The 219,969-nt window shown below is 72.6% G+C and carries 193 protein-coding genes and 4 pseudogenes; 95 read left to right on the top strand and 102 right to left on the bottom strand.

Translation table 11 applies throughout. The features are described 5' to 3' along the window. From BLT82_RS22745 to BLT82_RS22735, 3 genes are all read left to right on the top strand, one after another. A partial coding sequence (locus BLT82_RS22745; RefSeq protein ID WP_143041518.1) for an integrase core domain-containing protein occupies positions 1-299 on the top strand: 299 nt, incomplete at its 5' end. Positions 300-411: 112 nt separating this feature from the next. Further along, a complete protein-coding gene (locus BLT82_RS22740; RefSeq protein WP_093657741.1) occupies positions 412-762 on the top strand; it encodes a PRC-barrel domain-containing protein in 351 nt (116 codons plus the stop codon). Further along, positions 762-1,190, top strand: a complete 429-nt coding sequence (locus BLT82_RS22735) for a PRC-barrel domain containing protein (protein ID WP_093657739.1) — start codon at positions 762-764, stop codon at positions 1,188-1,190. The genes BLT82_RS22740 and BLT82_RS22735 overlap by 1 nt, the downstream gene beginning before the upstream one ends. A gap of 52 nt (positions 1,191-1,242) precedes the next feature. On the opposite strand, the gene BLT82_RS22730 is transcribed toward BLT82_RS22735, so the two are convergent. The 4 genes and pseudogenes from BLT82_RS22730 to BLT82_RS22710 form a co-directional block, all read right to left on the bottom strand. Beyond that, positions 1,243-2,352 carry an SPFH domain-containing protein gene (locus BLT82_RS22730; protein WP_093657736.1) on the bottom strand — a complete coding sequence of 370 codons (1,110 nt, stop codon included), beginning with the start codon at positions 2,350-2,352 and terminating at the stop codon, positions 1,243-1,245. A gap of 29 nt (positions 2,353-2,381) precedes the next feature. Further along, positions 2,382-2,819, bottom strand: a complete 438-nt coding sequence (locus BLT82_RS22725) for an NfeD family protein (protein WP_093657734.1) — start codon at positions 2,817-2,819, stop codon at positions 2,382-2,384. Between the two features lie 747 nt (positions 2,820-3,566). Then, entirely contained in the window at positions 3,567-4,895 is a 1,329-nt protein-coding gene (nhaA, locus tag BLT82_RS22715) for a Na+/H+ antiporter NhaA (RefSeq protein ID WP_093657730.1), read from the bottom strand. A gap of 1,069 nt (positions 4,896-5,964) precedes the next feature. Continuing rightward, a pseudogene (locus BLT82_RS22710) lies at positions 5,965-6,306 on the bottom strand (tyrosine-type recombinase/integrase); the annotation flags it as partial. A 392-nt stretch (positions 6,307-6,698) separates the two neighbouring features. On the opposite strand from BLT82_RS22710, the gene BLT82_RS22705 reads away from it, so the two are divergent. The 4 genes from BLT82_RS22705 (at position 6,699) to BLT82_RS22695 (ending at position 11,036) form a co-directional block, all read left to right on the top strand. Next, complete coding sequence (locus BLT82_RS22705; RefSeq protein ID WP_093657727.1) at positions 6,699-8,609, top strand: TerD family protein; 1,911 nt, start codon at positions 6,699-6,701, stop codon at positions 8,607-8,609. Between the two features lie 388 nt (positions 8,610-8,997). Further along, positions 8,998-9,168 (top strand): hypothetical protein, encoded by a 171-nt coding sequence (locus BLT82_RS37215; protein ID WP_167746061.1) that lies wholly within the window; start codon positions 8,998-9,000, stop codon positions 9,166-9,168. Between the two features lie 378 nt (positions 9,169-9,546). Further along, positions 9,547-10,365, top strand: coding sequence for a hypothetical protein (locus BLT82_RS22700; protein WP_093657725.1), 819 nt, complete (start codon positions 9,547-9,549; stop codon positions 10,363-10,365). Next, positions 10,362-11,036 (top strand): class F sortase, encoded by a 675-nt coding sequence (locus tag BLT82_RS22695; protein WP_093657723.1) that lies wholly within the window; start codon positions 10,362-10,364, stop codon positions 11,034-11,036. Before BLT82_RS22700 ends, BLT82_RS22695 begins: the two co-directional genes overlap by 4 nt. 277 nt (positions 11,037-11,313) lie before the next feature. Here BLT82_RS22695 and BLT82_RS22690 read toward each other — a convergent pair whose 3' ends face one another. Next, entirely contained in the window at positions 11,314-12,285 is a 972-nt protein-coding gene (locus tag BLT82_RS22690) for an FG-GAP repeat domain-containing protein (RefSeq protein ID WP_244292084.1), read from the bottom strand. A 119-nt stretch (positions 12,286-12,404) separates the two neighbouring features. On the opposite strand from BLT82_RS22690, the gene BLT82_RS22685 reads away from it, so the two are divergent. Beyond that, complete coding sequence (locus BLT82_RS22685; protein ID WP_244292083.1) at positions 12,405-13,199, top strand: hypothetical protein; 795 nt, start codon at positions 12,405-12,407, stop codon at positions 13,197-13,199. Continuing rightward, positions 13,171-13,833, top strand: coding sequence for a Fic family protein (locus tag BLT82_RS22680; protein WP_093657718.1), 663 nt, complete (start codon positions 13,171-13,173; stop codon positions 13,831-13,833). Before BLT82_RS22685 ends, BLT82_RS22680 begins: the two co-directional genes overlap by 29 nt. A 123-nt stretch (positions 13,834-13,956) precedes the next feature. Here the strand turns inward: BLT82_RS22680 and BLT82_RS22675 are convergent, their stop codons facing one another. The 6 genes from BLT82_RS22675 to BLT82_RS22650 all read right to left on the bottom strand — a co-directional run bounded on the left by BLT82_RS22675 (position 13,957) and on the right by BLT82_RS22650 (position 20,262). Next, positions 13,957-14,502, bottom strand: coding sequence for a GNAT family N-acetyltransferase (locus tag BLT82_RS22675; RefSeq protein ID WP_093657716.1), 546 nt, complete (start codon positions 14,500-14,502; stop codon positions 13,957-13,959). Between the two features lie 150 nt (positions 14,503-14,652). Beyond that, a complete protein-coding gene (locus BLT82_RS22670; RefSeq protein ID WP_093657713.1) occupies positions 14,653-15,933 on the bottom strand; it encodes a hypothetical protein in 1,281 nt (426 codons plus the stop codon). 212 nt (positions 15,934-16,145) lie between these two features. Next, positions 16,146-17,591: an MFS transporter gene (locus tag BLT82_RS22665; RefSeq protein WP_093657711.1), complete on the bottom strand. Its 1,446-nt coding sequence runs from the start codon at positions 17,589-17,591 to the stop codon at positions 16,146-16,148. Further along, the gene (locus BLT82_RS22660; protein ID WP_093657709.1) at positions 17,588-18,202 is read right to left on the bottom strand and encodes a TetR/AcrR family transcriptional regulator; all 615 of its coding nucleotides are present in this window, start codon (positions 18,200-18,202) and stop codon (positions 17,588-17,590) included. Before BLT82_RS22660 ends, BLT82_RS22665 begins: the two co-directional genes overlap by 4 nt. A 136-nt stretch (positions 18,203-18,338) precedes the next feature. After that, a complete protein-coding gene (locus tag BLT82_RS22655; RefSeq protein WP_244292082.1) occupies positions 18,339-19,139 on the bottom strand; it encodes an adhesin in 801 nt (266 codons plus the stop codon). A gap of 187 nt (positions 19,140-19,326) precedes the next feature. Next, on the bottom strand, positions 19,327-20,262 hold the full coding sequence (locus BLT82_RS22650) for an adhesin (RefSeq protein WP_143041517.1): 936 nt from the start codon (positions 20,260-20,262) through the stop codon (positions 19,327-19,329). Positions 20,263-20,463: 201 nt separating this feature from the next. Between BLT82_RS22650 and BLT82_RS22645 the strand changes: the two genes are divergently transcribed. Continuing rightward, on the top strand, positions 20,464-21,309 hold the full coding sequence (locus BLT82_RS22645; protein WP_093657703.1) for a MerR family transcriptional regulator: 846 nt from the start codon (positions 20,464-20,466) through the stop codon (positions 21,307-21,309). A 229-nt stretch (positions 21,310-21,538) separates the two neighbouring features. On the opposite strand, the gene BLT82_RS22640 is transcribed toward BLT82_RS22645, so the two are convergent. Together BLT82_RS22640 and BLT82_RS22635 are read right to left on the bottom strand one after the other, a co-directional pair. Next, the gene (locus tag BLT82_RS22640) at positions 21,539-23,239 is read right to left on the bottom strand and encodes an MFS transporter (protein WP_244292089.1); all 1,701 of its coding nucleotides are present in this window, start codon (positions 23,237-23,239) and stop codon (positions 21,539-21,541) included. A 710-nt stretch (positions 23,240-23,949) separates the two neighbouring features. After that, the gene (locus BLT82_RS22635) at positions 23,950-26,778 is read right to left on the bottom strand and encodes a hypothetical protein (RefSeq protein ID WP_244292080.1); all 2,829 of its coding nucleotides are present in this window, start codon (positions 26,776-26,778) and stop codon (positions 23,950-23,952) included. 217 nt (positions 26,779-26,995) lie between these two features. On the opposite strand from BLT82_RS22635, the gene BLT82_RS22630 reads away from it, so the two are divergent. From BLT82_RS22630 to BLT82_RS22620, 3 genes are all read left to right on the top strand, one after another. Next, positions 26,996-27,715, top strand: a complete 720-nt coding sequence (locus tag BLT82_RS22630) for a GOLPH3/VPS74 family protein (RefSeq protein ID WP_093657699.1) — start codon at positions 26,996-26,998, stop codon at positions 27,713-27,715. Between the two features lie 704 nt (positions 27,716-28,419). Then, on the top strand, positions 28,420-29,277 hold the full coding sequence (locus tag BLT82_RS22625; RefSeq protein ID WP_093657697.1) for a helix-turn-helix domain-containing protein: 858 nt from the start codon (positions 28,420-28,422) through the stop codon (positions 29,275-29,277). Between the two features lie 241 nt (positions 29,278-29,518). Then, positions 29,519-29,719 (top strand): DUF397 domain-containing protein, encoded by a 201-nt coding sequence (locus BLT82_RS22620; protein WP_093657695.1) that lies wholly within the window; start codon positions 29,519-29,521, stop codon positions 29,717-29,719. Positions 29,720-29,933: 214 nt separating this feature from the next. On the opposite strand, the gene BLT82_RS22615 is transcribed toward BLT82_RS22620, so the two are convergent. Next, positions 29,934-30,776, bottom strand: coding sequence for a hypothetical protein (locus tag BLT82_RS22615; RefSeq protein WP_093657693.1), 843 nt, complete (start codon positions 30,774-30,776; stop codon positions 29,934-29,936). Between the two features lie 81 nt (positions 30,777-30,857). On the opposite strand from BLT82_RS22615, the gene BLT82_RS22610 reads away from it, so the two are divergent. Next, positions 30,858-31,640: an SDR family oxidoreductase gene (locus BLT82_RS22610; RefSeq protein WP_093657691.1), complete on the top strand. Its 783-nt coding sequence runs from the start codon at positions 30,858-30,860 to the stop codon at positions 31,638-31,640. 9 nt (positions 31,641-31,649) lie between these two features. Next, positions 31,650-33,125 (top strand): sodium:solute symporter family protein, encoded by a 1,476-nt coding sequence (locus BLT82_RS22605; protein ID WP_244292079.1) that lies wholly within the window; start codon positions 31,650-31,652, stop codon positions 33,123-33,125. A 75-nt stretch (positions 33,126-33,200) separates the two neighbouring features. Here the strand turns inward: BLT82_RS22605 and BLT82_RS22600 are convergent, their stop codons facing one another. Continuing rightward, positions 33,201-34,316 carry an ADP-ribosylglycohydrolase family protein gene (locus tag BLT82_RS22600; protein ID WP_093657689.1) on the bottom strand — a complete coding sequence of 372 codons (1,116 nt, stop codon included), beginning with the start codon at positions 34,314-34,316 and terminating at the stop codon, positions 33,201-33,203. A 490-nt stretch (positions 34,317-34,806) separates the two neighbouring features. Continuing rightward, a complete protein-coding gene (locus tag BLT82_RS22595; protein ID WP_093657687.1) occupies positions 34,807-37,416 on the bottom strand; it encodes a bifunctional FO biosynthesis protein CofGH in 2,610 nt (869 codons plus the stop codon). A gap of 692 nt (positions 37,417-38,108) precedes the next feature. On the opposite strand from BLT82_RS22595, the gene BLT82_RS38065 reads away from it, so the two are divergent. The 6 genes and pseudogenes from BLT82_RS38065 (at position 38,109) to BLT82_RS36860 (ending at position 45,471) form a co-directional block, all read left to right on the top strand. Further along, on the top strand, positions 38,109-38,546 hold the full coding sequence (locus BLT82_RS38065) for an SseB family protein (protein WP_404204944.1): 438 nt from the start codon (positions 38,109-38,111) through the stop codon (positions 38,544-38,546). Continuing rightward, a complete protein-coding gene (locus BLT82_RS22585; protein ID WP_093657685.1) occupies positions 38,527-39,174 on the top strand; it encodes a hypothetical protein in 648 nt (215 codons plus the stop codon). Before BLT82_RS38065 ends, BLT82_RS22585 begins: the two co-directional genes overlap by 20 nt. Then, positions 39,174-43,847 carry a putative T7SS-secreted protein gene (locus BLT82_RS22580; RefSeq protein ID WP_093657683.1) on the top strand — a complete coding sequence of 1,558 codons (4,674 nt, stop codon included), beginning with the start codon at positions 39,174-39,176 and terminating at the stop codon, positions 43,845-43,847. The genes BLT82_RS22585 and BLT82_RS22580 overlap by 1 nt, the downstream gene beginning before the upstream one ends. Beyond that, on the top strand, positions 43,844-44,329 hold the full coding sequence (locus BLT82_RS22575) for a hypothetical protein (protein ID WP_093657681.1): 486 nt from the start codon (positions 43,844-43,846) through the stop codon (positions 44,327-44,329). The genes BLT82_RS22580 and BLT82_RS22575 overlap by 4 nt, the downstream gene beginning before the upstream one ends. Positions 44,330-44,467: 138 nt before the next feature. Beyond that, positions 44,468-44,800, top strand: a pseudogene (locus BLT82_RS36445) (RHS repeat domain-containing protein); the annotation flags it as partial. Positions 44,801-45,087: 287 nt separating this feature from the next. After that, the gene (locus BLT82_RS36860) at positions 45,088-45,471 is read left to right on the top strand and encodes a hypothetical protein (RefSeq protein ID WP_143041516.1); all 384 of its coding nucleotides are present in this window, start codon (positions 45,088-45,090) and stop codon (positions 45,469-45,471) included. A 177-nt stretch (positions 45,472-45,648) separates the two neighbouring features. Here the strand turns inward: BLT82_RS36860 and BLT82_RS22565 are convergent, their stop codons facing one another. Beyond that, positions 45,649-45,984, bottom strand: a complete 336-nt coding sequence (locus tag BLT82_RS22565) for a hypothetical protein (RefSeq protein WP_093657677.1) — start codon at positions 45,982-45,984, stop codon at positions 45,649-45,651. A gap of 142 nt (positions 45,985-46,126) precedes the next feature. Between BLT82_RS22565 and BLT82_RS38060 the strand changes: the two genes are divergently transcribed. Together BLT82_RS38060 and BLT82_RS38055 are read left to right on the top strand one after the other, a co-directional pair. Beyond that, a complete protein-coding gene (locus tag BLT82_RS38060; protein WP_244292090.1) occupies positions 46,127-46,384 on the top strand; it encodes a hypothetical protein in 258 nt (85 codons plus the stop codon). After that, on the top strand, positions 46,363-46,698 hold the full coding sequence (locus BLT82_RS38055) for a Uma2 family endonuclease (protein ID WP_244292087.1): 336 nt from the start codon (positions 46,363-46,365) through the stop codon (positions 46,696-46,698). The genes BLT82_RS38060 and BLT82_RS38055 overlap by 22 nt, the downstream gene beginning before the upstream one ends. Here the strand turns inward: BLT82_RS38055 and BLT82_RS22555 are convergent. Next, positions 46,689-47,168 carry an ATP-binding protein gene (locus BLT82_RS22555; RefSeq protein WP_093657673.1) on the bottom strand — a complete coding sequence of 160 codons (480 nt, stop codon included), beginning with the start codon at positions 47,166-47,168 and terminating at the stop codon, positions 46,689-46,691. The genes BLT82_RS38055 and BLT82_RS22555 overlap by 10 nt on opposite strands. A gap of 137 nt (positions 47,169-47,305) precedes the next feature. On the opposite strand from BLT82_RS22555, the gene BLT82_RS22550 reads away from it, so the two are divergent. The 3 genes from BLT82_RS22550 to BLT82_RS22540 are packed head-to-tail and all read left to right on the top strand — an operon-like array spanning position 47,306 to position 48,787. Then, entirely contained in the window at positions 47,306-48,175 is an 870-nt protein-coding gene (locus BLT82_RS22550) for a helix-turn-helix domain-containing protein (protein ID WP_093657671.1), read from the top strand. Further along, a complete protein-coding gene (locus tag BLT82_RS22545) occupies positions 48,172-48,369 on the top strand; it encodes a DUF397 domain-containing protein (RefSeq protein WP_093657669.1) in 198 nt (65 codons plus the stop codon). The genes BLT82_RS22550 and BLT82_RS22545 overlap by 4 nt, the downstream gene beginning before the upstream one ends. 37 nt (positions 48,370-48,406) lie before the next feature. Next, positions 48,407-48,787: an ASCH domain-containing protein gene (locus BLT82_RS22540; protein ID WP_208868007.1), complete on the top strand. Its 381-nt coding sequence runs from the start codon at positions 48,407-48,409 to the stop codon at positions 48,785-48,787. Between the two features lie 205 nt (positions 48,788-48,992). On the opposite strand, the gene BLT82_RS22535 is transcribed toward BLT82_RS22540, so the two are convergent. Continuing rightward, positions 48,993-49,823, bottom strand: coding sequence for an LLM class F420-dependent oxidoreductase (locus BLT82_RS22535; protein WP_093657665.1), 831 nt, complete (start codon positions 49,821-49,823; stop codon positions 48,993-48,995). Between the two features lie 254 nt (positions 49,824-50,077). Here BLT82_RS22535 and BLT82_RS22530 point away from each other — a divergent pair, with 254 nt between their 5' ends. Beyond that, positions 50,078-51,598, top strand: coding sequence for a CehA/McbA family metallohydrolase (locus tag BLT82_RS22530; protein ID WP_093657663.1), 1,521 nt, complete (start codon positions 50,078-50,080; stop codon positions 51,596-51,598). Between the two features lie 51 nt (positions 51,599-51,649). Here BLT82_RS22530 and BLT82_RS22525 read toward each other — a convergent pair whose 3' ends face one another. Next, complete coding sequence (locus tag BLT82_RS22525; RefSeq protein WP_093657661.1) at positions 51,650-52,513, bottom strand: SDR family NAD(P)-dependent oxidoreductase; 864 nt, start codon at positions 52,511-52,513, stop codon at positions 51,650-51,652. 105 nt (positions 52,514-52,618) lie between these two features. Here BLT82_RS22525 and BLT82_RS22520 point away from each other — a divergent pair, with 105 nt between their 5' ends. After that, the gene (locus BLT82_RS22520) at positions 52,619-53,080 is read left to right on the top strand and encodes a MarR family winged helix-turn-helix transcriptional regulator (RefSeq protein WP_093657659.1); all 462 of its coding nucleotides are present in this window, start codon (positions 52,619-52,621) and stop codon (positions 53,078-53,080) included. A gap of 173 nt (positions 53,081-53,253) precedes the next feature. Further along, on the top strand, positions 53,254-54,270 hold the full coding sequence (locus BLT82_RS22515; RefSeq protein ID WP_093657657.1) for an alpha/beta fold hydrolase: 1,017 nt from the start codon (positions 53,254-53,256) through the stop codon (positions 54,268-54,270). A 183-nt stretch (positions 54,271-54,453) separates the two neighbouring features. Here the strand turns inward: BLT82_RS22515 and BLT82_RS22510 are convergent, their stop codons facing one another. The 9 genes from BLT82_RS22510 to BLT82_RS22470 form a co-directional block, all read right to left on the bottom strand. After that, entirely contained in the window at positions 54,454-56,013 is a 1,560-nt protein-coding gene (locus BLT82_RS22510) for an APC family permease (RefSeq protein ID WP_093657655.1), read from the bottom strand. A gap of 232 nt (positions 56,014-56,245) precedes the next feature. After that, positions 56,246-57,751, bottom strand: a complete 1,506-nt coding sequence (locus BLT82_RS22505) for an aldehyde dehydrogenase family protein (RefSeq protein WP_404204913.1) — start codon at positions 57,749-57,751, stop codon at positions 56,246-56,248. After that, entirely contained in the window at positions 57,748-59,772 is a 2,025-nt protein-coding gene (locus tag BLT82_RS22500; RefSeq protein ID WP_280142495.1) for an N-acyl-D-amino-acid deacylase family protein, read from the bottom strand. The genes BLT82_RS22505 and BLT82_RS22500 overlap by 4 nt, the downstream gene beginning before the upstream one ends. A gap of 96 nt (positions 59,773-59,868) precedes the next feature. Continuing rightward, positions 59,869-60,987: an LLM class flavin-dependent oxidoreductase gene (locus tag BLT82_RS22495; RefSeq protein ID WP_093657651.1), complete on the bottom strand. Its 1,119-nt coding sequence runs from the start codon at positions 60,985-60,987 to the stop codon at positions 59,869-59,871. 115 nt (positions 60,988-61,102) lie between these two features. Beyond that, positions 61,103-61,855 carry an SDR family NAD(P)-dependent oxidoreductase gene (locus BLT82_RS22490; RefSeq protein WP_093657649.1) on the bottom strand — a complete coding sequence of 251 codons (753 nt, stop codon included), beginning with the start codon at positions 61,853-61,855 and terminating at the stop codon, positions 61,103-61,105. Positions 61,856-61,889: 34 nt separating this feature from the next. Beyond that, complete coding sequence (locus tag BLT82_RS22485) at positions 61,890-62,819, bottom strand: LLM class F420-dependent oxidoreductase (protein WP_093657647.1); 930 nt, start codon at positions 62,817-62,819, stop codon at positions 61,890-61,892. A gap of 381 nt (positions 62,820-63,200) precedes the next feature. Then, complete coding sequence (locus BLT82_RS22480) at positions 63,201-64,733, bottom strand: helix-turn-helix domain-containing protein (RefSeq protein WP_093657645.1); 1,533 nt, start codon at positions 64,731-64,733, stop codon at positions 63,201-63,203. 184 nt (positions 64,734-64,917) lie between these two features. Next, positions 64,918-65,331: a PaaI family thioesterase gene (locus BLT82_RS22475; protein ID WP_093657643.1), complete on the bottom strand. Its 414-nt coding sequence runs from the start codon at positions 65,329-65,331 to the stop codon at positions 64,918-64,920. 224 nt (positions 65,332-65,555) lie between these two features. Next, positions 65,556-66,776: an amidohydrolase family protein gene (locus tag BLT82_RS22470; protein ID WP_093657641.1), complete on the bottom strand. Its 1,221-nt coding sequence runs from the start codon at positions 66,774-66,776 to the stop codon at positions 65,556-65,558. 183 nt (positions 66,777-66,959) lie between these two features. Here BLT82_RS22470 and BLT82_RS22465 point away from each other — a divergent pair, with 183 nt between their 5' ends. Next, complete coding sequence (locus BLT82_RS22465; RefSeq protein ID WP_093657639.1) at positions 66,960-69,923, top strand: SARP-family global regulator AfsR; 2,964 nt, start codon at positions 66,960-66,962, stop codon at positions 69,921-69,923. A 200-nt stretch (positions 69,924-70,123) separates the two neighbouring features. Further along, positions 70,124-70,363 (top strand): hypothetical protein, encoded by a 240-nt coding sequence (locus BLT82_RS22460; RefSeq protein WP_093657637.1) that lies wholly within the window; start codon positions 70,124-70,126, stop codon positions 70,361-70,363. Between the two features lie 64 nt (positions 70,364-70,427). Here BLT82_RS22460 and BLT82_RS22455 read toward each other — a convergent pair whose 3' ends face one another. Continuing rightward, positions 70,428-71,999, bottom strand: coding sequence for a FadD3 family acyl-CoA ligase (locus BLT82_RS22455; RefSeq protein WP_093657635.1), 1,572 nt, complete (start codon positions 71,997-71,999; stop codon positions 70,428-70,430). A 72-nt stretch (positions 72,000-72,071) separates the two neighbouring features. On the opposite strand from BLT82_RS22455, the gene BLT82_RS22450 reads away from it, so the two are divergent. Genes BLT82_RS22450 through BLT82_RS22440 form a run of 3 tightly spaced genes read left to right on the top strand, consistent with a single transcriptional unit; the run spans position 72,072 to position 74,454 of the window. After that, on the top strand, positions 72,072-73,220 hold the full coding sequence (locus BLT82_RS22450) for a lipid-transfer protein (protein ID WP_093657633.1): 1,149 nt from the start codon (positions 72,072-72,074) through the stop codon (positions 73,218-73,220). 8 nt (positions 73,221-73,228) lie between these two features. After that, positions 73,229-73,675: a Zn-ribbon domain-containing OB-fold protein gene (locus BLT82_RS22445; RefSeq protein ID WP_093657631.1), complete on the top strand. Its 447-nt coding sequence runs from the start codon at positions 73,229-73,231 to the stop codon at positions 73,673-73,675. Continuing rightward, entirely contained in the window at positions 73,675-74,454 is a 780-nt protein-coding gene (locus BLT82_RS22440) for an enoyl-CoA hydratase/isomerase family protein (protein ID WP_093657629.1), read from the top strand. Before BLT82_RS22445 ends, BLT82_RS22440 begins: the two co-directional genes overlap by 1 nt. 40 nt (positions 74,455-74,494) lie before the next feature. Here the strand turns inward: BLT82_RS22440 and BLT82_RS22435 are convergent, their stop codons facing one another. Next, positions 74,495-75,358: an ATP-grasp domain-containing protein gene (locus BLT82_RS22435; RefSeq protein ID WP_093657627.1), complete on the bottom strand. Its 864-nt coding sequence runs from the start codon at positions 75,356-75,358 to the stop codon at positions 74,495-74,497. A 288-nt stretch (positions 75,359-75,646) separates the two neighbouring features. Here BLT82_RS22435 and BLT82_RS22430 point away from each other — a divergent pair, with 288 nt between their 5' ends. Beyond that, positions 75,647-76,342, top strand: coding sequence for a hypothetical protein (locus BLT82_RS22430; RefSeq protein WP_093657625.1), 696 nt, complete (start codon positions 75,647-75,649; stop codon positions 76,340-76,342). 60 nt (positions 76,343-76,402) lie between these two features. Here the strand turns inward: BLT82_RS22430 and BLT82_RS22425 are convergent, their stop codons facing one another. Both BLT82_RS22425 and BLT82_RS22420 read right to left on the bottom strand, forming a co-directional pair. Beyond that, on the bottom strand, positions 76,403-78,796 hold the full coding sequence (locus BLT82_RS22425) for a protein serine/threonine kinase AfsK (protein WP_093657623.1): 2,394 nt from the start codon (positions 78,794-78,796) through the stop codon (positions 76,403-76,405). Positions 78,797-79,125: 329 nt separating this feature from the next. Then, a pseudogene (locus BLT82_RS22420) lies at positions 79,126-79,908 on the bottom strand (VOC family protein); the annotation flags it as partial. A gap of 258 nt (positions 79,909-80,166) precedes the next feature. On the opposite strand from BLT82_RS22420, the gene BLT82_RS22415 reads away from it, so the two are divergent. Beyond that, positions 80,167-80,814, top strand: a complete 648-nt coding sequence (locus BLT82_RS22415; protein ID WP_093657621.1) for a TetR family transcriptional regulator — start codon at positions 80,167-80,169, stop codon at positions 80,812-80,814. Between the two features lie 264 nt (positions 80,815-81,078). Here the strand turns inward: BLT82_RS22415 and BLT82_RS22410 are convergent, their stop codons facing one another. From BLT82_RS22410 to BLT82_RS22400, 3 genes are all read right to left on the bottom strand, one after another. Beyond that, positions 81,079-81,567, bottom strand: coding sequence for a nitroreductase family deazaflavin-dependent oxidoreductase (locus BLT82_RS22410; protein ID WP_093657619.1), 489 nt, complete (start codon positions 81,565-81,567; stop codon positions 81,079-81,081). Beyond that, positions 81,567-82,814 carry an acyl-CoA dehydrogenase family protein gene (locus tag BLT82_RS22405; RefSeq protein ID WP_093657617.1) on the bottom strand — a complete coding sequence of 416 codons (1,248 nt, stop codon included), beginning with the start codon at positions 82,812-82,814 and terminating at the stop codon, positions 81,567-81,569. Before BLT82_RS22405 ends, BLT82_RS22410 begins: the two co-directional genes overlap by 1 nt. Positions 82,815-83,067: 253 nt before the next feature. Beyond that, positions 83,068-83,439, bottom strand: coding sequence for an iron chaperone (locus BLT82_RS22400; RefSeq protein WP_093657615.1), 372 nt, complete (start codon positions 83,437-83,439; stop codon positions 83,068-83,070). A gap of 48 nt (positions 83,440-83,487) precedes the next feature. Here BLT82_RS22400 and BLT82_RS22395 point away from each other — a divergent pair, with 48 nt between their 5' ends. The 4 genes from BLT82_RS22395 to BLT82_RS22380 all read left to right on the top strand — a co-directional run bounded on the left by BLT82_RS22395 (position 83,488) and on the right by BLT82_RS22380 (position 87,945). Then, positions 83,488-84,666, top strand: coding sequence for a thiolase C-terminal domain-containing protein (locus BLT82_RS22395; protein ID WP_093657613.1), 1,179 nt, complete (start codon positions 83,488-83,490; stop codon positions 84,664-84,666). 177 nt (positions 84,667-84,843) lie between these two features. Further along, positions 84,844-85,272 (top strand): pyridoxamine 5'-phosphate oxidase family protein, encoded by a 429-nt coding sequence (locus BLT82_RS22390; RefSeq protein WP_093657611.1) that lies wholly within the window; start codon positions 84,844-84,846, stop codon positions 85,270-85,272. Positions 85,273-85,282: 10 nt separating this feature from the next. Beyond that, a complete protein-coding gene (locus BLT82_RS22385; RefSeq protein ID WP_093657609.1) occupies positions 85,283-85,972 on the top strand; it encodes a pyridoxine/pyridoxamine 5'-phosphate oxidase in 690 nt (229 codons plus the stop codon). 365 nt (positions 85,973-86,337) lie between these two features. Further along, entirely contained in the window at positions 86,338-87,945 is a 1,608-nt protein-coding gene (locus BLT82_RS22380; RefSeq protein ID WP_093657607.1) for an alpha/beta hydrolase, read from the top strand. A gap of 110 nt (positions 87,946-88,055) precedes the next feature. On the opposite strand, the gene BLT82_RS22375 is transcribed toward BLT82_RS22380, so the two are convergent. From BLT82_RS22375 to BLT82_RS22360, 4 genes are all read right to left on the bottom strand, one after another. Beyond that, positions 88,056-89,138, bottom strand: a complete 1,083-nt coding sequence (locus tag BLT82_RS22375; protein WP_093657605.1) for a hypothetical protein — start codon at positions 89,136-89,138, stop codon at positions 88,056-88,058. A gap of 484 nt (positions 89,139-89,622) precedes the next feature. Next, positions 89,623-90,447 (bottom strand): endonuclease/exonuclease/phosphatase family protein, encoded by an 825-nt coding sequence (locus BLT82_RS22370; protein ID WP_093657603.1) that lies wholly within the window; start codon positions 90,445-90,447, stop codon positions 89,623-89,625. 8 nt (positions 90,448-90,455) lie between these two features. Next, positions 90,456-90,710, bottom strand: coding sequence for a DUF397 domain-containing protein (locus BLT82_RS22365; RefSeq protein WP_093657601.1), 255 nt, complete (start codon positions 90,708-90,710; stop codon positions 90,456-90,458). Then, positions 90,707-91,141 carry a Scr1 family TA system antitoxin-like transcriptional regulator gene (locus BLT82_RS22360; protein WP_244292077.1) on the bottom strand — a complete coding sequence of 145 codons (435 nt, stop codon included), beginning with the start codon at positions 91,139-91,141 and terminating at the stop codon, positions 90,707-90,709. Before BLT82_RS22360 ends, BLT82_RS22365 begins: the two co-directional genes overlap by 4 nt. Before the next feature lie 377 nt (positions 91,142-91,518). Between BLT82_RS22360 and BLT82_RS38050 the strand changes: the two genes are divergently transcribed. Both BLT82_RS38050 and BLT82_RS22350 read left to right on the top strand, forming a co-directional pair. Next, positions 91,519-91,695 carry a hypothetical protein gene (locus tag BLT82_RS38050; protein WP_244292076.1) on the top strand — a complete coding sequence of 59 codons (177 nt, stop codon included), beginning with the start codon at positions 91,519-91,521 and terminating at the stop codon, positions 91,693-91,695. Between the two features lie 20 nt (positions 91,696-91,715). After that, complete coding sequence (locus BLT82_RS22350) at positions 91,716-93,692, top strand: PE-PGRS family protein (RefSeq protein WP_093657782.1); 1,977 nt, start codon at positions 91,716-91,718, stop codon at positions 93,690-93,692. Here BLT82_RS22350 and BLT82_RS22345 read toward each other — a convergent pair. Together BLT82_RS22345 and BLT82_RS22340 are read right to left on the bottom strand one after the other, a co-directional pair. Then, the gene (locus BLT82_RS22345) at positions 93,661-94,167 is read right to left on the bottom strand and encodes a Zn-ribbon domain-containing OB-fold protein (RefSeq protein ID WP_093657599.1); all 507 of its coding nucleotides are present in this window, start codon (positions 94,165-94,167) and stop codon (positions 93,661-93,663) included. The genes BLT82_RS22350 and BLT82_RS22345 overlap by 32 nt on opposite strands. Then, entirely contained in the window at positions 94,164-94,616 is a 453-nt protein-coding gene (locus BLT82_RS22340; protein WP_093657597.1) for a DoxX family protein, read from the bottom strand. Before BLT82_RS22340 ends, BLT82_RS22345 begins: the two co-directional genes overlap by 4 nt. Positions 94,617-94,735: 119 nt before the next feature. On the opposite strand from BLT82_RS22340, the gene BLT82_RS22335 reads away from it, so the two are divergent. Further along, positions 94,736-95,884, top strand: a complete 1,149-nt coding sequence (locus tag BLT82_RS22335; RefSeq protein WP_093657595.1) for a flavin-containing monooxygenase — start codon at positions 94,736-94,738, stop codon at positions 95,882-95,884. Between the two features lie 113 nt (positions 95,885-95,997). On the opposite strand, the gene BLT82_RS22330 is transcribed toward BLT82_RS22335, so the two are convergent. Continuing rightward, complete coding sequence (locus BLT82_RS22330; protein WP_093657593.1) at positions 95,998-97,194, bottom strand: AAA family ATPase; 1,197 nt, start codon at positions 97,192-97,194, stop codon at positions 95,998-96,000. A 439-nt stretch (positions 97,195-97,633) separates the two neighbouring features. Here BLT82_RS22330 and BLT82_RS22325 point away from each other — a divergent pair, with 439 nt between their 5' ends. Further along, positions 97,634-99,856, top strand: a complete 2,223-nt coding sequence (locus BLT82_RS22325; RefSeq protein WP_093657590.1) for an acetate--CoA ligase family protein — start codon at positions 97,634-97,636, stop codon at positions 99,854-99,856. A gap of 83 nt (positions 99,857-99,939) precedes the next feature. After that, complete coding sequence (locus BLT82_RS22320; RefSeq protein ID WP_342029421.1) at positions 99,940-100,719, top strand: enoyl-CoA hydratase/isomerase family protein; 780 nt, start codon at positions 99,940-99,942, stop codon at positions 100,717-100,719. A gap of 141 nt (positions 100,720-100,860) precedes the next feature. On the opposite strand, the gene BLT82_RS22315 is transcribed toward BLT82_RS22320, so the two are convergent. From BLT82_RS22315 to BLT82_RS22305, 3 genes are all read right to left on the bottom strand, one after another. Beyond that, positions 100,861-101,499, bottom strand: a complete 639-nt coding sequence (locus BLT82_RS22315; protein ID WP_093657586.1) for a LysE family translocator — start codon at positions 101,497-101,499, stop codon at positions 100,861-100,863. A 134-nt stretch (positions 101,500-101,633) separates the two neighbouring features. Then, positions 101,634-102,176 (bottom strand): GNAT family N-acetyltransferase, encoded by a 543-nt coding sequence (locus BLT82_RS22310; RefSeq protein ID WP_093657584.1) that lies wholly within the window; start codon positions 102,174-102,176, stop codon positions 101,634-101,636. Positions 102,177-102,358: 182 nt separating this feature from the next. Continuing rightward, positions 102,359-102,979 (bottom strand): phosphoribosylanthranilate isomerase, encoded by a 621-nt coding sequence (locus tag BLT82_RS22305; protein ID WP_093657582.1) that lies wholly within the window; start codon positions 102,977-102,979, stop codon positions 102,359-102,361. Positions 102,980-103,134: 155 nt separating this feature from the next. Here BLT82_RS22305 and BLT82_RS22300 point away from each other — a divergent pair, with 155 nt between their 5' ends. Beyond that, complete coding sequence (locus tag BLT82_RS22300; RefSeq protein WP_093657580.1) at positions 103,135-103,734, top strand: flavin reductase family protein; 600 nt, start codon at positions 103,135-103,137, stop codon at positions 103,732-103,734. A 373-nt stretch (positions 103,735-104,107) separates the two neighbouring features. Here BLT82_RS22300 and BLT82_RS22290 read toward each other — a convergent pair whose 3' ends face one another. Then, positions 104,108-105,433 (bottom strand): MFS transporter, encoded by a 1,326-nt coding sequence (locus BLT82_RS22290; RefSeq protein WP_093657578.1) that lies wholly within the window; start codon positions 105,431-105,433, stop codon positions 104,108-104,110. Between the two features lie 71 nt (positions 105,434-105,504). Between BLT82_RS22290 and BLT82_RS22285 the strand changes: the two genes are divergently transcribed. Continuing rightward, positions 105,505-106,542: a GlxA family transcriptional regulator gene (locus tag BLT82_RS22285; RefSeq protein ID WP_093657576.1), complete on the top strand. Its 1,038-nt coding sequence runs from the start codon at positions 105,505-105,507 to the stop codon at positions 106,540-106,542. 108 nt (positions 106,543-106,650) lie between these two features. Here BLT82_RS22285 and BLT82_RS22280 read toward each other — a convergent pair whose 3' ends face one another. The 3 genes from BLT82_RS22280 to BLT82_RS22270 are packed head-to-tail and all read right to left on the bottom strand — an operon-like array spanning position 106,651 to position 109,802. Then, positions 106,651-107,700 (bottom strand): Zn-dependent alcohol dehydrogenase, encoded by a 1,050-nt coding sequence (locus BLT82_RS22280; RefSeq protein ID WP_093657574.1) that lies wholly within the window; start codon positions 107,698-107,700, stop codon positions 106,651-106,653. Further along, on the bottom strand, positions 107,697-108,875 hold the full coding sequence (locus tag BLT82_RS22275; protein WP_093657572.1) for an acyl-CoA dehydrogenase family protein: 1,179 nt from the start codon (positions 108,873-108,875) through the stop codon (positions 107,697-107,699). The genes BLT82_RS22280 and BLT82_RS22275 overlap by 4 nt, the downstream gene beginning before the upstream one ends. A gap of 15 nt (positions 108,876-108,890) precedes the next feature. Continuing rightward, positions 108,891-109,802 (bottom strand): SDR family oxidoreductase, encoded by a 912-nt coding sequence (locus BLT82_RS22270; RefSeq protein WP_093657570.1) that lies wholly within the window; start codon positions 109,800-109,802, stop codon positions 108,891-108,893. Between the two features lie 83 nt (positions 109,803-109,885). Between BLT82_RS22270 and BLT82_RS22265 the strand changes: the two genes are divergently transcribed. Further along, positions 109,886-110,812, top strand: coding sequence for a cyclase family protein (locus BLT82_RS22265; protein ID WP_093657568.1), 927 nt, complete (start codon positions 109,886-109,888; stop codon positions 110,810-110,812). 25 nt (positions 110,813-110,837) lie between these two features. On the opposite strand, the gene BLT82_RS22260 is transcribed toward BLT82_RS22265, so the two are convergent. The 4 genes from BLT82_RS22260 to BLT82_RS22245 all read right to left on the bottom strand — a co-directional run bounded on the left by BLT82_RS22260 (position 110,838) and on the right by BLT82_RS22245 (position 114,951). Next, positions 110,838-111,326, bottom strand: a complete 489-nt coding sequence (locus BLT82_RS22260) for an ATP-binding protein (RefSeq protein ID WP_244292073.1) — start codon at positions 111,324-111,326, stop codon at positions 110,838-110,840. 432 nt (positions 111,327-111,758) lie between these two features. After that, complete coding sequence (locus tag BLT82_RS22255) at positions 111,759-112,616, bottom strand: acyl-CoA dehydrogenase family protein (RefSeq protein WP_093657780.1); 858 nt, start codon at positions 112,614-112,616, stop codon at positions 111,759-111,761. A gap of 5 nt (positions 112,617-112,621) precedes the next feature. Then, positions 112,622-113,755: an acyl-CoA dehydrogenase family protein gene (locus BLT82_RS22250; RefSeq protein ID WP_093657564.1), complete on the bottom strand. Its 1,134-nt coding sequence runs from the start codon at positions 113,753-113,755 to the stop codon at positions 112,622-112,624. Beyond that, positions 113,755-114,951: an amidohydrolase family protein gene (locus BLT82_RS22245; RefSeq protein ID WP_093657562.1), complete on the bottom strand. Its 1,197-nt coding sequence runs from the start codon at positions 114,949-114,951 to the stop codon at positions 113,755-113,757. Before BLT82_RS22245 ends, BLT82_RS22250 begins: the two co-directional genes overlap by 1 nt. Positions 114,952-115,094: 143 nt before the next feature. On the opposite strand from BLT82_RS22245, the gene BLT82_RS22240 reads away from it, so the two are divergent. Beyond that, entirely contained in the window at positions 115,095-116,615 is a 1,521-nt protein-coding gene (locus tag BLT82_RS22240) for a class I adenylate-forming enzyme family protein (protein ID WP_093657560.1), read from the top strand. A 28-nt stretch (positions 116,616-116,643) separates the two neighbouring features. Continuing rightward, positions 116,644-117,066: a TOBE domain-containing protein gene (locus BLT82_RS22235; RefSeq protein WP_093657558.1), complete on the top strand. Its 423-nt coding sequence runs from the start codon at positions 116,644-116,646 to the stop codon at positions 117,064-117,066. A gap of 75 nt (positions 117,067-117,141) precedes the next feature. Here BLT82_RS22235 and BLT82_RS22230 read toward each other — a convergent pair whose 3' ends face one another. Both BLT82_RS22230 and BLT82_RS22225 read right to left on the bottom strand, forming a co-directional pair. Continuing rightward, on the bottom strand, positions 117,142-118,377 hold the full coding sequence (locus tag BLT82_RS22230; protein WP_093657556.1) for a maleylpyruvate isomerase N-terminal domain-containing protein: 1,236 nt from the start codon (positions 118,375-118,377) through the stop codon (positions 117,142-117,144). Beyond that, positions 118,374-118,952, bottom strand: a complete 579-nt coding sequence (locus tag BLT82_RS22225; RefSeq protein ID WP_093657554.1) for a sigma-70 family RNA polymerase sigma factor — start codon at positions 118,950-118,952, stop codon at positions 118,374-118,376. The genes BLT82_RS22230 and BLT82_RS22225 overlap by 4 nt, the downstream gene beginning before the upstream one ends. Before the next feature lie 191 nt (positions 118,953-119,143). Between BLT82_RS22225 and BLT82_RS22220 the strand changes: the two genes are divergently transcribed. Both BLT82_RS22220 and BLT82_RS22215 read left to right on the top strand, forming a co-directional pair. After that, on the top strand, positions 119,144-119,548 hold the full coding sequence (locus BLT82_RS22220; protein ID WP_093657552.1) for an STAS domain-containing protein: 405 nt from the start codon (positions 119,144-119,146) through the stop codon (positions 119,546-119,548). Positions 119,549-119,587: 39 nt separating this feature from the next. Beyond that, the gene (locus tag BLT82_RS22215; protein WP_093657550.1) at positions 119,588-120,109 is read left to right on the top strand and encodes an EF-hand domain-containing protein; all 522 of its coding nucleotides are present in this window, start codon (positions 119,588-119,590) and stop codon (positions 120,107-120,109) included. A 208-nt stretch (positions 120,110-120,317) separates the two neighbouring features. Here the strand turns inward: BLT82_RS22215 and BLT82_RS22210 are convergent, their stop codons facing one another. Then, entirely contained in the window at positions 120,318-121,595 is a 1,278-nt protein-coding gene (locus BLT82_RS22210) for an ABC transporter substrate-binding protein (RefSeq protein WP_093657548.1), read from the bottom strand. Between the two features lie 223 nt (positions 121,596-121,818). Here BLT82_RS22210 and BLT82_RS22205 point away from each other — a divergent pair, with 223 nt between their 5' ends. Both BLT82_RS22205 and purU read left to right on the top strand, forming a co-directional pair. Further along, entirely contained in the window at positions 121,819-122,265 is a 447-nt protein-coding gene (locus BLT82_RS22205; protein ID WP_093657546.1) for an SCO4402 family protein, read from the top strand. A gap of 136 nt (positions 122,266-122,401) precedes the next feature. Beyond that, a complete protein-coding gene (gene purU, locus BLT82_RS22200; protein ID WP_093657544.1) occupies positions 122,402-123,253 on the top strand; it encodes a formyltetrahydrofolate deformylase in 852 nt (283 codons plus the stop codon). An 84-nt stretch (positions 123,254-123,337) separates the two neighbouring features. Here purU and BLT82_RS22195 read toward each other — a convergent pair whose 3' ends face one another. Further along, a complete protein-coding gene (locus tag BLT82_RS22195; protein WP_093657778.1) occupies positions 123,338-124,717 on the bottom strand; it encodes a hypothetical protein in 1,380 nt (459 codons plus the stop codon). 274 nt (positions 124,718-124,991) lie between these two features. Further along, complete coding sequence (locus BLT82_RS22190) at positions 124,992-126,374, bottom strand: NsdA family TPR-like regulatory protein (RefSeq protein ID WP_093657542.1); 1,383 nt, start codon at positions 126,372-126,374, stop codon at positions 124,992-124,994. Between the two features lie 267 nt (positions 126,375-126,641). Between BLT82_RS22190 and BLT82_RS22185 the strand changes: the two genes are divergently transcribed. The 5 genes from BLT82_RS22185 (at position 126,642) to BLT82_RS22165 (ending at position 131,626) form a co-directional block, all read left to right on the top strand. Further along, a complete protein-coding gene (locus BLT82_RS22185; protein ID WP_093657540.1) occupies positions 126,642-127,331 on the top strand; it encodes a bifunctional DNA primase/polymerase in 690 nt (229 codons plus the stop codon). A gap of 67 nt (positions 127,332-127,398) precedes the next feature. Next, on the top strand, positions 127,399-128,199 hold the full coding sequence (locus BLT82_RS22180) for an ABC transporter ATP-binding protein (RefSeq protein WP_093657776.1): 801 nt from the start codon (positions 127,399-127,401) through the stop codon (positions 128,197-128,199). Beyond that, entirely contained in the window at positions 128,196-129,809 is a 1,614-nt protein-coding gene (locus tag BLT82_RS22175; RefSeq protein ID WP_093657538.1) for a transporter, read from the top strand. The genes BLT82_RS22180 and BLT82_RS22175 overlap by 4 nt, the downstream gene beginning before the upstream one ends. A 60-nt stretch (positions 129,810-129,869) precedes the next feature. Beyond that, positions 129,870-130,751, top strand: a complete 882-nt coding sequence (locus tag BLT82_RS22170) for a hypothetical protein (RefSeq protein WP_093657536.1) — start codon at positions 129,870-129,872, stop codon at positions 130,749-130,751. Positions 130,752-131,185: 434 nt separating this feature from the next. After that, complete coding sequence (locus BLT82_RS22165; protein WP_093657534.1) at positions 131,186-131,626, top strand: subtilase-type protease inhibitor; 441 nt, start codon at positions 131,186-131,188, stop codon at positions 131,624-131,626. 265 nt (positions 131,627-131,891) lie between these two features. On the opposite strand, the gene BLT82_RS22160 is transcribed toward BLT82_RS22165, so the two are convergent. After that, positions 131,892-132,767 carry an alpha/beta fold hydrolase gene (locus BLT82_RS22160; RefSeq protein ID WP_107490266.1) on the bottom strand — a complete coding sequence of 292 codons (876 nt, stop codon included), beginning with the start codon at positions 132,765-132,767 and terminating at the stop codon, positions 131,892-131,894. 680 nt (positions 132,768-133,447) lie between these two features. Then, positions 133,448-134,140 carry an iron-dependent transcriptional repressor DtxR gene (locus BLT82_RS22155; protein ID WP_093657532.1) on the bottom strand — a complete coding sequence of 231 codons (693 nt, stop codon included), beginning with the start codon at positions 134,138-134,140 and terminating at the stop codon, positions 133,448-133,450. Positions 134,141-134,291: 151 nt separating this feature from the next. On the opposite strand from BLT82_RS22155, the gene BLT82_RS22150 reads away from it, so the two are divergent. After that, positions 134,292-135,047, top strand: a complete 756-nt coding sequence (locus BLT82_RS22150; RefSeq protein WP_093657530.1) for an SIS domain-containing protein — start codon at positions 134,292-134,294, stop codon at positions 135,045-135,047. 120 nt (positions 135,048-135,167) lie between these two features. Here BLT82_RS22150 and BLT82_RS22145 read toward each other — a convergent pair whose 3' ends face one another. Both BLT82_RS22145 and pdxH read right to left on the bottom strand, forming a co-directional pair. Further along, entirely contained in the window at positions 135,168-136,529 is a 1,362-nt protein-coding gene (locus BLT82_RS22145; RefSeq protein ID WP_093657528.1) for a PAS domain-containing protein, read from the bottom strand. A gap of 430 nt (positions 136,530-136,959) precedes the next feature. After that, a complete protein-coding gene (pdxH, locus tag BLT82_RS22140; protein WP_093657772.1) occupies positions 136,960-137,619 on the bottom strand; it encodes a pyridoxamine 5'-phosphate oxidase in 660 nt (219 codons plus the stop codon). A gap of 340 nt (positions 137,620-137,959) precedes the next feature. On the opposite strand from pdxH, the gene BLT82_RS22135 reads away from it, so the two are divergent. Beyond that, on the top strand, positions 137,960-139,078 hold the full coding sequence (locus tag BLT82_RS22135; RefSeq protein ID WP_208868006.1) for a citrate synthase 2: 1,119 nt from the start codon (positions 137,960-137,962) through the stop codon (positions 139,076-139,078). A gap of 51 nt (positions 139,079-139,129) precedes the next feature. On the opposite strand, the gene BLT82_RS22130 is transcribed toward BLT82_RS22135, so the two are convergent. The 9 genes from BLT82_RS22130 to BLT82_RS22090 all read right to left on the bottom strand — a co-directional run bounded on the left by BLT82_RS22130 (position 139,130) and on the right by BLT82_RS22090 (position 151,055). Beyond that, complete coding sequence (locus BLT82_RS22130) at positions 139,130-140,176, bottom strand: isopenicillin N synthase family dioxygenase (protein WP_093657524.1); 1,047 nt, start codon at positions 140,174-140,176, stop codon at positions 139,130-139,132. Between the two features lie 485 nt (positions 140,177-140,661). Further along, positions 140,662-141,276 (bottom strand): TetR/AcrR family transcriptional regulator, encoded by a 615-nt coding sequence (locus tag BLT82_RS22125; protein ID WP_167746059.1) that lies wholly within the window; start codon positions 141,274-141,276, stop codon positions 140,662-140,664. Next, on the bottom strand, positions 141,264-142,013 hold the full coding sequence (locus BLT82_RS22120) for an enoyl-CoA hydratase family protein (protein ID WP_093657520.1): 750 nt from the start codon (positions 142,011-142,013) through the stop codon (positions 141,264-141,266). The genes BLT82_RS22125 and BLT82_RS22120 overlap by 13 nt, the downstream gene beginning before the upstream one ends. Continuing rightward, positions 142,010-143,617 carry a 4-coumarate--CoA ligase family protein gene (locus BLT82_RS22115; RefSeq protein WP_093657518.1) on the bottom strand — a complete coding sequence of 536 codons (1,608 nt, stop codon included), beginning with the start codon at positions 143,615-143,617 and terminating at the stop codon, positions 142,010-142,012. Before BLT82_RS22115 ends, BLT82_RS22120 begins: the two co-directional genes overlap by 4 nt. 45 nt (positions 143,618-143,662) lie before the next feature. Beyond that, complete coding sequence (locus BLT82_RS22110) at positions 143,663-144,796, bottom strand: acyl-CoA dehydrogenase family protein (protein ID WP_093657516.1); 1,134 nt, start codon at positions 144,794-144,796, stop codon at positions 143,663-143,665. Next, positions 144,793-146,763, bottom strand: coding sequence for an acetyl/propionyl/methylcrotonyl-CoA carboxylase subunit alpha (locus tag BLT82_RS22105; RefSeq protein WP_093657514.1), 1,971 nt, complete (start codon positions 146,761-146,763; stop codon positions 144,793-144,795). The genes BLT82_RS22110 and BLT82_RS22105 overlap by 4 nt, the downstream gene beginning before the upstream one ends. A gap of 7 nt (positions 146,764-146,770) precedes the next feature. Further along, positions 146,771-148,372 (bottom strand): acyl-CoA carboxylase subunit beta, encoded by a 1,602-nt coding sequence (locus tag BLT82_RS22100; protein WP_093657512.1) that lies wholly within the window; start codon positions 148,370-148,372, stop codon positions 146,771-146,773. Between the two features lie 151 nt (positions 148,373-148,523). After that, a complete protein-coding gene (locus BLT82_RS22095; RefSeq protein WP_093657510.1) occupies positions 148,524-150,239 on the bottom strand; it encodes an acyclic terpene utilization AtuA family protein in 1,716 nt (571 codons plus the stop codon). Between the two features lie 3 nt (positions 150,240-150,242). Beyond that, on the bottom strand, positions 150,243-151,055 hold the full coding sequence (locus BLT82_RS22090; RefSeq protein ID WP_093657508.1) for a TIGR03084 family metal-binding protein: 813 nt from the start codon (positions 151,053-151,055) through the stop codon (positions 150,243-150,245). 183 nt (positions 151,056-151,238) lie between these two features. On the opposite strand from BLT82_RS22090, the gene BLT82_RS22085 reads away from it, so the two are divergent. Then, positions 151,239-152,075, top strand: a complete 837-nt coding sequence (locus tag BLT82_RS22085; protein WP_244292071.1) for a tyrosine-protein phosphatase — start codon at positions 151,239-151,241, stop codon at positions 152,073-152,075. Positions 152,076-152,243: 168 nt separating this feature from the next. On the opposite strand, the gene BLT82_RS22080 is transcribed toward BLT82_RS22085, so the two are convergent. Then, the gene (locus tag BLT82_RS22080) at positions 152,244-153,161 is read right to left on the bottom strand and encodes an EamA family transporter (RefSeq protein ID WP_093657770.1); all 918 of its coding nucleotides are present in this window, start codon (positions 153,159-153,161) and stop codon (positions 152,244-152,246) included. A gap of 210 nt (positions 153,162-153,371) precedes the next feature. On the opposite strand from BLT82_RS22080, the gene BLT82_RS22075 reads away from it, so the two are divergent. Continuing rightward, positions 153,372-154,229 (top strand): LysR family transcriptional regulator, encoded by an 858-nt coding sequence (locus BLT82_RS22075; RefSeq protein ID WP_093657504.1) that lies wholly within the window; start codon positions 153,372-153,374, stop codon positions 154,227-154,229. Positions 154,230-154,359: 130 nt separating this feature from the next. Here the strand turns inward: BLT82_RS22075 and BLT82_RS22070 are convergent, their stop codons facing one another. Next, positions 154,360-154,797 (bottom strand): cytidine/deoxycytidylate deaminase family protein, encoded by a 438-nt coding sequence (locus BLT82_RS22070; protein WP_093657502.1) that lies wholly within the window; start codon positions 154,795-154,797, stop codon positions 154,360-154,362. 248 nt (positions 154,798-155,045) lie between these two features. Between BLT82_RS22070 and BLT82_RS22065 the strand changes: the two genes are divergently transcribed. Both BLT82_RS22065 and BLT82_RS22060 read left to right on the top strand, forming a co-directional pair. Then, positions 155,046-155,867 (top strand): HAD hydrolase family protein, encoded by an 822-nt coding sequence (locus BLT82_RS22065; protein ID WP_208868005.1) that lies wholly within the window; start codon positions 155,046-155,048, stop codon positions 155,865-155,867. Positions 155,868-156,110: 243 nt separating this feature from the next. Further along, positions 156,111-156,581, top strand: coding sequence for a hypothetical protein (locus BLT82_RS22060; protein WP_093657500.1), 471 nt, complete (start codon positions 156,111-156,113; stop codon positions 156,579-156,581). Positions 156,582-156,708: 127 nt separating this feature from the next. Here the strand turns inward: BLT82_RS22060 and BLT82_RS22055 are convergent, their stop codons facing one another. From BLT82_RS22055 to BLT82_RS22045, 3 genes are all read right to left on the bottom strand, one after another. After that, positions 156,709-156,981 (bottom strand): HAD-IA family hydrolase, encoded by a 273-nt coding sequence (locus BLT82_RS22055; RefSeq protein WP_342029420.1) that lies wholly within the window; start codon positions 156,979-156,981, stop codon positions 156,709-156,711. Between the two features lie 34 nt (positions 156,982-157,015). Next, the gene (locus tag BLT82_RS22050) at positions 157,016-157,609 is read right to left on the bottom strand and encodes a Uma2 family endonuclease (protein ID WP_093657498.1); all 594 of its coding nucleotides are present in this window, start codon (positions 157,607-157,609) and stop codon (positions 157,016-157,018) included. An 84-nt stretch (positions 157,610-157,693) separates the two neighbouring features. Then, on the bottom strand, positions 157,694-160,612 hold the full coding sequence (locus BLT82_RS22045) for an FAD-binding and (Fe-S)-binding domain-containing protein (RefSeq protein ID WP_093657496.1): 2,919 nt from the start codon (positions 160,610-160,612) through the stop codon (positions 157,694-157,696). A 121-nt stretch (positions 160,613-160,733) separates the two neighbouring features. Between BLT82_RS22045 and serC the strand changes: the two genes are divergently transcribed. Both serC and BLT82_RS22035 read left to right on the top strand, forming a co-directional pair. After that, positions 160,734-161,852, top strand: coding sequence for a phosphoserine transaminase (gene serC, locus BLT82_RS22040; protein WP_093657494.1), 1,119 nt, complete (start codon positions 160,734-160,736; stop codon positions 161,850-161,852). A 401-nt stretch (positions 161,853-162,253) separates the two neighbouring features. Further along, entirely contained in the window at positions 162,254-162,907 is a 654-nt protein-coding gene (locus tag BLT82_RS22035) for a DUF4360 domain-containing protein (RefSeq protein ID WP_093657492.1), read from the top strand. A gap of 357 nt (positions 162,908-163,264) precedes the next feature. On the opposite strand, the gene BLT82_RS22030 is transcribed toward BLT82_RS22035, so the two are convergent. After that, a complete protein-coding gene (locus BLT82_RS22030; protein ID WP_093657766.1) occupies positions 163,265-164,254 on the bottom strand; it encodes an SdiA-regulated/phytase-like domain-containing protein in 990 nt (329 codons plus the stop codon). 69 nt (positions 164,255-164,323) lie between these two features. Between BLT82_RS22030 and BLT82_RS22025 the strand changes: the two genes are divergently transcribed. After that, the gene (locus BLT82_RS22025) at positions 164,324-165,016 is read left to right on the top strand and encodes a GDSL-type esterase/lipase family protein (protein WP_093657490.1); all 693 of its coding nucleotides are present in this window, start codon (positions 164,324-164,326) and stop codon (positions 165,014-165,016) included. Positions 165,017-165,130: 114 nt separating this feature from the next. Here BLT82_RS22025 and BLT82_RS22020 read toward each other — a convergent pair whose 3' ends face one another. Then, positions 165,131-165,586 carry a carboxymuconolactone decarboxylase family protein gene (locus BLT82_RS22020; RefSeq protein ID WP_093657488.1) on the bottom strand — a complete coding sequence of 152 codons (456 nt, stop codon included), beginning with the start codon at positions 165,584-165,586 and terminating at the stop codon, positions 165,131-165,133. 198 nt (positions 165,587-165,784) lie between these two features. On the opposite strand from BLT82_RS22020, the gene BLT82_RS22015 reads away from it, so the two are divergent. After that, positions 165,785-165,988, top strand: coding sequence for an antitoxin (locus tag BLT82_RS22015; RefSeq protein ID WP_093657486.1), 204 nt, complete (start codon positions 165,785-165,787; stop codon positions 165,986-165,988). A 42-nt stretch (positions 165,989-166,030) separates the two neighbouring features. Further along, on the top strand, positions 166,031-166,471 hold the full coding sequence (locus BLT82_RS22010; RefSeq protein ID WP_093657484.1) for a CBS domain-containing protein: 441 nt from the start codon (positions 166,031-166,033) through the stop codon (positions 166,469-166,471). Between the two features lie 240 nt (positions 166,472-166,711). Here BLT82_RS22010 and BLT82_RS22005 read toward each other — a convergent pair whose 3' ends face one another. Next, positions 166,712-167,530 carry a DUF2785 domain-containing protein gene (locus BLT82_RS22005; protein ID WP_093657482.1) on the bottom strand — a complete coding sequence of 273 codons (819 nt, stop codon included), beginning with the start codon at positions 167,528-167,530 and terminating at the stop codon, positions 166,712-166,714. A 69-nt stretch (positions 167,531-167,599) separates the two neighbouring features. Here BLT82_RS22005 and BLT82_RS22000 point away from each other — a divergent pair. Beyond that, positions 167,600-168,036: pseudogene (locus BLT82_RS22000) on the top strand (NUDIX hydrolase); the annotation flags it as partial. A 151-nt stretch (positions 168,037-168,187) separates the two neighbouring features. Here BLT82_RS22000 and BLT82_RS21995 read toward each other — a convergent pair. From BLT82_RS21995 to BLT82_RS21980, 4 genes are all read right to left on the bottom strand, one after another. Next, complete coding sequence (locus BLT82_RS21995) at positions 168,188-169,177, bottom strand: aldo/keto reductase (RefSeq protein WP_093657480.1); 990 nt, start codon at positions 169,175-169,177, stop codon at positions 168,188-168,190. A gap of 278 nt (positions 169,178-169,455) precedes the next feature. Next, entirely contained in the window at positions 169,456-170,025 is a 570-nt protein-coding gene (gene thpR / locus BLT82_RS21990) for an RNA 2',3'-cyclic phosphodiesterase (RefSeq protein WP_093657478.1), read from the bottom strand. A 70-nt stretch (positions 170,026-170,095) separates the two neighbouring features. Next, complete coding sequence (locus BLT82_RS21985) at positions 170,096-171,463, bottom strand: MFS transporter (RefSeq protein ID WP_093657476.1); 1,368 nt, start codon at positions 171,461-171,463, stop codon at positions 170,096-170,098. A 27-nt stretch (positions 171,464-171,490) separates the two neighbouring features. Then, positions 171,491-171,928: a MarR family winged helix-turn-helix transcriptional regulator gene (locus BLT82_RS21980; protein WP_093657764.1), complete on the bottom strand. Its 438-nt coding sequence runs from the start codon at positions 171,926-171,928 to the stop codon at positions 171,491-171,493. A gap of 162 nt (positions 171,929-172,090) precedes the next feature. On the opposite strand from BLT82_RS21980, the gene BLT82_RS21975 reads away from it, so the two are divergent. Further along, positions 172,091-172,324 carry a hypothetical protein gene (locus tag BLT82_RS21975; RefSeq protein ID WP_093657474.1) on the top strand — a complete coding sequence of 78 codons (234 nt, stop codon included), beginning with the start codon at positions 172,091-172,093 and terminating at the stop codon, positions 172,322-172,324. A 55-nt stretch (positions 172,325-172,379) separates the two neighbouring features. Here BLT82_RS21975 and BLT82_RS21970 read toward each other — a convergent pair whose 3' ends face one another. After that, the gene (locus BLT82_RS21970; protein ID WP_093657472.1) at positions 172,380-173,846 is read right to left on the bottom strand and encodes an NCS2 family permease; all 1,467 of its coding nucleotides are present in this window, start codon (positions 173,844-173,846) and stop codon (positions 172,380-172,382) included. Positions 173,847-174,055: 209 nt separating this feature from the next. Here BLT82_RS21970 and BLT82_RS21965 point away from each other — a divergent pair, with 209 nt between their 5' ends. Both BLT82_RS21965 and BLT82_RS21960 read left to right on the top strand, forming a co-directional pair. Then, on the top strand, positions 174,056-174,316 hold the full coding sequence (locus BLT82_RS21965) for a DUF2530 domain-containing protein (RefSeq protein ID WP_093657470.1): 261 nt from the start codon (positions 174,056-174,058) through the stop codon (positions 174,314-174,316). A gap of 108 nt (positions 174,317-174,424) precedes the next feature. Beyond that, positions 174,425-176,878, top strand: a complete 2,454-nt coding sequence (locus BLT82_RS21960) for an HAD-IC family P-type ATPase (protein WP_093657468.1) — start codon at positions 174,425-174,427, stop codon at positions 176,876-176,878. Positions 176,879-176,929: 51 nt separating this feature from the next. On the opposite strand, the gene BLT82_RS21955 is transcribed toward BLT82_RS21960, so the two are convergent. Together BLT82_RS21955 and BLT82_RS21950 are read right to left on the bottom strand one after the other, a co-directional pair. Further along, entirely contained in the window at positions 176,930-180,079 is a 3,150-nt protein-coding gene (locus BLT82_RS21955; protein WP_093657466.1) for a sacsin N-terminal ATP-binding-like domain-containing protein, read from the bottom strand. A gap of 617 nt (positions 180,080-180,696) precedes the next feature. After that, positions 180,697-181,608, bottom strand: a complete 912-nt coding sequence (locus tag BLT82_RS21950; RefSeq protein WP_093657464.1) for a DUF3027 domain-containing protein — start codon at positions 181,606-181,608, stop codon at positions 180,697-180,699. A gap of 281 nt (positions 181,609-181,889) precedes the next feature. Between BLT82_RS21950 and BLT82_RS21940 the strand changes: the two genes are divergently transcribed. From BLT82_RS21940 to BLT82_RS21925, 4 genes are all read left to right on the top strand, one after another. Beyond that, entirely contained in the window at positions 181,890-183,257 is a 1,368-nt protein-coding gene (locus BLT82_RS21940; protein WP_093657762.1) for an MFS transporter, read from the top strand. 144 nt (positions 183,258-183,401) lie between these two features. Further along, positions 183,402-183,881, top strand: a complete 480-nt coding sequence (locus tag BLT82_RS21935; RefSeq protein ID WP_093657462.1) for a DUF2771 domain-containing protein — start codon at positions 183,402-183,404, stop codon at positions 183,879-183,881. A gap of 145 nt (positions 183,882-184,026) precedes the next feature. Beyond that, a complete protein-coding gene (locus tag BLT82_RS21930; protein WP_093657460.1) occupies positions 184,027-184,746 on the top strand; it encodes a futalosine hydrolase in 720 nt (239 codons plus the stop codon). Next, positions 184,743-185,585: a 1,4-dihydroxy-6-naphtoate synthase gene (locus BLT82_RS21925; RefSeq protein ID WP_093657458.1), complete on the top strand. Its 843-nt coding sequence runs from the start codon at positions 184,743-184,745 to the stop codon at positions 185,583-185,585. The genes BLT82_RS21930 and BLT82_RS21925 overlap by 4 nt, the downstream gene beginning before the upstream one ends. A 42-nt stretch (positions 185,586-185,627) precedes the next feature. Here the strand turns inward: BLT82_RS21925 and BLT82_RS38590 are convergent, their stop codons facing one another. Next, positions 185,628-186,011, bottom strand: a complete 384-nt coding sequence (locus BLT82_RS38590; protein WP_093657457.1) for a cold-shock protein — start codon at positions 186,009-186,011, stop codon at positions 185,628-185,630. 159 nt (positions 186,012-186,170) lie between these two features. Here BLT82_RS38590 and BLT82_RS21915 point away from each other — a divergent pair, with 159 nt between their 5' ends. Continuing rightward, the gene (locus BLT82_RS21915; RefSeq protein ID WP_208868004.1) at positions 186,171-186,437 is read left to right on the top strand and encodes a hypothetical protein; all 267 of its coding nucleotides are present in this window, start codon (positions 186,171-186,173) and stop codon (positions 186,435-186,437) included. A 120-nt stretch (positions 186,438-186,557) separates the two neighbouring features. On the opposite strand, the gene BLT82_RS21910 is transcribed toward BLT82_RS21915, so the two are convergent. Further along, positions 186,558-187,199 (bottom strand): HAD family hydrolase, encoded by a 642-nt coding sequence (locus BLT82_RS21910; protein WP_093657760.1) that lies wholly within the window; start codon positions 187,197-187,199, stop codon positions 186,558-186,560. A gap of 109 nt (positions 187,200-187,308) precedes the next feature. Between BLT82_RS21910 and BLT82_RS21905 the strand changes: the two genes are divergently transcribed. Genes BLT82_RS21905 through BLT82_RS21895 form a run of 3 tightly spaced genes read left to right on the top strand, consistent with a single transcriptional unit; the run spans position 187,309 to position 190,243 of the window. Continuing rightward, on the top strand, positions 187,309-188,316 hold the full coding sequence (locus BLT82_RS21905; protein ID WP_093657453.1) for a FecCD family ABC transporter permease: 1,008 nt from the start codon (positions 187,309-187,311) through the stop codon (positions 188,314-188,316). Continuing rightward, positions 188,313-189,425, top strand: coding sequence for a FecCD family ABC transporter permease (locus BLT82_RS21900; RefSeq protein ID WP_093657451.1), 1,113 nt, complete (start codon positions 188,313-188,315; stop codon positions 189,423-189,425). The genes BLT82_RS21905 and BLT82_RS21900 overlap by 4 nt, the downstream gene beginning before the upstream one ends. Beyond that, on the top strand, positions 189,422-190,243 hold the full coding sequence (locus BLT82_RS21895; RefSeq protein WP_093657449.1) for an ABC transporter ATP-binding protein: 822 nt from the start codon (positions 189,422-189,424) through the stop codon (positions 190,241-190,243). Before BLT82_RS21900 ends, BLT82_RS21895 begins: the two co-directional genes overlap by 4 nt. Positions 190,244-190,514: 271 nt before the next feature. Here BLT82_RS21895 and BLT82_RS21890 read toward each other — a convergent pair whose 3' ends face one another. Then, positions 190,515-191,540 (bottom strand): hypothetical protein, encoded by a 1,026-nt coding sequence (locus BLT82_RS21890; protein ID WP_093657447.1) that lies wholly within the window; start codon positions 191,538-191,540, stop codon positions 190,515-190,517. A gap of 188 nt (positions 191,541-191,728) precedes the next feature. Between BLT82_RS21890 and BLT82_RS21885 the strand changes: the two genes are divergently transcribed. The 3 genes from BLT82_RS21885 to BLT82_RS21870 all read left to right on the top strand — a co-directional run bounded on the left by BLT82_RS21885 (position 191,729) and on the right by BLT82_RS21870 (position 197,889). Further along, on the top strand, positions 191,729-194,452 hold the full coding sequence (locus BLT82_RS21885; RefSeq protein WP_093657445.1) for a helicase C-terminal domain-containing protein: 2,724 nt from the start codon (positions 191,729-191,731) through the stop codon (positions 194,450-194,452). 1,167 nt (positions 194,453-195,619) lie between these two features. After that, complete coding sequence (locus tag BLT82_RS21875; protein ID WP_093657441.1) at positions 195,620-197,263, top strand: DNA repair helicase XPB; 1,644 nt, start codon at positions 195,620-195,622, stop codon at positions 197,261-197,263. A 344-nt stretch (positions 197,264-197,607) separates the two neighbouring features. Beyond that, on the top strand, positions 197,608-197,889 hold the full coding sequence (locus tag BLT82_RS21870) for a type II toxin-antitoxin system RelE family toxin (protein ID WP_093657439.1): 282 nt from the start codon (positions 197,608-197,610) through the stop codon (positions 197,887-197,889). Positions 197,890-197,974: 85 nt separating this feature from the next. On the opposite strand, the gene BLT82_RS21865 is transcribed toward BLT82_RS21870, so the two are convergent. Both BLT82_RS21865 and BLT82_RS21860 read right to left on the bottom strand, forming a co-directional pair. Continuing rightward, complete coding sequence (locus BLT82_RS21865) at positions 197,975-199,171, bottom strand: glycosyltransferase 87 family protein (protein ID WP_404204849.1); 1,197 nt, start codon at positions 199,169-199,171, stop codon at positions 197,975-197,977. Positions 199,172-199,408: 237 nt separating this feature from the next. Further along, positions 199,409-199,597, bottom strand: coding sequence for a hypothetical protein (locus BLT82_RS21860; RefSeq protein ID WP_093657437.1), 189 nt, complete (start codon positions 199,595-199,597; stop codon positions 199,409-199,411). A 218-nt stretch (positions 199,598-199,815) separates the two neighbouring features. Here BLT82_RS21860 and BLT82_RS21855 point away from each other — a divergent pair, with 218 nt between their 5' ends. Further along, the gene (locus BLT82_RS21855) at positions 199,816-201,888 is read left to right on the top strand and encodes a HelD family protein (protein ID WP_404204845.1); all 2,073 of its coding nucleotides are present in this window, start codon (positions 199,816-199,818) and stop codon (positions 201,886-201,888) included. A 312-nt stretch (positions 201,889-202,200) separates the two neighbouring features. Here BLT82_RS21855 and BLT82_RS21850 read toward each other — a convergent pair whose 3' ends face one another. Next, the gene (locus BLT82_RS21850; RefSeq protein WP_093657435.1) at positions 202,201-202,890 is read right to left on the bottom strand and encodes a copper homeostasis protein CutC; all 690 of its coding nucleotides are present in this window, start codon (positions 202,888-202,890) and stop codon (positions 202,201-202,203) included. Positions 202,891-203,265: 375 nt separating this feature from the next. Next, the gene (locus BLT82_RS21845) at positions 203,266-203,640 is read right to left on the bottom strand and encodes a DUF6479 family protein (protein WP_093657433.1); all 375 of its coding nucleotides are present in this window, start codon (positions 203,638-203,640) and stop codon (positions 203,266-203,268) included. 214 nt (positions 203,641-203,854) lie between these two features. Between BLT82_RS21845 and BLT82_RS21840 the strand changes: the two genes are divergently transcribed. The 3 genes from BLT82_RS21840 (at position 203,855) to BLT82_RS21830 (ending at position 207,255) form a co-directional block, all read left to right on the top strand. Next, complete coding sequence (locus BLT82_RS21840; protein ID WP_093657754.1) at positions 203,855-204,529, top strand: HD domain-containing protein; 675 nt, start codon at positions 203,855-203,857, stop codon at positions 204,527-204,529. 90 nt (positions 204,530-204,619) lie between these two features. Then, the gene (locus tag BLT82_RS21835; RefSeq protein WP_093657752.1) at positions 204,620-205,855 is read left to right on the top strand and encodes a Cmx/CmrA family chloramphenicol efflux MFS transporter; all 1,236 of its coding nucleotides are present in this window, start codon (positions 204,620-204,622) and stop codon (positions 205,853-205,855) included. 146 nt (positions 205,856-206,001) lie between these two features. Continuing rightward, entirely contained in the window at positions 206,002-207,255 is a 1,254-nt protein-coding gene (locus BLT82_RS21830; protein WP_093657431.1) for a hypothetical protein, read from the top strand. A gap of 66 nt (positions 207,256-207,321) precedes the next feature. On the opposite strand, the gene BLT82_RS21825 is transcribed toward BLT82_RS21830, so the two are convergent. Together BLT82_RS21825 and BLT82_RS21820 are read right to left on the bottom strand one after the other, a co-directional pair. After that, a complete protein-coding gene (locus BLT82_RS21825; protein ID WP_093657429.1) occupies positions 207,322-207,591 on the bottom strand; it encodes a DUF4031 domain-containing protein in 270 nt (89 codons plus the stop codon). After that, a complete protein-coding gene (locus tag BLT82_RS21820) occupies positions 207,588-207,941 on the bottom strand; it encodes a hypothetical protein (RefSeq protein ID WP_093657427.1) in 354 nt (117 codons plus the stop codon). Before BLT82_RS21820 ends, BLT82_RS21825 begins: the two co-directional genes overlap by 4 nt. Positions 207,942-208,242: 301 nt before the next feature. Between BLT82_RS21820 and BLT82_RS21815 the strand changes: the two genes are divergently transcribed. Continuing rightward, a complete protein-coding gene (locus tag BLT82_RS21815) occupies positions 208,243-209,133 on the top strand; it encodes a MurR/RpiR family transcriptional regulator (protein ID WP_093657750.1) in 891 nt (296 codons plus the stop codon). A gap of 23 nt (positions 209,134-209,156) precedes the next feature. Beyond that, a complete protein-coding gene (murQ, locus tag BLT82_RS21810; RefSeq protein WP_093657425.1) occupies positions 209,157-210,083 on the top strand; it encodes an N-acetylmuramic acid 6-phosphate etherase in 927 nt (308 codons plus the stop codon). A gap of 117 nt (positions 210,084-210,200) precedes the next feature. Here murQ and BLT82_RS21805 read toward each other — a convergent pair whose 3' ends face one another. From BLT82_RS21805 to BLT82_RS21780, 5 genes are all read right to left on the bottom strand, one after another. Continuing rightward, positions 210,201-211,487, bottom strand: a complete 1,287-nt coding sequence (locus BLT82_RS21805; protein WP_093657424.1) for an LPXTG cell wall anchor domain-containing protein — start codon at positions 211,485-211,487, stop codon at positions 210,201-210,203. Positions 211,488-211,788: 301 nt separating this feature from the next. Continuing rightward, positions 211,789-212,478: an ABC transporter ATP-binding protein gene (locus BLT82_RS21800; RefSeq protein ID WP_093657422.1), complete on the bottom strand. Its 690-nt coding sequence runs from the start codon at positions 212,476-212,478 to the stop codon at positions 211,789-211,791. A 55-nt stretch (positions 212,479-212,533) separates the two neighbouring features. After that, entirely contained in the window at positions 212,534-214,000 is a 1,467-nt protein-coding gene (locus BLT82_RS21795) for an ABC transporter permease (RefSeq protein WP_093657420.1), read from the bottom strand. A gap of 269 nt (positions 214,001-214,269) precedes the next feature. Further along, positions 214,270-215,070 (bottom strand): putative protein N(5)-glutamine methyltransferase, encoded by an 801-nt coding sequence (locus BLT82_RS21790; RefSeq protein WP_208868003.1) that lies wholly within the window; start codon positions 215,068-215,070, stop codon positions 214,270-214,272. Positions 215,071-215,421: 351 nt separating this feature from the next. Continuing rightward, positions 215,422-215,616: a hypothetical protein gene (locus BLT82_RS21780; RefSeq protein ID WP_244292070.1), complete on the bottom strand. Its 195-nt coding sequence runs from the start codon at positions 215,614-215,616 to the stop codon at positions 215,422-215,424. A 138-nt stretch (positions 215,617-215,754) separates the two neighbouring features. On the opposite strand from BLT82_RS21780, the gene BLT82_RS21775 reads away from it, so the two are divergent. The 3 genes from BLT82_RS21775 (at position 215,755) to BLT82_RS21760 (ending at position 218,559) form a co-directional block, all read left to right on the top strand. Next, positions 215,755-216,597, top strand: coding sequence for a helix-turn-helix domain-containing protein (locus tag BLT82_RS21775; protein ID WP_093657416.1), 843 nt, complete (start codon positions 215,755-215,757; stop codon positions 216,595-216,597). After that, the gene (locus tag BLT82_RS21770; RefSeq protein ID WP_093657414.1) at positions 216,578-216,847 is read left to right on the top strand and encodes a DUF397 domain-containing protein; all 270 of its coding nucleotides are present in this window, start codon (positions 216,578-216,580) and stop codon (positions 216,845-216,847) included. Before BLT82_RS21775 ends, BLT82_RS21770 begins: the two co-directional genes overlap by 20 nt. Before the next feature lie 1,133 nt (positions 216,848-217,980). Further along, a complete protein-coding gene (locus BLT82_RS21760; protein WP_093657743.1) occupies positions 217,981-218,559 on the top strand; it encodes a Uma2 family endonuclease in 579 nt (192 codons plus the stop codon). Here BLT82_RS21760 and BLT82_RS21755 read toward each other — a convergent pair. Next, positions 218,540-219,532, bottom strand: a complete 993-nt coding sequence (locus BLT82_RS21755; RefSeq protein WP_093657412.1) for an amidohydrolase family protein — start codon at positions 219,530-219,532, stop codon at positions 218,540-218,542. The genes BLT82_RS21760 and BLT82_RS21755 overlap by 20 nt on opposite strands. Positions 219,533-219,768: 236 nt before the next feature. Here BLT82_RS21755 and BLT82_RS21750 point away from each other — a divergent pair. After that, a partial coding sequence (locus tag BLT82_RS21750) for a PAS domain-containing protein (RefSeq protein ID WP_143041515.1) occupies positions 219,769-219,969 on the top strand: 201 nt, incomplete at its 3' end.

Here is a 219,969-nt window from a genome sequence, read left to right as displayed (position 1 = left end):
AATACGTGTCAATTCGGTATACCGACCGGCTGTCCGACATCGGAGCATCGGCCTCGGTCGGCTCGGTCGCGGACAGCTATGACAACGCGATGGCCGAGGCGCTGAACGGCACTTTCAAGGCCGAGCTGATCGAGATGCAGGGCCCCTGGAAGGACGTCGACCAGGTCGAACGGGCGATCTTCCAGTGGATCACCTGGTACAACGAAGAACGCCTCCACTCCGCACTCGACTACGTACCGCCCGCCGAGTACGAGAAAGCCTTCTGGCAGAGCCAGGAGCAAACCCCGCAGTCCGCCTGAAACAAGATCACCGGACTCTACGAAACTCGGGGCAGCTCAGGGTCTGCTCTCGGGCCCGCTCAAGCGGGACCTGCTGTGGAACAAGGTGCACGCCCTGGGGCCGGACGCGATAATGATCCGCGACGAAAACGCCCTGGCCGACGACGAGGCGGCCAAGGAAGCCAAAGCGTCCGGCGGCGGCAACGTCATCGGCTCCCGGGTGATGACCGAGGGCGGCACCGACCTCGGCAAGATCGTCGACGTCATCATCGAGGCCGGGCGGAAACCGGCCGTGGCCGGATACGAAGTCGAATCCGCCGCCCAGGGCCGCCGGCACATCCTGCTGCCGGTGATCAAGCCCGTGGCCATCTCCGGCGAGATGGTCCTCGTGCCGGACGCGACCGGCGAGTTCACCGCGGGTGACCTGGCCGGGTTCCCCGAAGCCGCCCACGGCCTGCGCACCCGCCTCGAACAGGAGACGTGATGCTGTTCACCCAGGCCAAGGGCCGCAACGTCATCGCCCTGACCACCGCCGAATCCCTGGCCACCGTCACCGGGATCGCCATCGCCCCTGCACCCGCCCGCATCGCCGCGGTCCGGGTCAAGACCCGCGGCCCCGGCACTCAGGTGACCTGGAACGACGTGCACTCCTTCGGCCCCGACGCTGTCACTGTCCGCACACCCGACACAATCCAGGGCGACCAGGACACCACCGCCCCCACCGACAAGCACCACGACCCCATCGGCAAACGCCTCCTGACCGAAACCGGACAGAACCTGGGCAGCCTCGACGACATCGACTTCGACGAAACCACCGGCCACATCAAACGCCTGATCATGGCCGGCCAGGACATCCCCGGCGAACGCCTCCTGGGCGCCGGCACCTACGCCATCGCCGTCGCCGCCCCGTAGGACCCGGGGGCGTACTCCGCCGCCTCGCCGGCGACAGTCGTCGAGGGTCGGCTCAATCGCCGGACATCTGCCCCCGACCCGGCACCTGGGGCGTCCTCGCGGCCTCGGCCTCGGCCTTCGCGTCGCTCACTACAGCGGCGGCCTGCTTCGCGACCTCATCAGCAGCCGCAGCGGCGTCAAGCGAAAACGGCGAGCCTGCCTCCAGCTCCGCAGCCCCGCCTTCGTCCGACGCGCCTTCGGCATCGGTGGTGGTTGCCTCCACCGGTTGTGCAGATGCGGGAAGACCCATCGTCGACCGGTCGCCGAATGCGTGGGTGACGGCGCGAACGGCCTCCGTCAGCTCCCCCGGGATCACCCAGAACGTGTTGTTGTCGCTCTTCGCCAGATGCGGGAGCGTCTCGAGGTACTTGTAGGCCAGGATCTTCGGGTCGGCATTGTTGGTATGGACAGCCTGGAAGACGCGCTCCACCGCCTTCGCCTCGCCGTCCGCCCGCAAGATCATGGCCTGTTGCGTGCCCTGTGCTTCCAGGATGTCCTTCTGCTTCGTGCCCTCCGCGGTGAGGATCTTGGCTTGCCGCTCCCCTTCGGCGTGCAGGATGGCCGCGCGCTTGTCCCGCTCGGCCCGCATCTGCTTCTCCATCGCCTCTTTGATGGTGTGCGGTGGATCGATGGCCTTGATCTCGACGCGGTTGACCCGGATGCCCCACTTGCCGGTGGCGTCGTCGAGGACGGTGCGGAGCCGGGTGTTGATCTCCTCACGTGAGGTGAGCGTCTGCTCCAGGTCCATGGATCCGATGACGTTCCTCAGCGTGGTCACGGTGAGCTGATCGATCGCATGCAGGTAGTCAGCCACCTCGTAGGCCGCCGCCCGCGGGTCGGTGATCTGGTAGTAGAGCACGGTGTCGATGTTCACCACGAGGTTGTCCTCGGTGATCACCGGCTTGGGCTCAGACGAATACACCTGCTCGCGCACGTCGAGTTTGGTGTTGACACGGTCCGCCACCGGCACGACGAAGTTCAGGCCGGGTTGCAGCGTCCGGCGATACCGGCCGAACCGCTCGATGTTGTAGCGGCGCGCCTGCGGGACGATCCGCACCGTGGCAGCCACGAGGAAGACAACGACAATCGCCGCCACAAGAATCGGAATGACAACCGGATCCACAATTCCTCCGTCGGGACGTGTTCAGCCGTTCACGGAAGCAGTTCGCGGGGGTAGACGACGGCTGTAGCGCCTTCGATCTCCATGACATCCACCAGTGCTCCCACCGGGATCACCTGGCTTTCGTCGAGGGCACGGGCGGACCATTCCTCGCCGGAGATTTTGATCAGGCCGTGGGTCGCGGTGACCTCCTGCATGACCTCGGCCCGCTTGCCGATCAGCGCGTCGCTGCCCTCGTGTGTGAGGGGTGACTGCGCCATATGCCGCAGCGCGATCGGACGGACGAGGACGAGGCCTGCTGCCGCTGCCACTGCGAGCGCCACGAGCTGGCCGAGAAGGCCGATGCCCACACCAGCGACTACGGCGGCAACCAATGCAGCGCCCGCCAGCAACCCGAAGACCAGCGTCAGGGTGAAAAACTCCGCGACACCAAGCGCCGCGGCGGCGAGCAGCCACACGAACCACGCCATCGACTCAGCCTCCCTCAGGGGACCTGTCTACCAACCTACCCCCGATATTCGGACAGATGCGGACATGTCCGGCCCGGTTCATGGCAGCGCATCGCGTCGGACGAGGCGAGCAAGCTGCCGGAACCGCCCGGTCCGCGATCAGGACGCCTGGACGGCGACAAGGAGGTCCGACCCGCATTGCCGGTGTTGCTCGGCGCCTTCCGCCAGCCTGGCCGCCTGCTTGTCGTCCCCATAGCCGTCCGGTGCACCGCCGCCTGCACGGAGACGTCCGTCTGCCGCCGGGTCCGGCCTACCTGCGGCCGACGGGAGGAAGTGCCGCATGAGGCGGGCGGAGGTAACCGTGCCGACCAGCGTCACCGCTGCGCCGTCGCGTTCGATCACGGCGACCAGAGGACTGTGGGTCCAAGCCGTGAAAAACACTGCCTCCATCGACCGCGCATCCGGCCCGACGACCGGAGGCGGATACAGGCGCCGCGCAGCCCACTCGGCCACAGCGAGCCCGGTAAGCCACCCGGGCGAGCTCGCCGTCGTGCTGCTCGGCTACGACGTCGGCAAGTGCCGAGTCGGTGACGTGGCGGACAGAAGCTGCCGGATCAGCTGAGAGCCCGGCACGATGGCATACGGCTGGTCATCGGCATCGAGGACCAACAAGGCGGGCAGCGTGCTCGGCCAGCATCCGGGCCGCATCCATCGGCTCGTCGTCCGTGGTCACGAAGGGGTGGGGCTCGGCAAGATCACATGCACGCATCACGGGCCTCCTTCAGTCCCCGCCCCGGCACGGCTGTGCCCGGTGGTGGTCCGGTGGTAGATGTCGGGGATGCCGTCGGCGTCCTCGTCCCGCATCTCCTCCTCCCACAGGCGGCGGTAGATCGTGTTGCGCCGCTTGACCAGCAGCGCGGCCACCGCGGCGGCGAGGAGCGAGCCGAGCAGGACGGCGGCCTTGATGTGCTCGGCGTCCGCCGGATCGGGGAAGGCAAGCTCACCGATCAGCAGAGCGACGGTGAAACCGATGCCGGCCAGTACTGCGAGGGCAAGCACATCCGCCCATCCCAGATCCGGGTTCAGCCGTGCCCGGGTAAACCGCGCCGCCAGATAAGTGCCCGCGAAGATCCCCACCGTCTTGCCCACAACCAGACCGAGCACCACGCCCAGGGGCTCCGGACGAGTGAACACCTCGCCCAGCACCGGAGGCGACACGCTCACCCCAGCGGCGAACAGGGCGAACAACGGCACCGCCACACCGGCCGAGACCGGCCGCAGCAGATGCTCGGCCCGCTCCCCCGGCGACGCCTCCTCGTCCCCGTCGCGGCTGACGCGCAGGATCAGACCCATCGCCACGCCCGCCACCGTGGCATGCACGCCGCCGTTGTACATCAACGCCCAGATCACGACGCCGAGCGACACGTACCACCACCAGCCCCGCACGCGGTACCGCTGCAACAGATAGAAGACGACCAGCCCGACCAGCGCCCCAGCAAGCGCGAGCAGGTTCAGGTCGGCAGTGAAGAAGATCGCGATGACCAGGATCGCGCCCAGATCGTCGACGACGGCCAGGGTCAGCAGGAACGCCCGCAGGGCGGAGGGCAGGTGGGTGGAGAGCACCGCGAGGACGGCAAGCGCGAAGGCGATGTCGGTGGCCATCGGCACCGCCCACCCCGCCCCGCTGCCTCCGCCCAAGCCGGTGGTGGCCAGGTAGAGGGCGGCCGGTACGGCCATGCCGCACGCGGCGGCTACCACGGGTAGGGCTGCTGCGGCCGGGGTGCGCAGTTCGCCGACCACCAGTTCGCGTTTCAGCTCGATGCCTGCGACGAGGAAGAAGACGGCCAGCAGCCCGTCCGCGGTCCAGTGCTCCACCGACAGGTCCAGACCGAGCGCGGGGATCCCGAAGTGGAAGTCGCGGATCTGCTCGTACGCTCCGCTCCACGGGGTGTTCGCCCACACCAGTGCCACGACGGCTGCTGCCAGCAGCACCAGACCGCCGACGGTCTCCGTACGCAGCGCCCGGGCCACCTGCACCCGCTCTGGCCACGGCAGCAGGCCGAGAAAGACGGAACGCTCACGCGGTGCGGCACACATCCGGAGACACCTCCGGGGCATCGACGTGTGGGCACACGGGCCCCTTCGACGCCGACCAGACTTCCCGCCAGCACACTCCGCATCTCCTGACGCGTTCTTTACACCCTATCCGTTGAGGCCCTGCCCGGACCAGTGCGCCCCAGCAGTCTCGGCGGCAGGCGGCGGGCCGCGTTCAACGTGCCGGGCGACCGCGTCGACGCCGGGCGAATGTACCGCCTGGCCACCACCGGCCCGAGTGCCTGTGCACAGCCGGCCACCCTTTCCGTGCAGCCCGCACCGCGCGGCGACACCGGCCCGGGTTGACCGGCCTGGCCCCACGGATCGCCCGCATCACAGACGCCCGCCCCCTCACAACCAGAGGGCCCCGAACGGGCCGACCCGCAGTCCACCACAAGGCGACGATTGCCGCCTGCCCCCAGCAGGCCAGGGGCAGCACTCTCCAGCCAGCCGCGGCAACCGGCATGGTCGGGCCCCTCGACCCGTACAGGGTCCCGACGCGCGATCCTGGAGACATCATGTCAGCAGCGCCTGGCCGCAGAAGTCGCCGCCGTACGGCAACCGGAGGAACCTGCAGCCGCTCCAGGCGGAGCAGTTCCGGTTCCGATCAGAGCAAAGACGAGCTAGCCTGCCATCAGGCGGCTGACCTGCAGAAACGGCCACTGGCTCAACTCCCGGGCCAAGGGAGCAAGCCTGTCGCCCCTCCCAAAGCATCAGCGGTGCTCAACGGAACCGGGCTGGGCGACAGAGCTGCGTAGACACTCCTGCCGACTCTCGAAAGACCGTCTCCATACCCTCGGCTGGGAACCTGATGGGAACAGCAAGACAAAGAAGGCCCGAGAAGGATCGCGAAAGATCACTCCCCCGCCTTCGCTCATCAGGTCGCTGACCTGCGAAAACGGCGAATCATCAAGCCAGATCAGGCAAGACGAGTAACCTCATGATCATGCTCCTAAAGCGGGTGTCGCAGGTTCGAATCCTGCCGGGGGCACAACACGAAGGGCCAGTTCAGAGGAGCGATCTCCTCGAACTGGCCCTTTCGCATGATCGCGGCCGTGCCACGGACGTGCCACTACGCCCCCGCGCCACCCGGTCTCTCACGGATCATGGCTCCCAGCCGATCCGCAATGGCACGGTCCCGGTCGGCGGTCATGTGCTGATAGATCAGCGCAGCCCGCGCGGTGCTGTGACCCATGCGCGTCATCAACTCACGGGTACTGGCACCCGCCGCCGCCAGGGTGTTGCCCGTGTGCCGAAGATCGTGGAAGTGCACATCACCGGAGAGCCGTGCCCTTGTGCGCGCCTTGATCCAGTCGTCGCGGAAGTTGCTGCGCCGGAGTCGGCCACCCTGGGGCCCGAGGAAGACGTGACCGTCGCTGCCGGCCCCCGCGTAGCGCGCCAGGTGTTCGGTCACGTCGGCCAGGTGCAGCTTGGTGCTCAGGCCACCGCGCGAGCGTCCGAGTCCGTGGCCGTCCGGCTCGGCGGCGTGGCCAGCGGGCGGCGAGGTGGCTGATGGTGCACAGTTCGGTGGCAATGGCGACCGGCAGGTTGCTGTCGGCGTTGGTCCCGTGACCCCGGTAGACGTGCCGCTACTCCTCCACTTGGCGCACGGAACCACGCGGCTGCGGCGGCCCTTGGGGTCCTCGCCCTGCAACGAGCCCCTACGGCGCCGAGTCTGCTGACGGACGCCTGCAACTCCCAGGACGATCGACGCCTTCTCCAACGACCACCGCCACTACCGTCCGGATAAGGAGAAATCGTCATACAGGTTGAAGGAAAGCTGCAAATCCCATCATCCTTGCCACCATGAGTCTCGCCTCCACCTCATTGAACGTGCCCTCCTTGGGCGACTACGCCTACGACTGGGCCCTAGTCGATGTGGAGACGTCGGGGCTCATGGCGCGGCGAGACCGCGTACTGTCCGTGGCAGTGATCACGATCGGCCCGGACGGCGAGCAGACCGGGGAGTTCTCGACGCTGCTCAATCCGGGGTGCGATCCGGGGCCGGTGGAGGTGCACGGGCTGACCGTCGAGCGACTGCACGGGGCGCCGACATTCGACCAGGTCGCAGGGCGGATCGGAGCAATGCTCCAGGACCGTGTTCTGGTCGCCCACCACGCCCAGTTCGACTACGACTTCCTGGCCCACGAGTTCGCCCGTGCGCGTATGTGGCTGCCTGTGTCGCAGCGGCTTTGCACGCTGGCCCTGAATCGCCAGGTGGATCCGCCGACCGACGACATGAAGCTCGGTACCCTCGCCGCTCATTACGGCGTCCCCCAGCAGCGTGCTCACGATGCACTGGACGACACCCGTGTGCTGGCCGGGATCCTGCGGGCATCACTGCGCGAGGCAGCGCGGCTGGATCTGCCCCTACCGCTGGTCACCTGCCCGCCCCGGGCGGAGTCCCAGTTCACGCCGAATCCGCCGAAGACTCCCTGCGCGTACCGCAATCCCGGACGGCTGGTTCCCGGCGGACCTCTCCAGCAGGGAATGAAGGTCGCGATCACCGGTGAGACCGCCCACGCCCGAGCGGAGCTGGTCGGCCGGGCAGTTGCCACCGGGCTGAACATGATGACCTCCGTAAGCCGGCACACCAGCCTGCTGGTCACGAATGAACCGGGGTCCGCTTCAGCGAAGGCCCGGCGTGCGCTCGCCGAAGGTGTGCCCGTCGTCGACGAGCACACCTTCCTACGGCTGTTGGCCGACGTACGGCCGGGCACAGTGCACGAGGCGACGGCCGTCGCTGTCGTCCCGGTGGCTGAGCCGGAAGCAGAACCAGTCGTCGGCCCCGTGGAGCCGGTGCCGACCGCAACCTCTGCCGCACCCGTTCCGCAAGCATCGGCCCCCCCTACGGCCGCCCCCGTCGTGCCAGTACCGGCTCCGCGCCAACCGAGTTCCTCCGTCGGCATCTTGGACAAGCCCCTGGCGGGACGCCGCGTGCTGGTGCTCGGTGGTACCCACGCCGATGCGGCGGCGACTCGTACCCAGATCGTCGGACTGGGCGGGTCCGCGGCGATCAACCTGTCCGCCAGTGTCACCGACGTCGTGCTCCTGCCGGGAGGGGAGGGAGACCGGCGGATGAGCCGCATCACCGCCCTCGGACTCCCCGTGCACGACGTTCAATGGCTCACAGCTCCGACCGCCGCCTCTCCGGTCGAGACGGCTCTCCGGCTTCAGCAGCCGTACGTAATGCCGCGGGGCGGGGTCATCGACCTGCCCATGCCGCACGGCAGTCCAGCACCCGAGTGGTACGTCACCGCCGGCTGGGCCCCGCAGTCGGGCTACGAGATCGACGTCGTCGCCTTCCTCCTCGACGAGGACGAACAGGTCGCCTACGACGGGGACTTCGTCTTCTACGGAGCTCCGGAGAGCCCGGCCGGCACTGTACGGCTGCTGACCGGCGGCCCGGCCGAGCAAACCATCGCCCTCGACCTGGCTTCCCTGCCGCCCGCGACGCGGAAGGTCGTCATCGCCGCCGCCATCGACGGCGCCACCACGTTCGGGACGGTCGGAGCGATCCAGATCGGCGTGGCTGCCGGCAGCAGCGGGGCCCCGCTTGCCAGGGCCACCCTGGATGCCGCCACGACCGAGCGCACCATGCTGCTCGCCGAGATCTACCGCAGGGGTCCGGTCTGGCGCCTACGCGCCGTCGGCCAGGGCTACGATCACGGCCTCGATGTCCTGGTACGCGGATACGGGGTCGACATCGCCGACTGAACGACGGCGCCAGGCGCAAAGGTCTGCGCCCCAGGGGTGGGGCACGCCAGATGGCGTGGTGCTGCCGACAGCCTCGCAGCGGCCGGTACGAGCGTCGCCTCCGATCCGGCCAGAGCCCACGGAGCAGGTGATGCCCACGAGAGAGAGGAGGGTGCGCGGTCGGCTCTGGCAGGTCATCCGCCGGCCATCGTCGAAGCCCGACCGTCGGTTGGGTCCCGGACGACTCTCCGGGCCGCCCCCCAGACAGGCCGGGGATGCAACCATTCCCTTCAGAGCTGGAACCCTCGTAGCAGATCGCGCACTTGAGACACCGACATCCAGGGCCGGCATCAACGGCCCCCCGGTCGCAGTGGGGCGTCGCTGTACGGTGCCTGCCGAGGGGGTCACCGTGCTTGATCAGAACTGGGATGACGACACCGACTACAGGTCGGCCGTGCGACGCACGCGGATCACGACGGCGATCGCCCTGGTCGTCGTCCTCCTGGTGATCGGGATCGGCGTCGTCGCCGTCCTCGGTGTGTCGCTGTTCCTGGACGTGGTGGAGATGCTCAGCCGGTAGGCGTGCCACTGGCGATGACACCGGCCGCTACGGCCCTGGCTTCCGTTGTGGTGTGCGGGGAGCGCGGAGATCGTGCCGCCGGCTTTGAACACCCCCGGTTCCTCCTCCGTTTCATAGGTAACTGCGTTTCAGCTGCAACGAGGAAGGGCGACCCATGCCTGGTTCCGCCCGGCCGGACGACTCCGATGTCGGGTACCGGCCGTCGTGGGAGCGGTTGTCGACGGCGTACCCGCCGACGGCGCGTCCCTTCCTCACCGCTGCGCTGCAGGCAGGGGGAGGCAGATGCTCGGGACGGCGGTCCGCGGATCGCTCGGGCATGACCAGGAATCCGTACGACATGCGGCTTTCCCGTCCGGGGGCTGCGGAACAGGAACGAACGTGATGTCCAAGCGAACCGGCCGGCTCGCGGTGCTCGCCGCACTTCCCGCTGCCCTCCTGACCACGTGTGCCGCGTCGACGGCGTTCGCCGCGGAGAACCCGGCGTTCCAGATCGACCTGGAGCAGCTGAACGACTCCGGATCTCGCGGGACGGCCATGCTGAGCCTTCGCGGCAGGGAACTGACCGTGTGGATCAAGTCGGAAGGCATGGTCCCAGGGCAGCCCTCGGCTCAGCACCTGCACGGATCGACCGACGGGCACGACTTCCACTGCCCGGACGCCAGCGACGACGCCGACGGCGACGGGATCCTCAACAACACCGAAGCCACGAAGGACTACGGCGACATCAACATCTCCCTGACCACGGAGGGGGACACGGACGCGGGCAGCGGCCTGGCCGTCGACCGGATGCCGGTGGCTGACAAGGAGGGCAAGATCACGTACAAGCGGACCATCACGGTCTCGCAGGACGTGGTCGACAACATCAAGGACCTGCACATCGTGCAGCACGGCATCGACCGCAACGACAACGACAAGTACGACGTCGAGGGCGCGGGCAAGAGCGAACTCGACCCGAAGCTCCCCCAGGAGGCGACCGCCCCGACCAACTGCGGAGTGGTCAAGGGCGCGGCGGTCGGGTCCATACCTGTCGGCGGGATCGAGACCGGCAGCGGGCCGGGCGCTGCCGGGCTCTCGCCGGGTTCGGTGGCCGGCGGCGCCGTCGTGGCCACGGTGACCGCGGCCGGTGCGCTGGTCGTCGTCCGCCGCCGGGCGGCGTCCGGGTCCGCAGCGGCGGCGAGGACGGAGGGTGCCGCATGAACCGCGCACCCGGCACCGGCACCGGAGCTGGGCCCGGCGCCCTGCGCGCCGCCGTGTCCGTGATCGCCCTCGCGGCGGCCCTGCTGCTCACGTCCTGCGGCGCCCAGGACACGGCGGCACCGCCGGCGGGCTCGGGCGGCCAGGGAGCGGCCCAGGGTTCGGCCGGTGGTCAGGAGCCGGCGGCGGGCGACGACGCCGGCCAGGGCGGCGCCGCGCTTCCCCGGTCCGCGCCGCGGGTCGTCTCCATTCCGTCCCTCGGAGTGCAGAGCGAGCTGGAGACGCTCGGCCAGAACAAGGACGGGACGATGACGACTCCGAAGAACCCCGATCTCGCGGGCTGGTACGAACCGGGCCCCACCCCGGGCTCCCAGGGGCCGGCGGTGATCGCCGGACATGTGACCTGGAACGGCAAGGCCGCGGTCTTCGAGAAGCTGAAGACGCTGAAGGCGGGCGACACGATCAAGGTGACGCGCGAGGACGGGAAGACGGCCGAGTTCGCGGTGGACCGCATCGCGGAGTACCCGAAGAAGGAGTTCCCCACCCTGGAGGTCTACAAGAACCTCGATCACGCGGGTCTGCGGCTGGTCACCTGCGGCGGCGAGTTCGACGCGGACCGCCACTACTACCCCAACAACGTCGTGGTGTTCGCCAAGATGGTCGGGGCCGCGTAGGGGCTTCGCGGGTCGCGGCCCTCCGACCGGACCGGGCCGGGACGTCACCGGCCGTGGGCATCGAGTGCGCAGCCCGTGGGGCCTGTGCGAAGGCTCCCGAGAACGCACCGGTGCCCACGGCCGCCGCGATCCGTTCGAGGCAGGGACGGTCTCGTCGATCTCGTAGACGTTGTCGCCCGCCGGGGCGTCGCCCTGCGAGGCGGGCGCGGGAGGCCCGCGGGGTACGGCGGGCGGGCGCCGTACCCCGGGTGGCTTCGGGCCGCCGGGCCGCCGGATGTCAGATCAGGTTGTAGATGTTGTAGCCCCAGCCGATCTTGACCGGCTTGCCGAGCGGGCGGATCGCGTCGCCCGTGCCGGAGTAGCGGTACAGGTCGCCGGTCTTCGTGCGGGCGACGATGTCGGTCCTGCCGTCGGCGTCGAGGTCGCCGACGGACAGCACGCGGTTGTGCGTGTTCCAGCCGGCGCCGACCTTGGCGCGGGCCTCGAACGGCGCCCTGTAGTCGCCGGTGCCCTTGTAGAGCCAGAGGTCGCCCGCCGTGTCACGGGCGACGACGTCCGCCTTGCCGTCGCCGGACAGGTCTCCCTGGCCGGTGATCTCGGTGTACTGGCTCCAGCCGCCGCCGATGCGCACGCGCTGATCGACCCGGCCGTCGGCGTGGCCCACGTAGACCCACATCACGCCGGACTTGTCCACGGCCATCAGGTCGGCGTCCTGCGAACCTCCGAGGTGCCCGGGAGACAGGACCTTGTTGTAGATCGTCCAGCCCTTGCCGATGTCCTTGGTGTGCACCTCGAAGCCCTCGGACCAGGTGTAACTCAGCAGGCCGTCCTTGTGGACGTTCCAGGTGCCGTCGCCGTAACCGTCCTTGTCGTTGTCGACCCTGACGACGGCGGCGGAGAAGTCGAAGCCGACCCCGACGTCGTAACGGGGCTCGAAGCCGCCCTGCCGGTCCGGGAAGTACAGGTACAGATTCCCGGTCTTCTTGTCGACGGCCGTCATGGCGAAGGTGGGCGTCGCCACCTGCCCGGGCTCCGCGGCTCGCGGGCCGGCGAGCCGCGGAGCCTTGGCCCGCTGCTGCGCTTCCGCTTCGGCTCGCGCCCTGTCCGCCCCGGCCGGGTCCTCGGCGGCGGTGGCGGTGCCGGCCGTGGCGGCCATCGCGGCGGCGATCACGGCGGTCGCGACGGCTCGGCTCAGCGTCCGGCCGCGCTTCACGAAGGTCATCTGGAATCCCCCTGCTGTCCTGCTCATCGGCATGCCCTCCCCGGCGATGCCCTGGGTCCCCAGAACTCTCTCACAGGTGCTTCACACACTCCGACGGGGTTTTCCGGGCCGAAATCGAGACGCGGCAGGGCCAACAGCACGGCAGAATGGCCCAGTTGTCCGGATGCCGTCCACGTTGGGAGTACGCCACGTCCCTCGACACATCGCCCCACGCCCTCACCTGGGCCGAACTCGACCCGGCGCACCACCCGTTCGTCTGGGACGACGACGAGGAGACCCGCGTCAGCGCGCTGATCAAGGCATGCGTGCCTCCGGTGCGGTCAGGCTACGAAGGCCGGTGGGCGGGCGAGCTCCGGTGCGTGGGCCAGGTGACGGCCCTGTTCTCCGAGCGGTACGGGTCGTGGGCGCAGTACTGGAACTGGAGCCCCGGGGAGGGCGACCGCGACGGAGGCGTCGTCGGCGTCTGGTGCTGCGGGCCGCACTCCGTCACCACCCCGGACGAGACCACGGCCCGCGTCGTGGCCGCGCTGCTGGAGTGGCGGGACTGGCTGGAGGAGCTCGCCGAGCGCTTCGCCGAGTTGGCACCGCCGCCCGACGCGACCCCCGAGCGGCGCAGCCGGCACCTGGAGAGGGCCGCGGTGCGACTGGTGACGCGGGTACTGGACCGTACCGGCGCCGAGAGCGGCTGGTACGGAATGTGCTTCCTGGTGCTGGAGTGGTTCCTCACGTCCAACGGCATGGGCCGCGCAGAGGCCCGGGCGACCGTCGACGACGTGATCGGCGGACGTTTCGCCAGCTGGGTCACGCCGCGCCCCGCGGTCATCGACTCCGTCGGCGAGACTCTGGCGGTCCGGCTGACGGGGCGGCTGCCGTACCGCGACCACAGGGAGCACGACGACCTCGAGGAGCGCCATGAGGGCGGCCGGCGCGACCGTCGCTGAAGACGGCGCTGACGCACTGGCCGTCTGGTGCGGCGTCAGACGGCAGGTCGACTGGGAGCGGCTCGACTCCGGCGTGGTCGCGGGACCGGTCACCCCCGCCGTCGACGGCTTCACGGCCTGGTGCGGCGGACCGGTCAGCCGGCGCGACCCCGCCCGCGCGCAGCGGCTGCTGTCCGCGTACGCGGCCGTCCGCGCCGACGCCGCGTGCGGCAGTCCTCTCACCTTCGGCGTACTGTCCCGCTGGCAGCAGTCCGTGCTCGGGACGAGCGAGGCGGTGCCGTTCCGCACGGGAGACGCCTACGCGAAGGGCGGTCGCGAGCGGTACGGCCTGACGCACAGCACCGAGGCCGACTTCGCCCGCTGCCTCCACGACTGCGCCGACCGCGCGGTACCGCTCGTCGCCCGCGCCGCACGGGTGTACCTGGACGTGGCCTTCTTCCACCCCTTCGACGACGGCAACGCCCGCTCCGCCCTGCTGGCCCTCGTGTTCGTGCTGGCCCGCGAAGGCGTCGCACTGGACGAGGTGGGCCCTCTGCGGACCACGCGCCACGCGGACGATCCGGCCGGCGCCGAGGATCTGGTGCGCTTGGTCGCGCTCCTCGTCCGAGCGTCGGCACGGCGGTCCGGGCGCTGACGTTCCGGTCACGTACGGCACCTCTCACCGCCGCGTCCGTCACCTGTCACCTGTCACCCGTCACCCGTCACCCGTCACCCGTCACCCGTCACCCGTCACCCGGGACGATCCCGGCCGGCGGTCCTACGGTGCCGGGCGGTGCAGACGCCAGACCACCTCGACCCCCACCTCGCCCGGAGTGGTCGGCCCGTCGGGGAGCGGCTCGCGTGCGATCTCCGTGAAGCCCAGTCGGCGCGGAATCGCCTCGCTCGCGTGGTTGGCCTCGTCGTGGCGGATCTCGATGCGGACGATCCCCGGCAGCGCGAAGCCCTGACGGACCAGTGCCGTGACGGCCATCGCGGCCAGGCCGCGGCCCGTCCACGCGGGGTGCAGCCAGTAGCCGATGTCCAGGCCGCCCGGGCCGATCCGGGGCATCAGGCCGCAGCCGCCGACGAGCGACCCGTCGGTCGTGATCGCGTACTCGTACGCCTCGCCCGCGTCCCACTGCTTTTCGGCGCGGTGCAGGAAGTCCACCGTCTCCTGGCGTCCCTCGTACTCGGCCCAGGGCATCCATGGCAGGAGGTGGGGGCGGGCCTCGACGAACGCCCGGTCCAGTGCCTCGACGTCGCCCACTCGCCATCGGCGCAGCACGGCCTTCTCGTGGTGGAGCGTCTCCGCGGGGAATCCCATGCGCGGGATGCTGCCTCAGCCCCGGGCCGGCCGCCAGCGCTTTTCACCCGGCGGGCGGTGGGCGAGCCCGCGCCGCGGGAAACCCGTGTTCCGTTCGTCGGCGCATCGGCGCGTCGACCTGTCGGCCCGTCCGGACGTCGGCACGGGGGCTCAGCGGCCCTCCGGCTCCAGGTCCCCGATCACTCCGATCCGGATGCCGAGCCACGGGTAGGTGTGCCGGTAGAAGTAGTTGTCCTGGGGCTGGAGTCCCACGGCGGAGGGCCACATCTGGTAGGGCGCCGAGTTCGACACCCCGCCGTGGAGACGGCGCCAGACCCGGCCGAAGTCCTGGCCGGTCGGGGGCGGGGTGATGGTGTCGGTCCACTCGACCGCGTTGCCGCCCTGGTCGAGGGTCCCCCACGGGGAGGTGGTGCGCGCCTGGCCGACCGTGCTGAGGCTGCCCTGGTACACCTCGGCGTAGGTCGTGGGGTCCAGGCCGAGCGGGTTCACGGTGGTGCAGTCGTCCGGCGGCACCTGGGCCGGGCACCAGGTGGGCGCCGCGCCGCCGGAGGGCCGGTACGAAGCGAGCGGCTGGGTCGACGCGTTGGTGACGTCGCCGGTCGTGGGGTTGAGGACGGTGGGGCTGGGCGCGGTCGCGTCGCCGTCGCCGAAGACGCCCGGGTTGGTGGGGTACTTCCAGTACGCGTTCGTACCGCCGCCGTTGGGGTCGTAGTACGCCGCCTTGACCCACTCGTTCTGGCTGGGCACGACGAAGCCGGAGTCCTCGGTGCGGGTGGTGTCCGGGCGGTCGAGGTCGTACATCCCCCGCTCGGTGCGCGGCGAGAGCCGCACCTGGTAGTTGACGTACGTGAAGCCGCCCTCAGTACGCGTGCTCTTGGACAGGATGCGGCCGTTGACGAGGGAGTTGACCAGGCGGGCCGCGTCGAGGAAGTCGGCGAAGCCGTACGGCTTGTCCGCCCACTCCGGCCGGGCCGGCGCGTAGTGGCGGCCCCTGCGCGCGTCCTCGGAGAACTCGACCTGGCCGTACTTGGGCCAGGACGCGCCGCTCTCGCTCTCGTCGTAGAGGTCGAAGGGATCGCGTCCTTCGGGGTCGGCGGTGTTCAGGAACGCCACCCACTGCGCGACGGTGATCTCGAGCCTGCCGATCTCGTACGGGTAGCCGACGGCGCCGACCGTGAGACAGCCGCGCGACGTCTCGGGGGCCGCGTCGCAGTCCGTGTAGACGGCGTCGGTGAAGGGGACGACGGCCACCGGAGGGTTGCCGGGGGCGCCGACCCTGGTGGTCGTCACGGAGATGACCACACCGGCCCGGTGACGATCGCCTTCGTCGGCGGGCGTTCCCGCTGTCGCGGCCGGGGCGAGGGGCGCCGACAGCACGCACGCCGCTGCGACGGCCTTGAGCAGGCGGGGGCGGGGGGATGCGAGACGCATGGGCGTACCTGTCCGATCGTGGCGGGCCGCCCCGCGAGCCGGAGGCGGGCGGGACGGCCCGTTGATCACAACAACAGCGGCCGCCACAGTAACCCCACCGGTCGCTCATCGCGTCGGAGGCGGCACCGAACGCATCGAATGGCGGACAGGCAGGGGAGGAGCCGGGAGGGTCCAGTGCCCGAGTCCCGCCCGACGGCGCGCGTCGCCCGGGCTCACATCGGACGCCGCCCCCGTCCGTCCGTACGGCCCGGCAGGCGCGTGGCCACGAGCGCGCCCAGGGAGGCCACCGCGGCGAGGACGACGAGCGCGGTCCCCATCGCGGCCGTGAAGGCCGGCCCGCCGACGGGTCCAGGACCGGCCCCCGGCGCCGCGGCGCCCATCAGCATCGTCACCAGCGCCACCCCCAGCACCGGACCGATGTTCATCGCGGTCTGCTGGAGCCCGCCGGACACGCCTTCCGCGCCGAGGGGCGCCTCGCGCACGACGACGGCGGTCGCCGTGACCATCACGAGGCAGAAGCCGGCGCCGACGACCAGGAAGGCCGGCCCGGACGCCCAGGGGGTCGACTGCCCGTCGAGGCGGGACGTGAGGAGGATGCCCAGCACGAACAGCGCCATTCCCGCCACCGCCGTGCGCCGGTGGCCGTACCGGCGCTGGAGCGGAGCGGCCGCGGGGGCACCGAGCACCATCACCACCGCCAACGGCAGCATGCGCAGCGCACTCGCGAACGGGTCGAGCCCGAGGACGTGTTGGAGCAGGTACGTGCCGAGGAAGAGGGTTCCGAACAGCGCGGCGGACGCCGACACCAGCACGGCCAGTGACGCCACGAGGGGCACCGACCGCAGCACGGCGGACGGTACGAGCGGACTCGCGGTCCGCCGCTCGCAGGCCGCGAAAGCCGCCCCCGCGACCGTGGCGGCGAGGACCGTGAGGGTGGTCGACGCCGTCCAGCCGGTCCCGGGCAGTCCCACGAGGGCGTGCACCAGGCTTCCGAGACAGACCGCGAACAGACAGGCGCCCGGCAGACCGAGACCGGCTCGGGAGTCGTCGGCGCGCTCCGGCTCCGGTGTCCTCACCAGGAGGACGAGCACGCCGACGGCGAGTGCGGGAGCGACGCTCAGGAAGAAGACGGAACGCCACCCCAGCCGGACGGCGAGCGCGCCGCCGACGAGCGGCCCCGCGGCGACCGCCAGCCCGATGGCGCTGGTGCGCAGCGCGATGGGCATGGCCAGCCTGCCGGGGGGATACGCGGCGCGGAGCATGCCGAGCGTGGCCGGCTGCAGCAGGGCGCCGAAGACGCCCTGGAGCACCCGCAGTCCGATCACGAGCCCGGCGCTCCCGGCGAGGCCGATCCCCGCCGATGTGACGGCGAAGCCCAGCGCCCCCGCGGTGAAGACGCGGCGGTGGCCGAAGCGGTCCCCGAGCCGGCCCGCGAACACGAGCAGGCTCGCCACGGCGATCAGATAGCCGGTACTGGTCCACTGGACCTGGGTGAACGACGCGTGGAGCTCACGCTGCATCACCGGCTGGACGACGGTGAGCACGGAGCCGTCCACGGCGACGACCACGGCACCGGTGATGCTGCTGGTGAGGGTCAGCCGCTGGAGGCGACGCCGGTCCCCCGGCCCCGTGGAGGTGCCCGTCCGCGCGACGGTCATCGGGTACGCGGACCGAGGTGGGCGTCCAGGGTGGCGCGCAGCAGGGGCCCGACGTCGTCGCCGCCCGTGGCGAGCTGGAGGCTGCCCCAGCCCCACAACTGCGCGATGCCGTGCAGGTTCGCCCACAGCGCCCCGGCGACGACCACCGGCTCGGCGCCGGTCCCGTTGCGGCTGATCGCGCCGGATTCGGCCCGCGCCCGGCCGACGAGGTCCACGAGGGCCCGGTACAGCGGGAGGCTGGTCTCACGCAGCCCCAGTTCACCGCTCTCCAGCAGATCGTGACGGAACATCAGCTCGTACATGCCGCGATCGGTCCGGGCGAAGTCCAGGTACACCCTCCCGAACACGTCGAGCTGTGCCCGCGGATCCTCCTTCGGCCCGTGGGCGGCGACGGCTTCGGTCGCGCGTCCGGCGAGGTCCTCGAACCCGCGGCGCGCGATGGCGGACAGCAGGGACAGATGCGTCGGGAAGTAGCGGCGGGGCGCACCGTGCGAGACACCGGCCCTGCGGGCGATCTCCCGCAGGGACAGGGCCTGCATGCCTTCCTTCGCCACGAGTTCGACGCCGACGTCGACCAGCCGGGCGCGCAGGCCCGTGTCCTGTTCACTCATGGGCCCTGTCTACAGGCTGGGAGTAGACACTGTCTACTCGCCGGGCCGGGAGGGACGGGGGACGGGCATCCGGGCCCGGGGGAAGCGGCGGGGAGAAGGGGCGGGGGCGGGGTCTGCGGGCAGCGGGCGTACCGCTCTACGCCGCGCCGCAGGTCAGCTTCATCTGGGCCGCCGCGTGGTGCGCTCCGATGCGCGCGGCGCTGCCCCAGTCCCGGCCGCGGTCGAGGAGTTGCACCGCGAAGACCTTGTCACCCTTGACCGGGTAGCTCTTGACGGACACGAGCTCGCCCCGGTGGACGGTCTGGCGGACGCCGAAGCCCGTGTAGCCGGACCGCACGTTGTCCGGGTCGGCGAGGACGCGGTAGAACGTGGGATCACCGGCGGATTCGGACGCGCGGTTCGTTTTGGGAACGAACACCTCGAGCGCACAGCTCTTGTAGTCGTCGTCCAGCTCCCAGCTCCAGATCGCCGTGCCACGGGTGTCCTTGGCCGCGCTGCCCGACATGGGGACGGCCGTGAAGCTGCCGTCGCAGTCGGAGTTGCTGCGACCACCGTTGCGCACCGTGTACCAGGCGGCGTCGCCGTTCTCGAACCGGCCCACCTCGCGGTAGGCGCCCGTCACGCATCCCGGGCCCGCCCACTGCTCGAACTGCCCGCCACCGGGCAGCTCCGTGGGCCCCACCCGGGTCGGTATCGCGCGCCCCGGGAGGTCGGTCTCGGCGGCCTGCGCGTCTCCGCCGCCGTCGCCGTCGGAGCCGGTGAGGAGTGCCGCGGCGGCGACGAAGCAGCCCAGCACGACCACGGTCCCGGCCGCCAGCAGCGCCTTGCGGAAGCGGGAGAGCAGGGAGATACGGCCGGCCATCGTCTCGCGGGCGACCCAGGACGGCCCGGCACGCCGCTGGTCCCCGACCACGTAACCGCAGTCGGGACAACTCATACCGGGCAGTGGCGTGTGCCGTTCACTGCCGCACCGTTCGCACGCCATACCAGCCCACTATGCAGGAACCTCGGGCGTCACGGGCGGGAACCGCCATGATCCGCGGTCCCCTCACCATCCGCAGTCGGGTCGTGACCTGCGGTCGGGTCACTGCCCGGCCGCGGTCGGGCCCAAGCCGCGCAGTGGGTCACGACCTGCAGTCGGCCCGGATCTGGGCGGCCGCGTGATGGGCGCCGTACCGGCCGTCGTACCCCCAGTCCTGCCCGCGGTCCACGAGCTGAACCGTCAACTCGCCTTCCCGCACGGGAACATCGTTCACGACGACGACACCGCCGCGCATCGCCCGCTGACCGATCTCGAAGGCGGCGAGCACGGATCCTGGGTCCCGGTCGTCGGCGAGGACGTGGTATCGGGTCGGTGCGCCGGCGACGTCCTCCTCGCGGTCGCTCCACGGCACGCTCACCGCGATCGAGCACCGCGAGTAGCCACTGCCCGGGTGCCAGTTCCAGGTGACGGTGCTGCCGCGGTCCCGGTCCCGGACGCCGGACATCGGCACGGCGAGGAACCGGCCGTCGCACCCGTTGCCCCGGTGGCCGCCCGAGCCGACCTCGTACCAGCCGTCTCGGCCGTCCGAGTAACGTCCGCGTGTTCGGACGCCGTTCGGGCAACCGGGTCCGGCCCACTCGCTGAACCAGGCCGCGTCCCCGGCCTGCGGACCGGACGGCGCCGGCCGGGGCGCGGGTGCGGACGGGGACGGCTTCGGCTTCTTGGCCGTGGGCTCGGGTTTCGGAGTCACGGACGTGGCGCTCGGTTCGGGCAGGTCCTCCGGGAAGAACGTCGGACCGATCCTCTGCGGCATGCCGCCCAGCGCTATGTCGTCCACGACCGGCCGCGCGTCGTCGGCGCGTTCGCCGTCACCACCACCGCCGGCGGTTGCGAGGAGCGAGACCCCGAGTGCCAGCAGACACAGCGAAAGGGCAACTCCCGCCCCCGCCAGCAGCTTTCGCTCGAGGGGCGGTTCACCCGGCACCCGGTGTGCCGGCACGGGCTCCACGGTGCACGAGTCGAGCACCATCCCCGGCAGCGCGCCCCGGTGCGTCCCTCCGCATCTCTCGCAAACCATGCGGGTCACTATGCAGCGGGCGGAATACCGGCCGGTAGGCGTCGGCGCATATCAACGCGGTATCAATCCAAGATCCGCCGGTGACGGACGGCGGACGCGCGGGTCGCCCACCGACGGCCGGGCCGGCGGACGTTGACCTTGCCCCAGGGGCAGACCGCATCGTCCTCCTCACCGGGCGGACCTCCCGCCCGGTGACGGAGGATGGGCCCCGTGTACGACGACTCCCTGCTCACCATCGGGGCCTTCGCCGCACGGGCACGGCTCTCGCCGAAAGCCCTGCGCCTGTACGACCGCCTCGGGCTGCTCACCCCGGCGTACGTCGACTCGGCGACCGGCTATCGCTGGTACCGCATCGAACAGGTCGAGCGCGCCCGGCTCGTCGCGCTTTTGCGCCAGATCGAGATGCCGCTGGCGCGGATCGCCGAAGTGGTGGAGCTGCCGGGGCCGCAGGCCGCTCAGGCGCTGACGGTGTACTGGGGCGAGGTCGAGGAACGCCGTGCCGTGCAGGGCGCCGTCGTGGCCCATCTCCGTGACCGGCTTTCGGGCAGGAGAGAGACGATGTACGAGATCAAGACGGTGGACTTGGCCGAGCAGGCGGTCCTCACCGAGCGTCGCCGCCTGCGGGGGGACGAGCTGCCGCGCTGGATCCCGGCGGCACTCGGCCGCCTGGAGCGGGCGGCCGAGGAGTGCGGAGGCGTCGCGGGCCCGCCGTACGTCGTCTACCACGCCGAGGTCGGCCCGGACAGCGACGGCCCGGCGGAGGCGTGCGTGCCGGTCACCGACGCGCGCGCCGCACAGCTCTGGCTCGAGAAGCACCGGACCGGGGCGAGCCTCCGCATCGAGCCGGCCGGCCGCCTCGCGTTCACCAGGGTCACCAAGGCGCAGGTGGCGTACCCGCAGATCGGATCGGCCTTCGACGCCGTCGAGCGCTGGACGGCACGGAAAGGGCTGACGATCACGGGCCCGTGCCGCGAGGTGTACTTCGCGGACTGGGACGCGGCCTCGGCGACGGACGAGGTCTGCGACGTGGCGTTCCCGGTGGGCTGACGGCCGCGACCGCCCTCGCGACGGAGCCGGGCGGGCGGCGGGCCGGCGCAGTCGGCGGACGGCGGGCCGGCACGGGCACAGTCGGCGGACGGCGGGCCGGCTTCACTCGGCCAGGCCCGGCGGCCGCCGAACCGCTGCCCAAACCGCCACGGGCCCGCCGCCGTTCCGTTCCGCTGCTCCCTACCCGCCTCAGTTCCTGCCGATCAATTCCCGCCGCTCAGCCTGCCGCTCAGTTCCTGCCGCTCAGCTCTTCCGGACACGGGGTGCCGCGAGGGAGCTGGTACGGGGCGGCCAGCCGGTAGACGCCCGCCCGCGGGGCGAGGAGTTCGGTCCATTCGTCCCCCGCCGTGTCCTCCTCCGCCTTCATCAGACAGCCGGCGACGTTGACGAAGTCCTTCGGCTCGTCGTCCTCCCGGAGCTTCGAGGCCGCCGTCTCCTGCGGCTCCTCCACGCTCCGCCCCTGCTCGTCCACGAGCCCCAGCCACGGCGAGTACGGAACCCGGATCAGCACCCGGCCCGCCTCGCGCACATGGATGCGCAGCTCACCGGCGCCCGCCCGGTCCACCGTCGCCGGCGGATCGGCGAGCGGCGTCGGCTCGCGGACGGCGAAGAGCCGCCAGTTCGCGTCCGACCACACCGGCTTCAGATAAGGCTGGCCGCGTTCGACCAGCTCGGCCTCCTGACGGGCGCCCGAGTCGGGCTTGCCCGTCGGCAGCACCACGTAGTGGACGGCCCAGCGGTCGAGCCACTCACGGTAGCTGGCGGCGTCGAGCGTGTCGTCGTAGAAGAGCGGGTTGCGTTCCATGTCGGCCTGCCGGTTCCAGCCGCGCGCGAGGTTGACGTACGGCGCCAGCGCCGACGCCTCGCGGTGGCTGCTCGCCGGGACGACCTCCACGCGGCCCTTCTCCGCGCCGACCTCCTGGAGTTCGTTCACCAGCGGCGCGAGCTCCCGCGTCCAGGAGGCGGCCGGCGCCGTGCGCACGATGTCGTCGACGCTCTTGAAGCCGATCCAGCCGTTGAGCCCGGCGAACGCCACGACGACCGCGTACCACTTGCGCGAACGCGGCACGGCGTACGGCAGCGCCGCCAGCAGCACCACACCGGCGAACAGCATCGGGAGCCGCGACACGTTCGAGCCGATCTGCGAGTCCACGAGGAAGGTCAGCAGCGTCCCGGCGGAGTACACGCCGGCCGCGGTACGGACGGTGCGCCAGTCCCTCGGGACGAGCACGAGGACAAGCACCCCGAAGAGGAACGGCAGCGACGTCGACCCGAGCGACATCGGCTGGGTGCCGGAGAACGGGAACAGCCACGCCGACAGCGCCACGACCACGACCGGGGCGATCCCGAGTGCACAGGCACCCGGACGGCGTTTGTTCAAGAACAGCGCCGCCGCGACCACTCCGAGGAACAGTCCGGCGACGGGACTGGACGCGGTCGCGAGACCGGCGAGCGGCGCGGCGAACGCGGCCTTCGCCCACCGTTTCCTCCGCCAGCGGTGCGGCCAGCAGAACACGGCCGCGACCGCCCCGAGGGCGAAGACCATCCCCAGCCCGAAGGTGACGCGCCCCGAGAGCGCGTTGCAGAGGAACGCGAACACCCCCGCGAGTGAGCAGGCCAGCGGGTTCCGCACCGCCCGTACCCTCGTCAGGATCAGCGCGGTCAGGGCGGCGGAGAGGGTCCCGACGACCATCATCGTCGTGCGCACGCCCAGGAGGGACATCAGATACGGGGACACCACGCTGTACGAGACGGGGTGCATCCCGCCGTACCAGGCGAGGTTGTAGGCCGAGTCGGGGTGCCGGCCCACGAACTCGGCCCAGGCGTCCTGCGCGGCGATGTCGCCGCCGCTGTTGGCGAAGAAGAAGAACCACCCGAGGTGGAGGAAAGCCGCCAGTGCGGTCGCCACGAGGACCGGGCGGCCCGACAGCGCGCCGGTGAACCGCGAGGCGGCGAACCGGAAGCCGTCGGACCGTGGGCCGCGGGACGCCGGGACCCCGGGAGGCGCGTCGCCGGGCGCCGGGGATCCCAGAGGCACGTCGCGGGACGCCGGGACCACGGGACGCACGTCGCCGGGCGCCGGGACGTCGCGGGACGCAGGGACCCCGGGACGCACGTCGCCGGGCGCCGGGACGTCGCGGGACGCAGGGACCCCGGACGACCCGACGGGCCCGTGGGGTGCGGGGATTCCGGGAGAGGCGGACACCTCACGGGGCGCGGCGGGGTCGGGCGCCACCGGGGCCACGGCGCAGGCGGCGCACACAGCCGACGCGGCGGACGCGTGGGATGCGGCGGACGCGTGGGATGCGGCGGACGCGTGGGATGCGGCGGGCTCGTGGGACACAGGGCAACCAGGGGTCACGGGGCACGCGACGGACTCGGGGGAACTCGTTCCGGAATCCTCCCCTATTCGTAGGTCCTTCGCGGCTCGTGGCCCCCTCACGGCGCTGCTCTCGTCCGCGTGTGTCGGCTCGACGGTGGTCACTGCGGCTCCCGTGGTCGCTTCCCGTGCTCGGGGACGCCGTCCCGGCTTCGCGAATTGCCCCGGGACCGGGGACGCCGCGATCCGGGGACGCTAGCACGGTGCTGATGCGGCGGACGGGGGCACGAACCTCCGTGCCCCCGTCCGGCTGGCCGATGTCAGCCCAGGCGGGTCAGCTTGGCGCCGAACCCGGGCTCCGCGAGGTCATCCTGGAGGGTCACCGGCACGGTGACCTGGCTGGCGCCCTCTCCGACCGTCAGCGAACCGACCACCGTGCCGGCCGCGGCCTCGTGCGGCAGGGCCTTGCCGCCGTTCGTCAGCTCGAGCTTCACGGTCAGCCCGGACCAGCCGACCGCCTGCACGTCCTTGGTGGCCACGACCGGGACCGAACCGCCCAGACCGTCCTCGACCACACCGACGACCTGGCCCTTCTTGACGATCGTCGCGTTCTTCAGGGCGTCCTGGGTCGCGAGCATCAGATCCTTGCTCGCCTTGATCGCGGTACCGAGGATCGGGGTGTCGTGCTGTGCGAGCACGGCGCCGACGATCAACTGGTCCGTGTCGCCGACCATCTTGTGGGCGGCGAAGAGCAGGTTGCCGCCGGCCTTGGTGGTGCTGCCGGTCTTGATGCCGAGCGCGCCGTCGTACGGCGGCAGCTCGTTGTAGTTCCGCCACTTCTTGCCCGACGGGTCCGTCCACTCGGGCAGCTTGGTGATGTCCATCAGGGCCTTGATCTCGACCAGCTTCAGACCCAGTTTGACCTGGTCCTCGGCCGTGCTGACCGTCGTTGCGTCCAGCCCGGACGGGTCCGTGTAGGTCGTGTTCTTCATCCCGAGCTCCTCGGCGGCGGCGTTCATCTTCTCGACGAACGCCTTCTCCGAGCCGGAGTCCCAGCGAGCCAGCTGACGCGCGATGTTGTTCGCGGACGGGATCATGATCGCCGCGAGCGCGTCCCTCAGGCTGATCTTGTCGCCCTTCTTGACGGTGTTGAGCGTCGACTCGTTGTCCGTCTTGTCGAGCTGGCCGTCCGACTCGCCCTTGGCGTCGATCTCGATCATGGGCCCCGCCTCGCCCGGCTTGAGCGGGTGGTTCTTGAGGATCACGTACGCCGTCATCGACTTGGTCACGCTCGCGATCGGCACGGGCTTCTGCTCCCCGGAGGAGCCGAGCGTGCCGAGCCCGGACGCGGCCATGTACGCCTGGCCCTTGGCGGGCCAGGGCAGCTGCGGAGCCGAACCCTCGAACGCGTACGTCGGCTCGGCCGTGAGCGTGAGCGTGGGTGCCGGGAGCGGACGCAAGGTCTGTGCGACCGCGAAGACGATCAGGAGCAGCACGACCAGCGGCGTCCAGATCCTGACCCGCCGCACCAGGGTGCGCACGGGAGTCTGAGGGGGCGGCGGAGTGTTCGTCAGCTCGGCGAGCAGGTCGAGCGGCGGCTTGGGCGGCAGCGGCTGCTGCTTCGTGCGCTCGGGCTCGGCGAGCGACGCGGGCGGAGCGGCGGCGGACGCCGCGGGCCCGGCCGGCTTCGCGGCGGCGGGAGCCGACTGCGCCGAGGACGCGGCGGGCCGTACGTCGTCGCGCCGCAGCGGTACGAACGTGCTGGTCCGCTCCGCGGCGGACTCGGGAGTGTCACCGGAAGCGCCGTCGGAGGCGGGCCCCGGCTTGGACGCGGCCCCGGCAGCCGTGGCGGAGCCGGACGCGCCCCCGCCTCCGGAGGTGGTCCCGGCGCCGGGCGTGCCCGGGGACCCGGGCTTGCCGTCGGGTCCGGCCGCCGGCTTCCCGCCCGGCTTCGTGCCCGGCTTCGCCCGCTCGCTCGGGGGTGCGGTGACCCGGAGCGCCGTGGTGCGCTCGGCCTCCTTCTCGGAACCCGTGCGCTCCGAGCCTGTGCGGTCCGAGCCCGTGCGCTCCGAGCCCGACTGTGCGGAGGACTCGGAGGACTTCGTGGCCTGCTTGGGGGGCGCCGGCTGCCGGGTGATCTTCAGGGCGGTGGTCGGCTGGTCCACGGCAGGCCGGGGCAGCGCCTTGAACACGGCCGTCGGCTGGTCGACCGGCGTCCGGTCCTCGGCGCCGTCGGCCTCGTCGGCGTCCTGGTCGGAACCCGCCGCCACGGCGCGGTCGCCGTCCGCGGCGATGCCGTGGCCCTCCGCGGAGGAGCCCTCGGCTGCGGTTGCCTCCTTCACGGCGCGACGGGCGGCGGCCCAACTGGGCGCCCTGCTCCCGGAGCCGTCCTCGTCCCCGCCTTCGCCGCCCTCGCTCCCGCCCGCGTCCGCCTTCGCGTCGGCTGACGGTTCAGCGTCGTCGGACTTGCGGGGGGCGGGTGCCGTGGGCCTCTTCCCGGCCTTGTCGGCCGCCTCCGGGGTGCTGGGGACGTCTTCGGGGGTGCCATCACCCTCGACCGCCCCCGGAGCCTGTGCGTCCGCCTCGTCGCCGCCAAGGCCCTTGCCGTCGCCCTTGACGGCCGGGGCCGAGTCCTCGGCCGAGCCCGTGCCCTCGTCCGTGGCGGCAGCCGCCTTCACGGTCTCGGCCACGGTCCCGCTCGGGGTCTTGTCCTTGCCGGAAACCCATGCGGCCACCGCCGCACGGAGGCGGTCGTCGCCCTGCGGTGCCCGCTCGCCACCGCCGGAGGAGGGGGCCTCGGACGAGCGGTCCTCCGAGGACCCGGCTTCGGAGGCTCCGGCTTCGGCTTCGGCTTCGGAGGAAGCGGACCCGGCCTCGTCTTCGGAACCGGACGCCGAATCGGCCGCGTCCCCACCCGTGTCCGTGTCCGTTTCCCTGTCCGCGTCCGCGGCCACGCCACTGTCCGTACCCTTGCCCGAAGACGTCGGCTCCGACGGCGGCGTCCTGAACACCGCCGTCGGCTGGTCGACACGCCCCTCGGTGGACGCCCCCGCCGAACGGGCCACGGCAAGCCGCGGATCACGTTCGCCCGGAGTCGTCTCCCCCGACGACTTCTGCTGCTCCGACTTGTCGGGGGACTCGCCCGCCACCGTGCCTCCTCCGTGCCTCAACCTGAACCCGCGCCGTGGCGCTGGTACCACCCGCACCACTGTCCGAACCATCTACCAGTGTCCTGTGTGAGCCCCTTGGCCCCCGTGCTAGACGAGAACGACATACCTGCCGGTTCCCGTACGAAGCACCCAGGCACTCTCGACAGACCAATGTGAGAGGCGTCACCCTGTCATTCATCCACGCGGGGAGGCATGGATGGGCAGGAGCCGCAGAACACTTCCGGAGGAGCTTCTGCTGCTCGCTCTGGACCCGGCCACGGGTACCACAGCGCAGCCGCAGTCGCTCGACCTCGGCCTGGCCGGAGCACAGCTAGTGGAGCTGGCCCTGGCAGGACGGATAGCCCCAGACGGGGATCGTATCGCCGTGGTGATGCCACGGCCGACAGGAGATCCGACACTGGACTCCGCACTGGAACTGCTGCGCAGACGCGGCAGTCCGGTCCGGGCGGTCCACTGGATCGGCGGGCCCCGGCTGGGGTTGCGCCAGACCTACCTTTCACATCTGGAAAGGTGCGGCATGGTCCATGCCGTGGCGGGCCAGATGTGCGGGGTGCTGCCGACGACTCGCTACCAGGCGACGGACACGGCGATCAGCCGGGAGATCAGGGCCCGGCTGGACAGCGCGATCCGCACCGGCGTACCGCCGGACCCGCGGACGGCCGCACTCGCCGCACTGGCGCACGCGGTCGGCCTGGGCAAGCACCTCTATCCCGGGAACGAAGGGCGGTCCTCCCGCTCCCGGCTCCGGGACCTGATCAGGCACGACCCCATGGGCGGACTCGTGGCGCACGCCGTGATGGACGTTCAGAACGGTGCGTCCGCGCAGCCACGCCGTGCCTCGGCAGCGCCCGGCCGGCAGCCGGCCGTGCAGATGCCGTCACGACGCGGCAGCATGGCCCGCGCCGCCGTGCACTAGTACCGCATCAGGCTGGGTTTGCCCGTCAAGGAGCGGCGTCCGGTGCGTGGGGTCTCCCCAGGCCCTCCGGGCCGGGGAAGGGCCGCGAGGCGCCGGACCGACCTCGTAGCGGAGCTACTCGGTTGATCCGGCAACGCCGCGAGTCGCCGTGCCGGGCGTCGCGACGGGGCGAGCACTGCCCGATGCGGCGCCAGTACGGGTACGGGCCGGGTGTACGGAAGCGGCCACGGCCACGGGTGCTCATGTCGTACCCGTGGGCCGTGGACGCGGCCTGGACCACCCGTTCGCGTGCCCGCCGGGAGAGAACCGCCGGACCGACGTCACCCCGGACCGGGTACGGGAGCCGCAGAGGGTGCGGGGCAGTCGTACGAGCGACTGCCCCGCGCTCTCTTCATCATGCGCGGGCACTGTCGTGCGCGCGCCACTGTCATGGGGCCTCTGTCGCACGCGCTCCCACGTACGCGACCCGCACGGGGCGCGCCGCTCACGCGTACGCGCGCATGCCCGGACGGGTGTTCCGTCGCGCGCTCACGCATGCGCCCTGCCCCGACTTGCCGCGCACAGCCGGCGTTTTGTCCCCCGCATTGTGCGTGCGTGTCGTCGTTTTCCAGCGCGGGCAGCACCTTAGGTGGCAGTCTGCTGAGACGTAGATACGCACAGCAACAAGGACCGCGCAGCAGTCCACAGCCGGAGGTGCAGTTCCCGTGGCGTCCAACGTCAACCCCACCGTCAGGCGCCGCCGTTTGGGCCAGGAGTTGCGCCGGCTCCGAGAGCTCAAGGGCATGACCGCGGAGGAGGTGGCGGACCGTCTGCTGGTCTCCCAGTCGAAGATCAGCCGACTGGAGAACGGCCGGCGGTCGATCAGTCAGCGCGATGTGCGCGACCTCTGCGGAGTCTACGAGGTCGAGGACCACCGCGTGGTCGACTCCCTGATGCAGATGGCCAAGGACTCCCGCCAGCAGGGCTGGTGGCACGCCTTCGGCGACATCCCCTACAGCGTCTACATCGGCCTGGAGACGGACGCGGCGAGCCTCCGGGTGTACGAGCCGCAGATCGTGCCGGGCCTGCTCCAGACCAGGGGGTACGCGGAGGCGCTCATCACCGGCGCGCTCCCGGAAACCCCGAGCAGCGATGTGGAGAAGCGCGTCCAGGTCCGGGTCCGCCGCCAAGAGCGGATCGCCTCCGACGAGAGTCCGCTGCGACTGTGGGCCGTGGTGGACGAGGCCGCGCTGCGGCGGGTCGTGGGCAACAAGGAGATGATGCGCGAGCAGTTGGAGCATCTCGTCGAGCAGTCGCAGCTGCCGCACGTCACCGTCCAGGTGCTCCCGTTCAGCATGGGCGCCCATCCCGGAATCACCGGCCACTACGCCATCCTGGAGTTCCCCGACGCCTCGGACTCGAGCGTCGTGTACATCGAGGGCGTCACGAGCGACCTGTACCTGGAGAAGGCGAACGACGTGCACAAGTACACCGTGATGTACGAGCATTTGCGGGCGCAGGCGCTGAACGTCGAGCAGACACGGGAGTTCATCGAGGACATCGCCAAGTCCTACGCCAGATGAGCGCAGCTCCGGTGTCGCCCACCCGTCGTCGGACGGCCGCGGGGACACCATGGGGAAGCGGACCGGGAAGGCGCGGGGGCGCACGGTACACCTTCGTGACCATTTCCCGGAAGAGCACAGTGGAATATGCCATCCGGTCGGGTGAACGGACGTTCTCAGCGGTCAAGCGCGCCGAGTAGCGTCGTGATCACGCCGTCGAGCACGTCGGCAACACCGTCGAAACACGGAACCGGAGAAAGACATGGCTATTCACCAGGGCGCCACGGACACTTGGGTCAAATCCTCGTACTCCGGCGGAAACGGCGCATGCGTCGAGGTCAAGTCCCCTGTTGTGCAGGCGATCGCCGTCCGCGACTCCAAGGCCCCCGAGGGCCCCTCCATCACCTTCGTCCCCGGCTCCTGGACCGCGTTCGTGCACGGCGTGAGCAAAGGCTCCCTCTAGGGATCCGAAGCCGGAAGCAGAAAAGCGAGGAAGCCGAAGGCTTCCGACGCCGGCCCGCCCCACGGGCGCCGTGCCGGCCAGCGTCGAGGGACCCTGACTCGACGGACAGAGCCCTCTCGACTGGTCCGCCGTCCCGGCCGAGGGGGCTCGGCGCTGCAGGCCACGCCCCATGCCCGGGGACGGCTCGACCCACCTCTCGCCCAAGGTCCGTCCTTCATCGAAGCTCGTCCACATAGCGGTCCGTACCGGGGACCGTCGGAATGAAGGGCGCCACCAGCTCGATCCTCCCCAGCTCCCCCGCGTCGAGCCCGGCGAAATGCTCCTCCCAGACCTCCCTCGGATCCTGCTCCAGGAACCACAGCAGGGTCAGCCGGGTGTCCACGCCCTCGACCTGCTTCACGTACGTCATCCGGTCCAGCGGCAGCGGCGTGGGCCGGAACACCGTCACCATGGCCGCCGGGGACACGGCGGCCCCCTTCGGCGCGAGCCGCTTCGGCAGCTCCCTCGACCGCAACCACTCCAGCAGCTCCGCCCGGACCTCCGGGCTCTCCGCGTCGATCACCTCGACGACCAGCCCGGCGTACGGATGGTCGAGCGCGTGGTAGTCGCGCGGACCCGCGGCACCGTCCCGGTAGACGGTCGCCACATGGTCCTGGAACGCGGTGAACACATGGGTACGGGCCTGGTGGACACGGCCGTCCCGATTGAGCCTCTTGTTGATTCCGACCGTCCATCGCATGTGGTCGTCGTAGCGCCCGTCGGTGATCCAGTAGGTGGAGACGTAGCAGCCGGCGGTCACCGGGCTGGCCACCGCCGATTTCTCCGGATAGCGCAGCAGCTGCAGATCCCGGGTCGCGACCCAGCGACGCCCCGCGAACATCCAGGGCATCGCCATGGCGCCCGCGTAGTAGTGGTCGTCCTCGTACCAGCGGTTGTACGCGTACTCATGGCCGGGATGCGGCTCGACCATGGTGATCAGCGCATGGCCGGGACGGACCCCGTAGGGGCCGACGGCCGCCAGTTCCGCGTACACCCCGGACCGGGTGTCCTCGCTCACGACACTCCCCTTCCCTCCTGCGATGGGCGGACCTACTCTGACGCACCGTCAGATAAAGGGCCAGAGCCGGGAGGCGCCGAGATGCTGCTGCAAGGGAAGACCGTCATCGTGTCCGGCGTCGGCGCCGGACTCGGGCACCGGGTCGCCGAGACGGTCGTGCGCGACGGCGGGAACGCCGTCCTCGGCGCCCGCACCGGAGCGAACCTCGTGAAGACCGCCGGCGAGATCGACCCCACCGGCGCACACACCGCCCACCGCGCCACCGACATCACCGACGAGGGCCAGTGCGAGGCACTCGCCGCCCTTGCACTGGAGCGCTTCGGCGGCATCGACGCCGTCGTCCACGTCGCCGCCTGGGACAGCTACTTCGGCGGCATCGAGGACGCCGACTTCTCCACCTGGCAGCAGGTCCTCGACGTCAATCTGCTGGGCACCCTGCGCATGACCCGCGCCTGCCTGCCCGCCCTCAAGGAGCGCGGCGGATCGGTGGTCGTCATCGGCACCCAGTCAGCGGTGGCCGCCCCCTCACAGGTCCGGCAGGCGGCGTACGCGGCATCGAAGGGTGCGCTCACCTCCGCCGTGTACTCCCTGGCCCGGGAGCTCGGACCGCACCGGATCCGGGTCAACACCGTGCTCCCCGGCTGGATGTGGGGCCCGCCCGTCCAGGCGTACATACGGTTCACCGCCGACACCGAAGGCGTTCCCGAGGCCGAGGTGCTCTCCCGGCTCACGGAGCGCATGGCACTGCCGGAGCTCGCGACGGACGGGGACGTCGCGGAGGCCGTCGCCTTCCTCGCCTCGGACCGCGCCCGCTCCATCACCGGCCAGTCCCTCCTGGTCAACGCCGGTGAACTCATGCGGTAGCCACCGCGGTTGCACATACGGGGCGGCCGCCGCCGTTCGGTGCGCGGCACGCAGCGCGCCCCGAGGCGACCGGCACCCGCCACAAAGGCCGCAAGGGCCGCACGGGCCGCACGGGCAAGCGGGGTCACGTCCTTCGTCACCTGGTCCTTCCCGATCGCCATCGGCATCTTCATCGGGGCCAAGCTGTTCGCACCGCGGCTCAACCGGCTGCGGTCGCGCCTCCACGTCGCCTCGCCGCTCGAGTACCTGAAGAGCCGCTACAACCTGAAGACCCAGCAGGCACTCGCCTGGTCCGGAGTGCTGTTGAAGATCGTGGACGTCGGCGCCAAGTGGGCGGCGATCGCCACACTGCTCTCGGTGTTCACCGGGATCTCACTCAACCAGGGCATCCTCATCACCGGCGTCATCACCGGCATCTACTGCACGGTCGGCGGCCTCTGGGCGGACGCCCTCACGGAGATGGGCCAGTTCGTCATCCAGTTCTTCGCCGGCATCGCGATGCTCGTCGCCGTGATGGGGGAGCTCGACGGCTTCTCGACCTTCTGGACGATCTGGGACGAACCGGAGCTGCAGGGCCACGGAGCCCCCACCGCCGGCCCGTACACCGTGACCTTCCTCCTCGCCTTCCTCTTCATCAAGACGTTCGAGTACAACGGCGGAATGTGGAACCAGGCGCAGCGCTACATGGCGACCGCCAACGCACGCGAGGCCACACGTTCGGTCCGGCTCTCCGCCCTCCTCTGGTTCGTGTGGCCGCTGGTCCTGTTCTTCCCGATGTGGTGCGCGCCGCTGCTGGTGGAGGCGCAGAAGCCGGACGCCTCGGACTCGTACGCCCTGATGACCGAGCAGTTGCTGCCGCACGGCCTGCTGGGCCTGGTCATCGTCGGATTCTTCTCGCACACGATGGCCATGTGCTCGTCGGACGCCAACGCGATCGCCGCCGTCTTCACCCGCGACATCATGCCGGTGCTCTCCAGGAAGGCGCGGACGTGGAGCGAGCGCGCCGGGCTGTTCGCGGCCCGCTGGACGACGGTCGCCTTCCTCGGACTGTCGATGGCGATCGCCACCCAGGTGAACTCGCCGACCTTCAAGAACATCATCACCGTCGTCATCACCTGGGTGGCCGGTCTGATGGGCCCGATCGCGATTCCGTTCATGCTCGGCCTGCTCAAGTCCTTCCGCCGGTCGGGTCCGACGGCGGCGCTGAGCAGCTGGGGGCTCGGCCTGCTCGCCTTCTGGCTGGTCAACTACCCGATCAGCTGGGGCATCGACGGCGGTACGCCGCTGCAGTACAAGGTCTCGGTGCCGCTCGCGATCTCACTGATCGTGTACGTCCTCGTCGGCTTCATCAAGCCCGAGGACACGCCCGAGAGGGATCTGGTGCTGGCGAGGATCAACGGCGACGACGACCCGGCCGCGGCGGCGGTCCCGGCACCGGCAGGGCCGAGCGAGGTGCCGCCGGTCAAGGAGGGCGCGGACGGCTGAGGATCCCCTTGGCAAGGGCCCGGTACCGAGAGGGACGCCGTCGGTCGATCCGGGGCCTTTGCGCCCGGTCCGCTCTCAGCCGCGCGGATAGCGCTGGAGCCAACCGGGGGCGGAGGCGGCGGGGCCGTGCAGGGCCGGTCCCTGGGTCATCTCCATGGCGAAGTCGTCGGCGAGTTCGAGGATGGTGGAACGGCCCTCGAGTTCGGCCAGCCAGGCGGGCGGGAGGGCCGTCTCGCCGTGGAGCGCGCCCAGGAGGGCGCCGCAGAGGGTGCCGGTGGTGTGGGAGGGGCCGTCGTGGTTGACGGCCAGGCGGAGTCCGTGGCGGACGTCCTCACCGACGAGGGTGCAGTAGACGGCGACGGCGAGAGCGTCCTCGGCGTTCTCGGGATCGCCGAGGGCATCGATGCGGGTGGGGCTCGGGATGCCCTGGCGTACGGCGCCGAGCGCCTGCTTGAGCGCGTCGGTCACGGGCTGGTGGCCGGGCCTGTTCGTGAGGAGGGACAGCGCCCGCTGGACGGAGCCGTCGACGGTCTCGCCGCGGGCCAGCCCGTGGACGATCACGGCGAAGGCGCCGGCCGAGAGGTACGCGGTGGGGTGGCCGTGGGTCTGCGCCGCGCACTCCACGGCGAGCTGGCAGACCAGCTGCGGCTCCCAGCCCACGAGCAGTCCGAAGGGCGCGGAGCGGACGACCGCCCCGGCGTCGCGGGCGGTGGGGTTCTTGGGCTTGTCGACCGTGCCGAGGACCTCGTCGGCGAGGCCGGTGAGGCAGGAGCGGCTCGGGTCGCGACGCGTGTAGAGCCATTCCTCGCGGGCGAGCCAGCCGTTGTCCTTGCGGCGCTCGTCGGGGCCCCAGTCCCGCTGGGTGGCCGCCCAGCGCAGATGGGCTCTGTGGACGTCGGTCGGCGGGTGCCAGGCGCCGGTGTCCCGGCGGACCTGGGCGCGTATGAGGCCGTCGACCGTGAAGAGGGTCAGCTGGGTGGCGGCGGTGACGGCACCGCGGCGGCCGTAGGCGGGGACCAGGTCGGCAGCCCCGTCCGGTCCGTGGGCGGCGCGTATCTCGTCCAGCGACAGCGCGGCGATCCCGGCACCCAGTGCGTCGCCGACTGCCCCGCCCAGCAGGCAGCCGCGCACCCGGGCGCGGAAGTCCTGCTGCTCGGCACGTCCCCAGACGGCTGCGGCCGGTGTGGTCACGCGGCTCCCCCCTTCTCGTGCGCAGCACTGTAATCGACCGCGAGAGATCGCTTCATGGGCGGAATCCAGCCGGAACGGCTTATGAAGCGGAATGCGACGGTCAGCTTCGGCCCGGTTCCGATCACCGTTCCCGGTGCGGTGCGACACCGCCGCGGGGCGCCGTGACCTGCACCGTCGCCGTCGTCGTCACGGCCGCCGACGCGTGCCCGGAGCGACAGCCGTCGCACAGGCACGGCGACGGCTGTCGCGTGGGCGGGGCGGGAGTCGCAGGCGGGACGGCAGTCGCGTCGCGCCGATGGCCCCGGCGCGGGCCGGTGCCCGGCGCTGACCGGGCGGAACGGCCGACGGCCAGCCGGACGGCCGACCAGGCCGTGGACGGCCGGTGGTGGGGCCGCCGGGCCGTGGACGGCCGGGGGTGGGGGGCCGCCGACCGCCCGGCGTGACTCACATCACGGGCCTTCGCCCGCCCCGGCGATCACCGGGCGCCGGCTCAGCCCTGTTCCAGCACCGGCAGCAACTCCGGGAGGTGGCCGTCGGAGTCCGTCGCGGTGCGCTGCCGTTCCGCCGGGACCTCGCCGTACAGCGTCGTACGGGGCCTCGACGGACGACCGGCGGACTCGGCGATGGCGGTCAGGTCGCGGATGGAGCGGTACGAGCCGTAACCCGACCCTGCCATCCGGGAGATGGTCTCCTCCATCAGCGTGCCGCCCAGGTCGTTCGCCCCGGAGCGCAGCATCTCCGCGGCGCCGTCCGCGCCGAGCTTCACCCAGCTGGTCTGGATGTTGGGGATGTGCGGGTGGAGCAGCAGCCGGGCCATCGCCGTGACGGCGCGGTTGTCGCGGGTCGTGGGGCCGGGGCGGGCGATGCCGGCGAGATAGACGGGGGCGTTGGTGTGGATGAAGGGCAGTGTCACGAACTCGGTGAACCCGCCCGTCTCCTGCTGGATGCGGGACAGGGTGCGGAAGTGGCCCAGCCAGTGCCGGGGCTGGTCGACATGCCCGTACATCATCGTCGACGACGAGCGGATGCCCAGTTCGTGGGCGGTGGTGACGACCTCGATCCAGGTGGCGGTGGGCAGCTTGCCCTTCGTGAGCACCCACCGCACCTCGTCGTCGAGGATCTCCGCGGCCGTCCCGGGGATGGAGTCCAGTCCGGCCTCCTTGGCCGCGGTCAGCCACTCGCGGATCGACATGCCCGTGCGTGTGGCGCCGTTGACGACCTCCATGGGCGAGAACGCGTGCACGTGCATGCCGGGGACGCGCTGCTTCACGGCCCGGGCGATGTCGAAGTACGCGGTGCCGGGCAGGTCGGGGTGGATACCGCCCTGCATGCACACCTCGACCGCGCCGACGTCCCACGCCTGCCGGGCGCGGTCGGCGACCTGGTCCAGCGACAGCGTGTACGCGTCGGCGTCGGTGCGGCGCTGGGCGAAGGCGCAGAAGCGGCAGCCGGTGTAGCAGACGTTGGTGAAGTTGATGTTGCGGGTGACGATGTACGTGACGTCGTCGCCGACGACGTCACGGCGCAGGTCGTCGGCGATCGAGCAGAGCGCGTCCAGCGCGGGCCCGTCGGCGTGGAGCAGCGCGAGGGCCTCGTCGTCGGTGAGTTTCGTCGGATCGTCCGCCGCCGTGGCCAGAGCGTGCCGTACGTCGGTGTCGATCCGCGACGGGACCATGCCGGGCGCCGCCGCCTCGCGCAGGGCGCCCCAGTCCCCGTACACCTCGTCGAAGTCGTCCCGGCGGTCCGAGGTCCGGCCGTCGGTGTCGATGGTGCGGTGCAGATCGGTCCGCCCGCTCGCGACGAAGCCCTCGTCCGGTTCCTGCCAGGGCAGGCCCACGGGCAGCGCGCCCTCGTTCGCGAGACCGGTCTCGGGGTCGGCGAGGGCCCGCACGTGCGGGAGCAGCCGTGGGTCCAGCCAGGGCTCGCCGCGCCGGACGAACTCCGGGTACACGGCGAGCCGTTCGCGCAGTCGGAAGCCCTCGGCCGCGGACCGCTCGGCGAGCAGGTCGATCTGGGGCCACGGCCGCTCGGGGTTGACGTGGTCGGGCGTCAGCGGCGACACCCCGCCCCAGTCGTCGATGCCGGCGGCGATGAGGCGTCCGTACTCCTCGTCCACGAGGTTCGGCGGCGCCTGGAGGCAGCCGGAGGGTCCCATGATGTGCCGGGCGACGGCGATCGTGGCGACGAGGTCGTCCAGGTCGGCGTCCGGCATCCCGCGCATCGCCGTGTCGGGCTTGGCGCGGAAGTTCTGGATGATCAGCTCCTGGATGCCGTGGTAGGCGCGGGAGACCCGGCGCAGCGCGAACAGCGAGTCCGCGCGCTCCTCGTACGTCTCGCCGATCCCGATCAGCAGCCCGCTGGTGAACGGGACGGAGCTGCGCCCGGCGTCCTCCAGCACCCGCAGCCGCACCGCCGGCTCCTTGTCGGGCGATCCGTGGTGCGGGCCGCCGGGCTCGGACCAGAGGCGGGTGGCGGTGGTCTCCAGCATCATGCCCATGGAGGGGGCGACGGGCTTGAGCCGCTGGAAGTCCGTCCAGGTCAACACGCCCGGGTTGAGGTGGGGAAGGAGTCCCGTCTCCTCCAGGATGCGGATCGCCATGGCGCGTACGTAGGCGATGGTGTCGTCGTACCCCTCCGCCTCCAGCCACTCGCGCGCCTCCGGCCAGCGGTCCTCCGGCTTGTCGCCGAGGGTGATGAGGGCTTCCTTGCAGCCCAGTTCGGCTCCGCGCCGCGCGATGTCCAGCACCTCGTCGGGCGACATGAACATCCCGTGGCCGGCGCGACGGAGCTTGCCGGGGACGGTGGCGAAGGTGCAGTAGTGGCATTTGTCCCGGCACAGTCTCGTGAGCGGGACGAACACGCTCTTCGAGTACGTGATGACGCCGGGCCGCCCCGCCGCCTCCAGCCCGGCGTCCCGCACGCGCGCCGCGGACGCGCACAGGTCCTCCAGGTCCGCGCCCCGCGCCTGCAGCAGCACGGCGGCCTCGCCGATGTCGAGCGCGACGCCGTCCCGGGCCCGCCTGAGGGCGCGGCGCATGGCGTTGGCGGTCGGACGCCCCGCCTGGTCTCCGGCCCGGTCTCCGGCCTGGTGATCCGTCATGCAGCGAGCATACGAGCGCGGACGGACAGCGGGACGGGGGGTGGGGGCGTATGCGCCGAAAAGGGTCGGTGAGAGGGGGTGCGCGGGAGCGCGGGCCGAGAAGTTGCGAGCGGGGCGGACGTACCATCCGGGGACGCGGAGGTACGGGGCGCGGGCTCCGGCGGGGGCGGGGTCCCGGTGATCGGCGATCGAGCACCCGGCACCGGGGTCCGAGGTGCACGCCTCGGTACGGAGGAGGAGTACGCGTGTCCCGCGTTCGTGTCGACGGGAACGGGCCGGGAACGCCTATGCGCGAGGAAGCCGTCGTGAGACCACTCGACTGCCGCCCTCGACGCGTTCCGCGCCGTGATCCCAGCCGCCGGAGGAGATCCAGGAGACGGCCGACGGCAGTGACCCGGCACCCCGGCCCTCGCGCGGAGCCGGCTCCCTCTCCCGTAGGAGAGGCCGCCCGAACACGCCCCAATCGCCCTGTTTTGAGGCGCAATTACGCGTTGCATTCGGGAACGGCCCCATGACAGCATTCCGCCGTGAGTGACAACGGGGATGACACTTCGCGGACCGATCGGGCCTCAAAACTGGCCGACTTGGCCGACTGGACCGCATCCGCACCGCCGGCCGGCGACTCCATCGACCACACCGCGCCCGAAGTGCCGGAAACACCGGATTCAGGCGCGGCGAACACGAGGGCGGGCGTGGCCGTGGGCGGGACCGCGGGCGGGGCGGACGACCGCGAACTGACTGCGGCGAGGCGGCAGTTTGCGCGGTTGCTCGGGGAATTCCGGCGTACCGCCGTACTCGTACCGTTCGACGAGCACGACAGCCTGTGGACCGCCGATCTGAACGGTGTCCGCTGGATCTGTGCCTTCTCGAACGAGGAGGCCCTGGCGCGCTTCGCCCTGGCGCGGGGCGAGGCCCGCCGCGAGTGGAAGTACCGGAGGATCCTCGGCGCCCGCCTGCTGGACGTGATGGTGCCCGAGCTGCCGGGGCCGGGCGGTGTGGCCCTCGACGCGGGCAGCGACGACGGCATGCTGTTCCCGCCGGTCAGGGGCATCGTGCCCGACGCGGTGGCGGTGGATCTCGGCGAGACGGGGAACGGAACGGGGGCGCGCGATGACCGGGCGGGATCCTGATCTCAAGGCGCCGCCCGAGGCGCTCGCCGCCATCGTGAAGGGCATCGACCTCGCGCATTCCGAGCTCAAGGACCTCGGCATGATCGGCGAGGCGACCGCGGGGCGCGGCTTCTCGGAGCTCTCCCTGTCCGGGGTGGAGCTCGGCCACGGCGGTCTCGCCGACGCGTTCCGTACGTTCTGCGACCGCTGGGAGTGGGGCGTCCGGGCGCTGACGCTGAAGGGGAACGGGTTCGCGCAGGCCGTCGGCCTCTCGGCGGGCTCGTTCGCCGAGCAGGAGCAGTACGTCAAGGACTCGATCAAGATCGGCGTGAACTCGCTCAACGGCAACCCGCACCTCAGCGAGGACGAGGTCAAGGGCAAGAGCTGGGACGAGATCAGCACGCAGTCCGCCATCGACGACCCCGACTGGAGCGCCGAGTCCTTCTCCGAGGCGCACCAGGAGGTCAAACAGACCTGGAAGAACACCGGTTACGACGTGATGGACGCGCAGATGGACGCCTTCGAGCGCCAGGGGCTCATCGACCCGAAGCTGCGTGAGGCGACGGACGCCGAACTGCGCGAGACGCTGGATCCGTCGCAGGAGACGATCGCGCAGGCCGAGGAGCCGCGTTGGGGGGAGCGCCGCTGATGGTGGATCTGGGCGATCTGGGAAAGGCCCTCGACAAGGGCATCGACGTCGTCGACAGCGGCATCGACAGGGCCAAGGAGAAGGTCGGCGAGGGAGTCGACTGGACGACCGACCGGATCGGCGAGGGCCTGGAGAAGGTCGGTGCGGACGACTGGGCGGACAGCGTCGAGGACTGGGGCGACGAGACCGCCTCCTCGCTCGGCGCCGACGTGGGCGAGCAGCAACTCGGGCAGACCGAGGAGGCCAACGAGCTCATCCACGGGAACCCGGAGGCGATCACCTCCACGGTGAAGAACCTCCGCGACTTCCAGAAGGCGTTCGACCTCGTCGGCGGCGGGATGAAGAAGCTCGACTCGGCCCACTGGAAGGGCGAGGCGGCGGACACCTTCCGCAAGAAGATCGAGACGCTGCCGACGGACTGGCTGCACGCCGCCGACGCCTTCGAGGCCGCGGCGAAGGCACTGGAGACCTATGCGAAGGCGGTCACCTCCGCCCAGGGCAAGGCGCGGGAGGCCATCGCCCTCTACCAGGAGGGCGACGCGGACTCCAAAACGGCGGCCGACGCGTACAACAAGAAGGTCGACGCCTACAACGCCGCCCGCAACAGCGACAGTCCCCCGCCCCGGCCCGGCCCGTTCACCGACCCCGGCAAGGCGAAGCGGCAGCGGGCGCAGGAGATCCTGAAGGAGGCCCGCCGGCACCGCAACGAGGCCGCGGACACCGCGAAGACGGCGGTCACGGCGGCCATGGCCCATGCTCCGGAGGAGCCCACGGGCCGCGACAAGGTCAAGCTCGAGCTGGCGGACTACAGCCTGGCCCAGGGCGTGGAGATGACCCATCTGACCGGTGGCGTCGTCAAGGGGGCGGCCGGCCTCGTCAACTTCGTCCGCTCGGTCAACCCTCTCGATCCGTACAACCTGACGCACCCGGCCGAGTACTACAAGGGTCTCAACATGACCCTCGCCGGGCTCGTCTCCACCGCCGCGAACCCCGACCGCGCGCTGAAGAACGCCTGGGACGCGGCGAAGGGCGATCCGTCGGAGTTCCTGGGGCGCCTCATCCCGGAGATCGTCGGCAGCAAGGGCGCCGGGCTGGTCCGGGGCGGGATCAGGGCCGGGATGAAGGGCGTACCCGACAGCCCGTCGAAGGTCCGCGACGGGCACACCAAGGACCCCGACGGCAAGGGCAAGCAGTGCAGTGAGACCAAGTGCGACGGAGACCCGGTCGACATCGCGAGCGGCCGCGTCCTGCTGCCGCAGACCGACATCGCCCTCCCCGCCTCGCTGCCGCTGGTGTTCCGGCGCACCTTCGACTCGTCGTACCGGGCGGGCCGCTGGTTCGGCCCGACGTGGTCCAGCACCGTGGACCAGCGTCTGGAGATCGACTCCGAGGGCGTCGTCCTCGCCTGCGACGAAGGCAGCCTGCTCGCCTACCCGCATCCCGCACCGGGCGTCCGGGTGCTGCCCACGCACGGCAGGCGCTGGCCCCTGGAGCGTACGGACGGCGGTTACACGGTCACCGACCCGGACACCGGCCGGGTGTGGCACTTCACCGACCACACCGACGAACTGGCACTCCTGGCGCAACTCGACGACCGCAACGGCCGCTGGATCAGCTTCGACCACGACGAGTCCGGCGCTCCGACGTCGATCGTGCACCACGCCGGCTACCACCTGAAGCTCACCACGGACGAGGGCAGGGTCACCGCCCTGCACCTCGCGGGCGCGGCCGCCGACGGCTCGGACGTGGAGATCCTTCGGTACGGCTACACGGACGGCCATCTGACCGAGGTCGTCAACTCCACCGGCCTGCCGGTGCGGTTCGGCTACGACGACCTCGGCCGCATGACGTCGTGGACCGACACCAACGGCAGCCACTACGACTACGTCTACGACGGCCTCGACCGGTGCGTGTACCAGTCCGGCACGAACGGCCACGTCGAATCCCACTTCACCTGGGACGACTCGGACCCGGACACCGGCCTGCGCATGACCTCGATGACCGACGGCCTCGGCCACACCAAGCGCCATGTGGTCAACGAACGCCAGCAGGTCGTCGCCGAGATCGACGCGAACGGCGCCGTCACCCGCTTCGAGTACGACCCGTTCAACCGGCTCCTCGCCACCGTCGACCCGCTCGGCCACGTCACCAGCACGTCGTACGACGAGGCCGGGCGCCCGGTGGCCGTGCGGCGTCCGGACGGCCGCGAACTGACGGCCGAGTACGACGGCCTGGGCCTGCCGGTGCGCGTCCGGGGCGCCGACGGGACGGTGGTACGCCGGACGTACGACGAACGCGGCAACCGCACCTCCGCGACGGACGCCGCGGGCGCGACGACGCACTTCACGTACGACGGAGCGGGGCATCCGACCTCGGTCACGGACGCCCTGGGACACACCACGCGCGTGCGCTGCGACCGGGCCGGGCTTCCGCTGGAGATCACCGACCCGCTGGGCGCGACCACACGCTGCGAACGGGACCCCTTCGGCCGGCCGGTCGCGATCACGGACCCGCTCGGCGCGGTGACGCGGCTGGAATGGACGGTCGAGGGCAAGCTCGCGCGGCGCGTCGAGGCGGACGGCAGCGTGCAGTCGTGGACGTACGACGGCGAGGGCAACTGCACCACCCACACCGACGCCATGGGCGGTGTCACCACCTTCGAGTACACGGACTTCGACCTCCTCGTGGCACGGACGGGCCCGGACGGGGTGCGGTACGAGTTCGCCCACGACTCCAATCTGCGTCTGACCCGGGTGACCAACCCCCAGGGCCTGACCTGGGACTACGAATACGACCCCGTCGGCCTGCTCAAGTCCGAGACCGACTTCGACGACCGGACCCTTGCGTACGAGTACGACGCGGCCGGCCGCCTCGCGTCCCGCAGCAACGGCCTCGGCCAGCGCGTGCGGTTCACACGCAACGCGCTCGGCCAGGTCGTCCGCAAGGACGCCGAGGGGTCCGTCACCACGTACGAGTACGACGTCTTCGACGAACTCGCGGTGGCGGCGGGGCCGGACGCGACCTTGACCCGGCTGCGCGACCGCTACGGCCGGCTGAGGTCGGAGTCGGTCGACGGCCGCGAGACGACGTTCGCGTACGACGTCCTGGGCAGGCGGACCGGGAGGACGACGCCCGGTGGTGCGGTCAGCTCCTGGTCGTACGACGCCGCCGGGCACCGCGCGGAGCTGACGACCTCGGGACGCACGATCGGCTTCGACCGTGACGCGGCGGGCCGGGAACTCGCCCGCCGCATCGGCGGGACGGTCACGCTCCACCACGCCTTCGACGTGATGGGCCGGCTCACGGACCAGCACGTCACGGGCGCGAGCGGCAGCCTCCAGCGGCGCGGCTACTCCTACCGCGCGGACGGCCACCTCGTCGGCATCGACGACCGGCTCTCCGGCACGAGGACGTTCGACCTGGACGCCGAGGGGCGCGTCACCGCGGTCCACGCCGCGAACTGGACCGAGCGCTACGCCTACGACGCGGCGGGCAACCAGACCGACGCGTCCTGGCCCGACACGCACCCCGGCCAGGAGGCCACGGGTTCCCGCGCCTACACGGGCACCCGCGTCACCCGCGCGGGCGGCGTCCGCTACGAGCACGACGCGCAGGGCCGCGTCGTGCTGCGCCAGAAGACCCGCCTGTCACGCAAACCGGACACCTGGCGCTACGCGTGGGACGCGGAGGACCGGCTCACATCCGTGACCACACCGGACGGAACGGTGTGGCGCTACCACTACGACGCGCTGGGCCGCCGCATCGCGAAGCAGCGCCTCGGTGACGACGGCGTCACGGTGGTCGAACGGGTGTCGTTCACCTGGGACGGCGCGACGCTGTGCGAACAGACGGCGGAGTCCGTGGACCTGCCCCATCCGGTGTCCCTGACCTGGGACCACGACGGCCTCCGCCCGCTGGCCCAGACGGAACGCATCCTCCCGGCGGACGGGTCACAAGCGTCGCCGTCCTCGCCTGCATCGCGTGCGCCGCAGGAAGCGATCGACGAGCGCTTCTTCGCCATCGTCACCGACCTGGTGGGCACCCCGAGCGAACTCATCGACGAGTCGGGCGAACTGGCCTGGCACACGCGCAGCACGCTGTGGGGCACGACGACATGGGCGAGGTCGAGCACGGCGTACACGCCGCTGCGCTTCCCGGGGCAGTACTTCGACCCGGAGACGGGGCTGCACTACAACTTCCACCGGCACTACGACCCTGAAACGGGACGGTACGTCAGCTCCGACCCTCTCGGGCTCGAACCCGCACCAAGTCCGGCCATGTACGTGGCCAACCCCCTCACTTGGTCCGATCCTCTCGGCCTGAAACCCTGCAAGATTCGCGTTTCCCCTGTGGCCTCCGACTGGGCGACGAAAGGAGCACACATCCACATTCCGTTGAAGAAAAAGCCAGGGCTCGAAGACGAAGTTCGAATCTATGTCGACGATAGTGGAACCATCACCGGAGAGCCGATCAGGCTCGAGACGGGATGGGCGTCCGATAAGAGCGTCAAGGCAGCCGTCGACGCCGTCAACAGTGACCCTAAATTGCGCGATGACCTCCTAGCCAAGGCCAAGTCCGCACAAGAGCATATGCTCGATCACAACTGGGGAAACAAAAAGAACCGCTCGGCGGAAATGCAAGCGCTGATCGAAAAGCTGGAGAACTGGCCGTGAACGCTCTTCAAGTAATTGCCTCGTTTATCGCATCAGGGCGACTGCACGGGGTAGGGATCGGATCGACACTCACCCAGGTAGACGAGGCAATCCACTCCGACTTCATCGACGTCATTGACGAAGAGGGTCTCTCACTGCGCAGGGACTACGGCTTTGTAGAGTTCTACTTCAACCCGGGCCCCGACTGGGTCGTGACGGGAGGCTCGCTAGAGCTGCATAAACTAGCCAGGAACCACAGCTTGTCCGGACGGTGGCAAGAGGACATGCACGTCGATTTTCCCCAGTACGCCACATGGGATGAGCTGAACGAGGCGCTTTCCTGCCTGCAAGACCCTCTGGAAGATCCGAAGGTTACTGATCAAGGCGACTTCATGGAATATCGCTTCGTTTCGACCAAGGTATCCGTGCTGGTTTCAAACGACCACGAAGAGCGTGACGATTGGGTTGGGCACGGCGACGTGTGGAGTGTCAGCCTGGGGTGACGGGGGCCTGGCGTGAAGGCCGGTCCAGACTCGCCCATAGGATGTCTCACGGCGAGGGCCGCAAGATGATCGCGGGTCTCACGGGGAACGTGAATCGCCGGTTACGCCGTGAGGCGCCTATGGCCGGCGAGGACACGGAAGGTCCTCACCCCTTCGCAGGCCTCGCAGGAGGCGATCGACGAGTGCTTCTTCGCCATCATCACCGACCTGGTGGGCACCCCGAGCGAACTCATCGACGAGTCGGGCGAACTGGCCTGGCACACGCGCAGCACGCTGTGGGGCACGACGACATGGGCGAGGTCGAGCACGGCGTACACGCCGCTGCGCTTCCCGGGGCAGTACTTCGACCCGGAGACGGGGCTGCACTACAACTTCCACCGGCACTACGACCCTGAGACTGCTCGTTACACGACTGTCGACCCACTCGGCCTGTCACCATGCATTCCGCCGGAAACGGTGATCAACACACCGGAGGTCATCGCCCCGAAGCCCCTGAAGCCGCACCAAGTAATGAGCGAGTGGGAGAATTTCCTCGGGGATGGACCGTATACAAACATTCACCCTCGTACTGGTCAGCCCGACCCTAATAGACTCGTTTCAGCCGACGGCACGCGCAGCATCCGCCTCGGCGATCACGAAATGAACAGCAAGCCCACCAAATTCCATTTCCATAAGGAAACCTGGACCTTCATCGCCTCCTCGAACACTTCGATCGTGGATAACACAATGGTGCGAGTGCCGCTAGGATTGAAATAGACATGAGAATCACAATCACCGAAATTCTGGACACTCAAGAAAGAATTGTCGCCTTCGCTGGACCAAGCGGGTCGGCATGGGGACGCTGGCGCGATGAAAGTGATCCCGTAGCCGGGGTTTACGACATTGAGTTGGAAATCCCGGAACCTGTTTCCGATTGGAGGCTCACCTCCGGCGCAGATCAAATTTCGGGAGAGTATTCAGATAGGAAAGTCCGACTGCGCGGCACCGTCCAATCGGTCGACGAGGAAGACGGAGTCGTAGCGCTGCGGGTCGACACGGACATCGTACTGATTGAAGCAGCGCGAAATACCTCACGAGTGAGCATCGGCGCTTCACTTGAGTTCGAAACGCCGGACATGCACCTCTATCCTTATATGGTTTGACTGCATATTTCACCTGCGCGATCGGCGAATAATATTCACATATCAGGAGAATTGACATAGCGTTCCCTGCAGGAGGCAGCAGAAATGGCCTGCAGCACGCGAATTGCGCCGCGTGAGGACCCTACAAGTCGGCATGGGCGAGCTCGCATTGGAATTCGATGACGCATTCCGGCACATTTACGGACGGGTAGCGGCAGGAGGGCCGCCGAAGCCGTCGGGGAAATGACGCAAAGCTGCGTCGCCCCGTGCGGCTCGAACCTGGTCCGCCGCGATCTTGCAAATGTTGGCGAGGATATCCGAGGCCTGGTCGAACTCGTCGTCGGTCATGTCCGCCCCCATGTTCCGGCGCCCGGCGTCGCGATCGGTGCGAAGCCGTTCGGCGATCTGCGCCCGCGTCGGCTCACGCTCCGCCAGCTGCTGGACGAGTTGGCCGAGAGTGAGACCACGTTCGGCTGCGAGGGCCGCAAGATGATCTCGGGTCTCACGGGGAACGCGAATCGTCGTGGATGCCATGCGGCAACTATGGCCGACGAGGACACCGGAAGATCCTCGTCCCTCACCGTGCGCCCCCTCACGGAACTCGGACGAATCCACCCACCGCCACGCTCCGCAGCTACGCTGCACAGGGCAACCCTTGGAGGACACCGGGAGCGGCATGAGCCCTGAGCAGATCCGGCGCATGCAGGAGGTGGCCCGGCACCTCTCCGAGTGCGCGGAGCACTTGGAGAAGGGCTGGAGGGTGGAGACCACGGACGGCGAGGTGAAGCTCGTCATGATGAGCCTCGATCTGCCCCACACCACCAATGTCGACGCCTTCCGCGAGCAGATCAGGGCGCAGACTCCGGGCATCTCCGCGGTCAACGACACCGACAGACGGATCCCGTCACCGGTCTGGAGAAGGTTCCCGCCCTGATCGCGTTCCCGACCGAGGACGTCGACCCGCAGGCCGAGTCCGTCAATCCGCGCGCGGTGCTCCTCGTGGTCGAGATCGTCTCGAAGAGCAACCCCAAGAACGACCTCGTCACCAAGCTGGATGACTATCCGCGGATGGGCGTACCGCTGTACGTCGTGGTGGACCCCCGCAACGGCTCCATCGCCGTCCACTCCGAGCCCAAGGACGGACCCGACGGCCTCAGGTACCGGTGCTCCGTGCCGTACGGGTTCGGGGACGTCGTGCCGGCCGGGCGGTGGACGTTCGACACGTCGGCGCTCGTCCGCTACCGGTGACGGGCGCGCGAGGCGCCGGCGGACGCGTCGCCACTGTCCACGCCTCGAACCGGACCGGGCAGCTCGGCCCAGACCGTCTTGCCCACGGAACGGTCCGTTGCGCCCCAGTCCGTGGCGAGCGCGGACACGACGAGAAGGCCGCGGCCCGTCTCGGCGTCGGTGGGTGGGGGTGTCGCGGGAGGGAGCGGGGCACGTTCGCATCGGGTGTCGGAGACCTCGATGCGGAGGGTGGCCCCCGTGAGCAGCAGGCGCAGTTCGAAGTCGCGGCCGGGGACGCGGCCGTGGGTGACCGCGTTCGCTGCGAGTTCGGCGACGATCAGGGCGGCGGAGTCGGAGAGTTCGCTGCCGTACGGGATGCCCCAGTCGTCGAGGCAGTGGAGGGCCAAGCGCCGGGCGAGGCGGGCGCCACGGCGGGTGGTGCTGAGGCGTTGGGTGAACTCGACCGTGGGGGAAGCGGTTTCGGCTTTCATGTCACTGAGCGTGGTTGGTCGTGGATACCCTGACCAGGACTTGCGACACGACGGAGCGTAGCCGTACGAGTACGGCCGGGGCGCTGTACGGGTCGTGGACCGTGACCACTGCGGCAGGTGTGAGGGCGGTACGGGGTATGGCGGACGCGGAACGCGAGGAACGGCCGGAACGGCCCGCCGAGGAGGACGGGACGGCGCTGCTCTTCAACTCACTCGGCAAGCAGATCAAGGTGTTGCGTGAGGCGGCCGGACTCAGCCAGAAAGAGCTGGGGGCCGCCACGCATTGCGGCGAGGCGCTGGTCTCTTCGATGGAGCGCGGGGTACGGACGCCCCAGCCGGCGTTTCTGCGGCTGGCGGACGAGGTGTTGGGGGCGCGCGGTGTGCTGAAGGCGGCGATCCCGGACGTGGAGAAGGCGCTCGCGAAGGCACGGACGCGGCATCCGGACTGGTTCCGGGACTACGCGAAGGCCGAGGCGGAGGCCCTCGCGGTGCACGACTACAGCAATCAGGCAGTGCCCGGTCTTCTCCAGACCGAGGAGTACGCGCGGGCCGTGTTCACCCAACGGCGACCCCTGCTCGACGAGCGGACCATCGAGAAGCGTGTGGCCGACCGGCTCGCTCGCCAGCAGATCTTCGAGCGCTGGCCCGCGCCGACGTTCAGCTTCGTGGTGGAGGAGTCCGTACTCCAGCGACCCATCGGCGGGGCGACCGTTCACGAGCACCAGTTGCGTCGGTTGCTCCACATCGGTCGGCTGCGGACCGTCGAGCTCCAGGTGATGACCACTGATCGCGAGGAACATCCCAGCATGGGTGGCGCGTTCATCCTGCTGACGCCCAAGGGACTGCGACAGGTGGCGTACACGGAAATCTACGGGCATTCCCGCCTGATCACCGACCATGAGGAAGTCAGCGTCTTCACGGAACGCTATGGGATCATCCGAGCGCAAGCCCTCACACCCCGCGAGTCACTGGCCCTGATCGAGAAGAAGCTGGGAGAACGCCGATGAGCAGCGAGCAGATCCGCTGGTTCAAAAGCAGCTACAGCGACGGGGAAGGAGGCGCCTGCGTCGAGGTCGCCGCCTGTCCCTCCACCGTCCACGTCCGCGACTCCAAGAACCCCGCCGGCCCTCAGCTTGCCTGTGCCCCCGCCTCCTGGGCCTCGTTCGTCTCCTACGCTCAAGGACACATCACGCAGGGCTGAGAAGAGGGCTGGGGCCATGTGGCCACGAGTGAACGGCATGCGAGCGCTGGAGCTCGGCACGGCCGGTGAGCTGCGGGAGAGGCTGAACGCCCTCGTTCTGGCGGGGAGAAAGACCGCCACGACCGGCCTGCTCTCCGAGTACGTCGAGGAGACGGAAGGGCTGGAGTTCACCGGCGAGCGTCTCGCCCTCCTCGACAGCGATGGCGACTGCGTCGCCACGGTCGAGATCACCGGCGTGGAGCTGACCACGTTCGGCGACATCGCCTGGGAGCATGCCTCGGCCGAAGGTGAGGGCGACCGTTCGCTCGATGAGTGGCGCACCGGTCACCGCCGATTCTGGGACTCCGTCGGCACACCCGTGGACGACCGCACAGCCCTCGTGTGCCTGGCCTTCCGGCTCGTCGCGCCTGCGCAGTAGGACGATCTCTTGGTTGGTCGTGGCTCGTTGCCGGGTGAGATCAGGATCGCCGCCGCTCTGCGGGAGCCGGAGGAGCACGGTTGCCTCGCGCGCACGGGCCCGTCAGGCGGCGTACCGGACACGAAACCCCTGCCGGCCCCGGCGCTCGGCAGCCCGCTGTCAGCGGCTGACCGAAGCCGCACCGTCCGCCGGGACCGGTAGCGGGTCACACATACTTCCCGTACTCGTCCAGCACCCGCAGCACCTCCCCCTCCCCCGCCGGCGGCAACTGCAGCACGACCTCGTCGATGCCCAGCTCCTCGTAGTGCGCCAGCTTGCCCTGCGACGGCAGGACCGCGTACGGGACGATCTGGAGGGCCTTCGGGTCGCGGCCCGCCGCCGACCAGGTCTCCCGCAGGACCGGCAGCGACTCCGTGAGGCCCCGGCCGCCGATCGGAAGCCAGCCGTCGGCGTAGTCGGCGATGTGGGAGAAGAGCTTCGGGCCGGCCGCGCCGCCGACCAGGGTGCGGGGCGCGGGGCCGCTCGCCGGCTTCGGGTAGGCGTAGGAGGCGCGGACGGAGCCGAAGTCGCCGTCGTACGCGGTGGGTTCGGCGGCCCACAACGCGCGCATCAGATGCATGCGGTCGCGGCTGAGATCGCGCCGCGTCGACCACTCCACGCCGTGGTCCGCCGCCTCCTCCCTGTTCCAGCCGAAGCCGACGCCGAGGGTGAAGCGGCCGCCGCTGAGGTGGTCGAGGGTCGCGATCTGCTTGGCGAGGGCGATGGGGTCGTGCTGGGCGAGCAGCGTGATGCCCGTGCCGAGGCCGAGGGTGGTGGTGACCGCAGCGGCCTGGCCGAGGGCGACGAAGGGGTCGAGGGTGCGGCCGTACTCGGGCGGCAGGTCGCCGCCCGCCGGATAGGGGGAGGTCCGCTCGACCGGGATGTGGGTGTGCTCGGGCAGGTACAGCCCGGCGAAGCCGCGTTCCTCCAGTTCCCGCGCCAGCCGCGGCGGGGTGATCGTCTCGTCCGTCAGGAAGATCGTGGTCGAGATCCGCACAGCGGCTCCTCCGCCCTCGTCGGCTGCTCTGGTCGTGGCGGGGCCCAAGCTACGCGCTGCGGCGCGAGATTCCGAGAGCGCGGGACCGGAAGGGGGACGGCGCGCGTCCCCCGCGCCGGACGGCGGAACGCCATGTCCCGGTCATTCGTCGACCCCCGCCCCTTGCCGTCCCGTTCACGGCCGGGTACGAGGTTGAGGGCGCCAGGCACCAGTACCACTCCTGTCCCTCTCACCACCCCCGGGGAGCCGACGGCATGTGCAACGAGGACGACGCGAACCTCAGCAGACGCGGACTGTTCGTGACGGGAGCGGCCGCCGCGCTTACGTTGGGCGGCGTGAGCTTCGCCGAGGCAGCGGACACCGCGAACGGACAGACCACGAAGGTCGTGCGCGGCACCCTGCCGCCCGGCTCCCCCGACTTCGTGTACCTGCCCGTCGAGGTGCCGCGCGGGGTCGCGGAGATCCGGGTGTCGTACACGTACGAGAGGCCGCAGGTCCCGGCCGGCACGCAGGGCAACGCCCTCGACATCGGCATCTTCGACGAGCGCGGCACGGCGCTCGGCGGCGAGGGCTTCCGCGGCTGGTCCGGCGGGGCGCGCAGCGAGTTCTTCATCCGGGGCGACGAGGCGACACCCGGCTACGTCGCGGGGCCGGTACGGGCGGGCACGTGGCACATCGCACTCGGCCCGTACACGATCGCGCCGCAGGGCCTCGCGTACACCGTGACCGTCACGCTCACGTACGGGAAGCCGGCGCCGACGCCGAAGCCCGTGTACCCGCCGGAGCGGGCGAAGGGCCGGGGGCGTGACTGGTACCGGGGCGACTGCCATCTGCACTCGTGGTACTCGGACGGCCTCCGCACCCCCGACGAGATCGCGGCCCTCGCCCGGGCGGCGGGGCTGGACTTCGTCAACAGCAGCGAGCACAACACGCACGCGGCGCACGGGGCTTGGGCGGACGCCGCCGGGGACGACCTGCTGGTGCTCCTGGGTGAGGAGGTCACCACCCGCAACGGCCACGTCGTGGCGCTCGGCACCGACCCGGGCACGTTCGTCGACTGGCGCTACCGGGCCAGGGACAACCGTTTCGGCCACTACGCCCGGGCGATCCGCCGCGCCGGCGGCCTCGTCGTGCCCGCGCACCCGCACGCCACCTGCGTCGGCTGCAACTGGAAGTTCGGCTTCGGCGAGGCGGACGCGGTGGAGGTGTGGAACGGGCCGTACACCCCGGACGACGACGTGTCCCTCGCGGACTGGGACGGCACCCTCGTCGCCGCCGCCCGCTCGGGCGGCCGCTGGACCCCGGCGATGGGCAGCAGCGACGCGCACCGGGACCCGGACGCGGTCGGCACCCCGCAGACCGTCGTCCTCGCCGACGACCTGACGCGCGAGGCGATCCTGGACGGCCTGCGCGCCGGCCGGTCCTACGTCGCCGAGTCGTCGGCCGTGTCGCTGTCGTTCGCCGCGTACGGCGGCCGGGGCCGGCGTGCCGGTATCGGCGAGCGGCTCCGGGTGGACGCGGACGACCCGGTGACGGTCCGCCTGGAGGTAACCGGCGCCCCGGGCCGCACCGCCCGGATCGTCACCGACCAGGGCGTGCTGCACACGGTGGCGCTCCCCGCCGAGGGCAAGGGCACGGTGGAGTGGCGTACGACGGCGGCCTACGCGGCGTACGTCCGCGCGGAGGTGCGCCATCCCGCGGTCGTGCCGATCCCGGGGTTCCCCGGGCCGCTGGCGGCGTTCACGAACCCGGTGTTCCTGGGGCACCCGGGGTAGGGCCCGCGGCGGCCGTCACAGGGACGGCCCGGCGGCCCTCTCCGCGGCGGTTCACGCCACCCAGCCGCCCGTGGTCCCGAGCACCGCCGAGCCGTCCAGGTCGTTCAGCTTCATGCCGGTGAAGTCGCGTGCCCAGTCGGAGGTCTGGAGACGGAACGCGGGCCGGTCCGCCGTCAGCGCCTCCAGTACGGCCGCGGCGGCCTCGTCCTGGGTCTGGGCGCCGGTCAGGAACTGGGCCACGGTGCGGTTGACGTAGGCGTCGAGGGCCGGGGCGTAAGGGCCCGCCGCCGCGATCTCCGCCTCCGGGTCGAGGCCGACGTTGTTGACGAACTCGGTGGCCACGGCGCCCGGTTCGACAACGGACACGCTCACGCCGACGGACGCGGCGACCGGCGCCAGGCTCTCCATGTAGCCCTCGACGGCGAACTTGGCGGCGCAGTATGCCTCGTTGAAGGGCTGGCCGACGACTCCGCCGACGCTGGTGACGGTGATCAGCCGGCCGCCGACGGCCCGCAGATGGGGGAAGGCGGCCTTGGAGACGTTGAGGACACCGAAGAAGTTGACCTCCATGACCTTGCGGACGTCGGCGACGGTGTCGTTCTCCAGGGTGCCGAGATGCCCCGCGCCCGCGTTGTTGATCACGGCGTCCAGCCGGCCGTGGTCGGCGATCACCCCGTCGACCGCGGCGGCGACGGACGTCTCGTCGACGACGTCGAGCTGCCGGATGTCGAGCTCGACGCCGGCCTCTGCGGCGGCCTTGCGGAGCGCGTCGGCGCGGCCCGGATCGCGGAGGGTCGCGACGGTGCGCCAGCCGGCCTTCGCCGCGGCGACCGCGGCGGCCAGACCGATGCCGGAGGAGGTGCCGGTGATGAGGACGACCTTGGAGGAGGTGGGGGAGGTGGTGGAGGAGGACATGAGGGTTCCTTCGGAAGTGGAGGGAAAGCACACCCGGAGATCCGTGCGTGTACACACACCTTAAGCATTGTGTGTGCACACACGCAAGCCGGTATGATCGGAGGCATGGCGACCAGGAAACTCACCCCGGCGGAGATGCCCGAGGCCGATCACGCCTTCTACGGCCTGGTCTGGGCCGGGACCGTGCTCACCGAGCGCGTCGACCGCGCCCTGTCCAAGGCCCACGACCTGCCCGTCTCCTGGTTCGAGGTGATGCTCTGGCTCGCGAGCAGCGACGAGCCGGTCGCCGCCTCCGTACTCGGCAACAGCACCATGCTGAGCCGCAGCCAGGTGTCCCGCGTCCTCGACGCGCTGCAGGCCCGCGGGCTGGTCTCCCGTACGCCGTCGGCCAGGGACGCCCGTTCCGTCGAGGTCGCGCTCACCGCCGAGGGGCGCCGGGTCTTCGAGGAGGCCGACGCGACCCGGCGCGCGTGCCTGGCGCCCGTCTTCACCGACGTACTGGACCAGCGGGACATGGAGGCCCTGAGCGCGGTCTGGCGCAAGCTCAAGGCGCACAAGGACGCCTGACGCCGAGGCCCGCCTGGGCGGCCCCGAGAGCCCGGGCCCACCTGAAGCACCGGGCCGTCCGTCGCCACGTTCGAGGAAAGCGGCTGAGCGGTATGCCTGTGGGGTACCGATGACCCGCGCACGGGCCGCCGCCGGCACCGCGCAGGAGCCCGAGGGCAACCCCAGGAGGCCGGATGTCACACCCCGTCAGCTCTTCCACCGCGTCCGGGCAGCAGCCGCGGCACCGCCTCGTGGACACCCCGGGCGGACGCATCCACCTGGTGGAACAGGGCTCGGGGCCCCTGGTCCTGATGGTCCACGGCTTCCCCGAGTCCTGGTACTCGTGGCGCCACCAGCTTCCGGTGATCGCCGCGGCGGGCTACCACGCGGTCGCGATCGACGTCCGCGGCTACGGGCGGTCGTCGAAGCCCGTCGAGCGGGAGGCCTACGGGATGCTGGCCCACGTCGCCGACAACGTCGCGGTGGTGAAGGCCCTGGGCGCGGAGTCCGCGGTGATCGTGGGCCACGACTGGGGTTCGCCCATCGCCGCGAACACCGCACTGCTGCGACCGGATCTCTTCACCGCGGTGGCGCTCCTCAGCGTGCCCTACGCGCCGCGGGGCGGCGATCTCCCGCCGACCGACGTGTTCGCACGGCTCGGTGCGGCGGAGGAGTTCTACATCCAGTACTTCCAGGAGCCCGGCCGCGCGGAGGCCGAGATCGAGCCGGACGTCAGGTCCTGGCTCGCGGGGTTCTACGCCGGGGCCTCGGGCGAGGTGAAGCCCTCGGCCGACGGGCCGCGCTTCTTCGCCCCGGCGGGCGGAAGGCTCTGCGACCGGTTCCCCCGCGAGCCGCTGCCGGCCTGGCTCACCGAGGAGGACCTGGACTTCTACGCGGGCGAGTTCGAGCGCGGCGGCCTGACCGGCCCGCTCAACCGGTACCGCAACATCGACCGGGACTGGGTGGATCTCGCGGCCTGGGACGGGGCGCCGATCACCCAGCCGTCCCTGTTCATCGGCGGAGAGCACGACGGGCCCACCGTGTGGATGGCGGACGCCATCAAGGCGTACCCGACCACCCTTCCCCGTCTGGTCTCCTCCCACATCCTGGAGGGCTGCGGCCACTGGGTCCAGCAGGAACGGGCGGACGAGGTCGGCGCGCTCCTGGTCGACTGGCTGCGCGCCCTGCCGGGCGGCCCCGGGCAGCGCTGAGACCGGGAGGGCCGGGCCCCCGGGGGACGGGGGCCCGGCCCTTCGGGGGCGGGCCGTTGGGTCCGGGACCACCGGCCCTCGGTCCGGGGGCACGGGCGGATCAGTCCGGATCAGCGGATCAGTCCGGGACCACCGGCTCTCGGTCCGGGGGCACGGGCGGATCAGTCCGGGACCACGAGCCGATCAGTCCGGGACCACCAGCGACGGGGTGTCCTTCGTCAGGACCTCGCCCCGGAAGAAGGCGGGGCTGCGCCGCTGCATCACCAGCATGATCACTCCGCCGAGGAGCAGCAGGCCGACGCCGATCACGAAGACCGAGCCGACGCCGAAGACCGAGGAGCCGGAACCGTACGCCGGGTCCCACATGTCGTAGAGCGTCTTGCCGAAGACCGCCGAGAGCAGCAGGCCGCCGAGGACCGGGAAGAGGCCCTTGAAGGCGAAGTCCCGGCCGGAGCGGAAGAGCTCGCCGCGGAAGTACCAGGCGCAGGCGAAGGCGGTCAGCGCGTAGTAGAAGCAGATCATGAGGCCGAGCGCGTAGATCGTGTCGACCAGGACGTGCTCGCTGACCAGCGTCATCACGGTGTAGAAAGCGCCGGTGGCGATGCCCGCGACGACCGTGGCGCGGCCGGGGACCTTGAAGCGCGGGTGGACCTTGGAGAAGGACTCGGGCAGGGCCTCGTACGAGGACATGGCGAGCACGGTGCGGGCGACCGGGATGAACGTGGTCTGGAGGCTCGCGGCGGCCGAGGCGAGCACGGCGACGAAGAGCGCGACGCCGAGGACCGGGCCCATGACGGGGCCGGCGAGCGCGGCGAAGACGTTGTCGGAGGTGTCAGGGTTGGCGAGGCCGAGGCCCTTGTCGCCGGAGCCGACGGCCATCTGGGCGGCGACGCCGGTGGCGAGGTACGAGCCGACGAGGACGACCATCGCGATGAGCGCGGCGCGGCCGGGGGTCCGGTCGGAGCCGGTGGTCTCCTCGTTGGTCGACAGACAGGCGTCCCAGCCCCAGTACATGAAGATCGACAGCGACAGGCCGGCGGTGAAGGCCGCGAAGGACTGGACCGCGAAGGGGTTCATCCAGGACCAGGAGAAGTCGATGCCGGTGTCGAACGCGCCGCTGCCGGCCTTCTGGAGGGCCATCGCGACGAACACGGCGAGGACGACGAGCTGGAGTCCGACCAGCGTGTACTGCACCCGCTTGGTGGCGGTCATGCCGCGGTAGCTGATCGCGGTGGCGACGGCGATCAGGGCGAGGCAGGTGACGATGTGGACGGCCTTGTTGCCGTCGAGGGCGGCGACCGACTCGCTGCCCGTGATCTCTCCTGCCAGCAGCCAGAAATAGGAGGTGGCGACGCCGGCGAGGTTGGAGAGCACGATGATCGTGGCGATCACCAGGCCCCAGCCGCACATCCAGCCCACGCGTGGGCCGAAGGCCTTCACGGTCCAGGTGAAGGAGGTGCCGGAGTCCGGCATCACCCGGTTCAGCTCGCGGTAGGCGAAGGCGACGAGGAGCATCGGCAGGAAGCCGGCCAGGAACACGGCGGGCATCTGCAGGCCCACCTCGCCGGCCGTGGAGCCCAGGGTCGAGGTCAGGCAGTACACGGGGGCGACCGTCGAGATGCCGATGACGGCACTGCCGAGCAGGCCGACGGAGTTCTTCTCCAGCCCCTTGGCCCGGACGCCCCCTTCAGAGCGTCCCCGTACCGTGTCTCCGACCTGGGGCCGCGTCTCCAGCTGAGTCATGGAGAGGACGTTAAGTGCTGCGGTTCCCGTATCCGAAGGCGCCAACTTCACATACGAAACCTTGGATGCTTATGCATTCAAGGGATTCGCGCCACCGATTGAAAGGCGAGGAAGCCCCGAATCTCGGCATTCGCAGGTGTCGGGCGAGGCGTTCCGGATTGCGAAAACCGCAGCAGTGCCCGTTTTGCCCGTTTGGAAAATTTCCCGTGAGCTACATCTCCCGGTCGGCGGCTCACCCCCCGGGCCACACGATCGCCTGCAGCTCGCTGTACGCGTGGAGCGCGTACGAACCCACGTCACGCCCCACCCCGCTCTTCTTGAAACCGCCGAACGGCGCTTCCATGTTCCGGCCGACGGTGTTGACCCCGACCCCGCCGGCCCGCAGCCGGCGCGCCACCCGGAACGCCCGGGCCGCGTCGCCCGACCAGACGTAGTCGATCAGTCCGTAGTCGCTGTCGTTGGCGAGCGCGACGCCCTCCTCCTCGTCGTCGAAGGGCACCACGACCACCACCGGGCCGAAGATCTCCTCCCGGACGACACGCATTTCGTTGCCGCAGTCCGCGAACAGCGTCGGGGCGACGTAGAAGCCGCGCGCCGTGTCGGGGCGCTCCCCGCCGACGACCAGGCGCGCGCCTTCCTTCCTGCCCAGCTCGACGTACGACTCGACCCGCTCGCGGTGGGCGGCGGAGATCACCGGGCCGACGACGGTGTCCCGCTCCGCCGGGTCGCCGACCTTCAGCCGGCCGGCGAAGGCGCCGAGCCGCTCGACCAGCCGCTCGTACACCCCGCGCTGGGCCAGCACCCGGGTCGGCGCCGTGCAGATCTGGCCGCTGTAGAAGGCGAACGTCGTGCCGATGCCCAGAACCGCGGAATCGAGGTCGGCGTCGTCGAAGACCAGCGCGGCGCCCTTGCCGCCCAGTTCCATCAGCTGCCGCTTCATGCTCCGCCCGCACACCTCGCCGATGCGCTGCCCGACGGCCGTGGAACCGGTGAAGCTGACCATGTCGACGTCGGGAGAGTCCACGGCGGCCTCCCCCACCTCCGTACCGGAACCGGACACCACGTTGACGACGCCCGGCGGGGCGCCCGCCTCGGCGAGCGCCTCGGCCATCCGGTACACCGACAGCGGGTCCTGCGGGGCCGGCTTCACCACGACCGTGTTGCCCATCGCGAGCGCGGGGGCGACCTTGCCCGCCGGGTTGGCCCACGGGTTGTTGTACGAGGTGATGCACGTGACCACGCCCACCGGGCGGCGCGCGGCGAGCGCGCCGAAGACGCCCGCCCGCCCCATCGGCCCGGCCTCGTTGACCTGCGGCGGCAGTCCCTCCTCGACCGGCTCCAGCGCGCCCTTCGCGTACCGGCGGAACCGGGACACCCCGACCGCTACCTGCATGCCCCGCGCGGTGCCCGTGGTGGCGCCCGTCTCGGCCCGGGCGAGCTCCGCGTACGCGTCGAACTCCCGCCGGACGACGTCCGCCGCCCGGTCGAGGACCGCCGCCCGCTCCTCCGGTGCCGTGCGGGACCACGCCTCGAAGGCCTCCCGGGCAGCCGCGGCCGCCTCGTACACCTGGTCCCGGCTCGCCTCCGGGGCGAGGCCGACGACCTCCTCCGTGGCCGGGTCGACCACCTCGTAGTGGCCGCGAGCCGGCTCGACCCACTCCCCGCCGATGAAGAGCCGCTGCCCGGTGATCGTCCGCGGCGCGGCGGACCGCCCGGCCGCCCGGTGCCCACCGGTCACTTGGTGCTCACCGTCCTGGTGTCGCGGCCGGAGCGCAGCACCCGGCCCGGCACGGCACCGGTCACCCTGTCGTCCCGGATGGCCTCCACCCCGTTGACGCGCACGGACACGATCCCCGTCGCGCGCGAGTCCAGCCGCGGGCTGTCGCCGGGCAGGTCGTGCACGAGGGTGGCAGGTCCCGCGTCGATCCGCTCCGGGTCGAAGAGGACCAGGTCCGCGTGGTGGCCCTCGGTGATCCGGCCGCGTTCGCGCAGCCCGAAGAGCCGTGCCGGGTCGTCGGTGAGCATCTTCACCGCCGCCTCCAGGCCGACGAGCCTCCGGCCGCGCAGACAGTCGCCGAGGAACCTCGTCGTGTACGGCGCCCCGCACATCCGGTCCAGGTGCGCGCCCGCGTCGGAGCCGCCGAGCAGCACGTCCTCGTGCTGCCAGGTCTCCGCCCGCAGGGCCCAGCTGGCCGGGTCGTTGTCGGTGGGCATCGGCCACAGGACCGTGCGCAGAGCGTCGTTGGCGCAGATCTCCACCAGGCACCGGAACGGGTCCTGGCCGCGTTCGTCGGCGACGTCGCGCACGACGCGCCCGGTGAGGCCCTCGTTCGCGGCGGAGTACGTGTCGCCGATGACGTACCGCTCGAAGTCGGCGAGCCTGCGGAAGACCCCGGCCTCCTTGGACGCGGCGCGGCGCAGCATCTCCGCGCGGACGTCCGGGTCGCGGAGCCTCGCGATCCGCTCCGGCACGGGAAGGCCCAGGATCTCGCCCCAGCCGGGGATGAGGTTGAGGGCGCAGAAGGTGCCCAGCGACATGTTCATCGGGGTCAGGATCGGCATGGTGAGGGCGACGATCCGGCCGCCGGCACGGCGGGCCCGTTCGCTCGGCACCAGCTGGCGGGGGACGCGTTCGGGTACGGCGGCGTCGACGGTCAGCACGTTCCAGTTGAGCGGCCGGCCCGCGGCGGCGCTCATCTCGACGAGGAGGTCGATCTCCTCGTCCGCGAACCGGTCCAGGCAGCCGGCGACGATCGCCTCGAGCTGGGTGCCCTCGTGCTCGCCGACGGCCCGGGCGAGCGCGAGGAGTTCGGCGGGCTCGGCGTGCCGGGAGGCCACGGGGTTGCCGTCGCCGTCGGAGTGGGTGGACGACTGGGTGGTGGACAGGCCCCAGGCGCCGGCGTCCATGGCGTCGTGCAGGAGCGTGAGCATCTGCCGGAGCTGCTCGTCGGTGGGCCTGCCGCCGACGGCGTCCGGGCCCATGACGTGCCGGCGCAGGGCGCAGTGGCCCACCATGAAGCCGGCGTTGACGGCGATACGGCCGTCGAGCGCGTCCAGGTACTCGCCGAAGGTGTGCCAGTTCCACGGCGCCCCCTCTTCGAGGGCGACCAGGGACATGCCCTCGACCTTGGACATCATCCGCCGTGTGTAGTCGGCGTCCTCGGGGTGGTCGGGGTTGAGCGGAGCGAGGGTGAACCCGCAGTTGCCGCCGGCGACCGTCGTCACCCCGTGGTTCAGGGACGGGGTGGCGTACGGGTCCCAGAAGAGCTGGGCGTCGTAGTGCGTGTGCGGGTCGACGAAACCGGGGGCGAGGACGAGCCCGGTCGCGTCCTCGGTGGTCCGGGCCTCCTCGGTGACGGTGCCGGGCTCGGCGATGACGGCGATGCGGCCGTCGCGGATGCCGACGTCGGCGGTGTAGGCGGGTGCGCCGGTGCCGTCGACGACGGTCGCGCGCGTGATGAGGTGGTCGAGCATGGTCGTCCCTTTCGCGTGCGGGGCGCTGCCGCCGGCACGGGGTCGGGCGTCGACGCCGGGGCGCCGGGGCGGTCGGCTTGGGCAGCGCGGTCGGCCCGGGAGCGGTCGGCTTTGCGCGGGGCGGTGGTCGCGGGCGTGCGGCGGTGCGGGTGCGGTGCGGCGGTTCGGGTGCGCACTGCGGTAGGGGCCCGGTGCGGATGCGGGCGTGGCCCGGCCGGGGGCGCCGCGGCCGGCCGCGGCCGCGTGACCCTCCGGCCGGGCCGGATGCGGGAGGCGGCCCGGGATGCCACCGCCCGCGGTCCTGGGTGTCCGGTTCCGCGCCTCCGACGAAGCCCCGGTTCGGAGTTCGCCCGGCAGCGGGACCGGGGCGTCAGACCCGGGTCACGCGGACTCGCGGAACCGCGTCGTACGGTGGACCGGGTCCGTGTCGATCTTGGGGATGACGTGTTCGCCGACCAGGCGGATCGTCTGGAGGGTGTCCTCCTTGGAGATCCCGATCGGCAGGCCGAACGACAGCTGGTCCGCTCCCGCCTGCTCCCACCGCTTGCACTGCGCCAGCACCTCGTCCGGATCGCCGCAGATCAGCAGTTCCTCCTGGATGAGGAGTTCGATGAGTTCCTCGTTGAACTCCGGCAGGGTCTCCGGCCACACGGGGAAGCCCTCGGGCCGCGGGAAGGTGTCGTGGTAGCGGAACACGAGCGACTGCAGGTAGTGCAGCCCGCCGGCCGCCGCGATGCGCACCGCCTCCGCGTGCGTGGGGGCGCAGACGGCGGTCGACGTCACCATCACGTTGTCGTTGACGTAGTCGCCGATGGGCTCCGCCTCGCGGATCGCGGTCTTGTACTGCTCCAGCACCCATTCCATGTCGGAGACCTTCTGGACGCTGAAGCCCAGCACGCCGAGCCCCTTGCGGGCCGCCATGGCGTAGGAGGGCGGGGACCCGGCCGCGTACCACATGGGCGGGTGGGACTTCCCGTACGGCTTGGGCAGCACCTTGCGCGGGGGCAGTGACCAGTGCTTCCCCTGGAAGCCCTCGTACTCCTCCTGGAGCCACATCTTGGGGAACTCGGCGATGGTCTCTTCCCAGATCTCCTTGGTGTGGTTCATGTCGGTGATGCCCGGGAGGAAGCCGAGGATCTCGTGCGAACCGGCCCCGCGTCCCGAACCGAACTCGTGGCGGCCCTCGCTGAGGTGGTCGAGCATGGCGACCTTCTCGGCGACCTTGACGGGGTGGTTGACCTGCGCGAGCGGGTTGAAGATGCCCGAGCCGAGATGGATCCGCTCGGTGGCATGGGCGAGGTAGCCGAGGAAGACGTCGTTCGCGGAGAGGTGCGAGTACTCCTCCAGGAAGTGGTGCTCGGAGGCCCAGGCGTACTTGAAGCCGGACTTGTCCGCCTGGATGACGTACTCGGTCTCCTCCATGAGCGCCTTGTGCTCGGCGAGCGGGTCGGTCTCGGCGCGCTTGCCGACGTAACCCTGAACAAAGAGCCCGAATTCCAAGGGGGTTCACCGTCCCGTCCTACTTTTCTGACGCATCGTCAGATTCGACTCCGTCGACTGTTCCACCGCACGTCCGGGGCGTCAATAGAGCGAGGACAACCCGACTGACGAACCGTCAGAGAACGCTGACGCCGGCCAGCCAGCCGCCGTCGATGACGAAGGGCTGCCCCGTGATGTAGGAGGAGTCGTCGCTGGTCAAAAACAGCGCGAGCCTCGCCACCTCCTCCGGTCGGCCGACCCGTCCGAGTGGCACGAGCTGCCGGTAGAGCCCGTCCAGTGCGTCCGGGTCCGCGCCGTCGGGATTGCTCATCGGGGTGTCCACCGCCCCGGGGCACACCGCGTTGACCCGGATCCCCTTCGCGGCGAGCTCGATCGCGGCCACCCGCGTCAGACCGAGGACGGCGTGCTTGGTCGCGGCGTACGCCCCGACGTACGACATGCCCGTGAGCGCCGTGTACGAGGCGGTGTTGACGATGGTGCCGCCACCCGCCGCCTCGATCTCGGGCGCGACGGTCTTGATGCCCAGGAACGCGCCGACCTGGTTGACCTGGACGATCTGCTGGAACTCCTCCAGGGGGGTGCTGACCAGCTCGTTGAAACGCAGGATGCCCGCGTTGTTGACCAGGCCGTCGATCCGGCCGAAGGCGTCCTTGGCGGCGCCGACGGCGGCGGCCCAGCCTGCCTCGTCGCCGACGTCGAGGTGGACGTAGAGACCCCCGAGCTCCTTGGCCACCGCCTCGCCGCGGTCGTCGAGGACGTCCGCGAGGACGACCCTGGCACCCTCGGCACTGAAGAGCCGCGCCTCCTGCTCGCCCTGTCCGCGCGCCGCCCCCGTGACGATGACGACGCGCCCGTCCAGCTTTCCCATGCCGTACTCCCAACGGTCGAGGTGCGGAGCGACGTCACGCCTCACGGTCGAGGTGCGGAGCGACGTCGGCGGCGAAGGCCGCCATCTGGTCGGTGAGTTCACTGCGGCTCCGGCTGCGGAACCGCACCTGGATCTGGTCCACGCCCATGGCGCCGTACTCGCGCAGCGACTCGGCGAGCACTTCCGGCCTGCCGGTCAGCGTGCGCCGGCCCGTGTCCCAGCCGGCGTCGCCGACGTACAGGGGCTCGGTGATCGCGCCGATCACCAGGGGATCCTCGATCCCGGCCTCCGCCCGCAGCGTCCTGAGCCGGGCGATCTGCCGCGGGAGACGGTCTCGCGGATCGCCCTGCGGTAGCCATCCGTCCCCCTTGAGGGCCGCCCGGCGCACGGCGGCCGGCGAGGAGCCGCCGACCCACAGCGGCACCCTGGCCTGGGCGGGCCGCGGTCTCTGACCGAGCCCTTCGAAGGCGAAGTGCTTCCCCGTGAAACTCGGGAACTCCTCGGGCCCGAGCGCAGCCCTGAGCGCGTCGACGGTCTCGTCGAGCACGGCACCGCGCCCGTCGAAGTCGGCGCCGACCGCCTCGAACTCCTCGCGCACATGCCCCGCGCCGACCCCGAGGACCAGCCGGCCGCCGGACAGATGGTCGAGGGTCGCGTACTGCTTGGCCGTGACCAGCGGATGGCGCAGCGCGACGACGGCGACATGGCTGAGCAGCCGGACCCGCTCGGTCGCCGCGGCCAGGAACGACATCGTGGCGACGGGGTCGTACCAGACGGTCGACATCGCCCCGGCGAGCCGCAGCGGGATCGCGACGTGGTCGCAGACGGCGATGTAGGCGAACCCGGTACGGTCGGCGGCGCGTGCGATCGCGACGAGATCGTCCGGACCCGCGGCCGCCTCCCAGGACTCGGCGTAGATGGTGCTCTGCGACTGAACGGGCAGCTGCATCCCGTAGACCACCATGGTTCGGCCCCTTCGCCACCGGATCTGACGATCCGTCATATGAACTGGGGAACCATGGTCTTGGCTGGCGCCTGATCGGGCAAGGGGGTGTGCGGGGCCGGGACGGCGGGGCCACGGCCGCGCCGGGCCGGGGCGCGGACGCGTATGGGTGAGGGGTGGGCGCCGCGGAAGTACGCGCGTACGGGGCGGGGCACCCCGGCCGGGCCGGGACCGGGCCCGGCGCCGGAAGCGACGCCGGGGGCCGGTCGGTGGCCGCGTGCGGACCGTGCGCGGGCCGGGGGCGTCCGGGTGTGCGCGTACCCCCGTAACGCGGACGCCGTCACCCCGCGGTGGCACGTGCTCGCAGCCGCGCGGAAGGCAGCCCTCCGCGCCACCAGCACGTTAGGAGGCGGCCCGGCCCCCGGGCCACCGTGCACGGTGATCAGTTTCGGCGGCGGGCCGTGCACACTGCCCACCCGTCACGTCCAGCGCGTGGACGAGGTCGTGGATCCCCGAACCCGTCGTCAGCAGGTCGCGGTTGAGGAGGCGCTCGGCGGCGCGCAGCCGGGCCCTGACGGTGTTCCGGCTCAGCCCCAGCCGCGCGGCTGCCGCCCGGGCGTCCGTACCGGCGTCGATCCAGGCCTCCGCGGTACGGTGCAGATCACCGTGCCCGTTTCCGCACAGCGGGTCCACGAAGCTCTCGGCCCACGTCACGGCGGGCGCGGTGCGCAGCAGTTCGGGCAGCGTCGGCGCCGGTCGGGGCTCCTCGGCGGATCCGGGTGGGGCCGCCGGTCCGGGGTGGGCGGCGGTCAGCGACAGCGCCAGATCCAGCGCGGCCCGGGTGCGCACGTCGCCGAGGTCCGCGCCCAGCGCCTCCTCCGCCCGGCGGCAGTGCGCCGCCACGGTGGTGCGGCTGATCTGGAGCAGCCGCGCCACGGCGGCGCGGGGGAACGTCACGGCCAGGCGTGTGATGTCCACGGTCGGCTTGGGGACGTCGCCCAGCGGCTCCAGGAAGGCGGACGCCCAGGCGGCGGCGGGCCGCCGGGGCAGCACCTGCACCAGCGACGGCCGGCCGCGGTAGACGGCGAGCCGGTCCGGGGAGTTGCGGGCGACCGTGAGGGCGTGCAGCGCCTCTCCGTAGGCGTCGGCCATCGCGGCGAGCGGATGCGGTCTGCTGACGCCCAGCGCGTAACCGGGATTCTCCCGGACGAGTCGGCGCAGCACCCGGCCCTGCCGCAGCCGGCCCCCCGGTTCGGAGTCCTCGGCGATGGGGCAGATCAGATGCTCCTTGAACGCGGGGCAGTGCACCATCAGGGCGGCCCCGTGGTAGCCCGCGGGGTCCATATAGGTCCTGGCCAGCCGGTCGCGGTCGGCGGGCGTGCAGTGCAGCAGATGGACCCGTACGCGCTCCGCGCCCAGCAGCGGCGGCACATCGCCCGTCGTCATCCGACGGGCCAGGGTGACGTCACCGCTCATCAGCGCGGTCAGCACCGCGAACCTGAGCTGGCGGGACTTGGCCTCGTAGCCGCGCGCGCTCTCGTCCGCCCGGCCCGCCCTGCCCAGCAGTTCCAGGAGCCCGCCCGCGTGCGAGGCGAGCTCCGCCGACTCGCGCGGCAGCGGCGCGGACGCGGCGGTCACGAGCACCGGGCGCGGCGCACGGCCGCCGAACGCCTCGAGGCGCACCTCCCGGCCGTCCAGGCGGGTCGTGGCGGCGACCAGACCTCCGCCGGCCAGGGGGCCGGCGTACTCGGGCAGCGCCCGGGCGATCCCGGACGGGAAGCCCGGGGTCGCCGCGTCGACCGCGCCCGCGCTGCCGACCCATGCGACGTCCGCGCCGATCCTGCCGCCGAGCCAGGCCAGCACGGAGGCCGGGCCCCGGCGCCGCACCACGCGCAACAGTTCGTCGAGTTCCGCCTCGTGCGTCCCCGCCGCCACAACCGCTCCCACTCTTCCGCGGCCATCCCGCCGCCCCACCGCACCGCCGCGGACGGCGCCCGTCCGCGGTCCGGACCACCCGGTACGACGGCCCCGCCGCCCGGCGGGCCGGGACCGACCGGCCCGGAAGCCGACAGCGGAACCTTAGACGGCGCTTGGGCCGCGTCCGACAAGGGCTGTCCCGTCAGCCGAGCAGCGCGTACACGGTCGAGGCGCGGGCGGCGGGCTCCTCGGAGCCGTGCGCCGTCATCGTGATGTCGGCGAACGCCATCCGCCTGCCCAGTTTGGAGATCCGGGCGTCGACGAGGACGTCGGCACCGGTCACCGCCCGCTGGAACGTCGTCGACTGCTGGACCGTCGTCATCGGGACGAACCCTCCGCGGGCCGAGGACACGGCGATCACGGTGGCGGTGTCGGCCGCCGCCATCAGCGCCTGACCGGACAGCGCGCCGCCCTCCCGGGCGAGCCGCTCGGTCCACGGGAGGCGGAGCACGGCGTGGAGTTCGCCCGTCTCGACGACGGTCAGCCCGAGGTCGAGCACCCAGGGGGCGAAGTTGTCGGCGAGGATCTTGTCGGCTTCGGCCGGAGTGAGCGTCATGTGCCGATGGTGGCGGCGGCCGCGGGCCGATGTCCACGCCATGGGCGGATGTCCGCCCCATGAGTGGACGTCCCGGGCGCGGCACGACGCCCACGTCCCCGGGCGCGGCACGACGCCCACGTCACAGGCGGTCCCGGGCCGGGGAGCGTGCACGTCGCCGGCGGACGCCCCGGGGCACGGGCCTCCACGCGGCGGCGCCGCACCCGCCCGTCCGCCGCAACCGCTCACGGCCCCGCCCAGAGCCCGTCCTCCGTCAGCCCCAGCAGTTCGATCGCGTTCCCGCGCACGATCCGCTCCACCACGTCGGGGGCCAGGTGCCCCATCTGCGCCTCGCCGACCTCGCGGGACTTCGGCCAGGTGGAGTCCGAGTGCGGGTAGTCCGTCTCGTACAGGACGTTGCCGACACCGATCGCGTCCAGGTTCCGCAGGCCGAACGCGTCGTCGAAGAAGCAGCCGTAGACGTGCTCGGCGAAGACCTCCGACGGCGGCCGGTGCACCTTGTCCGCGACACCGCCCCAGCCGCGATTCTCCTCCCACACCACGTCCGCGCGCTCCAGGATGTACGGGATCCAGCCGATCTGACCCTCCGCGTACATGACCCGCAGATTCGGGAAGCGCTCGAACTTACCGCTCATCAGCCAGTCGACCATCGAGAAGCAGCAGTTGGCGAAGGTGATGGTGGAGCCGACGGCCGGCGGGGCGTCGGCGGACGTCGACGGCATCCTCGATGAGGAGCCGATGTGCATGGCCACGACCGTCCCGGTCTCGTCGCAGGCCGCCAGGAACGGGTCCCACTCGTCGGTGTGGACGGACGGCAGTCCGAGGTGCGGGGGTATCTCCGAGAACGCCACCGCCCGCACCCCGCGCGCCGCGTTGCGCCGCACCTCGGCGGCGGCGAGCTCCGCGTCCCACAGCGGGATCAGGGTGAGCGGGATCAGCCGGCCGCGCGCATCCGGCCCGCACCACTCCTCCACCATCCAGTCGTTGTAGGCGCGCACGCCGAGCAGCCCCAGCTCCCGGTCCTTCGCCTCGGTGAACGTCTGACCGCAGAAGCGCGGGAAGGTGGGGAAGCACAGGGCGGACTGGACGTGGTTGACGTCCATGTCCGCCAGCCGGTCCGGCACGCTGTACGAACCGGGCCGCATCTGCTCGTACGTGATGACCTCGAGCCGGATCTCGTCGCGGTCGTATCCGACGGCGGTGTCGAGCCGGGTCAGCGGCCGGTGCAGGTCCTCGTACACCCACCAGTCCCCGACCGGACCCTCGTCGCCCGGCGCGCCCATGACGGGGGCGAACCTGCCGCCGAGGAAGGTCATTTCCCTCAGCGGCGCGCGGACGATGCGGGGGCCGCTGTCCCGGTACTTCGACGGGAGCCGGTCCCGCCAGACGCCGGGGGGCTCCACCGTGTGGTCGTCCACCGAGATGATCTTCGGGAAGGTCTCCATGCCTTCCACGGTAGCGTCGATCTGACGGCCCGTCAGCTCCCTGGTGGGCAGGATCCTGCAGATCCTGTGCAGAGCGTCACCCCTTGCTGACGAGCCAGGCCCTCACAAGGCAGACTGTCGGGGGCGAACCCGCGACACCAGCGGCACGAAGCGGGACGAAGGCGGTACCGGCAGGGGGTAGCGATGCACCGCGAGGACGGGCCCTCCGCACAGCCACACATTCCGGAGCCGCGGACTCCGGACCCGTCGGACAACGACGGGGACCTGCGCTTCAGCGTGCTCGGACCCGTCCGCGCCCGGCGCAGCGGACAGGCCCTGCCCCCCGGCTCACCCCAGCAGCGCGCGCTCCTCGCCGCCCTCCTCCTCCGCGAGGGCCGCACCGCCACCGCCGCCGAACTCATCGACGCCATCTGGGGCGAGGACCCGCCCTCGCAGGCCCTCGCCGCCGTACGCACCTACGCCTCACGCCTGCGCAAGATCCTCGACCCCGGCGTCCTCGTCAGCGAATCCGGCGGCTACGCCGTCCGCATCCCCGCCGACGCACTCGACCTCCAGGTCGCCCAGGAACTCGTCGCCGAAGCCGAGAAGGCCCGCGCCGGCGGCGACCGCTGCCAGGCCCGCGTCCTCATCAACAAATCCCTCGGACTCTGGGACGGCGAACCCCTCGCCTCCGTCCCCGGCCCCTACGCCGAGACCCAGCGCGCCCGCCTCGAGGAATGGCACCTCCAACTCCTCGAGACCCGGCTCGAACTCGACCTCGACGTCGGCTGCCACGCCGAAGCCGTCTCCGAACTCACCGCCCTCACCGCCGCGCACCCCCTGCGCGAACGCCTGCGCGAACTCCTCATGCTCGCCCTCTACCGCAGCGGACGCCAGGCCGAGGCACTCGCCGTCTACGCCGACACCCGACGACTCCTCGCGGACGAACTCGGCGTCGACCCACGCCCCGAACTCTCCGCCCTCCAGCAGCGCATCCTCCAGGCCGACGCCGAACTCGCCCGCCCCGCGGAACAGCCCGCCCCCACCACCACCCAACCCGCACGGCCCGCGCAACTCCCCGCCACCGTGCCCGACTTCACCGGCCGCGCCACCTTCGTCCGCGAACTCGGCCACCGCCTCGCCTCCGCCGAAGGCGCCGTCATGGCCGTCTCCGCCCTCGCCGGCATCGGCGGCGTCGGCAAGACCACCCTCGCCGTCCACGTCGCCCACGAAGCCAAACCCCACTTCCCCGACGGGCAGCTCTACGTCGACCTCCAGGGCGCCGGCCACCGAGCCGCCGAACCCGAAACCGTCCTCGGCGCCTTCCTCCGCGCCCTCGGCACCGCCGACACCGCCATCCCCGACACCCTCGACGAACGCGCCGCCCTCTTCCGCTCCCTCCTCGACGGCCGACGCGTCCTCGTCCTCCTCGACAACGCCCGCGACGCCGCCCAGATCCGGCCCCTGCTGCCCGGCACCGCCGGCTGCGCCGCCCTCGTCACCAGCCGCGTCCGCATGGTCGACCTCGCCGGAGCCCACCTCGTCGACCTCGACGTCATGTCCCCCGACGAAGCCCTCCGGCTCTTCACCCGCATCGTCGGCGAAGAGCGCGTCACCGCCGAACGCGAAGCCGCCCTCGACGTCGTCGCCGCCTGCGGCTTCCTCCCCCTCGCCATCCGCATCGCCGCCTCACGCCTCGCCGCGCGACGCACCTGGACCGTCTCCGTCCTCGCCGCCAAACTCGCCGACGAACGCCGCCGCCTCGACGAACTCCAGGCAGGCGACCTCGCCGTCAAGGCCACCTTCGAACTCGGCTACGGCCAGCTCGAACCAACCCAGGCCCGCGCCTTCCGCCTCCTCGGCCTCGCCGACGGCCCCGACATCTCCCTCCCCGCGGCCACCGCCGCCCTCGGACTCCCCGAACACGACACCGAGGACCTCCTCGAAGCCCTCGTCGACACCTCACTCCTCGAATCCGCCGCACCCGGCCGCTACCGCTTCCACGACCTCGTCCGCCTCTACGCGCGTGCCTGCGCCGAACGCGACGAACAGCCACCGGCCGAACGCGAAGCCGCCCTGTCCCGCCTGCTGGACTTCTACCTCGCCACCACCGCACGCGTCTTCGCCCTCGAACGCCCCGGCGACCGCCTCGTCGACCACCTCGCCTCCACCGTCTACGAAGGACTCGCCTTCAGCGACCGCCACGAAGCGCTCGACTGGCTCTACCGCGAGGCCAACTGCGTCCTCGCCTGCGCGCGGCAGTCGTTCGTCGGCACCAGGCTCCGCCGCGCCGTCGACCTGCTCTGGGCCGCCAAGGACCTCGCCGAGTCCGGCGCCAACAGCAAGCAGTACGAATCCACGGCACTCGCCGCACGCGACGCCGCACGCGCATCGGGCGACGCCCACGCCGAGGGACGCGTACGCACCGCCCTGACCAACGTCCACCTCGTCGCCGGACGATACGAACAGGCCGACGAAGAAGCGCGCACCGCACGGGAGCTGGCCACCCGCGCCCAGGACCGGGCACCCCTCTACTGGGCCGACAACGACCAGGGCATCGCCGCCGCCGCCACCGGCCGCTACGAAGAAGCCGAGCAGCACCTCGTGAACGCGGCCGAACGCGCCCGCGCCGACGGCCACCTGCCGGGCGCGGCGAGCGCCCTGTGCAACCTCTCCCGCGTACACCTCTTCCTCGGACGCACCACCGAGGCCATCGACCTCGCCCGCCAAGGCGTGGCGATCTACGACAAACTCGGCCTCACCGTAAGGCTCGCCAACGGCCGCTACGCCCTCGGCGTCGCCCTGACCGAGGCGAACCGCACCGCCGAGGCACTGGAACAACTCGCCGCGGCACTCCAGATCTTCATCAAGGACCGCCAGCGGCTCTGGGAAGGGACGACACACTTCCGCATCGCCCAGGCCCACCTCAACGTCCGCAAGCCCTCCCAGGCCGCACAGCACGCCGAACAAGCCCTCGCCAGCGGCTACATGGGCGGAGAACGCATGCGCGCCAGCATCCTCACCACCCTCGGCGAAGCCCTCCACGCGCTCGGGCAGACCGACCGCGCACGCGCCTGCTGGCAGGAGGCCCTCGCCTACTACGAGCAGACCGGCGCCCGCGACGCCGAACGGCTCAAAGCCCTCCTGACCCCGGCAGCAGCCGCCTGAACTGCACGAACCGGGTCGTTCAGCATTTGTTTATGCCCGTACGGCAGTCTCTAGCCAACGGTCCGTCGCATCGGGGGGCAGACGGGTCACGAGGGGCTCACCACTAAGGTGAGCGGTCCCGAAACGCCCGTTCGGCGACCCACGGGGGAGTCGCCGAACGGGCGTTGCAACTGGTCCGAACACATGGGGAGCTGAGCACCATGAGCGCCGAGAAGAAGATCGAAGAGATCGTCACGATGGACAACCACCTGCCGGCCCCGCCCAAGGACGGCGGCGCCACCACGCAGGACAACCACCTGCCCACCCCGCCCAAGGACGGCAAGCCCGCCAAGGCGGAGACCGGCACCGTGACGACCATGGACAACCACCTGCCGGCCCCGCCCAAGGACGGCGGCATCACCACCATGGACAACCACCTGCCGGCGCCCCCCAAGCCCTGAGACCGCACACGACGGGGAGCGGCCGCGGCGGCGCGGAGGGGGAGCCGCCGCGGCCGCGGTGCGTTCAGCGGGCGTGCGCCTCGGCGCGCGCCCGCAGTTCCGTCTTCAGCACCTTCCCGCTCGCGTTCCGCGGCAACTCCGCCACGAACTCCACCGACCGCGGCACCTTGTAGTTCGCCATCTCCCGGCGCGACCAGGCGATCAGATCGTCCGCCGTCAGCGTCGAACCCGCCCGGCGCACCGCGTACGCCTTCCCCACCTCGCCCAGCCGCCCGTCCGGCACGCCGATCACCGCCACGTCCGCGACATCCGGGTGCAGACCGAGGAGCTGCTCGATCTCCGCCGGATACGCGTTGAAGCCGCCCACGATGAACATGTCCTTGATCCGGTCGGTGATCCGCAGATTCCCCTCCGCGTCCAGCACACCCACATCGCCCGTGTGCAGCCAGCCGTCCGCGTCGACCGCCTCCGCAGTGGCCACCGGGTCCTCGAAGTACCCCTGCATCACGTTGTGCCCGCGCACCAGGATCTCCCCCGGCTCCCCCGGCTCGGCCCGCACTCGCACCTCGGTGCCCGGGATCGCCCGCCCCGATGTCGCCGCGATCGTCGCCGGATCGTCCCCGCGACGGCACATCGTCACGATGCCCGAAGCCTCCGACAGCCCGTAGGCAGTGAGCACCGTCCCGATGCGCAACTCCCCCCGCAGCCGCTCCACGAGACGCAGCGGCACCACCGCCGCCCCCGTCACCACCAGCCGCAGCGCCGACAGATCGTGCGCGTCCCGCGCCGGGTGGTCCAGCAGCGACTGGTGCAGCGTCGGCGGGCCCGGCAGGACCGAGATCCGTTCGGACGCGATGTTCGCCAGCACCGTGTCGACGTTGAACACCGGCTGCGGCACCATCGTCGCGCCCCGCATCAGGCAGGCGATGATCCCGGCCTTGTAGCCGAAGGTGTGGAAGAACGGGTTCACGATCAGATAGCGGTCGCCCTCCCGCAGCCCCGCCAGCTCAGCCCAGATCGCGTAGCAGCGCAGCGTCTGCGCGTGAGTGATCACCGCACCCTTCGGCGCCCCCGTCGTGCCCGAGGTGAACACGATGTCCGACGGGGCCGACGGCTCCACCGCGTCCGCCCGCGCACGCACGAGGGACACCGGCACCGCGTCCCCGCCCGCCAGGAAGTCCTTCCACGTCCGGTAGTCCTCGGGCGCGCTGTCTCCGAGCACCACCACCTGCTCCAGGTACGGCAGTTCTACCTCGGCGCGTCGCAGCGAGGCCACGTACGAGGTGCCCAGGAACGTGCCTGTGATGAACAGCAGCTTCGCCCGGGAACGGGCCAGGACCCATGCGGCCTCCGTGCCCTTGAAACGGGTGTTGAGGGGCACGAGCACGGCTCCGGCCGACACCGCGCCCAGCGCGGAGACGATCCACTCCAGCGTGTTCGGCGCCCAGACGGCCACCCGGTCGCCCGGCTCGACGCCCGCGGCGATGCACGCGGCCGCGGCACGTTCGACGCGCTCGCCCAGCTCGCCGTAGCTCACCCGGGTGCGGCCCTCGACCACGGCCTCCCGGCCGCCGTGGCGTTCGGCGGCGCTCCGCACCAGCCTCGGGATGGAGCCCCACTCCAGGTCGCCGCGCATGGCCCGAACCTCCCGTCGTCGACTGCGTCTCGATAGCTGACTACCCGTCAGATTAGCTGTACGCTCGCCCGCATGGCGACCCTCAAGGACGCGACCGCGATAGCCGGAATCGGGCAGACCGCCTTCGCGAAACACCTCCACGAATCCGAGAAGACCCTCGCCTGCCGGGCCATCCTCGCCGCACTCGACGACGCGGGCGTGAGCCCCGCCGAGGTCGACGCCTTCGCCTCCTACACGATGGAGGAGACGGACGAGGTCGAGATCGCCAAGGCCATCGGCGCCGGGGACGTCACCTTCTTCAGCAAGGCCGGCTACGGGGGCGGCGGTTCCTGCGCGACCGTCGCCCACCTCGCCGCGGCCATCGCCACCGGGCAGGCGAACGTCGGCGTCGCCTGGCGCTCCCGCAAACGCGGCTCCGGACCCCGGCCCTGGAAGAACACCACCGCCCAGCTCCCCACCCCCGGGCAGTGGACCAGGCCCTTCGGCCTGCTGCGGCCCGCCGACGAGATCGGCATGCTCACCCGGCGCTACATGCACGAGTACGGCGCAACCCGCGACCACCTCTTCAACGTCGCCCTCGCCTGCCGCAACCGCGCCAACCAGAACCCGGCGGCGATCATGTACGAACGGCCGCTGACCCGCGAGATGTACATGACCTCACGCTGGATCAGCGAACCCCTGTGCCTCTTCGACAACTGCCTCGAGACCGACGGGGCACTGGCCTGCGTCGTCGTCGGCGCCGAACGCGCCCGAGACTGCCGCCGGCGGCCCGTGTACGTCCACTCCGTCGCCCAGAGCCTGCCCGCCCAGCACCACGGCATGGTCAACTACTGGAACGACGACCCGCTCACCGGCCCCGCCTGGGCCGCGGCCAGGCAGCTGTGGAAGAACGCCGACCTCGGACCGCAGGACGTCGACGTCGCCCAGATCTACGACGCCTTCACCCCGCTCGTCCCGCTGTCCCTGGAGGGCTACGGCTTCTGCGGGCGCGGGGAAGGCGGGCCGTTCACCGAGGGAGGCGCCCTGGAGATCGGCGGCAGGCTGCCGCTCAACACCGGGGGCGGCGGGCTCAGCGAGGCGTACGTCCACGGATTCAACCTGATCAACGAGGGCGTGAAGCAGTTGCGCGGCGTCTCCACGGCGCAGGTGCCGGACGCGTCGACGTGCCTGGTGACGGCGGGCGAAGGCGTCCCTACTTCGGCGTTGCTTCTGAGGAGTTGAACTGGCAGATGACAGATTCTGACACCGGGTATCTGACACCCGTCATCGACGAAGACGGCGCGCCCTTCTGGTCCTACGCCGCCCAAGGGCAGCTTCGCGTCCAGGCCTGCGCCTCCTGCGACGAGCTGCGTTTCCCGCCCCGCCCCTGCTGCCCCCACTGCCAGTCGTTCGACAGCACCTGGCGCCGCATGAGCGGTCGCGGCCGGATCTGGTCGTACGTCCTGCCCCACCCCCCGCTGCTTCCCGGCTATGCCGAGCAGGCCCCCTACAACGCGGTCGTCGTCGAGCTGGCGGACGCCCCGCACATCCGGCTGGTCGGGAACGTCGTGGCCGCACCGGACGCCCCGCTGAACTCCGTCGACCCTGCGCGGCTGCGCGTCGGGGCGCCGGTGCGGGTGGCGTTCACTGAGGCCGGCGGCGGGGTGGCCGTGCCCCGCTGGCTGCTGGAGCGGTGATGGCGTATTCCGGGGTGCGCGTGGAGCGGGACAAGGATTCCGGGGTCGCCGTCGTCACCCTCGACCGGCCGGGCCGGCACAATGCCGTCGACCTGGCCATGGCGGAGGAACTGACCGCCGTCTGGCGGGAGTTCCGCTTCGACGACACCGTCCGCGCGGTGGTGGTCACCGGCGCCGGCGGCAAGGCGTTCTGCACCGGCATCGACCGGTCGGCGGTCGTTCCCCAGCCCTCGTCGCCGTACTCGGTGGACGATCCGCTGGTGCGGATCGGGCCGAAGGCGAACGACCTGTGGAAACCGGTGATCGCGGCGGTGCGCGGGCTGGCGTGCGGCGGCGCGTTCTATCTGCTCGGTGAGGCGGAGTTCCTGATCGCGGCCGAGGACGCCGTGTTCTTCGATCCGCACACGTCGTACGGCATGGTCAGCGCGTACGAGTCGGTGTACATGGCGATGCGGATGCCGTTCGGGGAGGTGGCCAGGACGGCGCTGATGGGCACGGCCGAGCGGCTGTCGGCCCGGCGGGCGTACGAGACCGGGCTGGTCAGCGAGCTGACCCCGCCCGGCGAGGAGGTACCGGCGGCGGTGCGCTGCGCCGAGGTGATCGCCTCGTACCCGACGGGCGCGGTGCAGGGGACGGTCCGGGCGGTGTGGTCGGCGAAGGATGCGGTCCGCGCGCAGGCGCTGGCGCACGCGCCGCAGCTGGTGACGCTGGGGAATCTGCCGCCGGAGCGGCAGGCGGAGCTGTTCGCCGCACGCCGGGCGGGGTTCCGGCTGCGCTGAGGGCCGCCGGGCGCGCACACCTCCTCCGTGGGCGGGACGCCTACGCCGGGGGCGTCGTGTCCAGGAAGCGGTGGAGTGAGGCGGTCATGGCGGCGACGAAGGCGTCGCGGGTCGGTTCGTCGAGGAGGTCGAGGGAGAGGTAGGGGTTGAGGTCCTCCAGTTCGACGAGGAGGAGGTCGCCTTCGCGGGTGCGGCAGGCGTCGACGCGCTGGATTCCGTGGTCGAGGGTGTTCCAGTCGATGAAGCGCCGGGCGAAGGCGAGGTCGGCGTCGGTGGGCTCGTAGGGTTCGAGGACCCAGCGGCGTTCGGGGTCGGGGGCGTGGAGGGCGTACTGGAAGGTGTCGTCGACGTAGTAGAACGACACTTCGTAGCGGAAGTCGATGCGCGGCTGGACGAGGACGTCGCCGTGGTGGGGGCCGGTGGCATCGATGGGCCGGGTGAGCGCGGCGAGTTCGCTGCGGGTGAGGAACCGGAGTCCTATGGAGTCCGCTCCGTCGCGGGGCTTGACCGCGTAGTGGTCGGTTTCGGGCAGCCGGTGGAGGTCTTCGGTCGGGTCGACGGTGGGGATGACGGGGTGTCCGTCCCGGGTGAGGTCGAGCAGGTACTGCTTGCCGGCCATGTCGCCGCGTCCGGTGAGCGGGTTGTAGACGCGGGTGCCGTGTGCGGTGGCCCGGGCGCGGAAGGCGTCGTGGGCCTCGCGGTAGTGGAGCACGGGGCCGCTGTTGCGGACGACGACGGCGTCGAAGCCGTCCATGAGGGCGGCGGCGTCGAGGGGGTGGCACAGGGCGAGGTCGAAGTCGGCGCGGAGCCGGGAGGTCAGGAGGATGTCCTCGTCGCAGTAGCGCCGTCCGCGGGCCGGGTAGGCGAGGTCGGTGACGTACAGGACGCTGGGGCGGGCGGGCACGGGCTTCTCCTCGGTGGGGCGGCCACCAATGTAGCGACCGGGGGCGGTGCGGCGGGTGGGGGCGGGTGCCCTGGCGGGCGGGTGTGGTGGCGGGCGGTGAGTCCGGGGCCCCCGGTCGGACGTATGGGAGGGCGGGGGTGCGCGAGTGGGTCGCGTGGCCCCTGTTCGGCCCGTCTCCGGCCGGTCCCTGTCCGGGGCGTGGCCGGTCCGGGGCAGGTCCGGGCAGGTTCAAGGGTCGCGATCGGGGTACCACGGGCGTAGCGTCGTGCTGCGGAGAGGAGGCTGGCCATGGTCCGCAACGTCGTCGGGTCGGTCCTGGCTCTCGCCGGAGCGGGGGCCGCCGTGTACAGCCCCTTCCGTGCCTGGTACGACGGCCGTCAGGGCATCGACTACCGCATTCAGGATCTGTTCGGCGGTATCACGGACGCGCAGACGGAGATCATGTCGTCGATCGTGCTGCCGTACGCGTTCGCCGCGCTGGTGACGCTGCTCGGGGTGGCGCTGCGCTCGCGGTTGCTGGTGGCGCTGGCGGGGCTGGTGGTTCTCGGTTTCACGGTCCTGTGGATGGTGCGCCAGGGGCAGGCGGCGGGCTATCTGTCGGTGGGGGGTGGGCTGCCGGGGTTGGGCGAGGGGGTCGCGGCGGCGTTGGGCGGCGGTTTCCTGCTGCTGCTGGCCGCGGTGGTGATGCGGGGGCGTGCGCCGAGGGTCGTGGGGTTCGAGGAGCCGGACTACGACGGTGGGCCGGTGGGTCCGGCCGGGTATCCGCCGGAGGACCCGGCCGGGTATCCGCCGGAGCGTCCTGCCTGGTATCCGCCGGAGGAGACCGGTCCGTACCCGTGGGCGCCGGGGCCGAACGACACTCAGCGGCTGCCGGCGTATCCGCCTCCTCCGCCGTACGGGTCGGGGCCGCGTCAGCCGCGGCCGGACCCGTACGGTGCGGGGCCGGCGCAGGATCCGTTCCGTGACGAGGGGCGCGGGCCGTAGTCGCGGTGTCCGTTCCGGCCGGGAGGGTATGGGCTCCCGGCCGGGTTCGTTTGCGGGCGTCTACCGGGGTGCGGCGCTCCGGCCGGTGGCGGTTCCCTTGGCGGCGTCGAGGGCGTAGACGCAGCGGTCCTTGGAGCAGGCGTAGACGACGCCGTTGCGGGCGACGGGTGAGCCGGTGATCTCGCCGCCGGTGGCGAGTTTCCAGCGGAGTTGTCCGCCGGCGGCGTCGAGGGTGTAGAGCACGTGGTCGGCGGAGCCGAAGTGGATCCGGCCGTCGGCGACGACGGGGCTGCCGGTGACCTCGCCGCCGGCGGCGAACCGCCATTTGGGGGTGCCGGTGACGGCGTCGAGGGTGTAGAGCGCGTTGCCGCTTCCGACGTGGACGCTGCCGTCGGCGACGAGGACGGGTTCGGCGGACTGGCGGGACTCGGTGGCGATGCGCCAGCGGTCCTTTCCGGTGGTGGCGTCGAGGGCGTAGACGGTGCCGAGGTAGTCGGCGAGGTAGAGCCCGCCGCCGGTGACGGCGGGGCCGGGGGCGAAGGCGGGCGGGGAGAGGAACGCGGCGGGGGCTTCGAAGTGCCAGCGCACGTGGCCGGTGATGGTGTCGACGCACAGGACGCGGGTGCCGGCGGCGAGGTAGGTGCAGCCGTCGGGGGCCTGGGTGGCGCGTACGGGTACGCCGCCGCAGGAGGCGGCGTCGCCGACGGGGTAGGACCAGCGTTCGCTGCCGGTGCGGGCGTCGAGGGCCTGGAGGCGGGCGTTGCGCCACACGTAGACGGTGTCGTCGCACAGTGCGGGTCCGGCTTCGGGGGTTTCGAAGTCGGTCTGGGCGCCGGTGATCTCCCAGAGTCTTTCGCCGTTGGAGGCTTCCCAGCCTTGTACGCCGCCGCCGCGGGTGGCGGTGACGACGGTGCCGCGGGCGGCTTGGAGGGAGTAGACCCAGGCGTCGGTCTGGGTGCGCCACCGTTCGCCGCCGTCGTTGGCGTCGAGGGCGTAGAGGGTGGGTCCGTCGGAGGCGTGGATGCGTCCGCCGGCGACGGCCATGGCCCAGGCGACGTCGCGGGTCTTGAACTGGCGGCGGCCGCTGGCGACGTCGAGGGCGTGGACTTCGAAGGAGGTGACGTAGAGGAGGTTGCCGTCGACGACGGGGGTGCCCCAGACGTCGTTGGACATGCGGAAGCGCCAGGGGCGCCAGCGTGCGGGGCCGGTGTCCGGCGGTGTGGTGGGTGCGGGGACGGGCGGGGCCGCGGTCATGGCGTTGGTGGCGGGCTCGCCTCCGGGCGGGCGGACCCAGCCGGTGGCCGGGCCGGCGTCGACGGCGACGGCTGAGCGGGCGTCGGCGGCGGCGCGGGGGCCGGGGCCGATGGGCACCTTGGCGCCGGGCAGCTGTACGGGTCCGAGGTCGGGGCCGGGCGGGGCGTGCTGGGGGCGGGCGGGTCCGGTGTTGCGGGGGTCTGGGCCGCCGGCGTGCTGGGCGGCTGCGGGGGCGTGGTCGGGCCTGGGGGGTGCGGGGGGTGTGTGGGGGCGGGGTCGGCCGGTGGTGCCGCCGGTGTTGGGGAGTCGTCCGCCGCGGCGGTCCTCGATGAGGGAGACGGCGCGGCCGGGCAGCCAGGCGGACGCGGTGCCGCTGTCGTCGCCGCCGGAGGAGAAGAGGTGGGGTGCGAGCTGTGCCTGGAGGTCCTCGGGGCTGGGCCGGAGCGAGGCGTCCATCTGCATGCAGGATTCGATGAGGGGGCGCAGTTCGTCGGGGAGCCCGGCGAGGTCGGGGCCTTCGCGCAGGAGCATGAAGACGGTCTCGACGGGGTTGGCGCCGTGGAAGGGTGCGTGTCCGGTGGCGGCGAAGACGAGGGTGGAGCCGAGGGAGAAGACGTCGCTGGCACCGGTGACGCTGCGGGAGTCCCGGGCCTGTTCGGGCGACATGTAGGCGGGGGTGCCGACGGCGACGTTGGTCATGGTGAGGCGGGTGTTGGAGACGCCTGACGCGATGCCGAAGTCGATCACTCGGGGGCCGTCCTCGACGACGAGGACGTTGGACGGCTTGAGGTCGCGGTGGACCAGGCCCGCTCCGTGGATGGACTGGAGGGCCTCGGCGATTCCGGCCGCCAGCCAGCGGACCGCCTGGGCGGGCAGGGGCCCGCAGTCGTTCACTATTTCCTCGAGGGAGGGAGCGGGGACGTAGGCGGTGGCGAGCCAGGGGACGGCGGCGCGCGGGTCGGCGTCCACGACGGCCGCGGTGTAGAAGCCGGAGACCGCTCGGGCCGCTTCCACCTCGCGTGTGAAGCGGACGCGGAACAGTTGGTCTTCGGCGAGCTCGGTGCGCACCGTTTTGATCGCCACGCGCCGGCCGGACGCCGACCGTGCGAGATAGACCAGCCCCATGCCGCCGGCTCCGAGCCGTCCCAGCACCTCGAAGGGGCCGATCCGCCTCGGGTCGTGCTGCGTCAGCTGCTCCACTTCGCCTGCCACCTCCCCGTAGGGGCCATGTAGGTACGGCCCCGTCGCCACCTGATTGTTCCTGCCGGAGGGCACGGTTGCGAACCCGGGGCGGTATCGGGGTGTCTCGGGCTATTTTGCCGGGCTGCCGGGGGTGGCGGGCGGGTTCGGCGGGTTCAGCCGGCGGGCCGGCCGGGGGTGTCGCTCTGGTGTTCTGCGCCGGGGACGGCCGGGGGTTCGTCCGTTTGTTCGGGATGCGGTTCGGCCTGGTGGTTCCCGGGCGGTGCCGTGCCGCGGTCGGGCCGCCTCTCGGGCGTGCGTCCGGGTGTGCGTCCGGGGGCGTGTCCTTGCTCGGGTTCGGCGAGGACGGCGAAGGCGGCTCCCTGGTCGTCGGTGAGGACGGCCATACGTCCGTAGGGGATGTCGAAGGGCGGTGCGGTGACGCGGGCGCCGAGCCGGGTGGCGTGTTCGACGGTGGCGTCGGTGTCGGCGACGGAGAAGTACACGAGGAAGTGGCCGGGCATCTCCACGGGGAACGCGTCGGTGATGACGGAGCGGGCGCCGATGGCGGTGTCCTCCCCCGGTTCGGTCCCGGCGGGCGACCACATGAGGTAGTCGACGGTCTCATCGGGCAGCGGGGTGCCCTGGAAACCGAATACTTCCTGGTAGAAGGGGTCTACGGCGTCCTTGTCCCGGGTGTAGACCTCGGTCCAGCAGAACGAGCCGGGTGCGCCGTGGAGTGCGAAGCCGTCGCGTTCGCCCTTCTGCCAGAGGCCGAACACGGCGCCTGCGGGGTCGGCGGCGAGGACGGTGGTGCCGAGGCCGTCGACGGGTGCGGGGGTGGTGATCACCTGGCCGCCGGCGTCCCTGATCTTCCGGGCGGTGGCGGCGGCGTCGTCGCTGGCGAAGTAGATGCCCCAGGTGGTGGGCATGCGGCCGTCGCTCTTGGAGGCGAGGGCGGCGACGGGCTTTCCGTCGCTGAGGGCGTCGGTGTAGTGCGGGTAGGGGCCGTGATCAGCGGCTTTCTCGCCGTACGTCCAGCCGAACAGTTCGCCGTAGAAGCGCTTGCCCGCTTCGAGATCGGGCAGCTGGGCGTCCACCCAGCAGGGCATGCCCTTGGTGAATGCGGCCATGGTCCGGCCCCTTCCTCGGCGAGGGTTCCGCGCGGGCGGGTTCCCCGGCGCGGAGCGCTCGGCACGGCGTGTGACGTCAGTCACAGTCAATCGGACTGTGACATGCGCCGCACTCAGAGGGGCCGTTCGTTGAGTTGTCCACCGAAATTATCCACAGGCTGTTGATAACACTATTGGCCCACCCGGGGGACGGTGTGGCAGCACCCCATTTGCAGTCGGCCGAATCGCGCGCCGATCACCCCTCGGTAAGCTGACGGCATGACAGGACAAGTACGCACTGTCGACGGCCGGGTCGCCGGCCGTCGCGGACAGGCGACGCGGCAGAAGCTGCTCGACTGTCTCAGCGAGATGCTCAGCTCCTCGCCGTACCGGGACGTCAAGGTCATCGATGTGGCCCGGAAAGCGGGGACCTCGCCCGCGACCTTCTACCAGTACTTCCCGGACGTCGAGGGCGCGGTCCTCGAACTCGCCGAGGAAATGGCCACGGAGGGCGCGGCGTTGACGGACCTCGTCGCGGACCGTTCCTGGGTCGGCAAGGCGGGCTGGCAGACCTCGGAGCAACTCGTCGAGGGATTCCTCGACTTCTGGCGCAAGCACGATGCGATCCTCCGCGTGGTGGACCTCGGCGCGGCCGAGGGCGACAAGCGGTTCTACAAGCTCCGCATGAAGATCCTGAACTCGGTCACCAGCTCCCTTGCGGACGCGGTGAAGGAGCTCCAGTCCAAGGGCAAGGTCGACAAGGACGTCAGCCCGATGGCGGTGTCGGGTTCGCTGGTCGCCATGCTGGCGTCGGTGGCCTCGCACCAGAAGGGCTTCCAGACCTGGGGCGTCAAGCAGGCCGAACTGCGGCCGAACCTGGCGCTGTTGGTGCACCTGGGCATCACGGGCAGGAAGCCGACGAAGTAGCGGGCGGGCCGCGATGACGGGCGCGCTCGCGCCAAGTCCTGTCACAGGCACGCCCGTTCACTCCCGGTGGCAACCGTTCGCCGGTACGTTCGCCGTCCGCGCGTCCTCCGCCGCCCGGCATGCCCTCGCCCCGTAGGCCCTCCATCGCGCCTCCGCGGACGCGTGCTCCGCCGGCACACCTCTCGGCCCGTACGCGCTCCGCAGGCGCGTCCGGCGCGGCCGCCCCGTGCGGAGGGTGGAACGGCCGATCCGGCGCCCACCGCGTCACTCCCCGTGGGCGTCCCGCCGCGTCAGCCGGAACAGCCGGATCTCCCGTTCCACCCTCGCCTGGTACGCGGCGTACGGCGGCCAGAACACGAGTGCCGCCTGCCAGGCCGCCGCGCGCTCCGCACCCGTCAGCAGTTCCGCCCGGACCGGCACGTCCCCGCCCCGCCAGCTGATCTCCGCCTCCGGATGCGCGAGCAGGTTGCCCGTCCAGGCCGGATGGCCGGGGCGGCCGAAGTTGGAACCGACGAGGATCCAGGTGCCCGTCGCCTCATCCGGCATGCACGCGAGCGGTGTACGGCGCGGGAGCCCGGTTCTCGCGCCGCGCGCGGTCAGCACGAGCCCGGGCAGCATCTGTGCGCTGAGCAGCACCTTTCCCCGGGTGAGCCGGTGCACGGCCCGGTCCAGGGCGGGGATGACGTGCGGGGCGAGGCGGGCGAAGGCACGGGTGGAGGAGATCCTCTGGACCGTACGGATCCCGGCGCGCATCAGACGCCCGCCCCCTCTCGTGCTCCGGATCCCGATCCGGCCCCGGCGCGGAAGGCGCCGGCGGGGGCCGCCGGGGCGAACAGGCCCGCCGTCTCCGCCGCCCGTGCGCGCAGCCGGTGGACGGGCCCGAAGAGGAGTTCGTCGGAGGCACCCCGCTTGAAGTACAGGTGGGCCTCGTGCTCCCAGGTGAAGCCGATGCCGCCGTGCAACTGGATCGCCCCACCGGTGACCGTCCGCAGCGCCTCCAGGCACTGGGCCAGGGCGAGCGGCCCCTCGCGCGGGTCCCAGGCGGCGTAGTACGCGGCGGACCGGGCCGCCTGGACGCGTACGTACAGGTCGGCGAGGCGGTGCTTGACCGCCTGGAAGGAGCCGACGGCCCGGCCGAACTGCTCCCGGTCCTTCACGTGCTCGACGGTGCGGTCCAGGGCGGCCTCGGCCGCGCCGACGGCCTCGGCGGCGAGCAGCGCCGCCGCGGTGCGGCCGGCGGCGGCGAGCGCGGCCGGCACGTCGGCGCCGGGGTCGTCGCCGAGCAGTTCGGCCCGGGTGTCGCGGAGCTGGACGCGGGCCTGCGGCCGGGTCTCGTCCAGGGCGGTCCACCGGGTGCGGCGCAGACCGTCGGCGTCCTGGCAGCGGACGAGGAAGAGGAGGGTGCGGCCGCGGGTGAAGCCACCGGTGTGCGCGGCGACGAGGAGGAGCCCGGCGCTGTGCCCGTCCAGGACCTGCTCGGCCTCCCCGTAGAGCCGCCAGCCGCCGTGGCCGTCGGGCCGGGCCTGGATGCCGCCGGCGCGGCCGCCGCCCGCCCAGGCGCCGTCCGCGTCGCCGCCGGTGAGGGCGAGGGCGGTGGCGAGCGCCGTGCCGGGGACGCAGAGGGCGGCGGTGAGCGAGCCGTCGGCGACACGGGGGAGGACCCCGGCGCGCTGCCGTTCGGTGGCGAGCCCGGTGATCAGGGGGGCGACGAGTCCGCAGGTCGCGAACAGCGGCAGCGGCACGAGCGCACGGCCGATCTCCTCGAAGGCGAGGGCGAGCTCCGTGGTGCCGCAGCCGGCGCCTCCGTACCTCTCGTCGAGGGCCAGACCGGGCAGCCCGAGGCCGCCGGCCAGTCGTGACCACAGGGCGGGGTCGTGACCCGGCCCGGCCTCGGCGGCGGTGCCGTCGCGTCCCGGCGGGCCCGGCGGCACGCCTTTCGCGAAGGCGGCGCGCACGGTGCGGCGGATCTCGGACTGCTCCCTGGTGAAGGCGGCGTCCATCGGGGCTCCCCTCGACGTCTGACGGGCCGTCATGTTAGGGGCGGGGGCGGCAGAAGCCCAGAGCCGGCCGTGCGGGTAGCGAGGACCGGAGCCGCCCCTGCGGGCACGGAGGGCCGGAGCCGGCCATCCGGGCGCCGAGGGCCGGAGCCGGGCGCCCTGCGTCGGCACCGCGTGGCGGACAGGGACACACCCGTGGCGCGGCCGGAGCCGGCCCGCCTGGCGCCCGCTGCGGGCGCCGGTCCGCCCTGCCAGGTCAGCAGCTCTCGCCGGGGCCCGCCGCGACCGCCTTCAGCAGGTCCTCCACGAGAGCGAAGTCGATCCGCTCGGCGCGGCGGAAGCGCAGGCACCCCTTGCCCATGTCCTGGTCCGCGAGCCGCTCGCCGAAGGCCTCACGGACGTCCGGCCGCATCAAATAGAAGGAGATGTACTGCTTCTGGTTGGCGAAGGCGATCTCCGGCTCCCCGCCGGGCCTGCGGTACGCGGGCATGCCGTACGCCATGACCTCCTCGTGGTCGCCGAGCCGGGTCAGGCACAGCTCGCGGATGCGCACGAGGGCGGTCACCCGATCGGGATCGGCCACCTCGGCGAGGTATCCGTCGACGTCTTCCGCATGGGATCCGGCCATGCCCCGAGGGTACCGCCGACCCCCCGTAGCTGATGTACCGTCAGATACATGCCAAGGAGTCCTCAGCGCCACCCCCGCAAGGTCGCCGTCGCCGGCATATCCCTCTCGGACTGCGGCCGTGTCGACGGCCCCACCCCGTACGCCCTGCACGCCCAGGCCGCACGGCGCGCCCTCGCCGACTCGGGGCTCGGCCGCGAGGTCGTCGACGGACTTGCCTCGGCCGGGCTGGGCACCCTCGCCCCGGCCGAGGTCGCCGAGTACCTGGGCCTCAGGCCGCGCTGGGTGGACTCCACGTCCGTCGGCGGCGCCACCTGGGAGGTCATGGCCGCGCATGCCGCCGACGCCATCGCAGCGGGCCACGCGAACGCGGTGCTCCTCGTCTACGGTTCGACGGCCCGTGCCGACATCCGCGCGGGCCGCCGCACCGCCAACCTCTCCTTCGGCGCCCGCGGCCCGCTCCAGTTCGAGGTGCCCTACGGGCACACGTTGATCGCCAAGTACGCGATGGCAGCCCGGCGCCACATGCACGAGTACGGGACGACGGCGGAGCAGCTGGCCCAAGTCGCCGTCCAGGCGAGGGCGAACGCCTCCCGCAACCCGGACGCGATGTTCCGCGACCCGATCACCGTGGACGACGTGCTGTCGGCGCCGGTGATCGCCGACCCGTTCACCAGACTGCACTGCTGCATCCGCAGCGACGGGGGATGCGCGGTGCTCCTCGTGGCGGAGGAGTACGTCCCGGACACCGCCAAGGCACCTGTGTGGGTCCTCGGCACGGGCGAGCACGTGTCCCACACGACCATGTCGGAGTGGGACGACTTCACGGTCTCCCCGGCCGCGGTGAGCGGGCGGCTGGCGTTCGGCCGGGCGGGCGTGCTGCCGGGGGACATCGACATCGCCGAGGTCTACGACGCCTTCACGTACATGACGCTCGTGACGCTGGAGGACCTGGGTTTCTGCGCCAAGGGAGAGGGCGGGGCGTTCGTGGAGAAGGGGCGGCTTCGGCTGGACGGCGAGCTGCCCGTGAACACCGACGGCGGTGGGCTGTCCGCCTGCCATCCGGGCATGCGCGGCCTGTTCCTGCTCGTCGAGGCGGTTCGCCAACTGCGCGGGGAGGCGGGCGGGCACCAGGTGCGGCGGGCCGACGGCAGCGTCCCCGAGCTGGCCGTGGCCTCGGGCACCGGCGGCTGGTTCTGCTCCTCGGGGACGGTGGTGCTGGGCCGTTGAACGGCACGGGCGGGCGCCGGTGGCGCTCGCCGGCGCAACGGGTTCCGCGGTGGAGGACCGCGTGGCCGGTTCCCGCGCGTCCAGGGCGGGGCGCGGGCGGCGGTTGCGGCACAGTGGGTGGACCGTGGGAGTCGGCCCGCTCCCGCGGACCGTTCACGAGCTCGTAAGGAGACTCCCGTGGCCCTCAGTCGCGAAGAGCGTGAGCAGTTCCTGGCAGAGCCCCATGTCGCGGCGATCGCGATCGACTCCGGTGAGGAGGACCGGGCACCGCTGAGCGTGCCGATCTGGTACCAGTACGAGCCCGGCGGGGACATCTGGATCCTGACGGGGCGCGACTCGCGCAAGCACCGGCTGATCGGCGCCGCGGGGCGGTTCTCGCTCATGGTCGACCGGCTGGCCCCCTCGATCCGCTACGTCCAGGTCGAGGGGCCGGTGACGTCGACGGAGCCCGGCGGCGAGGCCGAGCTGCGGGAGCTGGCCGCCCGCTATCTTCCGCCGGACAAGGTCGACGGCTATGTCGAGTTCGCCCTCAAGGACCACGGCGAGACGGTCGTGATCCGGATGCGGCCGCAGCGGTGGCTGTCGTCCGACCTGGGCCGGGTGTGATGATCGGGGCATGACGCACGAGCCCGGCGGCGACGGCACCGCCCGAGAGTTCCGTGAGCTGCTCAGGTCGTTGAAGGTCTGGGACACGGACCTGCCGCCCTTCGACCCGGACGGCGCACCGGCGGAACCGGTGCAGCTCTTCCACCGCTGGTTCGTGTCGGCCGCGGCCGCCGGCCAGCCGGAGCCGCACACCATGTCGCTCGCCACCGTGGACGAGGACTCCCGTCCGGACCTGCGGACGCTGATGCTGCACGACGCGGACGCCCGAGGCTGGCACTTCGCGACCCATGCGACGAGCGCGAAGGGCCGCCAGCTGGCGGCCCGTCCGGAGGCCGCGCTCGGCTTCTACTGGCCTCTGCAGGGCAGGCAGGTACGCGTCCGCGGCCGGGTCGTGTCGGGTACCCCGGAGGAGGCCTACGCCGATCTGCACGCCCGGTCCACCGGGGCGCTGGCGGCGGCCCTGGTCGGACGGCAGAGCGAGGTCCTCGGCTCGCAGGAGGAGTTGCGGCGGGCGAGCGCGGCCGCGTGGCAGCGCGCGGAGGCCGATCCGGAGGCGTCGGCCGAGACCTGGACGGTGTACGTGCTCGTCCCGTCCGAGGTCGAGTTCTTCCAGGGGGACACCCGCCGCCGCCACGTCCGGCTGCGCTACCGGCGTGAGGGCGACACGGACGGGTGGGTGCGGGAGCTGCTGTGGCCGTAGAAGGAACGGGCGGCCGGACGGCCGGCGCGGCGGCGCCCGTACCGGAGGGCTCGAAGACGCCGCCCCTGCCCTGAGCGGCACGCCATGTCGTGAGCCGAACGCCGCCTCGCATCGCCGCCGGGGCGGCTCCGCCCGATCCCCGGGACGCGGCCGGGTCCCGCCCGCCGACCGGGTGTTCCCTCCGACTCGCCCCGGCCCGACGGAAAATCGGCCGCTTCCGTTCTCAGCCCGAGGAACCATTCGTCGTGGCGCGTCCTCCTCCTGGGGGCGGACCGGGCTCGGGCCCGGCGAGGGATTCGCACAACTGCGCTCTGCGGAAGGGTGGATGGCAATCGACCACCCCCTTCACAAGGACCGGCATCATTGTGCGAAGCAGACGAATAGCCCCCGTTCTGGCCGTCAGCGCCGTCGCGACCCTCGTCCCCGCGCTCACGCCCGCCGTCGCCTCCGCGGCCACCCCGGCATCCAAGGCCCCCGCCGCCGCGGACCCCTTGAAGCAGTACACGCAGCAGAAGCCGAAGTGGAAGCGCTGCGACGCCCAGAGCCCGGCGTCCTACCAGTGCGCGACGCTCAAGGTGCCGCTCGACTACAGCCGTCCCGGCGGCAAGAAGATCGAGATCGCGGTGTCGCGGATGAAGGCGACCAGCACCAAGGAGCGGCGCGGCGTGCTGCTGCTCAACCCCGGCGGTCCCGGCGGAGAGGGCCTGGGCATGCCGCTGTACCTGGCGAGCGAACTGCCCGCGTCCGTGAAGAAGCAATACGACCTCATCGGGTTCGACCCGCGGGGCGTCGGCCAGAGCTCCCCGGTCAGCTGCGGGCTGAAGGAGGGCGAGCGCAACTGGGAACGGCCCTACAGGGCCGCGACGTTCGCCAAGGACGTGAAGTGGGCCCGTACGGTCGCCGAGAAGTGCCGGGCCAAGGGCGGTGACGCGCTGCTCCAGTTCACCACCCGCAACACCGCACGCGACATGGACGTCGTCCGCGCCGTGCTGGGCGAGAAGAAGATCTCCTACCTGGGGTACTCGTACGGCACCTACCTCGGCGCCGTCTACACGCAGATGTTCCCCAAGCGGGCCGACCGGTTCGTGCTGGACAGCGCCGTCGACCCGCAGCGGATCTGGCGGGGAATGATCCAGGTGTGGGCGGAGGGCGCCGAGCCCGCGTTCACGCACTGGAGCCAATGGACCGCGAAGCGGCACGCACAGTACAAGCTCGGTGACACCCCGGCCAAGGTCCGCAAGACCTTCTGGGACCTGGTCGCCCAGGCCGACCGCAAGCCCATCGAATTCGACGGCACGCGCATGACCGGCGACGACATCCGCGCCGGGCGGGCGGTGTTCTTCGACGTGGTCAACGCCGCCGAGACGGTCGCCGACCTGAAGAAGGCCGCCGCGGGCAAGAAGCCCGCACCGTCCCGCGAGCGCGGCTCCTCGCCGAGCCCCGTCCCGCCGTCGTTCGCCCGCGCCGTGCCCTCGGACAACGGGGACGCGAGCTTCTGGGCCGTCGTGTGCGCCGACACCCGCTCCTGGCCGCGCGACGCCGAGCAGTACCGCCGCGACGCGATCCGCGACAAGGCCAAGTACCCGCTGTACGGCGACTTCGCGTCCAACATCAAGCCGTGCGCGTTCTGGAAGAACGGCCCCGAGCAGGCCACCAGGATCGACAACAAGGTGGGCGCGCTCGTGCTGCAGAACGAGTGGGACTCCCAGACGCCGCTGACGAGCGGTCAGGGCCTGCGCCGGGCCATGAAGGGCTCCCGCATGGTCACCGTTCTCGGCGGCGAGGGCCACGGCATCTACGGCTCCAAGTCCTGCGCGGACAAGACGGCCACCGCCTATCTGACGACGGGCAGGCTCCCGGCGAAGGACCTGACCTGCCGGACGCCGGCCGGCCAGCGCAAGGACCGGCTGCAGCTTCCGCTGCCGACGCCTCCGGGGATCCCGGGCATCCCGGGGATGCGCGACCGCTTCTGACGCACGGCGACACCACCCCGGTCGAACGACGTGGGGCCTCCCGCCACGGGAGGCCCCACGTCGCGTCCGGGCCCGGCACCGGCCGCCGTCGCGGACTCCGGCTTCGGCGCTCAGCCCCGGCGCGCGCCCCGCACCGCGCGGTCCCGCCAACCGCAGTACACGGCGGCCGGGTCGGTCCAGTAGCGCCACGGCAGCGCGTCGACGTACCCGTCGACCAGCAGGAACTGCTCCAGCGCCGCGTCGTACCGGCCCTGCCGGGTCAGGAAGTACGCCAGGAGATGCCGCACGTCGGCCGTGTCCGGATGGTCCGGCCGGGCCGCCGCCACGTCCACCAGTGCGGCGTCGACCAGGCCCACGACGTCCGGCGTGCGGAAGTGGGCGGCCTTCGCGTCGCTGTCGCGGTGCTCGTACCAGGCGATCAGCGGCATGGCGGTGAGCAGGCTGCCCGGGGGCGCCGAGGCGGCGGCCTCGCGGGCGAAGGACATGGCCAGTTCCTCCGAGCCGTGCCACTTCCTGCACCAGAACTGGAGCGCCGCGTAGTGCGCGCCGTAGTGGTGCGGGTCCCGGACGGTGATCTCCTTCCAGAGCCGCCGCATGTCCTCGTGGGTGTAGCCGAGACCGAGCGCGGTCCAGATCTCGGCGACGTACGGCGTCGGGTCGTCCGGGTTCAGTTCGACGGCGCGCGCGTTCTCCTGCGGGGCGCGGGCGAGCGTCGCGTGGAAGCCGGCGAACTGCTCCCTGCTGGTGTCCTTCGCCCAGGCGCCGCCCCTGAAGTGCCAGGCCAGACTGACCGTCGCCCTCGCCCGTACCCCCGCCAGGTCAGGGTCGTCCGGACCGGCCGCGGCCTCCCACACGTCCAGCAGACCGCCCCGAACGGCCGACCTGTGCGAGCCGAACGCGTCGGCGTAGTGGGACCGGCGCGCCCAGTCCCGCTGCTCCCGGGTCACGGCCATCAGCCGCGCCGCCTCCTCCCACCGGCCCCGCGCCGCCGAGGCCGTGGCCCGCTCCAGCTCCGGCTCGGGAGCCGACCGACGGGTGTTCTGCCGGGACTCCGGGAGCAGTCCGAGCCGCTCGGCCTTCCGGGACGACCCCGGCCGTCCGGAGGAGGAGGGGCCCATGATGCGGCGGTAGCAGCCGATGGCGAACGCGATGCCGAGCCCGATGACGACGATGCGGGCGACGTCCACGGTCACACACCGCCCTTGACTGCGGGGGCGCCGGCCGTGGCGGACTCGTCCGGCGCCCACGGCGCGACGGCGAGAGGGGTCGGGGAGACCCGTGGAAGGAGCTTCACAAGAACCTCGGTGATCGGTGGCAGCCGGCGGCCGCGCGGTGTCGGAGCTGAACGGTGGCCGCCGTGCACGGGCGAACCGCGTGGACGCGGGCCCGCGTTCCCCGTCGGGCCGAGCCGGCCGGAAGACGCCGGCCGCACCCCGCGGCGGGCGCGACGTGGCACCCTGTCGGGGCGTTTCGGGGACGGTGGAGCGCATCGGGCGCGCGGCGAAGGTGCGGAACCAGGCATGGACGTACGCAACGGCCGAAATCCCCCGACAACCGGAAAAGCGTCATGGACAAAGATGTTGAGGGGAATCGGAGTATCGCCCGCGTACACCTGGTATCGCAAGCGTGTTCCCACGGCCTGCCGCGCTGCGCGGAGCGGGACCGAGGCCGGTGCCGTCAGCCCTCGGCGGTCACGAGGTCGGCGACGACCGCCGCGTGGTCGGACGGCCAGACGCCGTCCACCGGTCCGAAGCCCGCCCGCCGGACGGAGCGCACGTGTCCGAGCCCGCCCGGTCCGGGCGGACCGACGTGGATGTAGTCGATGCGGACGCTCGGCCCGAAGCCGGACAGGTACGGGTTGGCCGTGTCCCAGGTCGCGGACGGGGCCGACGGGTCCGCGTACTCCCAGGCGTCGAGGAACACCTGCCCCGCGACGGCGGGCGCGGTCCTGAGCCCGCCGAGCAGCCGGATCTCGTCGGAGTCCGGCCAGGCGTTGAAGTCCCCGGTGATCACCGGGGGGTGGGGGCCGTCGCCCCGGTGCCGGGCGACGAAACCGACCAGCTCGCGCACCTGTGCACAGCGCACGGCCGACGCGTCGGGGTCCGAGGTCAGATGGGTGGTGAAGAACGGCACGGGCGGGCCGCCGGGCACCTCCAGCCGGACGTGGAGCACGAGGCGGCCGTCCTCGTACCTCGTGTTCGACGGCAGCCGCAGGACCTCGCGGCCGGCGGCCGGCCAGCGGCTGAGCACGGCGTTGCCGAAGTCGACATCCGGCTCGCCGTTCCTCTTCTGCCACCGCTGCGGCGCGTCGGAGGCCGCCCATGCCCAGTGGAGCCCCAGCTCCCCGGCGAGCCACTGCGCCAGGTTCTCGTCACCCGTCGCCCACACCTCCTGGAGGCCGACGACATCGGGCCTCAGCTCGCGCAGGACGGCCAGGATCGCGTGCCGCCGCTTCTCCCAGGGCCCGAAGCGCCACCACACGTTCCACGTCACCACACGCATGGCGCGAGCTACCGGGCCGGGCGCGGGACGGCGGTCGTGGCGACGAACGCCGCCCAGGAGGCCGGGGCGACGCTGAGCATCGGGCCGTCCGGCACCTTGGAGTCGCGGACGTGGACGGTGTGGGGGCAGGCGGCGATCTCGACGCAGCTTCCGCCCTCGTTGGTGCTGTAGCTGGAGATGCGCCAGGCGTAGGCGACTTCGAGGCAGGCGCCGCCCTCGTTGTCGCTGTAACTGCTCTTGAACCAGACCAGGTCGGGGTTCACGGTCTCGCCGCCATCCTCTCGATCAGTTCCACGGACTCCCAGGGCGTGAGGGCCTGGGCCGCAGTGCCCCGAAGAGGTCGAACAGCCGGTTGACTCCGTCCGGCTTGGAGATCAACGTAGCTCCGCCGTGCCCCTCCGTATACCCGAGATTCCGCCCCTTGGCGGGTGCTCAGCAGTTGCATCGGCCCACTCAGTCCTGCGTGCACCTCCCGTTCCATCGGCATCACCTGCACCGTCAGATGGTCCCTCGTCCGCACCGACCCCAGCAGATGCGCGAGCTGTTCCTTGAGCACCGCCCCACCGCCGATCGGCCGGTGCAGCACCGACTCCTCGATGACATAGGCGACGATCGGCTTCGGCCTGCGGTCGAGCACGTCCTGCCGCTCCAGCCGTGCCTCCACGTGCCGGTCGATCTCCTCCGGCTCGTACACAGCTTGACCAGCTCGCCCACGTGCCTCCGCGCGGGCGAGGGCTACCTGCCCGATCCCACAGCTGCCACCGCCCTTCCCACATCCGCCCGATGTGGACCGTGTCCCTCTGGTCACGCTAAGCAACCGACGCGATCCTCGGGGGCAAGACCAGCGAGAACTCCCCGATTGGGTCCCGGCGTCCGGTGTTCAACTACGGCTCGCGGGGATCCACTTCGACGCCGTACGCGTCCACGGCGTCCGCGGCGAGGCCGTGCTGCACCACCTCGTCCGGGCCACCGGCGGTCGTCCCGGGCCCGTCGTGCGGGAGATGTGGCGCGGGCGGTGGACGTACTTCCTCATCCCGCCGGGCAGCAGCAAGGAGCATCCCTGACCGCCCGGTGCCGCCTGCTTCGGCCCGTGCGCGCGGGGACCAGTACGCCGGCGTCCCGGCCGCCGACGACAACACGTATCCGCTGTCCTGGCGCGCGGGGCCGCCGGGCGCCGGGGAGTTCGTGGACCCGGAGTTGCTGTTCGCCGTGGTCACCGCGCAGCTGTGCCTGTCGCCTGGGGGCTGAGCCGGGGGATCATGGCCGGTATGACGGGGTGGAGAGAAGAGTTCGCCGGGCTGATGGCACGCGCCGGGCTGGAGATCGTGGGCGAATGGCCCCGGGACGAGGACGTCCTGCCGTCGCAGGCCGCGTGGCGGCCGGTCGCCGCGACGGGCACGGAACCGGCCGCGACCGTGCGCCACGACCGGCCGGACCTCGTCTCCGAGATCAACGCGCAGTGGCACCGGCTCGCCGTCGAGTACGGGGTGATCGGCGCGGACGGCGTGTTCCTCGTCGACGTCGCCGATTCCCGCAGTGGTCCGAGGCGTTGGGTCCGGGTGCGGCTCGGCGCGTCGTGGGACCTCGCGGGCGTCCTCGGCGAACGGCCGGGGCGGCCCGAGTTCGTGACCGTGGCGGTCGACGGCGAGTCGCTGCTCGGCGTCACCTGCGAGGAGTACGACGTCCGGCTGGTCGCCGTGGACCGGATCCGGGAGCGGCAGGAGGAGGCCGCGCGGGCGGAGGCCCGGGAGACGCCCGAGGAGCGCGAGGCCGCGTGGACGTCGCTCTTCGAGGGACCGATGCGGCCCACGGAGAAACTGCGCGCGGGCTGGCGCGAGTGGCTCGGGTTCAACCGGTCGGTGCCCGAGGACGCGCTGGTGCGGCTGCTGGACTCGGCGGCCGATCTCCTGTGGCGCAAGGACCTGCCGCCGGAGGTGGTGGACGCCGCCGTCGGCCATCCGAACCCGGACGTACGGGCGCAACTCGCCGAAGTGCGGCATCCGTTGACCGCCGGGCAGTGGACGCGGCTGGTCCTGGCCGAGCCGGGTTCCGCGCGCCGGGCGCTGCTCGCCGAGGACGCCGTACGGATGGGCGCGGAGCTGACCGCAGAGGGGTACGAACGGCTCGCCGGGGACGCTTCGGCGCTCGTGCGGGCCGAGGCGGCCCGCTTCCCGGCGCTGCCCGGCGGGCTGCGGGCCGCGCTCGCGGCCGACGCCGACGCGCGGGTCCGCGCCGCCGCGTGCACGGGGTGGGAGGACTTGGCGCCCCCGGCGCGGGAGGCGCTGCTCGGCGACGCCGACTCCGGTGTGCGTGCCGCGGCCCTGCTGCGGCACCACGCGACGCACCCTCTGCCCCGGTCGGTGTTCGAGGAACAGGGCTTCGACGACGAGGTCCTGGAGACGTGCCGTCTGGAGCGGCGGTTCGCGGAGTACCTGTGCGGGCACGAGGACGCCGCACGGCGTCGGTCCGTGGCACGCAATCCCCGTCTGGACCCCGACCTGGTGGCCGTGCTCGCCGAGGACGACGACGACACCGTCCGCTTCCAGGTGTCCGTACGGCCCGAACTGACCGAGGAGCAGCGGGCGGCGGTCCGGGCGGAGGTCGACCCGGACGGTATGCGGCACACGCTGCCCTGGGTCCGTGCGCTCCACGACGACCCGGAGGCCATGCGCCGCTGCGCGGCCTCGTCCCATCTCCTCCTGCGCAGCAGTGCCGCGCGGGCGAAACGACTCCCGCCGGACGTCGTCGAGCGCCTGGCCCGGGACGAGGACCGGGTCGTACGGCTGTTCCTCGCCGAGTCCTGCGACGACGCGCCCGCGTCCATGCTGCTGGAGGTGTGGCTGTGGTGGGACGGCAGCTTCAGCTTCCCGGGGAGGCCCCGCTCGCACCCGAACTTCCCGCGCCGGGATCTTCTCCGGTACGCGGACGATCCGCATCACCGGCTGCGTCAGCTGGCGCTGGACGACCCGGACTCGACGGCGGAGCTGGTGGCGCGCTTCAGCCGGGATCCCCACTGGGAGGTGCGGCGCCGGGCGGCGGAGGACCCGCGGCTGTCGACGGCGTCGGCGGTGCGGTTGCTCGACGACCCGCACGAATGGGTGCGCGTGACGGCGGTGCGGCACGGGCGGTTGCCCGCGCGCACGCTGGTGCGGCTGCTGCGGGACCTGAGGACGGTCCGTGACGCCCTGGTCAACCCGACGATTCCCGTCGCCGTCATGCGCCGGATGGCCGAGCCCTCCGGCTGACGTCCGGCGCCGGGCGGAACACCGGCACCACCACTCCCCCGTCCTCCTCCCGGAAGGCGACCTCCAGCTCCATTCCGATGCGCAGGTCCGCCTCCGCGCACTCGACGATCTCGGTCATCATCCGCGGACCCTCCGCGAGATCGACGACGGCGGCGGTGTAGGGCGTGCGGGCGCCGAAGGGCGGCAGGTCGTTGCGGTGGACGACGGACCAGGTGTAGAGGGCCGCCCGGCCGCTCGCCTGTTCCCAGGCGACGTCCTCGCTCCAGCAGTGCGGGCAGAACTCGCGCGGATAGTGGTGGGCGCGTCCGCACGCGGCGCAGCGGCGGACCAGCAGCCGGCCCTCGGCGGCCGCGTCCCACCAGGGGCGGGTGAAGTCGTCGATGTCGGGGGTCGCCGCGGTCCCCGCCGCAGCCGTCCCGCCGGGGGCCGCAGCGGTCCGGCCGGTGCTCCCGCCGCCGTTCCCGCCCGCGCTCACAGGAAGAGCCCCAGTGCGCTGTCGAGGGACCAGGTCTGCCAGGACATGGCGAGCAGCGCGACGAGCGAGATCAACGCCATCATCGCGTTCTGCCCCTGCTCGGCCCAGTCGTGGATCATCAGGACCAGGTAGAGGAGATTCAGTATCAGCCCTCCGATCAGGGCGACCGGGGTGAGGAAGCCGGTGATCAGGCCGAGTCCGATGGCGAGTTCGGCGTAGACGACGACGTACGCCATAGCCTTGGGGCGCGGGGCGACGATCCGGTCGAATCCTGACCTGACCGCCGTCCAGCGGTGCTTCGCCGCGACGTCGGCGGCCCACGCAATGCCGGTGCCGCGCTCGAACCAGCCCTTCCTGTCCTTGTGCCGCCAGCTCTCCAGCCACCACACACCCAGGCCGATGCGCAGGACGGCGAGCCATTCGGCGCCGGTGAGCCAGATCGTCCGCATCCCCGGTCCCCTCCCCACACTTTCTGACGGTACGTCAGTTCACCGGAAGAGGGCCCGTGTGCGCAAGAGGTAGCCGGCCGTGACCGTTTCGCAACCGCGCGCCACTAGAGTCAGCGCTCATGCCCGACCACAGAGCCATCGACCTCACCAACGACCGCCCCGTGTACGTCATCGGGGCCGGACCCGGCGGCCTCGCGGTGGCCGCCGCCCTGCGGGAGCGCGGGGTGCGGGCGGTCGTCCTGGAGAAGTCGGACTCCGTGGGCGCGTCCTGGCGCGGTCACTACGACCGGCTGCACCTGCACACGACCCGGCGCCTGTCGGGGCTGCCCGGCCTGCCCATGCCGCGCCGCTTCGGACGCTGGGTCGCCCGGGACGACGTGGTCCGCTACCTGGAGAAGTACACCGAGTTCCACGAGCTGGAGCTGGTGACGGGTGTGGAGGTGTCCAGGGTCGAGCCCGAGGGCTCCGACTGGGTGCTCCACGCGTCCGGCGGCCGCCGGCTCACCGGGCGGGCCGTCGTCGTCGCGACCGGGTTCAACCACACCCCCCGTACGCCGGACTGGCCCGGCCGGGACTCGTACACGGGCGAACTGCTGCACGCCTCCGCGTACCGCAATCCCGCGCCGTACGCGGGCAGGGACGTGCTCGTCGTCGGAGCCGGGAACACGGGCGCGGAGATAGCGGCGGACCTGGCCGGGGCGGGAGCCGCGCGGGTGCGGCTGGCCGTGCGGACCGCACCGCACATCGTGCGCCGTTCGACCGCCGGCTGGCCGGCGCAGCGCACGGGGATCCTCGTGCGGCGGCTGCCCGTGCGGCTGGTCGACGCGGCGGGCCGGCTGATGGCGCGGGTGGCCGTGCCCGATCTGTCCGACCGGGGTCTGCCGCGCCCGGAGGCGGGCCTGTACACACGTGTCCGGCAGGGCGCGATCCCCGTGCAGGACGTGGGCCTGATCGACGCGGTCCGCACCGGGAAGGTGGAGCCGGTCGCCGCCGTCGACGCGTTCGACGACGGCAAGGTGGTCCTCGCCGACGGCTCCCGCATATCGCCCGAGGCGGTCATCGCGGCCACCGGCTACCACCGTGCGCTGGAGCCGCTGGTGGGGCATCTCGGCGTACTGGACGAGCGCGGCCGGCCGGTCGTCCACGGCGGCCGGACCCCGCGCGAGGCCCCGGGCCTGTACTTCACGGGGTTCACCAACCCCATCAGCGGGATGCTCCGTGAGATGGCCCTGGACGCTCGGAAGATCGCCAAGGCCCTGGCGAAGTGACCGGCCGGCCGGCGCGCCGCCTCCGGGGTGTCGCGACACCGGGATGTGGCGCCTCCGGGGTGTGGACGGTGCCCGGCGCCGGCCGTCGTGAACAAGGCTCGTGATCAATACACCTAGCGCTTGGGCCAGTACCAGAGCGGCTCGTCCAGGGGGCCCTCCCGGCCCGCGACCTTCGTCTCGCCCCACTCCTTGATCAGCTCGACCTTCCGCAGATCCGTCCTGCGGCGGCGGCCGCCCGCGTCGAGCGCCTCCGCCAGGGGCGTGGCGTGGGTGACGACGAGGGTCTGGGTGTCCCGGCTCGCCGTCACGATCAGGTCCGCGAGGGGTGCGAGCAGATCGGGGTGCAGGCTGGCCTCGGGCTCGTTGAGGACCATGAGCGACGGCGGGCGCGGGGTGAGCAGTGCCGCGACCCACAGCAGATAGCGCAGTGTGCCGTCGGACAGTTCGGCGGCCTCGAGGGGACGCAGGAGCCCCTTCTGGTGCAGTTGCAGTGCGAAGCGGCCGTCGCGTGAGTCGACGGCGATCCGGCTCCCCGGGAAGGCGGCGTCGACGGCCTCGTCCAGGGTCTCGGCGTCGCCGGTCTCCCGGATGGTCTGCAGCGCCGCCGGCAGGTCGGAGCCGTCGGCGGACATGACGGGCGTACGCGTGCCGATGCGGGCCGAGCGTGCCGGGGCCTCGGCGTCGGTGCGGACATGGTCGTAGAAGCGCCAGGACCGGATGCGTTCGCGCATGCTCAGCAGGTCCGGGGCCAGCTGGGGGTCGGCGAACTCGCTCAGCATCGAGTCGTAGGGGCGCAGCTCGCCCGTGCTGCGGTGCCAGTCGCCCTTCGCGGTGCGGGTCCGGACGGCCGGTCCGGACCGGTCCGAGAGCAGGGCGGCCGGGCGCAGCACCGGCCCTGCCCAGGTCGACTCCCGTTTGATCTCCGGGTCCAGGTTGAACAGCGACGGCGTCGAGCCGTTGTTCACGGGAACGGGGTGGCCGAAGTCGACGGCGTACCCGAAGTCGTCGCCGGCGAAGCCCAGGCGCAGGCTGACGGGCCCGCTGCGCAGCGTGCCCTGCAGGGGATGGCGGCCCTCCTTCACGGCACGGCTGATGTTCTCCGGGCCGGCCCAGAGCGTGGAGGGCAGGCCGCCTTCCCGGGCGAGGGCCGCCACGGCGCCGCCGCGGGACGTGTCGGCGAGGAGCCGCAGGGCGCGGTAGAGGCTGGATTTTCCCGTTCCGTTGGCGCCGGTCACCACGGTCAGCCGGCCGAGCGGGACGATCAGTTTGCGCAGTGAACGGTAGTTCTCAACCGCCAGGGTGGTGATCATTGCGTGGGGTGTTCCTTCGGGGGCGGTGCTCGGTCACCCGGGTAGACGCGGATCGGGCGGACGGCGTTGACCCGACGAGGGCTTCGGCGGGGGCGGTGGCGTCCGGTCCTGATGCCGGGGGCGACTTCCGCCCCGTGAGGGCCGGCACCGGCGCCGTCACGGCCCGTCCGCCCCGCAGGGCCCAGGCCCCGCGGTGAGGTTCCACAGCCCCACCGGTACCGGCGTTCCGGCCAGTCCCTCCCGTGCATCCGGCCATCCTGGGGCCGATCGCCCGGGGACGGGTTCCTTCCGGGCCGGCCCGGGCAGGCATCCCTGCGCGTCCCACCCGGCCGGACTCCCAGGTACTTCCCGGCGCACGGACAGTTCCTGACATGCCGTCAGTTCTGTAATCTGACTATGCGTCAGTAACCTGGCCGACGAGCAAGGAGCGGGCGGAACGATGCTTGGATCAACCCACGGCACCTTGACCACCGACCTCCGTGCCCGAGTCGTGGCCTGCGGGCAGCAGACCGGGGCAGCCGTCCACGGCGTCACCGCGGCCGAGGGCGACCTCGACGTCAGCGGCCGTCCGCTGTACGCGCCCGTGCCCGATCTGGACCGCTTCTTCCGGCCCGAGTCCGTCGCCGTCGTCGGTGCCTCCGACGCCGACGGCCGGCCCAACACCGGCATCACCCGGCAGCTGATCGCCTGGGCCGCGCGGGTCGGGGCGAGACTGCACCCGGTCCATCCGACCCGTACCGCCGTGTTCGGGCTGCCCTGTGTGCCGTCCGTCGCGGAACTGCCCGAGCCCGTGGACCTCGCCGTCCTGCTCGTCGGCGATCCGCTCCCCGTCATCGAGGAACTCGGCCAGGCCAAGGTGAAGTTCGCCGTGGCCTTCGCGTCCGGGTTCGCCGAGACCGGCGAGGCCGGCGCCGACGCCCAGCGTCGGCTGGCAGCGGCCGTCGAACGCTCCGGGCTGCGGCTGCTCGGGCCGAACACCAACCTCAACGCCTTCGAGCGGTTCCGCGACGACCTCGAAGGCCCCGCCATCGCACTGATCACCCAGTCCGGCCACCAGGGCCGCCCGGTCTTCACCATGCAGGAACTCGGCGTACGGCTCTCCCACTGGGCGCCGACCGGCAACGAGGCCGACCTGGAGACCGCGGACTTCATCTCGTACTTCGCCGGACGGCCGGAGGTCGGGGCGATCGCCTGCTACGTGGAGGGCCTCAAGGACGGCCGGTCCTTCCTGCTCGCGGCGGACCGGGCCGCCCGCAGCCGCGTCCCGGTCGTCGCGGTGAAGGTGGGCCGCACCGAGGCCGGCGCCCGGACGGCCGCCTCGCACACCGGCAAACTCACCGGGGCCGACCAGGTCGTGGACGCGGCGATGCGCCAGTACGGGGTGATCCGCGTCGACGGACTCGACGAACTCCAGGACACCGCCGCCCTGCTGGCCCGGGCCCGCCGGCCCGCCGCCGACGGGGTCGTCGTCTACTCGATCTCCGGCGGGACCGGCGCGCACTTCGCGGACCTCGCCACCGCCGCCGGCCTGCGGCTGCCCCAGCTGTCGGCGGTCCGCCAGGCCGAACTGCACCAGTGGATACCGGAGTACCTGAACGTCGCGAACCCCGTCGACAACGGCGGGCATCCCGTCGGCGACTGGCGCGGCCGGAAGATCATCGACGCGATCCTCGCCGACCCCGGCGTCGGCGTGCTGATCTGCCCGATCACCGGCCCCTTCCCGCCCATGAGCGACAAACTCGCCCAGGACCTGGTGGACGCGGCCGAGGCCACGGACAAACTGGTGTGCGTGGTGTGGGGTTCACCGGTCGGGACGGAGGAGGCGTACCGGACGACGCTGCTCGGCTCGTCCCGGGTCGCGACCTTCCGCACGTTCGGCAACTGCATCACGGCCGTCAGGGCGTACTTCGACCACCACCGCTTCACCACCGGCTACCGCTCCCCCTTCGACGAGGCACCCCGCACCCTGTCCCCCTCCTTCCGCAAGGCGCAGGCACTGCTGCGCCCCGGTCACCGGCTCAGCGAGCACGCGGCGAAGCAACTGCTGCGCGCCTACGGGATCCGGGTGCCGCGCGAGCAGCTGGTGACCAGTGCGGCGGCCGCCGTGCGGGCGGCGGGGCTCGTCGGCTACCCGGTGGTCATGAAGGCGTCCGCCCCGCAGCTCGCGCACAAGACGGAGCTGGGCCTGGTGAAGATCGGTCTGACTTCGGCCAGCCAGATCCGCGACACCTACCGCGAACTGACCGACATCGCCCGCTACGAGGGCGTGGACCTGGACGGGGTCCTCGTCTGCCAGATGGTCGAGCGGGGGGTGGAGATGGTCGTCGGCGTCACTCAGGACGAGCTGTTCGGGCCGACGGTGACGGTCGGGCTCGGCGGGGTGCTCGTCGAAGTGCTGCGGGACGTGGCGGTGCGCGTCCCGCCGTTCGGTGAGGACCAGGCCCGCTCGATGCTCGCCGAACTGCGCGGCCGGGCCCTGCTGGAGGGGGTCAGGGGCGGCCCGCCCGTGGACGTGGACGCGCTCGTCGAGGTCGTCCTGCGGGTCCAGCGGATGGCGCTGGAGCTCGGCGGGGACCTCTCGGAACTGGACATCAACCCCCTGATGGTCCTGCCCCGCGGGCAGGGCGCGGTGGCGCTGGACGCGCTGGCGGTGTGCCGGTGAGCGAGGGGGAGCCGGTGACGCGCGGCGTGCTGCACCGCGCGGAGAACGGGGTCTCGTGGATCACGCTCGACCGGCCCGCGGCGATGAACGCCGTCACCTGGTCCCAGCGCGAGCGGATCATCGCGCTCCTCTCGGACGCGTCCGCCGATCCGGACGTCCGGGCGGTCGTGATCACGGCGACGGGGAAGGGCTTCTGCGCCGGCGCGGATCTGCGCGGGGAGCGTCCCGGAGGGTCCGCTTCGGGGAGCCCCGCGTCCGGCGCACCCCCTGAAGGTGCGGAGGAACGCGGGCGGGAGCGGGTGCCCGGAGACGTGGCCCGGATGATCCGGCTCGGGGCCCAGCGGTTCATCGCCGCCGTGCTGGACTGCGAGAAGCCCGTGATCGCCGCGGTGAACGGCACGGCGGCCGGCATCGGGGCGCATCTGGCCTTCGCCTGCGACCTGGTCCTCGCCGCCGATTCCGCGCGTTTCGTCGAGGTGTTCGTACGGCGCGGGCTCGTCCCGGACGGGGGCGGTGCGTATCTGCTGCCGCGGCTGGTCGGACCGCAGCGCGCGAAAGAGCTGATGTTCTTCGGCGACGCGCTGTCCGCGGCCGACGCCGAGCGGATGGGGCTGGTCAACCGGGTCGTGGCGGCGGACGAACTGGAGAAGACGGCCCGCGCGTGGGCCGAGCGCCTGGCCCAGGGCCCGACCCGGGCCCTCGCGCTCACCAAGCAGCTGGTGAACGCCTCGCTCGACACCGACCGGGCCTCCGCCTTCGCGGCGGAGGCGTCGGCCGTGGAGATCGCCATGACGACGCGGGACGCGAACGAGGGCGTGGCGAGCTTCGTGGAGCGCCGGGCGCCGGAGTACCGAGGACGGTAGGGCGGGTCGCCGGCGCGGCACCCGGCCGCGGGCGGCCCTCCGACCGGCCACGGCACCGGCGACCGGCGACGAACACCGGTGGCACGGCGCGGCCGCGCGCCCTCGCCGACAGCGCCCGGCCGCGCCCCGGGGCGCGCGGGTTCAGTCCTTGCGGCCCGTCGCCGCGACGGTGACGCCGAGACCGATCATCGTGAGCCCGCCGACCCCGCCGACCACGGCGAGCCGCTGCGGCGACCGGGCGAACCAGCTCCGTGTGGTCGCCGCGACCAGGCCCCAGACGCTGTCGGAGACCAGCGCGATGACGTTGAAGACCAGGCCCAGCAGCAGCATCTGCAGCACGACGTGCCCCGCCTCCCGGTCCACGAACTGCGGCAGCACGGCGGCGAAGAACACGATCGTCTTCGGGTTCGCCACCCCGACCGCGAACCCCTCCCAGAGCGTCCGCGCGCTCCCGTGCCCGGGGCCGCCGGCCGTGATCGCCGACTGCAGGGATCCCCGCTGCCGTACCGCCCTGACCCCGAGGTACACGAGGTACGCGGCGCCCGCGAGCTTCAGCGCCGTGAACACCAGGACGGAGCGCTCCACGACGGTGCCGACCCCGAGGGCGACGGTCACGACGAGCAGATAGGCCCCCAGCGTGTTGCCGACGACCGTGGTCAGCGCGGCGCGGCGCCCCTGCGCCAGTGCGCGCCCGATCACGAACAGCACGCTGGGGCCGGGAATCACGATCAGCAGGAACGACATGGCCGCGAAGGCCAGCAGACGGTCGGTGGACGGCATGGGGCCATGGAACCCCCGGGCCGCCGCCCCCGCGACCCATTTTCCCGGCGCGGACCCGTCGGCCGTTCCTGCCGCGGCACCGTGCGCTCTCCCCGGGTCTGGCTCCGCCGCCCGCCTGGCCGGTCGGACGGCGGCTAGAGCTTCGCGCCCTGCTTCCAGTCCTGGGCGAGGAGCCCGAGGATCACCTCGTCCAGGAACTCGCCCAGCACCCAGGCCGAGGAGCGCAGCACGCCCTCGCGGACGAAGCCGTTGTGCTCGGCGGAGCGCAGCATGGCGTGGTTGTCCGACAGCGTCTCGATCTGCAGCCGCTGCAGGCCGCGCACGACGAAGCCGTAGTGGCAGAGCGCCGCGACCACGTCGGTGCCGTAGCCCTTGCCGCGGGAGGACGGCAGCAGGCCCAGCCCGATGTGGGCGGACCGGTTGTGGTTGTCGATGCCCCACAGCACCGCGGTGCCGACCAGCGTGCCGCCGTCCAGCTCCACCACGGAGAACGGGACGCTCCCCTGCTCCTTGTCGTCCACCACGAGCCGGGGATCCTTCGAGCCGGGCGTGATCGGCCGCCACGGCCCGCCCTCGGAACGCGAGGAGTTGACCACGTCGTCGTAGAGCTCGGCCCGCAGGATCGGGATGTCGTCATCGTGCCGGGCCCTGAGCCCCACCTTGTCGCCTCTGAGCATGCGAGCTTCCTATCGGGCCGGACTGTCCGGCGCAAACCGATTCGGCGACTGCCTCCGCCGGCGAAAGAGGTGGCAACGGATGGCTGCCGACAGTGAGTTGCACTCCCCGGGAAGAACCGCCCGCGACCGGTCCGGCGCCGGCCGCCCGCCACACCCCTGCCGGGGCGGCGAACCGGCGCCGGTCAGGACATCGTCCGGGCGCCGCGCGCGGCCGCGACGAACGCCGCGATCAGTTCGGGGCTCTTCACCCCGCGGCTGATCTCGATGCCGCTGGAGACGTCCACCCCCCAGGGGCGGGCTGTGCGCACCGCCTCCGCGACGTTGCGGGGGTCGAGTCCGCCGGCGAGCAGCCACGGCAGGCCGGGCGCCGGGAGTTGCTTGCCGGTGCGGTCCCAGACCTCTCCGGCACCGGGCACGGGCGCGTCGAGGAGGAGGATGTCCTCACCGCGCTCGCCGTGCCGCGGTACCGCGTCCTTGACGGCGACTCCCCGAAGCAGGGTCCTGCCGTCCGGGCGCAGGGCGTCGTAGTACGCGAGGTCCTCCTGGCCGTGCAGCTGCACCGCGCGCGTCCCGGTCCCGTCCAGCAGGGCGCGGACCTCGTCCAGCGGCTGGTCGCGGAAGACCCCGACGGTCAGGACGCCGTCGGGGACACGGGCGGCGAGCCGCCGCGCGGTGGCGGCGTCGATGCGGCGCGGGCTCGGGGCGAAGACCAAGCCGATGGCGTCGGCACCGGCCTCGACGGCGGCGTCGACGTCCCGTTCCGTGCGCAGACCGCAGACCTTGACGAACAGGGGTGTGCCCATGTCGGTGCTTCTCCGTAACTGCTGCGGCGGCGACTGGTCGACTGCCACGCTACCGGCCGGGCCGCCGGGGCCGTCGCGAGAAGGGGACGGGTTCGGGGCCGTTCACTTCTGACGGACCGTCAGGTTCAATGGATGCCGTGATGGGACACGCAGGGATGGCCGCGACCGCCGTACGCTACCTCCGCTCCGTCGGCGCCGCCCCGGCGGCCGCGCCGCCCTTCGACGTGCTGCCGCGTCCCGCGCTGCGCACCGTGCGGGAGGACGAGCGGCTACCGGTGCCTCCGGCCGAATTCCGGCGCGTGCTGGGGCAGTTCGCGAGCGGTGTCACGGTGATCACGGCCCACGACGAGGAGGGCGGCGGCCCGGCGGGCTTCGCCTGCCAGTCCTTCGCGTCGCTGTCGCTCGATCCGCCCCTGGTGGTGTTCATGGTCGCCCGTACGTCGACGACCTGGCCGCGCATCGCCCGCGCCGGGGCGTTCTGCGTCAACGTCCTGGCCGCGGACCAGGGCGGGCTCTGCCGCGCCTTCGCGGTCAGCGGCGCCGACAAGTTCGCCGGCGTCGCCCACGCCCCGGCCCCGGTGACCGGCTCGCCCCGCCTCGCCTCCGTCCCCGCATGGATCGACTGCACGATCAGCACGGTCCACACCGGCGGCGACCACCTGATCGTGGTGGGGCGGGTCGAGGCCCTGGGCGCCGAGGAACACGGCGACCCGCTGCTGTTCCACCGGGGGCGCTTCGGGCGCTTCGAGGGGTAGTCGCCGCGGGGGCTCCTCGTCGTCGGAAGAAGTGGTTCCTCGGGCTGAGTCCGCATCACCGCGGTACGGTCGCGTTCCATGTGGACCTGCTCGCTGAGCAGGTAGTCCTCTTTGGGCGGGCCGTCCGCGAGCGCAGAGAGGCCCTCGGAATGAGTCAGGCCGAGCTCGCCGGGACGGCCGGGGGTGCAGCAACCCGCCGTCGCCCGCTTCGAGTCCGGAGGCACGATACCGACGTTGCCCCTGCCGGGCCGGCCGGCGACCGCGCTGGGCATGCGTCTCCAGGTGGGGTTCGAGCCCCTCGACCGAGCGGGCTGACGTCGCGGCCCGGACCCCCGCGGCCGTGGCCCCGCCCGAAGCGCGGCCGCCCGGGGCCTCAGGCCGCCGCCACCCGCACCCGCGCCCCCGCTCCTCCCCGCCTGATCACCAGCGCCATCAGCGCCGCCGCCGCGCACAGGGCGCCCGAGGCGTACCAGACCACGTCGTAGGTGCCGAACACGTCGCGGGCGACGCCGCCCGCGAAGGCGACGACCGCGGCGCCGACCTGGTGGGAGGCGAGGACCCAGCCGAAGACGATCGCGCCGTCCTCGCCGTAGTGCTCCCGGCACAGCGCGATCGTCGGCGGAACCGTGGCCACCCAGTCCAGGCCGTAGAAGACGATGAAGAAGATCATCGGCGGGTGCACGGACGGTGCCAGCAGCATCGGCAGGAAGAGGAGCGAGATGCCGCGCAGCGCGTAGTAGACGGCGAGCAGCCGGCGGGCGTCGAAGCGGTCGGTGAACCAGCCGGATGCGATCGTGCCCACGACGTCGAAGACCCCGATGACCGCGAGCAGCGACGCGGCGGCCGTGATGGGCATGCCGTGGTCGTGGGCGGCGGGGACGAAGTGTGTCTGGACGAGGCCGTTCGTCGAGGCGCCGCAGATCGCGAAGGTGCCGGCGAGCAGCCAGAACGGCCCGGTGCGCGCGGCCGAGAAGAGGACGCCCAGGGTGCGGCGGGCCGCGCCCGGCACCGGCGGCGGCTTGGGCACGAACTCCTTGGCGCCGTACGGGGCGAGCCCCACGTCCGCCGGGTGGTCGCGCAGCAGCAGCCAGACGAACGGGACGACGGCCAGCGCGGCGAGCGCGACCGTGACGGCCGCGGGGCGCCACTGGTGCTCCTGGACGATCCAGGACAGCAGGGGGAGGAAGATCAGCTGCCCGGATGCGGCGGCCGCCGTCAGGATGCCGGTGACCAGGCCCCTGCGCTCGGTGAACCAGCGGTTCGTCACCGTCGCCGCGAACGCCAGCGCCATCGACCCGGTGCCGAGGCCGACGAGCAGGCCCCAGCAGAGCAGCAGCTGCCACGCCGCCGTCATCCACACCGCCAGGCCCGAGCCGATCGCGATGAGCGTCAGCGCGACCGCCACGACCTTGCGGATGCCGTAGCGGTCCATCAGGGCGGCGGCGAACGGCGCGGTGAGCCCGTACAGCGCCAGATTGATGGAGACGGCGAGCCCGATCGTGCCGCGCGACCAGCCGAATTCCCCGTGCAACGGGTCGATCGTCAGCCCCGGTAGGGACCGGAAGGCAGCGGCGCCGGTGATCGTCACGAACGCGACGGCGGCGACGAACCACGCGCGGTGGACGCGACGGCGGCGGCGAACCGCCTCCCCCGTGGGGGAGGCGGCGTGAGCTGCGGGGAGATCGCTTGTCTGGGTCACGTCACCAGCATCCGCAGGGCGGCCCAGCGGGAACGAGTGGCCAGAAGGACAGCATTCGATACGATCGGGCCATGGCCCGCAACCAGGCATCCACCCCGTCCGGAGCGTCCACCCCGCCGCGCACCGCGCCGCGGCCGCACCGCGTCGCCGTCCTGGCGCTGGACGGCTGCCTCCCCTTCGAGCTGGGCATTCCGCAGCGCATCTTCGGCCGCGCGGCCGACGCCACCGGACGGAAGCTGTACGAGGTCGCGACCTGCTCGGTGCGCCCGCCCGGGCCGGTCCGCACGGACGCCGACTTCGCCGTGCTGGTGGAGAACGGCCCGGAGGCCCTGGCCACGGCCGACACGGTGATCGTTCCGGCGTCGTACGAACTCGGGCCCGTCCACGACGAGGGCGTCCTGACGCCCGAGCTGGCCTCGGCCCTGGCCCGGCTGCGGCCCGGCACGCGGATGGTGTCGATCTGCACCGGCGGTTACGTCCTCGCCGCGGCCGGGTTCCTCGACGGCCGGCCCGCGACGACGCACTGGTCGTCCGCCGAGCACTTCCAGAAGACGTTCCCGAGGGTCAAGGTGGACGCGGACGTGCTCTTCATCGACGACGGGGACGTGCTGACGTCCGCCGGCGTGGCCGCCGGCATCGACCTCTGCCTGCACATCGTGCGCCGCGACCACGGCACGGCCGTCGCGAACGACGTCGCCCGGCGCACGGTCGTCCCCCCGCACCGGGACGGCGGCCAGGCCCAGTACATCCACCGCCCGGTGCCCGAGCCGCAGACCGCGACGACCTCGGCGGCCCGGGCGTGGGCGATGACGCACCTGCACGAGCCGATCCAGCTGCGCGACCTGGCCTGCCAGGAGTCCATGTCCGTACGGACCTTCACCCGCCGCTTCCGGGAGGAGGTCGGCGTGAGCCCCGGCCAGTGGCTGGCGCAGCAGCGCGTGGAACGGGCCCGGCAGCTGCTGGAGTCCACGGAGCTGTCCATGGACCGGGTGGCCCGCGACTCGGGGTTCGGTACGGCGCAGTCGATGCGCCAGCACCTGACGGCCGCGCTGGGCGTGTCGCCGACGGTCTACCGGCGGACGTTCCGCGCGACGGCCGTGCCGCGCTGACGCCCCCGGAACCGCGGCACCTGCGGCACGGCGGACCCCCGGCCGATGGCCCACGACGACGGAGGAGACGAGAACGGCGAGCAGCACGGCGCACCCGCGGCACCGCCCTCAGAACGTCAGCACCCCCCGTGCCACCCGCCCGTGCCGCGCGTCCTCGGCCGCCTTGGCGAAGTCCTCCACCGGGTACGTCTCCGTGACCAGCTCGTCCAGGAGCAGCCGCCCCTCGCGGTACAGCGCGGCGTACAGCGCGATGTCGTGCTGCGGGCGGGAGGAGCCGTAGCGGCAGCCGAGCACGGCCTTGTCCAGGAACATCGCGGCGGGCAGGAACGTCGCCTCCGCGGTCGGGGCCGGCATGCCGAGCAGGACCGCCTGGCCGTGGCGGTCGAGGAGGTCGATCGCCCGGCGCACCAGACCTGCGTGACCGACGCACTCGAAGACGTGCTGGGCGCCGTGCGGCAGCACGTCCCGTACCGCGTCGGCGTCGGTGAGGAAGTGCGTCGCGCCGAAGAACCGGGCCGTCTCCTCCTTGGCCGGGTTGGTGTCGACGGCGACGATCGTCACCGCGCCCGCGAGCCGGGCCCCCTGGAGCACGTTCAGCCCGATGCCGCCGGCGCCGATGACCACGACCGTGTCACCGAGGGCCACCCTGGCCCGGTTGAGCACGGCGCCCACGCCGGTCAGCACTCCGCAGCCGATGAGCGCGGCGGAGGTGAACGGGATGTCGTCGGGGATCCCGACCGCTTGTACGGCCTTGACCAGGGTGCGTTCCGCGAAGGCGGAGTTGGCGGCGAACTGGTGCAGCGGCTTCCCGGCGCGGGTGAACGGCCGCCCGGGCCTGCCGATCGAGGCGCGGCACATCGTCGGCCGCCCCCGGTCGCACTCCGCGCACGCGCCGCAGTTGGCGAGCGTCGACAGCGACACGTGGTCACCGGGCGCGACATGGGCGACGTCCGCGCCGACGGACTCGACGACGCCCGCGCCCTCGTGCCCCAGCACGACGGGCACCGGGAACGGGATCGTGCCGTCGATCACCGACAGATCGCTGTGGCAGAGCCCGGCGGCCGCGACGCGGACGAGCACCTCGCCCGGGCCCGGGGCGCGTACCTCGAGGTCGTCGGCGACCTCGACCCGTCCGCCGTCGAACACCACACCTCTCACCGCAGCTCCCTGGGTAGGCCGAGCACCCGCTCGGCGATGATGTTCCGCTGGATCTCGTCCGAGCCGCCGTAGATCGTGTCGGCGCGGGTGAAGAGGAACAGCCGTTGCAGCGCGTCCAGTTCGTACGAGGGCGACCAGGCGCCGGGGCCGGCCGCGGCGGCCGCGCCCCGTACCTGCACGGCCAGTTCGCCGAGCCGCCGGTGCCAGCCGCCCCACAGCAGCTTCGCCACGCTCGGCGCACCCGGATCGCCGGTGCGGCCGAGGGTGCGCAGCGCGTTCCAGCGCATGGTGCGCAGTTCGGCCCACTGTCGGACCAGGCGGTCACGGAGCACCGGGTCGTGGTCGAGGACGCCGCCGGCGGCGGCGAGGCGCAGGACGCGGCCCAGTTCCTCCTCGAAGCCGATCTGCTGGACGAGCGTGGACACCCCGCGCTCCAGGGCCAGCAGGCCCATGGCGACGCGCCATCCGTTGCCCTCGCCGCCGACGGTCCCGACGGCCTCGGCGCCGTCGAGGAAGACCTCGTTGAACTCGCTGGTGCCGGACATCTGCCGGATGGGCCGTACGTCGATGCGGCCAGGCTGGTCCATCGGCACGAGCAGGAACGACAGTCCGCGGTGGCGGGTGGAGCCCGGCTCGGTGCGGGCCAGGACGAAGCACCAGTGCGCCTCGCGGGCGAGCGAGGTCCAGATCTTCTGCCCGGTGACCCGGTAGCGGCCGCCGTCGGCGACGGCCGTGGTCCGTACGGAAGCCAGGTCGGAGCCCGCGCCGGGCTCGCTGTAGCCCTGGCACCAGAACTCCTCGCCGCGGGCGATGCCCGGCAGGTGGCGGGCCTGCTGGTCCTTGTCGCCGTGGGCGATCAGGGTCGGGGCGAGCAGGTTCTCGCCGATGTGTCCGAGCCGCGCGGGGGCGCGGGAGCGGGCGTACTCCTCCGCCCAGACGACCTGCTGGGTGAGGGTGGCGCGGCGGTTGCCGTGGTCGGCGTCCCAGCCGAGCCCGATCCAGCCGCCCGCGCCGAGTTCACGCTCCCAGGCGAGCCGGGTGCGGGCGCGTTCGTGTTCACCGCCGGGTGCGCCGTGCCCGGCGGCGTCCGCGAACGCGCCGGTGAGACGGGCCTCCAGCCAGGTGCGCGCCTCGTGCCGGAAGGCGGTGTCGTCGGGGCCGAACGCGAAGTCCATGGCCGCGGTCCCGCGTCAGCGGTTCGGGCGGTCGCCGGCGGCGGCCGCCTTCGCCATCGCGTCGAGTTGGGCGAGCATGGGCATCGGGTCGGTGCCGACGGTCCCGGGGAGGAAGTCGGCGATCCGTTGCGGCGTCCAGGCGCCCTCGGCGTAGGCGGCCCGCAGTTCCCGGGGCTGGGCCCACACCGCGATCTTGGGGCCGGCGATCGTGTAGACCTGCCCGGTGATGTTCTCCGCGCGCGCCCGCTCGGACAGCAGGTACACGACGAGCGCCGCCACGTCCTCCGGCTCCCCGATCTCCGTGAGTTCCATGGGGACGTTGGCCGACATACGGGTCCGGGCGACGGGCGCGACCGCGTTCGCCGTGACGCCGTACTTGTGCAGTCCGAGAGCCGCGCTGCGCACCAGCGAGATGATGCCGCCCTTCGCCGCCGAGTAGTTGGCCTGGGCCACCGAGCCCTGGTGGTTGCCGCTGGTGAAGCCGATCAGGCTGCCGCCGCCCTGTTCGCGCATGACCGCGGACGCCGCGCGGAAGACGGTGAACGTGCCCTTGAGGTGGGTGGCGACGACCGGGTCCCACTCGTCCTCGGTCATGTTGAAGAGCATGCGCTCGCGCAGGATGCCGGCGACGCACACGGCTCCGTCGATCCGCCCGAACCGGGCGAGCGCGGTGTCGACGACCCGCTGTCCGCCCTCCATCGTCGAGATGTCGTCGGCGACGGCGACCGCCTCCCCGCCCGCCGCCTCGATCTCCTTGACCACCGCCTCGGCGACCTCCGAGGCGGGTTCCCCGCCGCCGACCGGGACGCCGTGGTCGTTGACGACGACCTTCGCCCCCTGGGCGGCGCACGCGAGGGCCACGGCGCGGCCGATGCCGCGTCCGGCGCCGGTCACGGCGACGGTCCTGCCTGCCAAAAAGTTCCCCACGTCCGGCCCCTTCCGGTTTTCTGACGGACCGTTAGATTCTATGGTCCGCCGGATGCATGAGCACAAGCCCCAGGGAGGCGCCGATGTCGCTGCCGAAGGAGTTCCACGAGATCGCCGAGCGTGTGAACAACTGGGGGCGCTGGGGCGCCGACGACGAGATCGGGACGCTGAACCTGATCACCGACGAGGTGGTGCGCGAGGCGGCCGCGACGGTCCGCGCCGGCCGCCGGGTTCCGCTCGCCCTGCCGCTCCGGCAGGACGGCGTCCAGACCGGCATGATCCCGGGCCGGGTGAACCCCCTGCACACCATGGTGCAGATCAACCAGGAACTGTTCGGGCCCGGTACGGTCGCGACCAGCGACGACGCCGTCACGATGGGACTGCAGGCGGCCACCCACTGGGACGCGCTCACCCATGTCTCGCACTCGGGCAGGATCTGGAACGGCCGCCCTGCGGACAGCATCACCGCCCACGAGGGGGCCCGCTTCAGCGGCATCGAGACCGTCCGCACCCTCGTCTCGCGCGGGGTGCTGCTCGACGTGGCGCGTGCCAAGGGCGTGGAGCGGCTGCCGGGCGACCACGCGGTCACTCCGGAAGACCTCGCGGAGGCGGAGGAGTTCGGGGGCGTGCGGGTGGGGCCGGGGGACATCGTGCTCGTCAGGACCGGTCAGGTCCGGGCGTACCTCCTCGGCGACAGGCACGCCTACGCCCATCCCTCGCCCGGCCTCTCGGTCCGTACGCCCGAGTGGTTCCACGCCCGGGACACCGCCGCGGTCGCGAACGACACCCTCACCTTCGAGATCTTCCCGCCCGAGATCGAGAACCTCTGGCTGCCGGTGCACGCCCTGGACCTGGTGGAGATGGGCATGCTGCAGGGCCAGAACTGGAACCTGGAGGAGCTCTCCACGGCCTGCGCGGAGGAACGGCGGTACGCCTTCCTGCTGTCGGCCACCCCCGAGCCGTTCGTCGGCGGCACGGGGACACCCGTCGCGCCGGTCGCGGTGCTCTGAACCGGCACCGCACCGGCGGGGCCGCTCAGGCCGTGTACGCGCCCGGCTTCAGCCCCGAGGGGAGGACGGGGACACCGGGGACCGCGGGGGACGGCACCGAGGGACCGGGCACCACACAGCGGTCCACCTCGCACCAGATGCTCTTGCCCGCACCCTCGCGCTTCCAGCCCCAGCGGTCCGCGAGCCCGTCGACGAGCTCGAGTCCGCGGCCGCCCGTGTCGTCACCGGCCGCGCGGCGCGGCTGCGGAGGCCGAGCGCAGGTGTCCGCGACCTCGACCCGCACGGTGCCCGCCTCCGCCGCGCCGAGGCCGAACAGCATCCGCAGCACGGCCGGACAGCCCGTGTGGACCACCGCGTTGGTGACCAGTTCGGAGATGAGCAGCACCAGCGTCTCGGCCAGCGGCTCGTCGTCCTCTATGCCCGATCCGGCGAGCCGGGAACGGGCCCATCTTCGGGCCCGCCCCACCTCCGCGGGATCCGGCCCGACCTCCAACTGAACCTGAAGCACCTGCACCGCTCACACCATCCGAACCGGCGGACACATCGCCTCGCGCCTCACAGCCATCACGGAACGTGATTTCCCTGCGAGACAGCATGGTTGACGTACAGTCACCGCAACAAGCGCTTCGGGCATATTCCAGCGCGAAGGAGTACCCGTGGTGCATACTGTGCGGCGCACCTTGCGAATAGTCGAACACCCTGTGCGAGCGGCGCGTTCTTCCCCGCCGGCCCTGTCTGGATCCGGCCGGAGCGTCGGGATCACTGCCCCCGGGCAGTACGCGTCTCGCACCCCACGGAGCGTACCCGAGGGCAGGCCCGACTCCGGGCCGTGACGGCCCGTGCCAAGGACACAACCCGATATCGACGCAGGGTGACTCCCGCCCGTCCGACGCCGGGTTCGCCTTCCGACCACCCGCTGCCCTCGCCCTCCACTCCGGCCGGCCGCTCAGAGCGCGGCCGCCAGCGCCTCCTCCGCCTGCGCGGCCGTCTGGCCCAGCTCGGCGCGCACCCAGGCCCGTTTGAGGTGCAGATGCACCTCGGCCTCCCAGGTGAAGCCCATGCCGCCGTGCACCTGGAGACAGTCCCTGGCGCCCTGGACCGCCGCCTCGTCGGCGAGGAGCTTGGCGCCTGCGATCTCCACGGGGTCGGCGGTCACGGCCGCCGCGTACACGGCGGCACGGGCCAGTTCGGCGCGTACGAGCATCTGCGCGCAGAGGTGCTTGACCGCCTGGAAAGCGCCGATGGGCCGGCCGAACTGCTCGCGTTCCTTCGCGTACCGCACGGCCGTCTCCGTGGTGCGCCCGGCGGAGCCCAGCTGTTCGGCCGCCGTCAGCAGCACGGCCGCCGGGTCCGGGTCGCCGGGAGGCGCGGAGGGGATCCGGTGCAGTGGCGTGAGCGGGTCGACGGACCGTACGGGCACGGCGTCCGAGGAGTTCCCGAGCACCACGTCGGCCTCGTCCAGCCAGGGCACGAGCCCGCCGTCGGCCCGGGTGACGACCGTGGTCCCGTCGCCGGCGCCCGGGACGGTTCCCGCGGCGAGGTGCGTGGCCACCAGCGGCCCCGGCAGCAGTACCCGCCCGGCCTCCTCGAAGACCAGCACGGCCTCCGGCAGTCCCAGGCCCACGCCGCCCTCGGCCTCCGGCAGCCGCAGCGAGAAGAACCCCGTGCGCCCGAGCTCCCGCCACAGGGCCCGGTCCAGTCGTGCCCCGGCCGTCCGCAGGGCCTGCGGGGCACAGCGGGCCGCCAGCAGCTCCCGGACGCCCCTGCGCAAGGCCCGCTGGTCCTCGGTCGGTTGGAAGCGCACGGACCTCACCGCTCCTTCGGCAGGCCGAGGATCCGCTCGGCGACGATGTTCCGCTGGATCTGCGAGGTGCCGGCGGCGATGGTGTACGACAGCGACGACAGCCGGTCGAGGTTCCACTCGCGGGACAGGTCGAGGGCGTCCGGGCCGAGCACCTCGGCGGCCGCGTCGTACAGCTCCTGACGGGCGTGGGAGTAGCGGAGCTTGAAGACCGATCCGCCGGTGCCGGGGACGCCGCCGGTCGCCTCGGCCTCGCTGACGTTCCACTGGGTGAGCCGCCACAGCGCGCCGAACTCCGCATTGAGCCTGCCGAGCCGGCGGCGCAGGACGGCGTCGTCCCAGCGGCCGTTCTCCCGTGCGGTGCGGGCCAGCGCGGCGAGCGTGCGGCGGCAGGCGACGACCTCCCCGACGAAGGCGGTGCCGCGTTCGAAGGACAGGGTCACCATCGTCACGCGCCAGCCGTCGTTCTCCGCACCCACCCGGTTCGCGGCCGGCACCCGCACCTCGTCGAGGAAGACCTCCGCGAACTCGGTGGAGCCCGCGAGGGTGCGCAGCGGCCGGACGGTGACGCCGGGCGCGTCCATCGGCATCGCCAGCCAGGTGATGCCGCGGTGGCGGGGCGCCTCCGGGTCGGTGCGCACGAGCAGTTCGCACCAGTCGGCGACCTCGGCGTGCGAGGTCCAGATCTTGGCGCCGGTCACCACGTAGGCGTCGCCGTCCCGGACCGCCCTGGTCCGCAGGGAGGCGAGGTCGGAGCCGGCGTCCGGCTCGCTGAAGCCCTGGCACCAGATCTCGTCGCCGCGCAGGATCGGCGGCAGCCAGCGCTCGCGCTGTTCGCGCGTGCCCTCGGCGGCGATGGTCGGGCCGGCGTGCAGGAGTCCCACGAAGTTCGCGCCGACGTACGGCGCCCCGGCCTTCTCGGTCTCCTCCAGGAAGATCAGCCGCCGGGTCGGGGACGCGTCCCAGTGGACGTCCGCGTATCCGGCGTCGTACAGCGCCCGCTGCCAGGCGGTGTCGTGGGCGCGGCGGGCCGGCCAGTCGCCGGGCGAGGGCGGGGGCGGGAGTTCGGGCAGGGCGACGGCGAGCCAGTCCCGCAGCCCGGCCCGGAAGCCCTCCTCCTCCTCGGTGTACGAGAGATCCACTACGCGTCCAGGTCCAGGCCGAGCATCCGGATCGCGTTGCCGCGCATCAGCTTGTGGACGGTCTCGTCGTCGAGGTCCTTCACATGGTCGAGGGCGACCTCCCTGGTGTGCGGGAAGGTCGAGTCGACGTGCGGGTAGTCGGTCTCGAAGGTGGCGTTGTCCCGGCCGACCACGTCGAGCGAGGCGACGCCGTGCTTGTCGCGGAAGAAGCAGCAGAAGATCTGCCGGTAGTAGTAGGTGGACGGCGGCTCGGGGACGAGGTCCCGCACGCCGCCCCAGGCCCGGTGCTCCTGCCACACGTCGTCGGCACGCTCCAGCGCGTACGGGATCCAGCCCATCTGGCCCTCGCTGTAGGCGAGCTTGAGCGCCGGGAACTTCACCAGCACCCCGCTGAAGAGGAAGTCCATCATCGACGCCATGGCGTTGTTGAAGGACAGCGACGCCTGGACGGCCGGGGGCGCGTCGGGCGAGGCGGCCGGCATCTGCGAGGACGAGCCGATGTGCATGTTGACGACCGTCCCGGTCTCCTGGCACACGGCGAAGAACGGGTCCCAGTAGCCGGAGTGGATCGACGGCAGCCCCAGGTAGGTCGGGATCTCGGAGAAGGTCACGGCCCGGACGCCGCGGGCCGCGTTGCGCCGGATCTCGGCCACCGCGAGGTCGATCTCCCACAGGGGGATGATGCAGAGGGGGATGAGCCGGCCGCCGCTGTCGCCGCACCACTCCTCCACCATCCAGTCGTTGTACGCGCGCACGCAGGCGAGCGCGACCTCCTTGTCCTTGGCCTCGGCGAAGGTCTGCCCGCAGAAGCGGGGGAAGGTGGGGAAGCACAGGGACGCCTCGACGTGGTTGAGGTCCATGTCCTCCAGCCTGGCCTTGGGGTCCCAGCAGCCGCGCCGCATCTCGGCCCGAGTGATCCCCTCCAGGGTCATGTCGTCGCGGTCGAATCCGACGGCGGCGATGTTGCGCTTGTACGGGAACTTCAGGTCCTCGTAGATCCACCAGTCCGTGGGCGGCCCGTCCGGGTCCATCGTGATCTGGTACTTCCCGCCGATGTAGGCGAGCTCGCCGATTCCGGCGGTGAGGGGCTGGGGTCCGCGGTCCCGGTACTTCGCCGGCAGCCAGGTCTCGAAGAGATGCGCGGGCTCGATCACATGGTCGTCGACGCTGATGATCCGAGGCAGTTCCCGTTCCATCGGGCCCCTCCGTTCGCCACTTTTCTGACGGGTCGTCAGACATCAGGCTAGCTCCGCACCCCTGGACCGACAAGGCGACGAGCCCTACGCTTCCGGCACTATCTGACGCTCCGTCAGACGAAGTCGGCGAGGAAGGGACGGCCGTGACCGACACCGCACACTCCCTGGGCGACTCCCGCACGCTCTGGGAGCTGATCGACCGCCGCGCCCGGCTCACCCCCGACCGCCCGGTCCTGCTCCAGGACGAGCGCCGCCTCTCCTTCGGCGAACTGCGCCTGCGCTGCGAGCGGGTCGCCGCCGGGCTGTACGCGCGCGGCGTGCGGCCCGGAACGGTCGTGGCCTGGCAGCTGCCCACCCGGATCGAGACCGTCCTGCTCGCCGGGGCGCTGGCCAGGATCGGCGCGGTGCAGTCCCCGGTCATCCCCTTCTACCGGGACCGGGAGGTCGGCTTCGCCCTCGACGCCTGCGCGGCGGAGTTCTTCGCGGTACCGGGCGTCTGGCGCGGCTTCGACCACACCGCGATGGCCGGCCGGATCGGCGCCCGCGGGGTCTTCGAGGCATACGGGGAACTCCCCGACGGCGACCCCTCCGCCCTGCCCCCGCCGCCCGCCGACGGCACCGAGGTGCGGTGGATCTACTGGACCTCCGGCACCACCTCCGACCCCAAGGGCGTCCTGCACACCGACCGTTCGCTGATCGCGGGCGGCTCCTGCCTCGCCCACGCGCTGCGGCTGACGTCCGACGACGTCGGCTCCATCGCCTTCCCGTTCGCCCACATCGGCGGCGCGGACTACCTGGTCATGCTGCTGCTGTACGGCTTCCCGGCCGTGCTCTTCGAGAAGTTCGCACTCCCCGAGGCGCTGGACACCTACCGCAGGCACGGGGTCACCACGGCCGGCGGGTCCACGGCCTTCTACTCGATGTTCCTGGCCGAACAGCGCAAGCAGCCGGACGAGCCGGTCGTCCCCACCCTCCGGCTGCTGGCCGGCGGGGGCGCCCCCAAGCCCCCCGAGCTGTACCACGCCGTCGTACGGGAGATGGGCGTGCAGCTCACCCACGGCTACGGCATGACCGAGGTCCCCATGATCACGATGGGTGCGCCGGACGACCGCCCGGAGGACCTCGCGACGACCGAGGGACGGCCGCCCGAGGGCATGGAGATACGGATCGTCGACGGCGAGGTGCGGCTGCGCGGCGAGGCCGTCTGCCGGGGCTATCTGGACCCGGAGCAGACCGCGGCCGTGTTCGACGCAGACGGCTTCCTGATCACCGGAGACCTCGGTCACCTCACCGACTCCGGCCATCTCGTCCTGACCGGGCGCCTCAAGGACGTCATCATCCGCAAGGGAGAGAACATCTCGGCCAAGGAGATCGAGGACCTGCTCCACGAGCACCCCGGCGTCGGCGAGGCGGCGGTGATCGGACTGCCCGACCCGGAACGCGGCGAACGGGTCTGTGCCGTGGTCGAACAGCCCGAGGGCGCCGGGCCGCTGCGGCTGGACGAGGTCGCGGATTACCTGCGCAACGCGGGCCTGGCCGTGCACAAGCTCCCGGAGCAGCTCGAGGTCGTGGACGCGCTGCCCCGCAACGACACACTGCGCAAGGTGCTCAAGTACAAGCTGCGCGAGCGGTTCACTGGGGCGGACACGACATCCAGGACGTGAACGACATCCCCGACACGAACGGCACGACATGAGCCTGAGCATCCGCAACCAGCTGCCCGGCACCGTGATCGCGGTCACCGGCGGCCCCGCCATGGCGACGGTGAGGATCCGCCTCGACAGCGGCGACGAGGTCACCTCGGCCGTCACCGCCGAGGCCGTCACCGAACTTGGCATCTTTCCCGGCGGAGCGGTCAGCGCCCTGATGAAGGCCAGTGAAGTCGCCCTCGCGACGGCGCGCGTGGAGGGCCTGAGCATCCGCAACCAACTGCCGGGCACGGTCACGTCGGTGACGCCGGGCGCGGCGGTGGCCACCGTCCGGCTGAGGCTGGACGGCGGCCAGGACCTGACCGCCGTGATCACCAAGGACGCGCTGGACGAGCTCGGGTTCGCGGCGGGCAGTTCCGCGGTCGCCCTGGTCAAGGCGACGGAGATCTCGCTCTCCACCGCCTGAGCCGCACCGCCAGGGACGGCCGCCTGAGCCGCACCGCCAGGGACGCCGGGGACGGATCGGCGGGCTCACCGCCCGTCAGAGCCGGGACAGCGAGGCCGCCGCGAAGAGGACGTCCCGCACGGCCTCGCGGTCCCCGTCCTGACCGGCCGCCGCGTCGGCCGGCGGTACGTGTCCGGCGACCAGCTGGCAGAACTCCACGCCGTCGAGGGCGATCTGGGCGACCGTGCGCTCCGGGTCGCCCACCGCCGCGGGCGAGTCCAGCGCGATGTACCAGTGGCCGCCACCCGCGCCCTCCACCTCCAGGTGCAGCGAGCGGCCGGGCGAACCGGCCGTCACCAGGTGGCGGGCCGGGCCCGCGAGGCCGGCCCGGCGCCTGGCGGCCAGCGCAGCGGGCAGCAGCCGGGCCGCCAGATCGATCATGCGGTGCAGATGCGCGCCGGCCGGGGGCTCGTACGGATAGTCCACCGCGGCCGCGATGTCGTCCGCGTGCACCCAGCACTCGAAGGCCCGGTCCAGCATCGCGTCCTGCAGCGGCAGTGCGAAGTCGCCGTACGACACCGACAGCTGCTCCACCCCGAGCCCGGCGAACGACACCGTCCGCACCAGCGCGTGGCCCTGCTCCCGCCACGGCACGCGCACCGAGCGCGTCGCCGGGCGCTCGCCCGAGCTCCAGAGCCGCTCGGTGCGCTCGGCCGGGGAGGCGGGGGCGTCGGGACCGGCCGGATCGCCCAGTCCCAGGGCCGAGGCCACCAGCCCGTCCACGGACATCAGATGACCGATCACCCCGGCCACCGTCGTCCTGCGGCTCACCTTCGCCTCGCCGTCGAACCACTTCAGCCGCACCGGCGCGTGCCACTCGGAGTCCCCGATGTCCCGCAGCAGCGCGTCGAGCCGCGCGGTCTCCGCGTCGTACGCGCCGGCCCAGGCGGGCACCGGGATACGCGGGGGCCGCCGGCCCAGGCAGTTCTCCAGAACCCGGGAGCGCAGCAGCGGATCGAGGTCGAGATCCCGGTCGGTGTGCAATAGCCCCACGGCGTCCCGCAGCCGCAGCGCCTCCTCGGCGCAGGGGGCGCAGCCGGTGAGGTGCTCCTCCACCGCCGCGGTCTCCTCGGTCGAGCACGCCGCCAGCGCCCAGGCGCCGAGCAGCGACTTGAGCACGCCGTGGGCCAGCGGCTCGGGCGGCGGCGAGGGCAGCACGTCCGGCGGCGAGAGGTCGTCCCCCGCCGCACGCGGTCCCGGTATGCGCGGCGCCGCCCCCGGCATGTCCTCGGGACCGCCGGGGCCGCGGCCGCCGTCCAGTGGCCCGTTCACCGGCGGCGCCCCGGTCCCGGCGGCGACGAGCCGTCCCTCACACGGGTGTTGGCCGTCGCCAGCAGCTGGAGGCCGAGCCGCAGCCTGCGGCGGGCCTCGTCCTCGGTGACCCCGAGATCGGCGGCGGTCTGCCGGTAGTCCCTGCGCTGGAAGTACGCCAGCTCCAGTGCGGCCCGCAGCGGCGCGGGCATCGACGTCACGATGTAGTCCGCGCGGGCGGCGACCGAGGCACGGCGCACCTTCTGCTCCAGGTCCTCCGCGCTGCCGCCGCTCTCGGCGGCCGCCGCGCGCTCGTGCTCCCGCAGCCGGTGCACGGCCTGGCTGTGCGTGAGCCGCGCGACCCAGGAACGCATCGAGCCCTGTTTGGGGTCGTACGCGTCCGGGTTCTCCCACACGTAGCCGAACACCTCGCGCGTCACCTGGTCGGCGGCGGCGTCGTCGTCGAGCACCCGGTGGGCCTGACTGTGGACGAGCGAGGCGAACCGGTCGTACAACTCGCCGAGCGCGGCGGCCTCGCCCCGCGCCAGCCGCTGCTGCATCCTGCGGTCCCAGCGAGGTGGTGCGTCCTTGCCCATCCGGCGGCCCCCAAGCCTCTGCCCGTCCTCGTCGCCTTCTGCTCGTCCCGTCGTCCACTCGAATGTAATGCGACGCGGCCTAAACGCACGCCCCTTTACGGCAAGAACGCCCCGGAGAAGACCGCTCGTGATAGAGGGTTTCGCCGCAGTGGGGCGGGGCAGCAGCGCCGGAAGGGAACGACTACTTCCGGATGGGGCCCGGTGTGACGAGAGAGCCACGCGAGACGCTCAGGGTGGAACGAACCGAGCAGACCCCCTGGACGATACTGCACATTCAGGGCGAACTGGATCTGGTCAGCTCCCCCGAGGTCCGGCGGCACGTGCACGACGCCGTGGCCACAGGACGCCGCCATGTCGTCCTCGACCTCTCCGGAGTGGTCTTCTGCGACTCCAGCGGCGTGGGTGTGCTGATCGCCTCACGCCGGCTGCTGCACTCCTGCCGCGGGCGGCTGAGGCTGATCCTGCCCGCCCGCGGAGCGGTCGAGGGCTCCCATGTGAACCGGGTCCTCGCCGCCCTGGGGGTGCGCAGACTGTTCGAGGTGTACGAGGACGTCGGCGCCGCCACCGACGACGAGACGCGGCCCCTGTCCGCGTAACGGGACGCACGGATCGCCGTGACGTCGTACGCTCCCCGCATGGACAGCGCAGAATACGAGCGCAAGATCGCCCACCGGTTCGCCGAGTTCGACCAGGACGGCAACGGCTACATCGATCGCGCGGACTTCAGCAAGGCGGCCGCGGCGCTCCTCGCCGAATTCGGCACGACCGCACGCTCCGACAAGGGGCAGGCCCTCTACTCGGGCGCGGAGGCGTTCTGGCAGGGCATGGCGGGCATCGCCGACGTCGACGGCGACCAGCGGGTCTCACGCCAGGAATTCGTCACGGGCGCGGTGAAGCGCCTGCGCGACAACCCCCGCCGCTTCGCGGAGATCGCCCGGCCCTTCCTGCACGCGGTCGTCGCCATCGCCGACGAGGACGGTTCCGGGGTCACCCGGGCCGGCGCCGAGCGGGTGCTCCGCGTCCTCGGCGTCGACACCGACCGCTGCAGCGCGGTGGCCGCCGCGCTGGACTCCGACGGGGACGACCGGATCAGCGAGGACCAGATCCTCGAGGCGTTCGCCGCCTACTACGTGACCTCGGAGCCCGACACCCCCTGACCCTGCGGCCGTCCGGCCCCACGGGCCCCGGAATCCACGCGAGGCGCCCAGGCGCCGGGGGCTCCGGGGCCCCCGTCTTTGCCCCCGCCACCCGAACGCGTCATCGCCCGCCGTCCCTCGCCACCGCCCGAACGCGTCATCGCCCGCCCCGGCGCGCGGCCTCCGCGGGCACGCCGGGCCCACCCGTCCCGGGGCGCCTGCCGGCGAGTCACGCCATGGGTGCCTGCGACATCGTCCCGGCCACATTGACGAATCCCGGCCGCTGGGCCACCAGGCGGCCGTCCCGGACCACCTGGAAGGTCACGTTGGGGTTCACGATCCGGGGATAGCCCGGGACGCCCAGCATGTCCTCGAAGCGCCAGCGCAGCGCGGGGGTGAGGCCGCCGGTGTCGACGCTGACGCCGGTGTCGAGGGCGTGGGAGACCGAACCCGGGGTGATGCTGTCGCGGTCGAGCGCCTCGATCACCCTCTTCAGCACGGTGTACGCGATCCAGGTGGTCTGCACCCCCGCGTCCGCCGGGTCGATCCGGTCGTCGCCGAACGCGTGGTCCTGGATCACCTGCCGCATCACGCCCCAGCGCGCGTCCCCCGCGTCCGGGTACCAGCCGGTCATGAACGCGCCCTCGAAGGGCCCGCCGGCTCCGCCCGTGCGGTCGATCAGCGGCTGGCCGACGGAACTGAGGACGGAGGAGATCCGCACGCCCTCGCCCTCCTCGGGCAGCCGGCGGAAGGAGTCGAAGAAGTTCGCGGTGCGCTCGCCGAGCACGGCCGTGACGCAGCCCCGTCCGTCGCCGGCCTCGTCCCGTGCCCGCTCGGCCTCCTCCAGGTACTCGGTGGCGTCCTCCGCGGCCTTGACGTCGGTGGACGGCCGCCCCCGGCCCTCGGACAGCCCGGTGTTCAGCAGCACCGGCAGCTCGTCTCCCGCGACCGTGTCGGGCCGCACCAGCGAAACCCGCCGGCAGCTGTTCGCCAGCTGCCGGCCGTTGCCGGCGAGGAGTGCCGCCTGGCCCCCGTTGACGGGGTAGGAGAGATAGCTGGTGAACTCCTCCTCGGACACCCCGTAACCGCCGATGTACGGAATGCCCTCGGCCTCCAGCGGCGCCATGAAGGCCCGGCCGTTCTGGCTGTACGAGCCGACGACGGCGACCGCGCCCTCGGCGACCGCACGCCGGGCGCAGGCCGCCGCACCCGCGGTCGTGTTGCGCTCGTTGCAGGTCAGCACCCGCAGCTCGTGGCCGTCGATGCCGCCCTTCGCGTTGACGTACTTGGCGTACGCCTGGGCCATGGCGGGCATGCCGGGCATGTTCGTGGCCCGGGTCTCCTCGGGGGCGAAGGTCATCACGGTGATCGGGTCCCTGGCCCCGGCCGAGCCGCCGGGGAGCACCCCGCACCCGGCGAGTGACGCGCCGACGGCCGCCGTGCACGCGGCGAGGGCGGTCGCGGTCCTGAAGGGGCGGGGGAAGGAGAAGCGTCGCCTACCGGTCATGTCCCTGCACAATTCCGCCCCATGGGTAACACCGGAGTGGTGACGGTTCAACGCAGGGTGACGGCGAGGTGAATTGCAGGGGGCCGGGATCGCCGCCTGGCGGAGAACGTACGATCGAGTCCGCGAAAGCTTCGATGCTGACCGTGTCGCGGAGCTCGCAAGGACCGAGCTCCTGAGGTGAACGTCAATGAACTCTTCCCGCCGCGGCCGTGGCTCCTCCACCATGGGCGACATGCCGCTCAACGACATGCCCTGGTGGCGCTGGCGCACGAACGTGCGCTCGGCGCTGCACATGTTCTCCGACCCCGCCTTCCACCAGGAGACCTGGCTGGCAGGCCGCGAGGGGTACGGCGACGTCACCGACGCCGTCTACCGGCTGGTCGAGGACACCTGGCTGGACAACTGGTCCGCCGAGAAGTACGTGGGAACGATCTTCCGGGACTCCGGTGAGGCCGCGCTCGTCGACGTGGCCGTGCTGCGGGTGCTGCGGATCATGCACCAGGTCGGCGCGGACGCGCCGGTCTCGGCCTACATGGAGCACCACGGCTGGCCGGAGGCCGTGAGGGCCGCTCGGGACGCCCACGTACGGCTCGCGACGAACGACGGCGAGGACCCGGACGCTCCGCCGCGCACCCTGGAAGTGCTGCGGATCATGACGCGTTCGGCCTGACGGACCCGGAGCGCGACGCGACCCGGCCGCCGAGCGGGCCAGGGCGGTCCGCCCCGCGGGCGAGGCGCGGTCCACGGCCGGTCCGCCTGCCGGACGCGTCTCCGCCGCAGGCCCGGGGGTGTGACACCCTACGAGGATGACCGACCAGTACGTCCTCACGCTTTCCTGCCCGGACAAACAGGGCATCGTGCACGCCGTGTCCAGCTACCTCTTCATCACCGGCTGCAACATCGAGGACAGCCAGCAGTTCGGGGACAGGGACACCGGCCTGTTCTTCATGCGGGTGCACTTCTCGGCCGAGGAACCGGTGACGGTGGACAAGCTGCGCGCCGGCTTCGCCGCGGTGGGCGACTCGTTCTCCATGGACTGGCAGATCCACCGCGCCGACGAGCGCATGCGGGTCGTGCTGCTGGTCAGCAAGTTCGGCCACTGCCTGAACGACCTGCTGTTCCGGTCGAGGATCGGGGCCCTGCCGGTCGACATCGCGGCCGTGGTCTCCAACCACACCGACTTCGCGGAGCTCGTCGCCTCCTACGACATCCCGTTCCGGCACATCCCGGTCACCAAGGACAACAAGCCGCAGGCAGAGGCGGAGTTGCTCGAGCTCGTGCGCGAGGAGCACGTCGAACTCGTCGTCCTCGCCCGCTACATGCAGGTCCTCTCCGACGACCTCTGCAAGCAGCTGAGCGGCAGGATCATCAACATCCACCACTCCTTCCTGCCGAGCTTCAAGGGCGCGAAGCCCTACCACCAGGCGCATGCGCGCGGTGTGAAGCTGATCGGCGCGACGGCGCACTACGTGACGGCCGACCTGGACGAGGGCCCGATCATCGAGCAGGAGGTGGAGCGCGTCGGGCACGAGGTGACGCCGGAGCAGCTGGTCGCGGTCGGCCGCGACGTGGAGTGCCAGGCGCTGGCCCGTGCGGTGAAGTGGCACGCGGAGCACCGGATCCTGCTGAACGGACACCGCACGGTGGTGTTCGCCTGAGGGCGACGCCCGTCGCAGGACGGGACGGCGCCTCCGTACGGGGCGCCGGACGCCGGCCCGCGCCCACGCGGAGCGCGGAACGGCTCAGAGCTGTTCCGCGCGGCGCTCCGTCAGGTCGTACTTCGTCGCGATCCGGTTCCAGAGAGTCGCGGCCTCGCGCTTCGCCTTGGTCGCCACACCGCTCTGGGCGTTGCCCTGGGCCGTCTGGCCCGTGTTGCGGGCCTTGCCGCCCTTGCAGCCCTTCTTCTCCTTGACCTGGCCCGCCCACGCCGCGTAGTGGTCGTCCGCCGCGGCCGACGCCTCCCACGCCTTCCGCAGGGAAGCGGTGAGCGCCTGGTTGTCCGGGAGCTCGTCCACGGAGACGTCCTGGAGACGGGTCACGAGCCCGCGGCGCTGCTCCGCCGCGCCGCGCAGGTCCGCGGCCGCCTGGTCCAGGTTCTGACAGGTCTTGATCGACTCGACGGAGCGGATCACTGCGGCACGACTGTCGTTGCTGTCCGCGAGCAGCTTGTCGAGCTCCACGGCCTGGGCCTTCGCCGGGTCGTCCGCCGCCTCCTCGGACGACTCGGCCGCGGGCGAAGTCGCCGCGGCCACACCGGTGTTGACACCCTTCCCCTCGTCGTCACCACCGCCGCCGAACATCAGCGCGCTCGCACCGAGCCCGAGCACCGCGCAGCCGACGACGACCGCGGCGATCAGCGGCAGCCGCGAGGAGGTCCGTGAGGCGCCCCTCGGAGAAGCACCGGAATCGGGCGAGCGGCGGGACGCGCGGCCGCCCGGGGAGGCGTACGACGGCTGGGCACCGTGCGGCGGCTCCTGCACGGGCGGCAGGTACTGCGTCGCCTCAGCGCCGCCGGCCGCGCCGGCCTCGCTGCGGAACAGGTTGTCGAACTCCGCCGGTGGCTGCCGGTCCCCCGGCGCTCCTGGACGGATGCCGAGCGGGGCGCCGGGCGGCGGCGCGGGGGTTCCCTGCTGCGCCGCGTTCTGGTGCGCCGCGTTCTGGTGCGCGACGGGCGGCAGGTACTGGGTCGACTCCGCGTCCCCGGCCGGAGCGGCGCCCGCCGGCCGCGCCCCCAGGAATTGGGTCGACTCGGCCGGGTTCTCCGGCGGCAGCGCCCCGGCCCCCGGCACGACCGGCGCGATGTACTGCGTGGCGTCGGCGGCCCCCGGCACGACCGGCGCGATGTACTGCGTGGCGTCGGCGTCGGGCCCGGCGGGCGCGGTCCGCGGCCCCGACTGCCCGTACCCGTAGGGCGCTTGCGCCTGCTGCGGAGGCAGCGCCCGGGCGGGCGCCGGCTGCGCGTACGGCATGGCCGCACCCCCGCCCGGTTGCTCCTCCTGCGGCAGCGGCTGCGCGTGCTGCCCGGGGCCCCAGGGGTCACCCCACGGGCTGCCGCCGGCCGGAGCGACCTGCTGCGCGCTGACTCCGGGTATGAAGGGTTCGCTGCCGTCCGCGGGCAGCACGACACCTTCGTGCGCGGGCCGCGAGGCGGGATGCCGCGACTCGTCACCCTGTCCGCTGTGCGTCACCGGGACTCCTACGTGTAAACCTACGGAATCGTCGGTTCACGCTACCGGGTGACTCAGGGCGTCCGCACACACGTGTGGTGGCGGTAACAAGAACGTCCGCGGAGACGCTGTTATGGCTCAAGATCCATCCGGGGGCGCGGAGACAGCGCGCCCGGGCGCGGCCGCGCGAACCCCCGGGGCGGTCCCGCGGGACCGCCCCGGGGCCCGGTCAGGCCGCCTGCAGCTGCAGCCTCGCGGCGAACTCCCGCACCGACGGCTCCGCCGCGTACGGCTCCAGCCGCTGCTGCAGGTCCTCCAGGTACTCCGTGCCGCGGTTGGAGCGGAGGGTGCCGAGGAGTTCCATCGCCCGTGTGCCCGTGCGGCAGGCCTCCTCGACCTCGCGCTGCTGGAGCCGGGCCGTGGCCAGCAGCACCAGGCCGATCGCACGGCGCCGGGCGCGCGACTCGGGATGGCCGTCCAGGGACTCGGTGGCACGGCGGGCCGCCTGGTCGGCCTGGCCGAGGTCGCGGTGGCAGTGCGCGAGTTCGTCGGAGAGGTACGCATGGTCGAAGTGGGCGATCCAGTCCGGATCGTCACCGGACTCGGGGTTCGCCCCGTCCAGCGCGGCGATCGCCCTGCCCGCCGCCTCCTGGCAGGTGCGGACGTCCCCGAGGAGCGCGTGCCCCCGTGCCTCCGCCGCGTGGAACATCGCCTCCACGCGCGGCGTGACCCGGCCCCGGGCGCCCTCCTGGGCGGCCCGGGCGAGCTGCGCGATCTCCCTCGGGTTCCCGAGTTCCGCGGCGAGATGGCTCATCGACGCGGCCAGGACGTACCCCCCGTACGCCCGGTCGCCCGCCGCCTGGGCCAGCCGCAGGGCCTGGATGTAGTACCGCTGGGCGAGGCCCGGCTGGCCCGTGTCGACGGCCATGTAGCCCGCCAGCTCCGTGAGTCGCGCCACCGCGGCGAAGAGCTGCCGCCCCACCGGCTCCCGGTACGAGCCGGAGAGCAGCCCGGACACCACGCTGTTGAGGTAGTGGACGACGACCGGCCGTACGTGCCCGGCCCCGAACCGGTGGTCGAGAGCGGTCAGCGCCTTCGTCATCGCCCGCACCGCCTCGACGTCCGGGAGCCCCACCCGGGCCCCGGCCTGCCGGGCCACCTGGGCGTCCGCCCCGGTGATCAGCCAGTCCCTGCTCGGCTCCACGAGCGCCGAGGCGGCCACCGTCGAGCCGGTCAGGAAGTCGCGCCGGCCCACGTCGCTGCGCCACAGCTCGCAGACCTGCTCGATCGCCCCCGGCACCGTGGGGGCGAACTGCAGCCCCACCCCGGACGCCAGGTTCTTGCCGTTGGCCATCCCGATCTCGTCGATCGTGACCGTGCGGCCCAGCTTGCGGCCCAGTGCCTCGGCGATGATGCCGGGCGCCCGCCCGCGCGGTTGCTGCCCGCGCAGCCAGCGCGCCACCGACGTCTTGTCGTAGCGCAGATCGAGGCCGCGTTCCGCCCCGACCATGTTGACCCTGCGGGCCAGACCGGCGTTGGAGCATCCGGCTTCCTGGATCAGCGCCTGCAGCCGTTCGTTCGGCTGACGGGCGACGAGTGGCCTCGCTGCCATCACTAACCCCCTGTGCCGGACCGCGCCGGTCGTGATCTCCGTGGTGATCTGCCATCGATCACTTCCCGGCGTTATCCGGAGAATGCCAATGAGCTCGGACGATTACGGGTGAATGCCGCTCACCCGCAACTGGCTACCCGCCCGCCGGGCCGGGCCCGCACGCGCGCCCCCGTCCGTGCACCCGTGCGCCCCACGTGCGGGATCGGTGCGCCACCGCGCGGCACCGCGCGCCCGTAACCCGTCCTGGTGGGGGGAGTTGTGTTTATCGTGGAAGACACCATCGAAGGGTCGATCGGCCTCACCGAAGCGGCACAGATCCCCGCACAGCGCGGCACACAACTGCTGGACAGCGCGGTCCGTTACGTGGAGGAGCGCCACTGGGACGTGTTCCCCGGGACCTGGCTGGAGGCCGTTGAAGGCGCCGAGCGATGCTCCTGCGGCGCGCCCGTGTGCGATGCGCCGGGGGCGCACGCCGCCCGGCCGGACTGGTCGGGCCAGGCGACCGGCAGCGCCGTCGCCGCGCGCCGGCTGTGGGGCAAGCACCCCAAGGCGTCGATCCTGCTCCCCACGGGGCGGACGTTCGACGCCCTCGACGTGCCGGAGTCGGCCGGCTTCCTCGCGCTGGCCCGGATGGAGCGGATGGGCGCGGCCCTCGGGCCGGTGGCCTGCGCCCCGAACCGGCGCATGCTCTTCCTCGTCCTGCCGGGCGCGGCCGTGAAACTCACGGACCTGGTGCGCAGGCTCGGCTGGATGCCCAGCTCGCTCGACCTGGCGGCTCGCGGCGACGGGCAGTACATGGCGGCGCCGCCGACCCGCGTCGGCGGCCAGGGCGCCGTGCAGTGGGTGCGCAAGCCGACGCAGGTGAACCGCTGGCTGCCGGACGCCGAGGAGCTGATCAGCCCGCTCGCCTACGCGTGCGGTCGGCAGGCCGCCGACGAACGGGGCCGCCGATCGTAGGGTTGTCCCGTACGACGGGGACGACGGAAGGCGGCGGAACATGCCGGACCAGGCATCGAACCGGACGATGGACACCGCGGGCGGCGCGGCCGGAGCGGCGCCGCCCGCCGTGCGCGTCGAAGGGCTCTGGAAGCGGTTCGGCGAACAGATCGCGGTCGCCGGCGTCGATCTCGACCTGCCCGCGGGCAAGTTCATCGGCCTGGTCGGACCCAATGGCGCCGGCAAGACCACCACGCTGTCGATGATCACCGGGCTGCTCCGCCCCGACCAGGGTCGCATCGAGGTCGTCGGGCACGACGTCTGGAAGGACCCGGTCGAGGTGAAGGCCCGCATCGGCGTCCTGCCCGAGGGCCTGCGGCTGTTCGAGCGGCTGTCGGGCGGCGAACTCCTCTCCTACACCGGCAGGTTGCGCGGGCTCCCGGGCGAGGAGGTCGACAAGCGGGCCGCTCAGCTGCTGGACGTGCTGGATCTCGCGGGCGCCCGGCACAAGCTGGTCGTCGACTACTCGACTGGCATGCGCAAGAAGATCGGTCTGGCGGCGGCGCTGCTGCACAATCCGCAGGTGCTCTTCCTGGACGAGCCGTTCGAGGGCGTCGACCCGGTCTCCGCCCAGACCATCCGGGGGGTCCTGGAGCGGTACACCGCGTCCGGAGCGACCGTCGTGTTCTCCAGCCATGTGATGGAGCTGGTGGAGTCGCTGTGCGACTGGGTCGCGGTAATGGCCGCCGGCCGGATCAGGGCGCACGGCCCACTCGCGGAGGTCCGCGGCTCGGCGAGGTCCCTGCAGGACGCCTTCCTCCAACTCGTCGGCGCGAACGGGCGGGACACCGGCGACGCGCTCGACTGGCTCGGCGGCGGTGCGCGGTGACGGCCACGGCGGCCGGCCCGGCCCCCTCGCTCACGTCCGTCTTCGTACGGCTGAAGCTGTCGCTGCTGGCCAACGGGCTGCGGCAGTCGTCCGGCCGCACGGCCGCGTTCATCACCTCGGCCGTCCTGGCACTGCTGGTCGCCGCGGGCCAGCTGATCGGCTTCGTCCTGCTGCGCGGCACCGCGCACGCGGCCTCCCTGGTGGTGCTGCTGATCGCGGTGCTGGCACTGGGCTGGGCGTTCCTCCCGCTGTTCTTCCCGAGCGGTGACGAGACACTGGACCCGACCCGGCTCGTGATGCTGCCGCTGCGGCCGGGCCCCATGGTGTCGGCCCTGCTGGTGGCGTCCCTGGTGGGCATCGGCCCGCTGTTCACGCTCTGTCTCGTGGTCGGCGCCGCGCTGGCCCTGGCGCACGGAGCCGCCGGGGTGGTGGCCGCGGTGGTGGCCGTGCCGCTGGCGCTGCTGGTGTGCGTGGCGCTGGCGCGGGCGGTGGCCGCCGCCAACATCCGCCTGCTGACCAGCCGCAAGGGCCGCGACCTGGCCGTGCTGAGCGGTCTGGTGATCGCGGTCGGGATCCAGGTGGTGAACTTCGGCGTGCAGCGCCTCGGCCAGGCGGGCGGACTCACGGCACTGGACCCGGCGGCGGCCGTGGTCCGCTGGATCCCGCCGGCGTCGGCGCTCGGCGCCGTCGACTCGGCGAGCACCGGCGCGTACGGGACGGCTGCCGCCCAACTCGGGCTGTCCGCCGCCGCCCTGGCCGGACTGCTGTACGGATGGCAGCGCAGCCTCACCCGGCTGATGACCGCCCCGGACGGCTCGACGCTCGCCGCGGCCTCGGAGCCGTCCCGCCGGGGCGCCTCGACGGGACTGCACCGGCTGCTGCCCGGCGGGCGCACGGGCCCGGTCATGCAGCGCAGCCTCCGCTACGTCTGGCGTGACCCGAAGACGAAGACGGCGTGGGTGACGGCGCTGGTGATCGGGCTGATCGTGCCGCTGTTCAACGCGCTTCAGGGCACCGGCTCGATCTACATCGCGTGCTTCGCGTCGGGGATGCTCGGCATCCAGATGTACAACCAGTTCGGTCAGGACACGTCCGCGTTCTGGATGGTCGCGCAGACCATCGCGTCGCCCCGTGACGCCTATCTCGAACTGCGCGCCCGCGCACTGGCGCTGCTGCTGATCACCCTGCCGTACACGATGCTGGTGACGGTCGCCACGGCCGCCGTGCTGCGCGACTGGCGGGCACTGCCGGAGGCACTGGGAATCGCGCTCGGGCTGCTCGGCGCCATGATCGCGACGGGCGCGGTGGCCTCGGCGCGCTTCCCGTACTCCATCCCGCAGGACAGCGCGTACAAGAACGTGGCTCCGGGGCAGGGCGGGCTCGCGTGGATCTCCATCTTCGGCGGGATGATCGCGTCGGCGCTGCTGTGCTCCCCGTTGATCGCGCTGACGATCTGGCTCAACGCCGCGAACGCCGAGTCGGCGATATGGATTCTGCTGCCGCTGGGTGCCGTTTACGGCGCGGTGGTGGCCTGGGGCGGGCTGCGGGTGGCCGCCCCCCAGACGGCCGCGCGGCTGCCGGAGATCCTGACGGCCGTCAGCAAGGGATGACCGCGGCCTGATCCGTACCGCACGCCGGGCGCCGCGGGCCCATGACGTACGGTACGGATCATGTCCATGCCTCCTCCGCCCCAGGGCCAACCGCAGTACCCGGGACGTCCGCCGCAGCCCCACGGACCCCAGCCCGGTCCCTACGGCCCGCCGCAGCCGGGTCCGTACGGTCCCGGACAGCCGGGCCCCTACGGGGGGCCGCCGCAGCAGGGAGGCCCGTACGGCCCGCCGCCGGGAGGCCCCTACGGGGGGCCGCCGCAGGCGCCCTTCCCGCAGCAGGGCGGCTGGGCTCCGCCGCCGGTGCCGCCGAAGAAGTTCTGGTCCGGCCCGAAGGCCGCGATCATCGGGGTGTCGGTCGCCGTCGCCGTGGCGGTGCTCGGCTGGGCGGGCAACCGGGGCGGCGGCTCCGGCTCCTTCCCCGAGGCGACGCACAAGGTCACCCTTCCCAAGACGCTGCTGGGCGGCCAGTACACACTGGCCCAGGACCTGTCCGAGCAGGGCGAGTCCGCGCTGGCAGGCGCGAGCGAGGCCAACATCCGCGACCCGAAGGGGGTCGTGGGCCAGTACGCGTCCGCCGACGCGAAGCAGGCCGGGGTTCTGGTCCTCTCGGCCCTCTACGGCCGGATCAAGGACCCGGACGACGCCCGGGAGAGCATGCTGAAGGGCGCGGCCGGATCGGAGGGCGCGACGATCGCCGTGCCGCCGAAGGACATCGAGGTGCCCGGCTCCGACGTCGTCGTCACCTGCCAGGTCCTGACCGCCGCGTCGGCCGGCGACAAGAGCTCCTTCCCCATGTGCGCCTGGGCGGACGGGAACACCAACGGCTCCGTCGCCGAAGTGTCCCCGAAGGCCGCGACGCAGAGCCCCGAGTCGCTGGACCTCCGGGCGGCGGCCGCGAACACGCTGAAGGTTCGCGAGGAGGTCAGGAAGCCCATCGGCTGACCCTCCGATTGTGGAGGTCGTGTGCGGAATGCACGGCCTCACGACGACGGGCCGGTAACGGAGTCGAACGACTCCGCTGCCGGCCCTTCGCTGTATACGAAGGCGTACGGCGGGACGTGACGAGCCCCTCGGGCGAACGCCCGCCACAGGCACCGGATTCAGGCCGAAGGGCGCCGCGCGGCGACATTCCGAAGTGCAATCGGTTTCACGTCTTCGCAGGCCAGGCTTTTGTTCTGAGTTGGACCACTCGTCGTTGTCCATATACCGGACAGCCGATCACCAGGCCTGCACACCCCTCCCGAGCTGCCCGAACGGCCATTCGGTCGGCACGCCTTGAACGTATGCGGCCGGAAACAGGTGATGAATGTGCGATCACTGTACGCATCAGCAAGACTCCCGACCGCAACCGCACACACCGTCAAAGGGGTTCACTCATGCGTTACATCGTCCACACACTCGGCGCGACGGCCTCCGCAGCGGCGCTCGTGCTCAGCGGCCTGGCCGCGGGCACCGCGCACGCCGATGCCGCCGGTCACACGGGGCTCTACGCGCCGTCCGCCCTGGTGCTGGCGGTCGGCAGGGGCGAGACCGCCGCGACGGCGACCGTCGAGCGCGCGGTCACCCTCAACTGCGCGCCGGCACCCGGCGGCACCCACCCGTCCGCCCGCGCCGCCTGCAGTGAACTGTCGGCGGTGGACGGCGAGTTCGCCATGCTGACGGGCACGTCCGGCCGCCCCTGCACCCGGCAGTGGGATCCGGTCACGATCACCGCCACCGGGGTCTGGCAGGGCAAGCGCGTCGACTGGTCGGCCACCTACGGCAACGCGTGCGAGATGCGGGAGAGCATGAACGGCTCGGCCGTCTTCGCCTTCTGAGTCACCCTCAGCCGCGGCGGACCGGGGCGATACGACGGCGGTCCCGGTCCGCCGCACCGTCGACGCGCCGTGTCGGCACACCGTGGACCGGACGGCCCCCTCCCCGGCCGTCCGGTCCCGCGCGGAACCGGCGCGGAGGCGGGCGGCGCGGAAGGGGCGAGCCGCGCCGAGGCGAACGCACGGGGGCGTACCCGCGGAACTCCGGGCGGGAATCCGGTGCGGGCACGCCCCGGCATGGCTCGCCGTCCGCGGCCCCGTCGGGCCGTCAAGCTGTCGGGCCGGCCGTCAGGACACCTTCCAGGAAGGGTTCGACGACCGCGCGCCAGGCGTCCGGCTGGTCGTAGTGGACGAGATGGCCGGCGTCCGCCACCTCCGCGTAGTGCCCGCGGGGCAGGACGCGGACCATCTCCTGGGCCTCCGCCCGGCCCAACTCCCCGTCGAGCCCGCGCACCACGAGCGTCGGGCACGTGACCTGGGCGAGCGAGTCCCAGTGCGCGTCGTGCACCCAGGTCGCCCGGGACCGCAGCATCTGGCGGCGGGAGAAGACGGGGCGCCAGCCGTCCGCCCGTTCGGCCATCACCTCGGCGAAGAACTCGCCCCGCGCGGGGTTGGGACGCTCCACCCAGGGGTCGTCCTCGCCGAACCACTTGCGCACGTCGGCAAGTGTCGCGAAGGGCACGGGCCACGAGCGGAACCAGTCCTCCCACTCCCGCTGGGAGGCGGCCCCGAGCGCGGAGGCGCGCATGTCGCAGACGACCAGGGCCTGGACGAGGTCGGGACGCTCGGCGGCGAGCTGCCAGGCGGTGAGGGCGCCCATGGAGTGGCCGACGACGACGGCCGGTGCCAGCCCCAACTGCTCCACCGCGGCCGCCGCGTCTGCTACGTACGCCTCTCTGGTGAACGCGCCGTCGGCGGGCCGCTCGCTGCGGCCGTGCCCCCGCTGGTCGAGGGCGACCGCCCGGTGCCGCTCGGCCAGCCAGCGGGCGGTGGGGGCCCAGTGCGAGGCCCGGCCCATCAGTCCGTGGAGGAGTAAGACGCCCGGGGCGCGGTCCGTCTCGCCGCGCCCCTTGGGCGGGTCGGCGAACTCCCAGGCTGCGAGCCGTACACCGGCCGTACCGGTCACGTCGATGCGCCGCACCATGGTCCTGGCACCCCCTTCTGGCCCCCGTGGATCTCCGGGCTCTCCGAAGCGATCGAGCTCCGCCAGACTATCGAACTTCTATTCGAAAACCGGCCTCCGGCGAGCAACACCCCTCGTTCGAGTGACCACCCTCAAGGATTGACGGCCGCCGCCGAGGGGAGATCTTCAGCGGGAGGCGGGCCGCTCGGGGAAAACGGTCCGAGGGGATTGACCCTGAGAGCTCGGGGCTCCGGGTCAGCAAAGGGGAGGACAGGCCCCGGCGCCCCAGGGCGCCGGGGCTCTCCGCGTTCGACAGGCGCATGATCCGCTCCCTCCCCTGCGGCGAACCGACCCCCCGGCCCGCCCCGGCCCACCCAGGTCATATGCCCCAGCCACAGCGTGGCACGCGAACCGCCCGGGCGCTGCCGTTCCGGCCGGAAAGCGCATTCTGAATGAGGCGCCACGGCGGGCGGAGGAGTCGCGCGACGAACGACGAAGCGCGCCCGTACCGCGGATGTGCGGTACGGGCGCGCCGGATGAGCCTTCGTCGCCCACTGAGGCTCCTGCGAGCCGGTGAACCGATGCGGTGGGACTGACCCCGGTGGCCGGGCGGGCCGTGCGGACCGATCAGGGCCTGTGCGCCGGTCGCTCGGCGGCTCCGGCGACCGGCCCCCCGGACCGGACGGGCTCCGAGTGAGGAATCAGCGCTTCGCCACGAAGACGTGGGAGGCGACGTCCGCCTCCAGCTCCGCGGCCTCACCGCCGCTGCCCACCAGCACACCGCCGGCCGACTCCGTCACGCTCACCACCGAGCCGGGCTGCACACCGGCTCGCCGCAGCGTGTACATCAGCTGGGCGTCCGTCTGGATCGGCTCCCCGATGCGCCGGACGACCACCGTCTTGGCCTCCGCGCCCGCGTCGAGATCGGCCAGGCTGACCATGCCGTCGTCCAGGAACGCCTCGGCCTCCGACTTCTCGCCCAGCTCCTCCAGACCCGGGATCGGATTGCCGTACGGCGACTCGGTCGGGTGCCGCAGCAGCTCGAGCACGCGCCGCTCCACGGCCTCGCTCATCACGTGCTCCCAACGGCACGCCTCGGCGTGGACCTGCTCCCACTCCAGGCCGATCACATCGACCAGGAGGCACTCGGCGAGCCGGTGCTTGCGCATCACGCGGGTGGCGAGCCTGCGGCCCTCCTCGGTCAGCTCCAGGTGACGGTCGCCCGCGACCGTCACGAGCCCGTCGCGCTCCATCCGCGCGACGGTCTGGCTGACGGTCGGCCCGCTCTGGTCGAGCCGCTCCGCGATACGGGCGCGCATCGGGACCACGCCTTCCTCTTCCAGCTCGAGGATGGTGCGGAGATACATCTCCGTGGTGTCGATCAGTCCGGACATACGTGCCCCTCGATGAAGTCGTGCGGTGGCCCTGCCCCAATTCTGACGCATGCCGCCGACAACCGGGCCATGCCTGCCTGGAACCCGTATTGACAGAGCAATGGTCCAGACCGCAACGTGATCCGCGACACGACGAGAAGGGGCGACCGCAATGGGCGAGGACAAGCTGGCGGGTCGGTTCTTCGACGCCGCGATCGGCCTGCTGGAGCGCGTGCGCGACGAGGAGGCGGCGAACATCGCCGCGGCCGGTGCGGCCATCGCCGACACCGTCGCCGCGGGCGGGCGGCTGTTCGCCTTCGGCGCGGGCCACTCCTCGCTCGCCGCGCAGGACGTGGTCTACCGCGCGGGCGGTCTGGCGCTGATGAACCTGCTGGCCGTCCCGGGCGTCGTCGGCGTCGACGTGATGCCGGCGACCCTCGGCTCCGCACTGGAGCGCGTCGACGGCCTCGCCGGTGCCGTGCTCGACTCCAGCCCCGCCCGCGCCGGCGACGTGCTGGTCGTCATCTCCCTGTCCGGCCGCAACGCCCTGCCCGTCGAGATGGCCATGAACGCGCGCGCGCTCGGTCTGAAGGTGATCGGTGTGACGTCCGCGGCCTACGCCACTGAGACGAAGTCCCGGCACGCGTCCGGCACGTATCTCAAGGACCACTGCGACATCGTCCTCGACTCCAAGATCGCCGTCGGCGACGCCGAGCTGACCGCCGAGGGCATCGCGGCCCCGTTCGCTCCCGCCTCCACGGTCGTCACCAGCGCCCTGATGCAGGCGACCATGGCCGCGGCGGCCGGCGAACTGGCCGAGCGCGGCATCGAGCCGCCGCTGCTGCGGTCGGGCAACGTGGACGGCGGACACGAGTGGAACGGCCGGGTCATGGCCGAGTACGCGGACCGGATCTTCTACCGCCGCTGAACTCGCGCCACTCCCCCTCGCACCCGCCCGGCCGGGGCCGGCGCGGAACGCACGAAGGCGGAACGCACGAGCCCGCGGCCACCCCGGCCCGCGGCCCGGTCGCCCCGGCGGCGGAGGGCGCTATCCGCCCTGCACGCCCGCCAGGTCCAGCGCCGAGGCCACGTGCGCCGCGACGCTCTCCGCGTACTCCGCGTCGGGGCGTTCGAAGCGGGGACGGTTGGCGGACCGCAGGAAGGTGACGACGCCGAGCGTGCGACCGCGGCTGCGGAGCACCGTGGACAGGGCGTGCACCGCGTCGCGCGGCCACTGGCGTTCGGCGGCCCAGCTCTCGGTGCGGTCCGGCCCTCCCCCCGTGCTCGTGCGGACGGAACCGGCGCGGTCCATCGCCTGGAGCGCCGGGTGGCCCTGCGGGTAACGGAGCGGGATGCCCGCTCCCACCACCCTGGCGACGGGTCCCGGGGCGCCCGACGGCGTCGCCGCGGCCCGCACCAGCCGTCCGCCTTCCGGCGACAGCACGTCGAGGAGGGCGTGGTCCGCGAACCCGGCGAGGGCGAAGTCCAGCTGCGTCGTCGCCGCCTCCATCGGGTCCTCGCACTCCGCCGCCGCCCTGGCGGCCCGGTGCAGCTGGCTGGACCTGAACCGCTGCCGGTCCGCCTCCTGCTCCGCGAGCCTGGCCTCGGTGACGTCCTGGAACAGCCAGCCGACGCCGAGCGGCACCGGCTCCTCGGCCAGTGGCGAAGCCAGCCTGAGGAATCCGCTGCGCCAGCACCTGCGCTGCTCGCCCTCCTCGGTGCGCACCGTCAGCCAGAGCTCGACGAGCGCGCCCGGCGCACCGTCGGCGAGGACGTGGTGCAGTGCGCCCTCCACCTCTTCGACGCCCTGCACGATCAGCTCGCCGAGCGGGCGCCCGAGCGCCGTCGTACGCCCGCCGGCGCCCAGCATCCGGGCCGCGTACCGGTTCACGACGGCGGGCCGCAGGTCGACGTCCACCAGCACGACGCCCCACGACGCGTCCTCGAACAGCGCCTCGCTCAGGGCGATCGAACGCTCCAGGTCGATCTGGGCGTGCACCTCGCTGAACGCGCAGTACACCCCGGCGGGCCGGCCGTCGGCCCCGGGGACCCCGGCCGACTGCGTCCGTACGAGTACCCGCCCGCCGTCCTTGCGCAGCAGCGCGAACTCGTGCACCTGGCGGCCCGGCGCGGTCATCGCGGCCATCAGCCGGCCCTGTACGTCGTCCGCGTCAGCGGTCCGCACCGCCCACCCGGCGAAACCGCGCCGTCCGACGGCCTCCTCGGCCGACCAGCCGAGGATCCGCTCGGCCTCCCGGTTCCAGTGGGTGATCACACCGTCCGCGTCGAACGCGCACAGCGCCGCGTCCATCCCGTCCAGCAGCGCGGCGAGCAGATCGGAACCGGGGCCGTCGCGCTCCGGCTCGTCCGGACCCAGCGCGCTGGCGGCCTCGCTCTTGGAAGCACTCATCCTGGCACCCCCTGCAGGACGCGTCCTCGGCCCGTGCCGCCCTCCGCAAAGCGGCACCCCAGATCATTCAACTGGAACGTGACTCAGGGCACATCAATTTCCCGGAAATCGTCGCCCGGGCAAAAAAGGGTTGAGTCGTCCTCCCGAGGTTCCTAGTGTGGGACGCCTCGAGAAGGGAGGTGATTCGGAACATGATGGCATTCCGGACGCGAGAGGTGGCTGCGGGCTAGCGGCCCGTCGTCGCACCTTCGTGCACCTCGGCAGGGCCACTGCCGAAATCCAAGCAGTCACCGACCCGCGGGCTCGCCGGCACGTCCGGCCGGCTTCCTCCTCGGAGGGACCCGAGCCCGCGGGTTTCTGCGTTTCCGGCCCACCCTCCCGAAGACGCCCCGCACGCCGCCCGGCTGCCGGCACGGGCCCGCCGTGCCCCCTACGGAGCGAGCCGCTCGACGCGCCAGCCACCGGGCTCACCGGGTGTGCGGACGTACCGGAGCCGGTCGTGGAGCCGGTTCTCGTGGCCCTGCCAGAACTCGACCGTCTCGGGCGTCACCCGGTACCCGCCCCATTCCGGCGGCACCGGGATCTGCTCGCCGGCCGGGTACCGGCCGGCGAGCTCCTCGTACCGGCGCAGCAGTTCCCCGCGGGACGACAGCACCGCCGACTGGGGGCTCGCCCAGGCCCCGAGCTGGGAACCGTGCGGCCGGGTGCGGAAGTACGCGGCGGTCTCGTCGCGGCCCACCCGCGCCGCGGTTCCGGTGACGATGACCTGGCGCGTCAGCGGGTGCCAGGGGAAGAGCAGCGAGACGTGCGGATTGGCGCCGAGTTCACGGCCCTTGCGCGAGGCGTAGTTCGTGTAGAAGACGAAGCCGCGGTCGTCGAAGTGCTTCAGCAGCACGGTCCGGGAGGACGGCCGGCCGTCGGGCGTGGCCGTGGAGACGATCATGGCGTTCGGCTCGTGGAGCCGGCCGGCCGCGGCGTCCTTGAACCAGTGGACGAACTGTTCCATCGGCTCGGCGGGCAGTTCCGCCTCGTCGAGCGGCGTCGAGCGGTAGTGCTCGCGCATGGCGGCGGGATCGAGGGCGTCGGTCACGGAATCATCCTGCCGCACGGTGCGCCGGGTGATCCTCCCGCGATCCCGGGCCTGCGCCGAGGCGGTCGGAGTCGCGGCGCGGCCGGGCTCCGCCATCACCCGTTCGGGGCGCGGCGGAGTCTTCCCGGCACGGAGTGCCGCCAACCCTCCGGGGCCGGTTCGGCGCACTGTGCCGGATGTCACGCTTCCCCGCACCAGTGGGACCGGCCAAAATCGTGCGCTGGGCCCTGTGGCCTCCCTACGACGCGGAGCGGGTGACCACGCCCCGCGCGGGGCATCACCGTGGTGGTGACCCACCCGGGCCGAAGCTTGTCTCGCACACATCCTGAGGAGCCGCCTGATGTCCGATTTCGTACCCGGACTCGAGGGAGTCGTCGCGTTCGAGACGGAGATCGCCGAACCCGACAAGGAAGGCGGCGCGCTCCGCTACCGCGGTGTCGACATCGAGGACCTCGTCGGCCATGTCTCCTTCGGGAACGTGTGGGGGCTGCTGGTGGACGGGGCGTTCAACCCCGGACTGCCGCCCGCCGAGCCGTTCCCGATCCCGGTCCACTCCGGTGACATCCGCGTCGACGTCCAGTCGGCGCTCGCGATGCTCGCCCCCGTGTGGGGCCTGAAGCCGCTCCTCGACATCGACGGGGCGCAGGCGCGGGACGACCTCGCCAGGGCCGCCGTGATGGCGCTGTCGTACGTGGCACAGAGTGCCCGCGGCCAGGGCCTGCCGATGGTGCCGCAGCGGGAGATCGACAAGGCCGAGTCGGTCGTCGAGCGGTTCATGATCCGCTGGCGCGGTGAGCCGGACCCCAAGCACGTCAAGGCCGTCGACGCCTACTGGACGTCGGCCGCGGAGCACGGCATGAACGCCTCCACGTTCACGGCCCGGGTCATCGCCTCGACGGGCGCCGACGTGGCGGCCGCGCTCTCCGGCGCCGTCGGCGCCATGTCCGGCCCGCTGCACGGCGGTGCCCCGTCCCGGGTGCTCGGCATGATCGAGGAAATCGAGCGCACCGGCGACGCGGTGGCGTACGTGAAGAAGGCCCTGGACAAGGGCGAGCGGCTGATGGGCTTCGGTCACCGGGTGTACCGGGCCGAGGACCCGCGCGCCCGTGTCCTGCGGCGCACCGCGAAGGAGCTGGGCGCGCCCCGGTTCGAGATCGCGGAGGCGCTGGAGAAGGCGGCGCTGGAGGAGCTGCACAACCGCCGCCCGGACCGGGTCCTGGCCACGAACGTGGAGTTCTGGGCGGCGATCACGCTGGACTTCGCCGAGGTCCCGGCGCACATGTTCACGTCGATGTTCAGCTGCGCCCGTACGGCCGGCTGGTCGGCGCACATCCTCGAGCAGAAGCGCACCGGCCGGCTGGTGCGCCCGTCCGCCCGCTACATCGGCCCGGGGCCGCGCGACCCGCGCTCGATCGAGGGTTACGCCGACATCTCCGACAGCGCCGACACCGCGCGCTAGAGCCAGCGCGCCGCGTGCGACGCTCCGGACCGGGTGCCGCCCGGCCGGCGGTCAGGCCGCCCGCTCCACGAGATCCGCGTGGTGGCGGGCGGCGACCAGGGGGTGCGCCCGCAGCTTGCCCTTGAGTTCGTTGCGCCCGTACTCGGCGAACAGCGGGTTGGCCGGGTCGGTGGTGACTCCGGGCGCGGCCGTCGCGTACGGGAAGGGCAGCGGCGCGACCCGGGCGTCGAGCCGCGGGTTGAAGAAGAACGGCACCGAGAAGCGCTCGGTGGCACCGGGCGGGCTGACCACCCGGTGGTTGGTGGCGACGAGGTAGCCGTTGGTGGCGACCTCGAGGAGTTCGCCGAGGTTGACGACGAACGCGCCGGGCAGCGGCGGCACGTCGTGGAAGCGGCCGTCCTCCCGCTGCACCTGGAGACCGCCGATCCCGTCCTGGTGCAGCAGGGTGAGGAAGCCGTAGTCCTTGTGGGCGCCGACGCCCTGGTCGGCGCCGTCGCCGGCGCTGCCGGGGTAGCGGACCAGCTTCAGGTGCAGATGCGCCCGGTCGCCGAAGATGTCGTCGTAGAAGTCCGGCGGGGCGCCGATGGCCGCGAGCAGCTCGTGGAGCAGCCGGTGCGCGACCGCGCTGAGCCGCTCGATCCAGCCGAGCGCGGCGGTGCGCAGCTCGGGCAGTGCGGCCGGCCACTGGTTGGGGCCCTCCAGCCACCAGTACGGGGGCTCGCCGGGCGCGGGTACGTGCGCGGGCCGCTCGGCGCCGATGTCGAGCTGATCGCGCCAGTCGCGGCTTCCGCCGGTGCGTTCGTCGCCGATGCGGGTGTAGCCCCGGAAGTGCGGCGAGTTGACGTTGTCGATGGCGTGCCGCTCGGCCTCGGGCAGGGCGAAGAACGCGCGCATGGCGGTCATGAGGGCGTCGGTCTCGGCCTCGGTGACGCCGTGGCCGACCAGCTGGAAGAAGCCGACGTCGTGTGCGGCGCCGTGGAGACGGGCGTGCAGGTCGGCTCGGGCCGCGGGGCCGCGGTCGGCGGCGGAGAGGTCGATGACCGGGAGCTGCGAGAGGTCGCGCGAGGCGTGCCGGGGGAGGTTCTGCGAGGAAGACATGGGTGCGTCCGCTGTTCTGTGTCCCGGCCGCCGGTCCCGGTGATGACCGGGAGTGTCTGCCGCCGACGTCCGCCGGGGTGGGGGCGGGGCCGGTGGGCCGGGTGGGGTGGAGTCAGGGCGTGGGGCGGAGGTGAGCCCGACAGCCCATGCTCGTGACGCGGAGGAAGTCCACGTGGCGACGGCGAACGAGCGGAAGCATGGGAAAAGGGTACGACGCCGGGCACGACGCGCGGTCGTGACCCGGGTCACAGGGCCGGAACGGTGGGTGCGCGACCGGGGGAGGCCCCGGGTCGCGGGCCCCACCCGCCCGACCGGGCCGACCGCGGAGGGCGGCCCCGGTGCCGGGGGGTTCGTCCCTCGGACGGTCCGAGGGCCGCGCCCCGTCCGGCCGACCGCGTAGCCTCACCGCACCCGGCGGCGGGGCCGGAAGGAGATCGTGGCCGTCGCGCAACGCACCGAACGCGGCATCGCTCTCGCTCTGTCGTTCACGGCCGAGAAGTCGACCCCAGCGTCTCCTCCAGCAGCCGCGCCCACTGCCCCACGACCCGCTTCCGCCGTGCGGCGTCGTCGGTCAGCAGGTTCGCCAGCCCCAGGCCGCGGGCCATGTCGAGCAGGCCCTGGACGGTCTCGCGCACGCCCGGCACCGTCTCGTCCGCACCGAGCAGCTCCACCGCGATCCGGTGGGTCTCGCGGCCGACGCGCGCCTCCAGTTCGGTGACGCGGCCGCGCAGCTGCTCCTCGTTGGAGGCCGCGACCCACAGATGGAGGGCGGCGCGGAAGAGCGGGCCGGTGTAGAGGTCGACCAGGGCGGAAACGACGGCCGCCCGGCTCTGCCCCGGAAGGGACCGCAGGGCCGAGGAGCGCTCCTCGGCCACGTACTCAACGGCCGCCGTGAACAGGTCCTCCCGCGTCGGGAAGTGGTGCTGTGCCGCGCCCCGCGAGACCCCGGCCCGTTCGGCGACCACCGAGACGGTGGAGCCCGCCCAGCCGCGTTCGGCGAGGCAGGCCACCGCGGCCTCCAGGAGCCGCTGCCGGGTGGCCCGGCTGCGGTCCTGCTTGGGCTCCTTGGCGGAGCCGGCGGGGGAGGTCACAAAACCCATGCGGGGTCCCGTCGTTCGAGGAAGGCCGTCATCCCCTCGCGCGCCTCCGCGGAGGCGAAGATCGACGCCGAGCGTTGGACGAGGTCCTCGGCGTCCCGGTCGAAGGTCTCCCGCACCCTAGCCGTGAGCAGCTGTTTCGTCGCGTCCAGGGCCTGTGGCGAGGCCTTGCGGAAGCCGTCGAGCACCGGCGCCAGGGCCTCGTCGACGTCCTCGGCGACGGCCGTCAGCAGACCCATGCGGGTCGCCTCCGCGGCGTCGAAGCGTTCCCCGCTCAGGTAGTAGCGGGCCGCCGCCCGGGGTTCCAGGCGCGGCAGCAGCGGCAGGGAGATCACGGCCGGCGCCACCCCGATCCGCACCTCGGTGAACGCGAAGTCGGACCCGGCGGACGCCGCGGCGACGTCGCAGGCTCCGACGAGGCCCAGCCCGCCCGCGCGCACATGGCCGTCCACCCGCGCCACCACGGGCTTGGGCAGTTCGACGATCCGCCGCAGGAGCGCGACGAACGTGTACGGGTTCGGCGGCTCCTTCAGGTCGGCGCCGGCGCTGAACGTGGTGCCGGTGTGGGTCAGGACGACGGCCCGCACGGCGGGGTCCTTCCCGCACTCGGCGACGGCGTCGGCCAGCTCGCCGACGAGCCGCGCCGAGAGGGCGTTGCGGTTCGCCGGCGAGTCCAGCGTCAGGGTCGTGATGCCGCGAGCGGTCGCCGCCTTGACGGTCTCCGTGCCGGTGGTTGTCACGTGGTCTCCTTCTCCGAGTCCTCCCGGGCCTCCCGGGTCTCCCGGTCGCGCAGTTCACGGCGGAGGATCTTCCCCGAGGCGGCCCGGGGCACCCCTCCGATGAACTCGACGCGCCGGATCTTCTTGTACGGGGCGACCCGCTCGGCGACATGGGCGAGGACGGCGTCCGCGGTCAGGTCGGGCGCGGCGGCCTGCCGTACGACGTACGCCTTCGGTATCTCGTTCCCGTCGTCGTCGTACACCCCGATCACGGCGGCGTCCGCGATGCCCTCGTGGGTGAGCAGCAGGGCTTCCAGTTCGGCCGGGGCGACCTGGAATCCCTTGTACTTGATCAGCTCCTTGACCCGGTCGACGACGAACAGCCAGCCGTCCTCGTCGACGCGGCCGATGTCGCCGGTGTGCACCCACCCGTCGTCGTCGATCATGGCGGCGGTGGCGTCGGGCCGGTTCAGATAGCCCTTCATCACCTGCGGCCCGCGGATGGCGATCTCGCCCTCCTCGCCGGGCGCGGCGTCCCGGCCGGGGTCGTCGAGCGCCAGGATCCGCATCTCGGTGCCGGGGAGCAGTTTGCCGACGGCGCCGGGCGGCGGGTCCTGCGCGTCGAGGGGCACCACGTGGGTGCCGGGCGAGAGTTCGGTCATTCCGTACGCCTGGAGCACGGGCGGCAGCCCCAGCCGCTCCGAGCAGGCCCGGGCGAGCCGGGCGTCGAGCGGGGCGGCCGCGCTGACCACGTACTCCAGCGACGACAGGTCGTACCGCGCGACCGCCGGGTGCTTGGCCAGGGCCAGCACGATCGGCGGAGCGACGTACAGGGCGTTGATGCGGTGCTTCTCGATCGCCCCCAGGAACTGGTCGAGGTCGAACCGCGGCAGGACCACGACGGTGGCGCCCCTGCGCAGCGGGGCGTTCATCAGTGCGGTGAGGCCGTAGATGTGGAAGAACGGCAGCACGGCGAGGATGCGGTCGCCGGGCTTCATGGGGATGACCGGTTCCAGCTGCGCCAGGTTGGTGGCGATGGACCGGTGGGTCAGCATGACGCCCTTGGGCACGCCGGTCGTGCCGGAGGAGTACGGCAGGGCGGCGACGTCCTCGGCCGGGTCGATGGCGACGTCGGGTTCGGGGGCGGTGGAGCCGAGCATGCCGAGGACCGAGCGGTGGCCGTCGGCCTCGTCGCAGACGAAGATCTCCTCGATCCCGCCGACCAGTTCGGCGGCGCGCCGGGCCGCTTCGAGCAGCGGGGAGACGGTGACGATCCAGCGGGCGGAGGAGTCGCGCAGCTGTTTGGCGAACTCCTCCGCCGTGGACAGCGGATGGACGGTGGTGACGGACGCCCCGGCGCGCGTGGCGGCGTAGAAGACCGTCGGGTAGGCGATCGTGTTGGGGCTGTGCAGGGCGAGCACGTCGCCCTTGCGGACGCCGGCGTCGGCGAACGCCGCGGCGAGCCTGCGGTGGTACGTGTCGAGCTGGGCGTACGTGATCGTCGCGCCGCCGGTCCCGTCGATCAGGGCGACGGTGTCGCCGTACTCGGCCGCCCGGCCCAGGACGGCTTCGTGGATGGGGACGGAGAGGGACGGGACATCCGCGTACTCGCTGTGCATCACCATGGCAGCCCCTTCACGGTCGGGTCGTGGTCGCCAGAATCGCGGCTGTCAGTACGACTTGGGGAGACCCAGGGACTGGTGGGATACGAAGTTCAGGATCATTTCGCGGCTGACCGGCGCGATCCGGGCGACCCGGGCGGCGGTGACCAGGGAGGCGAGGCCGTACTCGCGGGTGAGGCCGTTGCCACCGAGCGTGTGGACCGACTGGTCGACGGCCTTCACGCACGCCTCGCCGGCCGCGTACTTGGCCATGTTGGCGGCCTCGCCGGCGCCCAGGTCGTCGCCCGCGTCGTACAGCGCGGAGGCCTTCTGCATCATCAGCCGGGCGAGCTCCAGCTCGATGTGCGCCTGCGCGAGGGGGTGGGCGATGGCCTGGTGCGCGCCGATGGGGGCCTTCCAGACCTGGCGGTCCTTCGCGTAGTCCACGGCACGGGCCAGCGCGTAGCGGCCCATGCCGATCGCGAACGCGGCCGTCATGATCCGCTCCGGGTTGAGCCCGGCGAACAGCTGGAGGAGTCCGGCGTCCTCCTCGCCCACCAGCGCGCTCTCCGGCAGCTCCACGTCGTCGAGGACCAGCTCGAACTGCTTCTCCTGCGCGTGCAGTTCCATGTCGATCTGCGAGCGGCCGAAACCGGGCGCGTCCCGCGGGACGATGAACAGGCACGGCTTCAGCTTCCCCGTGCGCGCGTCCTCGGTGCGCCCCACGATCAGCGTCGCGTCGGCGATGTCGACACCGGAGACGAACACCTTGCGGCCGGACAGGACCCAGCCGCCCTCCGTGCGCCGCGCGGTGGTGGTGATCCGGTGGGAGTTGGAGCCGGCGTCGGGCTCGGTGATGCCGAAGGCCATCGTGCGGGTGCCGTCGGCCAGACCGGGGAGCCACGCCTGCCGCTGCTCCTCGGTGCCGAACCTGGCGATGACGGTGCCGCAGATGGCCGGCGACACCACCATCATCAGCAGGGGGCAGCCGGCGGCGCCGAGCTCCTCCAGCACGATGGACAGCTCGGCCATGCCCCCGCCTCCGCCGCCGTACTCCTCCGGGAGGTTGACACCGAGGTAGCCGAGCTTGGCGGCCTCGGCCCACAGCGCCTCGCGGTCGTGGTCGCGGCCGTGCCGCTTTCCGAGGGCGGCGACCGCGGCGCGCAGCGCCGTGCGCTCTTCGCTTTCGATGAATGTGCTCATGATGCGTGCTCCTCCTGTGCTGCGGCTTGTACGACGGCGAGAAGGGCACCGACCTCGACCTGGTGGCCGGGGGCGGCGTGGAGCGCGGTGAGAGTGCCGGAGGCGGGAGCGGTGATGCGGTGCTCCATCTTCATCGCCTCCAGCCAGACGAGCGGCTGGCCGGCGGTGACCGCCGCGCCGGGGGCGAGACCCTCGGCGACACGGACGACCGTGCCGGGCATGGGTGCGAGCAGCGAACCGGGCTCGCGCTGGGCGGTGGGGTCGGGGAAGCGGGGCAGCCGGGTGAGCGTGTGGGCGGAGGTGGGCGTGTCGACGTGGACCCGGTCGCCCTCGTACACGGTGATCCGGAACTCGCGTTCCACTCCGTCGACCTCGAGCCGGACCGCGTCCGGGGCGGTGCTGCGGACCCGTACGCCCGGAAAGCCCTCGGCGTGCGAGCCGTGACGGGTGACGCGGTAGCGGACCTCGTGCTCGTCGTCCCGGCCCCGGTAGCGCTTCACCTGCGGCTGCGAGGGGAGGTTGCGCCAGCCGCCGAGGCGGGCCGTCGTGCCCGCCGCGGCGCCGTCGGCCTGCCGGGCGGCGGCATCGGCCAGGGCGGCGGCGAGCGCGGCGAGTTCCTCGCCGTCCTCCGCCGCGGTCAGTGCGGGCAGATGCCGGTCGTAGAAGCCGGTGTCCATCCGGGCCGAGACGAACTCGGGGTGCCGCAGGGAGCGCACGAGCAGACCCCGGTTCGTCACCGGGCCGTGGATCCGGCCCCGCGCCAGGTCGCCCGCGAGCCTGCGCACGGCCTCCTGCCGGGTGGGCGCCCAGACGACGACCTTGGCGATCATCGCGTCGTAGTGCACCCCGATCCGGTCGCCGTCGCCGTACCCGGCGTCGATCCGCGTCCGTGCCCGCGGCTCCGCCGCGCCGTATCCGCCGGCCTGCCCGCGGCCGGCCGGGAAGGACAGCGCGTGGAGCGTGCCCGTCTGCGGGGCCCAGGAGCGCGACGGGTCCTCGGCGTACAGCCGGGCCTCGACGGCGTGGCCGTGCGGGGCGGGCGGGGCCGGCGGCAGGGCGACTCCCTCGGCGACCGCGATCTGCAGGGCCACGAGGTCGATGCCGAACACCGCCTCGGTGACGGGGTGCTCCACCTGCAGCCGGGTGTTCATCTCCAGGAAGTGCGCCCGGTCGCCGACCACGAGGAACTCCACCGTGCCCGCGCCCCGGTAGTCCGTGGCCCTGGCGGCCCGGACGGCCATCTCCTCCAGCCGGGAGGTCAGTTCGGGGCCCAGCCCCGGCGCGGGGGCCTCCTCGACGACCTTCTGGTGGCGGCGCTGGAGCGAGCAGTCCCGGGTGCCGAGCGCCCACACCGTGCCGTGGGCGTCCGCGAGGACCTGCACCTCGACGTGGCGGCCGCCCTCGACGTACGGCTCCACGAAGACCTCGCCGTCCCCGAAGGCGCTGAGCGCCTCGGCCCGGCCGGCTGCCAACTCGGTCCGGAGCACGGACAGTTCGCGGACGACGCGCATACCGCGGCCACCGCCGCCGGCCGCCGCCTTCACCAGCACCGGCAGATCGTCCTCGGTGACCGCCTCCGCCGCGAGCGGCGCGACCCCCATCAGCTCCTTGGCCCGGGTCTTGGACGCCATCGCCTCGATGGCCTCCGGGGGCGGGCCGATCCAGGTCAGGCCGGCGCCGATGACCTCCCGGGCGAAGTCGGCGTTCTCGGAGAGGAATCCGTACCCGGGGTGGACGGCGTCCGCGCCGGCCGCGAGCGCCGCCTTCACGATCAGGTCGCCGCGCAGATACGTGTCGGCGGGCGCGGCACCCGGGAGCCGCACTGCGGTGTCGGCCTCCCGGGTGTGCAGCGCGCCCTCGTCCGGGTCGGCGTACACGGCGACCGTCGCGATGCCGAGCTCCCGGCAGGTGCGGAAGACCCGGCAGGCGATCTCACCGCGGTTGGCGACGAGCAGGGTTTCGATCATCGGGGCCTCACATCCTGAAGACGCCGAAGCCGCCGCGCGCGCCTTCGACCGGGGCCGTGTGGATGGCGGAAAGGCACATGCCGAGAACCGTGCGGGTGTCGCGCGGGTCGATGACGCCGTCGTCGTACAGCCGCCCGGACAGGAACATCGGCAGCGACTCCGTCTCGATCTGCTGCTCGACCATCGCCCGCAGCCCCGCGTCGGCCTCCTCGTCGTAGGGCTGCCCCTTCGCCGCGGCCGAGGCGCGCGCGACGATCGACAGGACGCCGGCGAGCTGCTGCGGGCCCATCACGGCGGACTTGGCACTCGGCCAGGCGAAGAGGAAGCGCGGGTCGTACGCCCGGCCGCACATGCCGTAGTGGCCGGCACCGTAGGAGGCGCCCATCAGAACCGACAGATGCGGCACCTTCGAGTTGGAGACCGCGTTGATCATCATTGCGCCGTGCTTGATGATGCCGCCCTGCTCGTACTCCTTGCCGACCATGTAGCCGGTGGTGTTGTGCAGGAAGAGCAGCGGGATGTCGCGCTGGTTGGCGAGCTGGATGAACTGGGCGGCCTTCTGCGACTCGGCGCTGAACAGCACGCCCTGCGCGTTGGCGAGGATGCCGAGGGGATGGCCGTGGAGCCGCGCCCAGCCGGTGACCAGGCTCGGGCCGTACAGCGGCTTGAACTCGTCGAAGTCGGAGCCGTCGACGAGCCTGGCGATGACCTCGCGCGGATCGAACGGGGTCTTCAGGTCCTCCGGGACGATCCCGAGGAGCTCCTCCTCGTCGTACACGGGCGGTGCGGCCCCGGCGGCCGGAGCGGGATGCGCCTTGCGGTGGTTGAGGCGGGCGACGATCCGGCGGGCGTGGCGGACGGCGTCGTACTCGTCCACGGCGTAGTGGTCGGCGAGGCCGGACGTACGGGCGTGCATCTCGGCGCCGCCGAGGGACTCGTCGTCGCTCTCCTCCCCCGTGGCCATCCTCACCAACGGCGGTCCGCCGAGGAAGACCTTCGACCGCTCCTTGATCATGACGGTGTGGTCGGACATGCCGGGGACGTAGGCCCCTCCGGCGGTGGAGTTGCCGAAGACCACCGCGATCGTGGGGATCCCGGCGGCGGAGAGCCGGGTGAGGTCGCGGAAGAGCGCCCCGCCCGGGATGAAGATCTCCTTCTGGGACGGGAGGTCGGCGCCGCCGGACTCGACGAGGCTGATCACCGGCAGCCGGTTGGCGAACGCGATCTCGTTCGCGCGGAGGATCTTCTTCAGCGTCCAGGGGTTGCTGGCGCCGCCGCGCACGGTCGGGTCGTTGGCGGTGATCAGGCACTCGACGCCCTCGACCGTGCCGATACCGGTGACGACGGAGGCACCGACCGGGTAGTCGCTGCCCCAGGCGGCGAGCGGCGACAGCTCCAGGAACGGGGTGTCGGCGTCGAGGAGCAGCTCGATCCGCTCCCGGGCCAGGAGTTTGCCCCGCTTGCGGTGCCGCGCGGTGTACTTCTCGCCGCCGCCCGCGAGGGCCTTGGCGTGCTCGGCGTCGAGCGCCTCGAGCCGGGCGAGCATGGCCTCCCGGTGGGCGGCGTGCTCGGGGGTCGCGCTGTCGAGTGCGCTGGCGAGGACGGTCACGGGGTCACCTCCGGTGCGGGATGCGGTGCGGTGCGGACGGGCGCGCGCCGGGCGGCGCTCGGTGCGGACGGTCCGGCGGCCCGGTGCGCGGCGGACGGCCCGCACGGAGCCGGGCGCGCGGGACGGCGGTCGCCGCCCCTGGGTACCGGAGTCACAGCAGGCTCTCCGGGATGTCCACGTGCCGGGCCCGCAGCCACTCCCCCAGGCCCTTCGCCTGCGGATCGAACCGCGCCTGCGCGGCGACGCCCTCGCCCAGCAGGCCCTCGACGGTGAAGTTCAGCGCCCGCAGGTTCGGCAGCACGTGGCGGACGACGGTCAGCCCGGCGGTCTCCGGCAGGAGTTCGCGCAGCCGCTCCACGGTCAGCTCGTGCGCCAGCCAGCGCCACTCCTCGTCCGTGCGGACCCACACCCCGATGTTCGCGTCGCCGCCCTTGTCCCCGCTCCGGGCACCCGCGACCAGGCCGAGGGGGGCGCGGCGGGTTGCGCCGCCGGCCGGCGGCGGCTCGGGCAGCGGCGGTTCCGGGACCGGTTCCAGGGCGCGGGTGCGCGGAGCCACCGGTACCGGCAGGCGCCGCCCGTCGTCGAGTACGGCGGTGTGCGCGACCGACCCGGCGTCCACGTACGCGGCCTCAAAAACCCCGTAGGGCGCGCCTTTCCCGGGCGGGGAGGTCACATGGAAGCCCGGGTAGCCGCCGAGGGCCGTCTCCACGGCCGCCCCGCTCACGACCCGGCCGACGGCCTCCGCGTCGCGGTCGCGCACGACCAGCCGCAGCAGCGCGCTCGCGGTCTCCTCGGTTGCGGCGTCCGGCCGGTCGGTGCGGGCCAGTTCCCAGCAGACCTCCGCCGGGCGGGACTTCGCCCGGCCGAAGGCGTCCTCGATCTGCTCGCGCACGAGTCGCGCCTTGGCGTCGATGTCGAGCCCGGTCAGGACGAACACGACCTCGTTGCGCCAGCCGCCGAGGCGGTTGAGGCCGGTCTTGAGCTCCGGCGGCGGCGCCTCGCCGCGCACGCCCGAGACGCGGACCCGGTCCGGGCCGTCCTGGGTGAGCCGTACGGAGTCCAGGCGTGCGGTGACGTCGGGGCCCGCGTAGCGCGCTCCGCCCGTCTCGTACAGCAGTTGGGCGGTGACCGTCCCGATGTCCACGAAGCCGCCGGTGCCGGGGTGCTTGGTGATGACGCTGCTGCCGTCCGCGTGGAGTTCGGCGAGGGGGAACCCCGGGCGGCGCAGGTCCCGGCCGGCGTACCGCTCGTCGGCGAAGAAGGCGTAGTTGCCGCCCGTCGCCTGAGTGCCGCACTCCAGGACGTGGCCGGCGACGACGGCGCCGGCGAGGGCGTCGTGGTCCTCGGGCCCCCAGCCGAAGTGCCACTGCGCGGGCCCGGTGACGAGCGCGGCGTCGGTGACCCGGCCGGTGACGACGACGTCCGCGCCCTCCGCCAGGCAGGCGGCTATCCCGCCGCCGCCGAGGTAGGCGTTGGCGGCCAGCGCGCCGGGGAAGCGCCCGGTGAGGTCGTCGCCCTCGACATGGGCGACGCGCACGGGGACCCCCACCCGGGCGGCGAGTTCGCGCACGGCGTCGGCGAGACCGGACGGGTTGAGCCCGCCCGCGTTGGCGACGATCCGCACGCCGCGCTCCCGCGCCAGGCCCAGTCCCTCCTCCAGCTGCCGCAGGAAGGTCTTGGCGTAGCCGAGGCGCGGGTCCTTCATCCGGTCCCGGCCCAGGATGAGCATGGTCAGTTCGGCCAGGTAGTCCCCGGTGAGGACGTCCAGTTCACCGCCGGTGAGCATCTCTCGGACGGCGTCGAAGCGGTCGCCGTAGAACCCGGACGCGTTCCCGATCCGCAGCGGGGCGGACTCCGCGGGCGGCATCGGTCAGTCGCCCTTCGGGGCGCGGCCGGTCCCGGCCGGGCCGGCGAAGGCCTGGGCGATGTCCAGCCAGCGGTCGGCGTCGGTGCCCTCGGCGCGGACGGCGAGGTCGTCGCGGTGGGCGCGCTGGGTCACGAGCAGGCAGAAGTCCAGCGCGGGTCCGGTCACCCTTCCCCTGCCCTCGGCGCCGGGGACCCCGGGGGCGTCCTCGGGCCCCCACGTCCACAGTTCCCCGCCCGGCCCGGTCAGCTCGACCCGGAACTGCTCCTTCGGCGGCTCGATCCCCCGTACGAGATAGGCGTAGTCACGGGCCCGTACGCCGATGTGCGCGACGTGCCGCAGCCGGGCGGTCGGCTCCCGGACGACCCCGAGGGCGTCGGCCACGTCCTGGCCGTGCGCCCACGTCTCCATCAGCCGGGCGGTGGCCATCGACATGGCGCTCATCGGCGGCCCGTACCAGGGGAACCGGGCGCCCGGGGGCGCGTCACGGAGGGTCTGCCGGAGCCTGTCGCGGCCGGTCCGCCAGTGCGCGAGCAGTTCGGTCGGCGGGCGGCGGGCCCCGGCCTCCGCGGCCCGGTCGACGAAGGTGTCGGGCTCCGCGAGCGCCTTCTCGACCTCCCGGGCGAAGGCGCCGGGGCTGGTGGCGGCGACCAGCGCGACCTCGTCGGTCCAGGCGAGGTGCGCGATCTGGTGGGCGACCGTCCAGCCGGCCGCTGGGGTCGCCGTCCCCCATTCCTCGTCGCTCAACCCGGCCACGAGCCGGTCGAGTTCGTCGCTCTCTGCGCGCAGGTCGTCGATGACGGCCGCGGGGTCGGACACGGGGCGCTCCCTCCGGGACACGGCGTGGTGCCCCGGAGCATGACAGCGTCCACAGAAACAATCAAGCATGCTTGCTTTAGTTTTCCGGCCGACCGAGGCTTCCGGGCCGGGCGGCGGCGCCTCGGCCGGCCGGCGGCGAAGGCCCGGGCCCGGCGGCGGAGACAACGGGTAACGTGCCGGCCCGTGAGCAGACAGAGCAGGCACATACCGTTCGAACGACTGCACAACTTCCGGGACTTGGGCGGCTACGCCACCGAGGACGGACGCTCCGTGCGGTGGGGGTGGCTGTACCGCTCCGACTCGCTGGCCAAGCTCGCCGGGGAGGACTGGGAACGCTTCCTCGGCATGGGCATCGGCACGGTCGTCGATCTGCGCTACCCGTGGGAGATCGAGGCCCGCGGACGCGTCCCGGACGACGCCTCGTTCACGTACCACAACCTCAGCATCGAGCACCGGCCCTACGACCAGCCCTCCCTCGGCCCCGAGATCGAGGTGGGGCCGTTCCTCGCCGAGCGGTACATGGAGGTGGCCGACGACGGGGTGGCCGAGCTGCGCGAGGCCCTGGAGGTGATCGCGGCGGCGGACGGCCCGGTGGTGTTCCACTGCGCGTCCGGCAAGGACCGCACGGGTCTGCTCGCCGCGCTCGTACTGATCCTGGTGGGGGTCTCCGAGGCGGACGCCGTCGAGGACTTCGCCCTCACGGAGCTGGCCACCGGGCGCCTGCTGGCGGACTGGCGGGCGGCGCACGGCGGCAGGGAGCCGAAGTGGCCCGGTTACGGCCGCGCGCCGGAGCAGGTCATGACGCTGTTCCTCGCGGCACTGATCCGCAGGCACGGGTCGGTACGGGACTACGCGGCGAACGCACTGGGAGTGGACGAAGCCCTGGTGGAGGCGCTGCGGGAGAGGCTGCTCACGCCGGCGGAGGCGGAGCTGCCGGCGGCCGCGGGTGCCGGTCCGGGCGGGGTCCCGGGCGCCCCCGTGGCCGGGGAAACGCGCACGGAGGCGGCGGGGCGGGCGTAAGGCGCCCTGCGGCGCGAGGGCGTGCCGGGCGGCGGTTCGGGGACGGCGGCCGGGACCGGACGGGCACCCGCGCATCACCCTCCGCGCGTACGGGTGGCACCTCGCCGGCGCCACTCTGCGGGCGCGCGCCGCGAAGGGTGCCGGGCGGACCGCCGGTCCGCGCGGCTCTCAGGCCGTACGGTTCCCCGCCCCCACCTGGGTGCGCACCGCGCCCATGCTCGCCGCGACGACCAGGGCGATCGCCAGCGCGTCCGCCGCGGACAGCGCCTGGTGCAGCACGAGGAACCCGGCGGTCGCGGCGATCGCCGGCTCCAGGCTCATCAGCACGGCGAACGTCGGCGCGGGCAGCCGGCGAAGGGCGAGGAGTTCCAGCGTGTAGGGCAGCACGGACGACATCAGCGCGACCAGCAGGCCCAGCCCGATCAAGGAGGGGACGAGCAGCTTGCCGCCCGCCTCCGCGATGCCGAACGGCAGACTGAGGACCGCGCCGACCGCCATCGCGAGGGCGAGCCCGTCGGCCTGCGGGAAACGGCGTCCGGTGCGGGCGCTGAAGACGATGTACGCCGCCCACATCGCACCCGCCCCGAGGGCGAACGCCGCGCCGACCGGATCGAGCCGGTCGAAGCCGCCACCGCCGAGGAGGACGACGCCGCCGAGCGCGAGGCCCGCCCAGAGAAGGTTGATCAGCCGCCGCGAGACGATCACGGAGAGCGCCAGCGGGCCGAGGACCTCGAGGGTCACGGCCGCGCCCAGCGGAATGCGGTCGGCGGCCTGGTAGAAGAGCATGTTCATCCCCGCCATGGCCGCGCCGAAGGCGAGGACCGTGCCCCAGCTGGCGCGGGAGTGCCCGCGGAGCCGGGGGCGGCAGACCAGCAGGAGCACGACGGCGGCGAGGACGAGCCGGAGCGTGACGACGCCGAGCGCTCCAGCGCGGGGCATCAGGAGCACGGCGACGGCGGCCCCGAACTGCACGGAGAGCCCGCCCGCGACGACGAGGGCGACCGGCCCGAGCGAGCCACGGCCGCGGCGCGTGCCGTGCTCCAGTTCACCGGTCGCCTCGGGGAGAGCGACCGCGGCGGCTGCCAGCTCCGCACCCGCGCTCTCGCGACCACCGGTACCTGCGGTCGCGTCTGCGCCACGGAGCCTGCTCACCGTTCCACCCTCGTCCATCCGACTGAACCTACAGTTCAAAATACTGCACTGGAGGTACTCGGTCCACTTCGATTCCCCTTTCACGCTACGGAAGCCCGTGCCGTCCGTGAAATGCCGATTGGGCTGCGGTTATGCTCCGCACGCATGAGCATCGAGGTGCGCCATCTCCGCTGTTTCCTGGCCGTCGCCGAGGAACGGAGCCTGACCAGGGCCGCCGCCGCACTGCACATCACCCAGCCGGCGGTCTCGCGCACGCTCGCGGCACTGGAACGCCGGCTCGGCGTGCGACTCGTCGACCGCTCCACGCATCATCTGGAGCTCACCGCCGAGGGCCGGGCATTCCGCGAGAAGGCCGCCGCGGCCGTGACCGCGTTCGACGACGCGCTCGATCCCGCCCGGCTGCACCACCGGCCCCTGCGCCTCGGACACGCCTGGTCGGCCTTGGGCGCGTTCACCACTCCCCTGCTGCGGCGCTGGCAGCGGGAACACCCGGACACCCCACTGGAACTCCTCCGCATCGACGACCGCACGGCGGGGCTGGCGCGCGGCGCGGTGGACGCCGCCGTGCTGCGGGGCACGGTCGACACCCCCGGCCTGGTGACGGCGCTGCTGTTCACGGAACCCCGGGTCGCCGCGGTCACCTCCGACGGTCCGCTCGCCCGTCTCGCGTCACTGACGCTCGCCGATCTCGCGTCCGTCCCGGTCGTCCTCAACACCGTCTCGGGGCTGACGACGCCCGACCTCTGGCCCGAGGGGGCGAGGCCGGTGACGACGCTGACGGTCGGGAACACCGACGACTGGCTGACCGCGATCGCCGCGGGCCGTGGCGCGGGCGCCTCCGCGGCTTCCACGGCAGAGATGCACCCCCACCCGGGCGTCACCTACCGTCCGCTCACCGATGCGCCACCGGTCCCGGTCCTCCTCGCCTGGCGCGCCGCCGCGCCGCACCCGGCACTCGGGGCGCTGGCGGAACTGGCACGCGAACTCGGCACGCGGGCCTGAGAGAACGCTGACGGGTGGGGCCCTTCGGGTGGCTCCCGGCCGGACGAGCGCGTGCTGCACGGGATCGCTCGGGACGCGGCCGTGCTGCGCGGCACCGCCCGGGTCGAACCGGCCGCCCGTGAGCACCCTCTCAGCCCTCGCCCAGCGGCTCGGCTTCCTCCGCTGCGAGTTGGTGATCGGCCCAGACGTAGCTTTCGGGCAGCAGGTCGGTGATGCGGACGGCCCGGACGCGGTCGCCCTCGCCGACGATGACCCGGAGGGCGGGGAAGTAGTCGAGAAGGGCCTGGCGGCAACGGCCGCACGGGGGAACGATCCCCCGGTCGCGGTCCCCGACCGCGACGATCGTGTCCAGCTCGTAGGCGCCCTGGGCGGCTGCCGTGCCGATGAGAACGAGCTCGGCGCAGGGCCCTCCCGTGAAGTGGTAGGCATTCACGGCGGTGACGATCCGGCCGTCCCGGGTGCGGGCCGCGGCTGCCATGGTGTGGTTGTCGCCCCGGCAGCGCGTCCGGGCCACGTGCGCTGCGGCCTGGACGAGTTCACGGTCGACGGCATGGGACTGCGTGGTCATCTTCTCTGCTTCTCCGCCTTCGTCGGGTGTCAGGCGACGGTGGCCCGTGGCACGAGGGCGCGCAAGCGAGTATCGGCGAAGAGCTCGTCGCCCGGACGGGCCGGAAGGCAGGGCGAAGCGTGCGACGGCGCCGTTCCCGCTCGGGCGGCACGCTCGGATCCGTATCGCTCGAGGTGGAGCAGAACGCACCCCCAGGGAAGGCGAACGACCCGGGCCGAAGTCGCCTGACGGGGCCCTAACATGGGCCGATGCAGCGCCACCGTTCCCGCCCCCGGCTGGTCGCCACCGACCTGGACGGCACGCTCCTGCGCCGCGACGGCACCGTTTCGGAGCGTACGCTGCGCGCCCTGCGCGTGGCTGTGGAGGGCGGCGCGGAGCTCGTGTTCGTCACGGCCCGGCCGCCGCGCTACGTGGACGCGCTCGCCGCCGCCACGGGGCTCGTCGGCACGGCGGTGTGCAGCAACGGCGCGCAGGTGTACGACGTGCGGGCTCGTACGGTCGTCCGCTCCCTGACCCTCGTCCCGGACACGGCCCGCAAGGTGGCGACGGCACTCGCGGTGGCCGCACCGGGACTGGGCTTCGCCGTGGAGACGGGCCTGCGGGTGCTGTACGAGCCGGCCTACCTCCTGCGGTTCGGCGGCGGCCTGGGCGCGGAGTCGCCCGTGGCGTCCCTGGGCGACCTCTGGCTGCTGGACGTCCCCATCGTCAAACTGCTCGCCCACTCGGCCCGCATGGACGCGGACGTGCTCGTGGCGCTGGCCCAGGAAGCGGCGGGCGGGGAGGCGCAGTTCACCCACTCCGGCGGACGCGGCCTGCTGGAGATCAGCGCGCGCGGCGTGACCAAGGCCGCGACGCTGTCCGCGCTCTGCGCGGTACGGGGCGTCGACGCGGCGGAGGTGGTGGCGTTCGGCGATATGCCCAACGATCTCGCGATCCTCCGCTGGGCGGGCGGCGGTTACGCGATGGGCAACGCGCACCCGGCCGTGCTCGCCGCCGTTCCCCGGCGGACGGCGTCCAACGAGGAGGACGGCGTGGCCCGGGTCCTGGAGCGTCTCTTCGACGGGGACTGAACCCGGCGACGGGTGCGGCGCGGGCAGGACCACCGTCGAATTCGAGCCCCGCACGGCTGCGGTGACATCCCGTCGGAGCGGCGGGACCGAGGGCCCGGGAGCTCGATGGCAACCCCGGGAACCGCTTGTCGGGTACACCGCGTCTGCGGTAAAAACGCGCGACACTCAGGGATCAGATCCGGCCACCTCATCGCCGACGACATCCCATGAATTGACGTGCACACAACTATCTGGGGGGTCGTCATGCAGGGACGCTTGGAGAAGCTGAAGCAGAGAGGCGGCATCAGCCTTTTCGTCCTCGCGGTGGGACTCGGAATCTTCTTCTTCGTCGGCAGCGCCTCGCAGGCGCCGAGCGGCTGGGGAGCCGCGTACGCCGCCGGCAAGCCCGTCACCGTCCAGCTGTCCAGCTCATGCCGTATCGAGACCGTCGGCGACGGCAAGAGCACCGGCAAGTGCGAGGGCACCAAGTGGACCGCCGACGGCGAGTCCCGCACCGGAACCCTCTACGCCTACGGCGACGACATCACACGCTCCGCGGACGGCGCCCTGACCTTCACCGGCGAGGCGAAGGCCCTCGGCGACCGCGCCTACGGCCGCCCGGACACCTGGCTGACCGTCGTCCACCTCGGCGCCCTCGGCATCGCGGCCATCGGCGTCCTCGCCCTGCTCGGCAGCCTGGTCTCGGTCATGCTTCCGTCCCGCCGGACGGCCTGAGCCGCGCGGGCACGGCCGGGCCGCGACGCCCGCCCCGCGAGGCCGCCGCACCCGTGCGGCGACCTCGCGAGCCCGGCGGCACACCACCGGTTCACGAGGCCGCCGATCACGGTGACCGTCGCGCCGTTCAGCCCCCGGCCATCCCGAGCAGCGCGGGAAGCTCCCGCATGTCGTCGAACACCACCGTGCCCGGCCCCTCCAGCCGCGCCGCCGGGGTCAGGCCCCCGCAGTAGCCGAAGGCCCGCATACCCGCCGCCCGGGCGGCCCGCACTCCGTAGGCGCTGTCCTCGACGACCGCGCACCGGCCGGGCTCCACGCCCAGGGAGCGCGCCGCGTGCAGGAAGAGGTCCGGCGTCGCGACGGGCTGAACGTTGTCCGACGCGGCACCAGGTCCGCGCACTTCGGCCGGAGGCCATGCTCCTTGCCCCAACGACTCAGTCGCGGGGGAACTCCCCCGTCCCGAGGGTGAGACCGACGGACGTGCCGGTCAGGTCGACGTCCGCGCCGAAGGCGACGGTCGTCTCGACGAGATAGTCGCCGCCCTTCGGCTGGGTGTGGACGTGGCACCGGCCGACGTAGGGGTCGACGATCAGGTAGACCGGGACCTCGGCGTTCGCGTAGGCGGCCTTCTTGGGGCCGTAGTCGTTGGCGCCGGTGCTCCTGGACACGACTTCCACGACGAGGACCACGTCCTCATGGCGCCACAGCCCTTTCGCGTTCTTCTCCGCGTCCCCCGTGAGGAGAGTCAGGTCGGTGGCGAACCCGTTGAGGTGGCCGGGGTAGTCGATGCGAACGTCCGACTTGATCCTTCTTCTGGCGTACTGCCCGCGCAACTGGTCGTAGATGTCCGCGATGATGTCCCAGTGCGTGTCCCGCTGCGGCGACATGAAGACGGTCCCCTCGACGATCTCGACCTTGTACCCCTCGGGGACGGGCATCCGCTCGAGCGCATCGAACATCGCGTCCAGGGTGCGCTCGTTGTCGCTCTCAGCCATCTCGATCCTGTCGGTCTCCACGACGGTCACCATGGCGCTCCTCCCCGGCCGCCGCGTGGTGGCGGGCAGCCGCGCAGTACAACGATACGTACGGGAGCAGGGACACGCCCGGCACCGTCACACGCCGTCCACCGGCTCCGTCGGCTCCGTCGGCTCCCCCGTCAGCCCCTCCGCCAGCACCTCCGCCAGATGCCGCCCCCTCCGGACGGCCAGCTGCTCCAGCTGGGTGCGGCAGGAGAAGCCGTCCGCGAGGAGGACGGTGCCGGCGGTCGCCGCGCGCACCGCGGGCAGGAGCCGGTCCTCCGCGCAGGCCACCGACACCTCGTAGTGGCCGCGCTCGAAGCCGAAGTTGCCCGCGAGCCCGCAGCAGCCGCCGCTCAACTCGCCGGTGAGGCCCGCCCGTTCGCGCAGCCGGCGCTCGGCGGCGTCCCCCAGGACGGCGTGCTGGTGGCAGTGGGTCTGGCCGGCGACCGGGCGGTCCAGGCGGGGTGGGCGCCAGTCCGTGGCGTGCTCCTCCAGGGCGGCCGCGAAGGTGCGTACGGAACCGGCCAGCCGGTGTGCCCGCGGATCGTCGGCCAGGAGTTCCGGAAGGTCCGTGCGCAGAGCCGCCGCGCAACTGGGTTCGAGTACGACCACGGGCGCGCCCCGGTCGAGGACCGGTTCCATCACGTCCAGGGCGCGGCGCATGACGGCGCGGGCGCGGTCCAGTTGGCCGGTGGAGACGTAGGTCAGCCCGCAGCAGACCCGGCCCGGTGGGAGACGGACGCCCAGGCCGGCCGCCTCCAGGACCCGGACTGCGGCGCGGCCGACCGACGGGGAGAGGTGCTCGGTGAAGGTGTCGGGCCAGAGCACCAGCGGTGAACCCGGGGTTCCGTTGCGCCGCCACCAGGAGGTGAAGGTCCGCGTCGCCAGCCGCGGGAACTCCCGTTCGGGGGCGATGCCGCCAAGGCGTTTGGCCAGCGAGGCGAGGGGCCCCACCCGCGAGGCCGCGTTCAGCGGCCCGGCGAACGGCGCGGCCGCCCGCAGCCAGCGCGGCAGCATGCCCATCGAGTAGTGCGCCGCCGGGCGCCTCCGCCCCGCGTAGTGGTGGTGCAGGAACTCCGCCTTGTACGTGGCCATGTCGACGTCTACCGGGCAGTCGCTGCGGCAGCCCTTGCAGGACAGGCACAGATCGAGGGCCTCGCGCACCTCCGGCGAGCGCCAGCCGCCGGTGACCACCTCGCCCGCGAGCATCTCGTGCAGCAGCCGGGCGCGTCCGCGCGTGGAGTGCCGCTCCTCTCCGGTCGCGCGGTAGGACGGGCACATCACCTCCGCCCCCGAGGAGGGCCCCTCCACCCGGCACTTGGCCACCCCGACACACCGCCGCACGGCCGCCCTGAAGTCCCCGCCGTCGTGCGGGTAGCCGAAGGCCACGTCCACCGGCTCCCTCGGCAGGACGGCGAAGCGCAGGTTCTCGTCAAGTCGCGCGGGCCGGACCAGCATGCCCGGGTTCAGCCCGCCGGCCGGGTCCCAGAGGTCCTTGAACCGGCCGAACTGGGCGACCAGTTCGTCGCCGTACATCCTCGGCAGCAGTTCCGCGCGCGCCTGCCCGTCGCCGTGCTCGCCCGACAGCGAGCCGCCGTGCGCCACGACGAGTCCGGCCACGTCCTGCGAGAACGCGCGGAAGCGCCGTACGCCCTCCTCCCCCAGCAGGTCGAAGTCGATGCGGACGTGGATGCAGCCGTCGCCGAAGTGGCCGTACGGCGTGCCGCGCAGCCCGTGCTGGGCGAGCAGTGCGCGGAAGTCCCGCAGATAGGCGCCCAGCCGGGCCGGGGGCACCGCGCAGTCCTCCCAGCCGGGCCAGGCCTCTCCCCCGGAGCCTGCCCGGGTGGGGGTGCCCCCGGCGTCGCCGGGGGGAGTACCAGCACCGTCGGGGATCCGGGTCGCGGTGCCGGAGGCGTCCTCCCGGATCCGCCACAGCGCGCGCTGCCCGGCCGGGTCGGTGACGACGGTCCCGTCGAGGGCGTCCGCGCCGCGCACGATCTCCTCCGCGCGGGCCCGCGCCTCGGCGGCCGTCGCACCGCCAGTCTCGACGAAGAGCCACGCCCCGCCCCTCGGCAGCCCCTTGCCCTCGCCGTCCGGGACGAGGTCGTCCGCCATGCCCTCGACCGTGAGCGGATGGTGGGGCAGCAGTCCGGCGGCGGCCTCGGCGGCCGCGCTCTCGTCCGCGTACCCCAGCAGGGCGAGGGCGCGAGCGGGCGGCGAGTCCACCAGCCGTACGGTCGCCTCCGTCAGCACCGCGAGCGTGCCCTCGCTGCCGCAGAAGGCGCGGGCGAGATCGGTGCCGTTCTCGGGCAGCAGGGCGTCCAGCGCGTAGCCGGAGATCCGGCGCGGCAGCCCGCCGGGGAAGCCGGTGCGCAGCAGAGCCAGATGGTCCGCCACCAGTTCCCGCAGTCCTTCCGGGGCGCCGGCCGCGCCCGGCCTGCTCCCGGGCGGCCCCCAGCCCTTGCCGAGCCGCAACTCCGCGCCCCCGTACGTCACCACGGACAGCTCCCGCACGTTGTCCGCGGTCGTCCCCCACGCCACCGAGTGCGAGCCGCACGAGTTGTTGCCGATCATTCCGCCGAGCGTGCAGCGGCTGTGCGTGGACGGGTCGGGCCCGAAGGTCAGTCCGTGCCGGCCCGCCTCGCCGCGCAGCCGGTCCAGCACCGCGCCGGGCTGGACCACCGCCGTGCGGGCCGCCGGGTCGACGGAGACCACGGACCGCATGTGGCGGGTGAAGTCGAGCACGACGCCGGTCCCCGTCGCCTGTCCGGCGATCGACGTCCCCGCTCCGCGAGGCACCACCGGGACCCCGTGGGCGCGGCAGACGGCGAGCGCCGCCGCGACGTCCGCGGCGTCGTACGGCGCGACCACGCCGTCCGGCACCCGTCGGTAGTTGGACGCGTCCATCGTCGTCAGCGCCCGCGCCCCGGGCGAGAAGTCCACCTCGCCGCGGACCTCCGCCCGCAGCGCCCGTTCCAGCCCCCTGCGATCCGCCACCGTGCGATCAGCCATGGGCCCAGCGTGCCCCACCCTCGATCGGGTGATGCCGAAACCCGTCCCGACCAGTGATCGCTTGTCTCATTCGCCGGACATCGAGCCCGGTGACCTGGCGGAACCGACTAGGCTCCGGCTCGTGGCCGATATCCAGATTCCCGCTGACATCAAGCCCGGCGACGGTCGTTTCGGCGCCGGACCCTCCAAGGTGCGTACGGAGGCGCTTGACGCCCTGGCCGCCACCGGTACGTCCCTGCTCGGCACCTCCCACCGCCAGGCCCCGGTCAAGAACCTGGTCGGCTCGGTGCGCGAGGGCATCCGCGAGCTGTTCTCCCTCCCCGAGGGATACGAGGTGATCCTCGGGAACGGCGGCTCCACCGCGTTCTGGGACGTCGCGACCCACGGGCTCATCGACAGCAAGTCGCAGCACCTGTCCTTCGGCGAGTTCTCGTCGAAGTTCGCCAAGGCGGCGAAGCTGGCACCGTGGCTGGCCGAGCCGACCGTGATCTCCTCCGACCCCGGCACCCATCCGGAGCCGCGGGCGGAGGCGGGCGTCGACGTGTACGCCTTCACCCACAACGAGACCTCCACCGGTGTCGCCGCCCCGATCAAGCGCGTCGAGGGTGCCGACGAGGGCGCGCTCGTGCTCGTGGACGCGACGTCCGGCGCCGGCGGCCTGCCCGTCGACATCACCGAGACGGACGTCTACTACTTCGCGCCGCAGAAGTCGTTCGCGTCGGACGGCGGCCTGTGGATCGGCGTATTCTCGCCCGCCGCGCTGGAGCGCGCCGCCCGCGTCCACGCCTCCGGCCGGCACGTGCCGGAGTTCTTCAGCCTGCCGACGGCGATCGACAACTCGCTGAAGAACCAGACGTACAACACCCCCGCGCTGGCGACCCTCTTCCTGCTCGACGAGCAGCTGAAGTGGTTCAACGGCCAGGGCGGGCTGGACTGGGCGGTCCGGCGGACCGCGACCTCCGCGCGCAACCTGTACGGCTGGGCCGAGGAGTCGAAGTACGCCACGCCGTTCGTCGCGGACCCGGCGCAGCGCTCGCAGGTCATCGGCACGATCGACTTCTCGGACGACATCGACGCCGCGGCGGTCGCGAAGGTGCTGCGGGCCAACGGGATCGTGGACACGGAGCCGTACCGCAAGCTGGGCCGCAACCAGCTGCGGATCGCGATGTTCCCGGCGATCGACCCGGCCGACGTGCAGGCGCTGACGGCCTGCGTCGACCACGTGATCGAGAAGCTGTGACCTCCGCGTCGTGAGCACCGGTTCCGGCCGGTCGCGCCACGGCGGCTGAGGTACGGGTAGGGCCCGGCGGCATGCCTCCGGGCCCTTCGTCGTGTCCGCGCACGGCACGGACCTGCCCTTCGCGGCACTCGGGCACGGGGGCGCCGCGACCTCACCACACGCACACAAGGTGCCCAATATGTGAAAACGACGTGTGGCAGGCGTGGAGGTACGGCTGATAACCGCCCTATCCGCAGAGGGAGTTGGTCCCTACGATCCAATCGATCCGATGCGTTGACATGTTCACGCCTCAACAGTCCAGTGCTGTCGAAGGGCGGGACATGGGATCGGCTGGACCCCCCACGGTTCACGTCCCCGCAAGGCCACCGACCGGCTCTCCTCCAACCACAGGAGTACGCATCATGTCCCGTGCCTTACGCACCAGCGCCGCCCTCACCGCGGTCCTCGCCTCCACGCTCGTCGCCGGGAACGCCGGCAGCGCGAACGCGTCCATCGTCGCGCCACCCGACAAGATCGTCATCGAGGTCGCCACGGTGAACGGCTCGGGCTGCAAGCCCGGGACCGCGGCGGTGGCGGTCTCCCCGGACAACACCGCGTTCACCGTCACCTACAGCGACTACCTCGCCCAGGTCGGCGGAGGCGCCTCGCCCACCGACTTCCGCAAGAACTGCCAGCTGAACCTGATCGTCCACGTCCCGCAGGGCTTCACCTACGCGGTCGCCAGCGCGGACTACCGCGGATACGCCAGCCTGCAGCGCGGCGCCACGGCAGTCCAGAAGGCGTCCTACTACTTCCAGGGCTCGCCCGACACGGCCGCCAGAAACCACCCCTACAGCGGCCCGTACGACGACAACTGGCAGGCCACCGACGAGACCGAATGGGGCCAGCTGGTCTGGGCCCCCTGCGGAGTGAAGCGGAACTTCAACATCAACACCGAACTCCGGGTGAAGGCGGGCACGTCCGGGCCGTCGAAGACCAGCTTCATGACGATGGACTCCACGGACGGCGAGATCAACACCATCTACCGGCTCGCCTGGAAGGAGTGCCCGGCGTAACGGGAGCGTCCGGCGACGGCGGACCGGGCCTGCGGGAACCGCCGGCCCCGGGCGACCGGTGTGACGCCGTCCGGCCTCCCGCGGATTGGCGCCACGCCGCCGGGTGGGCCCGCGCCCTCTCGCGGGCCCACCCTCCGGCGCACGCCCCGCCGCCCTCGCGGACACGGCCGCCGGCACGACTTCCGGCGTCGCGCATGCGGTCGCGAGCCCGGTGATGGGATCGCGGGCCTTCCACTGCCCGACCTCCGCCTCGTCCCGGTAGCGGTCGGGGTCGTAGCCGGCCCTCACCACGGAGGCCACCGGTACGGGCGCCTCGCCCGGGCCGTCCGTGGAGCGGCGCCCCGCCGCCGCAGCGGCTCAGCCGCGGCGCCGCCGGGACCTGAGCACGAGGAACGCCAGCACCACGGCGACGACTGCGCCGGCCGGCACGGCGAGGCCGTTGCCTTCGCCGCCGCCCTCGCCCCGCGCGGACTGGTCGGCGCCCCCGGAGCGGGAGGGCGACGCCGCGTCCGAACCCTTGCCGTCGTCGCGTCCCGCGTCGCGGCGCACGACCTCGCTCTGCTCGCCCTCCGTCCCGAACATCAGCGACCTGCCGTCCGGAGTGAAGGTCACCGACTCGGCCTGGCCCTGGAGCGGCGCGCTGACGTGGCGGTCCGCGCCCAGCCGTCCGTCGCGCCAGGCATAGCCGCGTGCGCTGAAGTACGAGCGCAGCACCAGTTCCCTGCCGTCGGGCGAGAAGGCGCCGTCCGTCACCCACGGCACCTCGCCGATCCTCCGGAAGACGTTATCCCCGCCGGTCACCAGCCGGGCCGGGCCTTCGTAGAGCCCGCCGCCGTCCTCGTTCTTGCTGGCGATGTAGACGCGGCCGGTCTTCGGATGCACCATCATCGCCTCCGCGTTCCGGGGGCCGTCCGCGTACCGGACCGTGTACTGAGTGGCGTGGACGGTCACGTCCCGCAGTGTCCGCGGCTCGGGGAATCGGTAGATCCAGACGTGGTCCCAGCTGCCGTTCGCGTTGTCGCCGATGTCCCCGACGTAGACGTCCCCGTCGGGGCCGACGGAGATCGCCTCCATGTCGCGCGGCCTGCCCACGCCCTTGAGCGTGACGGTCGCCACGGTCCTGCCCGTCCGGGAGTCGACCGCGAAGACCCGCGGCTCGTCCTGGTCGTTGTGCGTCCAGTAGACCCCGGGGTGGGCACGGCTGGCCGCGAGCCCGCTCGACTCCGTGATCCGCGGGTCCTCGATGGTGAAACCGCCGGAGTCGTCGTCGGCGGCGGCGGGCACGGCGGCCGCCAGGACCACCACGGCGGCGGCCGCAGCCGCAAGAGTCGTACGCAACGAACGCATGCCCCAAGTGTCCATCGTCACGTCACCGGCCGGAGCCACGCCCGCCGGGGGTCGGCCATCATTACCCCCATGCGTTTCATGTTCGTCGGTGACTCCATGACCATCGGACGCGCCGGCGACTTCACCTGGCGCTACCGGATGTGGCAGCACCTGAACCGCTCCTTCGGCGGCCCGTACTCGATCGTCGGCCCGCGCACCGAGCTGTACGACACCGCCTCCGACGCGCCCGTGTCCACCGACTACGCCCGCCCGGACTTCCCGGCGAAAGCCCGCCGCCACCTGGCGGGCTGGGGCGAGGGCTGGCTGCACATGGCACCGGTCATCGGCGGGACGGTGAGCGCGACGAAGGCCGACGTACTCCTCGTGTCGCTGGGGCTGATAGACCTCGGCTTCTACACGAACAGCACTCAGACCGCCGCGAACGCCCGGCAGTTCATCACGGCGGCCCGCGAGGCCAACCCGCACGTCCGGGCCGTGCTGCTGCCGGTCATCCCCAACGTCCGTGCCCTGGTGGACGCCCCGTTCGCCGCCGAGTGCGACCGCTTCAACGAACTGCTCGCCAAGGCGGTCGCGGACCTGGACACGCCCGCGTCGCCGCTGCTGCTGGCATCGACGCCGGACACGTACGACCTCCGCACCGACACCTACGACGGCACCCACCCGGGCCCCTCCGGCGAGCACAAGCTGGCGGCGGCCTTCGCCGGTGCGATGCATCAGGCGTGGGGGCTGGGCGGACCGTACGAGCGGGCGGCGGACCAGTAGGCCGTGTCCGACAGAAGGCGCCCCGGCCCGGACCGCGTTTCGGAGTGCCTGCCGCCCGGACTGCGGGCGGCAGGCACCGGTTCCGGCCCGCCTTCCGGCAGCCGGTGAGGGCCATCACCAGGTGGCGCCCGCGACCTGCCTCGTCGTGGCGTTCAGCCGGTTGAAGAGGTTCGTCGTACCGATCATGAGGATGATCGCGGCGAGCTGCTGCTCGTCGTAGTGGTCCGCCGCCTCGTCCCAGACCTGGTCCGGCACCGGGTCGGACCGGTCGCTGAGGCGCGTCGCCGCCTCCGTCAGCGACAGGGCGGCCCGCTCGGCGTCCGAGAAGTACGGTGCCTCGCGCCACGCCGCCACCGCGGAGAGCTGCTCCTCGGTCAGGCCCGCCTTCCTCGCGCTCCGCACACCGCCCACCACGCAGTAGCCGCAGCCGTTGATCTGGCTGGCGCGCAGGTGCACCAGCTCCAGCGTGGTCTCGGGGACACCGCCCTTCCTCGTCGCCTTCAGCAGGTCGAGGATGGCCGGCATGGCCTCGGGGATGACGGTCGCGGGGTTGTCCATCCGTGCCTGCATGGTCTCTGCCCTCCGGGTTGTCGTCGTCTCATCGCACTGACGGATCCCGCGCGGAGGATGTGACCGGACGGCGGGAAAAACTTCCGCCCGGTTCCGCCCTCGCCGTTCGGCCTTCCGGGTGACCGCCCGCGCAGATGCGAACGGCGCAAGGGGAGGCGACCCTGGAGGAGCGGGGGCTTACGGCAAGGAGGACTGCCCATGTCCATGATGGACAAGCTCAAGCAGATGCTGAAGGGCCACGAGCACCAGGGCTCGAAGGGCGTCGACAAAGGCGGGGACATGATCGACGAAAGGACCCGGGGCAAGTACAGCGGCCAGGTCGACACAGGCCAGGACAGGCTCAAGGAGCAGTTCGGCGGCGACCAGCCCGGCCAGGGGCAGGACAAGCCGCCGCAGCCCTGACGGAGGGCGCCCGAGGCAAGCCCCGAGGAACGGAAGGCAGACATGACCGGGAACACCAAGCTCACGGCCCGCGACATCATGAGCGGCGGAGTGCAGTGCATCGGTGCCCACCAGTCACTGCGGGAAGCGGCGCGCATGATGCGCGACCTGAACGTCGGCGCCCTTCCCATATGCGGCGACAACAACAGGCTCACGGGCCTGGTCACCGACCGCGACATCACCGTCCGGTGCTGTGCCGAAGGCATAGACCCGGCGACGGTCCAGGCCGGTTCCCTGTCCGGTGACCTCCGCTGGATCGACGCGAGCGCCCCTGCCGACGAGGCGCTTCACCTGATGGAGGAGCACCAGATCAAGCGGCTGCCGGTGATCGACGTCGAGCACGGACACCAGCTCGTCGGCATGATCACGGAGGCCAATCTCGCCAAGAACCTCTCGGACGAGCAGATCGCCGAGTTCGTGTCCAAGGTGTACGCGAACGCCTAGAAGGGCCGGACCCCACACGGTCCGGCCGTCCTCGGCGACCGCACATTCTCCTGACAACCCCACCCCCGACAGGCCGCGCCGCCGCAGCAGTTGACCGTCGAAACCCGCGGCGCCCGCGGCGCCGTGCACGCCGTGAACGTCACCAGGGCGTCCACGGCGTCCGGCCGTCCACGGCGTCCGGCCGTCCGCGGCGGTCCGGCTGGCCTGGCCGGTGCGGCTCCCGGGGCCGGCCGGCGCGGTTCAGGCGAGCCAGCCGCAGGGCAGGCGCAGCACGGCGGCGACGCGGTCGGCGACATGGACCGCGTGCGGTGGGACGCCCCCCTCGGCGAGGCCCCGGGTGAGGTGCAGATGCAGGGCCTGGAGCGTGGCGAAGGTGTTGAACGCCCATGGCGGAACGGGGCCGGGACCGCCGCCCGCCAGCGCGTCGGTCACCACGGAGAGCCAGCCGGCGGCCTGTTCGGCAGTCAGGCCGGGGGCGAGCAGGATGCCGGTGATGGCACGGGCGAGGCGCGCGTCCTCCAACTGCTCATAGCGGTAGTCGGTGTGCGGGGCCGTGAACCGGCGCGCGCACAGATCGAGCAGGCCGGTCCGTTCTTCCGGGAGCCGGCGGGCGAACGCCGCGGCGGCGTCGGCCCCGTGGGCCACCGCGTGCAGCCAGCCGAGGGAGTCGTCCCATCCGCGGGTCTCGCGCTCGGACGGGTACCACGAGGCGAAGCCGGCGTACCAGCGCCGAACGGCCGCCTCCGGCACCAGGCCGGGGACTGCGCCGGCCCGGTCCAGCACACACCGCAGTACGAGCGGGGCGAAGGTCCTGGCCTGCACCTCGGGGTGCGTGAACCGCTCGGCCGCGGTGTCCCCGAGCCGCTCCAGCACCCCGTCGAGGTGCCCTTCCCGGGCCCAGCGCGCGAGGGCCGTGTACGCCCGCGCGTCGCGCACCTCCGGGTCGGCGTCCACGAGCAGGTCCGACAGCCCGTCGGCGATCAGGGCCGGCGAGACGCCGTCCGGGAAGGGGAAGCCCCCGGCGGCGGTCGAAGGCCAGTCGACAGGATCCGTGGTCATCCGGCAGAGCGTAGGCTCACCGCCCTGCGAGGCCGTGACCGGGCCGTCCCGGGCTAAGGTTCCGGGGTGCGAAAACCCCGTAGCGCGGCGCGTGTTGCCGTCCTCGACCCCGACGGCGCGGTCTTCCTCTTCCGGTACGACAACGAGGAGGTCGGAGTCCACTGGGCCATGCCCGGCGGAGGGCTGGCGCGCGGGGAGTCCCCGCGCGAGGGGGCCCGGCGCGAGTTGGGCGAGGAGACCGGGTGGACCGATCTGGAGCCCGGAGCACTGCTGTGCACCTGGGAGCACGACTTCACCCGCGCCGGTGTCCCCGTGCGCCAGCACGAGCACGTCTACGTCTGCCACGGCCCGCGCCGCGAGCCGACGGACGATGCCGCCGCCGCGCACGCCGAGGAGAAGATCCTCGCGTGGCGCTGGTGGCCCCCGAGCAGCTGGCCCGGGCGACGGAAGCGGTGTGGCCGCCGGACCTCGCGGAACTGCTGGCCGCACTGCCGAAGAGCACCTGACCGCTCCGCCCGGCGACCGGCGCGCCGTTCCGCGGACGCCGGTCACCCGGCGGGAACCGGCTCCGCCCGGGGCCCCGCACGCCGGGGGAAGGACGGGAGCACCGCCCGTCCCCCGGCGCCCGGGTGAGGGGCCTCTCCCAGGCCCCGTCGCTCACCAGGCGAACGCCTCCGGGGACGGCCCCGGCCCCGGGAAGATCGCGTCGAGTTCCTTCAACAGCTCCTCCGGAAGCTCCAGTTCGAGCGCCCGGAGCGCCGACGCGAGCTGGTCCGCGGTGCGCGGGCCGACGATCGGGCCCGTCACACCGGGGCGTGTGAGGAGCCACGCCAGGGCCACCTCGCCCGGCGCCAGGCCGTGCTTGTCCAGCAGGTCCTCGTACGCCTGGACCTTCTCCCGTACGGACGTGTCGGCCAGCGCGTCGGCCGAGCGCCCGGCGGAACGCCGCCCGCCCTCGGACTCCTTCCTGATCACCCCGCCGAGGAGACCGCCGTGCAGCGGCGACCAGGGGATCACGCCGAGGCCGTACTCCCGGGCCGCGGGGATGACCTCCATCTCGGCGCGCCGCTCGGCGAGGTTGTACAGGCACTGCTCGCTGACCAGGCCGTAGGAGCCGAGCCGGCGGGCGGTCTCGTTGGTCTGGGCGATCTTCCAGCCGGGGAAGTTGGAGGAACCGGCGTAGAGGATCTTGCCCTGGGCGATGAGGACGTCGATCGCCTGCCAGATCTCCTCGACCGGCGTGTTCCGGTCGATGTGGTGGAACTGGTAGAGGTCGATGTAGTCGGTCCGCAGCCGCTTGAGGCTGGCGTCGACGGCCCTGCGGATGTTCAGGGCGGACAGCTTGTCGTGGTTGGGCCAGACCTCGCCGTCCGCGGCCATGTTCCCGTACACCTTGGTGGCGAGGACCACCTTGTCGCGGCGGTCGCCGCCCTTCGCGAACCAGGATCCGATGATCTCCTCGGTGCGGCCCTTGTTCTCGCCCCAGCCGTAGACGTTCGCGGTGTCGAAGAAGTTCAGGCCCGCGCCGAGGGCGGCATCCATGATCGTGTGGCTGTCGGCCTCAGTGGTCTGGGGCCCGAAGTTCATTGTGCCGAGGACGAGTCGGCTTACCTTGAGTCCGGTGCGTCCGAGCTGCGTGTACTTCATGGGCCTCAGCCAACTGCTTCGAGTCCGCTCGAAGCAAGGGCGGACCGGCACGGCTCGGCCCCCCGGCCCTCCCCGAGTGCCCCTCGCCGCCCTCGAGCGCGCTCAGCGCCCCAGCGCAGCCGCCACCGCGACGACGGCGAACATCAGCACGAGCACACCGGCCATGATCCGGTTACGGGTCTTCGGGTCCACCCTTTGAGCCTAACGGGCCGGTCCGGGGTTCCCGCGCGGGGGGCGCCGCTCCGCGACGGCGTCCCGGCGTCCGCTGCCGTCCCGCGTCAGTCCGCACCGCCGAGGGACCAGCTGCCGGTCTCCTCGTAGCGGGGCCGCTCCCCCGGACGGCCGCCGCCCGGCAGATTGCTGCGGACGAGCAGCAGCCGGGACACCGTCCACGGCCGGCCCTCGAAGGGCGCCAGGGCGTCGACGAACGGGCGCAGGTCCGTGTCGGTGCGGGTGCGGGCGAGGGTCAGATGGGCGTGGTAGCGGCGGTGCTCCTCCATCGCGACGCCCGCCCGCCGCGCGGCCGCGTCCGTGCGCTCGGCGAGCATCCGCAGGGCGTCGAGCCCGCCGGCCGCGCCCACCCAGAGCGTGCGCCGGCCGAAGTGGCCTCCGCCGCGCAGCCGCAGCCGGAACCCGTCGCTGCGCCGTGCGGCCCGTCCGAGCCGTTCGCGCAGGTCGGGGAGGAGAGCCTCGTCGACCTCGCCCATGAACGCGAGGGTGAAGTGCCACCCCGGCCGCCCGGTCCAGCGCAGGCCGTCCGCCCCCGGCAGCGCGTGCAGCCGGTCCACGGCCCGCCCGAGCTCCCGCAGGGCCTCGTCGGGCGGCAGCACGGCGGCGAAGAGTCTCATGCTCCGAGTCTGGCAGCGACGGGTTCGGCCCGGGTGCCGGCCGAACCGCTCCCGTCCTCCCGGCCGCCCCCTACGCCGCCGCCGTCAGTCGTTCACGCGGGACCATCCGTACGTGCCGGTGCCCGGGGCGGAGGTCCACCTTCAGGCGCATACCGCCGACCCTGACCAGGATCAGGCCGATCGTGACGGCCGCGATCACCGCGACCGCGCCGCCCGTGGCCATGCCGACCCGTACGCCGTAGGTGTCCGTGAGCCAGCCGACGAGCGGTGCGCCCAGCGGCGTACCGCCGACGAAGACCATCATGTAGAGGCTCATGACCCGGCCCCGCATCACCGGGTCCGTCGCCATCTGGACGGACGAGTTCGCGGTCACGTTCACCGTCAGCCCCACCATGCCGATCGGGACGAGCAGCACCGCGAAGACCCAGAAGGAGGGCGAGAGCGCGGCCGCGATCTCCAGCACGCCGAACAGGGCCGCGGCGCCTAGGAGCATCCGCAGCCGCGAGGAGCCGCGGCGGGCGGAGAGCAGGGCGCCGGCCAGGGAACCGGCCGCCATCAGGGTGTTGAACAGGCCGTACGTCCCCGCGCCCGCATGGAAGACCTTGTCGGCGAAGGCCGTCAGCCAGATGGGGAAGTTGAAGGCGAACGTGCCGATGAATCCGGCGAGCACGATCGGCCAGGTCAGCTCGGGGCGGCCGGCGACGTACTTCAGGCCCTCCCTGAGCTGGCCCTTGCCGCGCGGCACCCGCTCGGTCCGGTGCAGCTCGGCCGGGCGCATCAGCAGCAGGCCCGCGATCGGCGCGAGGAAGGACAGGCCGTTGAGCAGAAAGGCCCAGCCGCTGCCCACGGCGGTGATCAGCACACCGGCGACCGCGGGCCCGACGAGCCGCGCCGACTGGAAGTTCGCGGAGTTGAGGCTGACGGCGTTGCGCAGCTGCCCCGGCCCGACCATCTCGGAGACGAAGGACTGTCGGGTCGGGTTGTCGACGACCGTGACCATGCCCAGCAGGAAGGCGACCAGATAGACGTGCCAGACCCGGACCTCACCGGAGAGCGTGAGTACGGCGAGCGCGAGCCCGCAGAGGCCGAGGGCGCCCTGGCTGAAGAGCAGGAGCCGGCGCTTGGGGTAGCGGTCGGCGATGACTCCGCCGTACAGGCCGAAGAGCAGCATCGGCAGGAACTGCAGGGCCGTGGTGATGCCGACGGCGGCGGACGAGCCGGTGAGGCTGAGGACGAGCCAGTCCTGGGTGATGCGGGCCATCCAGGTGCCCGTGTTGGAGACGATCGCTCCGGTGAAGAACAGCCGGTAGTTGCGGACCTTGAGCGAGGAGAACGTCCCCTTGCCCGCCGGTGCGTCTCCCGGGGCCGTGCCGTTCGTGTCGTTGTCGTCGTGGGGCTTCGGTGCGGGTGCGGAGTCTGCTCCGGGTCCCGAACTCAAAAGAGGTCGCCTCCTCGGGCTGGTCGGTTACAGGTGGGCGAGCTTCTCCAGTACGGGGGCGGCCGCGCGCAGCTTGGCCCACTCCTCCTCGTCCAGGCCCTCGGCGAGCGTGGCCAGCCAGGCGTTCCGCTTGCGGCGGGACTCCTCGAGCATGGCCTCGGCCTGCTCGGTCTGGCTGACCACCTTCTGCCGGCGGTCCTCGGGATGCGGCTCCAGCCGGACCAGCCCCTTGGACTCCAGCAGCGCCACGATGCGTGTCATCGACGGCGGCTGGACGTGCTCCTTGCGGGCCAGCTCACCGGGGGTGGCCGAGCCGCAGCGGGCGAGCGTGCCCAGCACCGACATCTCGGTGGGGCTCAGCGATTCGTCGACGCGCTGGTGCTTCAGGCGCCGGCCCAGCCTCATGACGGCCGAGCGCAGGGAGTTCACGGCGGCGACGTCGTCGCCGTGGGACAGGTCAGGCATGTTCATTAGCGTAACTCATTACCCATGCTAATGACCACTGGGTTGTACCCCGGATGGATGCGTCACTCAAACGAGTGAGAGGGATTCGGAAAGTGACGCACCGATCGGTTCCGGCCAACGATGCTGGCCGGCATGGCAACGACAGCATCGAGGGCATCGGCAGTGCTCAGCCTGCGGATGGACGGCGAGCTGCTCGACCGGCTCCGGGAGCATGCCGCCAGACGCGGAATGAGCGTCCAGGACTACGTGGTCCGGACGCTCGTTCGCGACGACTTCGACGAGCGCTTCAAGGCGGCCGTCGACGAGACGGAGAAGTTCTACGGCCCGGTGCCGGAGCTGCCGGGGCCGCGCGAGGACCCCGGCCCGTCCGGCACCGGGCGCGGCAAGGCGACGTGAGGCCGGCCGCCGCGCCCGGATGGGGCGGGGCCGACCGGGGGCTTAAGGACCCGGCTCAGGTCAGGCCCAGGGCCGGCATCGCGTAGTAGAAGACGAAGACAGCGGAGACGACGTACATCGGGACCGGCACCTCACGGCCGCGCCCCACCGCGAGCCGCAGCACGCTGAAGGCGATGAAGCCGATGCCGATGCCGTTGGTGATCGAGTAGGTGAACGGCATCATCACCATCGCCAGGAACGCCGGCACGGCGATCGTGAAGTCGCTCCAGTCGATGTCCTTGACCGACCCGGCGAGGATCAGGAAACCGACCGCGAGCAGCGCGGGCGTCGCCGCCTGGGAGGGGACCATCGTCGCCAGCGGCGTCAGGAACAGCGCCACCGCGAAGAGCCCGCCCGTGACGACGGACGCGAGGCCCGTGCGCGCGCCCTCGCCGACGCCCGCCGTGGACTCCACGAAGCAGGTGTTGGCGGAGGAGGAGGTGGCGCCGCCCGCGGCGACGGCGACGCCGTCGACGATCAGCACCTTGTTGATGCCGGGGAAGTTGCCCTTCTCGTCCATCAGCTTCGCCTCGTCGCCCACGCCGAGGATGGTGCCCATCGCGTCGAAGAAGCAGGACAGCAGCACGGTGAAGACGAACAGCGCGCCCGTGAGCAGGCCGACCTTCTCGAACCCGCCGAACAGGCTGACCTGGCCGACGAGCCCGAAGTCCGGGGTGGCGACGGGATTGCCCGGCCACTCCGGCACGGTCAGCCCCCACGCCCTGCCGGGGAGCTGGGCGACCAGCTGGATGACGACGGCGACCACCGTCATCACGACGATGGAGACCAGGATGGCGCCCGGCACCTTGCGGATGATCAGCGCGAGCGTGAGCAGGGCGCCGAGGACGAAGACCAGGACCGGCCAGCCGGAGAGATGTCCGGTGAGCCCGAGCTGGAGCGGGACCGTCGTGTGGGCTGCGTCCGGGATGCGGGAGACGAAGCCGGAGTCGACGAGACCGATCAGCATGATGAACAGGCCGATACCGATCGCGATGCCCTTGCGCAGGCCGAGCGGCACCGCGTTCATGACCCGTTCGCGCAGGCCCGTCGCCACCAGCAGCATGACCACGAGGCCGGCGAGGACCACCATGCCCATGGCGTCGGGCCAGCTCATGCGCGGGGCGAGCTGGAGGGCGACGACCGTGTTCACGCCGAGACCGGCCGCCAGGGCGATCGGGACGTTGCCGATGACGCCCATGAGGAGCGTCGAGAAGGCGGCGGTGAGCACGGTGGCGGTGACCAGCTGGCCGCCGTCGAGCTGGTGCCCGTACATGTCCTTGGCGCTGCCGAGGATGATCGGGTTCAGCACGACGATGTACGCCATGGCGAAGAAGGTGGCGAAGCCGCCGCGAACCTCGCGGGCGACCGTGGAGCCGCGCTCGGAGATCTTGAAGTAGCGGTCGAGCCTGCCGAGGGCACGGGAACCGGGGTCGGGCCGCTGCGGCTGCCGGACGTCCGCGGGAGCGGTGGCCGTGGGGGGCATACGAGTCCTCGTCGAGGTGGTGCGGGGAGCTGACTGCGACCGGTTCCTTGGGTGTTCATACGAAGAAAACCGGTCGGGCACAAACCGTTTCAGTATGAACGTATAAGTCGAAGATCGGTATCTCCGCGCGTAGACACGCGTGGGCCAGGCCCTTCGCGGTCCCCGAGGACGCCGTCGAGGGCCGCAGGAGTGCCGCCTACACTGACCGCATGGCGAAGTGGACCCCCAAGCACGAGGCACCCGAGCCCCTGGAGGGGCCGGTCGTCGCCACCATCACCGGCGGCACGATCCTCTGGTTCGTCCTCTTCCTGGTCCAGGTCCCCTTCTACGGCTGGTTCGCCGAACGCGAGCTGGACTGGTGGGTGTGGACCTGTCTGGCCGGTGGCGGACTCGGCCTCATCGGCATCTGGTACGTGCGCAAGCGCGACGCGGCCATCAAGCGCGCGGAAGCCGCGCACGACGCCCACTGACGGGCCCGCTCCGCCCGCGCGTCCGGCCCACCGCAGACCCCGTTCCCGTCATGGCCGAATCCGCGGCTCGGGGGGTGAAGGGGCGCGCGTCCCCGTACCGTCGGAGGCATGACTCAGCGGTCGGAGATCGGCAGCGACGGAGCCGAGCCGCGTGGCGGCCCGGTCATCGACGCGGGGGCGGAGCTCGACCCCGTACACCCCGTGGCGCCGCCCGTGCGGCACCGGCCGCGCGGGCTGAGCGCCGCCGAGGTCGCCGAGCGCATCGCGCGCGGAGAGGTCAACGACGTCCCCGTACGCAGCAGTCGCTCCACCGCCGACATCATCCGGGGCAACGTCTTCACCCGCTTCAACGCGATCATCGGCGTGCTCTGGGTGATCATGTTCTTCGTCGCGCCGTTCCAGGACACCCTGTTCGGCTTCGTCATCCTCGCCAACACCGGCATCGGCATCATCCAGGAACTGCGCGCCAAGAAGACCCTCGACGGGCTCGCCGTCATCGGCGAGGCGAAACCCACCGTCCGCCGCGACGGCGCCTCCGGCGAGGTGTCCACCTCCGAGATCGTGCTCGGCGACCTCATCGAACTCGGACCGGGCGACAAGGTCGTGGTCGACGGCGAGGTCGCCGAGGCCGATGGCCTCGAGGTCGACGAGTCGCTGCTGACGGGCGAGGCCGACCCGGTCCTCAAGAGGCGCGGGGACCGGATGATGTCCGGCAGCTTCGTCGTCGCCGGCGGCGGCGCCTTCACCGCCACCAAGGTCGGCCGCGAGGCCTACGCGGCCCAGCTGGCCGAAGAGGCCTCCCGTTTCACCCTCGTCCACTCCGAGCTGCGCTCCGGCATCTCCACGATCCTCAAGTACGTCACCTGGATGATGGTCCCGACCGCCCTCGGCCTCATCGTCAGCCAGCTCGTCGTCAAGGGCGACAACGTCAAGGACTCGATCGCCCGCACCGTGGGCGGCATCGTGCCGATGATCCCCGAGGGGCTCGTCCTGCTGACCTCCGTCGCCTTCGCGATCGGCGTGATCCGGCTCGGCCGCAAGCAGTGCCTCGTCCAGGAACTCCCCGCGATCGAGGGCCTCGCCAGGGTCGACGTGGTGTGCCTCGACAAGACCGGCACCCTCACCGAGGGCGGTATGGACGTCACCGAGCTGCGCACGCTCGACGGCTGCGACGAGGACTACGTACGCACCGCCCTCGGCGCGCTCGGCGAGTCCGACCCGCGGCCCAACGCCTCCCTCCAGGCGATCATCGAGGCCTATCCGGACCGTGAGGAGTGGCGCTGCACCGAGTCCCTGCCGTTCTCGTCCGCCCGCAAGTACAGCGGCGCCGCGTTCAGCGAGGGCGACGGGCAGAGCTCGACCTGGCTGCTCGGCGCGCCCGACGTACTGCTGCCCCCCGGCGCCCCGGCCCTGCGTGAGGTCGACGGACTCAACGAGCTGGGCCTGCGCGTACTGCTGCTCGCCCGCGCCGCGGGCGAGCTCGACGACCCCGACGTGGCCGCCGGCGCCCGGCCGGCCGCGCTGGTCGTCCTGGAGCAGCGGCTGCGGCCCGACGCGGCCGACACCCTGCGCTACTTCGAGGAGCAGGACGTCGCGGCGAAGGTCATCTCGGGCGACAACGCCGTGTCGGTGAGCGCCGTGGCCGGCAAGCTCGGTCTGCCGGGCGCCGCGGACACCGTGGACGCCCGCAAGCTGCCGGCAGAGCGGGACGCGATGGCCGACGAGCTCGCCGCCAACGCCGTCTTCGGCCGCGTCACGCCGCAGCAGAAGCGGGACATGGTCGGCGCGCTCCAGTCACGCGGCCACACGGTCGCGATGACGGGCGACGGGGTCAACGACGTCCTCGCCCTCAAGGACGCCGACATCGGCGTCTCCATGGGCTCCGGTTCCGAGGCGACGAAGGCCGTCGCACAGATCGTTCTCCTCAACAACAGCTTCGCCACGCTGCCGTCGGTGGTGGCCGAAGGCCGCCGCGTCATCGGCAACATCACCCGGGTCGCCACGCTCTTCCTGACCAAGACGGTGTACTCGGTGCTGCTGGCGGTCCTGGTGGTCTGCGCCCAGGTCGAGTACCCCTTCCTGCCCCGGCATCTGACCCTGCTGTCCACGCTGACCATCGGCGTCCCGGCGTTCTTCCTGGCCCTCGCGCCCAACAAGGAGCGCGCCCAGCCCCACTTCGTACGCCGTGTGATGCGGTACGCGATCCCCGGCGGGATCGTCGCGGCGGGCGCGACGTTCACGACGTACCTCCTCGCCCGGCACCACTACAGCGGCCCCGGCGCACTGGCCGCCGAGACCAGCGCGGCGACGCTGACGCTGTTCCTGGTCGCCATGTGGGTCCTGGCGATCGTCGCCCGCCCCTACACCTGGTGGCGCGTGGGCCTGGTCGCGTCGATGGGCCTGGCCTTCCTGATCGTCCTCATGGTGCCGTGGCTGCAGGACTTCTTCGCCCTGCGGCTGGTGGGCACCACGATGCCGTGGGCGGCGGTCGCCATCGCCGCGGTCGCCGCGGCCGTCCTGGAGTTCGCGTGGCGTTGGGTGGACCGCCGCTTCCCGGCCTGAGGACCGGCGGCCGGGGCGGAACGCCCCGGCCGGCCTCCGGAACGCGGGCCCTCAGTCGAACCAGCGGTCCCGCGCCAGCTCGGCCGTTCGCGACGGGTCCTCGAGCAGCGCCGCCACCTCGAAGCGGCGGGGCCACTGGCCCGCGGCCCAGGCGAGACCGGCGGCGACGCCCTCCAGCGTGGCGGCGTGGATGACCCCGTCGGAGGTGCGGCGCCAGTCGAGTTCGACACCGCCGGCGAGGAGTTCCTCGTGCTCGACGTACGACGCGGGCGTCGCCGGGCCCAGCAGCGCGTGCACCGAATCCGGCACGTCGTGCTCCTCGCCGACCGTCGTCACCTCCGCCTCGACCGCCTCGCTGAGGCGCCCCACCTGGAACAGTTCGGCCAGATCCGCCGCCCGCTCCGGTGAGACCGGCAGCAGCGGACGACCTGCGGTCAGCGGCAGCAGATCGGGGGCGTCCGCGACGAGCGCGTCCGCGGCGTCCACCACCCGCACCTCCCCGTCGACGACCGCGCGCAGGTCGTCCGGGAGGGTCACCTGTTCCGGGTCCAGATCCGCGAGCGCCGTGTAGAGGGCGTGCAGCTGGGACGGGGTGACCGGGCGGTCAGGGTCGGCGAGACGCCCCAGCAGCTCGGCCGCGCCGCCCGGCTCGTCCAGCAGGGCGGCGACGGACGTCCGGACGCCGAGGGCGTGCAGCACCTGCTCGTCCTCGAAGCCGGTCGCGTCGGCCGAGTCGTACAGGCCGACCAGCAGCGGATCGCCGCCCGACGACCGCAGACCCGCGGGGCGGCGGCCGCCCAGCACCGGGTGGCCGCGCAGCCACCAGGCCGTGTACGGCCGGACCGTCTCGGTCGTGCCGTCGGGCAGCAGCACCCGGACGGGCTGGGTCAGCGCGTCCCGCAGCGGCGGCCTGGCCAGCAGCGCGAGGGCCTGCGGCCACCGGTCGTCGTCCACGAGATCCAGGTCGCGCACGGCGGCGATCTCCGTCGCCACCGGCGGTACGGGGGTGTCGGCCAGCCGGTCCAGGACGTCCTCGCACCACACGTCGACCGCGTCCAGCAGCCCGGCGTCGTCCGGCTCCGCGAAGTCGCCCTCGCGCGGCTCCAGTTCGTCCGGGTCCAGGACGACGTCGGTGGCGCGGACGAGCGCGAAGTTCGCCAGCACCCCGCAGGCGGCGAGCGGCTGCTCGCCCCAGCGGTCGGCCAGCTCGGCGTCGACGAGGGCCAGTTCGCCCTCGCGCATCACGGACGCGAACGGACTGCCCGGCAGCACCAGCTCCCCGGCCGGCGCGAGTTCGCCGTCCTCGTCCGGCAGCGCGAGCGCGCCCAGCCAGGGCTCGTCGCCCGGCTCCAGCCCCGCGTCCCGGACGAGGGCGAGGACGATCTCCGCCAGCTCCTCGCTGTCCGGCGCGTCCTCGTCCCAGAGCCCGTCGCCGTCCTCCAGCGACGCCGCGACGGCGGCCCTCACCTGCGGGGTCGTCAGCACCGCACGCGGTGTCGCGGGCAGCGCGCCCAGCTTCTCCAGCAGCGGATGGGCGGCGTCCTGATGGGCCACCTTCAGTCCGAACCTGGCCAGCCCGCCCGGGGTCTCCGCCGTCGGCAGCAGCACCTGCCGCGGTCCGATGGTGGTGCGGGGCGCGCGGCGGGGGCGCGGCTCCTCGTCCTCGTCCCCGGCCATGCCCTCTCCGGCCGCCGCACCGGTGCCGGCGAGCGGTACCGGCAGACCGGACAGCCGCTCCGGGTCCACACCGGCGAGGCTGTCGTACAGCCGCCACCACCAGGACGGGTCGCGCTCGATCCCGGCGAGCCGGTCGACCGCCTCGGTCAGCGGGACCCGGGCGACACCGAGCGACCGCAGCTCCACCCGGCGCTCCAGACCGGCGGGCAGCAGCGTCGGCAGCACGTCGGCCAGGACCCGTACGGTCTCGGCGCCGGCGCCCTCCACGACCTCGGCCTCCAGCGGCCGCAGCGCCACCACGTCGTCCGAGGGGGCGGCGGGGGCGAGGAACGCCACGCGCGGCAGCAGCTCCAGGATCGCCGCGCGCAGCGAACCGTCGAGCGCGCCCTTGCCCAGCGGCCCGGGGACGAGGTCGATCAGCCCGGTCCCGACCGGCTTCCAGTCGCCGAGCAGTTCGGCGTACGCGTCGGCCGCGCGCCGCACCAGGAAGTCGGTGAGCGGACCCGGGGCGGGATGCCGGCGCGCGGTGTCGAGCGGCAGGGAGGCGATGAGCAGCGCGGGCACGCCGAGGGGCTCGTCCGTCGGGGTCGGCGCGTGGACGACCGGCGCGGTCGCCGGGTACACGGGCATGCCCTCGCCGTCCACGGGGACCGCCCAGGTCACGGTCCAGTGCGGCCGCAGCCGCTCCTCCACCGGCCGGTCCGCGAGCAGTGCGGGCTCGATGGGCCCGTGGTGGCTGACGACCCGCCAGCGGTTCAGCCCGCGGGCGCTGTCCTCGACGTGGACGTGGTCGCCGTGCTGCGAGCGGCGCAGGGTCCTGACGCCCTCCGGGGTCTCCACCACGACCTCGGTGAGCCCCGGCAGGGTCAGCAGCAGCGCGTCGTCGATCCCGGCGAGCAGCCGGCCGACCAGGTCCTCGGCGGTCCCGTCCCGCAGCGGCAGGATCACGACGGTGTCGTAGCCGTCGGGCGCGGTGCCCTCGGCGGGCAGCGGCAGCCGCAGCAGCGGCACATCGCCGTCACGGCGGCGCAGTTCGTCGCCGAGACCGGGACTGGCCTGCGCGGCCTGCGCGGCGAGTTCCCTGGCCTCGGCCAGCGACCAGCGGACACCGCCGTGCCGGCCGACGACGGCGGGCTCGTCACTCACGGCCAGTACGGCGGCGAAGCCCACGCCGAAACGGCCCACGGCCGTCCGGTCGTCCTCGCGCTTGGCCGACGCCCGGAGCGTCGACAGCGACTCCACACCGGCGGCGTCCAGCGGGGTGCCGGTGTTGGCGGCGACGAGCGTCCCCCGGTCGAGGGTGAGCCGGAAGCGCCCGGGGACGCCGGCACGGGCGGCGGCGTCGGCGGCGTTCTGGGCCAGCTCGACGATCACACGGTCGCGGTAGCCGCCGAGGGCGAGGTCCTCCTCGGCGTTGGCGTCCTCGCGGAAGCGCGCGGGGCTTGCGCCCCAGGCGTCGAGCACCCCACGCCGCAGCCGCGCCGTCCCGAACGGGTCGGCCCCCTCGGTCGTCCTGACGCTCACGCCTGTCTCCGCTCTCTGACTGTTCCGGCAGGTCCGGCGGGGTTCCGCGGTTCCCGCTGTTGCGGCTGTCACGGCCGCGCGGGCCGCGGCCCGTCCCGGGGCCCGAAGGTACCGCGTCGCAGGCGCCCCCGCGCGACCGCTCCACTGGGGGATCGCACCGCCCACCCGGGTGGCGTGGTGCGAGGCGGCGCCCAGGCCGAGTCGATCAGCGTTCGGGCCGACCAGGTGGTACGGGTGCGGGAGTCCGTGCCCCCTCGGTGAACCCGCCCTGTCGCCGTCCGCGACGGCGGTGGCGGTGGCGTCAAGTGCCCTCCCCACGACCTGCCGGCGGCCCGCACCGTCCGGGTGCATCAGGCCATCGTCGTGGACCACCCCGGCAGCCGCCGCGCTCGCCGGGCTCGCGGAGAAGGGCGTCCTCACGCCGCGCACGGCCGAGTGCGCCCCCCGTCGGAGATCGCGAGGGCACACCGCCTGCTGGAGGAAGGAGGGGTTCGCGGCCGGCTGATCGCGGCGTTCTGACCGGAGCCACGGGCCGGGCCCTTCCGGACCCGGCCGAGAGCCGGCGGCGTGGTGCGGACCCGGCACGGGCCGGCGCGCCCGCGGGCGAAAGCGAAGCCCTACGAGTGGCCCAGGTCCTCGTCCTGCGCGGCCGTCTCCACATGGTCCGGGACCGAGCCGCTGTCCGGCGCCGGCCGGAGCGGGAACTCGTCCGGCCGCATCGAGTCGAGCACCGGCGGCGCGGGCCTCGGCGGCTTCGGCATGACGGCCGCCTCGGAGTGTCCGCCGCACCCGTACGAGAGCGACACGACACGCCCGTCCGCCGGGGAGAACTCGTTCGCGCACACCCCGAACGCCTGCTTGAGCGACCCCGACAACGGCATCAGGAAGCCGCAGGACTGGCACGACGCCGGCGCGGCCTGCGCCATCGGCGTCTTCGCACCGAAAGAGTCCTCCCAGCGGTCCGCGGCGACGTGCAGCCCGTAGCGGGACAGGACCCGGGCGCGGCGCATGCCCAGTTCCTCCGCCACGGAGGCGATCGCGCCGCGCGACGGGGCGCGGGTCACGATCACCGCGTCCTCGGCGTCGACGCGGTCGGCCATCTCCCCGGACACCGCCGAATTCGGCGGCGGCGCGTCCTCACCCGAGTAGCCGGGCTCGAGCCGGAGGTCCTCCGCGTCCGTGGGCAGCAGATCGCCCGGGCCGAGGTCTCCCGGCCGCAAGCGCTCGCTCCACGGCACCCACTCGGGCGCGAGCAGCGCGTCCGGCCCGGGCAGGAGCACCGCCTCGTCGACCGTGACGTTCTTCGCGCGGGACGCGCGGGCCACCGTGACGGCCCAGCGCCAGCCCCGGTAGCCGGGCTCGCGGCACTCGAAGTAGTGGGTGACGACGCGGTCGCCCTCGGACACCAGCGAGACGTGCTCACCCACCACCCCGGGCGCGGCCGCCTCGTCGGCGGCCGTCCGGGCGAGGTCTACCGCCTCGGCGCACAGACGGTCGGGGGTACGGCTTCGCGTCGTCGCAGCACTCACAGGTCTCGCTTCTCTCCTACGCCGTCTCACGGGTGCGCCTGGCCGATTCGCGATGTACGAGCGGCGGGCGGAGCGGACCAGGGGGCCGCATCGACGTCCGCGCCCGGGCACTCTGTCTCGGGCACACCTACCGTCACCCATTCTGCGGGATGGCGAAAAGGCGCGCGGCCGGGAACTACCGCCGGTGGCGCGCTACGCACGCTACCCCCTCCGTGGCGCGCCGCCCACCTGCCCGTCCGAATCCCGGTTCGGGTCGGCGGCGGTTGGGGCACTATGACGACGTGACAGCCGCGAGGTCGTCCGGCGCTCCCGGGCCGCTGAGCAGGGCGTGCCGCGCCGTCGGCCGCGCCCTGCACCTGCCGTTCACCCGTACGGCCAAGGGCATCCGCCGGGCCACCCATGCGCACGGCGCGGGCGAGTCAGGGCTGGGCAAGCTGATCGAGCTCCACGCGGTCAACGGCGCCGGCGACGTCATGATCACCGTCGCGCTGGCGTCGACCGTCTTCTTCTCCGTGCCCACCGACGAGGCCCGCGGGCGCGTCGCGCTCTACCTGGCGATCACCCTGGCACCGTTCGCCCTGCTCGCCCCGGTGATCGGCCCGCTGCTCGACCACATCCCGCACGGCCGCCGCGCGGCGATGGCGGGCACCATGACGGCCCGTGCGGTGCTGGCGCTGACCATGTCGGGCGCGGTGGCGACGGGCGGCATCGAGCTGTATCCGGCGGCGCTCGGCGTGCTGGTGTGCTCGAAGGCGTACGGGGTGATCCGCAGCGCCGTCGTACCGCGCCTGCTGCCGCCGGGGTTCGCCCTGGTGAAGGCGAATTCGCGGGTGACGCTGGCCGGGCTGCTCGCCACGGGGATCGCCGCGCCGATCGGGGCGGGGCTCCAGCAGATCGGCCCCGCCTGGCCGCTGTACGGCGCTTGCGCGATCTTCGTCGCGGGCACCTTCCTCTCGCTGAGCATGCCCCCGAAGGTCGACTCGGCGAAGGGCGAGCGCAAGGCGCACATGCTGACGCACGGCGAGCGGAAGCCGAGTCTGCGGACGGTCGGCCCGTCGGTGCTGCACGGGCTGCAGGCGAACGCGGCGCACCGCATGCTGTCGGGCTTCCTGATCTTCTTCCTGGCCTTCCTGCTGCGCGTCCATCCGCTGGCCGGGCAGAGCGCGGCCGCGTCGCTGGTGATGGTGGGCGTCGCCGCGGGGATCGGGAACGCCTGCGGCACGGCGATAGGGGCGTGGGTGCGCCACCGGCCTCCCGAGGTGATCGTCGCCACGGGGCTGATGCTGGCGCTGTCGGCCGCGGTCCTCGCCGCGGTGTTCTTCAGTCCGCTGATGGTTGCGGTGCTCGGTGCGGTGGCGGGGTTGTCCCAGGCGCTGTCGAAGCTGTCGCTGGACGCGATGATCCAGCGTGACGTGCCGGAGTCCGTGCGGACGTCGGCGTTCGCCCGTTCGGAGACGCTGCTGCAGATGTCCTGGGTGGTCGGCGGGGCGATCGGGATCGCGCTGCCGCTGAACGGTGCGGTGGGCATGTCCGTGGCGGCGGGCATCCTGGCCCTGGGCGCGGTGCTGGCGCTGCGCGGGCTGCTCGTGGCGTCCCGCCGCAGCACCGCCGCACCGAGCCGGGTCACGGTGTCGCCCCGCGTACGGTGAGGCCGCGGCGCCGGGCCCGCCGTGACCGCGGCCGGCCGCGAGGCCGTCGGCCCCCACGTGCCGCACGGTGCCGGCGGGGCCATCGGGGGCGCCACGCCGCACCCCCGCGCTGCGGGACACCGGGCGCCCGATAGCCTTCGGACCATGACCGTTGCGTTCCTCTCCGGCAAGCACCGCCGGGCCGCCGCCGCCCTCGGTGCCGTGTCCGCCGGCCTCCTCGTACTCTCCGCCTGCGACAAGCCGACGCCGCTCGCGACCGTGACGGTCGGGACGACCTCGGTGCACACCGAAGCCGCCTGCTACAACGACGGCAAGGCGATCAAGGAGTCGCAGATCCAGGACTGCCTCAACAAGAAGGCCGAGAAGTCCATCACGGTCGCACCGGACGACAAGATCCGCTTCGGTGTCGACCCCGAGATCGCCGAGAACGGCTGGACGATCTTCATCGGCGGCGAGCGCGCCGAGCAGGAGCCCTACCACAAGACGTACCGGACGATCCCGGCCAGCGCCTTCTTCACCAGCCCGACGACCGGTGAGCCCTCGAGCTCGGCGCAGGTGTCCATCGTGGAGACCTCGGGCAAGAAGCTGACGGGCATCTGGCACTTCAAGCTGGCGCAGGACTGAGTCCGGGACGGAATCCGGGGGCCGACGGTCCGGCGGCCCCGGCCCCGAGGCCCGGCGGTTCCGGGCCGGCGGTCCGGCAGGCCAGGACCGAAGCGACTACACCGAAGGGACCCGGCCGGGCGGTACCCGCCCGAACGGCTCAGCCATGCGCGTACTCGTCGTCACCGCGGTGCGGGCGGAGGCCGACTCCGTCGTCGCCGGGCTCTGCCCCGACGGCCCCGTGACCTCCCACCGCGTCCCGGGCGGCCACACCCTGCGCCGCTGCGCGGGCACGGGGACGGCGGTGGACGTCCTGGCCGGAGGCGTCGGTCCCGCCGCGGCGGCCGCGGCGACGGCCACCGCCCTGACCGCCGCGGCCTCCACGCCCGGCGCTCCCCCGTACGACCTGGTGGTCTCCGCCGGGATCGGCGGCGGCTTCGCGGGCGTCGCCCCGCTCGGCGCGGTCGTGGTCGCGGACGCGATGGTCGCCGCCGACCTCGGCGCACAGACACCCGACGGTCATCTGCCGGTCGAGGAACTCGGCTTCGGACGCTCCGTGCACCGGCCCGCCGCGCTGTCGGAGCGCGTCGCCGAGGTGCTGGGCGCGGTGCACGGCCCCGTGCTCACCGTGTCGACGGTCACCGGCACCGCCGCCCGGGCCGCCGAGCTGACCGCACGTCACCCCCGGGCCGCCGTCGAGGCGATGGAGGGCTTCGGGGTCGCCGAGGCGGCCGCGTCGCACGGGGTTCCCGTGGCCGAGATCCGCGCCGTGTCCAACGCCGTCGGCCCCCGCGACCGGGCCGCCTGGCGCGTCGGCGAGGCCCTGGACGCCCTGCGGGACGCGTTCCGGCTGCTGATCCCCGTCCTCGATGAGGAGGCCCGATGAGCAAACTCAAGATCGCCTACTCGCCCTGCCCGAACGACACCTTCGTCTTCGACGCCTGGGCGCACGGACGGGTCCCGGGCGCGCCCCGCCTCGACGTGACGTTCGCGGACATCGACATCACCAACGGCATGGCCGAGCGCGGCGAGTTCGACGTGCTGAAGGTCTCGTACGCGGTGCTCCCGTACGTGCTGGACGAGTACGCGCTGCTGCCCTGCGGCGGCGCGCTGGGCCGGGGCTGCGGCCCGCTCGTGCTCACCCGTGGGCCGGGCGCCGACCTGAGCGACGCGACGGTCGCGGTGCCGAGCGAGAGGTCGACGGCGTACCTGCTGTTCCGGCTGTGGGCCGCGGACGTGCTGCCGGACGGGGTCGGCCGGGTCGTCGTCCTGCCGTTCCACGAGATCATGCCTGCCGTACGGGACGGCAAGGTGGACGCCGGACTCGTGATCCACGAGGCGCGGTTCACTTATCAGGAGTACGGCCTGCACTGCCTCGCGGACATGGGTGAGCACTGGGAGAACACGACCGGGCTGCCGATCCCGCTCGGCGCCATCATCGCCAAGCGTTCGCTGGGCCCGGAACTGCTGGGCCTCCTGGCCGAATCCGCTCGCGCGTCCGTCCGCATGGCGTGGGACGACCCGGTGGCGTCGCGCCCGTACGTGATGGAACACGCCCAGGAGATGGACCCCGCCGTCGCGGACCAGCACATCGGGCTCTACGTCAACGAGTTCACGGCCGACCTCGGCGAGTCGGGCTACGCGGCCGTCCGCGGTCTGCTGACGCGTGCCGCGGCCGAGGGGCTCGTACCTCCCCTCGGCCGCGATGCGCTGTCCTTCGTCTGACCCGCCGCGCCACCGTCCGGAGGGGCGGCGCGGCGGCGGAGGTCAGACGTCGAGCTGGTCGGCGACCGCGCGCAGAAGTCCGGCGATCTTCTTGCCGTGGGCCTTGTCCGGATAGCGGCCGCGCTCCAGCTGCGGGGTGATGTTCTCCAGGAGCGTCGTCAGGTCCTGCACGATCGAGGCCAGCTCGTCCGGCTTCCGGCGCTGAGCGGCGGCCACGGAGGGGGTGGGGTCGAGGACCGTCACCGAGAGTGCCTGGTCACCGCGCTGTCCCGCGACAACACCGAACTCGACCCGCTGACCGGGCTTCAGGGCGTCGACTCCGTCAGGAAGCACCGACGAGTGGACGAAGACGTCGCCGCCGTCGTCGCGGGAGAGAAAGCCGAAGCCCTTCTCGCTGTTGAACCACTTGACCTTGCCGGTAGGCACGTCTGTCCTCGTCCTCGTACTCGTCGGGAATTGCGAAAAAACGGTCTGGATAGCACTGCAGCGGGCCGCTCGACCCGCCACCACACAAGGCTAATGGTCCGAGGGCCACTGACAAGACGTCCCCGGTGGTTCCTACGCGCTGGGAACTACCCTGGTCGGGTGACTCATGAAACCCAAGCGAATTCGGCCGGTCCCGGCGACGGGCTCGTCCGTGCCGGCGCGATCGTCTTCATCATCGGGGCCGTGGCCACTCTCGTCACCGTGGCCCCTCTGTTCCTCGGCACGGAGCCGTTCCCGACGGCCGCGTACCTCGTGAGCATGCTGATGGGCGTCGGCTTTCTCATCGCGGGAACCGGTGTGCTCCGGTCGATCGCCGTGCAGCGGCGTCAGGCGCGCTCGTCCGCGCCGTCCGCGCCCGCCGCATAGGGGACCGCGGGCCGCCGCGCAGGGACGGGACGATGCAGGGGGTCCGCGCCCGCCGCACAGGGACCGCCGTGGTCCGAAGCCGCGAGCGGGCCGCCGCCCGCCTCCGCACAGCGCGTCTCGTCAGCCTGCCGCTGCCGTGCCCGTGTAGCCCGCGAACCAGGCGGGGAACGCGGCGAGGTCCGGCAGGACCACGTCCGCGCCCGCCTCGCGCAGCTCCCGCTCGTCGCACGGCCCGGTCGGCACCGCGACCGACAGCGCCCCCGCGGTCCGGGCCCCGCGGACATCGCCGACGTGATCGCCCACGTACACCCCGGCGTCGTACTCGCGCAGCGCCTCCGCCTTGGCCTCCGCCCACAGCCATCCGATGACTTCGTCGGGCTCGATGCCGAGGTGGGCCAGGTGCATCTTGGCGTTGGGCTCGTGCTTGGCGGTGACGACGATCGCGCGACCGCCCAGCGCCTGGACCGCGGCGACGGCCTCGCGGGCGCCGGGCATCGCGTGGGTCGGGGCGATGGCGTAGGCGGGGTAGAGCTCGCGGTAGCGGTCGCCCATCTCCAGGATCCGCTCGTCCGGGAACCAGTGCGCGAGCTCCTGCTCCAGCGGCGGTCCCAGCCGGGTGACCGCGAGGTCGGCGTCTATCCACACCCCGGTCTCCGCGGACAGCGCCCGGTAGGCGGCCCGGATGCCGGGGCGCGAGTCGATCAGGGTCATGTCGAGGTCGAATCCGACCGTGAGGGGCCGCGTCAGGGGTTCCGGAGCCATGAGGGCCATTGTGCCCGGGGCCCGGAAAGGGGCACCGGGGGGCAGGTCGGGCGCCGGAGGGGCGGTGCCTAGACTTAGCCGACCCTTACCGGACTCCCGATGGGAAACGATGTCAGCCGCCGCTCCCGGAACCAGACGCGTGCTCGCGATCGCGGCTGCAGTCGCGGCGCTGCTCGTCGCGGTCCTGCTCAGTCTCGCGGTGGGCGCGCGTCCCATCGCCCCGTCCGCGGTGCTCGACGCACTGCTGCACGGAGGCACGAGCGAGTCCGCCCAGGTCGTCCTGGAACTGCGGCTGCCGCGCACCCTCATCGGTCTGATGGTCGGTGCGTCGCTGGCGCTCGCCGGCACCGTGCTGCAGGGGCTGACCCGCAACCCCATCGCCGACCCCGGGATCCTCGGCATCAGCCAGGGAGCCTCCGTCGGAGTGGTCCTGGCGATCGCCTTCGCCGGGGTGCACACGCTCAACGGCTACGTCTGGTTCGCCTTCGCGGGCGCGGCAATCGCCTCCGTCGCGGTGTACGCGGTCGCCTCCAGCGGCCGGGGCGGGGCGACGCCGGTGAAACTGGCCCTCGGCGGGGCGGCGATCAACGCGCTGCTGGTCTCGGTGACGACCGCCGTGCTCACCACCAGGGCCGCGGCCCTCGACGAGTTCCGCTTCTGGCAGGTCGGCGCCCTCGGCGGACGGAACGCCGAGATCGCCGCACAGATCTGGCCCTTCCTGCTGCTCGGCACCCTCCTCGTGCTGTCCGTCGCCCGCGGGCTCGACGCCCTGGCCCTCGGCGACGACGTGGCCAAGGGGCTCGGCCGGCGCGTCGCGACGGTCCGTGTCGTCGGCGGCATCGGCGCGACGGTCCTCACGGGCGCGGGCGTCGCCGCCGCGGGCCCGGTCGCCTTCGTCGGCCTCGCCGTACCGCACATCGCCCGCGCGATCGTCGGCTCGGACCACCGCTGGGTACTCCCGTTCGCGGCCCTGCTGGGACCCGTGATGCTCCTCGTCTCCGACGTCGTCGGACGGATCCTCTTCCCGCCGGGCGAGATACCCGCGGGTGTGACGACCGCACTGATCGGCGTGCCGTTCCTGGTCGCCATGGTGCGCCGGAAGGCGGTCCCCGCATGAGCGCCGCAGAGCGGACGGCCGTTCGGCCGGGGGACGTTGCGGCGACGGGCCGCGCTTCGGCCCGGCCGGCCGGGCACAGCCGGCTCGGCACCGGACGCGCGAGCTTCCTCCTGCACCGGAGGGCCGCGGGGGTCGCCGTGGCCCTCGCCGTGCTCCTCGGGGGCGTGTGCGTGGCGTACCTCTGCGCCGGCGAGAGCTTCGTCGCCCCCGGCGAGGTCGTGAACGTGCTCCTCGGCCGGCCCTCCCCGGACGAACTCGTCGTCGGCACGCTGCGGCTGCCGCGCATGGTCGTGGGTCTGCTCGTCGGCGCGGCGTTCGGAGTGGCCGGAGCACTCGTCCAGACCGTCGCCCGCAACCCGCTCGCCAGCCCCGACGTGATCGGCATCAGCCAGGGCGCCGGGGCGGTCACGGTGGCGGCGCTGACCTTCGGCGTCACCTCGTACGGCGTGCTCCCGTACCTCTCGGTCGCCGGCGGGATCGCGGCCGCCGCGCTGGTCTACGTGTTCGCGTGGCGCGGCGGTCTCCACGCCGCCCGGTTCGTCCTCGTCGGCATCGGCTTCGCGATCGCGCTGCGCTCGGTCACCACCCTGTTCATGACCAAGGGCGACTACCTCGTCGCCCAGCAGGCACAGATCTGGATGACCGGCTCGCTCAACGGCCGCGGCTGGGACGAGGCCACGCCGCTCGGCTGGACGCTCCTCACGCTCGTCCCGGCAGCGGTCTGGGCCTCGCGGACCATGCGCAACGTCTCCCTCGACGACCACACCGCCACCGCGCTCGGCATACGTCTGGGGCGCGTACGCCTCGGCCTGGTGGTGCTGGGCGTCGTCCTCGCATCCGTCGCGACGGGCGCGGCGGGCCCCGTCGACTTCGTGGCGCTGCTCGCACCGCAGATCGCCCGCCGGCTGACCCGTACCGCGCAGATCCCGCTGCTCTGCTCGGCGCTCACGGGCGCGCTGGTGGTCGTGCTCGCCGACCTGCTCGGCCGGCGGCTGCTGGCACCGACCGAACTGCCCGTGGGTGTGCTGACCGCCGCCGTCGGCGCCCCGTACCTGATCTGGCTGATCGTCCGCGGCCGCACCGGCCGCGCCACTGGAGGCTCCGCATGAGCACGCTGACGGCCCGTGACCTGACGCTCGCCTACGAGGACCGCACCGTCGTCCACGAGCTGGACCTGGCCGTGCCCGACGGCCGGGTGACGGTCATCGTCGGCCCGAACGCCTGCGGCAAGTCGACCACCCTGCGCGCGCTCGGCCGGCTGCTGCGGCCGAAAGGCGGCGCGGTGCTCCTGGACGGCACCGAACTGGCCCGCATCCACACCAAGCGGATCGCGCGGCGGATAGGGCTGCTGCCGCAGTCGCCCGTGGCGCCGGAGGCTATCACCGTCGCCGACCTGGTCTCCCGCGGCCGGCAGCCCCACCAGGCGTGGTGGAGGCAGTGGTCGGACGAGGACGAACGGGCCGTCACGGAAGCCATGGAGCGCACCGACGTCGCCGATCTCGCGGACCGCCCCGTGGACGAGCTGTCCGGCGGTCAGCGGCAGCGGGTGTGGATCGCGATGGCCCTGGCCCAGGAGACCGATCTGCTGCTCCTCGACGAACCCACGACGTTCCTGGACATCGCGCACCAGGTGGAGGTCCTCGACCTGGTGCGCCGGCTCAACCACGAGCGGGGCCGTACGGTCGTCGCGGTCCTGCACGACCTCAACCAGGCCGCCCGCTACGCCGACCACCTCGTCGCCATGAAGGACGGCCGCATCGTCGCCGAGGGCCACCCCTCGGACATCGTCACCGCCGAACTCGTCCGGGACGTCTTCGGCCTCGCGTCGGTCGTCGTCCCCGACCCGGTGACGGGGTCGCCGCTGGTCGTTCCGGGGGTGCCGTGGGGCGCGGGCGTGGCGGCCGGGGCGCGCGGCGGCACCGTCTGATCGAGCCGTCCCGCATGCGCGGCGGCACGGGGCCGGCGCCCGCGTGCGGCGCCCTCCGCGCGGGGCGGGGCACTTCGGGCGCGACGTTTCCGGGCGTCGCGGCCCGTGCGTCCGCCCTCGGGGCCTTGGACGGACCGAGGGTCGCCCGGTCCGCGCGGCGCGTCCGCCGCACCCCACGGGCCCGGCGACGGGCCCCGAGACCGTGGGCCCCCGTACGCATGCGCGCGAAGCCGCACCGCGCCCGGACGTACCACCCGCCGCGGGCGCGGCGTCAGCGGCGGCGGGCGCGCCAGAGGAGGAAGACGGCGGACGCGACCGCCGCGCCGCGGACCACCCACGGCCAGGCGCCCGTCAGCGCCTCCCGCATCGCGTCACCGCCCGGGGCGATCGGCTCGCCCCACCGGCCCTCGACACGTCCCCAGATCCAGACCGCCGCGCTCGCGGCGACGAGCCCGGGGATGCCGAGGACCGCCAGCTTGGCCTCGGCGCGGGACAGGGCGCGGGTCGCGTAGGCGAGGAGCCAGCCGCCGGCCAGGGCCACCAGCGACCCCAGGACCGCGCCGACACCGAGGAGCGTCGCCGCGAACAGCAGCATGGGGTTGCCCAGCGCGCGCACCGCCCCGCGGGACGGCGCGGGGGCGGCCGGGGGCGCACCCGCCGGAGCACCGGCCCCTCCAGCGGCACCCGAGGCGTCCAGGGCGCCCGCCGTCTCGCGCCGACGCCACCGCAGAAGCCGTCCGCGCCGCGCCCCGCCCCGCTTCTCCGGCCCGCCGGCGGCGCGCTTCCCCCCGTCTTCTTCGTCCTCTTCGTCCTTCCGGGGAGGCCGCAGCAGGTCGGGGATCTCCACGCCGCCGACGAACGCGCCGAAGTCGGCGTCCTCGCGCCGTCCGCGTTCGATCCGCCACCACTCGGGTTCCCCGGCTCCCGTGGCCGCTCCGGGGACCGCCGCCCCGGAGGGCACCCCGGCGGCTTCGGCCTCCGGCGCCCCCGAGCGCTGCTCCGGCACGGACGCGGGGGCCGTCCCGGCGGCGGAGCCGTCCGCCCCGTCCGGGGCCGGGCGCCGGCCCGGTCCGGATGCCGCCCCGTCCACCACCTCGTCGGGGGTGCCGAGCCGTCCGAGGATGCGCTGGACTGCCGCCGGGCTGTCGGTGCCGTACCTGGCGCGCTCCCGGTCGATCTCGTTACGCAGCGACGACACGAGTTGCATCCTGGTACCGGAGGGCAACTGGCGCTGCTGCGCCAGATCGCCGACCCGGCTCAGGTAGTCGAAGACAAGCTGATCGCTCTCGATCCCCACGGTGCCCCTCCACAGCGCGCCCGTCCCGGCGCCCGGTCCTGACGTTAGCGCCTGGGCAGGGGCTAACGTGGGGCGGATGGGGGACCGGTGAGCTCGATCGGGAGGCGCACGTGCCCGCAGGAACGTCCGCAGGGAGACCGGCAGGACAGCCGGCGCGTGAGGCGGGGGGCACCGCCGCCGGTGCGCCGGTGCGCCCGCACGACGAAGCCTCCGCGCACACGCCCGCCGACGCCCCCGACGGCACCGCGCCGGACGCCCGAGACGGCTCGGAGGCACCCCCCGGCACCCGAACCGCCGACCGCACCGGCACACCGCCGCGCACCCTCGCCGAGGCGCTCCGCAACCGCGGCGACCGGGGGCTCGCCGCGCTGCTGCGCGCCCGCCCCGACCTGCTGAGCCCCGTGCCGAACGATCTGACCCAGCTCGCCACCCGCGCCGGCACCCGCGCCTCCGTCGTCAGGGCGCTGGAGCGGCTCGACCGGTTCGCCCAGCAGACCGCCCAGGCGCTGGCCGTGGCCGTGGAACCCACCTCGTACGGGACGCTGCTCGCGCTGATGAGCGGCGACGACGGCGACCCCGCCGTCGAGGCGGCGCTCCCCCGCGCCCTCGAGGTGCTGCGCGAGCGGGCGCTGGTGTGGGGTGACGACGACCGGCTGCGACTGGTGCGGACCGCGCGCGAACTGCTCGCCCCGTCCCCGCAGCACCCGTCCCCGACGGGCCTCGGCCCCACGGCCGCCGAGGCGACCGCGGGGATGTCACCCGGCCGGCTGCAGGAGATCCTCGCCGCGGCGGGTCTGCCGACGACCCATGATCCGGTTTCGGCCGTGGCGTCGCTGACCTCGCTGTTCACCGACCGGGAGCGGATGGCGGCGCTGCTGGACACGGCGCCCGCCGAAGCGCTCGCCGTGCTCGACCGCCTGGTGTGGGGCCCGCCCTACGGGACGGTGGCTCCGCCGGGCGACTCCTCGGGCGCGGCGGAGTCGACGCCGGTGCAGTGGCTGCGGGACCGGGGACTGCTGCTGCCTTCGTCGCTGCGGACGGTGGTGCTGCCGCGCGAGGTGGCGCTTCATCTGCGCGGCGGGCGGGCGCACCGCGAGCCCGAACCGGTCGCGCCGGGGATCGAGGTCGCGGCCGAACACCGTCCACAGATTGTGGACAGCACGGCCGCGGGGCAGGCGTACACCGCGCTCGCCACCGTCGAGGAGCTGCTGAAGGGCTGGCAGACGGGCGGGCCCGCGGTGCTGCGAGCGGGCGGCCTGAGCGTCCGGGACCTGAAGCGGACCGCCGCGGCGCTCGACGTCTCCGAGCAGATCGCCGCCTTCTGGCTGGAACTGGCCTACGCGGCCGGGCTGCTGGCCTCCGACGGCGGCGAGGGTACGTCCCGTGCCACGGGGGAGGGCGAGAGGTTCGCCCCGACACCCGCGTACGACGAGTGGCTGGACCTGCCGGCGGCCTCGCGCTGGACGGCCCTCGCGACGGCCTGGCTCACGGCCACCCGGACGTCGGGACTGGTCGGCGGCCAGGACGCCAAGGGCCGTACGCTCGCGGCACTCGGCCCGGACCTGGACCGCGGTGCCGCCCCCGAGGTGCGGCACCGTGTGCTGGCCCTGCTCGCGGACCTGCCCTGGGGCGCGGCGCCCGACCCGGAGTCGGTCCTGGCCCGGCTCCGCTGGGAGCACCCGGTCCGCACTCCGGCGCAGCCCGCCCCCGGCACCCCGGAGCCCTCCGATCTGCGCTCGCGCATCGCCGTGTGGACCCTGACCGAGGCCGAGCTCCTGGGACTGACCGGCCGCGGCGCCCTCTCCACCGCCGCGCGCACGCTCCTGGCCGCCCCCGCGCTCCCCGCGACGGCCGACCGGAACCGAGGGGAGCGCGGCGCCGGCGTGGTCCCGGGCACGGCGGAGACCGCGCCCGAACCGGCCGGAGGCGTCCCCGTGGGGTCCGCCACGCACGGCCCCGCCGATCTCGCCGCCCGGGCCGCGCTCGCCGCCGGGGTGATCGCCCCGCTGCTGCCGGAACCGCTCGACCACGTGCTCCTCCAGGCCGATCTCACCGCCGTCGCGCCGGGCCCGCTGGAGCGCCCGCTGGCCGAGGCGCTGGGGGTCCTTGCGGACGTGGAATCGAAGGGTGGCGCGACGGTCTACCGGTTTACGCCGGCGTCCGTGCGGCGGGCATTGGACGCCGGGCAGGCCGCGGCGGACCTGCACGCCTTCCTCGCCCGGCACAGCCGTACCCCGGTGCCGCAGCCGTTGAGCTATCTCATCGACGACGTCGCCCGCAAGCACGGCCATCTGCGCATCGGCGCCGCCTCCGCCTACGTGCGCTGCGACGACGACGCTCTGCTCGACGAGATCCTGGCCGACCGCCGTTCGCACGGCCTGCGGATGCGCCGGCTCGCTCCCACCGTGCTGGCCGCCCAGGCCGACCCCGCGACGCTGCTCGAAGGACTGCGGGGCATGGGCTTCGCGCCCGCCGCCGAGTCCGCGGAGGGCGATGTGCTGATCACCCGCGCCGACGCCCACCGGACCCCGCACCGCACCCCGCCGGTCCCCGTTCCGGACGGGCCGCCGGTCCCGAACGACACGCTGCTCGGCGCCGCGGTGAAGGCGATCCGGGCGGGCGACCTGGCCGCCACGGCCGTACGCAAGCCCGCACCGCACACCGGCGCGGGGGAACTGCCCCGCACCACCCCGGCCGAGACCCTCGCGACCGTGCAGGCGGCCGCGCTCACCGGCTCCGCGATCTGGATCGGGTACGTCAACGCCGACGGGGCCGCGAGCCAGCGGGTCATCGCCCCGGTCCGCGTCGAGGGCGGCTTCGTCACCGCGTACGACCACACCGCCGACGAGGTGCGCACCTATCCCCTGCACCGCATCACCGGGGTCGCCGAGCTCGCGGACGAACCGGCCTGAGCGCCCCGTCCCGGACACGGCTCGCACGAGGCGGACGCCCAGGCGCCCCGGCGATTGCGCGAATCATGCGCGCAACCGCGGCGGTTCCCGCCCCGGAGTGATCAATTCCCCACCCAGGGGCGACCTTCGGCATTCCGGCTCGGGGCCCTGGGCAGCCACCCGGCGTCCCACTGACGATCCCGGGCCCGTCCGGCCCGGGACAGCCGGAAGGAAGGTCGTTCCATGCGTCGTGTCACCACCGTCCTCGTCGCCGCAGCCGCGCTCCTGGGCGCGATGGCCACACGGGCCTCGGCGGTCGGCATCGATCTCGGCGGCGGACTCACGGTCTAGGCCACTGTGGGCCACGTCCGACGAATCCGGCCTTGCCGGTGGGTCCGCACCACGCCGAGCGGCGCGGGCCCGCCTCCGTCCGGGCCGTCTGCGACGGCCACCGCAGCGCTCGCCACGGGGAGCGCCCGGCACAGAAAGGTCCCGGGCCATGCGCGGTATCGCTGCCGCCCTCGCAACGGCCGCGTTCCTCGCCCTCGGCCACCTCGTCCCCGTTCCGGTCCTGCTCCAGATCGAAGGTCCACTGGTCAACAGCCCGCTGATCTGAACCCGGCGGGCGGGACCGGGCGCCAGGGCGGGGCGGTGGCCGGGGGGCCGGGGGAAACGGGCGGCCGAGGGGGCGGGGGGCGGGGGCAGGGGGTGGGTCGCCTCCGGGCAGAGGGGGGCGACGGCCGGGGGCCGGCCGCTCGGAGGGGCTTCGCGGGCGGCCGGGGGGCCGAGGGGGCTTCGTTCGGGGAGGGGGGCCGCTCAGGGGGGTCACGGGAGGGGCCGTCGGGGGCTTCGTCGGGGAGGGGCGGCCGCTCGGGGGTGGGGCCGGTCTCGGGAGGGCGGCCCCGCGGGCCCGGTGCCGGTCCCCCGGTGCCGGTCCCCCGGTGCCGGTCCCCCGGGGCCGGTCCCCCGGGGCCGGTCCCGGGTGCCGGTCTCACGGCGGCGGTTCCGGGAGCCTCGGTCCGGGGCCGCCCGAGGCGGCTTCCGGAGGCCGCGGCCGATCCCGCCCATGGCCGGTCCGGGCGGTGTGGCCGGGGCCACGCGGTCGCACCGCCCGATGAGGCAAACTGGACGTTTGGCCGCACGGGATCGCCGGGACCCGGACGCAGGCCACGAGGAAAGGTCACCCGCGTGAACGGACCGCTCATCGTCCAGAGCGACAAGACCCTCCTGCTCGAGGTCGACCACGACCGGGCCGACGCCTGCCGCCGCGCCATCGCCCCCTTCGCCGAGCTGGAGCGCGCCCCCGAGCACATCCACACGTACCGCGTCACCCCGCTCGGCCTCTGGAACGCACGGGCGGCCGGGCACGACGCCGAGCAGGTCGTGGACGCGCTCGTCGAGTTCTCCCGCTATCCCGTCCCGCACGCCCTGCTCGTCGACGTGGCCGAGACGATGGCCCGGTACGGCCGCCTGACGCTCGTCAAGCACCCCACGCACGGTCTGGTGCTGTCCACGACCGACCGGCCGGTGCTGGAGGAGGTCCTGCGCTCCAAGAAGATCCAGCCGCTGGTCGGCGCCCGGATCGACCCGGACACGGTCGCCGTTCACCCCTCCGAGCGCGGCCAGATCAAGCAGACGCTGCTGAAGCTCGGCTGGCCCGCCGAGGACCACGCCGGATACGTCGACGGCGAGGCCCACCGCATCGACCTGGACGAGTCCGGCTGGGCCCTGCGGCCGTACCAGAAGCAGGCCGTGGAGGGCTTCTGGCACGGCGGCTCGGGCGTCGTCGTACTCCCCTGCGGCGCGGGCAAGACGCTCGTCGGCGCCGGTGCGATGGCCCAGGCTAAGGCGACCACGCTCATCCTCGTCACCAACACCGTCTCCGCCCGCCAGTGGAAGCACGAGCTGATCAAGCGGACCTCGCTGACCGAGGAGGAGATCGGCGAGTACAGCGGCGCCAAGAAGGAGATCCGCCCGGTCACCATCGCCACCTACCAGGTGCTGACGACGAAGCGGAAGGGCATCTACCCCCACCTGGAGCTGTTCGACTCCCGCGACTGGGGCCTGATCCTCTACGACGAGGTTCATCTGCTGCCCGCGCCGGTCTTCAAGTTCACGGCCGATCTGCAGGCCCGCCGCCGGCTCGGACTGACGGCGACGCTCGTGCGCGAGGACGGCCGCGAGTCGGACGTATTCTCGCTCATCGGCCCGAAGCGGTTCGACGCGCCCTGGAAGGAGATCGAGGCGCAGGGGTACATCGCGCCCGCCGACTGCGTCGAGGTCCGGGTCAATCTGACGGACTCCGAGCGGCTCGCGTACGCGACGGCCGAGACCGAGGAGAAGTACCGCTTCTGCGCCACGACGGACACCAAGCGGAAGGTCGCGGAGGCGCTCGTCCGCAGGCACGCGGGCCAGCAGACGCTGGTCATCGGCCAGTACATCGACCAGCTCGACGAGCTCGGCGAGCACCTGAACGCGCCCGTCATCAAGGGGGAGACGCCGAACTCCCAGCGGGAGAAGCTCTTCGACGCGTTCCGGAACGGCGACATCTCGGTCCTGGTCGTCTCCAAGGTCGCGAACTTCTCGATCGACCTGCCGGAGGCGACGATCGCCATCCAGGTCTCCGGCACCTTCGGCTCCCGCCAGGAGGAGGCCCAGCGCCTCGGCCGGGTCCTGCGCCCCAAGGCCGACGGCCACAAGGCCCACTTCTACTCGGTGGTGGCCCGCGACACGATCGACCAGGACTTCGCGGCGCACCGCCAGCGCTTCCTGGCCGAGCAGGGGTATGCGTACCGGATCGTGGACGCGGACGACCTGTTCGCGGACGACTAAGGGCTGTCCACCTCCTGATCCGCCTGCGCGGCGGGGGGTGCCGTCGTCCTCCGCCCGTGCCGGCGCCCCGGGAGACCGGTGCTCGCTACGCTGGTCCCCGGGCGCCGTCCTGGGCGCCCGGGAGGTACCCGGTTGCCGGACCGGCACGTACGACGGAACGCGACACGTACGAACGGTCCGTGCGACTGCGACCCGGCACGCGGACCCCGTACGTACGACCGGCCCCGGCACGCAGGACCCGGAGCGTACGACGGAGCGGGCGGCCGGCGACCGGTGCGCACGACCGGCACGCGCACGACGAACGACGACCGGTGTGCACGAAGGGCCGACCCGAGGAGGACCCCATGCCGCACCACGACAGCTACGAGGTGCTCTTCACGGAGTCGGCGGCCCGTGACCGCGACCGCCTGGACCCGGTGCGCCGGGCCTCGTTCGACAAGGCGGTCGAGATCCTCGCCCGCGACCCGTACACCGCGCACTCCCGCCCGATAGGCCCCGGCGAGCAGGACCGCGAGATCCGGCTGACCTCGCAGGTCGTGGCCGAGTACATAATCTCGCGGGGGCGGCTCCTCCTCGTCGTCCTGCGGATCTTCGACGACGCGGACATCCTGCTCCCGGAGAGCTGACGCCGCCGGTCGCCCCGGCGGCCGCGCCCAGGCGCGGAGGGCCGGGGCATGCGGCGGCCTCGAGACACCGCGGCGGCGGCGCGGCTCAGCGGACGGCGCCCGTGTCCGCGGCCGCTCCCGTCGCCCCGGCCCCGCGCTGCACCGGCAGCCCGCCGTCACCGCCGTCGCGCGCCCGCAGGGCCGCGATCCCCAGGACCGCCAGCCCCAGCGGTGCGTACGGGGACGCCAACGGCTGCTGCCACCACTGCAGCCGGAGATCCAGGTCCCCCGCGTGCGGCACGAGCCACATGGTGCGGGCCAGGAACACCACGGCCATCAGCGCGGCCGTTCCCCTGCGCCCCTCGGCGATCAGGACGGCCAGCAGCGGCACGCACCACACCCAGTGGTGGGACCAGCTGATCGGCGAGACGAGCAGCGCGGCGTACGCGACGGCCAGCACGGCCCATCGGTACGGCGCCCGGCGGGCGGTCCACAGCGCCGCGACGGCGGTGAGGAGCGCCACGGCCGCCCACACCGCACCCGGTTCCGCCCGGTGCAGTACGCGCGCGAACAGCCCCTGCAGTGACTGGTTCTCGATGATCCAGGCCTTGCCGACCCGGTCGGTCTCGAAGATCCGCCGCGTCCAGAAGTCGGCGCTGGCCTCGGGCAGGACGAGCGCGCCGAGCAGGACCGTACCGGCGAGGGACGCGAGCGCGGTGAGCCCGCCGCGGCGGCGCCCGGTGATCAGCAGCAGGACGACGAAGACGACGGGGGTGAGCTTCACGCCCGCCGCGATCCCCAGTGCGAAGCCCTTGCCGACCGCGTCGTCCGGCCGGGAGAGGTCCCACAGCACCAGACACACGAGTGCGAGGTTGATCTGGCCGAAGACGAGGGTCTGGAAGACGGGTTCGAGCCACAGCCCCACGGCGGTGGCGGCCAGGACGGCGGGCGCGGAGGCGGGCAGTCCGGCGAAGCGGCAGGACAGCCGTACGAGCAGGGCGAGGAGCAGGGCGTTCCCCGCGACGAAGACGACCTTGAGGGCGGCGACCGGCAGCCAGGTCGTCGGCACGAACAGGATCGCGGCGAAGGGCGGATAGGTGGCGGGCAGCCGCCAGTTCGTGACGGTGAAGCCGTAGATGTCGGTGCCGTTGGCGACGGCCGCTCCCTCGGCGCGGTACACGAGGGTGTCCGCCATCGGGATGCGCTGGGCGACGCAGAGTGCGGCCAGCGCGGCGAGCGAGAGGACGAGGACGGAGGTCGCGGGGAGCGATCGGGTGGTCACGGTCCGGTACGGAAGCGTCACGGCCGCGACCCTAGTGGATCAGCGGGCGGCCGTCCGTCGGGCGGGGGCGCTCCGCGACGGCGGGGGGTCCGCCGCTCGCACCGGCGCGGACTCCGGGGGTCTTCGGGCAAGGGCTCCGGGCACGGTCTTCGGGCTCCGGGCGTGGCCGGGCGGTGCTCAGAGGATGCCGGGACTCAGAGGTGCCGGGACTCAGAGGTGCCGGGACTCACAGATGCCGGGACTCACAGATGCCGGGACTCACAGATGCCGGCGGACTCCGGCCTCCTCGCTGTACTCGCCGAGGACCACGACACCGAACGCCGTGGAGACGAAGACCTTGACCGCGCGCAGCGCGTCGCCGAGACGGTGGGTGTGGTGGGCCTGGGCGCCGGTGGCGGTGGCTCCGCGACCGGGCCGGGACGCTGGGGTGAAGCTGGCTGCACTCATGTGACCAGGATGGGTTCTCGGCGTCCGCGGCACATCGATCTACGGGCTGAACGCCGGTCGCGGGCTTGTACGACTTCGGATATAGGGCCTCCCCTACGGGGTGGACCCCGCCCCGCGAAATCCATTCGCCCCGGCACGACGGGCTGAGTATTATCGCCCGTCTTGCCCGCCTCCCTCGCAGGAGTGCCGCCTCCCGGACGGAAACCGGGTGCGCTGTCATGTCGTACTTCCAACGTACCTTCGGAGGCAGCACCGTGCCCGCGCCCGAAGCGCCCGAAGCACCGGCGCACGATCCCCTGGGCCGTGAACGGGCCCATCTGACCGCCTCGCGCGCCGCCCTGCGCGCGATGCGCGAGGACGTCGAGGCCCTGGACATCCGCGACGTCACGGCGAACTGGGTGAACGCCGCCGTCCTGGAGTCGCAGATCAACGAGCGGATCAAGGCCCTCGCGGATCTCGCCCACACCCCGCTCTTCTTCGGGCGGCTGGACTATCTGCAGACCACTCAGGAGGGGCAGCGCTTCTACATCGGCCGGCGCCATGTGCACGACGGCGAGGGGGACCCGATGGTGATCGACTGGCGCGCGCCGGTCTCGCAGCCGTTCTACCGGGCGTCCCGCAAGATCCCGATGGACGTGCGGCTGCGCCGCCGCTTCGGCTACACGGGCGGCGACCTCACCGCGTACGAGGACGAGCACCTCACCGACCCGACGGAGGCGGACCGGACCAGCCGGCTGCTCCAGGCGGAGATCGAACGCCCGCGCGTGGGCCCGATGCGGGACATCGTGGCCACGATCCAGCCCGAGCAGGACGAGATCGTACGGTCGGGCCTCTCGGGCACGGTGTGCGTGCAGGGCGGTCCGGGCACCGGGAAGACCGCCGTCGGCCTGCACCGGGTGGCGTACCTGCTGTACGCGCACCGGGAGCGGCTGGCCCGTACCGGCACGCTGGTCATCGGACCGAACCGGTCCTTCCTCCACTACATCGAGCAGGTCCTGCCCGCGCTGGGGGAGTTGGAGGTCAAGCAGGCGACCGTCGCGGATCTCGTCGCCCATGTCGAGGTGCGCGGGGCGGACGAGCCCGCGGCCGCCCTGGTGAAGGGTGACGCGCGGATGGCGGAAGTGCTGCGCCGCGCGGTCCGTTCGCACGTGACGATGCCGACCGAGCCGGTGATGGTGGTCCGCGGGTCCCGGCGCTGGCGGATTCCCGCGTACGAACTCGAGGAGATCGTCCGGGAGTTGCTGGATCGCGACATCCGCTACGGAGCGGCCCGCGACGCACTGCCGCAGCGCATCGCGCACGCGGTGCTCGTGCGGATGGAACAGGCCGGTGAGGCGCCGGACGACCGGGTCCAGGACTCGGTGGCGCGCAACGCGGCGGTGAAGGCTGCGGTGAAGGCGATCTGGCCGCCGGTAGACCCGGCGAAGCTGGTGCTGCGCCTGCTCTCGGACCCGGACTTCCTGGCGGAGCACGCGGACGGAGTGCTGAGCGCCGACGAGCAGAAGGCGGTCTTCTGGACCAGGCCGCCGCGCTCGGTCCGCTCCGCGCGCTGGTCCGCGGCTGACGCGGTGCTGGTCGACGAGGCGAACGACCTCGTCGAGCGCACTCCGTCCCTCGGCCATGTGGTCCTCGACGAGGCACAGGACCTGTCGCCGATGCAGTACCGGGCGGTGGGGCGCAGATGCACGACGGGTTCGGCGACGGTCCTCGGCGACCTGGCGCAGGGCACCACCCCGTGGGCGACGGCGGACTGGTCCGAGGCGCTGGCACATCTGGGCAAGCCGGACGCGGTGGTGGAGGAGCTGACGGCGGGCTTCCGGGTGCCCCGCGAAGTGATCGCGTACGCGTCCAGACTGCTGCCCCACGTGTCGCCCGGGCTGACGGAGGTCCGCTCGGTCCGTGAGTCTCCCGGCTCGCTGGAGATCCGCCCGTCGGAGGGTGACGGGGACGTGGTCGCCGCGTGTCTGTCCGCACTGCGGCACGAGGGTTCGATCGGCCTGATCGCCGCGGACGACCGGGCACCGGCACTGGCCGCGGCGCTGACCGGTGCCGGTGTGCGCTTCCTCGCCCCCGGCGAGGAGACCACACCGGACGCCCGGCTCACCCTGGTGCCGGCGTCCCTCGCGAAGGGCCTCGAGTACGACTACGTGGTGCTCGACGACCCCGCGGCCGTCGTCGCCGCCGAGCCCGACGAACGCACGGGTCTGCGCCGGCTCTACGTGGCCCTGACCCGTGCGGTCTCCGGCCTGACGGTGCTCCATTCGTCGCCCCTGCCGTGGCAGCTGGGGTGAATCGGGCGGAGCCCCGCGCGAGTTGACCCCGAGCCCCGCGCGGGTTGACCCCGAGCCCCGCGCGGGTTGACGCCGAGCCGGGCACGGGTTGACCCCGAGCCGGGCACGGGAGATCGCGTTCGCCGCCCCGGACGGGTCCGGACGGGGCGGCACCTCGGCCGGTCCGGGCAGGACCCCGGCCCATTGCGGCCGGATCCCGCCCACGCCCGGCGGCTGGTGCCGCGGCGGGCAAGGTCTGCCCGCGGGGCGAACGTTGCCCGATGCGGCGCCAAGGGCTTGCAGGAAATCAAGGTGCTGCTTCCCTGCAAGCCCTCAGCCGTCCACCGCCTCGCGCCACTCGCGCACCGCCGCCGCGTCCACGGGGGCCTCCCAGCCGCCGGGCCGCGCCGCGCCGCCGATGTGGAAGCCGTCCAGACCGGCCGCGCGGAGGGCGGGAAGGTGGTCGAGACGGAGACCGCCGCCGATCAGCATCCGCGGCTCATAGCCGGGCTCGTCCCGTCGCGCCGCCTCCGCCAGCAGCACCGGCAGCCCGTCGTCGACGCCTGCCGCGCTGCCCGCGGTGAGGTACGTGTCGAGTCCGGGCAGGTCGGCGAGTTGCTTGCGCAGGGCGTCACGGTCCGCGGCCCGGTCGACGGCCCGGTGGAACGTCCACCGGCAGCCCTCGATCTCGGCGACCAGCCGTTCGACCGTGACGAGGTCCGGATCGCCGTGCGCGTCGAGGAAGCCGAGCACGAACTCCTCCGCTCCCTCCGCCCGCAGTCCGCGTGCCACCCTGACGAGCGCGTCGACGTCCCCCGCCCCGAAGCCGTCCGCGAGCCGGAGCATCACCCGCAGCGGGATGTCCACCGCCCCGCGGATGCGGCCGAAGGTCTCCCGGGAAGGGCTGAGCCCGTCCGCCGCCATGTCGCTGACCAGCTCGAGGCGGTCCGCTCCCCCGGCCTGCGCGGCGACCGCGTCCTGCGGGTCGAGGGCGATCACCTCCAGGAGTGCACGGTTGCTCATGGCTCATCCTCCGCCAGTAGACGCGATATAGGTCTAGTCCAATTACGGAGCCAGCCTAGTCGGCGTCCTTGCACACCGCACCCAACCCCGGCGCGCATACCCCCGCCTCGGCACTCCCATCGGCCACGGCGCCCCGCCCCGGGGCACCCATGGACCAGCGCGCACCCGCCCGACCCCGGCCACATCAGCCGCCCGCACACCCCCCGCCCGCGGCGCACCGTTGACCGCCGCGCACACACCCCCGCCCCGGCCCACCCCTGGGCCGCCGCGCCCTCCGTCCACCGGGCGGACGCAGGCACCGCCCACCCAGCCGCGGTAACCGGTACCGCTCACCACACGGCCGTGGGACCGGCACCGCTCACCCGGCCGCAGGGGTCAGCCGCCCAGGCTGCCGCTCCCGAACGCCCCACCGCTGCGGCTGCCGTGCTGCGGCCGGGCCTCGGGCCCCTTGCCGGTGGTGTGCGACGTGTGGGTCTTCAGGTTGTAGGGGAGGAGACGGCTGCCGTCCTCGGGGAAGGCGTCGTCGTCTTCTTCCCTGACCTCCTCGATGTGCTCGCGGTGGTCGGCCGGCTTGGGCTGCTCCTCGGGGGTCGGGACACGCAGCCGGGCCCGCCGCCGCCCGTCCCACCACATCGCGCCACCCAGCAGGACGATGAGGATGACCCCGAAGGTGAGCGGACCTATCGCGGCCAGAATCTGGGCCGCCAGCTCCGTCTTCGGCACGCTCTGGGCTATGACCGCTGCGTTCATGGTGTCCGCCTCCGCGCATGGGATGAGACACAGGCGCTATCCATTATCGCCCGGTATGACCTATACGCCAGTACTCCGGTCAACGGATGCGCACCGATACGGAACGCCGGTGACGGAGCAGTCCCTCGCGTCGGTCGCGGGCCGGGCGGCGGACGGCCGCAGGCACCCGGGGGAAGGCGGCCCGGCAACGGCCGGCCGGCTGGAGAATGTGGCCATGCCCGCGCTTCCGCACCACCCCGCCCATGACGATCTCCGCCGCCGCTGGGCCGCCACCGTGGCGGCGGCCGCCGGCCGCGCACCGGACCCCTCCTCGCCCGGCCCGGACCGGTACGCCGACGATCTGCTCGGCCGCTGGGCCGAACCGCAGCGGCGGTACCACACCACCGACCACCTGGTCGCGGTCCTGGACCGCGTCGACACCCTCGCCGAGTACGCGCACGACATCGACCTCGTACGCCTCGCGGCCTGGTTCCACGACGCGGTCTACCTGCCGGAGCGCTCCACCAACGAGGAGCGCAGCGCACGCCTCGCCGAGCGCGCCCTGCCGGAGCTGGGCATCGACCGGGCAGGCACCGAGGAGGTGTCCCGCCTGGTGCTCCTCACCCGGACCCACGCCGCGGGGGACGACGACGCCAACGGCAAGGTCCTCTGCGACGCCGACCTGGCGATCCTCGCCTCGCCGCCGGACGTGTACGAGACGTACGCGGCCGCGGTGCGCGAGGAGTACGGCTTCGTCCCGGACGACGCCTTCCGTGCGGGCCGGGCCGACGTGCTGCGCCATCTCCTCGGACTGCCGGGGCTGTTCCGCACTCCGCACGGACAGCGGGAGTGGGAGGCCCCGGCACGGCGCAACGTGGCGGCGGAGCTGGAGCGCCTCCGGGCATCCTGAATCGGACGGTTCGGGCAGCCGGGAATGACAGGCGTCATCCGGCTGTTGGGCACTGTCATGCCCGCCGCCTCCGTCGCCCCACGCCCCCGTATGCCGCTGGCCGTCTACATCCTGGGCCTCTCGGTCTTCGCGCTGGGCACCAGCGAGTTCATGCTGTCCGGGCTGCTGCCGCCCATCGCCGAGGACATGGGCGTCTCGATCCCGCGGGCGGGCCTGCTGATCTCCGCGTTCGCGATCGGGATGGTCGTGGGCGCGCCGCTCCTCGCCGTCGCGACACTGCGGCTGCCGCGCCGCGCCACCCTCATCACCCTGATCACCGTCTTCGGCCTGGGCCAGGTCGCCGGTGCCCTGGCACCCACGTACGAGGTCCTCTTCGTGTCCCGCGTGGTCAGCGCCCTCGCCTGTGCCGGGTTCTGGGCGGTCGGAGCGGCGGTGGCCATGGCGATGGTGCCCGTCGACTCCCGCGCCCGAGCGATGGCCGTGATGATCGGCGGGCTGTCCGTCGCCAACGTCCTCGGTGTTCCGGCCGGCGCGTTCCTGGGCGAGCACCTCGGCTGGCGCTCGGCGTTCTGGGCCGTCGGCGCGGCCTCCGGGGTGGCCCTGGTCGGCGTGCTGACCAGGATCCCGCCCATCCCTGTGCCCGACGAGAAGCCGCGGCTCCGCCGCGAGCTCACCATCTACCGCGACCGCCAGGTCTGGCTCGCCGTCGCGGTCACCGCACTGTCCGCCGGCGGCGTCTTCTGCCTGTTCTCCTATCTGGCGCCGCTGCTCACCGACGTCGCCGGGCTCGGCGACGGCTGGGTGCCGACCGTCCTGGGGCTCTTCGGCCTCGGCGCGCTGCTCGGTACGGCGATCGGCGGCCGCATCGCCGACGCGCACCTCTTCGGCGTGATGCTCGGCGGCATCACCGCCTCGACGGTGCTGCTCGCCGCGCTCGCCCTGACCGCCGAATCCCCGGTGCCCGCGGTGGGCCTGTCGTTCCTCATCGGCGTGGCGTCGTTCTTCACGGCCCCCGCCCTGAACGCCCGGATGTTCAACGTCGCGGGCGCGGCCCCCACCCTGGCCGCCGCGACGACCACGGCCGCGTTCAACCTGGGCAACACCAGCGGACCGTGGCTCGGCGGCACGGTCATCGACGCGGGCCTCGGCTTCGCCGCCACGGCGTGGGCGGGCGCGGCGATGACGGTCGTCGCCCTCGGGCTCGTCGCCCTGGCGCTGCGATTCGAGCGCCGCGGGGCGGTCGCGGGCGACGGGAGCAGCCGTATGGCCGTCCCGTCCACCGTGGGCCGGGAGGCCGCCGGCCCGCCCCGCTGCGGCACCGCCTGACCCGGAAGGCTCCGGCGCCCGTCCCCGTCGAACACGCCTGCAGCGGGTTGCGCCGGATGGCGGGCGTCTCGGTTGCCGGTGCGCGGCGCCGGGGTGAGGGTCGCTCAGGGGAGGTAAAGCCCGTCAGTCTTCTCCTGGAGCGCCCAATGAGATTCGTCGCGAGCGCGGGCGGCGCCGTCGCCCTGGCTCTGGCCGTCGTACCGATGACCCCGGTCCAGGCCGCCTCCCACAACCCCGACCACGGAAACGACCGCATCGCCTGCAGCGCGGATGCGCTGAGGAACGCAATCACAGGCGCCGTCAGTGCGGGGGGCGGCACGATCGAACTGGCTCGCGACTGCCGCTACGTCCTGGACTCGGTCGACAACAGCGCGGGGCCGAGTGGCGGCGCCAACGGTCTGCCACTGATCGCGTTCCCCGTCACCCTGCACGGGGGCAAGGGAACGAGCATCGAACGTTCGAGCGCACCCGGTACGCCGCGGTTCCGCATCTTCGAGGTCGCGGGCGACGCCGGTTTCCTCACCCTGGACGACCTGACCGTCCGCAACGGGTACACCGTCGATGGCGACGGTGACCCGACCGACGGCGGCGCGGTCTACGTCGGGACCGGCCGGACCCTGCTCCTCAAGTCCGCCACTCTCACTCGCAACCGGGCCACCGGCAACGGCGGAGCGGTCGCCAACGCCGGTGGGCGGGTGATTCTCCGCGACAGCAGGGTGGACAAGAACTCCGCGGACGACGACGGAGGCGGCATCCACACCTCCGGCGGCGTGGTCTCCGTCCACTCCAGCGCCGTAACCCAGAACAGGGCGACGCAGGGCAACGGAGGCGGAGTGGCCTCCGTCGGCGGCTATGTGACCATCGCCCACGGCAACGTGGACAAGAACGAAGCCGTCGACGGGGGCGGCATCGACAACAACGGGACAGCGGACATCCAGTCCACCAGCGTCACCGGCAACAGGGCGAGCGGAAACGGCGGCGGCATCCACAACACGGACACCCTGGTCGTCGGTCGCAGCAGCATCAACAAGAACACCGCGGCGAACGGCGGCGGGATCCACAACACCGGCAGCGCGTGGATCGGCCGCAGCGTGATCAAGGACAACGTCGCCGACACCGCGGGCGGCGGTCTCTGGAACGGGGGCGAGGCCACCGTGGAGTCGAGCGACATCACCGGCAACGAGACACGGGACGCGGGCTCACAGGGCGGCGGCGTGTTCAACAGCGCCGGCAACACCGTCCTGACCGACAGCACCGTCACGAAGAACCAGGCAACGGACGGCGGCGGCATCTACGAAACCCCGGGTGGCGGCGCCGCCACCCTCAACCGCACCCGTGTGAAGGACAACGTGCCGAACAACTGCAGCCCCACCAACGCAGTCGCCGGCTGCGTCGGCTGACCATGCGGCCCGAGGGGCCCTCCCGCACTCGCGGGAGGGCCCCTCGGGCGCCCGGGCCCTGCGGCCCTACCGCCCGCCGCCGTGCTTGCGCCGACGCAGTCCCGCCTCCGTGAGCCGCCGGACGAGTTCCTTCGACCCGATCTCGACGGCGCCCGCCCGCACGGCGTCCTCGTAGCGGTGCGCGGGCACGTCGTAGTGGTCGCGTTCGAAGGCGCGCGTAGGGCAGCCGATCGACCTGGCGAAGGTGTGCAGTTCCTCGAACGACACATCGCTGACCAGATGGGACCAGAGCATCCCGTGTCCCGGCCAGGTCGGAGGGTCGATGTAGACGGTCACGACAGTCCGCCGACGGGCGCCACCACGACGCCCGCCTTGCCGCACACCCAGTGCGGGTCGGGGCCCAACTCGGGCTCCACGTCCAGCGCATGCGGCTCGCCCGAGGTGCAGACCGGGCACAGCGGCCACCGCCCGTACCGTTCCAGCAGGGCGTCCTGTACGTCCTGGGCCAGCAGCCCGGCCACGTACTCCGCGCCCTCCGGCCATTGCTCGACCCACCAACGGCGCTCCCCGACCGCCTCCTCGAGGAGGGAGACCACCTCGGCGTGCGCCACGTCCCGGGAGGTGAGGTCCGCGAGGACAAGGGCGCGGGCGGCGTGCAGAGCCTGCTCGAGCGGGTCGACGTCCATACCGTCATTGTCACCCCTTCGGGTGCCGGCCCCGGTACGTCCCGGACCGCCCGAGGGCGGCGAGCACCCCGGAGTCCCCGTCCGCACGAGCCCGTTCACGGGACAAAGGGGGTTGACCGTTCACAGCGGACGAAAATATCTTTCAAGTGTGACCAAGGACCTGAAGGATTCTTTCAATGCCGCGGGATCCGGCCGACGCCCCGGCGCGCCGGGGGCGGCCGCGTCCGTCTCGGGTGGCATCGGCACCAGCGGGGCGGGCAGGGGCACGGCCACCGGCGGCACGAGCAGCGGCGGCTCCGGCGTGGGCGAAGCACCGCCCGCCCCCGCCGCTCTCGCCGCGAAGGTCCGCACGCTCGCTCCGTCCATGACCCGCTCCATGCAGCGGGTCGCCGAAGCCGTCGCCGGCGACCCGGCCGGCTGCGCGGCCCTCACGGTCACGGGTCTCGCCGAGCTCACCGGCACCAGCGAGGCGACGGTCGTGCGGACCGCGCGGCTCCTCGGCTACCCCGGCTACCGCGATCTGCGTCTGGCACTCGCCGGTCTCGCCGCCCAGCAGCAGTCCGGCCGCGCCCCGGCGGTCACCGCGGACATCGCGGTCGACGATCCGATAGCCGACGTCGTCGCGAAGCTCGCGTACGACGAGCAGCAGACCCTCGCCGACACCGCCGCGGGCCTGGACACCGTCCAGCTCGGTGCCGCGGTCACGGCCCTCGCCGGCGCGCGCCGCATCGACATCTACGGCGTGGGGGCGTCCGGGCTGGTCGCCCAGGACCTCGCCCAGAAGCTCCTGCGGATCGGACTGGTCGCGCACGCGCACAGCGACCCCCATCTCGCCGTGACCAACGCCGTGCAGCTCCGCTCCGGCGACGCGGCCGTGGCGATCAGCCACTCCGGCTCGACGGGCGACATCATCGAACCGCTGCGCGTCGCGTTCGATCACGGCGCGACGACCGTCGCCATCACCGGCCGCCCTGACGGGCCCGTCTCCCAGTACGCCGACCACGTCCTGACGACCTCGACGGCACGCGAGACCGATCTGCGCCCGGCCGCCATGTCCTCCCGGACGAGCCAACTCCTGGTCGTCGACTGCCTGTTCATCGGCGTCATGCAGCGCACGTACGAGTCGGCCGCACCGGCCCTGGCCGCCTCGTACGAGGCCCTCGCGCACCGCCACAGCCCCCGCACCCGCTGAACCACCCGAGAGAGCCGCCTTCCATGACCTCCACACCCGGACCGGCCGAACTGCACGCCCAGCTGGAGATCCTCACGACCGAGGCTTTCCGCCCCGAGCTCGCCGACATCGACCGGCTCCCGACCGCCGAGATCGCCCGCATCATGAACGGTGAGGACCGGACCGTCCCCGATGCCGTCGCCACACAGCTCACGGCCATCGCCGCCGCGATCGACGCGACCGCCGACCGGATGGCCCGCGGGGGCCGGCTGGTCTACGCGGGCGCGGGCACGGCAGGCCGGCTCGGCGTCCTCGACGCGAGCGAGTGCCCGCCGACGTTCAACACGGGCCCGGACGAGGTCGTCGGACTGATCGCGGGCGGCCCTTCGGCGATGGTCGAGGCGGTCGAGGGCGCGGAGGACTCCAAGGAGCTGGCCGCCGCCGACCTGGACGGTCTCGGTCTGACGGCGCTCGACACCGTGGTCGGCATCTCCGCCTCCGGCCGCACCCCGTACGCGATCGGCGCCGTCGAGCACGCCCGTGCGGCCGGCGCGCTCACCATCGGCCTCTCCTGCAACGCGGACAGCGCGCTGGCCGCGGCCGCCGAGCACGGCGTCGAGGTCGTCGTCGGTCCCGAACTCCTCACCGGGTCCACCCGGTTGAAGGCGGGCACGGCACAGAAGCTGGTCCTCAACATGATCTCGACGATCACGATGATCCGCCTGGGCAAGACGTACGGGAACCTGATGGTCGACGTCCGCGCCTCGAACGAGAAGCTCCGCGCCCGGTCCCGCCGGATCGTGTCGCTGGCGACCGACGCTCCGGACGAGGCCGTCGAGACGGCCCTGACCGCGGCGGGCGGCGAAGTGAAGAAGGCGATCCTGATGCTGCTCGCCGATGTCGACGCCCCCACGGCCACGGACCTCCTCAAGCGCGCCCACGGTCACCTCCGCGAGGCACTCCGCCTCTGACGGGGCGCCGACGCCCGCACCCCCATTCCCTTGCGTGAGGGGGCCGGCAGCGGGCCGGCCCCCTCACGACCGGGCCCGCGTCCCCTGAGGAACGCGGGCCCGGTGTCACCGTGCCTGTCAGGCGTCGTCGCCCGCCTTGCGGCGACGCGTGAAGACGACCGCGCCGGCGCCCAGCACGAGCACCACGCCACCGGCCAGGGCGATCTTCGGCAGCGCGCTGCCGGCACCCGTCTCGGCGAGCGGGCCGCTGCCGGTGCCGCCGTTCCCGTTCACCGGCGTGGTGGAGCTGCCACCCTGCTCGGTCGTGTCGTTGCCCTTGCCGGGCTTGCCCTCGGCGTCCTCGACCTTGCCCGGGTCGGTGCCCTTGGCCAGGATCTGGAACTCGTAGTAGTCGAGGTCCGGGTAACCGCCGCAGGAGTCGTCCTTGTTGACGTAGTCGGCCGTCACGAAGGCGGCGCCCTGTCCGGCCGGGATGTCGGCGTCGACCTTCAGTCGCAGCTTCACGTCCACCGAGGACCTGGCCTTGAGGGCGCCGACGGACAGCTCGCCCTCAGGGGCGGCGTCGCGCCACTTCGGGTTGGCGGCCGTGGACCACTCCAGGTCGAGGTAGGAGTCGAGCTCCTTGAGGCCCTTGGAGTCGAAGGCGTGGACGGCGGCGTACGGGTACACCTCGTCCATCGTCTTGGTGGTGCCGTTGGTGACGCGCAGCGTGAAGTTCACGGTGGTGCCGCCGACGACCTTGTTCGGCAGGCCGCTGACGACGGCGGTGAGCTTGGGCTCGGGTACGCACTCGCCGCCAGGCTCCTCGCCCTCCTCGGCCTCCGCCTCGGCCAGCGCCTTCTTGGCGTCGTCCAGCTTCTTCCTGGCCTCGTCCCTCGTCTTCTGGAGGAGGCCGATCTTCTGGGACTGGGCGACGCGGGCGTCCTGGAGGGCCGTGTCCGCCTCGGTGTGCTTCGCGTCGGCGGCGGTCTTGGCCTCGGCGGCGGCAGCGGCGGCCTTCCGGGCCTCGTCGAGCGCCGTCTGGGCCGCGGCCTTCTCCTCGTCGGTGGTGGCGGCGTCCAACTCGGCCTGGGCGTCCACGACGGCCTGGTCCGCGTCGGTCTTGGCCTTGCCGGCTGCCTCGGCGGCCTTTCCGGCCTCGATGGCGGCGGCCCTGAGCGGGAAGGTGTCGGCCGCCATGTCCTCCTTGAGGAACCGAATGGCCTCGTTCACCGCGATGACGGCGGCGTCGTACTCCTTCTGCGCGACGTCGACGGCCTGCTTGAGCTCGTCGATCGTCGGCTTCGCCTGCTGCGTCTGCGCGGCCGGCTTCTCGTCGGCGAAGGCCGGCGCGGCCGAGAGGAGAACGACCGGAGCGGTCACGGCGGCGGCGACGGCGGTCGCGAGAACACGGCGGATCTTCAAGATGGGCCCCCGGTCGGGTGGGTGGAAAGCGAGAAGGGGTCGCACCTGCGGAGTGCTCACGCGGCGCGACGACCCGGTGATCGTATGGCCCGCCTGAGCAAGCGCACAGGTGTTTTTCCGCGCCCCCGACCGAACGGGCGCGCCCCCTCCCGGACGAACGGGGCAGACAGGGACAGTTGCCCACCTACGCCGCACTATTTCTGTGACCCATGTCATCACTCCGCCCCCGGGGCGGCCGGACCCCCGACCCGGCCCGCCCCCGGCCCCCGCACCGGCCGCCGACCCGGTGGGCGCGGGGTTACTACGCCGCGCCGACCACCTGCTCCCGGATCGTCACCCGGCCCTTCCTGATCGTCGCCACCCTGGGCGCCCGCCGCGCCAGCACCGAGTCATGGGTGACCATCACGAACGTCAGCCCGTTCTCCTCCCACAGCCCTTCCAGCAGCTCCATGATCTCGTCGCGCATGGACTCGTCCAGGTTGCCCGTCGGCTCGTCGGCCAGCAGCACCGCCGGGCGCTTCACCAGCGCCCGGGCGATGGCGACCCGCTGCTGCTGACCGCCGGACAGTTCGCCCGGCAGATGTCCCCGCCGCTCCCCGAGCCCGACCGACACCAGCGCCTCGCCGGCCCGCTCGCGCCGCTCGGCCGCCTTCAGTCCGAGGGGTACGAGCGCGGTCTCCACGTTCTCCTGCGCCGTGAGCGTCGGCACCAGGTTGAAGCCCTGGAAGACGAAGCCGATCTTCTCGGCCCGCACCCGGGTGAGCCGCGCCTCGGGCAGCGTCGCGAGATCGACCCCGTCCAGCACCACCGCGCCCTCGCTCGGCCGGTCCAGCCCGCCGAGCATCTGCAGCAGGGTCGACTTGCCGCCGCCCGTGGGGCCCTGGATGACCAGCCGCCCGCCGTCCGGGATGGCCAGATCGACCCCGTCGAGGGCCCGGACGGTGTCCTTGCCGCGCCGATAGCGCTTGGTGACGCCTGTGAGCTCGTACATCGTGATTCAACTCCTGCTGTGTGTGGTGACGTTCGTCGTTGGGTCGGGACGGCCGCTACTCGACGCGCCGCAGCGCGTCCGCGGGCCGCAGCCGCGACGCCCGCCAGCCGCCGAATCCGCCCGCGATCAGTCCGCCCGCGACCGCGAGCGCGACGGCGAGCCCGATCGTGGTGAGGGACACCGGCGCGGTGAGCGCGATGTCGAGGGCCCTGGACGCGCCGTCGCTCATGGGGCCGCCCGGACCGCCCGGACCGCCGACGAGCATCCGGCCACCGCCGCCCGCGCCCGCGCCGCCCCCGCCGCCCGCGCCCAACTGGGCGGTGAGCGTCGGGCTGAACGCGGTGATCGCCCAGGCGCCCGCGAGCCCGATCCCGATGCCCAGCGCCCCGCCGATCAGACCGTTGACGAGCGCCTCGCCCGCGACCTGCCCGGTGACCCGGCGGCTCTTCCAGCCGAGCGCCTTCAGCGTGCCGAACTCCCGCACCCGCCTGCTCACCGCGGACGACGTCAGCAGCCCAGCCACGAGGAACGCCGCCACCAGCACGACGATCGACAGCCACTTGCCGACGCCCGCCGCCAGATCGGAGGCCGTGGACAGCGAGCCCGAGACCGTCTGGGCGAGATCGGCGGACGTGGTCACGGTCGTGCCGGAGATGTTCTTCTGGATCGTGTCCTTGACGCCCGCGATCCGCTGCGAGTCGGTCGCCTTCACATAGACGGTCGTGATCTTGCCCTTGGCGTCCGCCAGGGTCTGCGCCCGGGCGAGCGGCAGATAGACGTCGGCGGCCGCGTCCCCGCTGTCCGCCGTGGCGATGCCGACGATGGTGAGCTTCGAGCCCGAGACGGTCAGCGTCCCGCCGACCTTCAGCTTCTTCTCCTTGGCGTACGCACTGTCGACGACGGCGACGGCCGCCGAGGTCTCGCCCGCCGCGAACGTACGCCCCGACGTGATCTTCGAGGAGGTCAGCGGCCCGAGCCCTTGATGAGCCACGTCCGTCCCGTACACGGAGTACGAGTCGACGTCGAAGTCCGCACCGCCGCCGCGGACCTCCCCGGCGGCCGGGCCGCCGCGCTTGACCTCCCCCGGCTCCTGCTTGAACTCGCCCGGCTTGAACTGCCCGTCGACCTTCATGACCCGCACGTTCAGGCCGCCGACCGCGTCCGCGACCCCGTCCTGCCCGGCGACCCGCGCGACCGTCGACGCCGCGAGCGTCTCGAAGCCCTGGACCATCACGATGTCCTGGCTCTGCCGGGCGTCGTCGTCACCGCCCTTGGCATCGAACCGGAACCGCGGCCGCTTCACGGTCGCGCCCTCCTCGGGCGGGGCGGCTGCCTTGGTGACGGTCATGTCGGTGCCGAGCCCGTACAGCGACTCCAGCACCCGGCCCTGCGCCCGGTTCATGCCCGCGGAGACCGAGTTGACGACGATGACCAGGGCGATTCCGAGGGCGAGCCCCGAGGCGACGACGAGCGCCGCCTTCCTGCGGCGGCGCAGCTCGCGCCTGAGGTAGGTGAAGAACATGGCGCGAAAGCTATGGAGGCGGTGTGAGGGCCGGTTAAGGCCCCGATGAGACGGACATGAGAAGCGGACGGCGGCCGTCGGCCCCGGGCCGCTCCGTCACGGCGACACGTCCGGCCGTCGATGCCGGTGGCCCGTCAGCGCGAGCACGTCCGATCAGCGCGAGCACGTCGAGCACGTCGAGCACGTCCGGTCAGCGCGAGCAGCGCGAGCACGTCCGGTCACCGCGAACACGTCGAGCACGGGAGCACCCGCCCTGTGCCGGTGGCCCGTCAAGCGGCCGGTTTCGTCCCGACGACGACGGTGGCGTACAGCTCCTCGCACGTGGCCGCCCGCGGCACCAGCCCACTGGCGGCGACCGCCGCCAGCGCGTCCGCGGCCTGCCGCTCGCTGGTCTCGAACAGCAGGATCCCGCCCGGCGCCAGCCACTCCCCCGCCTCCGCCGTCACCCGCCGCAGCACGTCGAGCCCGTCCGTGCCGCCGTCGAGCGCGACCAGCGGCTCGTGCACCCGGGCCTCGGCGGGCAGCAGCCCGACCTCCTCGGTCGGTACGTACGGAACGTTCGCGGCGAGGATGTCGACGCGCCCCCGCAGCCCGCCCGGCAGCGGATCGAACAGGTCGCCCTCATGGACCCGTGCGCCCTCGGGGAGGTTGCGCCGGGCGCACCGCACCGCGGCCGGCTCGATGTCGGAGGCGTGCAGCTCCACCGCGGATCCCGGCAGCGAGGCCGCCAGTGCCGCCCCGACGGCACCCGAACCGCAGCACAGGTCCACGACCACACCGGCGTCCGGGTGGGCGGCCACCGCCCGGCGCACGAGGAACTCGGTACGGCGCCGGGGGACGAACACCCCCGGCTCCACGGCGACCCGAAGACCGCAGAACTCCGCCCAGCCGAGGACGTGTTCCAGCGGATGACCGCAGGCCCGCCGCTCCACCATGGCGGTGAGCTCGGTGTGCGTCCGGGCGGCGGAGAGCAGCAACTCCGCCTCGTCCTCGGCGAAGACACAGCCGGCGGCCCGCAGCCTGCCGACGACGGCGGGAAGAGAAGAGGAAGGATCGAAGGAGATCGACAAGGGAGCCTCTCGGAAGTCCGAAGCGGGGCTCCCTCACGCACCTTCGGCGACGCGGAGACGAGCACCCGGTCCTGCGGCAGCGGTAATGGGTCTCACCTCCCGACGTCCTGGTACTGGAGTCAGCAACCTTATCGCGGCCCTACCCGCGCAGCCTCCCCTGCCGGTTGCGCTCCCTGACGCGCGCCCGCAGCAGCACAGCGGGGGGCACGGGCCGCAGCGCCTCGGGAGGACAGTCCCACTCGCGCCCGCCTCCCGGCGGCCGTAGTTGCACGTACGGCCCCTCGCGCCCCATCACGCGCCCGATGCGCCCGTCCCGCGAGTCGATCATGTACTCGTCCGGCCCGCCCGCGCTCACCCGCGGGCCCCGTGGAGCACCGCGGCAAGACGGAGCGCGGTGTCCAGGTTGCAGCGCCCCAGGTCGACCAGGGGATACGCCCCCGAATCGCTCGTCAGCGACACGAGGTCCACGCGCAACGACGGCAGGGTCACCCCCGTCGAGTCGAGCTCCTCCCGCAACTGCGCCACGACCTCCTCGGCCGCACGCAACCGCTCCTTCGGACAGGGTGGAACCACCGTGCACCTCCACTCTCGGTATGCACGTTCCCTACACAGCGTGGTCATGGCGGGCTAGCCTGACCAGTGTCGAAGGCCCAACAACCCGACCTGTGTCACACGGAGTTGACCTTGCCTGGACCGAAGGATCTGGACCCGTCCACGTCTCCCAGGGCCCTGCTCGGCGCCGAACTGCGCCACGCCCGCGAGAACGCCGGCCTCAGCCAGCGGGAGCTCGGCGAACCGCTCTTCGTGAGCGCGTCGTTCATCGGCCAACTGGAGTCGGGCACACGGCGGATGCAGCCGGATGTCGCACGCAGGATCGACGAGATACTCGGCACGAACGGCTTCTTCGAGCGGAACTGCCTCGCCGCCAACAAGTCGAGATACCCGGACCACTTCGCCGAGGCGGCCGAGGCGGAAGCGGTCGCGACGACGATCCGCGAGTACGCGCCGCTGCTGATCCCGGGGCTACTGCAGACGGAGGCGTACGCGCGGGCGGTGTTCCGTGGCGGCCGCCCCACAGCGACAGACGATGCCATCAACGAGCTGGTGGCAGCGAGACTGGAACGCTCACGACTCCTCGACGATCCAACAAGCCCCATGGTGTGGACGGTGCTGGACGAAGCCGTGCTCCGCCGCAAAGTGGGAGGCGCTTCAGTGATGTCGGAGGCACTCCGCCATGTGGCCACCTTCGCGCGCAACCGCCGCGTCATCATGCAGGTGATGCCGTTCGACGCGGGCGCCCACATGACAGACGAGGGGGCACTGAAGCTGATGTCCTTCCCTGACGCTCCGCCGGTCGCCTATCTGCAAGCCTTGGGCACGGGCCAGTTACAGGATGATCCAGCAACAGTGGCCCGATACGAGCTGGCCTACCATCTGCTCGCGGCAGGCGCCCTGTCTCCCCGCGAGTCCCTGGCCCTGGTCGCATCGGTGGCGGAGGATTACTCGCATGAAGATCAGCAGCCCTGAGTACGACCTGAGTGCCGCGGTCTGGCGCAAATCCAGCTACAGCGGCGGCGATGGCGGCAACTGCCTCGAAGTGGCCACCTGGCGCAAGTCCACCTACAGCGGCTCCAGCGGCGGCGACTGCCTCGAAGTCGCCGACGACCACCCCGGCATCGTCCCCGTGCGCGACTCGAAGAACCCCGGCGGCCCGAAGCTCGTGTTCCGGGCCGCCGCCTGGTCCGCGTTCGTGGACGGGGTCAAGGCGGAGCGCTGAACAACTCCGACGACGGAGCCCGGGGCTTGAGCCTCGGGCTCCGAGCACTCTGAAAAGGGAATGGTGAGGGGCCTCAACCCGCCCACCCTCACCGCGAGTTGACTTTCTGCGAGCCATTCGCCACGGAGGGTCACGACCCCCCTCTAGCGTGTCCGGAAAACGAACAGCCCCCGTCAGGTGCGCCAACACCAGCGGGGGCTTGACCACCTAGATCGAAGAGGCGATCCGGATGGCTGACAGCCAGTTTAGTGCTCCCTCCCTGCCCGCGCACGCCGCTCCGCACCCGATGGTCCGCCCCGGCTACGGAAAGCGCACCACACCGGGCCAACCGCCCCGCACCGCCGCGGACTTCACGCACCTGCCACCGCGCGAGGCCGCCGTCGCCGCGTACATCGACCGGCTCGCGGACGGGGCCGACATCTCCGTGAAGACGCTGGCCAAGGTGCTTCCCTACGGACAGTGCGCGCTGCGGACCGCCCTCAACCGCATCCAGGCCGCGGGTCATCTGCGGCGCGGACGGGAGCACTTGGCCCATTCCGGGAGCCCGCGATGGATCACCCGGACGTGGTGGTCGCGTGCGCCCCGGGACGACACCTGGTGGGCGGCGTACCGGCGTGGTGACGTCCCCGAGGAGGGTCCCCGGCGACCGACGCGTTCCCGGGCGGTGATCCTGCTCGCGGCTCTGGGGCGGGAGACGCCGGCGATGTCGCTGTCCGCCGCCGAATGCGCGCAGCTCGCCCCGCTGGTGGAGGAGTGGTTCGCGCGCGGCGCCGACGAGGCGCACCTGATGCGCGCCCTCACGGCCGGTCTCCCCGTTCCGGTCCATCACCCCGCCGCGCTCGCCCGGACGCGCCTGACGGCGAAGCTCCCTCCCGAGCGGCGCCCGGCGCCTCCTGTCCTCCGGGTCCTCGAATGCGGCAAGTGCGGCGCACCGGCGCGTGCCGAGGCCCTGCGGGACGGCGACTGCGCCGCGTGCCGCGGTGAGCCCGCGCCTCCGTGCTGTCGCCGTCCTCGGTACGCGCCCACGCCGCCGAGGCCCGTGCCGCTGCCCGGTCGAACGAAAGGAATCGCACATGACGGTGCAGTTCGTCCGTGCCGAAACCGAGGCACGATGGAGGGGAGGAGGCGACACCATGACCCCCAGCCCCGCCGACACCCCGGACATGTCCGTCGAGGAGTTCGAGGAGCTCGCCCGCCGGGCCCCCGAGACGGTCACGCTCGAATACATCAACGGAAAGCTGAAGGTAAAGCCAGTGCCGGACGGCGACCACGTCGAGATCGTCATGTGGCTGCTCCGGCAGTGCATGCAGCAGCGCCCCCAGCTGAACCTGTACCCCGACCAGGGCCTGGTGATCCCGACGTACCGAGCCGGCCGTGCCAGACCCGATGGAACCCTCGCTCCGGTCGACTACTTCGCCGGTCGGGGGGAATGGACCCGCCCGGAGGGGGTCCTCATGGTCGCGGAAGTCACCTCGCACGACTCCGACACCCGCCGTCGCGACCACGGCGACAAGCGGGTCGGCTACGCCACCGCCGGAATCCCCGTCTACCTCCTCGTCGACCGGGACACCGACAGCCTCGTCGTCCACAGCGAGCCGGACGGCGACACGTACCGGTTGTGCCGGTCGTACAAGTACGGAGACACGGTCTCTCTCCCCTCCCCCGTCGACATCACCCTCGACACCGAGAGGCTCAAGGACTACTCCGGCTGACGCTCCGGCCGGTCCCTCCGCCGAGCCGGGCGGGGCTTTCGGCCGGCAGCAGGCCGGCTCCGGCCTCCAGGACGTGCTCCGCCTCCTCGGGGACGAGCGTCTCCTCGATGAAGGTGACGGCCCGGCGCAGCTTGTCCCCGGTCTGGTACGGGAAGTCCGTGCCCAGCATCAGCCGGTCCGCGCCGTACGAGTCGGCCGCCGCGCGCAGGGCGGGCGCATGGCCGTGGGCGACGGTGTCGTAGAACATCCGGCAGGCGGCGGACGTCGGCAGCTCGATGACGTCGGGCGCCTCCCACGGAACGTGGTCGTCGGCGCGCGGCAGCAGCAGGGGCAGGGCTCCACCGAGGTGCGCGTTGACGATCCGCAGCCTCGGGAAGCGGCTCGGGACTCCTTCGAGGATCAGGTGCATCGCGCAGATCGTGTCCTCCGTCGGCGCGCCCACCATCCACCGCATCCGGTTCCGCGCGATGAGCGGTGAGCCGGCGTCCCGGCCGGCCGGATGCACACTCAGCACCGAGCCCCGGTGGTCCAACTCCTCGAAGAGCGGCCGGAAGAGGGGGTCACCGAGGCTCCGGCCGAGCACCGACGTCGTGAGCCCGGCACCCGCCATCCCCAACTGGTCCAGTGCGCGCGCCAGTTCCTCCAGCGAGGCATCCAGATGCGGCAGGGGCAGTGCGGCGAAGGCGGAGAAGCGTTCCGGCTGGGCGCGGACGAGTTCCGCGTAGTGGTCGTTGGCCAGCCGGGTGGCCGTGACCGCCTCGGTCTCGTCCGGGAAGTACGGCGTCTGCGGGGAGACCGACAGGATCTGGTGGTCGATGCCGGCGGCGTCGTTCATCGCGAACCGTGCGTCGAGTTGCGCCGGGCTGTCCCCCGCTCCCAGGCCCCGTTGCGTGCCGGTGTCGTCCCGGCCGTAGGACTCGAGGAGGCGGAGATAGTCCTCGCTCCACAAGTGGGCGTGCACATCGGTCCGCACCCCTTCAGCTTCCCGCCGCCCCGGACCGGCCGCCACCGGACGGGGGCCGGTCCCGAAGACGCGCCGGTCCGGGCGGCGGAACGGCCACCGAGCGTGCGATTCCATTTCCGATTCCGCAATCGCCATCGCCGGTCAGAATCGGACTCTCCGGGGTATGCCGGAAGGCATTGCGGTGAGATGTCCGGATACCGCTGCCGCGGTCACGGCTATGGGCAGAATCCGTCCGGGAGGCAAGCATGGAAGGCATCACCACGGCGGTCGCATCGGAGTCCGATCTAGACACCGGTATCGCCGGAAGCTGTCATTGCCGGACGATCCCGCGCCCGGGGGCTCGCGCGGGCTCCGCCGAGGAGCGGTTCCGGGGGTTGCTCGAAGCGGCGCCGGACGCGATGGTCATCGTCGACGACGGCGGAACCATCCGCCTCGTCAACGCCCAG

This window comes from Streptomyces wuyuanensis, from assembly GCF_900103455.1.
Lineage (GTDB): Bacteria > Actinomycetota > Actinomycetes > Streptomycetales > Streptomycetaceae > Streptomyces > Streptomyces wuyuanensis.
This window is presented reverse-complemented; position numbering and strand designations above follow the sequence as displayed.

Coding starts and splice junctions, on each gene's coding strand:
- BLT82_RS22340 (WP_093657597.1), bottom strand. CDS start 94,616: ATGCGGACGATCTGGCTCACCGGCGCCGAATGGCTCGCCGTCCTGCGC.
- BLT82_RS21970 (WP_093657472.1), bottom strand. CDS start 173,846: ATGCCCCCCACGGCCACCGCTCCCGCGGACGTCCGGCAGCCGCAGCGG.
- BLT82_RS22115 (WP_093657518.1), bottom strand. CDS start 143,617: ATGGTGATGCACAGCGAGTACGCGGATGTCCCGTCCCTCTCCGTCCCC.
- BLT82_RS21935 (WP_093657462.1), top strand. CDS start 183,402: ATGACCGTTGCGTTCCTCTCCGGCAAGCACCGCCGGGCCGCCGCCGCC.
- BLT82_RS21995 (WP_093657480.1), bottom strand. CDS start 169,177: ATGAAGTACACGCAGCTCGGACGCACCGGACTCAAGGTAAGCCGACTC.
- BLT82_RS22165 (WP_093657534.1), top strand. CDS start 131,186: ATGCGTTACATCGTCCACACACTCGGCGCGACGGCCTCCGCAGCGGCG.
- BLT82_RS22170 (WP_093657536.1), top strand. CDS start 129,870: ATGTCCATGCCTCCTCCGCCCCAGGGCCAACCGCAGTACCCGGGACGT.
- BLT82_RS22580 (WP_093657683.1), top strand. CDS start 39,174: ATGGTGGATCTGGGCGATCTGGGAAAGGCCCTCGACAAGGGCATCGAC.
- BLT82_RS22110 (WP_093657516.1), bottom strand. CDS start 144,796: ATGAGCACATTCATCGAAAGCGAAGAGCGCACGGCGCTGCGCGCCGCG.
- BLT82_RS22095 (WP_093657510.1), bottom strand. CDS start 150,239: ATGCCGCCCGCGGAGTCCGCCCCGCTGCGGATCGGGAACGCGTCCGGG.
- BLT82_RS22540 (WP_208868007.1), top strand. CDS start 48,407: ATGCGAGCGCTGGAGCTCGGCACGGCCGGTGAGCTGCGGGAGAGGCTG.
- BLT82_RS22725 (WP_093657734.1), bottom strand. CDS start 2,819: ATGGCGTGGTTCGTGTGGCTGCTCGCCGCCGCGGCGCTTGGTGTCGCG.
- BLT82_RS22315 (WP_093657586.1), bottom strand. CDS start 101,499: ATGCCGTCCACCGACCGTCTGCTGGCCTTCGCGGCCATGTCGTTCCTG.
- BLT82_RS22595 (WP_093657687.1), bottom strand. CDS start 37,416: ATGACGGATCACCAGGCCGGAGACCGGGCCGGAGACCAGGCGGGGCGT.
- BLT82_RS22445 (WP_093657631.1), top strand. CDS start 73,229: ATGACAGATTCTGACACCGGGTATCTGACACCCGTCATCGACGAAGAC.
- BLT82_RS21930 (WP_093657460.1), top strand. CDS start 184,027: ATGCGCGTACTCGTCGTCACCGCGGTGCGGGCGGAGGCCGACTCCGTC.
- BLT82_RS22680 (WP_093657718.1), top strand. CDS start 13,171: ATGAGGGCGGCCGGCGCGACCGTCGCTGAAGACGGCGCTGACGCACTG.
- BLT82_RS22035 (WP_093657492.1), top strand. CDS start 162,254: ATGTCCCGTGCCTTACGCACCAGCGCCGCCCTCACCGCGGTCCTCGCC.
- BLT82_RS22675 (WP_093657716.1), bottom strand. CDS start 14,502: ATGGGATTCCCCGCGGAGACGCTCCACCACGAGAAGGCCGTGCTGCGC.
- BLT82_RS22685 (WP_244292083.1), top strand. CDS start 12,405: ATGGCCCAGTTGTCCGGATGCCGTCCACGTTGGGAGTACGCCACGTCC.
- murQ (WP_093657425.1), top strand. CDS start 209,157: ATGACCTCCACACCCGGACCGGCCGAACTGCACGCCCAGCTGGAGATC.
- BLT82_RS22400 (WP_093657615.1), bottom strand. CDS start 83,439: ATGGCCGGATCCCATGCGGAAGACGTCGACGGATACCTCGCCGAGGTG.
- BLT82_RS22155 (WP_093657532.1), bottom strand. CDS start 134,140: ATGTCCGGACTGATCGACACCACGGAGATGTATCTCCGCACCATCCTC.
- BLT82_RS22735 (WP_093657739.1), top strand. CDS start 762: ATGCTGTTCACCCAGGCCAAGGGCCGCAACGTCATCGCCCTGACCACC.
- BLT82_RS22430 (WP_093657625.1), top strand. CDS start 75,647: ATGGTCCGCAACGTCGTCGGGTCGGTCCTGGCTCTCGCCGGAGCGGGG.
- BLT82_RS21770 (WP_093657414.1), top strand. CDS start 216,578: ATGAAGATCAGCAGCCCTGAGTACGACCTGAGTGCCGCGGTCTGGCGC.
- BLT82_RS22275 (WP_093657572.1), bottom strand. CDS start 108,875: ATGGACTTCGCGTTCGGCCCCGACGACACCGCCTTCCGGCACGAGGCG.
- BLT82_RS21800 (WP_093657422.1), bottom strand. CDS start 212,478: ATGTACGAGCTCACAGGCGTCACCAAGCGCTATCGGCGCGGCAAGGAC.
- BLT82_RS22690 (WP_244292084.1), bottom strand. CDS start 12,285: ATGAGCAGGACAGCAGGGGGATTCCAGATGACCTTCGTGAAGCGCGGC.
- BLT82_RS22330 (WP_093657593.1), bottom strand. CDS start 97,194: ATGATCACCACCCTGGCGGTTGAGAACTACCGTTCACTGCGCAAACTG.
- BLT82_RS21960 (WP_093657468.1), top strand. CDS start 174,425: ATGACTCAGCGGTCGGAGATCGGCAGCGACGGAGCCGAGCCGCGTGGC.
- BLT82_RS21830 (WP_093657431.1), top strand. CDS start 206,002: ATGAGATTCGTCGCGAGCGCGGGCGGCGCCGTCGCCCTGGCTCTGGCC.
- BLT82_RS22610 (WP_093657691.1), top strand. CDS start 30,858: ATGCTGCTGCAAGGGAAGACCGTCATCGTGTCCGGCGTCGGCGCCGGA.
- BLT82_RS22245 (WP_093657562.1), bottom strand. CDS start 114,951: ATGGAACGGGAACTGCCTCGGATCATCAGCGTCGACGACCATGTGATC.
- BLT82_RS22025 (WP_093657490.1), top strand. CDS start 164,324: ATGCGTTTCATGTTCGTCGGTGACTCCATGACCATCGGACGCGCCGGC.
- BLT82_RS22370 (WP_093657603.1), bottom strand. CDS start 90,447: ATGCGTGTGGTGACGTGGAACGTGTGGTGGCGCTTCGGGCCCTGGGAG.
- BLT82_RS22670 (WP_093657713.1), bottom strand. CDS start 15,933: ATGCGTCTCGCATCCCCCCGCCCCCGCCTGCTCAAGGCCGTCGCAGCG.
- BLT82_RS22485 (WP_093657647.1), bottom strand. CDS start 62,819: ATGGTGGTCTACGGGATGCAGCTGCCCGTTCAGTCGCAGAGCACCATC.
- BLT82_RS22150 (WP_093657530.1), top strand. CDS start 134,292: ATGGGCGAGGACAAGCTGGCGGGTCGGTTCTTCGACGCCGCGATCGGC.
- BLT82_RS22410 (WP_093657619.1), bottom strand. CDS start 81,567: ATGCGCGCCGGGATCCGTACGGTCCAGAGGATCTCCTCCACCCGTGCC.
- BLT82_RS22180 (WP_093657776.1), top strand. CDS start 127,399: ATGGACACCGCGGGCGGCGCGGCCGGAGCGGCGCCGCCCGCCGTGCGC.
- BLT82_RS22225 (WP_093657554.1), bottom strand. CDS start 118,952: ATGGGCAAGGACGCACCACCTCGCTGGGACCGCAGGATGCAGCAGCGG.
- BLT82_RS22125 (WP_167746059.1), bottom strand. CDS start 141,276: ATGGGTTTTGTGACCTCCCCCGCCGGCTCCGCCAAGGAGCCCAAGCAG.
- BLT82_RS22310 (WP_093657584.1), bottom strand. CDS start 102,176: ATGCTCAGAGGCGACAAGGTGGGGCTCAGGGCCCGGCACGATGACGAC.
- BLT82_RS22395 (WP_093657613.1), top strand. CDS start 83,488: ATGCCAAGGAGTCCTCAGCGCCACCCCCGCAAGGTCGCCGTCGCCGGC.
- BLT82_RS22105 (WP_093657514.1), bottom strand. CDS start 146,763: ATGATCGAAACCCTGCTCGTCGCCAACCGCGGTGAGATCGCCTGCCGG.
- BLT82_RS22565 (WP_093657677.1), bottom strand. CDS start 45,984: ATGGCATCCACGACGATTCGCGTTCCCCGTGAGACCCGAGATCATCTT.
- BLT82_RS22060 (WP_093657500.1), top strand. CDS start 156,111: ATGCAGGGACGCTTGGAGAAGCTGAAGCAGAGAGGCGGCATCAGCCTT.
- BLT82_RS22215 (WP_093657550.1), top strand. CDS start 119,588: ATGGACAGCGCAGAATACGAGCGCAAGATCGCCCACCGGTTCGCCGAG.
- BLT82_RS22305 (WP_093657582.1), bottom strand. CDS start 102,979: ATGGGCACACCCCTGTTCGTCAAGGTCTGCGGTCTGCGCACGGAACGG.
- purU (WP_093657544.1), top strand. CDS start 122,402: ATGACCGACCAGTACGTCCTCACGCTTTCCTGCCCGGACAAACAGGGC.
- BLT82_RS21760 (WP_093657743.1), top strand. CDS start 217,981: ATGACCCCCAGCCCCGCCGACACCCCGGACATGTCCGTCGAGGAGTTC.
- BLT82_RS21900 (WP_093657451.1), top strand. CDS start 188,313: ATGAGCGCCGCAGAGCGGACGGCCGTTCGGCCGGGGGACGTTGCGGCG.
- BLT82_RS22630 (WP_093657699.1), top strand. CDS start 26,996: ATGGGCAGGAGCCGCAGAACACTTCCGGAGGAGCTTCTGCTGCTCGCT.
- BLT82_RS22005 (WP_093657482.1), bottom strand. CDS start 167,530: ATGACCACGGATCCTGTCGACTGGCCTTCGACCGCCGCCGGGGGCTTC.
- BLT82_RS21850 (WP_093657435.1), bottom strand. CDS start 202,890: ATGAGCAACCGTGCACTCCTGGAGGTGATCGCCCTCGACCCGCAGGAC.
- BLT82_RS21840 (WP_093657754.1), top strand. CDS start 203,855: ATGCCCGCGCTTCCGCACCACCCCGCCCATGACGATCTCCGCCGCCGC.
- BLT82_RS22405 (WP_093657617.1), bottom strand. CDS start 82,814: ATGGACGCCGCCTTCACCAGGGAGCAGTCCGAGATCCGCCGCACCGTG.
- BLT82_RS22555 (WP_093657673.1), bottom strand. CDS start 47,168: ATGAAAGCCGAAACCGCTTCCCCCACGGTCGAGTTCACCCAACGCCTC.
- BLT82_RS21860 (WP_093657437.1), bottom strand. CDS start 199,597: ATGAGTGCAGCCAGCTTCACCCCAGCGTCCCGGCCCGGTCGCGGAGCC.
- BLT82_RS22210 (WP_093657548.1), bottom strand. CDS start 121,595: ATGACCGGTAGGCGACGCTTCTCCTTCCCCCGCCCCTTCAGGACCGCG.
- BLT82_RS22550 (WP_093657671.1), top strand. CDS start 47,306: ATGGCGGACGCGGAACGCGAGGAACGGCCGGAACGGCCCGCCGAGGAG.
- BLT82_RS21905 (WP_093657453.1), top strand. CDS start 187,309: ATGTCAGCCGCCGCTCCCGGAACCAGACGCGTGCTCGCGATCGCGGCT.
- BLT82_RS22135 (WP_208868006.1), top strand. CDS start 137,960: ATGTCCGATTTCGTACCCGGACTCGAGGGAGTCGTCGCGTTCGAGACG.
- BLT82_RS22465 (WP_093657639.1), top strand. CDS start 66,960: ATGCACCGCGAGGACGGGCCCTCCGCACAGCCACACATTCCGGAGCCG.
- BLT82_RS22235 (WP_093657558.1), top strand. CDS start 116,644: ATGAGCCTGAGCATCCGCAACCAGCTGCCCGGCACCGTGATCGCGGTC.
- BLT82_RS22350 (WP_093657782.1), top strand. CDS start 91,716: ATGACGGGGTGGAGAGAAGAGTTCGCCGGGCTGATGGCACGCGCCGGG.
- BLT82_RS22285 (WP_093657576.1), top strand. CDS start 105,505: ATGGCCCGCAACCAGGCATCCACCCCGTCCGGAGCGTCCACCCCGCCG.
- BLT82_RS22335 (WP_093657595.1), top strand. CDS start 94,736: ATGCCCGACCACAGAGCCATCGACCTCACCAACGACCGCCCCGTGTAC.
- BLT82_RS22515 (WP_093657657.1), top strand. CDS start 53,254: ATGTCACACCCCGTCAGCTCTTCCACCGCGTCCGGGCAGCAGCCGCGG.
- BLT82_RS21910 (WP_093657760.1), bottom strand. CDS start 187,199: ATGGCTCCGGAACCCCTGACGCGGCCCCTCACGGTCGGATTCGACCTC.
- thpR (WP_093657478.1), bottom strand. CDS start 170,025: ATGAGACTCTTCGCCGCCGTGCTGCCGCCCGACGAGGCCCTGCGGGAG.
- BLT82_RS22190 (WP_093657542.1), bottom strand. CDS start 126,374: ATGGCAGCGAGGCCACTCGTCGCCCGTCAGCCGAACGAACGGCTGCAG.
- BLT82_RS21795 (WP_093657420.1), bottom strand. CDS start 214,000: ATGTTCTTCACCTACCTCAGGCGCGAGCTGCGCCGCCGCAGGAAGGCG.
- BLT82_RS22075 (WP_093657504.1), top strand. CDS start 153,372: ATGAGCATCGAGGTGCGCCATCTCCGCTGTTTCCTGGCCGTCGCCGAG.
- BLT82_RS21980 (WP_093657764.1), bottom strand. CDS start 171,928: ATGCCTGACCTGTCCCACGGCGACGACGTCGCCGCCGTGAACTCCCTG.
- BLT82_RS22520 (WP_093657659.1), top strand. CDS start 52,619: ATGGCGACCAGGAAACTCACCCCGGCGGAGATGCCCGAGGCCGATCAC.
- BLT82_RS22325 (WP_093657590.1), top strand. CDS start 97,634: ATGCTTGGATCAACCCACGGCACCTTGACCACCGACCTCCGTGCCCGA.
- BLT82_RS21965 (WP_093657470.1), top strand. CDS start 174,056: ATGGCGAAGTGGACCCCCAAGCACGAGGCACCCGAGCCCCTGGAGGGG.
- nhaA (WP_093657730.1), bottom strand. CDS start 4,895: ATGTGTGCCGCACCGCGTGAGCGTTCCGTCTTTCTCGGCCTGCTGCCG.
- BLT82_RS22220 (WP_093657552.1), top strand. CDS start 119,144: ATGGGGCCCGGTGTGACGAGAGAGCCACGCGAGACGCTCAGGGTGGAA.
- BLT82_RS22010 (WP_093657484.1), top strand. CDS start 166,031: ATGACCGGGAACACCAAGCTCACGGCCCGCGACATCATGAGCGGCGGA.
- BLT82_RS22510 (WP_093657655.1), bottom strand. CDS start 56,013: ATGACTCAGCTGGAGACGCGGCCCCAGGTCGGAGACACGGTACGGGGA.
- BLT82_RS22030 (WP_093657766.1), bottom strand. CDS start 164,254: ATGCGTTCGTTGCGTACGACTCTTGCGGCTGCGGCCGCCGCCGTGGTG.
- BLT82_RS22620 (WP_093657695.1), top strand. CDS start 29,519: ATGGCTATTCACCAGGGCGCCACGGACACTTGGGTCAAATCCTCGTAC.
- BLT82_RS22385 (WP_093657609.1), top strand. CDS start 85,283: ATGACGCACGAGCCCGGCGGCGACGGCACCGCCCGAGAGTTCCGTGAG.
- BLT82_RS22160 (WP_107490266.1), bottom strand. CDS start 132,767: ATGGTGCGGCGCATCGACGTGACCGGTACGGCCGGTGTACGGCTCGCA.
- BLT82_RS22645 (WP_093657703.1), top strand. CDS start 20,464: ATGGGCCCCGTGTACGACGACTCCCTGCTCACCATCGGGGCCTTCGCC.
- BLT82_RS22300 (WP_093657580.1), top strand. CDS start 103,135: ATGGCCGCGACCGCCGTACGCTACCTCCGCTCCGTCGGCGCCGCCCCG.
- BLT82_RS22265 (WP_093657568.1), top strand. CDS start 109,886: ATGTCGCTGCCGAAGGAGTTCCACGAGATCGCCGAGCGTGTGAACAAC.
- BLT82_RS22475 (WP_093657643.1), bottom strand. CDS start 65,331: ATGACGCTCACTCCGGCCGAAGCCGACAAGATCCTCGCCGACAACTTC.
- BLT82_RS22130 (WP_093657524.1), bottom strand. CDS start 140,176: ATGTCTTCCTCGCAGAACCTCCCCCGGCACGCCTCGCGCGACCTCTCG.
- BLT82_RS38060 (WP_244292090.1), top strand. CDS start 46,127: ATGAGCCCTGAGCAGATCCGGCGCATGCAGGAGGTGGCCCGGCACCTC.
- BLT82_RS22585 (WP_093657685.1), top strand. CDS start 38,527: ATGACCGGGCGGGATCCTGATCTCAAGGCGCCGCCCGAGGCGCTCGCC.
- BLT82_RS22020 (WP_093657488.1), bottom strand. CDS start 165,586: ATGCAGGCACGGATGGACAACCCCGCGACCGTCATCCCCGAGGCCATG.
- BLT82_RS21845 (WP_093657433.1), bottom strand. CDS start 203,640: ATGAACGCAGCGGTCATAGCCCAGAGCGTGCCGAAGACGGAGCTGGCG.
- BLT82_RS22740 (WP_093657741.1), top strand. CDS start 412: ATGATCCGCGACGAAAACGCCCTGGCCGACGACGAGGCGGCCAAGGAA.
- BLT82_RS22470 (WP_093657641.1), bottom strand. CDS start 66,776: ATGGAGACCTTCCCGAAGATCATCTCGGTGGACGACCACACGGTGGAG.
- BLT82_RS22665 (WP_093657711.1), bottom strand. CDS start 17,591: ATGACCGTCGCGCGGACGGGCACCTCCACGGGGCCGGGGGACCGGCGT.
- BLT82_RS22530 (WP_093657663.1), top strand. CDS start 50,078: ATGTGCAACGAGGACGACGCGAACCTCAGCAGACGCGGACTGTTCGTG.
- BLT82_RS21870 (WP_093657439.1), top strand. CDS start 197,608: ATGCCGCACCACGACAGCTACGAGGTGCTCTTCACGGAGTCGGCGGCC.
- BLT82_RS36860 (WP_143041516.1), top strand. CDS start 45,088: ATGAGAATCACAATCACCGAAATTCTGGACACTCAAGAAAGAATTGTC.
- BLT82_RS22440 (WP_093657629.1), top strand. CDS start 73,675: ATGGCGTATTCCGGGGTGCGCGTGGAGCGGGACAAGGATTCCGGGGTC.
- BLT82_RS22490 (WP_093657649.1), bottom strand. CDS start 61,855: ATGGGAAAGCTGGACGGGCGCGTCGTCATCGTCACGGGGGCGGCGCGC.
- BLT82_RS22525 (WP_093657661.1), bottom strand. CDS start 52,513: ATGTCCTCCTCCACCACCTCCCCCACCTCCTCCAAGGTCGTCCTCATC.
- BLT82_RS22070 (WP_093657502.1), bottom strand. CDS start 154,797: ATGACCACGCAGTCCCATGCCGTCGACCGTGAACTCGTCCAGGCCGCA.
- BLT82_RS21855 (WP_404204845.1), top strand. CDS start 199,816: ATGTCGTACTTCCAACGTACCTTCGGAGGCAGCACCGTGCCCGCGCCC.
- BLT82_RS22460 (WP_093657637.1), top strand. CDS start 70,124: ATGAGCGCCGAGAAGAAGATCGAAGAGATCGTCACGATGGACAACCAC.
- BLT82_RS22045 (WP_093657496.1), bottom strand. CDS start 160,612: ATGGCTGATCGCACGGTGGCGGATCGCAGGGGGCTGGAACGGGCGCTG.
- BLT82_RS21820 (WP_093657427.1), bottom strand. CDS start 207,941: ATGGACGTCGACCCGCTCGAGCAGGCTCTGCACGCCGCCCGCGCCCTT.
- BLT82_RS22705 (WP_093657727.1), top strand. CDS start 6,699: ATGAGTCTCGCCTCCACCTCATTGAACGTGCCCTCCTTGGGCGACTAC.
- BLT82_RS22650 (WP_143041517.1), bottom strand. CDS start 20,262: ATGGTTTGCGAGAGATGCGGAGGGACGCACCGGGGCGCGCTGCCGGGG.
- BLT82_RS22015 (WP_093657486.1), top strand. CDS start 165,785: ATGTCCATGATGGACAAGCTCAAGCAGATGCTGAAGGGCCACGAGCAC.
- BLT82_RS22450 (WP_093657633.1), top strand. CDS start 72,072: ATGGCGACCCTCAAGGACGCGACCGCGATAGCCGGAATCGGGCAGACC.
- BLT82_RS22145 (WP_093657528.1), bottom strand. CDS start 136,529: ATGAGTGCTTCCAAGAGCGAGGCCGCCAGCGCGCTGGGTCCGGACGAG.
- BLT82_RS22065 (WP_208868005.1), top strand. CDS start 155,046: ATGCAGCGCCACCGTTCCCGCCCCCGGCTGGTCGCCACCGACCTGGAC.
- BLT82_RS21835 (WP_093657752.1), top strand. CDS start 204,620: ATGCCGCTGGCCGTCTACATCCTGGGCCTCTCGGTCTTCGCGCTGGGC.
- BLT82_RS22205 (WP_093657546.1), top strand. CDS start 121,819: ATGGGCGACATGCCGCTCAACGACATGCCCTGGTGGCGCTGGCGCACG.
- BLT82_RS22660 (WP_093657709.1), bottom strand. CDS start 18,202: ATGAGTGAACAGGACACGGGCCTGCGCGCCCGGCTGGTCGACGTCGGC.
- BLT82_RS22695 (WP_093657723.1), top strand. CDS start 10,362: ATGAACCGCGCACCCGGCACCGGCACCGGAGCTGGGCCCGGCGCCCTG.
- BLT82_RS22415 (WP_093657621.1), top strand. CDS start 80,167: ATGACAGGACAAGTACGCACTGTCGACGGCCGGGTCGCCGGCCGTCGC.
- BLT82_RS22655 (WP_244292082.1), bottom strand. CDS start 19,139: ATGAGTTGTCCCGACTGCGGTTACGTGGTCGGGGACCAGCGGCGTGCC.
- BLT82_RS21925 (WP_093657458.1), top strand. CDS start 184,743: ATGAGCAAACTCAAGATCGCCTACTCGCCCTGCCCGAACGACACCTTC.
- BLT82_RS22320 (WP_342029421.1), top strand. CDS start 99,940: ATGAACGCCGTCACCTGGTCCCAGCGCGAGCGGATCATCGCGCTCCTC.
- BLT82_RS22545 (WP_093657669.1), top strand. CDS start 48,172: ATGAGCAGCGAGCAGATCCGCTGGTTCAAAAGCAGCTACAGCGACGGG.
- BLT82_RS22455 (WP_093657635.1), bottom strand. CDS start 71,999: ATGCGCGGCGACCTGGAGTGGGGCTCCATCCCGAGGCTGGTGCGGAGC.
- BLT82_RS22050 (WP_093657498.1), bottom strand. CDS start 157,609: ATGGTGACCGTCGTGGAGACCGACAGGATCGAGATGGCTGAGAGCGAC.
- BLT82_RS21895 (WP_093657449.1), top strand. CDS start 189,422: ATGAGCACGCTGACGGCCCGTGACCTGACGCTCGCCTACGAGGACCGC.